The sequence below is a fragment of the Burkholderia sp. Z1 genome (assembly GCF_014893795.1).
GTDB lineage: Bacteria > Pseudomonadota > Gammaproteobacteria > Burkholderiales > Burkholderiaceae > Burkholderia > Burkholderia theae.
The window spans coordinates 1,255,684-1,483,315 of sequence record NZ_JACFYL010000001.1 but is presented as its reverse complement, the minus strand read 5'-3'; the positions used below and the strand labels follow the sequence as shown (position 1 = coordinate 1,483,315).

Sequence of the window (227,632 nt, the reverse complement as noted above, 5' to 3'; positions counted from 1 at the left end):
CCCGGCCGGCCGCTCGTCCGCATGGATCGCCGCTCGCATTATCGAACCATTTCCGATTTGTCGTCGGATTGCGGCGATTCTGGAGTTTCAGGCAATTGGGGAAGGAAGTACGCGGTCAATTGAAGCGCCGCGGAGCAGCGCGACGCGACGGGCTTCGATGTGATTTCAGGAGGATGCGGAGCAGGTATTACCCAGCTTATCCGTGCGTGGCACGACGCCGGGAAACGGACATTCCGCGACTGCAATGTTGAGTTCGCGAGGAGATTCGCTCTGGCGCGCTACGGTCGCGCAAACGCGAATGTCCGGCCTCTCGGCCGGACAGGTCCCTCGCGCGACGACACCGAACGATTCGGCCGCTACCGCGCCGCCACGTTCATCGCGACCGCAACGCCTGCAACCCCAGCGTGAGCGCGTTATGCGGCATCTCCGCCGCGCCCATCGAAAAGCTCGTCGTCTTCGTGCTCGCGCCCGGCGTACGCATCAGCGCGTGAACGATCCGCTCGCTCGCATGGCCGTCGCCATACGGATTGTTCGCGCGCGCCATTTCCTCGTAGGCGCTGTCGCTGTCGAACAGCCTGGACGCCTCCCTGACGATCCGCTCCTGATCGGTGCCGACGAGTCGTGCGGTGCCGGCCTGGATTGCCTCGGGCCGCTCGGTCGTATCGCGCGTGACGAGCACCGGTTTGCCCAGCGCCGGCCCTTCCTCCTGAATGCCGCCCGAATCGGTGATGATGAAATGCGCACGCGACATCAGGAATACGAACGATAGATATTCCTGCGGTTCGATCAGGTAGATGTTCGGCACGCCGCCGAGCAGTGCGCGCGCCGGTTCTCGCACGTTCGGATTCATGTGCAGCGGATAGACGAACTGCGCGTCGGGATAACGATTTGCGAGCGTGCTCAACGCCCCGCAGAAATTCCGGAACGGCTCGCCGAAGCTCTCGCGGCGATGGCCGGTAATCAGCACGACACGACGCTGCGGTTCGAGAAACGGAAAATTCCCGGCAACCTTTTCCGTCAGCGCGGTGGTGTGGTCCAGCATGCGTTTGACCTCGTGCAACGCATCGATCACCGTATTGCCGGTCAGCACGACGGCGCCTCCCGGCACGCCCTCGCTGAGCAGGTTGTCCCGTGCCTTCCCGGTCGGTGCGAAATGCCACGACGATACGGCATCGGTCACGCGGCGATTCAGCTCCTCCGGCCACGGCGACCAGATATCGCCGCTACGCAAACCGGCCTCCACGTGCCCGACCGGCAAATAGCGATAGAACGCCGCGAGACTGACCGCGAGTGTGGTCGTCGTATCGCCGTGTACCAGCACGACGTCCGGACGCAATTCGTCGAAGACCATGCCGATCTCCTGAAGAATGCCGGTCGTCACGTCGGTCAGCGTCTGGCCTTGCCGCATCAGGTTGAGATCGTAGTCGGGCTTGATGTCGAACAGCGTCAGCACCTGATCGAGCATTTCCCGATGCTGCGCGGTCACGCATACCCTGACGTCCACATCTGTTTGCGTCTTCAGCGCGCGCACCAGCGGCGCCATCTTGATGGCCTCAGGCCGAGTCCCGAACGCAAGCAAGATCTTTTTCATCGTTATCCTCGTTTAGCCACTTCGCGCTGATCGACCCTGCTTGCGGCGCGAAGCATGTATTCAGACGGCGCCTCCCGTACTCGCACGCGGTCAACACGTGGTGGTGTCGCGGGCGAGCGCGCCGTCCTGTCCGCGCGGTCTCCGCCACGCGAATCGTCGTACTACCGGCGTCCCGTTGCACTTGATCAGTCACGTCATGAGTCGTTCCTCGCAGCGTCGAGCGTCACGTCCGTTCGTCACGTCTCTTCCAATACAGCAATAATCAAACCAGCCGCCCTGCGACCGGGCTCGGTCCGCGCGGAACACATGGCGTACATGCGGTGCGTAACGGAATGTTTCACAACTGCTACGAGCGCTGCATCGCCGGGCGAACGCGACACGGACAAACCTCCGGTCGTTCGCGCGATCCGTCCGACGACGACGTCCGATGAATGGCGAATTCGTGTCGATGGCCCATTGCGCATCGAAGCGCACGCATGCTGCGAAACGCTTTGCGTCGTCTCGATTCGCAACTTTTGTCTGTGCAGCGAACGGTGCGCACTCGATCGCTCGGTCATGGTCAAGCACGCAGAATTTACCGATATGCGGCGACGTTCGCGTCGCACGAATCGATGATCGGAAAATGTTGCGAATGTGTAACGCAAATCCGGAACCGGCGGTTGCATCGGAGTCCGGCCCATCCGGCGCAGGTGGAAGCCGGCACCGCGCCGGCTTCCAGACCGATGCACGCGCAACTAATTTCGCGTGGCGCGTCAACCATGTAAAGCCGCGCCCGGCAAGGCAGAACAAGTTCAGCAGATGAATCGCCCGCTGCACGACGCGTGCGGGCCGCAATGCCGGCCGCGCGTGGTCGCACCCCTTGCGCAAAAGCTGATTCGCCGGTGAATCAAAACACGCTGCTGCCACCCTGGCCGCACTCGCGGCCTGCCCTCCGCCCCTTGCTGTACGGGCCATCGCAGCCGATGGCTCACGCCTTGCTTAATACAGGACAGGTGCGTCCCGGAGCACCCGCACGACAGCAGACAAACGGGGACGTCAAAGCAACGAGCCGGGAGGTGACACGACGTGTCCGCGTGGGGCAAAAGGCAGCCGCCCCTGCGCGACGAACGTGCCGCCGTATCCCGTTGAAATCCGCGATCCGCGGGCCGCCTTCGAGCGCTCATGCGACGAACCGGCTCGTGAGCACGAGGAGCGGCACCAGCCTCAAGTTCACCCGCGCCAGGGTGCACTGAGCCACAACATCGACACGCTCGCCGGGCGCGACGCGGCCAACGCCGCGCCCGGAGACGATTGCGAAGGACTACCGCGCAGGAGCCCCCGACTATGAACCGGCCCGCGCTTTTCCCGACCGCACGCGCATGCGTGGCGGCCGCCGCCCGGCTGTGCCGTCGGTGGCGTGTCGCCTATTGGGTCGCCGCGTGCGGCTTCGCACTGCACGCGGGCGCTGCCGAGCTCCAGCTCAACGGGCTGTACCAACGCCCGGACGGGGCGATCACCGTGCGCCTGAACGGCGTCGGCATCGATCCGTATTTCGCCGCGAAGGCGCTGCTCGCCGCGTCCGATGCGCAGCTCGACGCCCATCAGGCCGCGCTCGCATGGATCGCGTGGCTGTTGCCGCGCCAGCGCCTGGACGGTGGTTTCAATCGCTACTGTGTGAAGAACGGCCAGTACAACGCATGCGCCGAAGCCGACGCCGACGACGCGATGATGGCGACCTGGATCGAACTGCTCGCCCGCTTCGCGCCACCCGACGGCATGCCCGCCGCCTGGGAACTCAGCCTGAACCGTGCAGGCACGCATCTGGACACGCTGCTCGACAAGCCTACCGGGGTCTATCAGATCTCGTCGTCGCTGCACGTCGCGCTGCTGATGGACAACGTCGAGGTACACAGCGCGTTCCAGGCGCTCTCGGCGTACTACCTCCGGCGCGCCGACTACACACATGCCGGCCCGTGGAGCCAGCGCGCCGACCGGCTCGCGTCGGCCATCGTGAAGGTGTTCTGGCGCGGCACGCAATCCGGTTTTCGCGTCAGCACGGCGCAGGTCAGCGATACGAGTTTTTATCCGTCGAAAGTCGCGCAGATCTTCCCGCTCCTGTCCGGCATTCAGGTGCCCGAACAATCCAACGAGACGATCTACGCGCAGTGGATGCAGAAGTACGGCAAGTCCTGGAAGCAACTTGCCGGCACCGATTATCCGTGGGGCTTGATCGCGCTCGTCGCGTTCAAGATGAACGACTGGGGCACGGTTGCCTGCTGGCACGCGCGATCCGGCCCGTACCGCCACGGCGCGCACTGGAACGTACTGGAGGAGTCGCTTTATCTGGCATTCGAGAGCCGGATGGCCGACCCCGTCGCACCCGCCCGATGCGGGTTCACGACGGCGGCGGCATCGGCAACCGCGTCGCGCTGATTCAAGGGTGCACGCGGTCCATGATGTTTAAAGGGAAGGAGACGTGTGATGTGTGGCATCGTCGGCGCGGTCGCGCAACGGGACATCGTCCCGATTCTGATTGAAGGTTTGCGCCGCCTCGAATATCGCGGCTACGATTCATGCGGCGTGGCGACGGTCGTCGACGGCCAGGCGCGCCGCGAGCGCAGCATGTCGCGCGTCGCCGATCTCGACGCGCACGTGCGCAGCGCCGGCCTGACCGGCAGCACCGGTATCGCGCACACCCGCTGGGCGACCCATGGCGCGCCGGCAACCTGCAACGCGCATCCGATCTTTTCGCGCGACGAAATCGCGCTCGTGCACAACGGCATCATCGAGAACCACGAAACGTTGCGCAAGCAACTTTCTGACGAGCACTACGAATTCGACGGCCAGACCGATACCGAGGTCGTCGCCCACCTGATCCACAGCAAGTATCGCGGCGACCTGCTCGCCGCCGTGCGCGATGCGACGTCGCAGTTGCACGGCGCCTACGCGATCGCCGTGTTCAGCAAGCACGAGCCTCAGCGGCTGATCGGCGCGCGGGCCGGCTCGCCGCTCGTCGTCGGCGTGAAGGACGGCGAATGCTTTCTCGCGTCCGACGCACTCGCGCTCGCCGGCATCACCGACCGCTTCATCTTTCTCGAGGAAGGCGACATCGTCGAGTTGACGCCGGGTGGCGTGCGTGTGCTCGATCGTCGCGGCGCACCGGTCGAGCGCGCGATACAGACCGTTTCCTCCGCGCAGGGCGTGGTCGAACTCGGGCCGTACCGGCATTTCATGCAGAAGGAGATTTTCGAACAACCGCAGGCCGTGGCCGCGACCATCCCCGATGCGGGGCTGTTCGATCCGGCCATATTTGGCCCGGACGCCGCGCGAGCGTTCGAGCAGATCGACAACGTGCTGATTCTTGCGTGCGGCACGAGTCATTACTCCGGCCTGACCGCGCGCCGCTGGCTCGAAACGATCGCGCGTTTGCCCGCGCAGGTCGAGATCGCGAGCGAATACCGTTACAGCGATGCACTCGCGCTGCCGAACACGCTGGTGGTGAGCGTGTCGCAATCCGGCGAAACCGCCGACACGCTCGCCGCGCTCAAGTACGCGCAGGCGCTCGGCCATATCGATACGCTGGCAATCTGCAACGTGCCGACCAGCGCGATGATGCGTCAGACCGGCCTGCGCTTCCTGACGCGGGCCGGCCCCGAAATCGGCGTCGCATCGACCAAGGCGTTCACGACGCAACTCGTCGCGTTGTTCATTCTCGCCGTCACGCTCGGGCGGCTGCGTGGCTACGTCGACGACGCGCAGCTCGCGCGCTACACGATGCAACTGCGACGCCTGCCCGACGCGCTCGACGACGTGCTCGGGCTGGAACCGCAGATCGAGCACTGGGCGGCGGAATTCGCGCAGCACGAGAATGCGCTGTTTCTCGGGCGCGGACTGCACTACCCGATCGCGCTCGAAGGCGCGCTGAAGCTGAAGGAGATTTCGTATATCCATGCGGAAGCGTATCCCGCGGGCGAGCTGAAGCACGGGCCGCTGGCGCTCGTGACCCACACCATGCCGGTGGCGACGATCGCACCGAACGACTCACTGCTCGAGAAGCTCAAGTCGAACATGCAGGAAGTGCGGGCGCGCGGCGGGCAGCTTTATGTGTTCGCCGATGCCGATACGCGGATCGACAACGGCGAAGGCGTGTCGGTGCTTCGAATGCCGGATTACTACGGGCTGTTGTCGCCGATCCTGCATGTGGTGCCGTTGCAGTTGCTCGCATATCACGCGGCGTGTTTGCGCGGCGCGGATATCGACAAGCCGAGGAATCTGGCGAAATCGGTGACGGTGGAGTGAGGGGGTTGTGTGACTTGGGTGGACCGGTGAAGGTCTTCAAGGGATCAGACTGGCCCGCCCTACGCGATTCGAAAGCGTGACCTGCGGCTCAGAAGGCCGCAGTCTAGCACCTAGAATGAATGGGACGATGCTTATCGAGCCGCGCCTGGCCTTCTAGCTTTTTCACCGCCGAGCTGCGTCGGCAGTGGGAAACATCATGCCGAGCCGGTACACATCCGTCGGCATCCGGTTTGCCGCCAACTGCGGAAACAGGTTTTCTCACGCCCCTGGTCCCGATGTTTGTGTCAACGGTTGGACTGCGGCATTTCTCCGTGAGAACGGCGACGACACCATAGTCACGGCCGATCAGCTCAACGAATGGCGATCGTGGTGCAAGGACGGCAAACGCCCGTCGTAACATATGGATGTTAGTCGACATAATAGGGATGCGCTTCCGGCGCATCCCTTCCTGTCCGCTTCTTTTTTGGCCCACGCTCGGACCAGGGAAATCAAGTTTAGTCTTCTGATGCAGACCGGCGAGGCTCATCGAGAACCGTAGTGTCTTCGCCATCAAGGGCGCGTTCACTCGTTACGCCCAATGGCAGGACCATCACGTTCCAAGGTACCTAACTCAAATGGCGGGCTTGCTGGGGAAGTGCAACGCTTGCGACCCGCAAACCAGTGTCAAGAAAGCGGCGCACCTCGCAAACGGGAAGTTGAACGGACTCGCCCAAGCATGGGATACCAATGGCAAGCTGCTCGGCGAGAAAACGTACGTCGACGGCAAAGACGTTGCCGTTCAGCAGCAAAGAGAAGAAAAGGCACGCTTCTACGAAGAAGTCAACGTCGCCATCAACGATCCTGATCCGAAAATCGCGGCATGCGTGAAATCGTTCTTCTGGAGCAATGCTGTCGCGACGAGCGACGACGAACAGCTTGCGTACGATAAGCAGATCATAGCCTGGCGACGACTGCATAGCGAATCCAAACTCATATCCGGCTATTGAGAACTGACCCACGACATTCCCCCCAACCCAATGGGTGCGCCTGCCGACACATCTCTCTCGACGTTGCCATTTTTTTGATTAAAGATCATAGTATTTAAGCCGATATGAATCACATGTAGCCATCGATAAACAAGAAAATGAAATCAACCCAACGCTTGTACGTCACCGAGGGTGCTGTTCACATCTATTCGAGTTTGCCAACCGTCCTCACGCCTGCCGACTTGTATCGCGTTCGTGACAACCGCCCATTGAGGGAAGCAGTCATCAACTGCAACATCTACTTGATTGTGGGTCGACCACGGATCCTCATCGACCCGTCAGACTTTTCGCTCGCTGGTAATGTTCTTTCTGGGAGTTTTCTCGTGCGTCGCGCCGAGCGTATGGTCCCGGTCCCGTTCGAATACGAGATCCCAACGGATCGCATCGGCGAAGGCACGATCATTAAAGATGTCGCTGTTGCAATGTGCGGCACTCACATCGTAGTTATCACGGATAGAGGGCAGCTTCCGCTTGCTACCCACATTTTGGTTGCATCCGCTTGTTCAGATCTGTCGATCGATGAGCGGGACCTCGAAGTACTGTATGTCGGTCAAGCGATCGGAAAATCCGGGAACCGTAGTGCAGTCGACCGGTTGTTGAATCATTCCACGTTACAACGTATCTTGGCGGAACACGTTACGTTCCACCCTGACCGAGAAGCACTGCTTCTACTCTATCGGTTTGAACACACGCGAATCATCGCAAGTACAGGCGGCGATATGAATGCCGACCCGACTGCCCCCCGCGAGGAGGAGCGTCGACACCTGCAGCGGTTGGGCAACATCAAGCTGAATCGTCACGCAATCGTGTCTCTGGCAGAGGCTGGATTGATTCGACATTTCCAACCGGCATACAACACTCTGGTGAAGACCAACGACTTCGCAGCAAAGAACAAGCTATCCGTCTTGAAGAAACTCCTGGTGCAAGACATAACCGGCCTAATCGTTGAAATCGGCTCTGGCAACATCAATTCCAGACTTTGCTCCCAGAGCGCTCCACCACTTGATCATTTGGGTCGCTTCGAGCCAGAAGTTTTGCGAGGCGATTACTTGGACACTGACGAGCAAAGGCGCGAATGGGCCGAGGAACTACACCTGATGGTACATACGCAGATTGCGCAGTTCCCGTTGACCAACGCACATGAGCGAGATACGTTTCTTCACGGCATGATCTGGAACGGAGAAACTGAGCGGACGTCGACCATCTGAACCTTGAGTCTGGACAGTTCCCAAACATCCAGGGGGATCACGAACCGTCACGACGGCGGACCTGGCGCAGCCAAATCCGCAATTCGGAGATGCACAGAGTATGTGGGGCCACCCTAGTTACGCCGCCGAATCCGCTACAAATCGAAACAACCCGTACCGACCGTGGTGTGGGTTCTTGCTGAATTTCAGCGACTGCTTACGCTTCATGATGTCATCACGCGGATCAGTGTTTTCGACCACAATGACTTGAGTATCCACGGGCAGTGCTCCAAGGTAAACGTAGAACTTCTCCTGAAGATCAGTGCCAGTCAAGTCATCTTCCTTTCCATCAGGTTCGCGATACGCAAGGTCAGAGACCCCATAATGCTCAAACAAGAATTCGTCGTCGCGTTAGCTCGAGCGGTTGAGATCATCAAGTCATCCCCCTATGGATCGCTTGGACTCCATCACCCTCTTTCGCCATCTGTTACCCAGGCCCCCAGCGAACTATTAGATGTCGCCTACAACGAACCACAAATTAGCGCCTTGGATGGGATGGCGTTTAATCATGGCCAGTTTACGACTGCGTTCAAGATACAAGACCTCTTGAACGGCGCATTAGCACACGCGCTAATGCATGGTGTCGATTCCGCCACGGCCGCAATGCAAACGTATCTCGAAACCGACTGCCATCGTCGAATCGACGTGCAACTGCTCGAGGGCATTCGCGTCACAGAAACGATAGAGATCACAGAAGGCGTAATCCTTTGTCCCCCGGATGCAGTGCCGTCATCCACTCTGCAGGCCTACCTGCAATTGCGGTCGCAGCCGCAATCGACCGGTGACCCGGGAACACCGGCGGCTGTCGCGCACCGACTTGACGAAGGGGAGCGTAGGCCCACCGCCGCCTTGTACAACATAAGCGAAGTAAGGCCAAAATTTTTTCAAGAGGCGCCACCGCTCACCCTGCCTCGCGACGTTCCCGTGATGTACCAAATTGCAGAGCTGTTGACTGTACTCGGCCCCTCATCGCCGGTTGCATTCAAATCGTTTAGCGAACTCGCCGATGGCGAATTCTTGAAAGGTCAGATGGGTCTCGGCTTGGGAACTGCACGAAACGCAACGCGAGTCTTCAGCTCCGTTGAACCAGAGCCCGATCAGATCGATAAGTTCAAGCGAGTGGCGGCTAAATATCTCATGCTTAGCTGGGAAATGAAGCAAAAACTTCGTGTCCCACTGCAACGATTGAATGAAGCCGTAAAACATCGAGAGAACGTCGACCGTGCGCTGGATCTGGGCATCGCGCTCGAATCGCTACTGCTCAACCACCAGCCATCCAAGGAGCAGCTTTCGTTGCAGTTTCGAATTAGAGGCGCGTGGCTTCTAGGAGAGAGCGGTCAGCATCGAGCGGAACTATTCGATATCTTCAACAAGCTTTACAGCTATCGATCATTCGCCGCACACAGCGGCGCCGTGGCACCAGCGAAGACATCTGAAGAGGAAGTTAAAAAGACCCTCGAAGCGGGCCTACGTCTGTGCGCCGACGCGATCCGCAAAGTTATCGATAATGGCGGCTTCCCGGCATGGGATCGACTAGTCGTCGGCGCCGACTACGTGGTTCAGGAGGAGCGCAGCGTGGCTCAGGATGAGTAACCCGTGTTCGCATTACTTGTGCATCTGAGCCGCACCTCGCTCAGCGCGGCCATCGCCCAAATGCAGTATCGAAAGCGAGTCCAACTGTTTCTGGCAAGGTACGCTCATCTTTTGAGCGGAGGTCTCGCTTGTCGCCCTGCGGCGTTCCACACCATATCGAATAGCGGCCCGTAGATGTCCGGCGCCGATGAGACGAATGACTCGACAACTAGCTCCGGCAACAGCAAGTTGTGGTAGTAGGCGGGAACGGTCGCGATGCGACCGGATATCGCCGCAGCTCGTGTCCCCGCACCCTCGAGCGCCACGCTCCCTATATCGGTAAACGAGAGCATAACCACAGCTGGGCCATCGATGCCGAGTTTAAGGAACGCGTCCCTCAGAGCGTGGTGATGCTCATCCACGAGCACCTTCTCCATACCATCAACCCACGCTACACCGCCGACGTCCCACTGGACGCGCATCACCGATTCGATGCTGCCATTCCGAAAAAGCTGCGTGTACGAGTACAACTCGTTTGCCGATGTCGAAATAGTCAGCGGCCCATCAAGATTGATGCGGGTGCTATGACCCGAATCGTGGCTGGGAGGAGGCAATGTCTGAGCAACGGCGTACAACTCCGAAATATCGAAACTCAATCCCGCAAGGATCGACGCCATCGGAACAACATGTAGTACTCCTGTCGCGTATCGCTCAAGGCGAGCCGGTAGCGGGCGTTGAAACAGATCCTCGATTCTCTCAGCGCGAAAGCCACGAATCTTTTCAACCGCAGTCTCGCTCCGAAGGAATGCACTGCGCAATGTAGTGACGTCCATAGGATCGATGCCAGTCGAAGTCCGTGTGTAGAAAGCGCCGCTCTTACGCACGCGATGCGGTGCTTGGAAACTCGGCGGCGTTCGCACGATGACGATATAGCCACCATCGGGAAAATCAACGGCCTCTAGATGAACACCAGGGATCTTGGGCTCAATGAGGTCTGTCAGTGTTGACTGCAACGAGCGCAAGGCCGCATCCACGTCCTCTAGTTTGATCGGCGCGAATGCCGAGATGATGCCACCCTGTTCGTCGGCACCAAGAATCAAATCTCCACCACGGGTATTTGCAAACGCGACGACATCAGCGGCGAGGCTCGCCCGTCCGTCTTTGTCGATCGGGAAATCGCGCTTGAAATCGAGCGTGTGAGATTCAGGAATCTGGTTGTCCTTGAGCGCCTGAAGATCGGCGAAGGTTACGTCGCGTAGGTCAGCCTTGTGCAGCATAAGTCAGCTCCGGCCAGATGTTTTTCGGTGCGACCGACTACCAGGTCGCCATATTGCTACCCACAATCTTCACGATGCTCGGGAAGACCGATGCAAGGCCAACTCGGTTGGCGATCTCCTTCCGGTACTCATTGAGTTTTTCGGGATCGAAGTTTGCGCCTATGACTGGCTGGCCACCTGCATGAAAACTCGTGCCTGTCGCCAGCGTTAGCTTGCTCGGATGCGCGTACTTATGGAGAAACACGTACGCAGCCTTGATTTGCGCAGCTGCTGCCTTATCGATGCCGACCTTTTCGGCAAACTTCCCGAGATGGTGAATCGCATCTTGTGTCGAGTATCTATCAGATTCGAAGCGTTCGAGTACCGAAGAATCCTTCGCGGAACACAAGATCGAAAGCGCAACGTATTCCAGCGCTAGGCGAAACAAGGCGCCCGCGGCGACGAGGTGTCCGGAAAGAAATAGCTGGAAAGACACAATGTGCTGATTGATTCCATCGTGCAAAATTGCGGCAACGTGCAGCTTCCTCTCTTCGCCATCCTGAATATGCTCAACGAGCACCGAGAAATCCAGTAGCGTGCACGTCATGTGCTCTACGAACGCGTCCGCCTCGGTTTCAAAAGCATGGCCAAATGCGTCATACGCCGCGCGGTCTTCTGAACGGATGAGGGCTGAAACTGCGGACTTGATCTGCTGCTTGAATTGATCGTCAGTCATATGCCGCCTCCCCTGCTCTAGACGCTTGAAAGTCGATAACGCGACGCAAAGAAAAACCGCCCGAGGGCGGTTCGAAAGTCTCTTGGTTCGTTAAGCCGACTCGGGTTCAAATCGGCGAATGCTCTCCAAGGTACGAGCCATCTCATCTTTCATGTGAGCGGTGTCGTAATCGAGCTGCAGTCCAGTCCAGAACTCGTCACTGGTTCCGAAGAAACGGGAGAGTCGCAAGCCGGTATCAACGGTTACGCTTCGCGTGCCGGCGATGATCTCGCTGATGCGTGTCTGATCGACCCCGATATCCTTGGCGAGGCGATATGCGGTCACGCCCATCGGAGTCAGGAACTCCTCCTGCAGGATCTCTCCCGGATGGGGGTATGAAACTTGACGCGGCATAGGCGGCACCTCCTAGTGATAGTCGACGATCGCAACGTCGTAAGCATCTCCGTTCTGAAATCGGAAACACACTCGGTACTGATCGTTGATCCTGATGCTGTGCTGGCCGGCTCGGTCTCCCACCAGCGCCTCAAGGCGGTTATTCGGGGGAATCCTGAGATCACTCAGGGTCTGCGCGCGATTCAACATGGCGAGTTTGCGTATCGCGACCCTTTCGATGTTCGCGAACCTTGCTACCCTGGCGCCCGAAAAGAGGGCCGCCGTGTCTGCGCAGCAGAAGGACTTGATCATGCTTGAATACTATTGCGGCGCAATACTAGCGTCAAGCAAGAGCATGTAATCGTTTGTTCTATCTCAAGCTGGCCTGTAATTTGCATTTTTGCTGCGCCGCAGGCGGCCATCGTGGAATGCCGCGCCGCTGCAAGGCCAACTCCGTCATTACGCGTTTTCATGATTCGGCGCACGGAGCGGGTGTAACCCCGGAACAGCAAGAAGTGCTGGGACTGGCCCGCCCTACACGATTCGAACGTGTGACCTACGGCTTAGAAGGCCGTTGCTCTATCCAACTGAGCTAAGGGCGGTCGAGGAGAAAAGACACGGCCTGACGCGGACCGCGTTTGGCACGGAACTTTGAGCAGCGACACCACCACCACCGAACTCGAAGCCCCGAAACAAAACGGGCCCGGCATGGAGCCGAGCCCGAAATTATACCCGATCATCGCGCCAGATCATGCGAGACCGGCCATCGCAGCATCAAACCGGCTGCGGATGCAGCATGAACCAGCCGAGACAGAACACGCCGGCAATCACGCAATACACGCCGAACGACGCGAGGCGGCCGCGCCCCTCGAAATAGCGCATCAGGAACCTCACGCTCAGGTAGGCGGCGATCGCCGTCAGCACGCCGCCGAGCAGCGCATCGGCGAGCTGGTCGCGCGCATGAAACAGCTTCGGCAGTTCGAGCACGCCCGCCGCGAAGATGATCGGCGTGCCGAGCAGGAACGAGAATTCCGCGGCCTTCTCCGCCGTCAGCCCGGCGGCATTGCCGGCGATCATCGTCAGCCCGCTGCGCGAGAAACCCGGAATCAGCGCGCCGATCTGCGCGAGACCCACGAAGAACGCCTGTTTGAACGTCATCTTCTCGGGCGGCTGATGCGCACGGCTGCGCTGGATGCGATCGCCGAGCCACAGCAGCACGCCGTTCACGATCAGCGCGATCGCGACGATCCGCAGGTCATGAAACACGCGCTCGATGCGCTTCTCGAGGAGCAGCCCGACGATGCCGGTCGGGATCGTGCCGATGATCAGCGCCCACATCAGGTGTCCGTCATCATTCTTGCGCCCGCCGAGCTGCGCGAAGAAGCCGCCGATCAGCGCGATCCAGCGCGCGCGGAAGTACCACAGCAGCGCCAGCGCGGTGCCGAGGTGCAGCGCCACGAGGAACGGCAGCAGTTGCGGCGCGTGCTTGTCGATGTGCATGCCGAACAGCGCCGGCACGAGCAGCGTATGGCCAAGGCTGCTGACGGGGAAAAGTTCGGTGACGCCCTGCAGGACGCTCAGGAATACCAGAAACCAGAGGCTCACGCGTCGGTCCTTTTAGTGAAGATTAAGCGGGAAGAATGACGGACGACGCGATGCGCGTCCGAAAAAAACGCGCCCCGATTATGCCGAGCCAGGATTACTGCGCCAAGGCATTTGGCCGGATATTGCGGCAATGCACACAAACGCTTGCAATTTGTAAGCGCACAGAAAGCAAAAAGCCCGCCATTTGCATGGCGGGCCTTTCGACTTCGGCAGGAATTGCCGTCAACGGCCGAGCTGGTAGAAAAATAATACCGTGCTGCCGGTGAACATGCCGAACAGTGCGAGTCCCATTGCCATTGCCAGATCCATGGCGCCTCCTCGAAGTGTCATGACCCGGCAACTTCACCGGTTTAGATGCATTATCCCGACCGTTGACATTGTCAAAAACTCGCAATTTCCCGAGAAGGGTTTTCCCCAACCGGCCGCGGCCCGATAATGGAGCGCGCCGTGCCCCGTCCACCCGCCCAACCCGATTCGCCATGCCGATCTTCCAGCAACTCGACATTCACGAACTTCACGCCGGCCCGTCGCTCGTCCGGGTCGCCCCGCAATTCGGCGGCCGCCTGCTGTCATGGGACATCGACGGTGAACCGGTCATCTTCTGGCCGGAAACGGCCGACTGGAGCAACCTCGCGCGCGTGCGCGGCGGCAATCCGCTGCTGTTCCCGTTCCTCGGCCGCCACCGCGTCGACGGCGAAATCGGCCGTTGGCGCGACGCCGCCGGCGTGGTCCGCGACCTGCCGATGCACGGCTTCGCGCGCGACCTGCCGTTCGCCGCGCAACCGTCGGCCGACGGCACCGCGTTGTCGATGACGCTCGACGCGAACGACGCACTGCGCGCGAGCTACCCGTTCGATTTCCGGTTCGAGACGACCTACCGGCTGGCCGACGCGCACACGCTCGACGTCGCGCTCACGACGACCAATCGCGGCGACGCGCCGCTGCCCTACTACGCCGGCCACCATTTCTATTTCGCGTTGCCGCACGGCGAACGCGCCGAAACCACGCTCGAGCTGCCGCCCACGCGCCGCTGCGCGCAGCGCGCGGACGGTTCGATCAGCACGCCCGAGCCGGGCGAAGCCCGTTACCGCCTCGACAATCCGGACATCCTCGACCGCTTTCACTGCCTCGACGGCGAGCCGTCCACGCCGGTGCGCATCGTGATGCCGGGCCGCCGCCGCACGATCGAGATCGCGCTCGACGTGCCGGGCTCGATCCCGTGGTACGCGGTCACGACCTGGACCGAAAAACCGGATTCGGACTTCTACTGCGTCGAGCCGTGGCTCGGCCTGCCGGATGCGATCCACAACGGTCTCGGGCTGCGCATGCTCGCGCCGGGTGCGACCGAAACGGCCACGTTGCGGATTCGCGTCCTCCCGCTCGCCGGCTGATACGCAGCGCGCCAAACCGGCGCGCGACGGCGCCGACAACGGCCCAAACTGCGGTGCTCGGGTCGAACCCGTTAAAATCGGACGTTTTGTGTTGCCTGCCGCGTCATGAGCGGCAGGGTTTTGCGAGGTTCAATGTTCGGAACAACAACGAAGCGACTCTTCGCAGCCGCCTGCGCCGCTCTGCTCGTCGCGTGCGGCTCCGCCCCCGTCGGCCCCGGGTTCTATCGCGTCGAGCGCGGCGACACGCTCTACAAGATCGCGCGCGACAACCGCACGTCGGTACAGAACGTCGTGCGCTGGAACCAGATGGCGAACCCCGATGCGATCGAAGTCGGCCAGGTGCTGCGCGTCGCGCCGCCGCCCGGCACGTCGACCGCATCGACGCCGTCGACCACCGGCACCGGCAGCGCGGGCCGCGCCCGCCCTGCACCTTCCGCGCCGGTCGAATCGGCCGTCAAGCCGGCCACGAGCATCGCGCTGATCTGGCCGGCGGCCGGCAATGTGGTCCGCACGTTCGACGGCTCGAAATCGAAGGGGATCGACATCGCGAACTCGCCGGGCACGCCAGTGGTTGCGGCTGCGCCGGGCGTCGTGGTCTATGCGGGCAACGGGCTGCGCGGCTACGGCAACCTGATCATCCTCAAGCACAACGCCGACTACCTGACCGCCTACGCGCACAACCGCGCGCTGCTGGTGAAGGAAGGACAGTCGGTTACGCAGGGGCAGTCGATCGCGGAGATGGGCAACAGCGACAGCGATCGCGTCGCGCTGCATTTCGAGTTGCGTTACGGCGGCCGGTCGATCGATCCGTCGCGCTACCTGCCGGCGCGCTGAGCGCACGGCAATCGACAAGCGACACGCGATGCCGGCGCGCATCGCGTGCCGTCGCGGCGAAAAACGGGAAAGGTCGAGTCAGCGCTTGCGCAGACGTCCGGTGAAACGGCCGGACAGCGGATCGACGTGACGAGCGAACGCTACCAGCACACCGATTCCGATCAGGCTGAACCCCGCAGCTATCAGGAGCAAATCCATGGTCACATCACTGTTTTGTTGTGATCTTATGCGTCATTGTGGAATCGTGCACTGTGCCGTGGCCATTGGACGAGTCCGAATATTCCCTATCAGCAGACACCATTGTGGATTCGTCTGCGTGAAACCCTGATGTAATCCGTTCGCTCGACGCCACGTCGAACACCCAGGAGACACGCAATGCTGCCCGCCGCAAACCGCTACGACGACCTGCTCTCCCGCTTCGCATGGGGCGTTCCGGCGCGCTACAACATCGGCGTGGACGTCTGCGACAAATGGGCCGACGGCAGCGGACGCCTCGCGCTGATTCACGAAACGGCGCAAGGCGACGTTTTCCGCATCTCGTTCGACGACCTGAGGAATGCTTCTAACCGGCTCGCGAACAGCTTTGCGCGCGCCGGCCTGCGACGCGGCGACCGGATCGGCATCTTTCTCGCGCAGGGCCCCGAAACGGCCGTTGCGCACCTCGCCGCGTACAAGCTCGGCGCGATCGCGGTACCGCTCTTCACGCTGTTCGGCGTCGATGCACTCGAATACCGGCTCGCGAACAGCGAAGCGGCCGCGCTCGTGACCGACGCGGCCGGCTACGCGAAAATCGCGCCGCTGCGCGCGCAACTGCCGGCGCTGCATACCGTCTACTGCATCGGCGACGATGCGCCCGATGCACCGGGCGTGCTGCGCTACGACGCGGCGCTCGCCGCCGAAACGCCCGATTTCGTGCCGGCCGATACGGCCGCCGACGATCCAGCGGTGATCATCTATACGTCCGGCACGACGGGCAAACCGAAAGGCGCGTTGCACGCCCATCGCGTGCTGCTCGGCCACCTGCCGGGCGTCGAGATGTCGCAGCAGTGCTTCCCGCGCGACGCGCGCCTGTTCTGGACGCCCGCCGACTGGGCATGGATCGGCGGCCTGCTCGACGTGCTGCTGCCGTCATGGCATCACGGCGTGCCGGTGCTCTCCCGCCGTTTCGAGAAGTTCGACGGCGACGCGGCATTCGCGCTGATGGCACGGCACGGCGTCACCCACGCGTTCCTGCCGCCCACCGCGCTGAAGCTGATGCGCGCCGTCCCGGCACCGCGCGAACGCTACGCGCTGTCGCTGAAATCGGTCGCGAGCGGCGGGGAATCGCTCGGCACCGAGCTGACGGCCTGGGGACGCGACGCGCTCGGCGTGACGATCAACGAGTTCTACGGGCAAACCGAGTGCAACATGGTGCTGTCGTCGTGCGCGGCGCTGTTCGATGCGCAGCCGGGCGCGATCGGCAAGGCGGTGCCCGGTCATGCGGTCGCGATCGTCGACGCGGACGGCACGCCGCTGCCGCCCGGCGTCGAAGGACGCATCGCGGTACGCCGACCCGACCCGGTCATGTTCCTCGAATACTGGCGCAACCCCGGCGCGACGCGCGACAAGTTCGCGGGCGACTACCTGCTCACCGGCGATACGGGCGTCATCGACGCCGACGGCTTCGTGCGCTTCGTCGGCCGCGACGACGACGTCATCACCAGCGCCGGCTACCGGATCGGCCCGGGCCCGATCGAGGACTGCCTGCTCACGCATCCGGCGGTGCGGATGGCGGCCGTCGTCGGCGTGCCCGACGCGACGCGCACCGAGATCGTCAAGGCATTCGTCGTCCTGAACCCCGGCCACGTCGGCGACGATACGCTCGTCCGCGCGCTGCAGGAACATGTGCGCACGCGGCTCGCCGCGCACGAGTATCCGCGCGCGATCGCGTTCGTCGACAGCCTGCCGATGACCGCGACCGGCAAGATCGTGCGCCGCGCGCTGCGCGACGCGTAAGCCGCCCGCCGCCTCGCCGCCCGCCCGGCCGGATGGTTTATAGTGGCGCCACGCAGTCTTTCCAAGAAACCGATGTCCTCTGAACACCCATCCGCCGCGGGCGCGTCGCACAGCCCGCTCTACGCCAAACTCCTCGGCGAAACCGCCAAGATCGACTGGTGCGATCTCGAACGCTTCTTTGCACAGGGCAAGCTGTTGTCCGTCGCGCGCGACCTCGATCTCGTCAGCGTCGCGGAAGCGGTCGCCAGCGACGATGCCGAGCAGGTCACACGCTGGCTGTCGGCCGGCCTCGTCGCGCGCATGCCGGCCGAGACCGCCGCCGACTACGCGGCGCGCAACCCCGAGCTGTGGGCGGTTGTCGTCTCGCCGTGGGTCTGCGTGCAGGAACGCGCCTGACGCGTCCGCCATGTCCGAATCCGCGTTATCGCACGGGGCCGGCTCCGGCTCGGCCACCGTCACGCACCGGCGCGTCCTCGCGCTCGCCTTCCCGATCGTCCTGGCGAACCTGACCCAGCCGATCCTCGGTGCCGTCGACACGGCCGTCGCCGGCCACCTCGACGGCGCGCAGTATCTCGGCGGCGTCGCGCTCGGCGGGCTGTTCTTCAATTTCGTGTTCTGGGGCTTCGGCTTCCTGCGGATGGGAACGACCGGCCTCGTCGCACAGGCGCATGGCGCCGGCGACGCCATCGGCATTCGGCTGAACCTGCTGCGCGCGCTGATCGTCGCGTTCGCGCTCGGCGCCGCGGTGCTTGCGCTGCAGGTGCCGCTGCTGTCGTTCGCGCTGTCCGCGCTCGGCGGCAGCGATGCCGTCCGCGCGACGGCGCTCGCGTACAGCCATGCGCGGATCTGGAGCGCACCGTTCGCGCTCGCGAACTACGTCGTGCTCGGCTACCTGCTCGGCATGCAGCGCGTCCGCCTCGCGCTGGTCGCGCAGGTGTTCATCAATGCGGTCAACATCGGCGCCGTCTTGCTCTACGTGTACGGCTTCGGCTGGGGCATCGCCGGCATCGGCGCCGCGACCGCCACGGCGGACGCATGCGGCTTCGCGCTCGGCGCGTGGATGCTGTGGCGGCTGCGGCCGCGCGGCCTCGCGCCGATCGTCGTGCGCGCGCTCGCCGACCGCGTGGCGCTCAAGCGGCTGATCGTACTCAATCGCGACATCTTCCTGCGCACGCTGTGCCTGCTCGGCGCATTCGGCTGGTTCGCGCACCTCGGTGCGAAACAGGGCGACGCGACGCTCGCGGCGAACGCACTGCTGCTGAATTTCCAGACCTTCATGGCGTACGGCCTCGACGGCTTCGCGCATGCGGCCGAGGCACTCGTCGGCGCCGCGGCCGGCGCGCGCGACCGCCATGCATTCCGGCAGGCCGTGCGCGTCACGCTGCTCTGGTCGGCGCTCGGCGCACTGCTGTTCGCGCTCGTTTACTGGGCTGCCGGCGGCTGGATCGTCGCGCGCCTGACCGACCAGCCCGAGATCCGCACGGTCGCGCTGCGCTACCTGCCGTGGGCCGCGATCTCGCCGATCGTGTCGGTCTGGGGCTTCCTGCTCGACGGCGTCTTCATCGGCGCCACGCAGACGCAATCGCTGATGCGCGCGATGGTCGCGTCGTTCTCGATCTTCATCGTGGCCACGCTCGTCGCCGTCGGCACGTTCGGCAATCATGGGCTCTGGTTCGCGCTGCTGCTGTTCATGGCCGCGCGCGGCGCGACGCTCGCGCGCTACCTGCCGGGGCTGCTGCGGCACATCGGCGCCGACGCGCACGCCGCACCCACTGCACCCGCCGCCCGCGCCTGACGGCGGGCCAGGCCGGCCGTTATTCCGTGGGTTTCGGCGGCGGCGCGTCGAGCATCGTCGGCGGCGTCATGTCGGTCGGCACGCCGTGATAGTCGGCCGGATCTTCCGGCGGGTGGCCGCGGCGGGCCTGGTGGGGATCGCTGGAACAGCCGGCGAGGATGAATGCGGCCAGCACGGCCAGCGTGAAACGGGTCATCGGGTATGGCTCCGGAAAACGGCGCGCCCATTGCGCGCAGGGACCGCGCCGAGTCTAGCGGAAATCCTGTTTCGAGGTCGCGCTGCGCATGTCCTACTATGTACGCATGGCGCTGTGCCGAGGAAAGGAGGCTGCCATGACGTCTGAAGAAATTGCGGGCCTGATCGGCCTGTTCATCGGTCTGATGGTGCTCGTCGCGCTGTCGTTCTTCGAGTCGCGCGAATACAAGCGCAGCCATGACGGCGAAGGGATGATCCACCACTGGATGGCGGAACACCACCTGCTCGACTGGCGGCGCAAGCACTGAGCGACCCGCTGCCGTCCGGCTGTCCCCCGGGACGTTCGCGAACGTGCCACCGCGTGGCACGGTGGTGATCGCGTCGCGCTGGAATTAACAGGGCCGGATACGCGCACATGGTCCAGATACACAAACGCCGTCGCGTGGCAGTTGCCTCGCGACGGCGTTCGGTTGCGTGCGCCCGGAACGGGCGCGACGCGCTTCGGACGGCTCAGCCCAGGAAGTGGCGGGCGTAGCGCGCGTTGATGTCGGACAGGCGGAACAGCGTCAGGAAATCCGCGCAGTTGAAGTCGGGATCCCAGGCCGGCGCGCCGCAGATCTTCGCACCGAGACGCAGGTAGCCCTTGATCAGCGGCGGCGGCGCCACGACGGTGCCCGTCTGCAGTTCGTCGACCGGCAGCGCCGTGTGCGGGAATGCGCGGTACTCGGGCGCCGTCAGCGAGCTCGTCGCCAGCGACTGGTACAGGTTCGCCGCATAGTGACCGCCATCGGCCATCGACACGCTCGCGCAGCCGAGCATCGTCTCGTAGCCGTTCTGCATCATGTACGCGCCAAGACCGCCCCACAGCGCCATGATGACGGCGCCGCTGCGGTAGTCGCTGTGCACGCACGAGCGGCCGACCTCGACCATCTTGCCGCGCAGGTGCGTGAGGCGCGACAGGTCGAATTCGCCTTCCGCGTACAGACGGCCGACACGCGCCGCCTGGTGCGGCGGAAGCACGCGATACGTGCCAACGACCTTCAGCGTATCGAGATCGCGAACCAGCAGGTGGTCGCAGTACGCATCGAACGGATCGACGTCGAGACCGGAGGGGCCACTGACCTGCGCGCCCATCTCTTCGGCGAACACGCTGTAGCGCAGGCGCTGGGCTTCGCGCAATTCGTCTTCCGTGCGCGCCCACGCGGCGCGCAGGCGGTATTCGGATGTGACGGTTTCGGCAGCGCGCGGCAGGTGGCGCCGCGATGTATCAAGAGGCAGCGAGGCAAATGGGAGCGTAGGCGTCGGCAGTTCTCGCATTAGGCTTTCCTGGTCGTAAGGAATAGGACGACATGCCCGCCAATGTAGTAATCGGCCGTGACCGTTATGTGGCACGACCGTGTCCTTTCAATGACGTGTCGCCGAAATGACTTTAGCAGAAAGCTTGCGAAACCGTCTGATGAATCCCTTTAACCCCCGTCAGGCCTGCTTCACACCAGTTCCGGCGTCAATACCGCCCGCAGCACGGCCTGCCGGCTGCCGTCACGTGTGCGGCTCGCGAGCCACACCACACCGCCCTTCTTGACGCTCCAGCTGTCGTCGCTGCCGGCGATCAGTTGCGCGGCGACACTGCCGAGCGTCGGCTGGTGCCCGACGATCACGACCGTCGGCGCGATCCCTTCCGGCCATCCGGCCGCCTCCAGCACGTCGTCGACGCTGCCGCCCGGCGCGAGCGCGTCGACGGTCCGGTACTGGTCGGTCAGCGCCTCGACGGTCTGCACGGTACGGGCCGCCGGGCTCGCGAGGATCAGAGCGTTCGTCTCGAGCCGGCCACGCAGCCATTTGGCCATCGCCTGGGCGTCCTTGCGGCCACGGGCGGTCAGTTGGCGCGCGAGATCGCTCGTCGCGTAGTCCTCGGCTTCCGCATGGCGCCACAGGATCAGGTTCATCATGATTTTTCTCCTTGCTTCGGCGAACGGCGCCGGACACCTGCGTCCGGACCGGCCGGTCACCTGCGGATTGTCGCAAATCGCGGCCGATTCGCCGCCGCGGCATTTATCCGCAGATCGCGATTGACCAAATCAGTAATTAGACGATAGAATCTTTGGCTCGTCGGAGCGTAGCGCAGCCTGGTAGCGCATCTGATTTGGGATCAGAGGGTCGTAGGTTCGAATCCTATCGCTCCGACCAAGGATATCAAGGGGTTACGGTTAAACACCGTAGCCCCTTTTCCTTTTCTGGATCGTCGAATCGATCGCCCGGATTCCCGGCTTGCGGCCAATCCGGTCAATTGGCGGGATTTGCCGACGACACATGCGGCCCGCCCTCAGCCCGCGCACGGTCCTTCCGGGAACACGCGATAATGCGCGTGAACAACCCGCATCCGCGCATGAAAAACAACATTCTCAAGACCATCCTCTGCGCATCGCTGCTCGCGCTCGCGACCGCCGGCACCGCGTCGGCCAAGGCGCTCGACGACGCACTCGACTGCCACTCGAACGGCCACCGGTTCGTCGCGCCGCTGCTCGCCGCCGGCGACATCCAGTCGGAGCCGATGCACGTCGAATCGAATTCGGTCAACGCATTCCGCACGAGTCGCTCGCTGACGGCCTACGGCTTCGGTGTCTATGTCGTGCTCGGTTACCAGGCGAACGACCCGATCTTCCGTCCGGGCGATGGCACGCCGATCGGCGACTGGGCCTACGGCGTCGTGGTGCGCGGCACGAAGAGCGCGGTGGAGGAAGCGGTACGCAAGGCCGGCAGCGACGCGACCGTCAAGCAGGCATTCCCGTTCCTGACTGCGATCGTCTGCTCGTCGGACTGAGCGGGCATCAGGACAGTCACGCGGCACGCCTGAAGGCGCAACGCCGCACCATCCCGTCCGAGCCCTTCCGGACCCCGCTATCGGCCCGTTACGCGCCGGTGTACACCACGCGATACGGAATACCGACCTTCTCCCACTCGGCAGCCTCCTGGCTGAGGCTGTAGTCGGTCAACGGGTTCTGCTCGACCCACGCGCTCGGCAGGCGCACTTCGTACCCGCCCTTCTTCATCTGCGACACGGAAATGTCGGGCAGCCCCGCATCGGTCCGGCGCCGGCACAGCAGCGCCGCGAGCCGCAGGCAGAACAGCAGCGGCCATTCGACCTCGCGTGCCTGCGACAGCTTGCCGAGCTTGCCCGCGTGACCGAGCACGAGCGCGGCGAGCCGCGCCTGGTCCGTGCGCGAAAAACCCGGCATGTCCGCATTGCTCGCGATATAGGCCGAATGCTTGTGATACGCGCTGTGCGAGATCGACAAGCCGATTTCATGCAGCGCCGCCGCCCAGCCGAGGAACATCCGCCCCTCCTCGGCCGCTTCGTCTTCGGCTTCCTCGAGCTCGTCGTAGAAGCGCGCCGCGAGCGCGCCGATCCGCTCGGCCTGCGCACGATCGACGCCGTAGCGGCGCGTGAAGCCCTCGACGGTCACCGCGCGCATGTCCTCGTGCTGCGTCCGGCCAAGCAGGTCGTACAGCACGCCGAGACGCAGCGCGCCGTCGGTCGTATCGACGTAATCGACACCGAGCTCCTCGAACACCGCGAGCATGATCGCGAGACCGCCCGCGAGCACCGGCACGCGGTCGGGCTTCAGCGCGATCAGCTTCAGCCGGTTGACGTTCTCCGACTTGATCAGCGCGCGCTTCAGGCGCTCGAGACCACCGCGCGAAATGCCGTGCGTGATGCCCGGATCGTTGAAGCCGTTTGCCTCGACGAGCTCCGCGAGCGCACGCGCGGTGCCGGACGAACCGATCGCCTGGTCCCAACCGGCCTTCTTGTATTCGCTGGAAATGATCTGGATCTCGCGCTTGGCCGCGAGTTCGGCCTGCCGCATCGTGTATTCGTCGACGTTGCCGGCCGGAAAGAAGGTGCGGCTGTGGCTCACGCAGCCGATATAGAGACTCTCCATCACGATCGGCGTGTAGTGCGAGCCGATGATGAATTCGGTCGAGCCACCGCCGATGTCGACGACGAGCCGCTTGCCGGCGCTCGCCGGCACCGAATGCGCGGCGCCCGCATAAATCAGCCGCGCTTCTTCGCGGCCCGCGATCACTTCGATCGGGAAACCGAGCGCCGCTTCGGCCTCGCCGAGAAATTCTCCCGCGTTCTTCGCGACGCGCAGCGTGTTGGTCGCCACCGCGCGCACATGATCGGGATGGAAATCGCGCAGGCGCTCACCGAACCGCTTGAGCGCCTCCCAGCCACGCTCCTGCGACGCGCGATCGAGCATCTTGTCGCTCGACAGGCCGGCAGCCAGACGGACCGGCTCGCGCAACGCGTCGACGGGATAGATCTGGCTGCCCGCCGGCGTTTCCTCGACGCGACCGACGATCAGCCGGAAGCTGTTCGAGCCGAGATCCACGGCAGCCAGCAAGTGGGGGGTTGTAACCATCAGAATGGGGCTCCGTGCGCGTTCACCCGCGGCTGCCGGTCCGGCACCCCAGGTCGATCAATCATCAATCAAAGGCGACATTTTAAGCGTGGAACGCTTGCCATTGCCACGCTTCACGGGCATGCACACTGCTCGATTGTATATAGCCGAAACATTTATGAGACGAAACGGTTGCAGCGTAGAATTTCCCGATATAAAACCATTATCGTCATCAGCACGTCATCGTACCGTGAGAGTTTCCGAGCGTCCTTTCGAATCATCGCCTGAATCACCCCCTACTCTGCCGATGTCCGTCCGTTATCCGCTTCTCAATCGTGAACTCGGCATCCTCGGGTTCAACGAGCGCGTGCTGGCCCAGGCCGCCGATCCGCAAGTCCCGTTGCTCGAGCGCCTTCGCTTCATCTGCATCACCAGCAGCAACCTCGACGAATTCTTCGAAGTCCGGATGGCCGGCCTGCAGGAACAGATCCGCGACAACCCCGGCGCGCTGACGCCCGACGGCATGTCGTTACAGCATGCTTACGACCTCGTCGTCGAACGCGCGCAGCGGCTCGTCCATCGACAGTACACGATGCTGCACGAAACCGTGCTGCCCGCGCTCGAACAGGAAGGCATCTACTTCCATGCGAGCGACACGTGGAACGACGAGCAGCTCGAATGGGCACGGCACTACTTCCTCGACGAACTGCTGCCCGTGCTGACGCCGATCGGCCTCGATCCGGCCCACCCGTTCCCGCGCGTGCTGAACAAGAGCCTGAACTTCGTCGTCGAGCTCGAAGGCCGCGATGCGTTCGGCCGCCAGGCCGTGATGGGCATCGTGCAGGCGCCGCGCGCGCTGCCGCGCGTCGTGCGCATGCCGCACGCGCTGTCCGGTTTCGAGCACGGCTTCGTGCTGCTGAGCTCGTTCATGCAGCGCTTCGTCGGCGAGCTTTTCCCGCAACTCGTCGTGAAGAGCTGCAACCAGTTCCGCATCACGCGCAACAGCGAGCTGTTCGTCGACGAGGACGAAATCACGAACCTGCGCGTCGCGCTGCAGGGCGAACTGCCCGCACGCCACCTCGGCAACGCGGTGCGGCTCGAGGTGTCGGCCGACACGCCGGCGCACATCGTGCGGCGCCTGCTCGAGGAAAGCGAACTCGGCGAAAAGGACTGCTATCGGGTGGCCGGGTCCGTGAACCTCGTGCGCCTGATGCAGATTCCCGATCTCGTCGACCGCCCCGACCTGAAATTCGCGCCGTTCGCCGCATCGACTCCGGCCGCGATCACGAACGCGCCGACGATGTTCGACGCGATCGACAACGGCGACATCCTGCTGCACCACCCGTACGAGAGCTTCCAGCCCGTGCTCGAACTGCTGCAGCAGGCTGCGAAGGATCCGAGCGTCGTCGCGATCAAGCAGACGATCTACCGCACCGGCACCGTTTCGCCGCTGATGGACGCGCTGATGGAAGCCGCGCGCAACGGCAAGGAAGTGACCGTCGTCGTCGAGCTGCTCGCGCGCTTCGACGAGGAAACCAACATCAACTGGGCGTCGCAGCTCGAAGCCGTCGGCGCGCACGTCGTGTACGGCGTGGTCGGCCACAAGTGCCACGCGAAGATGATGCTGATCGTGCGCCGTGTCGTGCAGGCCGGCAAGGCGTCGCTGCGTCGCTACGTGCACCTCGGCACCGGCAACTACCACCCGCGCACGGCGCGTCTCTACACCGACTTCGGGCTGATGACGGCCGACCAGAAGCTCTGCGAGGACGTCCATCACGTGTTCCAGCAACTGACCGGGATCGGCGGCGAACTCACGCTGCACGAGCTGTGGCAGTCGCCGTTCACGCTGCATCCGCGCATCATCGACGCGATCCGCGTGGAGATCGACAACGCGCGTGCCGGCAAGCGCGCGCGCGTCGTCGCGAAAATGAACGCGCTGCTGGAGCCGTCGGTGATCGCCGCGCTGTATGAAGCGTCGCAGGCCGGCGTCAAGGTCGACCTGATCGTGCGCGGCGTCTGCGCGCTGAAACCCGGCGTGCCGGGGCTGTCGGAAAACATCACGGTGCGTTCGATCGTCGGCCGCTTCCTCGAGCACCACCGGATCTACTATTTCCACGCGGGCGGCGCCGAGGACGTCTATCTGTCGAGCGCCGACTGGATGGACCGCAACCTGTTCCGCCGCGTCGAAGTCGCGTTCCCGATCCGCGAGCGCAAGCTCAAGCGGCGCGTGATCGCCGAAGGCCTGTCGGTGTGCCTCGGCGACAACCAGTCGGCCTGGCAGATGCACAGCGACGGCCACTACCGCCGCCGCCGCGCCGGCAAGACGATCCGCAACGCACAACTCGGGCTGCTCGCGAAGTTCTGCTCGTGAGCCGGCCGCGCGGCGCACGACCAATAAAAAGCGCAGCCCAGGCTGCGCTTTTTTTCGGACCACTCACGCCGCCGTGCGCCGAACGAGCGCGGCCGTTACGCGATCAGGCCTCGTACGCGGCCGGCCGGATCGCGATGATGCGCGAGCCCGGGAACCGCGCGGTGAACGTGCTGCCGCGCCCTTCCTCGCTCTGCACGTACAGGTGCGCGTCGTGCCGCTGCAGCACGTGCTTGACGATCGCGAGCCCGAGCCCCGTGCCGCCCGTATCGCGCGAACGGCTGCGATCGACGCGGTAGAAGCGCTCGGTGAGCCGCGGCAGGTCGGCGGCCGGAATGCCGAAGCCGCTGTCCGTGACGGAAAACACGCCCTGCGCGCCCTCGCGTCGCCACGACACGACGATCTTGCCGCCGTCCGGCGTATAGCGGATCGCGTTCGTGACGAGATTCGCGAACGCGCTGAACAACTCCGTCTGAGCGCCCGTGACGCCGAGCGTCTCGTCGATCGAGAACGCGATGTCGTGATGCCCGTTCGACAGCGACTGCGCATCCTCCTTCAGATGGTCGAACACGGCGCGCATGTCGATCGCGCGATCGACCGGCGGCTTGCTCTCGCCCTCCAGCTTCGCGAGCACCAGCAGGTCGGTGACGATGTGCCGCATCCGCGATGCCTGCTGCTCCATCATCTCGAGATAACGGGCGCGGTCTTCCTCGTTCAGCGGCAGCTCGCGCATCGTCTCGAGAAAGCCCGACAGCACAGTCAGCGGCGTCTTCAATTCGTGCGACACGTTCGCGACGAAGTCGCGCCGCATCGCGTCGGTACGCTCGAGCTCGGTGATGTCCTGCGTGAGCAGCAGCTTGCGATTCTCGCCGTACGGAAACACCTGCACGGCCAGCACGTTCTGCCGCGAGCCGCCCATGCCGCGCATCACGAGCGTCTCGTCGTAATGCTGCGCGTTCAGGTAACGGACGAACTCGGGATGGCGTACCAGGTTGGTGATGTGCTGGCGCAGGTCGCGTTTCGCATCGAGGCCGAAATGGACCTCGGCGATCTCGTTGCACCACTCGATCTGGTCGTGGTCATCGAGCATCGCGACGCCGTTCGGCGACGCCTGGATCGCCTGGATGAAGCGCGAATGCTGCTGTTCGACCTGCCGCACCTGTGCATGCCATTGTTTCGCGAGCTTGTGCAGGCGGTAGTAGATCTCGCCCCAGATGCCCGGCGCGCTCGGCACTTCACCGTAGACCGGCGCATCGAGCAGCCGCCACAGACGCTGCGTATGGAAGGTGCTGAAGAAACCCTGCGCGACCAGCATCACGACCACGAACACGAGGCCCGCGGTCGGGCCGGCAAAGACGCCGACCAATACGCCGATCAGCACGAGCAGCACGAGCGACACGAGAAAGCGCGCCCAGATGATGTTCATGATTCAGCGCCCGAAAGAATGAACGGCATGCCGTGGCACACGGCATGCTCGAATACGTTACGCGTGCTTGGCGAGCCTGTAGCCGCTGCCGCGCACGGTCTCGATCATCGCATCGCAGCCGGCCGGTTTCAAGGCCGCGCGCAATCGTTTGATGTGCACGTCGACGGTGCGCTCCTCGACGAACACGTGGTCGCCCCACACCTGGTCGAGCAGTTGCGTGCGGCTGTGCACGCGCTCCGGATGCGTCATGAAGAAATGCAGCAGGCGGAACTCAGTCGGGCCGAGGTCGAGCTTGATCTCGCTGCCTTCCGCATGCGCGGCGACGCGATGCGTGGCCGGGTCGAGGCGCAACCCGTTGATCGACACGACGTCCTCGGTCAGCTGCGGCGCACGACGGCGCAGCACGGCCTTGATGCGCGCCATCAATTCCTTCGGCGAGAACGGCTTCGTCACGTAGTCGTCCGCGCCGATCTCGAGGCCGAGCACCTTGTCCTGCTCGTCGCCGCGCGCGGTCAACATGATGATCGGGATGTGCTTGGTCCGTTCGTTGTTGCGCAGGTCGCGCGCGAACGCGATACCGGACTTGCCCGGCAGCATCCAGTCAAGCAGCACGAGATCGGGCAGCACATCGCTGATCAGGTTCTGCGCCTGTTCGGCGTTGTACGCACGGATCGGGCAGTGACCGGCGTGCTGGAGATTCACCGAGATCAGTTCGGAAATCGCGGGCTCATCTTCAACGACGAGAATGTTGCTGGGCATCGGCACCTCTTTTTTTCCTGTACGTTGTCGCGTTAACTGTTGGCTTCACGGTCGAGCGTGTCGCGCGGCTGGTGCCGCACGTCGGTGCCCTTCACGATGTAGATGATGAATTCGGCGATGTTCTTCGCGTGGTCGCCGATCCGTTCGATCGCCTTCGCGATGAACAGGTATTCGAGGCCGACCGAGATCGTGCGCGGATCTTCCTGCATGTACGACACGAGCTTGCGCACGAACGCACGGAATTCCAGGTCGATTTCCTTGTCGTCCTTGACGATCTGCGCAGCGGCGACCGTATCGAGGCGCGCGAACGCATCGAGCGCGCGGCGCAGGATCGTCACGGCCATCTCGCCCGACACCTTGATCTCGGCGATGTTGACCGCGCGCGCGGCCGGCTCGTCGACCAGGCGGCGCACGCGCTTCGCGATCTTCTCGGCTTCGTCGCCGGCACGCTCGAGGTTCGTAATCGTTTTCGAAATCGACATCAAAAGACGCAGGTCGCGCGCGGCAGGCTGCCTCCGCGCGATGATGTTGCCGCACTCCTGGTCGATGTCGACTTCCATCGCGTTCAGCGTTTCCTCGGCCGCGATCACCTTCTCGGCCGCATCGCGATCGAATTCGTTCAGCGCGTACATCGCGCCGACGATCTGCGACTCGACGAGGCCGCCCATTTCCAGCACTTTCGACGACACGGCATTCAGGTCCGCGTCGAACTGGCTCGACAGATGTTTATCCGACATGGCTGTTGTTCTCCGTCATCAGCCGAAGCGGCCGGTGATGTAGTCTTCCGTTTCCTTGCGCACCGGCTTGATGAAGATCTTTTCGGTTTCGCCGAACTCGATCAGCTCGCCCAGGTACATGTAGGCCGTGAAATCCGAGCAGCGCGCGGCCTGCTGCATGTTGTGCGTGACGATCACGACCGTGTAGTCGCTCTTGAGCTCCGCGATCAGCTCCTCGATGCGGCCGGTCGAGATCGGGTCGAGCGCCGAGCACGGCTCGTCGAGCAGCAGCACTTCCGGACGGATCGCAATGCCGCGCGCGATGCACAGACGCTGCTGCTGGCCGCCCGACAGGCCGTAGCCGCTCTGGCCCAGCTTGTCCTTCACTTCGTTCCACAGCGCGGCCTTCGTGAGCGCCCACTCGACGCGGTCGTCCATTTCCGAGCGCGTGAGCTTTTCGAACATCTTCACGCCGAACGCAATGTTGTCGTAGATCGACATCGGGAACGGGGTCGGCTTCTGGAACACCATGCCGATACGCGCGCGCAGCAGCGAGATATCGCGCTTCGTCGTCAGCAGGTTCTCGCCGTCCATCAGGATTTCGCCTTCGGCGCGCTGCTCCGGATAGAGCGCGAACATCTTGTTGAACGTGCGCAGCAGTGTCGACTTGCCGCAGCCCGACGGGCCGATGAACGCCGTCACCTTCCCTTCGGGAATGCGCAGGTTGATGTTCTTCAGCGCATGGAACTTGTTGTAGAAGAAGTTGAGGTTGTTGACCTCGATCTTCGCGTTCAGCGGCTCGAGCGGGCGATCGTTCGCCGCGTCGTGCGTGCCGACGGGCGCTGCGGTGCGCTCGACGGGATTCAGGTGGCTCTCTGCCATATTCATCGGATTGCTCCGCCGTTACTTTTTCGAGAAGACCGAGCGCGCCAGGATGTTGAGTCCGAGCACCCCGAGCGTAATCAGGAACACGCCCGCCCATGCGAGCGACTGCCATTCCGCGAACGGGCTCATCGCGAACTTGTAGATCGTCACGGGCAGGTTCGCCATCGGCTGGCTCATGTCCCACGAGAAGAACTGGTTCGACAGCGCGGTGAACAGCAGCGGCGCCGTTTCGCCGGCGATCCGCGCGATCGCGAGCAGCACGCCCGTGATGATGCCGCCCACCGATGCGCGCAGCGTGATCTTCAGCACCATCCGCCACTTCGGCGTGCCGAGCGCGAACGCTGCTTCGCGCAGCGCATTCGGCACGAGCTTCAGCATGTTCTCGGTCGTGCGGATCACGATCGGAATCTGCAGCAGCGCGAGCGCGATGACGCCGGCCCAGCCCGAGAAGCGTCCCGACTTCGCGACGACGAGCGCGTACACGAACAGGCCGATGACGATCGACGGCGCCGACAACAGGATGTCGTTGATGAAGCGGATCGTGCTCGCCAGCAGGTTCTTCTGCCCGTACTCGGCGAGATAGACGCCCGCGAGGATGCCGATCGGCGTGCCGACCAGCGTGCCGAAACCGCACAGCAGCAGGCTGCCGACGATCGCGTTCGCGAGACCGCCGCCTTCGGTGTTCGGTGCCGGCGTCGATTCGGTGAACAGCTGCAGCGACAGGCCGCCGATACCGAGGTGCAGCGTCGTGTACAGGATCCACACGAGCCACAGCAGGCCGAACGCCATTGCGCCGAGCGATGCGGCGAGCGCGATCGCGTTGATGGCCTTGCGCTTGCGCTGCAGGCGCTCGCGCATCGCCTCGAGCACGGCGCCGTTCGGCCCCGGGAAATTCATGATGGGCTCGCTCATTTCTTGCCCTCTCCCTTCTCGAGACGAAGCAGCAGCAGTTTGGAGATGGACAGCACGATGAACGTGATCACGAACAGGATCAGGCCGAGTTCCATCAAGGCGGACGTATGCAGGCCCGGCTGCGCTTCCGCGAATTCGTTCGCGAGCGCCGACGTGATGCTGTTGCCCGGCGCGAACAGCGACACGCTGTCGAGCAGGTTCGTGTTGCCGATCACGAACGTCACGGCCATCGTTTCGCCGAGTGCACGGCCAAGGCCGAGCATCACGCCGCCAATCACGCCGGTCTTCGTATAGGGCAGCACGACCTTCCACATCACTTCCCAGGTCGTGCAGCCGATCCCGTAGGCCGATTCCTTCAGCAGCACGGGCGTGACCTCGAACACGTCGCGCATCACCGACGCGATGTACGGGATGATCATGATCGCGAGGATCACGCCGGCCGCGAGAATACCGATGCCGATCGGCGGGCCGGCGGTCAGCGGACCGAGCACCCACACGTCCTTGAACAGGCGGCCGAGCGGCTTCTGGAAGTATTCGGCGAAGATCGGCGCGAACACCAGCAGCCCCCACATGCCGTACACGATCGACGGGATCGCGGCGAGCAGCTCGATCGCGATGCCGAGCGGACGGCGCAGCCACACGGGCGACAGCTCGGTGAGGAACAGCGCGATGCCGAAGCTGACGGGCACCGCGATGACGAGCGCAATGACCGACGTCACGATCGTGCCGTAGATCGGCACGAGTGCGCCGTAGACGTCCGAGTTGGGATCCCACTCGGATTGCCACAGGAAGCCGAGGCCGAACTTCTGGATGGTCGGCATCGACGCAATGATCAGGGAAACGATGATCCCGCCCAGCAGCAGCAGGGTCACGATCGCGGCGAGCCGTGCGAGGCCGCCGAACACAACGTCCCCGAGACGGCTCGGCGCGCGTTGCTGCGCAACGTCGGCGGACCGTGAGGACGTATAGGAAATATCAGACATGGGTGCCTGCTTTTGAGTGCCGGGCGCCGTAACGCCCGGCTTTACCGCACACACTGCCCGACCGGCGCGGCCAGGCAGCGAACCGCTGCATTGCTTACTCGGCGGCGACCGACTTGCCCGATGCGTCCGTCACCTTCGCCTTCCACTGCTTGCGGATTTCCGTCTCGACCGCCGGCGGCAGCGAGATGTAGTCGAGGCTGTCAGCAGCCTTCTCGCCGTTCTTGAACGCCCAGCTGAAGAACTTCAGCGTTTCCGCGCCCTGCTCCGGCTTGTCCTGCTTCGCGTGCAGCAGCACGAACGTCGCGCCGACGACCGGCCATGCGTCCTTGCCCGGCTGGTTCGTCAGGATCTGGTAGAACGACTTCGACCAGTTCGCGCCGGCAGCAGCGGCCTTGAACGTTTCCGTCTTCGGCTCGACCACCGTGCCCGTCGAGTTCTTCAGCGCGGTGTAGACCATGTTGTTCTTCTTCGCGTACGCCCACTCGACGTAGCCGATCGCGCCCGGCAGGCGCTGCACGAAGGCCGCGACGCCGTCGTTGCCCTTGCCGCCCGTGCCCGTCGGCCAGTTGACCGTCGTGCCTTCGCCGATCTTCGACTTCCAGTCTTCGTTGACCTTCGACAGGTAGTTCGTCCAGATGAAGCTCGTGCCCGAACCGTCAGCACGGCGAACGACTGCGATGTCCGTATCCGGCAGCTTGACCTTCGGGTTCAGCGCGGCGATCGCCGGGTCGTTCCACTTCTTGATCTTGCCGAGGTAGATGTCGCCGAGCACCGGGCCCGACAGCGTCAGCTCGCCTGCCTTCACGCCCGGCACGTTGACGACCGGCACCACGCCGCCCACCACCGTCGGGAACTGGAACAGGCCTTCCTTCGCGAGCTCTTCATCCTTCAGCGGAGCGTCCGAACCGGCAAAATCGACCGTCTTTGCGTTGATCTGCTTCAGGCCGCCCGACGAACCGATACCTTGATAGTTGACCTTTGCACCGCCGGTCTGCTGATAGTCAGCAGCCCATTTCGTATAGATCGGCATCGCGAACGTGCTGCCTGCGCCCGTGATGTCGGCGGCTTGCGCGGCAACGGCGAAAAGCGCGCCAGCCAGGCCGGCAATCGCGGTTTGCATCAATTTCATGAGACCTCCAGTGTGTGAGCGGATGACTACGGCACCGCGAAGGTTAGGGGCTCCTCATGACGGTAATGTGACAATCGATGAAACTGGCGTGACAGTAACATGACTGGTTGAAAGGGAGTAGCGGGTGCGGCGCGGACGGCGCCTGGGCGGCGTCGGGACGGCGATGGCGGCAAGAATTGCTGCCTGGCGGGGATGGTGCGGACACCCGTTTGACGGGGGTGCGGACGGATCGTAGCGCAGCGTCGGCGGGACGGGAAGCCCCTGCCCGCGGCGAGCGCGATATAAGGGGTCTGAAGATTTCCCCGGTCACGCACTGCGTTTGTCGAGACGCCCCTCTATTAGATAGCGCAAACCTTTGCGTCTGACGAAATTGCGGCGCCCTGAAGGCGCCGCATGCCGGTTCATCGGGGAGCCGGCGCGGGGCGGCCGGACCGCCCCGTGCCGCTGTCGTGCGTCAAGTTGTCGCGGCGCGCACCGCGTCGGCGATCGTCTCCGCATGGCGAACCGCATCGGCCGCCTGCTGCGCTTCGACCATCACGCGCAGCACCGGCTCCGTGCCCGATGCGCGGATCAGCACACGGCCGCTGCCGGCGAGCGCGGCTTCGGCTGCATCGATCGCGGCGCGAATCGACGTGCTGCCCTTCCAGTCGGCGCCCGGCTTCATCCGCACGTTGATCAGCTTCTGCGGGAACAGCGTGACGCCATCGAGCATCTGCGAGAGCGTTCGGCCGCTGCGCTTCAGCGCGGCCAGCACCAGCAGCGCCGACACAATGCCGTCGCCGGTCGAGTGCCGGTCGAGCGACAGGATGTGGCCCGAGCCTTCCGCGCCGAGCTGCCAGCCGTGCTCGCGCAACTGTTCGAGCACGTAGCGGTCGCCGACCGCCGCACGGACGAACTTCACGCCCTCGCGCTGCAGCGCGACTTCGACGGCGAGGTTCGTCATCAGCGTGCCGACCGCGCCTTCGACCTTGCCGTCGGTAGCGATCCGGTCCTTCACGAGCACGTAGAGCAGCTCGTCGCCGTTGTACAGGCGGCCAGCTGCGTCGACGACCTGCAGGCGGTCGGCATCGCCGTCGAGCGCAATGCCGAGATCGGCGTGGTTCGCTCGCACCGCGCGCACCAGCGCGTCCGGCGCGGTCGCGCCGACGCCGTCGTTGATGTTGAAGCCGTTCGGCGCGACACCGATCGGGATCACGTCCGCGCCGAGCTCGTGGAACACGTGCGGCGCGATCTGGTACGCAGCGCCGTGCGCGCAATCGATCACGAGCTTCAGCCCGCGCAGGTCGAACGCGGCCGGGAACGTGCTCTTGCAGAACTCGATGTAGCGGCCGGCCGCGTCGTCGAGGCGGCGCGCCTTGCCGAGGCCGTCGGACGGCGCGCATTCGAGCGGCTTGTCGAGCCACGCTTCGATCGCGGCTTCGGTGTCGTCGGGCAGCTTGTTGCCGTCGGCGGAGAAAAACTTGATCCCGTTGTCGTGATACGGGTTGTGCGACGCGCTGATCACGACACCGGCAGACAGGCGCAGTGCGCGCGTCAGATACGCGACGCCCGGCGTCGGCATCGGGCCGGCCAGCATCACGTCGACGCCGGCCGCCGAGAATCCGGCCTCGAGCGCGGCCTCGAGCATGTAGCCCGACACGCGCGTGTCCTTGCCGATCAGCACGGTCGGACGCGAGCCCGTCGTGACATCGGCCGAGCTGGCCAGCACCTTGCCGGCCGCATAACCGAGGCGCAATACGAAGTCCGGCGTGATGGGCGCTTCGCCTACCGTGCCGCGAATGCCGTCCGTGCCGAAATATCGACGTCCCATGGGGTCCTTCCTCCTTCGTCTTCTGACTTATCGTTGCCGCGCGGCTGCGCGCACGGCATTCCAGATTTTCAGTGCATCGACCGTCGCCGCGACGTCGTGCACGCGCACGATCGCCGCACCGCGTTCAACCGCGCACAATGCGGCCGCCACGCTCGCCGCGACGCGCTCCATCGGCGGCTTGCCGCCGATGACCGCGCCGAGCATCGACTTGCGCGACATGCCCGCGAGTATCGGATAAGCGCGCCCGTCGGGCCGCGCGGGCGCCGTGTCCGGCAACGCGGCCAGCAGCGCATAGTTATCGTCGACGACCGCCTTGCCGAACCCGAAGCCGGGATCGACGCAGATCCGTTCCGGCGCGACGCCCGCATCGCGCAGCGCCTGCGCGCGCGCGGCGAGAAAATCGCGCACGTCGGTCACGACATCGCTGTAGTCGGGCTCGCCGACCTGCATCGTCTGCGGCTCGCCGAGCATGTGCATCGCACACAGCCCGCTGTTGCCGTCGCGCACCGCGTCGATCGCGCCCGGCTGGCGGAACCCCCAGATATCGTTGATCAGGTCCGCGCCGGCAGCCAGCGCCGCGCGCATCACGGCCGGCTTGTAGGTGTCGACCGACAGCGGCACGTTCAGCGGCCGCAGCGCCTCGACGAGCGGGATCACGCGCGCGAGCTCCTCGTCGAGCGGCACGGGCGGCGCGCCGGGGCGCGTCGACTCGCCGCCGATATCGAGGAGGTCGGCACCGTCGGCAATCATCCGCTCGGCCTGGCGCAGCGCATCGTCGCGCGCGAGGAAACGGCCGCCGTCGGAGAACGAATCGGGCGTTGCGTTAAGGATGCCCATCACGAGCGGGCGTTCGAACGTCAGCTCGAAGCGGCCGCAGTGCAGCGGCGCGGGAATGAACGGGGAAACAGCGAAATCGGACACGAGCGACTGGCGTGGATGAATGCAAAACGGGCCGGTGTGAAGCCACACCAGCCCGTGAACGGTACTAAAGCGGAGACTATGCCGCCGGCGAAGCAGGTGCCGGTGCGTTGCCGGGCTTGACCTCGGCGCTGCTGCCACCGCCCGACGAATCGCCGCCGACAGCCGGCGAGCTCTTCGGCGAGCGCGGCGGACGGCCTTCCATGATGTCGTTGATCTGATCGGCGTCGATCGTCTCCCACTCCATCAGCGCGGCCGTCATCGCTTCGACCTTGTCGCGGTTTTCGTCCAGCAGGCGCCGCGCGAGGTTGTACTGATCGTCCAGCACGCGGCGGATTTCCGCGTCGACCTTCTGCTGCGTCGCTTCCGAGATCGTGCGCGTGAAACCACGGCCGAACGGCGATGCATCGTTCTCGTCGTCGACGTAGACCATCGGTCCGAGCGCATCGGTCATGCCGAAACGGGCGACCATCGCACGCGCCGTCTGCGTTGCCTTGTTGAAGTCGTCCGATGCGCCGGTGCTGACGAGATTCATGAACAGCTCTTCCGCCACCCGGCCACCGAACAGGATCGCGAGGCGGTCCAGCAGGTAGTCCTTCGAATACGTCTCGTTGTCATGCTCCGGCAACTGCCACGTGACACCCAGCGCACGGCCGCGCGGAATGATCGTGACCTTGTGCACGGGGTCGGCCTTCGGCAGCAGCTTCGCCACCACCGCGTGGCCCGACTCGTGGTACGCGGTCGCACGCTTCGCTTCCTCGCGGATCACGGCCGACTTGCGCTCCGGACCCATGAAGATCTTGTCCTTCGCGTCCTCGAAATCCTGCATCTCGACGATGCGCTTGCCACGGCGTGCGGCGAACAGCGCAGCCTCGTTCACGAGGTTCGCGAGATCGGCGCCCGAGAAGCCCGGCGTGCCGCGCGCGATGACTGCCGCATCGACGTCGTTCGAGATCGGTACCTTGCGCAGGTGCACGCGCATGATCTGTTCGCGGCCGCGGATATCCGGCAGACCGACGTAGACCTGGCGGTCGAAACGGCCCGGACGCAGCAGCGCCTTGTCGAGCACGTCGGAACGGTTGGTCGCGGCGATCACGATCACGCCCGAATTCGCCTCGAAGCCGTCCATCTCGACGAGCATCTGGTTCAGCGTCTGTTCGCGCTCGTCGTTGCCGCCGCCCATGCCGGCGCCGCGATGACGGCCGACCGCGTCGATTTCGTCGATGAACACGATGCACGGCGCATGCTTCTTCGCCTGCTCGAACATGTCGCGCACACGGGCCGCGCCGACGCCGACGAACATTTCGACGAAGTCCGAACCCGAGATGCTGAAGAACGGCACCTTCGCTTCACCCGCGATCGCGCGGGCCAGCAGCGTCTTGCCGGTACCCGGCGGGCCGACGAGCAGCACGCCGCGCGGAATGCGACCGCCCAGCTTCTGGAATTTCTGCGGATCGCGCAGGAAGTCGACGAGCTCGGACACTTCTTCCTTCGCTTCGTCGCAGCCCGCGACGTCGGAGAAGTTCACCGCGTTGTTGTTCTCGTCGATCAGCCGCGCTCGCGACTTGCCGAACGAGAAGGCACCGCCTTTCCCGCCACCCTGCATCTGCCGCATCATGTAGAACCAGAACACGATGATCAGGATCGTCGGCCCGAGGTAGTACAGCGCGGACATCAGCGCGTTCGGCTCATCGTCGGCCTTGCCGCTGACCTGCACGCCGTACTTCATCAGATCGCCGACCATCCAGATGTCGCCGGGCGACACGATCTGGTATTTCTGGCCATCAGCCGGAGTGACGGTGAGGTTGCGCCCCTGAACGATGACGTTCTTGACCTTGCCGCTCTTGGCATCGTCCATGAACTGCGAATAGGACACGCCTTCCTGAACGCGGGGCTTGTCGAACTGCTTGAACACCGTAAACAGCACCAGTGCGATCACCAGCCACACCGCTGCCTTCGAAAACATATTGTTGTTCAAAGCACCACTCCTTCACTCGTAGACGAGCGCCTACATTTTCCTTGCGGCGCCCCTCGGTCATTCTAATCCAGTCCGACCACCCTCGCCATAAGCATTGACAACCGCCGCGATAGCGCTTCGCTTGTCTGGCAAGGGCCGGAGCCCGTTTGCGGCACCCTGCTCCGCATCAGCGCGGTCGCTTCAGATGCCGACCCAAAATGAACGTTTCGGACGATTTGTCGCGGGACGCCTTGGGCTTGCGCGGCGCGACGGTCTTAAATTGCTGCTTGAACTTCTCGACGATCTGGCTGTAGCCGCTGCCGTGAAAGCATTTCACGAGCAGCGCACCATCCGGCTTCAGATGATTCTGCGCGAATTCGAGCGCCAGATCGCAAAGATGCTCGATGCGCGCCGCGTCCGCCAGGGCCACGCCGGAGAGGTTGGGGGCCATGTCCGAAATAACAAGGTCCACCGAACGGCCTTCGAGCACTTCCTCGAGCTGGTGGAGTATGTCTTCCTCGCGGAAGTCGCCCTGGATGAAGTGGACGTCGGCGATCGGCTCCATCGGCAGCAGGTCGAGCGCGACGATCGTGCCGTCGATGCCGCCCTCGCGCTCGGCGTCACGCTTCTTGCCCTGCGAGAGCTTGTTGCGGGCATACTGGCTCCAGCTGCCCGGCGTCGCGCCGAGATCGACGATCACCTGGCCCGGACGGATCAGCTTGTCCTGCTCGTCGATTTCCTTCAGCTTGTACGCGGCACGCGCGCGATAGCCCTCCCGCTGCGCCATTTTGACGTACGGGTCGTTGATGTGGTCGTGCAGCCAGTTCTGGTTAAAGCGGTTTTTTGCCATTCGAGAGAGAGATTGCTGCCATTTGCTTCGTGAAGCCGCGCTTTTAGCGGATAATACGCGTCTTCTTCGCGCGGCTGCGGCCCCTTTTCGGGTCCAAGCCGCGATTTTACGTGGTTTCGGCGCACGGCTGACGCGGTAACTTCCCGCGATCGCTTTTCAGGCAGTGCGCCCTTATTTAGATTTCGACATTCCCATGCCCGCCCTTTCGCTTTCTCCCGCCGAGCGCTCCGCGCTGCGCTCCCAGGCCCATGCGCTCAAGCCCGTCGTGCTGATCGGGGCCGAAGGGCTGACCGACGCCGTGCTGAAAGAAATCAAGGTGCACCTCGGCGCGCACCAGCTGATCAAGATTCGCGTGTTCGGCGACGAACGCGACGAACGCGTCGCCATCTATGACGAGATCTGCGACCGCCTGAGCGCGGCGCCGATCCAGCACATCGGCAAGCTGCTGGTGATCTGGAAGCCCGAAGCCGCCGCGGCGGCCCCGGCCCGCGGCCGTCGTGCCGGCACGCTGCCGAGCGCGGCCGAAGCCGCCGACGACAAGAAGGGCCGCGCACCGCGCACCGTCAAGGTCGTCAAGGTGTCGCCGAACGCCAGCCCCGTGCGTCGCCCGAAGCCGACGAAGGTCGTCGTGCGCGGCAACGAGCGCGTGACGGCAGGCGGCAACGTGAAGCGCGCGAAAAAGCGCCAGGCAAGCACCAAGCGGCCGTTCCAGGACAAGTAAATCGCGGATGCGGCACGGCGCACGCCGTGCCGCCCTGCCCGCGCGGCGCTCAGGCGTCGCGCGCCGGCAGACGCCAGATCAGCATCAGCCCCAGCACGCTCTCGACGAGGTAGAACACGCTCGAGACGCCGTGCAGCATCCCGAAGCGACTCGCGTACGGCGAGTTGGCGATATCGGTGCCCGCGTCCATCGCGGCCACCCGCAGCGCGTTCATGAACGGCTGCAGCGCGAAATACCCGACCAGCACGCACACGACCATCGCGGCGACGATCCAGCGCACGCGGCGATATTCGCTGCTGCCGTGCCGCACCTGCTGGTTCGACAACGCGAGCAGCAGCACGCCGCACACGACACCGAGGATCGCCTCGATACGGAACAGCTGGGCGGCGACCGAACCGGCCGTCATCCGCTCCAGCGTCTTGAACAACACGGGCGCGACCGCATACCCGATCGTCAGCAGGCTGCCGACCCAGACGGCCGACAGCAGACGGAACACGCGATGCGGCATCACGTCGCCCCGCTTCAGATGTAGCTGACCGAGATGATTTCGTATTCGCGCACGCCGCTCGGCGCCTGCACGGCCGCGACGTCGCCTTCGGTCTTGCCGATCAGTGCGCGCGCGATCGGCGAGCTGACCGAGATCAGGCCGTGATCGATATCGGCTTCGTCGTCGCCGACGATCTGGTACTTGACGGTATCGCCCGACTCAAGATCCTCGAGTTCGACCGTCGCGGCGAACACCACGCGGCCATCGGCGTCGAGCACCGTCGGATCGATGATTTGCGCGGCAGACAGCTTCGATTCGAGTTCCGCGATGCGGCCCTCGATGAAGCCCTGTTTTTCCTTCGCGGCATCGTATTCGGCGTTTTCGGACAGATCACCCTGTGCGCGGGCCTCCGCGATCGAATTGATCACGGCCGGCCGCTCGACGGACTTGAGGCGCTGCAATTCATCGCGCAGTTGCTCTGCGCCACGCTTTGTCAACGGAATGGTGCTCATAAACGGCTCAATCGCTAAAAACGGCTTTAAAAAAAATCACCGCGATTAAGCGCGTTTCCGATACACCGGAAACACCGCTTAACCGCGGCACGTATTGCTTCGACAGGAAACTGACTGCTTAGTTTAGGCGAGCGTGAAGACCTTGTAAATCATAGACTTCCAGATCCTTCAGGTAGCGCAAACCTTCGACAGCCGCGCGCGCGCCCGACATCGTCGTGTAGTACGTGACCTTGTGCGCCTGTGCGCTCATGCGGATCGAACGCGAATCGGCGATCGCCTGGCGCGTCTCGTCGACCGTCGTGAACACGAGTGCGATCTCGCCGTTCTTGATCATGTCGACGATGTGCGGACGGCCGTCCTTCACCTTGTTCACGACCTTCACCGGCACGCCGGCCGCTTCGATCGCGGCAGCCGTGCCCTTGGTCGCGACGATCGGGTAGCCGAGGTCGTGCAGCATGCGCGCGACTTCGACCGCCTTCGGCTTGTCGGCGTCCATCACGGTCAGCAGCACCGTGCCCGACTCCGGCAGGCGCGAACCGGCCGCGAGCTGCGACTTGAACAGCGCTTCGCCGAACGTCTGGCCGACACCCATCACTTCGCCGGTCGAACGCATTTCAGGCCCGAGGACCGGATCGACGGTCGGAAACTTGACGAACGGGAACACGGCTTCCTTCACGCTGAAGTACGGCGGCTCGACTTCCTTCGTCACGCCCTGCTGCGCGAGCTTCTGGCCGACCATCGCGCGCGCCGCGATCTTCGCGAGCGGCAGGCTGGTCGCCTTCGACACGTACGGCACCGTGCGCGATGCGCGCGGGTTCACTTCCAGCACGTAGATGATGTCCTGCTTCGAACCGTCCGCCTGCGGCACCTGCTGGATCGCGAACTGCACGTTCATCAGGCCGACCACGTTCAGCGCCCGCGCCATCGCGCCCGTCTGGCGCTTCAGCTCGGCCACGGTTTCCTTCGACAGCGAGTACGGCGGCAGCGAGCATGCCGAGTCGCCCGAGTGGACACCCGCCTGCTCGATGTGCTCCATCACGCCACCGATGAACACGGCTTCGCCGTCGCAGATGCAGTCGACGTCGCACTCGATCGCGTCGTTCAGGAAGCGGTCGAGCAGCACCGGCGAATCGTTCGACACCTTCACGGCCTCGCGCATGTAGCGCTCGAGGTCGCGCGGCTCGTGGACGATTTCCATCGCGCGGCCGCCGAGCACGTACGACGGGCGCACGACCAGCGGATAGCCGATTTCCTCGGCCAGCTTGAGCGCTTCGTCTTCGGCGCGCGCGGTGCGGTTCGGCGGCTGGCGCAGGCCGAGGTCCTGCAGCAGCTTCTGGAAGCGTTCGCGGTCTTCGGCCGCGTCGATCATGTCCGGCGACGTGCCGACGATCGGCACGCCGTGCGCCTCGAGGTCGAGCGCGAGCTTCAGCGGCGTCTGGCCGCCGTACTGGACGATCACGCCGACCGGCTTTTCCTTGTCGACGATCTCGAGCACGTCTTCGAGCGTCAGCGGCTCGAAGTACAGGCGGTCGGACGTGTCATAGTCGGTCGACACCGTTTCCGGGTTGCAGTTGACCATGATCGTTTCGTAGCCGTCCTCGCGCATCGCGAGCGCCGCGTGCACGCAGCAGTAGTCGAACTCGATGCCCTGGCCGATCCGGTTCGGGCCGCCGCCCAGCACCATGATCTTCTTGTTGGTGGTCGGCTGCGCCTCGCACTCTTCCTCGTAGGTCGAGTACATGTAGGCGGTTTTCGTCGCGAACTCGGCCGCGCAGGTGTCGACGCGCTTGTAGACCGGGCGCACGTTCAGTTCGACGCGACGCTTGCGGACGTCTTCCGGCGTCGCGCCGAGCAGCTTCGCGAGGCGGCGGTCGGAGAAACCGCTCTGCTTCACGTAGCGCAGCTCGTCGAACGTCAGCGACGCGAGCGTGCGGCCCGAGAGTGCCTTTTCCTTCAGGATGATCTGCTCGATCTGCTCGAGGAACCACGGGTCGATCGCGGTTTCCGCGAAGATTTCCTGGGCCGTCATGCCGATGCGGAACGCGTCGCCGACATACCAGATGCGGTCCGGGCCCGGCTCGTGGATCTCGATCGCGATCTCGTCGCGGTTGGTCGACTTCTCGTCGAGACCGTCGACGCCGACTTCGAGGCCGCGCAGCGCCTTCTGGAACGATTCCTGGAACGTGCGGCCGATCGCCATCACTTCGCCGACCGACTTCATCTGCGTCGTCAGGCGCGAATCGGCTTCACGGAACTTCTCGAACGCGAAGCGCGGGATCTTCGTGACGACGTAGTCGATCGTCGGCTCGAACGATGCGGGCGTCTGGCCGCCGGTGATTTCGTTCTTCAGCTCGTCGAGCGTGTAGCCGACCGCCAGCTTCGCGGCGACCTTCGCGATCGGGAAACCCGTCGCCTTCGACGCGAGCGCCGACGAACGCGACACGCGCGGGTTCATCTCGATGACGACCATGCGGCCGTCCTTCGGGTTGATCGAGAACTGCACGTTCGAGCCGCCCGTGTCGACGCCGATCTCGCGCAGCACCGCGAGCGATGCGTTACGCAGGATCTGGTATTCCTTGTCGGTGAGCGTCTGCGCCGGCGCGACCGTGATCGAGTCGCCGGTGTGCACGCCCATCGGGTCGAGGTTCTCGATCGAGCAGACGATGATGCAGTTGTCGGCGCGGTCGCGCACGACTTCCATCTCGTATTCCTTCCAGCCGAGCAGCGATTCCTCGATCAGCAGTTCGCGCGTGGGCGACAGATCGAGACCGCGCTTGCAGATCTCCTCGAACTCTTCGCGGTTGTATGCGATGCCGCCGCCCGAGCCGCCGAGCGTGAACGACGGACGGATCACGACCGGGTAACCGCTGCCGCCCGTCTCCGCCATGATCTCGCCGTGCACCTTGGTCGCCTCTTCCATCGAGTGCGCAATGCCCGACTTCGCGGAGCCGAGACCGATCTTGGTCATCGCTTCCTTGAACTTCTGGCGGTCTTCCGCCTTGTCGATCGCTTCCGGCGACGCGCCGATCAGTTCGACGCCGAACTTCTCGAGCACGCCGTGGTGATGCAGGTCGAGCGCGCAGTTCAGCGCGGTCTGGCCGCCCATCGTCGGCAGGATCGCGTCCGGGCGCTCCTTCTCGATGATGCGCGCGACGACTTCCCACGTGATCGGCTCGATGTAGGTCACGTCGGCCGTGTTCGGGTCGGTCATGATCGTCGCCGGGTTGCTGTTGACGAGAACGACCTTGTAGCCCTCCTCACGCAACGCCTTGCAAGCCTGCGCGCCCGAGTAGTCGAACTCGCACGCCTGGCCGATGATGATCGGGCCGGCGCCGATGATGAGGATGCTCTTGATGTCTGTGCGTTTTGGCATGGCTTGTGAATTCAATAAGTAATCGTTGTCGTGGGTCGGCCGGCGGCGCTCAACTCATGGTGGCGAGCGCGAGCTTCACCGAGAAACCGATGAACAGGCCGCCCACGCTGCTCGCCGCGCCGGCCGCAAGCTTGCGGCGGCGGCGGAAATGCTCGGCGAGCCGCGCACCCGCGAAGATCAGCGTGCTCAGGTACAGGAAGCTCGCGCATTGCGCGATCGCCCCGAGCACGACGAACGACAGCGCGGGATGCGGGAATGCCGGGTCGACGAACTGGATGAAGAACGAGATGAAGAACAGGATCGCCTTCGGGTTCAGCAGGCTCACGATCAGCGCCTTGCGGAACGGCCGCTCGCCGTCGACCGCCTGCGGCGCGTCAGCCGGCGCATTGGCCGGCGCACGCAGCTTTTGCCACGCGCCGCGCAGCATGCCGGTGCCGATGTAGAGCAGGTACGCGGCGCCGCCGTACTTGACGACCGAGAACAGCAGCGGATTGGCCTTCAGCAGCGACGCGACGCCCGCGGCGGACAGCACCATCAGCACCGTATCGCCGACGAACACGCCGCAGGCCGCGCGATAGCCGGCCTTCACGCCGCGCTGCGCCGCGAGCGACAGCACGTACATCGAGTTCGGCCCCGGCAGCAGGATGATGAAGATCACGCCGAACACGTAGGTCCAGATATCCGTGATGCCGAGTGCGTGGCCGAACATGATGCGAATCTCCCGTTCTTCGGTTGCGTTACGCGTTGCGCTGCTTCGCCGCGTCCATCAGCGCGGTGAAACGGTCGAACAGATAGCCGATGTCGTGCGGGCCCGGCGATGCTTCCGGGTGGCCCTGGAAGCAGAACGCCGGCTTGTCGGTCAGCTCGAAGCCCTGCAGCGTGCCGTCGAACAGCGACACGTGCGTCACGCGCGCGTTGGCCGGCAGCGAATCCGAGTCGACCGCGAAGCCGTGGTTCTGCGACGTGATCACGACCCGGCCGTCGCCGAGGTCCTTCACCGGATGGTTCGCACCGTGGTGGCCCGTCTTCATCTTCAGCGTCTTCGCGCCGACCGCGAGGCCCATGATCTGGTGGCCGAGGCAGATGCCGAAGGTCGGCACGCCGCGCTCGATGAATTCCTTCGTGGCCGCGATCGCGTAATCGCACGGCTCCGGATCGCCAGGGCCGTTCGACAGGAAGATGCCGTCCGGATTCAGCGCGAGCGCATCGGCCGCGCTCGCCTGTGCCGGCAGCACCGTCACGTGGCAGCCGCGCTCCGCGAGCATGCGCAGGATGTTGTACTTGACGCCGAAATCGTACGCGACGACGCGATACTTCGGCGCTTCCTGCATGCCGTAGCCGCCTTCGAGGCGCCATTCCGTCTGCTTCCACTCGAACGGCTTCGTGGTCGACACGACCTTCGCGAGATCCATGCCGGACAGGCCCGGGAACGAGCGCGCGAGCTCGATCGCCTTGGCCTCGTCGTCCGAACCCGCCAGGATGCAGCCGCCCTGCGCGCCCTTGTCGCGCAGGATGCGGGTCAGCTTGCGGGTGTCGATGCCGGCGATCGCGACGACGCCTTCGTCGCGCAGGTAATCGCCGAGGGTGCGGTCCATGCGGAAGTTCGATGCGAGCGTCGGCAGATCACGGATGATCAGGCCGGCGGCATGGACTTTCGTGGCTTCGACGTCTTCGGCATTGACGCCGACGTTGCCGATATGCGGGTAGGTGAGCGTAACGATCTGGCGCGCGTAGCTCGGATCAGTGAGGATTTCCTGATAGCCGGTAATCGCGGTATTGAACACGACTTCGCCGATCGTATGGCCTTCGGCCCCGATCGAATAACCACGAAAGACCGTGCCGTCGGCGAGTGCAAGCAAGGCGGGAGAAAAAGACGGCAACACGGGAGGCTCCTTGGGGAACACCCTGCTGCCGACCTGTTTACCCTGCCGCGCGAGCGCCGCGCTGCGTGGGCGCGCGTGGTCGCTTGCTGGACGCGGCCTGCGTTGTCGAGACGCGAACCCGGCGCGTGGCGCACGAGGCTTCGCGGCATCGCCCGGCAGGCGGCGTGCGGCGGATGAACGGGATGAATGAGGTAGGCGCTAGGGTGCGAGGTTGATCAGCACAAACTTTCAAATTATAGCCTGAAAATGGCCCTATCTTCAATCGATATGGCCGTCCGATCATGCGTGCGCCACCACCGGCAGCGTGGCCGGCGTGCGCGCGCAATGTGCTGCGGCCCCGTTTCCGCGGCCGCCCTACCCCCAGCGTACCGCCGGATCAGTGCGCTTGGCCAGCGCCGCGCGCGGGCCACACGTACCAGACCGCGCTCGCGAGCTGCAGCGCGAGCAGCACACCCCATGCGGTGAAGTGCGCGGCGGCCGGATAACGGCCGTCGACCGCGGGCCAGTGCGACAGCACCGCGCCAACGCCGATCTGGAACGCAAAGATCAGCAGGAAGATCACGAGCGTGAGCGTCGTGTTCGCGCGGCCGATCAGATGGGCCGGAAAGTGCCCGGCCATCACCGCGTAGGTCAGGATGCCGACGCCGCCGAACATCCCGTATGCAGCCCACAGCACGGCCGGCGGCAGCGGCACGCGCGCAACGATCGCGGCCTGCGTCGCGACGAACAGCGCCATGCCGACGCCGCAGAACGCATAGACGGACACGCCGCGCCGCTCGAGCACACGCGCGGCAGCGCCGAAGCCGACGCAACCGGCCATCATCGCGAAGCCGAGCACCGACACGAGGCGCGCGGCGTGCTGCGCGCCGAACCCCGCGACGTCGCGCAGGTACGGCCCGACCCACAGCGACTGCATCGCGTAGAACACGCCCTGCGTGACGACGGAGAACGACGAGATCTTCCAGAACGCGCGGCTGCTCAGGATGTGCCAGGTGCCCTTGAACTGGCTGACAAGCCCGCCCTGGTGGCGCACCTGCTTCGCTTCGGGCGCGCCGAAGCCGATCGAAGCGGCGACGAGCACCGTCAGCACCGCGAGGCCGAAACAGATCTCACGCCAGCTCGTCCAGCCGAGCAGCCAGGTCAGCGGCGAACCGACCACGACGCCGCCGAGGCCGCCAACGGCCATCACGAGCCCGTTGACGAGCGGCAGCCGGCCGACCGGGAAATGCTGCGCGAGCGCCTTGAATGCCGCGCCGAGACACACCGACACGCCGACGCCGATCAGCAGCCGGCCGGCCATCATCGTGCCGATGCTGTGCGCCGCGCCGAACACGGCCGCACCGGCCGCCGCGAACAGCAGCATGCCGGCCGTCACGCGGCGCGGGCCGAAATGGTCGAGCATCACGCCGGCCGGAATCTGCGCGCCCGCGAAGCCCAGGAAATAGAGACTGGTGAGCAGGCCGAGATCGGCGGCCGACAACCCGAGCTCATGCGTGACGAATGGCGCGAAGCCCAGATTGACGCCGCGAAACACATACGACACGAAATACCCGACCGAAAACAGCGCGAGCACTCTCACCTGCACCGACGACATCACTTCCCCTTGTTATTGAAGACCTTCGACGCAGCGCCCCTGCGCCGCGCACAAACGAAAACGCCGTCACCTCGGTGACGGCGTTTCGTCGCATTCGTCGGATGATAGCGCAATCGGGCGACCGGAGCCGGCCGCGCGATGCGCTGCGCAGCCGCGTTACTTCTTCTTGCCCTTGTGCGTGGTGGCCTTGGCCGGCGCGGCTTTCGAGGGAGCCGCCTTGGCCGATTTGGCCGCCGGCTTGGCCGCGCCGCGCTTCGCACCGTGGGACTTGCCGCCCACCGCCAGGCTCGCGCGCTCGATGTGCGCGCCGCCGACCGACGTCGCGATCCGCTCCGGACCCGGCTCGGCCGGCACCGAACGGCCGACCGGCACGTGCAGCACCAGCGCCTGGCCCGGCATCACGAGATCGCGGTGCGTCCGGTTCCATGCCTTCAGCTGGCCGACCGACACGCCGTAGCGGCCGGCGATTGCCGCCATCGACTGCTTGCGGCGCACGCGGATCAGCATCTTGCGCGTGTCGGGCACGTCGGGTTCCATCGCGAGCGCGCCGTTCTCGGCGACGTCGGCGCTGATGTCCTCGTCGTCGTCGTCACCGCGCGGCACGACGATCGTCGAGCCCGGCTTCAGGCGCATGCCCGCGGGAATCTTGTTGACCGACATCAGCGTATCGGCGTCCACGCCGATCTTCTCGGCGATCGCGGCCGGCCGCGCGCGTTCGCTGACCGTATAGGTGGTCCACGACGACAACTGGCCGTTGTATGCCTTCAGGTTCTTCTCGAACGCCGCCGCGTTGTCGAACGGCAGCAGGATCTGCGGCTCGGTCGCACCGAGGATCACCGGCTTCGAGAACGACGGGTTCAGCGAGCGGAATTCGTCGAGCGACAGGTTCGCGAGCTTCGCGGCGACCGCCACGTCGATGTCGCGCGCCGTCGTGACCGTCACGAAATACGGGTGATTCGGGATGTCCGGCAGCGCGAGGCCGTACTGCTGCGGGTTCGCGATGATGTTCTTCACCGCCTGCAGCTTCGGCACGTAGTTGCGCGTCTCGTTCGGCATCCGCAGGTTCTGGTAGTCGGTCGGCAGGCCGGCCGCCTGGTTGCGCGCGATCGCGCGCTGCACGTTGCCCTCGCCCCAGTTGTACGCGGCAAGCGCCAGATACCAGTCGCCGAACATGTCATGCAGGCGCGACAGGTAGTCGAGCGCGGCACTCGTCGACGCGAGCACGTCGCGGCGCTCGTCCTGCCACATGTTGCGCTTCAGGTTGTACGTGCGGCCCGTGCCGGGCATGAACTGCCACATGCCGGCCGCCTTCGCGACCGACAGCGCCTGCGGGTTGTAAGCGGACTCGATGAACGGCAGCAGCGCGAGCTCGGTCGGCATGTGACGCGCCTCGAGCTCCTCGACGATGTGATACAGGTACTTCTGCGAGCGCTCGGTCATGCGCTGCACGTAATCGGGCCGCTGCGTGTACCAGGTCGTCTGCATGTCGACGAGGTCGCTCTGCAGGTCGGGCATCTGGAAACCGCGGCGGATGCGCCCCCAGAGATCGGGGTCTGCACTGGTCAGGTCGCCGACGGATTGCTTGTCGACGTCGACAGTCTCTTTGGCGGTGGCTGATTTACGGAGGTAGGTGGACGTCGCCTGCGAATCGGCGGCGTTGTTGGCGACAGGGGCCTGGCTCGCACAAGCGGCGAGTAGCAGGACCACCATCGCACTCAATATAAGTCGCATGAAAATCTCGGCTTCCGACGGCTGGAAATTGCAGGCGATACTACGGAAGTGCGTGCTTCACGTCAATAAAAACACCGAAAACTCAGCGAAATCCTACATTTGGAGCAATTTTTACAGACAACGCTTGAGCTTTGGAGTCCTCCGGAATTGATCATCGGAACCGATTTTTCCACTCCCGCATCAGCGTGAACGCCGCCAGACGATCCGGAACCGTTTCGTGAAGCTCGGCCTCGAGCGTCGCGCGAATCGCGTCGCTGTCGGCCCGCATGAACGGGTTAACGGCACGCTCGTGCGCGATCGTAGTGGGCAGCGTCGGCACGCCGCGCGCGCGCAGCGCCTGCGCGTCGTCGCGCCACGCGGCGAGCGCCGCATTGCCGGGCTCGCACGCGAGCGCGAAGCGGATGTTCGACAGCGTGTATTCGTGTGCGCAATGCACGCGCGTGTCGCCCGGCAGCGCCGCGAGCGCGTCGAGCGACGCGAGCATCTGCGCGGGCGTGCCCTCGAACAGGCGGCCACAGCCGCACGAGAACAGCGTGTCGCCGCAGAACACGTGCGGCGCGGCGGCGCCCTGCCCGGCCGCCTGGAAATAGGCGATGTGGCCGCGCGTATGGCCCGGCACGTCGAGCACGTCGAACGCGACGGCCGGCGCGTCGAGCGTCACGCGATCGCCGCCCGCGAGCGGCCGCGTGACCACGCCGATCGCCTCGGCCGCGGGGCCGTAAACGGCCAGCGGAACATCGTCCGGTTGGCTATTGCGCAGCGCCTCGACACCGCCGACGTGGTCGGCGTGATGGTGCGTGAGTAAAATAGCGGTCAACCGCCAGCCTCGTTCGGCAAGAACCCGGCGTACGGGCGCGGCTTCACCCGGATCGACGGCGATCGCATCGCGGCCGTCCGAGACGAGCCAGATATAGTTGTCTTCGAATGCCGGCACCGGCACGTATTCCAGCTCGTTCATGGGCGCGCAATCATCGTTATGTCTGACCGACAAATTATAGACTGGCCCGCCTGGACCGACTCGCCTCCCGGCCGCTACGTGCTGGGCTGGGAGCAGGCGCAGCTCGACCGGATCGTGTCCGACGTCTTCGGGTTCCACGCGCTGCAGCTCGGCCTGCCGCAGCTCGACGCACTGCGCGAGAACCGCATGCCGTATCGCGGCCTCGTGCTCGATCCGGCCAGCGGCGCGAGCGCGCCGTACCAGTACCCGTGGGCGCGCGAAGCGCACTCGCCGGAGCACGCGCCCGCCGATCGCAGCACGACCTGGTGCGACCTGCTCGACCTGCCGTTCGAGTCGCAGAGCGTCGACCTGATCGTGATGCCGCACACGCTCGAATTCACGTCCGACCCGCACCGCCTGCTGCGCGAGGCCGAACGCGTGCTGATGCCGGAAGGCCAGCTCGTGATCACCGGCTTCAATTCGCTCAGCCTGTGGGGCATGCGGCAATCGTTCGGGCGCATGGCGAACCGCCCGTTCGTGCCGGCCACGCGCGACCAGATCGCGTTCATCCGGCTCAAGGACTGGATCAAGCTGCTCGGCTTCGACCTCGAACGCGGCCGCTTCGGCTGCTACCGTCCGCCGCTCGTCACCGACAAGTGGCTCGCCCGCTACGGCTTCATGGAAGCCGCGGGCGACCGCTGGTGGCCGATCTTCGGCGCCGTCTACATGGTGACGGCCGTCAAGCGCGTGCGCGGCATGCGCCTCGTCGGCCAGATCAAGATGAAGAAGCCCGTGCTTGCGCCGGGCCTGACGCCGGCGGCCTCCCCGACTACCCATCAAGAACATTCATGACAACCGATACCATCGACATCTATACCGACGGCGCCTGCAAGGGCAATCCCGGCCCGGGCGGCTGGGGCGCGCTGATGCGCTACGGCGACCGCGAGAAGGAGCTGTTCGGCGGCGAGCCCAACACGACCAACAACCGCATGGAGCTGATGGGCGTGATCTCGGCGCTCGAGGCGCTGAAGCGGCCGTGCCAGGTGATCGTGCATACCGACTCGCAATACGTGCAGAAAGGCATCAGCGAGTGGATCCACGGCTGGAAGAAGAAAGGCTGGGTCACCGCGGCGAAGACGCCCGTGAAGAATGCCGACCTGTGGAAGCGGCTCGATGCGCTGGTTGCGCAGCACGAAGTCGAGTGGCGCTGGGTCAAGGGCCACGCGGGCCATCCCGAAAACGAGCGCGCGGACGCGCTCGCGAATCGCGGCGTCGAATCGCTGACGGCCTGAACCCCGGCCGTTTCCCTGTTTCCTTCGTTTTTCCCGACATGCGCCAGATCATTCTCGATACCGAAACCACCGGCCTGAACGCCCGCACGGGCGACCGCCTCATCGAAATCGGCTGCGTCGAGCTGCTGAACCGGCGGCTCACCGGCAACAACCTGCACTTCTACGTGAACCCCGAGCGCGACAGCGATCCGGGCGCACTGGCGGTGCACGGGCTCACGACCGAATTCCTCAGCGACAAGCCGAAATTCGCGGAAGTCGCCAACCAGATCCGCGACTTCGTGAAGGACGCGGAGCTGATCATCCACAACGCACCGTTCGACCTGGGCTTCCTCGACGCCGAATTCGCGCGGCTCGACCTGCCGCCGTTCACCGAACATTGCGGCGGCGTGATCGACACGCTCGTGCAGGCCAAGCAGATGTTCCCGGGCAAGCGCAACTCGCTCGACGCGCTGTGCGACCGCTTCGGCATCAGCAACGCGCACCGTACGCTGCACGGCGCACTGCTCGACTCGGAGCTGCTGGCAGAGGTGTATCTCGCGATGACGCGCGGCCAGGACAGCCTCGTGATCGACATGCTCGACGACGCAGGCGCCGACGGCGGCACGGCGAATGGTCAGCGCGTGTCGCTCGCCGCGCTCGACCTGCCCGTGGTCGCCGCGAGCGACGACGAACTCACCGCGCACCAGGCGCAGCTCGACGAGCTCGACAAGTCGGTCAAGGGCGCCTGCGTGTGGCGCAAGTCCGCGGACACGGACGCCGCGCAGACGGCCTGACGCACTCAGCTTGCGCTGCAGCCGCGCTCACGCGCGCGGCTGCAGCGCGATGACCGCCATCCCGCCCAGCGCGAGCACCGCGCCGGCCACATCCCAGCGGGTCAGCGCCACGCCGTCGACCACCCGCAGCCAGATCAGCGCAACCGCGATATAAACACCGCCGTACGCGGCATAGGTGCGCCCCGCCGCGCTCGGGTGCAGCGTCAGCAGCCACGCAAACAGCGCGAGCGACAGCGCGGCCGGCACCAGCAGCCAGACCGGCCGGCCGTCCTTCAGCACGAGCCAAGGCAGGTAGCAGCCGACGATTTCGGCCAGCGCGGTAGCGGCGAACAGCGCCGCGATCCTCATCAGTTCGGTCATCCGGTTCCTCGTGAATTCGGCCCCGTCACCGGGGGCTGCACGGCCCCGCCGCGCGCCGCCGATCATACCCGAGCAGGCCCCGCCGGATCCCCCGCCAGACGGACGTCTCCCGGCAATTTGCGCGATCATCCGTCATCGTGCTATCATGTCGCCTGTTTCAACATTCAATCTCTGTCTATTCGATTTCGCAAGAAGTCCGTCCGCGCGTTGCGGGCCGGCCCTTCGAGCGGAATTGCACCTACAGGAAAGCCCGCCCGACAGGCCCGCTTTTCTCGTTTCATGGCCCCTTCCGGGGCGCTTGCCGGAACGCCGGACCATCGGTCCGCACCGGCATCTGCCGCCTGCATCACGCGGCCCATTCTTCATGAGCGCACTGTCGCGTCGGCCCGTCGGGCCCGCGTCGAAGCAGCCCCTTCGGCCCTTTACCGCCTTTTACGCAGTAAGTGCTTAATGGCCTGCCCCGACGCGCCGCATGCGACACCGCGCTCGCCGGCAAACCGTGTCGGACGGCCCGCCCGTTCCGGCGCAGTCAAAGGAGTGCATGACCTTGACCGCAACACACGTCAGCCCGACCGCTGCTTCTTCCTCCGCTTCGTCGTCCGGCGAGGCCCCGCTCGCCGCGGACGACATTACCGTCGTCGACCAGAGCCTGCTCAAGCGCGCCGTCAGCGCGATGGCCATCGGCAACGCGATGGAATGGTTCGACTTCGGCGTCTACAGCTACATCGCCGTCACGCTCGGCAAGGTGTTCTTCCCGTCCAGCAGCCCGTCCGCGCAGCTGCTCGCGACCTTCGGCACGTTCGCGGCCGCGTTCCTCGTGCGCCCACTCGGCGGCATGGTGTTCGGCCCGCTCGGCGACCGCATCGGCCGCCAGCGCGTGCTCGCCGCGACGATGATCATGATGGCCGTCGGCACCTTCGCGATCGGCCTGATCCCCAGCTACGCATCGATCGGCATCATGGCGCCCGTGCTGCTGCTCGTCGCCCGCCTCGTGCAGGGCTTCTCGACCGGCGGCGAATACGGCGGCGCGGCCACCTTCATCGCCGAATTCTCGACCGACAAGCGCCGCGGCTTCATGGGCAGCTTCCTCGAGTTCGGCACGCTGATCGGTTATGTGATGGGTGCGGGCGTCGTCGCGCTGCTCACCGCGTCGCTGTCGCAGGAAGCGCTGCTGTCGTGGGGCTGGCGCGTGCCGTTCCTGATCGCCGGCCCGCTCGGCCTGATCGGTCTCTACATCCGGATGAAGCTCGAGGAAACGCCCGCGTTCAAGCGCCAGGCCGAAGAGCGCGAAGCGCAGGACAAGGCCGTGCCGAAGGCGCGCTTCCGCGAAACGCTGATGCGCAACTGGCGTGCGCTGCTGCTGTGCGTCGGCCTCGTGCTGATCTTCAACGTGACCGACTACATGGTGCTGTCGTACCTGCCGAGCTTCATGTCGTCGACGCTGCACTTCGACGAATCGCACAGCCTCGTGCTCGTGCTGATCGTGATGGTGCTGATGATGCCGATGACGCTCTACGCCGGGCGCCTGTCCGACAAGGTCGGCCGCAAGCCCGTGATGCTGGCCGGCTGCGTCGGGCTGCTCGCGCTGTCGATCCCGTCGATGATGCTGATCCATGCGGGCACCACGGCGTCGGTGTTCGGCGGCCTGCTGATCCTCGGCGTGCTGCTGTCGTGCTTCACCGGCGTGATGCCGTCGGCGCTGCCGGCGTTGTTCCCGACCGAGATCCGTTACGGCGCGCTCGCGATCGGCTTCAACGTGTCGGTGTCGCTGTTCGGCGGCACGACGCCGCTGATGACCGCGTGGCTGGTCGACGTGACGCACAACCTGATGATGCCCGCGTACTACATGATGGGCGCCGCCGTGATCGGCATCGTGTCGGTCGTCGCGCTCGCCGAAACCGCGCGCCAGCCGCTCAAGGGCTCGCCGCCGGCCGTCGCATCGCGCCGCGAAGCGCACCAGCTCGTGCGCCAGCTGCGCGAGGACGACGACGCGCAGATCTATGGCGCAGTGACGACCGCACGCGCCTGAGCGTCGCCCATGAAAAAGCCCCGGCCGAAGCCGGGGCCCGATCGAACCCGATCCGCCCGACCGGCTTGCGCCGGCCGGGCTTTTTTTCATCCATTCAGCACGAACGATCTCACGCTTGCGCTTCGCAGTGACGGCAGAAGATCAGCGCGCGCGAACGCGATACGGCCGCCTGCGCGCCGCGTGCCGCGACGATCAGCCCGACCTGGCCGAGATTGAAATCGCGCTCGACCATCAGCTGCGTCAGCGCGGCAAGCGGCAACAGGACGGACGGGTGGTACAGGCTCGATTCGATCAAGGCTTTCATCATCGGCTCCATCAGGCAATGCGTGATTCGATGGAGTGGATTCTAGGGACCGGCCGCGTCCGGATAAACCGCACGAATGCGAAGTCACTTGTCAGCCACCGAGAACAATCGGCGGCGGCTTGCCGGACGGGGCCGAGCGGGCGGCAGGCAACGGCGCGGGGCGGCGTTCCGCCCCGCCGGCGGGCCTAGGGCCTGTTCACGCTAATAACGGGCTTGCGAACGTGCCTTGCCGGCCGTAGTGCAAGGAGTGAGGAGCGCCGTTTGGCCGAGCCAAACAAGTGACGATCGACGCCGCAATACGGCCGGCAAGGCACGTTCCCCTGTTTGGAAAAAATCATTCGTGGGGCTGGCCCCCAGAAGGGCCGATCGCCGCGTCATGCTCCTCGCGAATACGTCGAGTATTCGCTTCGTCGCATTCCTCGCGCTCGGCCCTTCTGGGGGCCAGCGCAAGCCCGTTATTAGCGTGAACAGGCCCTAGGCGAGCGGCGTTTCGACGAAAGCCGGCAGCGCTTCCGCACGCGCCGAGTGCGCGGCGAGCGCCGGATAGCGGGCCGGATCGATCCGCGCGAGCGCCGGGTAGTCGGCCACCATGAACTGCGTGAAGCGCCAGGCCACCGCGACCGTCACGTCGGACTGCAGCAGGCGCGCGCCGCCGAACCAGCCGTTCGCGGCCGCGACGAGCGGCTCCAGCTCGCCGTACGCGCCCTCGAGCTGGCTCAGCACGCGCTCGAGCCACGGTGCGTACTGCTTGTCGGCCGGGCGCAATGCCTGCTCGTAGACGACCTGCACGGTCTTCTCGGCCGCCGCCAGCGCGAATCCGATCGGCACGAGCGCGCGCAGCCGCGCATCGGCGGCGTCGGGCAGCAGGCGCCGCTCGGGCGCCACCCGATGATCGAGATAGTCGACGATCAGCGACGAATCGATCAGCGTCGCGCCGTCGTCGGTCACGAGCGTCGGCGCCTTGACGACCGGGCTGACCGCCCTGAACTGCTCGAAATGACGGAACACCGAGATCGACTCGTGTTCGAACGGCAGGTCGAGCAGCTTCGCCGAAATGGCGACACGGCGCACGAACGGGGAATCCAGCATGCCGATCAGCTTCATCGCAAACGCTCCGCTAAAGGGGAATGGGACCGACGACTGTAGCAGCGTCGCGCGGCATCGCCTAGCGCGCTCGTGCGCTCGCGCGCTTGATGCGCGTCTGCCAGTCGCACACCGGGCTCACGCTGCGCGGCCACAGTGACCATAATGCAGATTCACGCCCCTTCCGCCCCAAGGTTCGCCATGTGGTATGCCCTCGTCGAGCAGCAACGGGAATGGATGCGTGCCTGGCGCGCGGCGACGCGGCACGCGTTCGACGCGTGGCCGTCGGCAACGCTGCCGCACGCCGCGTCGTCGTGCTACGACGACCTGTTCGAGCCGCTGCTCGGGCCGCCGGGCGAGCCGGCGCGCTTCGACATCGGGCGAGCCGCCGCCGACGAGCGGGTCGTCGCGCACACGCCGTTCTGCGACCTGCGGCGCTTCACGCGCACCGACGCGCGCCGCACGGTGCTGCTGTGCGCGCCGCTCGCCGGGCACGCGGCCGTGATGATGCGGGAAACCGTCGAGACGCTGCTCGCCGACGGCGACGTCTGCGTGACCGACTGGCGCAATGCGCGCGACGTGCCGCTCTCGTCGGGCCGTTTCGGGCTCGACGACTATGTGGCAACGCTCGACGGCTTCGTCGACGGGCTCGCGCTCGACGATCGGCCGCTGCACGTCGTCGCCGTGTGCCAGGCGACCGTGCCCGCGCTCGGCGCACTCGCACTGCGCGCCGCGCGCGGCCTCGCGCCGCCCGCGAGCGTCACGCTGATCGGCGGCCCGCTGGACGCGCGCCTGAATCCGAGCGCGCTCGGCACCGCCGCGGCCGACCATACGCTCGACTGGTGCCGCCGCCACCTGATCGACATCGTGCCGCCCGGCTTCGCGGGGCACGGCCGCCACGTGTTCCCGACCTATCTCCAGCAAGGCGAGATCGCGCTCATGTACCCGCAGCACTTCCTGTCGCTGATCGAAGCCTATGCGCTGGCCGCGTCGCGCTTCGACATGGCCGGGCTCGCCGGTGCGCGGCGCGCGCTGCGCGAATACACGGCGCTGCTGGATATGCCGGCCGAATACTTCCTCGACACGGTCGACATCGTGTTCCAGCGCATGAGTCTCGCGAACGGCACGTGGGACGTGGGCGGCCGGCGCGTCGAGCCGGCCGCGCTGCGCGGCATCGCGCTGCTGACCGTCGAAGGCGCATGCGACGGGGTCACGGGCGCCGGCCAGACGCATGCGGCGCTCGACATGTGCAGCGGCCTCGCGGCCGACGAGCGCTACCGCGTCGACATCGACGATTGCGATCACTACGGGCTGTTTACGGGGCCACTCTGGCGCGGCAAGGTTCATCCGGCGCTGCAGCGCGTGTTCGCGCTGGACTAGGGCCTGTTCCCGCAGACGTGACGCCGCGTCACGGGCGGGCCGCGTCGAGCAACGTGCGCACCTCGTCGTCGCTCGTCTGCTCGAAGCGTGCATAGAACTGGCTGATTCCGAAGAACGGCACCGGCTGCAACACCGAGACGAATGCGTCGGCCAGATCGTCGAACGCATGCCGGGCGCCCGCCGGCGCGACCGGCGCCGCCGCCACGATGCGCGCGGGGTGACGCTCGCGCAGCGCCTGCAGCGCAACACGCATCGACGCGCCGGTCGCGATGCCGTCGTCGACGACGATCGCGATGCGCCCGTCGACCGGTAGCGGCGGCGCATCGCCGCGATACAGTGCTTCACGGCGATGCAGCTCGACCGTCTCGCGCGCGATCACGTCGGCGAGCTGCGCGTCGGTCACGCCCATCGAACGGATCACCGAACGCTGCAGATGAATCGCGCCGCCGGTTGCGATCGCGCCCATCGCCAGCTCGGGATCGTACGGCACGCCGAGCTTGCGCACGACCAGCACGTCGAGCGGCGCACCCAGCGCGCAGGCGACCGGATACGCGACGGGCACGCCGCCGCGCGGCAGCGCGAGCACGACGACATTGCCACGCCCGGCGTAGTCGCGCAACGCGCCGGCCAGCTGGCGGCCGGCATCGGCGCGATCGGCAAAACACTCGGTCACGATCGGCTCCCTGCCGTTGCGCCGGATGCGCGCAATCCGCGCCGGCGCCTGCCAACGAGCATGGTTCATCGGCAGCGCCGATGCAAGCGGGGTCACACCGGCGTGAGCGACGCCGAACGAACGGGTCAGAGGCCGCTGGCCTGCCGGTACAGCCGCCAGAACGACTGCGCATAGGATTGCGCAAGCTCGGGCGCGCGCTGGAACACGTTCACTGTCTCCGCATGCGCGGCCGCGCCGTCGGACAGCGTCGTCAGCGCAACGCTGTCGTCGACGATCACGAAGCGCGGCGCGGGATCGCCGTGCCGGGAATCGATCGCCACGTCGACGCCGGCGGATTTCAGATAACCGGCGCCGCTGTACTTGCCCGCGCTCGCCGAGCGCACCAGCACGACCCGTACCTCGATCCCGCGCGAGCGCGCCGCCCGCAGTGCGCTCGCGACCGCGGGCGGCACGTGCGTATAGCCGGCCAGCAGCACGCGGCGCTGCGCCTGTTCGATCAGGTCGACGGTCGCGTCGGCCGCCGCGTTGTCATACGAAAAGTACGTGCCGACCGATGCGGCGTCGGACGGAATCTGGCTGGCGTGGGCGCTCGCCGCGCAGCAGAGCGCGACGAGAAGGAAGGCGGCTGGTCTCATGGCGGGCGCCATTGTAGCGACGCCAATTGGCGTGGCAAGCGCCGGCTGCGGCGCTGCTGCGCCGGCGCAACACACTGTGGGAAATGCGCGTCCGGCGACGGTCGTTCCGGCCGTCGATCAGCCTGCCGCGACGCGCGAAAGCCAGCTCGTCACACCGTCGACGGAACGAAAATCCGCGAGGCTGCGCGCCGGCAGCGCCGGATACGCGCCACCGGCCATCTCGGCCAGCGCGCGCCCGGGACCGAGTTCGAGAAACGCGGTCGCTCCGGCCTCCACGCAGGCGGCCAGGCACGCCGCCCACTCGACCGGCTCCGCGATCTGCCGCGCGAGCTTGTCGAGACCCGCGTCGACGTCGAGCACCGACGCGCCGTCGATACCCGAAAACAGCCGTGTGCCCGGCAGCGGCCGGCGCACGCCCGTCGCGGCGAGCGACGCACGAAACACCGGGACCGCCGCTGCGAGCAGGCCCGTGTGCGACGCGATCCGCACGCACACGGGCGCGACGCGCAACGCGCCGCCGCGCGCTGCGTCGTCGGCCACCGCATCGACGTCGGCCTGCCGCCCCGCGACCACAAACGCGTCGCCGGGGTTTGCGATCGCGATCGCCGCGTCGCGGCCGTCGCACAACCGCGCAAGCTGCGCGCGCGTCAGGCCGCGCACGAACGCCATCCGCTCGTCGCCGCCGCTTGCGGCATCCATCGCGCGCGCGCGTGCATCGGCCAGGTCGAGCGCGTCGAGCGGATCGATCATCCCCGCGACGCTCCACGATGCGACCTCGCCGACGCTGTAGCCCGCGACGCAGCGCCGGCGCGGCCACACTGCGTCGAGCAGCGCGGTGGCCGCGAGCGCCTGGACCGTACAGAGGATCTGCGCGGCGCGGTTTTCGTGCAACGCGTCCGGTCCGGCCTGGCGGACCCATACGCGCGGATCGTCGCCGAGAAGCCGGCCAGCATGCGCGAACAACGCGTCGGCCTGCGGCGCCGTACCGGTCAGGTCGAACATGTCGGCGCGCTGCGCGCCTTGCCCCGAACAAAGGATGGCCAGCGTCATCACGCCTCCCCGTCGGCTTCGAGCGCATCGACGAACACGCTCATCGCGAGCAGGTCGGCCGCGCCGCCCGGGCTCAGCCGGCGCGCAACGAACGCACGATGCGCGGCGGCCGCACGCATCCGCCAGTCGCGCGCACGCACGCCGCCGCGCGCGATGAACGCGCGTGCGGTCGCCCGCGCGAAATCGAGGCCGGCCTGCCCGCCCCGGTGCAGCAGGTTCGTGTCGTCGAGCGCGGCGATCAGCGCGAAGCACGCATCGACGCGCGCGGCTTCCGCATCGCCCGGCAAGTCGCGCTGTGCGCGGCGCAACGCGGGCAGCCCGACCGCATACACGGTCGTGAAGCCGTCAGCCGCCTCGCGGCGCGCGCCGCCGACGCCGTAGCGGCGTGTCGCGCGCTCGCCGTGACTGTCCGGCAAACGCGGGCCGCCGAGGATATCGGCGCCCCAGCGGCGGGAAACCAACGCCCCCAGCGTCATCCCGCTTGCGGTGGCATCGAGCATCGCGCGCCGGCCCGCAGCCGCGCACAACAGCCCGAGCCCGAAGATCGCGCCGCGATGCGTATTGACGCCGCCGGTCGCGGCGAGCATCGCGTGCTCGGCACGGAGGCCGATCTTGCGCAGCACGGCCATGTCCTCGTCGCGGGCACCGGCGTCGGCCAACTCCGCGAAGTACGGCCGCAGCACGGCGGCGCTGCGCGCGAACGTCGCGGCATCCATGTCCGAATGACTACCAGTGTCGACGTGGCTGACGAGTCCCGGCTTCGGATAGGTCTCGATCTCGAGCACGAGGCTACGCTCGGCCAGCGCGGCGATGCGTTCGGCATCGGACGGCGCCGGTACACGGCAGGCAGCCCATGCGCTCATCGCGCGCCTCCGGTGAAGGCGTCGGCCGGCATCAGCTCGACAGCGATCGCGGTCTTGACCGCGACCTCAGGCAACCGCGCATGCAGTTCGCGCCAGTTGACGCCCGCGCCGTCGGCGCGCAGGAATTCGCCGTCGATGCGCATCGGCGCACGCGCGTCGATCTCCGCGAGGCCGTCGAGCAACGGCGCAAGCGACGCGGCATCCGGCAGCGGAAACACGATGTCGAGATCGGACGACGGGCCGAGGTACGGCTCGCCCGTCAGCACTTGCCACGCGAGGCTGCCGAACACGCGACCCTGGACGCCGCAGCGCACGCCCAGCGCATCGAGTTCGCGCAACGTTGCGTGCCATGCGTCGGGTGCAGCCGCGAGCACATCGCCCAACGTCGGCAGCGGGCCGACCGTCGCGAGCGCGTCGGCGGCGACGTTCAGTGCGATGCGCCGCTTGCCCGCTGAAGGCGGCAGCGGCAGGCCGAGCGGCACGCGGCCGGCATCGGCCTCGTCGGGCGACGCGCGGCGCACGATGAGCGGCCAACCGTGCGCGGCCCATGCGCGCACAAGCGGATCGGCCGCGAGCGCGGGGTCGCGCGTGCATGCCGCGCCCCACCCCGCCGCCGTCAGCGTGACAAGCGTGTGGCGGCGCAGCGGCAGCTCAGCGTGCGTCACGCGCGAGTGCCTCGACCCGGCTCGCGACGTCGGCCGCGACCGGCCGGCCGCGCGCCGCGCGCCGGTCGATGCGATCGAGCGGCTTGACGAGCCATTCGCCGACCTGCGCGTCGAGCGCGCGGGCCGGATCGAGTACGGCATCGACGGCGCCCATCTTCACGAGGTTGTCGAGCCCCGGCGCGAACACCGGCGTCGACTGCGACATCTCCTTCAGCACGTCGATCGACAGCTTGGTCACGCGCGACATCGACGGCAGGTCCATCACCTCCGGCTCGGCGCCCGGCACCGCGAGCAGCGTGCGCGTCGCGAGCGCGGTCGCGATGAACGCGCCCGCGGCCGTGTGGCCGTACAACACGCCGATCGTCCGGTGCCCGGCGAGATCCGCGTGCATCAGGCATTTCGCGAGATGCGACAGCCCTTCGTTCAGGCCGAGCAGTTCGTCGCGCTTGCTCATCCGCTGGCTGTCGCTGTCGACCAGCACGACGATCGGCGTATCGCCGCCGCGCGCGATCGTGTCGAGCACGCGCGACGCCAGCACCAGCGCCTCGTCGATGCCGAACGGCAACCGATCGGCGACGCCGATCACGTCCACGCGCGTGCCGGCCAGTTCCGCGTGGCCCGTCAGCAGGCCGCCGGTGCGCGCGATCGAATGGCCGTTGGGGAACAGCGAGTTCAGTACTTCATCGAGCGTCATGCGGGCTCTCCTGCAATTGATCCGCGAGCGTCGCGAACGTGTCGTCCGGCATGCCCGGAATCGCTTCCGGCGCGCTCGCACCGAGCGTGCGCCACACGTCGAGCGCGTCCTTGCATGCGCCGAACCGTTCGACGCGCGCCTCGAGGCGTGCCTGTTCCGCACGCAGCATCGCCGCATCGAATGTCGGCGCGCAGCCGATCAAGTCGAGCGCCGCCGCGCGGAACGCGTCCGGCGTATCGGCCACGTAACGATCCGCGCCGCCGATCAGCCGGCGGTGCTTGCCGCCCATCGTGCGCCAGATCAGCGCGCGATCCTTTGCGTCGAATTCCTCGACACCGCGATTGGTCTCGATCACCTCGGGGCCCGACACGCTGATGCGCCCCTGCTCCGACACCGCGAGCGCCGAGCAGCACGCGGCAAGCAACCCGCCGCCGCCATAACACCCCGCGCGCCCGCCGATCAGCCCGATCACCGGCACGCCGGCCGCACGCGCTTCGACGAGCGCGCGCATGATCTCGGCGATCGCGAGTTCGCCCGCGTTCGCTTCCTGCAACCGCACACCACCCGTATCGAACAGGATCAGCACCGGCTTGCCGAGCTCGCGCGCGGCGCGCAGCAGCCCGGTGAGCTTCGCGCCGTGCACTTCGCCGAACGCGCCGCCCATGAAGCGGCCTTCCTGCGCGGCGACGAACACCGGCTTGCCGTCGAGCCGGCCGTGACCGACCACCATCCCGTCGTCGAACTGCTGCGGCAGGTCGAACAGCGGCAAGTGCGGGCTCGTCACGCGCTCGGCCGGCCCGAGGAATTCGCTGAAGCTGCCCGCATCGAGCAGCCCGTCGATGCGCTGCCGCGCAGACGCTTCGTACCAACTCGCGCCATTCGCGACGAACGCGGGCGCGTCGTGGATCACTTCGGTCGTCATGCGTCCCCCTCGATCGCGCGCACGGCTTGCGCGAGCCGCAGCGACACCATGTCGGGCCGCGCGCCGCCGTCGTTGATCGACAGCTTCAGGCCGCCCGGCGTGCGCCGCTCGACGAAATCCGACACCACGGCCTGCCACACCGCGCCGAAGCCGACGGCCGCGGTGCGGATGTCGATCTCGCATTCGTTGCCGGGCAGCACGCGCTCGACGAGCACTTCGAGATTGCCGGACGCGACCACGCCGACGAGCGCCGCGGCCAGTTCGCCCTTCGCGCGCTCGCGCGCGGTGAAGCGATAGTTCAACTGTTCCATGCCCTCTTCCTCACCAGTTGCGGAACCGGGCCGGCGGCGCATAAAGCCCGCCCGACCAGTGCACGAGATCCTTGATCGAGCGCGCGGCGAGCCAGCGGCGGTCGGCGTCGAGCGGATCGATGCCGAGATCCTCCGGGCGGCGGATCACGCCGCGCTCGCGCAGCCGCTCGACCATCTTCCGGTCGCGGCCGCGCCCGATGTCCGTATAGCCAGCGACGCCGCGGATCGCATGTTCGCGTTCGTCCTTGTCGCGGCACATCAGCAGGTTCGCGATCCCTTCCTCGGTGACGATGTGCGTGACGTCGTCGCCGTAGACCATGATCGGCGCGAGGTCGAGCTGCAGCTTGTCGGCGAGCTTCAGCGCGTCGAGCTTCTCGACGAACATCGGCACGTTCTTGTCGCCGAAGGTCTCGCCGATCTGCACGACGAGCTTGCGGCCGCGCCTGAGCGGCGCCGGCGTGTCGGGGTCCGCTTCCGCGCCGGCCTTCAGCCACGGCTCGCTCGGATGGCGCCGGCCGCGCGCGTCGCTGCCCATGTTCGGCGCGCCGCCGAAGCCGGCGATCCGCTCGGCCGTGACCGTCGACGAATGGCCCGACAGGTCGATCTGCAGCGTCGAGCCGATGAACATGTCGCACGCGTAGAGTCCGGCCGTCTGGCAGAACGCGCGGTTCGAGCGCAGCGACCCGTCGGGGCCCGTAAACCATACGTCGGAACGCGCGCGGATGTACTCGTCCATCCCGACCTCGGAGCCGAAGCAATGGACCTGCTCGACCCAGCCCGACTCGATCGCGGGAATCAGCGTCGGGTGCGGATTGAGCGCCCAGTGCGTGCAGACCTTGCCCTTCAGTCCGAGCTTCTCGCCGTAGGTCGGCAGCAGCAGCTCGATCGCGGCCGTGTTGAAGCCGATCCCGTGGTTCAGGCGCTTGATGCCGTATGGCTCGTAGATGCCCTTGATCGCGAGCATCGCGGTGAGGATCTGCGTTTCGGTGATCGCGGCCGGATCGCGCGTGAACAGCGGCTCGACGTAGAACGGCCGGCCGGCCTCGACGACGAAATGCACGCGGTCGCCGGGGATGTCGACGCGCGGCACCTTGTCGACGATGCGGTCGACCTGTGCGATCACGATGCCGTCCTTGAACGCGGTGGCCTCGACGACGGTCGGCGTGTCCTCGGTGTTCGGGCCGGTGTACAGATTGCCGTCGCGATCGGCGCTGACCGCGGCGATCAGCGCGACGTGCGGCGTGAGATCGATGAAGTAGCGCGCGAACAGCTCCAGATAGGTGTGCACCGCGCCGAGCGCGATCTTGCCGCCGAACAGCAGCTTCGCGATCCGCTGCGACTGCGGGCCCGAATACGCAAAATCGAGACGTTTCGCGATCCCGCGCTCGAACACGTCGAGATGCTCGGGCAGCACGACGCCCGACTGCACCATGTGCAGGTCGTGCACCTTCGCGCTGTCGACGTCGGCGAGCGCCGTCGCGAGCAGGTCAGCCTGCTTCTGGTTGTCGCCTTCGAGGCACACGCGGTCGCCGGGCCGCAGCACCGCTTCGAGCAACGCCACGGTGTCGCGCGCATCGACCCGCTTGCCCTGCGCGTAAGCCGCGCCGGCCGCGAGGCGTGCATCGCGCGCCTGCCGCGCGTGATTCCATCCCGTCATGAACAGTTCTCCGCTTCGATGGTTCAGCGGCATTCTAAGCCTGGCGCCGCCGCCGATTGATGATGTTGACGAATGCGACTCAGAGGACGCCGCGATGGATGCGGCCCGCACGCGATTCGCATCGTGCGGGCCGCGTCGCGAGACCCTACGCGCCGACCAGCGCGCGCGTCGTGAAGAACAGCACCGACGGGCCGAGCAGGCAGCCGACGCCCGTATGGAACGTCGCGACCAGCGCGCCGTACGGGACGAGCCGGCGGTCGGTCGCGGCGAGCCCCGCGCTCACGCCGCTGACGGTGCCCGCGAGGCCGCCGAAGATCATCGCGGAACGCGGCGTCTTCAGGCCCATGAAGTTGGCCGCGACCGGCGTGCCGACCATCACGATGATCGCCTTCACGAGCCCCGTCGCGATGCTGAGCGCGATCACGTCGGAACTCGCCCCGATCGCCGCGCCCGTGACGGGCCCGACGATGTAGGTGACGGCGCCCGCGCCGATCGTCGTCATGCTCACAGCGTCGGTATAACCGAACGCGCGCGCGATGCACGCGCCGACGATGAACGGCAGCACGGTGCCGAGCAGCAGCGACACGACGCCGACGAGCCCGGCCTTGCGCGCCTCGGTCGGCTGCACTTCGAACGCGGTCGCGACGATCGCGAAATCGCGCAGCATCGCGCCGCCCATCAGGCCGACGCCCGCGAACAGCGGCACGTCGGCGAGCCCCTTCTCGCCGCCGGTGAACGCACCGCCGACATACGCGAGCGCGAGACCGATCACGATCGCGATCGCGGAGCCGTGCACGCGGCCGAACGTGAGCTTGCGCGACGCGATCGACGACAGCCACATGATCAGGCCGACCAGGGCGAACGACGCGACGAGCCCGTTGTGGGCGACGACTTTTTCGAGCATCTGCAGCATGGCGGCCTCCGTTACTGTTCTTCGAATTGCGGCACGCCCGCGAAGGCCGTGTCGTCGCGCCCGGTGCGCACGAGTACCGCGATGCAGCATGCGCAGATCGCAACCGCGCCGACGGCGGCCAGCAGCGCGACAGGGCCACCCTTCAGCGCGGCGACGACGTTCTGGTTCGCGGCCATCGCGACGACGACCGGGATGTACATCGCACCCCAGAAACCGACGCCGGCCTCGGTTTCCTTCGGCAGCCAGCCGCGCCGGTGCAGCCACAGCCGCAGGCAGATCAGCAGCAGCATCGCGATGCCGACGCCGCCGACGTTGGTCTTCACGCCGATCGCGGTGCCCAGCAGGTCGCCGAGGAACAGTCCGGCCAGGTGGCAGAACGCCAGCAGCGCGGTTCCGTAGATGATCATGAGTCGTCTCCAGTCTCTTCGTGACGGGCGCCTGACGCGTGCGGGAGGCAGGCCCGCACGTCGATCCCGTGCGCGGACTGTCTCCTGCGGCGGTGCGCCGCGGCCCGGCGGCCCGTCGTGCGGGCGCGTTCTCGGGCGGTCGATGGGATGATGCGGTTTCGGGCCGGACGCCGGATGCCGTAGACTGACCGATACAGCTCCGGGGCACGACGCGGGTTGCGCGTCCGGTTCGTCCCGTTGCGCGGGCCGCACCGGGGCGTGATCCGATACTAGCCCCGCAATATCCGGCCATTTATGAAGTTGTCGAAACCGATTCAGTGGATTTAGCAATGCGTCCGTTACCGCCCGAGCTGCTGCGCAGCTTCGTCGCCGTCGCCCAGTCCGGCAGCTTCACCGCCGCGTCGGAGCGCGTGAACCTGTCGCAGTCGACCGTCAGCCAACACATCCGCCGGCTCGAGGAGCTGCTCGATCGGCCGCTGTTCGAGCGCGACACGCGCAACGTGCACCTGTCGCAGCACGGCGACGCGCTGTTCCGCTACGCGGTGCGCATTCTCGAACTGATGGACGAAGCCGTCACGTCGGTGTGCGGGCCACCGCTGTCGGGCAAGGTGCGGCTCGCGATGTCGGAGGATTTCGCGTCGGCGCACCTGACGGCCGCGCTCGCGAGCTTCGTGCAGCGCAATCCGGATGTCGAGCTCGCGATCTCGACCGGGCTGTCGGGCGACCTGTTCGACGCGCTCGACGAGGGGCGGCACGATCTCGTGTTCGCGAAGCGCATCGCGGGCAGCCGGCGCGGCCGCGTGATCCGCAGCGAGCCGCTGTACTGGTGCACGGGCCCCGATTCGCGGATCACCGGCCACGAGACCGTGCTGCCGCTCGCGATGCATCCGGAACCGAGCGTGTCGCGCCGCCGCGTGCTCGAATCGCTCGAGGCCATCGGACGGCCGTACCGGATCGCGGTCGTGAGCAGCAGCGTCGCGGTGCTGCGCGCGGCCGCGAGCGCGGGGCTCGGCGTCAGCGCGTTTGCCGGCTACGTGATTCCGGCCGGGCTCGCGCGGCTCGACGCCGGGTTGCCCGAACTCGGCGAACTCGAATACGTGATCGACCGGCCGGCGGCCGCGTCGCGCTCGACGCTCGCGCTCGAAGCCACGCTGATCACGGCGGCGGCGGAGTTGTAACCGCACCGGGCGCGGCGCGCGCACGCGCGGTCGCACCCGCAACTGGCAGCTTTGCCCGGAACGCGTCATCGTCCGCGCAGCACCCGCTCGCGACAATGGGGCCCATCGGAACGCACGGCATGTTGCCGTGCGCATCCGGTGTCCCGTCCCCTTGATCGGAGCGCACCATGAACGTCTTGCGATTCGCCGTCGCGACCGCCGCAGCCACCCTGCTGTCCCCCGCCTTTGCCCAGACCGACGCCGCGGCGCCCGAGCAGGGCCTGACACGCGCGGAAGTCATTGCGCAGTTGAAGCAGGCCTATCTCGACGGCGAACTGCCGACGAACGACGGCAACTATCCGCCGAGCGCCGCGACGCGCGCACGCAACCGCGAACTCGTGCAGGCCGCGAGCCCCGCATGGCTCGCGCAGACGCCGCAGGCCCCGCAAACGGCGGCACAGCAGTAACCGATCGCGGCCCCGCCGATACACGGCGCGGCATCGCGATCAGGGCAGAAAGCTGCGGCGCCGCGCGTCGATCAACTCGACGAGCAGCCGATCGCGCTCGGCCGCCAGTTCCTGCATCGAATGCTCGCCCTGGATCGCGCGCAGTTCGTCGTTCAGCTTGCGATCGACGTCCGGATCGAACGAAGGCGTGCCGAGGTCGTCCCACCAGCTCGTGATCGGCCCCGACAGGTGTTCGAGAAAGTGCGCGATCCCGCCCGCGCCGCCGCCGAGGTGATAGGTCAGGCACTGCCCCATCAGCCCCCAGCGCAAGCCGGGGCCCCACGCGACCGCCTTGTCCGCATCGGCCACGCTCACGACGCCTTCGCCGACGAGGTGATACACCTCGCGGAACAACGCGGCCGCGAGCCGGTTCGCGACGTGGCCGGTCATCTCCTTGTTGAGGACGATCGTCTGCTTGCCGAGCGCATCGTAGAAATCCTTCACGCGCGCGATCACGTCCTTGCCGGTCGCGTCGCCGCCGACCAGCTCGACGAGCGGTATCAGGTGCGGCGGATTGAACGGATGCGCGATCAGGCAGCGTTCCGGATGCTTCGCGCACGCGCTCTGAATGTCGGACATCTTCAGGCCCGACGAGCTCGATGCGATCGGCACGTGCGCGGGCAGCACGTCGTCCATCTGCCGGTACAGCGCACGCTTCAGGTCGAGCCGTTCGGGGCCGCTCTCCTGCACGAAATCGACGCCGTCGAGCGCGCGCACGAGATCGGCGTCGAACGTCAGCCGCGCGGCAAACTCGCCCGCGCGCTCGCCGAGAAACGCGGCGAGCGCTTCGTGCAATCGCGCGTCGGCTTGCGGCGCCGGATCGGTCGCGACGACGTCGAAGCCCTTCGTCAGGTAGAAAGCCGCCCAGCTCGCGCCGATCACGCCGGCGCCGACGATCGCGATGCGTTGAATGTCCATGGTTGTCCCGTGTCGTTGGTCTGCGGATAGTGCGCGGCGATTTTCGCATCGAATCGCGCGGGCACGCGTTGACGCAAGTTGCAATTTCCCTCTTGAAATGCGCGGCAGTGGCCACTAATTACCCGTTACCGGGCAGTGCTCCATGCAACGCACTGCCCCCGTTTCGACCCAGTGGAGCACCCCGTCGCGCCCGCCGCAGGCGTCGCGTCGTCACGTCTCCCGCGTTTCCTGTTCCGGAGGACCAACATGAGCGGTATTCATTTCGGCAACGACCTGTTCGACGAATTCGCCCGCGTGCAGCGGCAGGTGGCGAACCTGTTCGGCGAGCGCCCGTCCGGCATCCGCGCGGTGCGGCCGGGTTCATTTCCCGCGCTCGACGTCGGCGCCACCGACGACGCGATCGAGATCGTCGCGTTCGCGCCCGGCATGGCCGCGACCGACTTCGACGTGTCGATCGACAAGGACCTGCTGACGATCAGCGGCGAGCGCAAGCCCGCGCCGCGCAGCGAAGGCGACGATGTGCGTACGTATGCGCAGGAGCGCTTTCACGGTACGTTCCGTCGCGTCGTCGAGCTGCCGCGGGACGCGGATCCCGATCAAGTCAGCGCCCGTTACGAAAACGGCTGCCTGCTGATTCGCGTGGGCCGCCGCGAGGCATCGAAGCCGCGTGCCATTACTGTTCAGTAATATTCAGGATACCGACATGAATGCGAACCCGACCCTGGCCGAGCGCCACACGAGCACCGTCCACCCCGCCGCCGCCGAAGCCGCGCGCCGGCCCGCGATCACGCCGGCCGTCGACATCGTCGAGAACCCTCTCGGCGTGACGCTACGGGCCGACCTGCCCGGCGTGCCGCGCGAGAACCTCGACGTGAAGGTGCACGACAACACGCTGACGATCGAAGCCGACACGCGTATCGATACGTCCGCCGACCTGCGCGTGCGGCACGCCGAAGTCCGCGCGCTGCGCTACGCGCGCACGTTCGTGCTGAGCCCCGACCTCGACACGTCGCGGATCGACGCGAACCTGCGCGACGGCGTGCTGACGCTGACGATTCCGCGCCGCGAGGAAACGCGTCCGCGCCGCATCGACGTGACGGCCGGCAACGCGTAAGCGTCGTCGCACGTCGTCACGCGACGCGCGTCGCGCATGAAAAAGCCCCGCCCCGGCGCGATGCCGGGCGGGGCTTTTTTGCAACGGGCGACGCGCGGGCGAGCGCGTCGCAGTCGCAATCAATCGAAATCGAACAGGTCGAACACCGATTTGCGGCGGCGCTGGCCGTCGTGCCGGTGACGGTCGTCGTGCGAACGACCGTCGCGCCCCCAGCCATCGCGATCGCGCGGTGCGTCGGCGGCGCGCGGCGCGGGCGCCTCGTCGCGGCGTGCCGGCGCGTCGCCGCTCTCGCGTGCGATCAGCTTGTCGAGTTCGCCGCGATCGAGCCACACGCCGCGGCACGTCGGGCAGTAGTCGATCTCGATCGACTGGCGCTCGGCCATCAGCAGGTCGGGCGTCTTGCAGACAGGACATTTCATCGCGTTTCTCCTTTTCGTGCGATTGACGTACGCATTCCGGATGCAGGCGCGCGAGCCGGCCGCCATCGTGGCCGGCCTCGCACGCGCCCATTCAACGGCCTTCCACCCGCGCGGCGCGCTTCGACTTCGCGCGCCGCGCCAGCATGTTCATGCCCTCGACGAACGCCGAGAACGCCATCGCCGCGTAGATGTAACCCTTCGGCACGTGCGAACCGAAACCTTCGGCGATCAGCGTCATGCCGATCACGACGAGGAACGACAGCGCGAGCATCACGATGGTCGGGTTGCGGTCGATGAAGCGTGCGAGCGGCTGCGCGGCGAACAGCATCACGGCCACCGCGACGATCACCGCGACGAACATGATCGGGACGTGCTCGGTCATGCCGATCGCGGTCACGATGCTGTCGATCGAGAACACGATGTCGAGCATCACGATCTGGCCGATCGCGGCCCACACCGTCAGGCCGGCCGCGCCGCCGGAACCGCCCGCGCCTTCGCCGTCGTGCGACACGTGATGATGGATCTCGGTGGTCGCCTTCCACACGAGGAACAGGCCGCCCGACAGCAGGATCATGTCGCGCCACGAGAACGCGTGGTCGAACAGCGTGAACACCGGTTCGGTCAGGCTCGCGATCCACGCGACGCTGCCGAGCAGCGCGAGGCGCATCACGAGCGCGAGCGCGATGCCGAGGCGCTGCGTGCGGGCGCGCTGCGCTTCGGGCAGCTTGTTGCTGAGGATCGAGATGAAGATCAGGTTGTCGATGCCGAGCACGACTTCCATCACGACGAGCGTCAGGAGCGCGGCCCAGACGGCGGGGTCGGCGGCAAGCGTCAGCAGGTAGTCCATGAAATGGGCCGATACGAAAGTGGAAAGCCCGATGATATTCCGCCCCGAACTTCGGAAAAATCAGCGAAAATCTGAATTTAGGTTCGGTTTTTCCGATATATTGATCCGATGCTGAATTTCCGACATCTGTACTATTTCTGGGTCGTCGTGAAGGAAGGCGGCTTCGCGCGGGCGGCCGGACGGCTCGACATGGCCGTGCAGACGATCAGCGCGCAGGTGCGCGAGCTCGAGAAATCGCTCGGGCACCAATTGCTGCGCCCGGCCGGGCGCGGCGTCACGATGACCGACGCGGGCCAGGCCGCATTTGCGCGCGCGGAAGCGATCTTCGAGATGGGACGGCTGATTCCCGACGAAGTGCGCGCGGCGGCCAGCCAGCCGACCGTGCGGCTCGCGGTCGGCCTCGCGGACGGCATCTCGAAGCTCGCCGCGCACGCGATCCTCGCACCGGTGCTCGACACGCCCACGCTGCGGCTGCTGTGCCACGAGGGCGAGCACGATGCGCTGCTCGCGGAACTCGCGCTGCATCACCTCGATCTCGTGCTGGCCGGCCAGGGCGCGCCGTCCGGTTCGAACCTGCGCGTGACGAGCGAGCGGCTCGTCGCGTCGCCGGTCGACTGGTACGGGCCCGCGGCGCTCGTCACGCCGGCCGCGCGGCAACGCTTCCCGCAGTGCCTGGCCGACCTGCCCGTGCTGCTGCCGACCGCGCATTCGGCGCTGCGCGCGCGCCTCGACCTGTGGCTGGAAGCGGAGCGGATCGTGCCGCGCGTGGCCGGGGAATTCGAGGACAGCGCGCTGATGGCCGTGTTCGCGACGCGCGGCCTCGGCGTGTTTCCGCTGAGCGAGCTCGGCGCGAACGATGCATCGCTGCTGCGCGGCCTCAGGCGGCTCGGGCGGGCGGGCGACGTGACGGAAGAGATCCACGCGATCCGCTCGCGGCGCGGCGAACACCATCCGCTGACGTCGCAATTGCTCGCCATGACGCGCGCCGCGCCGGCCGGCTGAAGCGAGCGCGACATCAAACGAAACTATAATGACGCCCCGGCCATACGAGATTGCCGCGCGCATCATCCACGCACCGCCACTGCGCGACATCTCGCGAGCCTTCTGAAAGACGCCATGCACAACCGATTTCGCCTGTTTTCCGTTTCGTGCGCGCTCGCGGCCGCGACCGTGCTGGCGGCGTGCTCGTCGCCGCCCAAGCCGATCTACCAGCAGGAACAGTTCGATGCGACGACCAGCCCGTATGCGCATACGTTCCACTCGAAATCCGACGCGACCTGCGAGGCCGCGCGGCGCGCGCTGCTGAGCCAGGGTTACGTGGTGTCGTCGTCGCGCAACGACGCGGTCGACGGCAGCAAGAATTTCCAGCCGAACAACGACATGCACGTCGTGATCGAGTTTCACGTCGTGTGCGCGGATGCGAACGCGGACGGCTCGTCGAGCATCGCGTACGTGAACGCGGTGCAGGACCGCTACACGCTGAAGAAGTCGAATACGTCGGCCAGCGTCGGCCTGAGCGTGTTCGGCTCGCTGTCGCTGCCGATCGGGTCGAGCGACGATGCGCTCGTCAAGACCGCGAGCGAGACGATTCCCGCCGGCGTGTTCTATGAGCGTTTCTTCAATCTCGTCGACCATTTCCTGAAGATCGACCCGGCCCGCCGCGACCGCGCGACCGTGAAGGCCGCCGAGAAGGAAGCCGTCACGCCGCTGCCCGAACCCGCGCCGACGCCGCAAGGCGAACCGATGAAGATGACGACGCCGGTCGTGCCGACGCCGCCCGCGGCGCCGGTGCCGCTTTCGGTGCCGGGCGTCGCGCCTGAATCGGGTGCGAATGCCGTGCCGGCTGCTGCGTCGGCCGTTGTCGTGCCGGCTGCGATGCGTGCTGCCGCGCCGGCGGGGGCTTCGGGGGTGGTGGCTGCATCGGCGCCGGTGGCGGCTTCGGCTCCTGCGCCGGTTTCCGCGCCTGTGCCCGCTTCGAGCCCTGTCTCGGCGCCTGCCGTTTCGGCGCCGGCCGCAGCTACGCCGGTATCGGCTGCACCTGCCGCCGCGGCATCTGCCCCCGCACCGGTATCCGTGCCTTCGAGCGCATCGCCTGCGCCGGCGGACAAAACGCCGGCGCCTGCCGCCGCCAATCCCGCCTCGTCGTCCGCGCCGTCCGGTGCGAGCGCACCGGCCGCGAACTGACCGGCCTTCCTGACTGGCAGTCCGTATCGTCGCGCTGGCCCCTACCCGGCGCAGCGCGACGATACGCTCTCCTTCCCCGTCATTTTCCGCAGCAAATCCCGCGCCTCCGGCTGCCTGCCGGCTGCGTCGCCATCATTGCTTTAACGGGAAAGCGACCGTGACGCGTCGTGGCAGCCAACGCGAGGCAGACGCCCACGGTCACCGAAGCCAATAACCATCCGGCCGTCACCCGACAAACCCGCGCACCGCCTCCCCGCTTACCGCAACTTCGTGCGCAGCGTCCGCAGATCCTCGACGGTCGCCGTCACGCCGCCGCAGACGATCACGGCGATCTCCGTTGCCGACGCCAGCACGGGCACCGGCCGCTCGAGCGCGGCCAGCGCGGCGCCGCACGCAGGCTCGACGACGATCCGGTGTTCGTCGAGAAACCGCAACGACGCGGCCACCGCTTCGGCATCGGATACGACGACGGGATGGATCTCGTGGCGCGTCGCCCATTCGACTGCCGCGTCGCACGGCCGCTTCGCGCCGAGCGATGTCGCGATGCTCGTGATCGCCGGCAATTCGACGGGGTGTCCCTGCGCGAGCGAGCGCGCATAACAGTCGGCGCCTTCCGTTTCGGCCGCAACGACCGGCACGTCGTGCCAGCCGTTGCGCGCCAGCCCTTCGAGCACGCCGCACAGCAACCCGCCGCCGCCGACCGCGAGCACGACCGCATCGGGCTTCGGGCCGGCCGCCGCCATCTCGTCGATCATCGTCGCGTGGCCCTGCCACAGCACGCGGTCGTCGAACGGATGCACGAACGCGTCGTGCTCGCCGAGGGTCGACTGTGCAAACGCGTTCGCCTCGGCCCAGCTCGCGCCGTGCACGACGAGCTCCGCGCCTTCGACGCGGATCAGCTCACGTGCGCGGGCCGACGCGCTTTCCGGCACGACGACGAGCACCGGCACGCCGAGTTCGCGGCCGCAATACGCGACGGCGATACCCGCGTTACCGCCCGACGACGACACGAACCGCCGCGCGCCGGCCGCATGCCGCGCTTCGCAGACGGCGCCGATGCCGCGCAGCTTGAACGAGCCCGACGGCTGCAGCGCATCGAGCTTCAGCCGGATGGTCCTGCCGAGCCGGCGGGACACGATTTGCGAGCGGATATAAGGGGTCGGGATATGAAGCGGCATGGGATCGGACGGGACGCAATGGAAACGAAGGGAACGCACGCGACTCGTGAGCGAGTCAGCGCGGCAATGACGGCCATCGTACGGCACGCCAGTCATGCTTTCCAATACCATCGGATGACGTTTGTTATGCTTCACAGGTATATCGACGAACCGGAATGGACACCACATGCGCCAGATCGAACTGCGTCACCTGCGCTACTTCGTGGCCGTCGCGCAAGCCGGCAGCGTGATGGGTGGCGCGCGCGCGGCCGGCATCGTCCAGCCCGCGCTGTCGCGGCAGATCCGCGAACTCGAGGACGCGATCGGCACGCCGCTGCTGATCCGCCGCGCCACGGGTGTCACGCTCACGGCGGCCGGCGCGAGCTTCCTGCAGGATGCGACCGGCCTGCTCGCGACGCTGCAGGACAGCCGTGAGCGCGCGTTGCGCAGCGCGGCCGGCCAACTCGGCGAATTGCGGCTCGGCGCGCTGCCGAACTGCCTGCCGCTGCCGGTCGTCGCGAACGTCCTCAAGGCGTTTCGCGATGCGTGCCCGGACGTGAAGCTGTCGATCGCGCCGATGCTGTCGGCCGAACAGGCGAGCGCGCTGGTGCGTGGCCAGCTCGACGGCGGGATCATGGCGTGGCGTCGCGACGAGGCGCCGCACCTGTCGGGCGTGCGGCTGCTGAGCGACCGCTTCGTGCTCGCGATGCCCGCGCCGCCGGGCGGACGCATCGACACGCCGCGCACGCTGGCCGACGTCGCGAACGAGCCGTTCGTCTGGTTCGACGCGCAGCGCTCGGCCGCGCACCACCGGTTCCTGATGGCGCAGTGCCAGCAGGCCGGTTTCACGCCGCGCATCGCGCAGGTCGGCAGCGACATCCCGACGCTGATCGGCCTCGTCGCGGCCGGGATGGGCTGTGCATTCGTGCCGGAAAGCGCGTCGCCCACCTGCCCGCGCACGGTCCGGCTCGTCGCGCTCGACGAGCTCGCGAGCCGCTTCGACATCGAGTTCGTGTTCGACGGCGCGGCGGCCGTACCGTCGCCGGTCGTCGCGCGGTTTCTTGCGACCGTGCGCGACGCGGCCGGTGCGCCGGATTGACCAGGCGTCGGACGCCGGGCGCCGGCCGCGTCGGGCAAGCGATCCTGCGACGCGATTCGCGTCACCGATTGACGAGCGGACTCTGATATCCGTTAAAGCGACGATTTAGCCGTGTTGACGCGCTAAACAGCGGCATCGTGCCCACTAAAAATCTCTCCAAACGATGACGACGGATGCCGCAGCGCCGGCATTTTTAAATTGGCACCAAAAACGGCCGTTTAACGCCCGTTCGAATTGTCATGTGCCGAAATATACTTCGCTCGCATCCAACCCTCGTGCCAAAGAGAGGATGCGTTTCCGCCCCGGTCACGGTCCCCCTGTGGCCGGGGCTTTTTTTCCCGCAGGCCTTGCCGACAAAGCACTTTCAGCCAGCAGGCGATGTTCGCGCCGCGTATGACCGGCGCTTGAACAGCCGGCCGGATCTACCCGGTCGCGCCGTCGCCGGACGATGCCCGAATCGTCGCGCGGGTCTGCCATCGATCGATTGCGAACCGCCATCGGATCGCGACTTTCCGGGCCATGAACCTCCCTAATTCGTTACGAAAGCCGCTCTCAAAAGGCTCCATCGTTCTCCCGCCCCGCCCGAGCGCCATCAGCGAGTTTCGCGCGCATGCGCCCGCGTCCCGCATTGTTGACATGAAATCAAGATAATTTCTTTCCAATGCGGCTTTTTCCGCAAAAGTAATGCGGGCACACTTCGCGCTATCCGCAACGGCTCCGTGCCGTTGCCTCTCGAATACAGGAGCCCATTGCGTGAACGCCACGACTTCTTCCCCCTCCCGCCCGGGCGGCAGTGCCGCGCTGCCGCTGCTGGCGCTCGCCGCCGGTGCGTTCGGCATCGGCACGACCGAGTTCTCGCCGATGGGCCTGCTGCCCGTGATCGCCGATGGCGTGCACGTGTCGATCCCGCAGGCCGGCATGCTGATCAGCGCCTATGCGATCGGCGTGATGGTCGGCGCACCGCTGATGACGCTGCTGCTTGCGCGCTGGTCGCGCCGTTCGGCGCTGATCGCACTGATGTCGATCTTCACGATCGGCAACCTGCTGTCGGCGGTCGCGCCGGACTACACGACGCTGCTGCTCGCGCGCCTCGTGACGAGCCTCAACCACGGCGCATTCTTCGGGCTCGGCTCGGTGGTTGCGGCCAGCCTCGTGCCGCGCGAAAAGCAGGCCAGCGCGGTCGCGACGATGTTCATGGGGCTGACGATCGCGAACGTCGGCGGCGTGCCGGCCGCGACCTGGCTTGGCCAGATCATCGGCTGGCGCATGTCGTTCGTGGCGACCGCGGGCCTCGGCCTGATCGCGATCGCCGGGCTGTTCGCCGCGCTGCCGAAGGGCGAAGCCGGCAAGATGCCCGACCTGCGCGCCGAACTGTCGGTGTTGACGCGGCCGGTCGTGCTCGGCGCGCTCGGGACGACCGTGCTCGGCGCCGGGGCAATGTTCACGCTCTACACATATGTCGCGCCGACGCTCGAACACCTGACCGGCGCGACGCCCGGTTTCGTGACCGCGATGCTCGTGCTGATCGGCGTCGGCTTCTCGATCGGCAACATCGCGGGCGGCCGCCTCGCCGACCGCTCGCTCGACGGCTCGCTGATCGGCTTCCTGTTGCTGCTGATCGCGACGATGGCCGCGTTCCCGCTGCTCGCCAGCACGCATGCCGGCGCCGCCGTCACATTGCTCGTCTGGGGTGTCGCGACGTTCGCGGTCGTGCCGCCGCTGCAGATGCGCGTGATGCGCGCGGCCCACGAAGCGCCGGGGCTCGCGTCGGCGGTCAACATCGGCGCGTTCAACCTCGGCAACGCGGTCGGCGCGGCAGCCGGCGGTGCGGCGATTTCGGCCGGCTTCGGCTACGCAGCGGTGCCGCTCGTCGGCGGGCTGATCGCCGCAGCCGGACTCGCGCTCGTCATGCTGCAGATTGCGCAGCGCCGCCGCGCGCCGGCCACCGCGAATTCGTAATCGCGATACGTCGGACCGGCGTCCAATAGTGTCCACCTGCCTACGGCCGCGCAATGCGGCCGTTTTCGTTTTCAGCCGTCAATCCGTAATCTCCGATTCTTCAATCAAAAAATCCGGAATATCGCTGCACTCCGTCACCGCGAAAATCAAATCCATTCACCGGACTACTGGAATCGGTTCAATCCGCTCAAATGATTCGCCGCCAACCCATTCCATCAAACGCATTGGCTTCCGATTTTTTATTAAATGATTCAATAATCGATGTCATTCATGAAAATCGTGTCACACCCTACATGAGTCACGACCACGTTGCCGTTTCGCAGGAAAAACTTTCGCCCGAATCGCGCAAGACAAGATCAAAAAACGCAATGCTTCCAGTCTTTATTAACATAAAGAAAAATTCGACCGTGACAAAATGAGACAACTCGAACTTTGAGATTGAAAGACTCGCCGATTCGTATCAGGATTAATGAAGTCGTGGCAAACAACGCGCGGCACAAATCCAATGAAAAACAAATCGACGGGGGACCATTGTGAAAGTCGCCATCGCTTCCACGGTTTTGTCGCTCGCACTGTCAATCGGCCTTGCGACGCCCGCCGCCGACGCGGCCACCTATTCGAACGGCACTGCAACCTCCACCTTCAACGTCACGCTGACGCTGCAGCCGAACTGCGCGATCACCGCGAATCCGCTGGCGTTTGGCACCAACGGCGTGCTGTCCGCCGCGCTCAACCAGCAGACGACTCTGAGCGTCACCTGCACCAACACGACACCGTACAACGTCGGTCTCGACGCGGGCCAGGTCGCGGGGTCGACCGTCTCGAGCCGCCTGATGGCCGGCACGGCAACCGGCAACACGTCGACGACCGTCGGCTTCCAGCTCTACCAGGATGCCGGACACACGACGATCTGGGGCAACACGCAAGGCACCGACACGGTGGCCGGCACCGGCTCGGGCACCGCGCAGTCATTCACCGTCTACGGTCAGGTGCCCACGCAGACGACGCCGAAGCCCGACACCTATCAGACGACCGTCACCGCAACCGTTTACTTCTGACCGGCGCCGCCTCGCATGACCGCAATACGTCGAACGCTCGCCGCGCTGCTGTGCGCGGCCGGCGCCGCGCACGCCGCGTCGCTGCAGATTTCCCCCGTCACGATCGAATTCGGCACCGACGACACGGCCACCGGCATCACGCTGCGCAATTCGGGCGAGCGCCCCGTGTACGGGCAGGTGCGCGTGTTCCGCTGGGACCAGGCCGACGGCCAGGACAGGCTGACGCCCACGCAGGATCTCGTCGCGAGCCCGCCGCTGATCGAGGTCGGCACGCAGTCCGAGCAGTTGATCCGTGTCGTGCGCGCGTCGCGCACGCCGTCCGGTATCGAGCAAAGCTACCGGCTGCTGATCGACGAGCTGCCGCAGCCCGGCGAGGCATCGACCAACGGTGTGTCGATCCGGCTGCGCTACTCGATTCCGGTATTCGTCGAGCCCGCGATCAACGGCGCGCCGCAGCTCGACTGGACGCTGCTGCGCAGCAACGGCGGCTGGGTGCTGCGCGTGCGCAACGGCGGCGCGCGCCGCGCGCAGCTCGCGTCGGTCGAGCTCGTGACCGGCGACGGCCACGCGTACCCGCTTACGCACGGTCTGCTCGGCTACGCGCTCGCGGGCCGCACCAGCCAGTGGAGCGTGCCGCTGCCGGCCGGCGTCGCGCTCGGCGGCAAGGTCACGGTGCGCGCGGCCGTCAATTCGCAGCCGGCCAGCGCGGTCGTCGCGGTGGAGCCGCCGGGCTAGACCGCCGGTGCGCCGCCCGGCCCCTTCCCCTTCGCCACGCGCCGGCCCGTTTCCGGCCATCGGACGCGGAACGCCGCGACGCGCGGCGCGCGCCGTGCTCGCGGCCGCCGTGGCCAGCGGCCTGCTCGCCCCCGGCTACGCGCGCGCGGACGAACCCACGGCGCTCGTGATGACCGACAGCGTGCACGACGTGATCCTCGAAGTCAGCGTCAACGGCGAAAACACGGCGCTGCTCGCGCACTTCCGCGAACGCGACGGCCACCTGTCTGCGAGCGGCGCCGACCTGCGCACGATCGGTTTCGCGACCGACCGGCTCGGCATCGCCGACGCGGCGACGGTCGATCTCGACACGATTCCCGGCCTGCGCTACCGCTACGACGTGGCGCGCCAGAGCGTCGACCTGCAGATGCCCGACACGCTGCGCCGCCCGTACGCGGTCGACAGCCGCGCGTTGCCGGCCACGCAGGCGGCCACCGCGTCGCGCGGGATCGCGATCAACTACGAGGCATACGCGCAGACGATCGGCGACTGGCAGTTCTCGCTCTACACCGACGTGCGCTACTTCGATCCGAACGGCGTGTTCAATAGCACCGGCACCGCGACCCTCTACAACGGCGAGCGGCGTTACACGCGCTTCGAGACATCGTGGAGCCATTCGGACCCGGCACGGCCGAGCACGACGCAGATCGGCGACGCGATCTCGGGATCGCTCGCGTGGACGCGCGCGGTGCGCCTCGGCGGCTTCCAGTGGCGCAGCAACTTCGCGCTGCGGCCCGATCTCGTGACGTTCCCGATCCCGTCGCTCACGGGCTCCGCCGCCGTGCCGTCGGCGGTCGACCTGTACATCAACAACGTGCGCCAGTACACCGGCAACGTGCCAAGCGGCCCGTTCATCATCCACGACGTGCCGGGCATCACGGGCGCCGGCCAGGCGACCGTCATCACGCGCGACGCGCTCGGGCGCACCGTCGCGACCTCGGTGCCGCTCTACGTCGATACGCGCATGCTGTCCCCCGGGCTGTCGAGCTATTCGTTCGAAGCCGGCTTCCTGCGCCGCAACTATGGGCTGCAGTCGTTCGACTACGACGCGCGGCCAGCCGTCAGCGGCTCGATGCGGCGCGGCGTCAGCGACGCGCTGACCGTCGAGGGGCATGCGGAAGCGGCCGGCGGCGTGCTCAACACCGGCGTCGGTGCGCTGATGCGTCTCGGTTATGCGGGCGTCGTGAGCGGCGCGGTCGCGGGCAGTGTCGGCCGTTTTCCGGGCACGCAGGTGAGCGTCGGCTACCAGCTGATCGCACCGCGCTTCTCGATCAACGCGCAGACCATCCGCGCCTTCGGCCGCTACGGCGATCTCGCGTCGCGCGAAGGCGCGTCGGTGCCGTCGGCGACCGACCAGGCGACGCTCGCGCTGCCGTTCATGCACCGCCAGACGCTGTCGCTCAGCTATATCGGTTTCCGGCTGCCGCAAGGCCCGAGCGCGCGGATCGGCACGGTGTCGTACACGCTGAGCCTCGGCGATCTCGCGTCGCTGAGCGTGAGCGCCTACCGCGATTTCGCGCAGCAGGGCACGAACGGCGCGTTCGTGTCGCTGAACATCGGGCTCGGCCGCAACACGTCGATCAACGCGACCGTCGGCCGCCAGCGCGGCCAGTCGAACTACACCGTCGACGCGAGCCGCCCGCCCGACTACGACGGCGGCTGGGGCTGGGGTGCGCAGACCGGCGGCACCGGCGCGGTGCCGTATCGACAAGCGCAATTGCGCTATCTCGGCCATGCGGGCGAGGTCATCGCGGCCGCGCAGACCATCGACCGCCAGACCGGCGCGTCGCTCGACGTCAGCGGCGCGCTGGTGTTCATGGATAGCAGCCTGCAGTTGTCGCGCCGGATCGACGACGGCTTCGCGCTCGTGTCGACCGACGGTGTCGCGGGCATCCCGGTGCTGCACGAGAACCGCGTGATCGGCACGACCGATCGCGCCGGACACCTGCTCGTGCCCGACCTGAACGCGTACCAGAACAACCAGGTCGCGATCGATTCGATGAAGCTGCCCGCCGATGCGCGGATCGCCCGCACATCGATGACGGTCGTGCCGCAGGCGCAATCGGGCGTCGTCGCGCATTTCGGCGTATCGCGCTATCGCGCGGCGTCGGTGATCCTGCGCGACGCGGCCGGCCGCCCGCTGCCGGCCGGCGCGCGCGTGCATCACGCCGAAAGCGGCGCGGACACGATCGTCGGCTACGACGGGCTCACGTTCATCGACGGACTGAAGGAGGACAACCATCTCGTGATCGACTACGGAACACAACGCTGCGTCGCGGAATTCGCGTTCACGACGCCCGGCAACGGCACGCTGCCGACCGTCGGCCCGCTCACCTGCCGGGCCGCGCCATGAGGCTCGTCCTGCTGCTCGCAATCGCGTTCGCCGCGTGGTGCGGCGTGCCGCGCCACGCGCAGGCCGAATCGTGCACGGCCACCGCGTCGACGGTGAGCTTCGGCTTGGTCAGCCCGATCTCGCTCGCGTCGGTCACCGCGACCGGCACCGTCAGCGTCACGTGCACGTGGTCCGCCGTCACGCTGACGCCGAACGTGCTCGTGTGCCTGAATCTCGGCGGCACGAGCCCGCGCAGCCTCGCCAACGGCAGCAACGCGATGCAGTACGACCTCTATCTCGATGGCGCGCATTCGGTCGCGTGGGGTTCCGTGTATTCCGGCACGACGCCCGCGTCGGTGACGCTCACCAAACCCGCGCTCGCGACGAGCGCAAGCGCGACGGTCACGGTGTATGGGCAGATCGCCGCGAACCAGCCGACCGTGCCGACCACCGGCAACAGCACCACGACCTACTCGCAGCTGTTCAGCGGCACCACGACGTCGATCAACACGGGGTTCTACCTGCTCGGCGCGCCGACCTGCGCATCGCTGACGACGTCGAACGGAACCTTCCCGTTCACGGCGACCGCGGACGTCACCAACAACTGCACCATCAGCGCGACCAACGTCAGTTTCGGCACAGCGAGCCTGCTGTCCGGCGCACTCGCGGCGACCGGCTCGATCACCGCGCAATGCACGAACGGCGACTCATGGAAGATTGCGCTGGACGGCGGCGGCACCGGCAATGTGACGGCGCGCCAGATGCAGCGCAGCGGCGGCGGCGGCACGATCGGTTACGGGCTTTACACGGACGCCGCGCGCTCGATCGCGTGGGGCGACGGCACGGGCGGCAGCTCGACGGTCACGGGCGTCGGCACGGGCACGTCGCAGGTCGTGACCGTATACGGCGCGGTACCGGCGCAGACCACGCCCGCGCCCGGCAACTACAGCGACAAGATCACCGCGACGATCAGCTTCTAGCGGGAAAGGGAGCCGTTCAGAACGTGACGGTCCACGCGGGCGGCGCGCCCGCACCGACGCTGCGCGGCGCCGTTCGCCCGTCGGGCAGCGGCGCGCGGCTCAGCACGAACGGCGTGCCGTGCACGCAGCTGACGCTCGGCATGTCCGCATCGGCGGCCTCGCGCGCGCCCGCGCCGATCGTGCAGATTTCCGGAATGGTGAGACTGACCCGCAGCGGAATCGACGGCTCGGTACCGCCGGCGAGCGACCATGCGCCCAGCGCCGCAAGCGCGAGCGTGCCGTGTTTGATTCGGCCGGTTGCGTTCATCGTTCGGCCCTCCTTCGTGCATCCGTCCAGAACATGCGCGAATTATCCGCGTGCGCGCGGAAAACGTGAAGCCGCGCGCACTCGATCCGGCCCCCGCTGAATCGATCAGCGCGCGGCGGCGAACCCGCCGAAGAACGCACGCGCATTCGCATCGAGGCTTTCGAGGTGATAACCGCCCTCCTGCACGATCACCGTCGGCAGGCAAAGCGCGCCGATCGCGCCACCGAGCCGCCCGAACCCGTCGGTCGCGACGGCGACCTGCGATTGCGGGTCGTCCTTGTAGATGTCGAAGCCGAGCGCGAGCACGAGCGCGTCGGGCTGGAACCGCGCGAGCGCGCGCAGCGCGTCGTCGAGCCGCGCGAAGAACGCCGATTCCGGCGAGCCGTGCGGCATCGGCAGGTTGAGATTGAAGCCGTCGCCCGCGCCCGCGCCCGTCTCTTCCTCGTAGCCCGCGACGACCGGGTAGAAGTTGGTCGGGTCGCCGTGGATCGATACGTACAGCACGTCATCGCGGCCGTAGAAGATCTCCTGCACGCCCTGCCCGTGATGCATGTCGGTGTCGAGGATCGCGACCCGGCGATGGCGACCGAGCAGCGACTGCGCGGCGATCGCCGCATTGTTCAGGTAACAGAAGCCGCCAGCCGCGTCGCGGCGCGCGTGATGGCCCGGCGGCCGGCACAACGCGTAGGCTTCGCGTGCGCCGTCGTTGACGTCGGCAGCAGCCGCGAGTGCACCTTGCGCGGACCAGTACGCGGCGCGCCACGTGCTCGCGCCGATCGGGCAACTGCCGTCGGCGAGGTAGCGTGCGGCTTTCGCGAGCACGCCGCGCAGCGGGTTCGGATCGCGCACGAACACGTTCGACATCACTTCGTCGCCCCAGTCGTCGGGCATCTGTTTCCAGTCGCGGTGCGCGTCCTCGAGAAAGCGCAGGTAGTTCATGTCGTGCACGGCCGCGATCGGCGCGGTGCCGCGATCGGCCGGCTCGCACACGTCGAAGTCGAGCGCGCGCACGGCCGCGACGAGCCGCGCCGCGCGCTCGGGCACTTCCTGCGGTTCGCGCATCTGGCCGCGCGACAGGTAGCTGCGCGGATGGTGCAGCAGTTGTTCGGGATGGAAATAGGTTTTCATCGTTCGTCCTCGTCGGTTCGCCGCGTCATGCACCCGGCGCGGTGGCTTCAGCTTCGACGCTCGCCGCGACGCCTGCACGCGCCAACACCGCGTGGAGCAGCACGTTCGTGCCGCGCGTCACATCGTCGGGCAGCGCATCCTCGGCCTCGTTGTGCGACAGGCCGTCGACGCACGGGATGAACACCATCGCGGTCGGGAAGCGGCGTGCGAGCAGGATCGCGTCGTGGCCGGCGCCGCTGACGATCCGTTCGTTCGTGTAGCCGAACGCGGTGGCCGCTTGCGCGACCTGTTCCACGCAGTCGCGATCGAACGGCGTCGCCGGGCTGCGCCAGCAGGTGTCGATCGCGACCTGCACGCCACGCGCCGCAGCGACGCGCGCGCACGCTTCGCGCAGGTCGCGCTCCATCGCATCGACTTCGGCATCGTCGTGATGACGCAGGTCGACCGTGAACGTCACGTCGCCGGCAATGGTGTTGCGCGACGCGTTGCGGATGCCGACCTGCCCGATCGTCGCAAGCCCGCGCGGCGCATAACCGGCGACGATCCGTTCGAGCTCGAGCGCCATCTGCGCGCTCGCGAAATACGCATCCTTGCGATACGGCATCGGCGTCGTGCCCGCATGCGCGGCCACGCCCGTCACAGTCACGTCGAGCCAGCGGATCGCCTGCCCGCCCGTGACGATGCCGATCGTCGTGCCGTTCGCCTCGAGCACGGGCCCCTGTTCGATATGCGCCTCGAAATACGCATCGACCGCGCCGCCCGTCGCGCGTGTGCCGCGATAGCCGCATGCGTCGAGTGCCGCGCCGAGCGTGACGCCGTCGGCGTCCTGCTTCGCGAGCGCGTCGGCGAGCGGCAACGCGCCCGTGAACACGGCCGAACCGAGCATCGCCGGCGCGAAACGCGCGCCTTCCTCGTTGGTCCAGGACACGATCTCCAGCGGCTTGCCGGTCACGATGCCCGCGTCGTTCAGCGTGCGCACGAGTTCCAGTGCGGCGAGCACGCCGTAGACACCGTCGAAGCGGCCGCCTTCGGGCTGCGTGTCGAGATGGCTGCCGATCAGCACCGGTGCGGCGTGCGCATCGGTGCCATCGCGCCGCGCAAACAGGTTGCCGACTGCGTCGACGCTCACCGTCATCCCCGCGTCGCGGCACCACTGCGCGAACAGGTCGCGCCCGCGCCGGTCGTCGTCGGTGAGCGCGAGGCGCCGCACGCCGCCGCGCGGCGTCGCGCCGACGCGCGCCATGTCCGCCAGGCTCTGCCACAAACGGGCGCCGTCGATTTCCAACAGGTGTTCCATACGTACTCCGGATGAATGCTTTCGTTGATATTCAATGCGAGCCGAGCGCTTCGGCGGCGGCCGGTTGCGCCGCCCGGCGCGCGTCGAGCGCGACGATGCAAAGCAGCGAGATGCCGGCGAGACACGTGTAGAACACCGCGAGCGGCCACCATTGGCCCGTGAAGCGATGCGCGAGCCACGTGCCGACGAGCGGCGTCAGGCCACCCGCGAGCGCGCCGCAGATCTGGTACGCGAGCGAGATCGCCGAATAACGCACATGCGCGGGAAACACCTCGCTCACGAAACCCGCGATCACCGAATAGAAACCGGCCATGCACACCACCGCGAGCGCGATGCCCGCGACGAGCGACACGGACGTGCCGCCCTGCACAAGCATGAACATCGGATACGGCGACAGCATCGCGAGCAGCGCCGCGAGCTTCAGGAAGCGTGCGCCGCCGATGCGCTCCGCGGTCCATGCGGCGATCGGCTGCGCGACGAACTGGATGATCGCGACCGCGAACAGGCTGTCGAGGATCAGCGAACGCGATACGCCGACGTACTGCGTCGTGTACGCGATCATGAACGTGTTCGTGAAATAGACGCCCGCGATCCCGATCGTATTCGCGCCGATGCAGAGGAACACGAGCCCCGACGCGGAGCGGAACACTTCGGCGACCGGCAGCTTCACCGTGCGGTTCGCCGCCTTCACGCGCGCGAATTCCGGCGACTCGTTCACGCCGAGCCGGATCAGGACGCCGACCACGAGCAGCACCGAGCTCGCGAGAAACGGCAGGCGCCAGCCCCACGAGAGGAAGTCGGCCTTGTCCATCGACGTGACCGCGCGGAACGCGATTAGCGACAGGATCAGCCCGGCCGGGCTGCCGAGCTGCGCGAACGACGCGAAGAACGTGCGGCGCCCCTGCGGCGCGTGCTCGCCCGCCATCAGCACCGCACCGCCCCATTCGCCGCCGACCGCGATCCCCTGCACGACGCGCAACGCGACGAGCAGCACCGGCGCGAGCACGCCCACCTTCGAATAATCGGGCAGCAGCCCGACGCAGACGGTCGCGACGCCCATCATCATCAGTGTCGTCATCAGCGCCTTCTTGCGGCCGATGCGATCGCCGAGATGGCCGAAGATGACGCCGCCGAGCGGGCGCGCGAAGAAGCCGACCGCGAACGTCGCGAACGACGCCATCGTGCTGACGAACGGGTCGTGCGACGGGAAATAGAGTTCGCCGAACACGAGCGCGGCAGCGGTCGCGTAGATGTAGAAGTCGTACCACTCGATCATCGTGCCGATGAACGCGGCCGTCGCGGCGCGTCCCGGCTGGCGGGTGGAAGCAAGGGACTGGGTCATGCGGGCTCCTGACGCGCGCCGCTGCGGCGCGACGCGCAATATCGTGATGGCAGCCGTCTGGCGCGGCCTCGCGCCGCACGCTGCGGCACCCCTCCTTTATCGACGACCGCAAATCATTAGTCAAATTTCAAGTTATTATTCGCCGTATAAATTTAACTAATGTTCGCTTCAACGCCTCGCCCGGAGACCCGATGCGCCCCGACCTCGCCCCGTTCCTGAACGACCGCCTCGACTGGAACCTGCTGCGCACCTTCCTGGTGATCATGCAGGAGCGCAGCGTGAGCCGCGCGGCCGCGCGCCTGCACGTCACGCAGCCGGCCGTGAGCCAGGCGTTGCGGCGGCTCGAGGACGCGCTCGAGCGCCGGCTGATCGAGCGGCGCGGCGCGCACTTCGCGCCGACGCCGGCCGGCGAAGCCGTGTACCGGATCGCGAGCGACATCTACGGCGGCATCTCGCGCCTCGAAACGGAAATCGACGACAGCACGGCCGACCTGACCGGGTCGATCCGGCTGCTGACGGTGAGCCGCATCGAGTCGCCCGTCTACGACGAGTTCCTCGCGGACTTCCATCGCGCATACCCGCGCATCGACCTGCAGATCGAGGTGATGCGCTCGTCGGACATCCTGTCGTCGCTGTTGCAAAAGACGGCCACGGCCGGGCTCGGCCTGTGCCGCACGCCGCACGACAAGCTGGAGATGCGCTGCTTCCTGCGCCAGCGTTATGCGATCTACTGCGGCCGCCATCACCGGTTGTTCGGGCAGACGCAACTGCGGATGGACGATCTGCTCGCGGAGAATTTCGTGTCGTTCACGAGCGACCAGATCGGCGACAGCCTGTCGCCGCTCACCGTGTTCCGCGACCAGAAGGGCTTCACGGGGCGCATCGTCGCGTCGTCGCCGAGCCTCGAGGAAGTGCGGCGGCTGATCTTCGCGGGCTACGGAATCGGCTGCCTGCCCGAGCACATCGTGCGCGACGACATCGCGCAGCAGCGGCTGTGGCGGTTGCCGCCGGACGACGGACTCGTCGATGTCGACGTGTTCCTGCTGTGGCATCGCGACCGCAAGATGAACGCGGCCGAGCACGCGTTTCTCGACGCGATGGAGCGCTGCATGCAGCGCCATTCGCTCGCGGAGCGGCTGGGGAAGTAAGGGCGCGAACGCGCCCGAGGAAGACGCCAGGCACACACGGCCCGGCGCGTCGCCATCGTCAGAAGCGATGCACGATGCCGAGCTGCACGCCGCGCGCATTCGCGCCCGGATACGCGAGCGGCAGGCCCGGGTTCGCCGCACCGGCGAGCGTGTAGCCGGCCTGGTTGCGGTTGCGCAGGTAGGACAGCGCGCCGTAGAAGCTCGTACGCTTCGACAGGTCATACTCGTACATCAGCCCGAGCTGGTCCGCATTGTTGCCCTGCGACGACTGGTCGTGCAGATATGCGTAACCGAGCGCGACATAGTTGGCCGGGTTGAACTGGTATTTGACCGACAGCCCGTACACGCGCGAATCGATCCCGAAGTCGGCCCACTTCACCGCGGAGAAACCGCCGTACACGGTTGCCTTGCTGATCGCGTACGACGCGCCGGCCATGATCGTGCGATCGGTCGTGGTCGCCGTTGCGTTCTTCAGCCACTGGCCCGCGACGAACGCCGCGAACGGCCCGTGCTCGTAGGTCAGGTCGAACTGCTGGCTGGAACCGGCCGAGCGCACGCCGCCCGCATCGCCGAACCCGAAATACAGCCCGCCCTGGAAACCGGCGATCTCCGGGCTCTGATACGACAGCGTGTTGCTGGTGCGGAACGCGAACACAGTCAGGTTGTCCATGCCGGACGCCTGCGTGACGCCGCCGAACGCGTCCTGCCCGCCCTGGTCGTTGAACAGCGGCGAATTCTGGCGGCCCGCGCGCACCTTGCCCCACTGCCCGGCGACGCCGACCCACGCCTGCCGGTTGAACATGCTGCCCGAACTCGCCAGCGAACCGTCGTTCGGGTTGAAGCCGTTCTCCAGCGCGAACTCGATCTTCTGCCCGCCGCCGATATCCTCGCCGCCCTTCAGTCCGAACCGGCTGCCCCACTGACCGCCCGAGCCGATCGCCGCCGTATAGCCGTTGCCGGTATTCACGTACTGCGCGAATTCGTCGATCACGCCGTACAGCGTGACGCCGTCCTGCGCGAGCGCGGCACCCGATCCGGCCAGACACGCGGCCGCCACCGTCATGCGGAGACCGGCGTGCACCGGCCACGCCCGGGAATCGCTGCCGCGGGCTTTCATTTGTTTAGTCATACTATTCAATAGAAAGAGAATGAAACGACGCCGGGCGCGGCAGTCGCGCCGCACCGGCATCGCGGGAAAGTGAATGTGGGTGAGAGCCTGATGCAGGCGGCGCCAGGCTCGGCGCGACGCTCAGGCCGGCAGCGCGCCGGCCCGATGCGCGATGCGCGTGGTCAGTGGTGAACTTCGCCGCGCTCGATCGGCAGGATCAGGCGTTCGGGGATGCTGCGTCGCGACGCACGCGCGGCGACGTAATACAGCACGGCCGGCACGATCAGGCCGAGGATCCACGAGATGTCGGTGCCGCCGAGCGCGTCGACGAGCGGTCCCGTATAGATGTGCGTCGACATGAACGGCAGTTGCACCAGGATGCCGACCACGTAGATCGTGATCGCCATCACGTTCCAGCGGCCGTAGCGGCCATCCGGATCGGACAGAGCCGGCACGTCGTAGCGCGAGCGCGTGAAGCAGTAGTAGTCGACCAGGTTGATCGCGCTCCACGGCGTGAAGAACGCAAGCAGGAACAGGATGAACGCGGTGAATTCCTTCAGGAACGAATGACGGCCCGCGAGTGCGATCAGCGTCGACACGCAGATCATCCCGAAGATGTAGAAGAGACGGCTCTTCGACGACACGGCACCCTTGCCGCGGAAACCGCTGACGATGGTCGCCATCGACATGAAGCTGCCGTACGCGTTGAGCGCCGTCACCGTCACCTTGCCGAACGCGATGCTGAAGTACAGCAGCGCGGCCACGGCGCCCGTCGAGCCGAGGCCGACGATATACGACACTTCGTGGTGCGCGAACTGGCCGCCGGCCAGCGCGGCCGCGAACACGCCGAACACCATCGCCGCCTGCGCGCCGATCACCGAACCCAGGCCGACCGCGAGGAACGTCGCGACCGACGACGTCGAGCGCGGCAGGTAGCGCGAATAGTCGGCGACGTACGGGCCGAACGCGATCTGCCACGACGCGGACAGCGACATCGACAGCAGGAAGCTCGCGAGCGAGAAATGCTTGTTCGCGAGCAGCGCGCCGATATCGTGGTTCGCGAACAGCTGCGAGAACATGTAGACGAACGCGACGATGCCGACCACGCTCGCGATCCGGCCGACGAAGTGGATCGCGCGATAGCCGAACACGGTCAGCACGACGATCACAGCCGCGAACAGCAGGATGCCGGCCGCGTCATCGACGTGCAGCAGCTGCGCGACGGCCTGCCCGGCCAGCACCGAGCCGCTGGCGGAAAAGCCGATGTACATCAGGCACACGAGCACGATCGGGATCATCGCGCCATACACGCCGAACTGCACGCGGCTCGAGATCATCTGCGGCAGCCCGAGCTGCGGCCCTTGCGCGCCGTGCAGCGCCATCACCGCGCCGCCGACGAGCTGGCCGAGCAGCAGCGCGACCAGCGACCAGAACACGTCGCCGCCGAGCACGACCGCGAGCGCGCCCGTGACGATGGCCGTGATCTGCATGTTGGCCGACAGCCACAACGTGAACTGGCTCAGCAAGCCGCCGTGGCGCTCGGCGTCGGGAATGAAGTCGATCGAGCGTACCTCGATCAGGCCGCCGGCTTTTCCACTGGGATTCGTTGACACGGGGAAATCTCCAAAATACTCAGGATCGCGAATGGTTTGAACAAGACAGGAATCTGCGAGCCGCCCTTTCGGCTCTTCGGGTGCGGGGCGCCGTGGATCGCCGGCATGCGCCACGCACGCACGGTCTGCACGCTGGCGCGCAAGCGACACGACGTGTGCCGACATTGCCAGCGGATGATCTTGTATATACAACTTGCGAGATATCGGTGATTACCCGGTATCGATCCATTTTAGAAATTGTCCGAACAATCGCGATGCGTCGGGCCGGTTTTGCCGCCGATCGGACGTTGGAAAAATGAAAGGTCAGGCGCCGGTGGATGGCGCCTGATCGGGCGCGGCCGTCATGTCGGCGGCGGGGAGCAGGTTCAGCATGCGCCGCGCGACTTCGATGTCGCGCGCGTGCAGCCATTCGTCGTAGTCGTCGCGGCGCAGGATCACGACGCCCCGTTTCTCGTCGCCGGGCCGATGCATCCGCGCGAACAGCGGATGGTCGTCGGCGTTCACCGTGAGCATCGCCATGCCGACGCATGCGCGGCCGTCGCCGCCTTCGTAGCGCCGCCAGATGCCGGCGACGCAGCACGGTTGCCAGCCGTCGACGCCGATCCGGTGCCACACGTTGCGGCCGCTCTCGTAGCACGGCTCGCAGATCCAGCGCACCGGGATCAGGCAGCGCTGGCCGTTGCGCCAGGCGTTGCCGTACAGCCGCGACGAGCCGACCGTTTCAGCCCGCGCGTTCACCGTGTCGAGCTTCCTGCTTTTCCGGCCGTTCTCGTCGATCCGTTCGGGCTGCATGAATTTCGGCCAGAAGCCGAACACGGCCACAACGACCGCGAGGCCGTCGCCGTCGGCGCGCGCAAGCGGCGCCGCGTAATCGGGATAGACATCGGGTGCCCACGGGTCGCGGCGGTACAGATCGCCGATGCCGATCTTCAGTTCACTGATGCCCGGGTCTTCGCCGGGGGCGCGGTAGTGGGTGCACACGGTTCGGCGAACGATGGAAGCAATGTTTCCATCGTAGGTCAGCGCAGGTGTCGCGATCGCGCTATTGCTTTGTAAGACGAAACAGTTTTACGAATCGATGATGCGCCGTGATCGAGCCGACGCCCGCCGTCACCGCGCGCCGCGACGGCGCGATGCATACAGGCAGATCAGTTCCAGCGCGATCGTCGCGCCGGCCAGCGACGTGATTTCCGCATGATCATACGGCGGCGACACCTCGACCACATCCATGCCGATCAGGTTGATGCCTTCCAGGTGCCGCAGGATCTCGAACGCCTGATGGCTCGACAGCCCGCCCGCGACCGGCGTACCGGTGCCCGGCGCGAACGCCGGGTCGAGACAGTCGATATCGAAGGTCAGGTACACGGGATGATCGCCGACGCGCTCGCGAATGCGCGCGGCGACCGCGGCGGGCGTCGACGCATGCACGCGGCGCGCATCCTGGATGTCGAATCCCATCGGTTCGTCGTTGGTGGTCCGGATGCCGACCTGGGCCGATCGCTCGGGCACGACCCACCCTTCGCGCGCCGCGTGATAGAACATCGTCCCGTGATCGATACGCTTCACGTCGCGATCGGGCCACGTGTCGGTATGCGCATCGAAATGCACGAGCGACAGCGGCCCGTGCACCTTCGCATGCGCCTTCAGCAGCGGATACGTGATGAAGTGATCGCCGCCGAGCGTCAGCATCGCGCAGCCGCGCGCGAGGATCGCATCGGCATGCCGCTCGATCGCGCCCGGCACCGATTCGGGCTGCCCGAGATCGAATGCGCAATCGCCATAGTCGACCGCGGCCAGCACGTCGAACGGATCGAACGACCACGGCCACGGGCGCTCCCACGCGATGCCGGTCGACGCGATCCGCAACCCGCGCGGGCCGAAGCGCGTGCCGGGTCGGTGCGACGCGGCGGAATCGAACGGCACACCGGTAATCGCGAGGTCGACGCCATCGAGATCGCGGCTGAAACGCCGGCGCATGAAGCTCGTCGCGCCCGCGAAGGTTGGCTCGGCTTGCGTGCCGTAGAGGCTGTCGCGCGTGAACGCGAGATCGTTCTGGCTCATCGTCGGATTCCTGTCTGAAGGGGACACGGTCGCGCTGCCGGCGACCTCGTGCCCGATTCTGCCGTCAGCGCATCCGACGAAAAATATGAACTAACATAAGCTGACTTCACAAATCGCGATGTATTGCCATGCTGACCCGACTGAGAGACATGGATTTGCAGTTGCTGCGGCTGTTCCTGACGATCGTCGAAAGCGGCGGCTTCAGCGCCGCGCAGGGCACGCTCGGGATGGCGCCGTCGACGATCAGCACGCAGATGGCCAAGCTCGAGACCCGTCTCGGGTTCCGGCTGTGCGACCGCGGCAAAAGCGGGTTCCGGCTGACGCCGAAGGGCGAACGCGTGCTGCAGTCGACCCGGCGGCTCCTGCAGGCGATGGACGTGTTCACGCGCGATACGCAGCACGTGTCGGGCACGTTGCTCGGCGAGTTGCGCATCGGCCTGTCCGAGCGGCTCGCGCCGGACATCGTCGAATCGATCGCGACGGCCGTCGGCCGCTTTCGCGAGCAGGCGCCGGACGTGCTGATCGAGATGATCGCGGTGCCGCCCGACGAGCTGGAGCGCAGGTTGCTGAAGAGCGAGCTGCAGCTCGCGATCGGCTACTTTTCGGGCCACCAGGCCGGGCTGCACTACGCGCCGCTGTTCGTCGAACACCAGTCGCTGCATTGCGGCGCCCGGCATCCGCTGTTTGCGAAGAAGACCGTGTCGGTCAACGACATCGCGCGCACCAGCAACGTCGCGCGGCTCTACAAGACGAACACGTCGGGTGCGGCGCTGCGCAACGCGCAGCCGACCGCGTTCTCCGAGAACGTCGACGCCGACGTGATCTTCATCCTGTCCGGCGCGCATGTCGGCTTCCTGCCCGACCACGTCGCGGCGCCGTGGGTGGCCGCCGGGAAAATGCGCAGGCTGCTCGCGAGCAAGCTGAGCCACACGGTCGAATTCCAGCTCGCGACGCCGAGGAACTGCGACGGCAGCGAAGCGCTGGATGCATTCACCGCAGCGCTCGCCGAACAGTTCGGCGGGCTTGACGGCTTCGCGAGCCAATAGCCGGCGCGCGTCGCCCCCTTCCGCTTCAGACCAGCCGGTCCGATGCGACGACCTGCACGCCCGGCCGCGCGTCGAGCGCCGCGTCGAGCAGCGCGCGGGCGATCTTCCGCGCGGGGTTCACGCGCCACTTCGTCGGCAACACGGGTTGCGCGACGTTCAGCGCGAACACCAGCATCCGCTCGCCGACCCTGAATTCATCGCGGCTGCCACCGATCAGGCCCGGCCGCACGTACGTGAGCGACGCGAACCCGACGCCGGCGAGCGCCTGCTCGACCTCGCCCTTGACGCGGTTGTAGAAGATGCGCGACGCCGGATCCGCGCCGAGGGCGGAATTCAGGACGTACGTCGGCGTGCCGTACCGGTGCGCGAGCCGCGCGACCGCCAGCGGATAGTCGTGATCGACGCGCCGGAACGCCGCCTGCGAGCCGGCGGCCCGCATCGTGGTGCCGAGCGTGCAGATCACGGCATCGGCCTGCCACCAGTCGGCCTCGCCGGGCAGATGATCGAAATCGACCTCCAGCGCGCGCATCTTCGGATGCGGCGACAACGGCCGGCGCGCGAGGACGATCACGCGATCGACCCGCGCATCGGCGAGCGCGACTTCGAGGACGTGGCGCCCGACGAGTCCGGTCGCGCCGACGAGCAGCAGTTTCATGTCCGGTTCTTCCGTGTGAAGCCTGCGTTGGCGGGCCGGAGGCGGCCCGGTTTCCGGCTTTCCACATGATGGTCGGCCGACCCGGCGCAGACAACCTTCCCACATCTCGAAAAATTACAAGCCGCACGCGTTGCATATCTCGAAACGGTCTCGCGGTGCTGCCGGCTTCGGGCCACTCCGCGCATCAGCTTGTCGCCCATGTGCGCGTCGAATAGCCATTTCCATCGTACCCCATCCCGTTGAATGGCTATTGATGTCCGGCCGGCGGTCGAGCCGGAGGGCTTTACCGTGGGCCCGATCCTGCTCACGCAACCAGCCGCGGAGCACTGGACGCCGCAGCATCCGAGCGAGCCGTTCCTCGCGCGCATTCGCCATGTGCCGGTCAAGGTCGCGATGCTGGAGAACGCGGACCACTATCACTCGAACAACCGGGGTTATCTCAGATAGTCGATGCGTTTTATCGTAATGTGACGGCGCAACACGTTGAACCCCGCGCGCTTCCCTGACAAAAGGCACACGCGCGGGCAGCCGTTTCAGATCGTCTTCTACACCGGCATCGGCGCGGCAGCCGGAAGGCCGCCGATGCGCACGTTGCGCATCGGCGTCTCCGTGTCAGGTGCCCGCGTCAAACATGCAACGCGTGCCCGAGCGCGCGGAGCGCGGCCTCCTGCAGCGCTTCGCCGAGCGTCGGGTGCGCGTGGATCGTGCCGCCGATGTCCTCCAGCCGCGCGCCCATCTCCAGCGATTGCGAGAACGCCGCGGCCAGTTCCGACACACCGCGCCCGACGGCCTGCCAGCCGACGATCAGGTGATTGTCGCGCCGCGCGACCACACGCACGAAACCGTCGGTCGCCTGCAGCGTCATCGCGCGCCCGTTCGCCGCGAACGGGAACGACGCGCTCACGCAATCGACGCCGGCCGCATGCGCGTCGTCCGGCGACCAGCCGGCCGTCACGATCTCGGGATCGGTAAAGCACACGGCCGGAATCGATGCGGGCATGAACTTGCGGCGCCGGCCGGCGATCAGCTCGGCCACCATCTCGCCCTGCGCCATCGCGCGATGCGCGAGCATCGGTTCGCCGGCGACGTCGCCGATCGCCCAGACGTTGCGCATCGACGTCCGGCATTCGTCGTCGATCCGCAGCGCGCGGCCGTTGCGATCGAGCCGCAGCGACTCGAGCCCGAAGCCGTCGACGCGCGGCCGGCGGCCGACCGCGACCAGCACGCGATCGGCCGGCAGCGTCTGCTCGGCGCCGTCCGCCGCCTGCACGCGCACCGCGCCGTTTTCCGCGAGCCCGAGCACCTTGTGGCCAAGCCACAGCCGGACACCGAGCCGCGCGAGCGAATCGGCAACCGGCCGCGCGAGTTCGGCATCGTACGCAGGCAACACGCGCTCCGCCGCTTCGACGACGCTGACTTCGACGCCGAGCTTGCGGTAGACGATCCCGAGCTCGAGCCCGATATACCCGGCCCCGACGACGACCAGCCGCTTCGGCAACGTCGCGGGCGACAGGACTTCGGTGGACGACACGACAGGTCCGCCGAACGGCATCGACGGCAGTTCGACCGGTTCGGAGCCGGTCGCGAGCAACAGGTGCTCGCAACTGATCTGCGCCGTGTGGCCGCCCGAGACGACTTCGACGGTCTTGCCGTCGATCACGCGCGCGTCGCCGTGCAGCACGCGCACGCCGTTCTTCTTGAGCAGCGCGCCGACGCCGCGCGTCAGCCGGTCGACGATGCCGTCCTTCCACGCGACGCTTTGCGCGATGTCGATCTCGGGCGTGCGCACGCGAATCCCGAGCGCCCCTTCGCCGGCCTGGCCGCACGCCTGTTCGAACGCGTCGGCCACGTGGATCAGCGCCTTCGACGGAATGCAGCCGATATTCAGGCACGTGCCGCCGAGCCGGTCGCGCTCGACGAGCACGGTCGGAATGCCGAGCTGGCCGGCACGGATCGCGGCGACGTAGCCGCCCGGGCCGCCGCCGATCACGAGCAGCGTGGTGTGTTCGTTTTTCATCGCGCTCACTCCACGAACAGCAGTGCCGGGCGTTCGAGCACCCCGCGCACGGCCTGGATGAATTCGGCCGCGTCCGCGCCATCGACGACACGATGGTCGAACGACGACGACAGATTCATCATCTTGCGCGCGACGACCGCGCCGTCGCGAATCATCGGCCGCTCGACGATCCGGTTCACGCCGACGATGCCGACCTCGGGATGATTGATGACCGGCGTCGACACGATGCCGCCGAGCGCGCCGAGGCTCGAAATCGTGATCGTCGAGCCGCTGAGTTCGTCGCGCTGCGCACGGTTCGCGCGCACCGCATCGGCGAGCCGCGCGATTTCGGCCGAGATCGACCACACGTCGCGCGCTTCGGCATGACGCAGCACGGGCACGGTGAGGCCGCCATCCGTCTGCGTCGCGACGCCCATGTGCACCGCGCCGTAACGCGTGACGACACCCGCTTCATCGTCGAAGCGCGCATTGATCTGCGGGAAGTCGCGCAACGCGATCACCATCGCGCGGATCAGCAGCGGCAGCGGCGTGAGGCGGCCGCGCGTGTCGCCATAACGACGATTCAGGTCGGTACGCAACGATTCGAGTTCGGTGACGTCGATTTCCTCGACGTAGCTGAAGTGCGGAATGCGGCGCTTCGCTTCCTGCATCTTGCGCGCGATCGCGCGCCGCAGGCCGATCAACGGCACTTCGGTTTCGTCGTGGCGTTCGTCGTAGCCGTGCGCTTGCGATGCACGCGCCGCACCGCTGCCGGTGCGCGCATACGCATCGAGATCCGTATGCAGGATCCGCCCTGCGTCGCCCGTGCCGCGCACATAGCGCAGCTCGACACCCATGTCCCACGCGCGCTGACGCACGGCCGGCGACGCGAGCGATCGTTCGCCCGGCGCGAGCGCCGGGCGCGGCTGCGCCGCAGGTTCGGCTCGACGCGGTTCCGCGGCAGCACGTTTCGCGTCATGACGCGGCGCCGCAGGCTTTTCAGCCGGCACGTCGGCGACCGGTGTCGACTGCGCCGCCGCAACCGGTGAGGTTTCTACCTTTGTTTCCCGCACCGGCGCGCCGGCCTTCAGGTTGCCGTCGCCTTCGACCTCGAGACGAATCAGCTCGCTGCCGACCGCCATCATCTCGCCGATGCGGCCGCCGAGTTCGAGCACTTTCCCCGTCACCGGCGACGGAATCTCGACCGCCGCCTTGTCGGTCATCACGTCGGCGAGCGGCTGATCTTCCTTGATCGTCTGTCCGACTTCCACATGCCAGGCCACCAGCTCGACCTCGGCGATCCCTTCGCCGATATCCGGCATCTTGATGACATGAATCCCCATCTCACGCCTCCATCACGCGTCGCAACGCTTCGCCAACCCGGGCCGGCCCCGGAAAGTACGCCCATTCCTGCGCATGCGGATACGGCGTATCCCAACCCGTCGTGCGCTCGATCGGCGCTTCGAGGTGGTAGAAGCAATGTTCCTGAACCAGCGACACCAGTTCCGCGCCATAACCGCAGGTGCGGGTTGCCTCGTGCACCACGACGCAGCGCCCGGTCTTGCGCACCGACGCGACGATCGTGTCGAGATCGAGCGGCCACAGCGTGCGCAGGTCGATCACCTCCGCGTCGATGCCGGTCTCTTCGGCCGCGGCGAGCGAGACGTGCACCGTCGTGCCGTACGTCAGCACCGTCACGTCGTTGCCGGGCCGCACCACGGCGGCCGTATCGAGCGGCACCGTGTAGTAGCCCTCGGGCACCGCGCTCGCCGGATGCTTGAGCCACGACGTGACGGGCCGTTCGTGATGGCCGTCGAACGGCCCGTTGTACAGCCGCTTCGGCTCGAGGAAGATCACCGGATCGTCGTTCTCGATCGACGCGATCAGCAGCCCTTTCGCGTCGTACGGATTCGACGGCATCACCGTGCGAAGGCCGCACACCTGCGTGAACATCGCCTCCGGGCTCTGGCTGTGCGTCTGGCCGCCGTAGATGCCGCCGCCGCACGGCATCCGGATCGTCATCGGCGCGATGAACTGGCCGGCCGAGCGATAACGCAGCCGCGCGCCTTCCGACACGATCTGGTCGGATGCCGGGTAGAAATAATCGGCGAACTGGATCTCGCACACCGGGCGCAGCCCGTACGCACCCATCCCCACCGCCACGCCGACGATCCCGCCTTCGGAGATCGGCGCATCGAACACGCGCGACTTGCCGTATTTGTTCTGCAGTCCTTCGGTACAGCGGAACACGCCGCCGAAATACCCGACGTCCTGCCCGAACACGACCACGTCGCTGTCGCGTCCGAGCATCACGTCCATCGCGGAGCGCAACGCCTGGATCATCGTCATCGGCTGCGCCGCCGTGCCTGTCTCGAGTTGAGCCATGGTCATGCTCCCAGTTCCTGGCGCTGACGGCGCAGGTGCGCGGGCAGCTCCTTGTACACGTCGTCGAACATCGAGGCCGGCGACGGAATCCGGTCGTCGGCCAGCGTCCCGTATTTCTCCGCTTCCTTCTGCGCGGCGATCACCTCGGCCTCGAGTTCGGCCGTCAGCGCTTCGTGCGCGCTGTCCGACCAGATGCCCTTGACGATCAGGTGGCGCTTGAAACGGTCGATCGGATCGCCGAGCGGGAAATGGGACCAGTCGTCGCTCGGCCGGTACTTGGTCGGGTCGTCCGACGTCGAATGCGCGCCCGCGCGATAGGTCACCCACTCGATCAGCGTCGGGCCGAGATTGCGGCGCGCGCGTTCGGCCGCCCAGGTCGATGCCGCGTAGATCGCGAGGAAGTCGTTGCCGTCGACGCGCAACGACGCGATCCCGCAGCCGACGCCGCGCCCCGCGAACGTCGTGCCTTCGCCGCCCGCGATCGCCTGGAACGTCGAGATCGCCCACTGGTTGTTGACGACGTTCAGCACGACCGGCGCACGGTACACGTGCGCGAACGTGAGCGCGGTGTGGAAGTCGGCTTCGGCCGTCGCGCCGTCGCCGATCCACGCGGACGCGATCTTCGTGTCGCCCTTGATCGCCGATGCCATCGCCCAGCCGACCGCCTGGATGAACTGCGTCGCGAGATTGCCGGAAATGGAGAAAAAGCCCGCGTCGCGATCCGAGTACATCACGGGGAGCTGGCGGCCTTTCAGCGGATCGCCTTCATTCGACATCAGCTGGCAGATCATCCGGTCGAGCGGCACGTCGCGCGCGATCAGGATGCTCTGCTGCCGATAGGTCGGGAAGCACATGTCGCCGTCGCGCAGCGCCATCGCGTGCGCGGTGCCGATCGCCTCTTCGCCGAGGCTCAGCATGTAGAACGAGATTTTCTTCTGGCGCTGCGCGATCATCATGCGCGCGTCGAAGATGCGGGTCTTGAGCATCGCGCGCAGCCCGGCGATCAGCCGCGCATCGTCGAGGTCCGGTGCCCACGGGCCGACGGCTTCGCCGCGGTCGTCGATCACGCGCACCAGGCTGCGGGCGAGATGGGCGGTGTCCACCGCGGCAACGTCGATCGGCGGGCGGCGAACCGCGCCGGCCGGCGATAGATGCAGATAGGAAAAGTCCGTCTTGCAGCCCGGGCGCCCGGTGGGCTCCGGCACATGCAGACGCAATGGCTCTGACAGGCTCATCGTGTCGTCTCCACGCTCGATTGTGTCTCACGCTGATAGGAACGCGCGGCCGGTTGCCGGCCTGCGCGCGGGCTGGCGCGCGGATAAGCACGCCAACCTTGGGAATCTATGCAATGCCGCGCCGGCCGTCGATGACCAACCCGCTCGATCGCGGTGAGCATATTTGCCATGATAGGCGCGGGATGGCGGGCCGGCGCGCCCGGGGTGGCCGATTGGCGCCGGCTGCCGGTCACGCCTTGCCGTGCCCCTGCGATCCGGGGCCGGACGAGAATTCGCGCACGCCGTCGCGGTTGATGCCGAAACCAAGACCCGGCGCGTCGGGCAGCGTCAGCGTACCGTCGCGCTCGGCCGGCAGGCCGGTAAACAGGTTCCGGCAGATCTCCACCGCGACGACGTGCCACTCGACGGAGCCGCCGTTCGCGAGCCCGCCATGCAGGTGCATGTTGTGGAACGGGAACGTGCCGCCGTTGTCGATCGGCACGCCGAACGCCTGCGCGAGCGCAGCCGCGCGCGCCGCAACCGAAAAGCCGCCGCACACGCACACGTTGGGCTGAAGAATGTCGACGGACTCGTTCACGAGGAAATCCCTGAACCGGAACAGCTGCCCCTCGCTCTGCCCGGTCGCGACCGGAATGCCGCCGCGCTTTCTGAGGTCGGCGAGCTTGGCCGGATCGTTGTCGGCAATCGGTTCCTCGAAGAAGCCGATATCGCAGTCGGCCACGCGCTCGGCAAGCCGCAGCGCGTGATAGTGATCGAGCCCGCAATTCGCGTCGATATAGATCTCCGCGGCGTCGCCCACCGCGTCGCGAACGGCGCGCACGCGCGCCACATCGTCGGCGACTACCTGGTCGAGCGGTCGCCCCTCGTTGCGGCGCGCAAGCGCGTGATAACCGACGATCATCTTGATGCGGCGGTGCCCGGCGCCGACCAGCGCGCGCGCGGCATGCACCAGTTCCGCGCGCTCGACCGACGCGAAGCCGAAGGTCGTGTAGAGCGGCACCACCGGACGCGCGCCGCCGAGCATTTTCCATACCGGCATGCCGACGATCTTGCCGATCGCATCCCACACCGCGATGTCGATCGCGGAGATCACGTGCCCCGCGTAGCCGGTCTGCCCGCGCGGGCACAGCAGCCAGTAGAGCTTGTCGAGGATCCGCTCGCGCTCGACGACGTTCATCCCGACCAGGTTCGGCGCGGCCACGTGATCGATCGCGGCGGCCACGACGGCTTCGTCGGTAATCGCGGTAAAGCCGTGGCCGACCACGCCCTGCGACGTCTCGATCTCGACGATCACGCCCGACAGCTTGCCCGACAGCCGGACGCCGGCGATCTCCGCGTCGCCGCGCGCGAACACCGGCGTCGCGGTTATTTTCTCGATGGTGTGCTGCATGTCTTCTCCGTTTTGTTGTGATGGGTACGACAGGATTTCGTCAGGCCGCGTTCGCGCGCGGCGTCACCGGCTCTGCGTGCGACGCAGCACGAACGTGACGCCGATGCCGGTCAGCAGCCCCCAGAATGCGCCGCCGATGCCGAGGAACGCGTGGCCGGCGATCGTCACGAGGAAGGTCAGGATCGCCGCTTCGCGGGCATCCTTGTCGGTGAGCGCATTGAGCAGCGCGCCGCCGAGCGCGTTCATCAGCGCGAGGCCCGCGACGGCTTCGATGATGATCGGCGGCGCGACCGCGATGAACAGCGTCGCGGCGCTCGCCGCGAGCCCGTACACGATGTACGCGGCACCGCAGACGATGCCCGCCCAGTAGCGACGCGATTCGTCGGGGCCGGCCTCCTCGCCCGCGCACAGCGCGGCGGTGATCGCAGCCAGCCCGATCGGCGGTGCGCCGAACGGTGCCGCCAGCAGGCTGCACAGGCCCGTGGCGGCGAACAGTCGCGACGCTTCCGGCCGGTAGCCGTTCACGTTGAGCACCGCGACGCCCGGGATGTTCTGCGACGCCATCGTCACGATGAACAGCGGCACGGCGACGCTCATCATCGTCGACACCGAAAACACCGGCGCGACGAGCGCGAGATGCGGCAGCATGCCGGCCGCGCCGGCGCCGCCCGTCTTCGCGACGAACGCGATCGCGACCAGCGTCGCGACCGCCGCGCACGGCACGGCAAGTATCTTGCGAATCCGCATCATGACGACCCAGACGAGCAGGATCGGCGCGACGATCAGCGGATACTGCGCGAGCGCATGCACCGGCGCGACGCAGAGGTTCAGGATGATCCCCGCGAGCATCGCATTCGCGATCGGCAACGGAATCCGCGAGATCGCGCGACCGAGCGGCTTCCACAATCCGGCCAGCGTGAGCAGCACGCCCGTCAGCACGAGCGCGCCGACCGCGGCCGGATAACCGCCCTTCACCGCCCCCAGGCCGAGCAGCAGCGCGGCGCCGGGCGTCGACCACGCGACGCTGACGGGCATCTTCGTCCGATAGCTGAGGACGATGCCCGCCAGTCCCATCACGATCGACACGGCCATCAGGCCCGATGCGGCCTGCGCGCGCGTCGCGCCGACATTCGTCAGCGCATTCACGATCAGCGTGAACGTCGACGCGAAGCCGACGAACGACGCCAGCGCGCCTGCACCGGCCGCGCGCGCCGAGAAGCCGCGTTCGGTTTTCAATTCCGCGATACTGCTCATCAGTCCTCCGGACGATTTCGATATGGATGCGACCGCGTCATGACGCGCGGTGCGTCGGCTCGCCGCATTCCTGGTTCAGCGTTCCCGCGTGATACGCGGCGAGGAACGCGTCGAAGTTGCCGATCTGCGTGCGCTCCAGATCGGCCTGGCGGTTCAGCGAGTCGAGCGCCGTTGCGTCGAACCGCGCCTGCACGTCGGCCGGCAGCGGCCGCGCGCGGAAATCCCTGGTGTGCGCGAGCGTCTGCCGCATCCCGAACGCGAAGCACGCGCCGCGCGGGTCGTCGCGAAGCGTGTGCAGCACGTCGAGCACGCGCGCCGACGGCGTCTCCCGCGGATCGTCGAGCTTCGCGTATTGCGCGTCGAGCGCCGCGGTGGTGCGCGTGTCGCCGCGCTGCAGATCCAGCACGCCGGCCGCCTCGTTGATGCGCGCGAGCAATTCGTGCCCCCACGTGCGCAGCGCGATGCGTTCGCCGCCGCGCTGCAGTTCGAGCCCCGGGCGCCGCCCTTCCCGCGCAACCGCCGCGAAGTTGCGCCGGCAGGTGTCCTGTTCGGTGCCCGCGAAGCACGGGCTGTCGTCGAGCGCGCAGAACAGCAGGAACGCGTCGACGAAGCGCAGCGTCGTCTCGGACACGCCTTGCGGCGCGAACGGATCGATATCGAGGCAGCGCACCTCGACGTACTCGACACCGCGGCCGCGCAACGCATCGAGCGGCCGCTCGCCGCTGCGCACCGTGCGCTTCGGGCGAATCGCCGAATAGAACTCGTTCTCCATCTGCAGCAGGTGCGTGCTGAGCTGCAGCCACTCGCCGTCGCGCTTCGCGCCGATCGCCTGGTACTCGGGGCACGGCTGCGCGACTGCGCGCGCGAGCCCTTCCAGGTAGGCCGGCAAGGTATCGAGGCACGGCGCGAACGCACCCTGCACACGATTCTGGTAGCCGAGGTCGCTCATGCGCAGGCTCGTCGCGTCCGGCAAGTACAGCGTCTGCTCATCGAACACGTCGAGCCCGTGCCGGTCGCCCGCGACGAAGCCCGCACACAGCGCCGGCGACGCGCCGAACAGGTACAGCAGCAGCCAGCCGTAGCGATGGAAGTTGCGGATCAGCGCGAGATAACCGGCCGAGCGTGCGTCGCGGCCGGCCGGCTCGTGCGCATCGCGCAGCAGCGGCCAGACCGCATCGGCAAGCGAATAGTTGTAGTGGATCCCGGCGATGCACTGCATCGCCTTGCCGTAGCGGAACGCCAGCCCGCGCCGGTACACATGCTTCAGGATGCCGAGGTTCGACGTGCCGTACCACGCGATCGGAATGCGGCGATCGTCGTCGAGCGGGCACGGCATCGACTGGCTCCACAGCAGCTCGTCGCCGATTGCCTGGCACGCGAAGCGGTGAAGCTCGTCGAGCCGCTCGATCACGTCGGCCGCATCGTGCTGCGGCGGGGTCACGAACTCGAGCAGCGGCTCCGCATAGTCGGTCGTGATCGACGGATGCGTGAGCGCCGCGCCGAGCGCGCGCGGATGCTGCGTCAGCGCGAGCCGGCCGGCGGCATCGACGCGCAGCGTCTCGCGCTCGACGCCGCACAGCCCGTGACCGAGCAGCGGCAGGTGCGCCGCGTCGCTCAGCACGCCGAGCCGGCGGCGATAAGGCGTCGTCATCCAGGTATGCCTGGGTAGCAGGGATTGGGGGTCGTGGGTCATCGCGGTCTCCCGGAGTCGAATCGGACGAGGCGGCGCTCAGTCGAGCGGGCTCTTCGGCCGCGGCAGGCCGATGTTTTCCCGCAGCGTCGCGCCTTCGTAGCGCGTGCGGAACAGCCCGCGCCGCTGCAACTCCGGCACCACCATCGTCACGAAGTCGTCGTAGCCGTCGGGCACCGTGTAGAACACGACGATGAAGCCGTCGCATGCTTCCGTCATCAGCCACTCTTCCATCTGGTCGGCAATCTCGGACGCGGTGCCGACCATCTCACCGGTGCCGGATTCGGCTGCGCGCTTCGCAAGCTCGCGCACCGTCAGCCCCTCGCGACGTGCAAGCGCCGCCCATTCGCGCTGGTTGCCCTGCCCCTGCTCGGTATGCGGCAACTCCGGCAGCGGCTTGTCGGGATCGAACTTCGAGCAATCGACGCCAAGCCGGATCGACAGGTTGGGAATGTTGCTGTCGACGTGCACGAGATCGTCCATGTAGCGCTTCTTCGCCAGCGCTTCGGCGCGCGTGCGCCCGACATACACCTGATTGGCGGGCAGGATCTTCACGTGGTCGGGATTGCGCCCGGCCGCGACCGCACGCGACTTCACGTCGCGATAGAACGCGCGGCCCGTCTCGATGCTGCGTGCGTTGCCGAACACGAGGTCGGCCGATCGTGCGGCCATGTCGCGTGCCTCCTCGGACGCGCCGGCGAGCGCGATCACCGGCCAGCCCTGAACCGGCCGCGCGATGTTGAGCGGCCCCTTCACCGAGAAGAACTTGCCCTTGTGATTCAGCGGCCGGATCTTGTCGAGGTCGGAGAACACTCCGGTTTCCTTGTCCATCACGAGCGCATGATCGGACCAGCCGTCCCACAACCCCGTCACGACGTCGAAGAACTCCTCCGCGCGCTCGTAGCGCTCCGCGTGCCGCAGCGCGGTCTCCAGCCCGAAATTGAGCGCGGCCTCCGGGTTGACGGTCGTGACGATGTTCCAGCCCGCGCGTCCGCCGCTCAGATGGTCGAGCGACGCGAAACGGCGCGCGAGCAGGTACGGGTCCTCGTAGCTCGTCGTGCCGGTCGCGATCAGGCCGATGCGGTCGGTGCACGCGGCGATCGCCGACAGCATCACGAGCGGGTCGTACGACGTAATCGTGCCGCTGCGCTTGAGCGCGTTCGGCGGCATCGGCATCACCGCGAGGTGATCGGCGGTGAAGACCGCGTCGAAACAGGCGTGCTCGAGCTTCTGCGCGAGCGACCGGATGACCGGCCAGTTGAAGTTCGCCAGCGTCGGCGCGCTCGGATGCCGCCACCACGCCGTGTGCAGGCAGATCGGTCGCATGAATCCACCCAGGCAGAGTTGCTTCGTCATACGGGGTTCCTCGTCATTGGAATAGGCGCAATGCGTGCTGGCCGCGTGTGTCGGTCCCGTCAGCACGCATCGTTGAAGCGGGCGAAGCCGGCCTCGAGATCGCCGATCAGGTCGTCGGCGTTCTCGAGGCCGATGTGAAAGCGCACGCACGGACCGCCCGGATCCCAGTGCGACGCGGTACGGTAGGCGGTGCAGTCGAACGGCATCGCCAGGCTTTCGTAGCCGCCCCACGAATAACCGAGCCCGAAATACGCGAGCCCCTCGAGCAGCGCCGCGACGGCCTGCGCGGGCGCCGGCCGCAGCACCACGGAGAACAGCCCCGTCGCGCCGCCGAAGTCGCGCGCCCACAGCGCATGCCCGGGATCGTCCTCGAGCGCCGGATAACAGACGCGCCGCACCTCCGGACGCGCGGCAAGCCAGTGCGCGACGTGCAGCGCGTTCGCCTGGTGCTGGCGAATCCGCACGCCGAGCGTGCGCAGTCCGCGCAGCGCGAGAAACGCATCGTCCGAACCGATGCACTGCCCCGTGTCGCGCTGGTACTGCTCGAGCGCCGGCAGCATGTGCGCCGACGCCGACACCATGCCGATCATCACGTCGGCATGACCGGCGAGATACTTGGTGCCGGCCTGGATCACGAGATCGGCGCCGTGCGCGAACGCGTCGAAAAACAGCGGCGTCGCCCACGTGTTGTCGACCAGCACGACGAGCCCCCGGTCGTGCGCGAGCGCGGCGAGCGCCGGTACGTCGCACATTTCCATGCTCTGCGACGCCGGCGCCTCCAGATACAGCGCGCGCGTGTTCGGCCGAATCAGCGCGGCGAGCGCGTCGACCGACGCGCACGGATCGAAGTACGTCGTCTCGACGCCCGCGCGCCGCAATACGCCGTCGCACAGCTGCCGGGCGGGCCGGTAGACCGCGTCCGTCATCAGCAAGTGGTCGCCCGCCGCCAGGCACGACGACAACGCGGTCGTGATGGCCGCGAGCCCCGACGGGCACAGCACGACGCCGGCACCGTGATCGAGCGCGCGCATCGCGTCCTGCAGCGCAGCCGTCGTCGGCGTGCCGCGCCGGCCGTAGACGTAAGGCTGTGTATAGCCGAGCAGGTCGGCGACGCTCGGCGCCAGCACCGTCGAGCCGCGATACACGGGCGGATTGACGAAGCCGTGATGCGCGGCCGGCGCGCGGCCGCTCGTGACGAGCACGGTGTCGGCCTGCGCGCCGGTGGCCGGACGGTTCGGGGCGGGCCGCACGATCAGCCCTTCACGACGCGCACGGCACCGCGTGCGGCGCTGGTGGTCATCGCCGCGTACGCGCGCAGTGCGCCCGACACGCGGCGCTGCCGTTTCTCGGGTTGCCACGCGCGCGCACCACGCTCCTCCATCGCGGCGCGGCGGCGATGCAGTTCTTCGTCGTCGACCACGACACGGATCGAGCGGTTCGGGATATCGATCTCGATCACGTCGCCGTTTTCGATCAGGCCGATTTCGCCGCCTTCGGCCGCCTCCGGCGACACGTGCCCGATCGAGAGCCCCGACGAGCCGCCCGAGAAGCGGCCGTCGGTGATCAACGCGCACTGCTTCGCGAGCCCCTTCGATTTCAGGTAGCTGGTCGGATAGAGCATCTCCTGCATCCCCGGCCCGCCGCGCGGCCCCTCGTAGCGGACGATCACGACGTCGCCCGGCCCGACCGCGCCGCCGAGAATGCCCTCGACCGCCTCTTCCTGCCCCTCGAACACGCGTGCGGTGCCGGAAAAGCGCAGCATCCCGCCATCGACGCCGGCGGTCTTCACGATGCAGCCGTCGCGCGCGATGTTGCCGAACAGCACCGCGAGCCCGCCATCGCGCGAGAACGCGTGCTCGGCATCGCGAATGCAACCTGTCTTGCGGTCGAGATCGAGTTCGTCGTAGCGGTTGTCCTGGCTGAACGCGACGTGCGAACGCACGCCGCCCGGCGCCGCGCGATAGAAGCGCGTGACCGAATCGACGCGGTTGCGCATCACGTCCCAGCGCGCGAGCGCATGCGCGACACTCGGTGCATGCACCGTCGGCAGCGTCGTATTCAGCAGCCCCGCACGGTCGAGTTCGCCCATGATCCCGATCACGCCGCCGGCACGATGCACGTCTTCCATGTGCACGTCCTGCACGGAGGGCGCCACCTTGCACAGCACCGGCACGCGGCGCGACAGCCGGTCGATGTCGGCCATGGTGAAGGACACTTCGCCCTCATGCGCGGCGGCCAGCAGGTGCAACACCGTGTTCGTCGAGCCGCCCATCGCGATGTCGAGCGTCATCGCGTTCTCGAACGCGTCGCGCGTCGCGATCGAGCGCGGCAGCACGCTCACGTCGTCCTGCTCGTAATAGCGGCGCGCGAGGTCGACGATCACCCGCCCTGCCTCGACGAACAGCCGCTTGCGGTCGGCATGCGTCGCGAGCACCGAACCGTTGCCCGGCAATGCCAGCCCGAGCGCTTCGGCCAGGCAGTTCATCGAGTTCGCGGTGAACATGCCCGAACACGAGCCGCAGGTCGGGCACGCGACGTTCTCGACCGCGCGCACCTCGTCGTCCGACACCTGTGCATCGGCGGCCACCACCATCGCGTCGATCAGGTCAAACGCGCGCCGCTTGCCGCGAAATGTCAGCTTGCCGGACTCCATCGGGCCGCCCGATACGAAGATCACCGGAATGTTCAGGCGCATCGCGGCCATCAGCATCCCCGGCGTGATCTTGTCGCAGTTCGAGATGCACACCATCGCGTCCGCGCAGTGCGCGTTCACCATGTATTCGACGCTGTCGGCGATCAGCTCGCGCGACGGCAGGCTGTACAGCATGCCGTCGTGCCCCATCGCGATACCGTCGTCGATCGCGATCGTGTTGAATTCCTTCGCGACCGCGCCGGCCGCTTCGATCTCGCGCGCGACCAGCTGGCCGAGATCCTTCAGGTGCACGTGCCCGGGCACGAACTGGGTGAACGAGTTGACGACCGCGATGATCGGTTTGTCGAAATCGGCATCGGTCATCCCGGTGGCGCGCCACAGGCTGCGCGCGCCCGCCATGTTGCGGCCGTGGGTGGAAGTACGTGAACGATAGGTAGGCATCCTGATCCTCGATGGAATCTGTTCGAAAAGGTCGGTGGCCGCCAAGCGGCCCGCCGTCAGTGCGGCCGGCCGGCCGCACCCCAGTTGTTGTCGTTCTTTGCCAGCGTCGGCAGCACGAACGACAGGATCTTTCTCCGGTCGAGATCGGACGACACGCTGAGCTTGTATTCGAGCGCGGTCAGCTTGATCACGATGGACCTGAGCGCCTGGGTCAGGCGTTCGTAGCCCCCTTCGAAATAGAGCGTTTCGCCACGCTGCGCGATCACGCCGTGACGAGACAGGTAATGGAACAGCGCGACCGACGATCGCGCGTCGTAGTTGTCGAGCGGCGGCGCCTGCAGCGGATAGCGGATCAGACGCTCGGCCAGGATGTACTGGATCGACGCGCGCAGCACGCGGTCGTCCGAGCGCAGCCGGAACAGCGCAAGGATCGACAGGATGTCGACGCGCAGTTCCTCCGCACCGGCACCGTTGCGCGTGCTCTTCGCGTCGAGATGCTCCGGGATCGGCAGGAAGCCGGTGCGGTGGTGGTATTCGTGCAGATGGACCCAGATCGCGCTGGCTTGCGTCAGCAGTTCGTCGCCGGCCGCGAGCAGGTCCGGAAACGCGGTGGGCGACCAGCTCGCCTCGATCGCCGGCCGCGTGTAGCGCTTGAACCGCTCGACGAACTTGTCGATGAAGTAGTACGCCTTGTGATACGCGCGCAGGTCGGCGTCGATGAAGTTCTCGCCGAATACCGCGACCGCGAGCGGGTTGCGGAAGCCGTCCGTGCACATGCGGATCTGCACCGGCAGCGCGTTGCCGTCCGGCGCGATCGCGAGCACGCTCGGCGGAATCGGCACGGGCGCGATCGTGGCCGCTTCGAGGAACGCATCGGCGTTGTACGGCACGTCGAAGAACCCGAGGATGAAGCTCTGGTCCACCGAATACGTGAGGTCCAGCAGGCGCCCCGATGCGAGGCAGCGGTTTTCCAGCGTCACGAGCAACGCGCGCACGTGCGGGTTGTCGGCATAGTCGCCGAGATGCGCACGCGCGCATTGCGCGATCCGCGCGACATCGGTTCGAAAGCCGCCGGCGAGGATCTCGCTGCGGCAGCGGTTGGTGGCTTGTACGATTTCGCGTTTCATGTCGGTCGTCCTGTCGGCGCGCGTCGTTACACGGCGCGGAATTCACGCTGCAGATAAACGAGCGCGTCGTCGTCGGGCGCCGCGCAGTGCAGCGCCACCACTTCGCCGACGAGCAGCTCATGCGTCGCCGCGCTCATCGACGCGACGAGCCGGCAGTCGAGCGCGATGCGCGCGCTCGCCAGCACCGGTGCGCGCGTCGCGAGCTCGCCCCACTCGCCCACCGTGAAGCGCGCGGTGCGATCGTGTGACGTGCGGCCCGCGAATACGTCGGCAAGGAACCGGTCGGCCGCGCCCAGCGTGTTCACGCAGAACACTTCGTTCGCGATCAGCCGCTGCGCCGACACGCTGTCGCGATTGACCGACACGAGCACCGTCGGCGGCGCATCGGACACCGACAGCACGGCGGTCGCCGTCATGCCGCAGCGCCCTGCCGGTCCATCGCTCGTGAGCACGTGAACGGCCGACGCCACGCGGCACATCGCGTCGCGAAACTGCTGCGGCGATGCGCCGATCGACTGGTCGGGGAACAGCGCGGGTTCGTTGTGGATCATGTCCTGTCTCCGGGATGCGTTGAGGGGAATGCCGGGCATCGCGCTACCGGTTCACCAGCGCCTTCGGCAACGACAGCGCGAGCAGCCCGCCCAGCGCCATGCAGCCGGCCATCATGTAGAGGCCCGCATCGTTCGACGCGGTGACCTGCTTGAACAGCCCCATCAGGTAAGGACCGAGGAACCCCGCGAGATTGCCGATCGAATTGATCATCGCGATCCCGGCGGCCGCCGCCGTTCCGCCGAGGAACGCGGTCGGCAGGCTCCAGAACAGCGGAATCGCGGTGAGGATGCCCATCGTCGCGAGCGTCAGCGCCGCGATCGCGAGCCCGGTCTGATGTGCCCAGCCGACCGCGAGCACGAGCCCGACGGTGCCCATCGCGGCCGGCACCGCGAGGTGCCAGCGGCGCTCGCGGTACCGGTCCGAGCTGCGCGCGATCGCGATCATCGCGAGCACCGCCAGCGCGTACGGCACCGTCGACAGCAGACCGATCGTCAGCGGGTCGGCCACGCCCGTCGCACGGATCAGCGTCGGCAGCCAGAACCCGACGCCATACAGGCCGATCACGAACGAGAAATAGATCGCGCACATCAGCCACACGCGCGGATTGGCCAGCACCGCGCCCAGCGACAGGTGCGACTTGACTGCCTCCTCCGCGTTCACGTTGCGCTCGAGCAGCGCGCGTTCGTCGTCGCTCAGCCACTTCGCCTGCGCGATCCGGTCGTCGAGCAGCGTGTACACGAGCGCGCCCGCGGCGATCGACGGCAGCCCTTCGAGCAGATACAGCCACTGCCAGCCGTGCCAGCCGTTGAGCCCGTCGAACGCCTTCAGGATGTAGCCGGAGATCGGCCCGCCGACGACACCCGACAGCGCGACGGCCGTCATGAACACGGTCGTCATCCGTCCGCGCCGGTGGGCCGGATACCAGTAGGTCAGGTACAGGATCACGCCCGGGAAGAACCCGGCCTCGGCGGCACCGAGCAGGAAGCGCATCGCGTAGAACGCCGTCGGCGTCGTGACGAACATCGTCAGCGCGGAGACCGCGCCCCACGTCACCATGATCCGCGCGATCCAGACCCGCGCGCCGATACGATGGAGAATCAGGTTGCTCGGCACCTCGAAGATGAAGTAGCCGAAGAAGAAGATGCCCGCGCCCAGCCCGTAGGCCGCGTCGGACAGCCCGAGGTCGCCGGCCATCTGCAGCTTCGCGAAACCGACGTTGACGCGGTCGAGATAGGACACCAGGTAACAGAACAGCAGCAGCGGCATCAGCCGCCACGCGACCTTGCGATAGGCGGCTTCCTCCGACACCCGCAATGCGGGCGATGCAATCGATACAAGCGTCTCCATGGTTTTTCCCTTCTTTCGAGCGGTTATTCTTTGTTTCGCACTGCTTCAGGATGACTTCCTTCCGCAATGACACCCGTCATCCGGCGCGCACGGTCGGGGGCCGCCCGCCTTCGGTCGGCTCGTTCGTGTGCGCGGGATGCCGCGGACCGCACGCATGCGTGCGACGTCCGCCCGGCGTTTCGTCGAATCCGGTTCGTGGTCCGCGGATCAGGCGCGCATCGGTTTTGCGCGGGCCGATCGCGGCGTTGCCGTGCGTCCCGGGGCTCGTTGTACGTCGTTGTGCCCGGGAACCGCATCGCCGGCATGGCGGAAAGCGCGCATCGCGCGCGGGTAGTCGAAAGCGTTCTTCATGTTCAGCCTTTTGCTCACATGCCCGCTTTGGGCTTCTTTACAACGTTCGCCGACGTTCAAAGTCGCGAACGCACCGCTGGACCGAACGCTCTTGTGGAGCATTCGATACCTTGTTCTCGTCCGGCCGCGCGCGGCGCGCCGTCACTGCATTTCGGGCGGGCGATCGCGCAGCCCACTGATGTACGCAACCGTGCGGTCCCGATACGACGTCGACACGCCCGCATCCGCCAGCCCGCGCACCAGCAGTTCGCGATAGCGCGCGCTCGGCGCCGCGTCGCAATCGAGCGTGACGGCGCCGCGATACGTCAGTGCGCGTACCCGTCGCCCGTCCGGCGCCGACACGTCGACCACGCAGCGCACGTAGCGGCCGAGATGCACACCTTCGCGACGCTCCAGCGCGTCGAGCATGCGCATCGGCAACCGGTACAGCGCGCCCTCGACGATCGCGCCGGCGGCCGGCTCGATGTTCGCGCAGCAGACCGGCTCGTTGAGCGACGCGTAGTTGAACGCGAGGCGATGGCCGTCGAGCCGCGCCGCGCCCGTGAAATACGCGGCCGCCTCGCACCCGAGCGAGGCCGACAGGCTCGCGAGATTCATGCACGAGCCATAGGCGAAATACGTGAAGTGCTCGCCGCGCAGCAGGTCGTCCGTCGTCATCGTGTCGCGTTCCGGATCCAGGCGTTCGGGTTGGCGCGAGCACCCATCAGCACGACGCGCCCGCCGCGCGCGACGCACCGAGTACGTAGTGGTCGTAGATCGCCGCGACCGACGCGATCGAGTCGAGCACGAAGTCGCCGATCGGAATCTCGATCCTGAGCGTCTGCTCGATGAACAGCACGAAATGCACGAGCGACAGCGAATCGAGCACGCTGGCGTCGAGCAGGTTCGTCTGCGCCGTCACGCGCGCCGATGCGCCCGGGTCGATACCGGCAAGAAACGTCTTCACGCTGTCGATCAATTCGTCGAGACTCATCATCCGCATCACGATCACGCTCCAGTAACACTCGTTCATCCCCGCCCGCGCGCGTCGTGCACGCGGGTGACTGCTTCATCGAACCGCAGAGTCCTTCACATCGTCTTGCGCTTTTGACTTTCGAACGGGCGTCGTGCACCATGCGACGCGTCGACACGACAACCCGGTCGGCTTCTCCGTCAAAAATAAATAGGAGACTTAATCAATATGACAACTCATACGCTGTTCTACTGCCCCGGCCACCTGTCATTTGCACCGCACGTCATCCTGCGCGAGCTCGGCGAGCCGTTCGAACTCGCACTCGTCTCGATCAAGGACGGTGCGACGCACAGCCCCGAATTCCGGCGGCTCAACCCGAAAGGCAAGGTGCCCGTGCTGCACACCGGCGACGACGTGCTGACCGAGTCGTCCGCGATCCTGCTCTACCTCGGCATGCGCTTTCCCGAGGCACGACTGCTGCCCGACACCGCGATGGGTGTCGCGCGCGCCGTCGAATGGATGAACTGGCTCGCGTCAGTGCTGCCCGGGACGGTCGCGCTCAATTTCCATCCGTCGCGCTTCAGCGACGACGCGGCCGCGCACGACGGCATCCGTGCGAAAGGACGCGCCGGCATCCTCGCCGCGTACGCGCAGATCGACGAGCGGCTCGCCGCGCGCGACTGGGCGCTCGGCGAACACTACTCGATCGTCGATCCGATGCTGCTGATCTTCTTCAAATGGGGGAACATGCTGAAGCTCGACATGCGCGGGTTCGCGCACTGGGCCGCGCACACGGAGCGCATGCTCCGCCGCCCTGCCGTCGCGACCGCGTTGTCGGTCGAACAGATTTCGGTCTGGGCGTAGCGACGAAGCCGGATCGGGTGTGTGCCCGATCCGGAATGTCGCCCGCGTCCGTCGCGTCTCCTTCATCTTCTCAGGTCCTTTTCGCCGCTTTTCTTTCTGTGTTGCCCCGGTCTCGCGCGGACACGCATGTTGCGTCCGGCGGGCCGTCAACGTCGCGCCTCCGGGAACAGGAGCCGCGACTGCAATCGTGAATGGCGTTCTCTTGCGTCGGGTCACTGCACCGTTCGGCATACTTTCCGTGATCGCGACGAATGTGTGAACAATGCAGCATCCGTTTGGGGGCGTCCAATCTATTTTTTATATTCCACTAAGTCGTAAAAAATATCAGACGACGATTGCCGCGATGGATCCGGATTGCCGACTCCGACGACACAATGGCCGGGGATGCGACGTGATTCGCGAGAGATGAAAGGCAGAAGAGGGAGAATCGCGGTCGCGACAAGGAACCATCGGACCGCGAACGGTTGCGGGCGCAGCCATATCGGCCGGGCTCGCGTGCCGGCTGGATGCGCGCCCGCACCCGGCCGGCCATTCCGGTTTCAATGGCCTTGTGCGGGCGTGAATACGCCGCGAAAACGCATCTTCCCCGACGCGAGGCGACCGTATGCTTCGGTGGCCTCGTCCAGCGCAAATGTTTCGACGATCGGTTTGACCTTGCCTTTGGCGGCGAGGTCCAGCACCTCGCTCAGATAGCGCAGACCGCCGTGGGTCGATCCGATGACCTGCTGGCGCATCATGTGGAACGGCTTGCTCTGCGACGCGATCGAGAACGGCTTGGTGAAATCGAGCCCGCAGAGGATCACCCGGCCGTCGACGCGCAAGCCGGCCATCGCTTCCTCTGCAGTACTGAACTCGTTGGTCGTGACCAGCAGCACGTCCGCGCCGCCCAGATCGCGCAGTTCCGCACCATTTGCCACGACGTGATCCGCGCCCAGCCGGGTCGCCAGGTCGCGCTTGTCCGCGGAATGCGTGATCGCGATGGTCTCGAAACCGCACGCCCGGGACAATTGGAGCGCCACGTGCCCCAAGCCGCCGATCCCGAGCACGGCGACCTTCTCGTGCGGCTGCGGTGCCGCATCACGCAGGCCGCTCCACGTCGTGTAGCCGGCGCACATCATCGGCGCGGCATCGACATAGGCCAGCCCGTCGGGCAACAGCACCGTCCCCTCGGCCGCGACTGCGATGTATTCCGCATGCCCGCCCTGCGATGCGAACCCGGTGGTCCGCGGCGCGTCGCAGTTCACGGCCGTCTGGCCGGACAGCGGACGATGCTCGCGACAGTACGCGCAGCGACCGCACGCGGACTGCACCCAGGTCGTGCCGATCCGGTCGCCCACCCTTCGCGCATGCACACCGGCCCCCACTTCGACCACTTCCCCGACCACCTCATGGCCGGGCGTCTGCGGGTAAATGTCGCCGCCGTAGCCCTGCGTCGCCCAGACGTCCGTGTAACACATGCCGGACGCGTGGACCTTCACCAGCACCTGCCCCGGTCCGGCTTGCGGAACCGGCACTTCCCAGACTTCCCAGGGCCGATTGGCGCCGGTCATCACGATCGCCTTCATCTTCATTGCCTGCTCCTTGTTCATCCGACCATAGTGTTCATCGCCCGGTCCGTCGGCACCTGTCGCCGCGATGTCGTTGCCACGGCGGCCGGTGCTTGCGATGACGAAGGCCCTAGTCTAGAAAAGGCGCATTATCATGACAATCTCGCCAATCTTTATGTCGCAATGAATTCAGCTCATCAATTGAAAAGCGGCGATCTGTTCTCGCTCAATGTGTTCCTTGCCGCGGCGACGCACCTCAGTTTTCGCGCGGCGTCGATCGAGCTCGACGTCACGCCGTCGGCAGTCAGTCATTCGATCAAGAGCCTCGAGCAGCGTCTGGGCGTTCGCCTGTTCAACCGCACGACGCGCAGCGTGTCGCTGACGGATGCCGGCGAACGACTCGTCGAAAAGCTCCGCCCGGCGATCTCTTCAGTTGCGGAGGCGATGCTCGCGGTCGATGGCCTGCGCGACACGCCCAGCGGCACCGTGCGCATCAACGCCAGCGAAGGCGCGATCCGTATGGTGCTGAAACCGGTGCTCGCGGGTTTTCTGCGCGACTACCCGCAGGTCCACCTCGACATCGTGACGGACGGGAAGCTCGGCGACATCGTGGCCGGCGGATTCGATGCGGGGATCCGGCTGGCCGAGGCCGTACCGCAAGACATGATCGCGGTGCGCGTGTCCGACCCGGTGCGCTTCGCCGTGGTTGCGTCGCCGGCCTATTTCGCCGCGCGCGGGCGCCCCGAGGTGCCGCAGGATCTGCACGAGCACGACTGCATCCGCTTTCGCTTCGACAGCGGCGCGATCTATCGCTGGGAGTTCGAGCGTCGCGGTATCGTCGAAACGGTGAATGTCGGCGGCCCGCTCACGCTGACCGATCAGCCGCTGATGGTCGAAGCCGCGATCGACGGCATCGGAGTCGCGTTCGTACCGGATCATCTCGTCCGCGATGCGCTGCGCGACGGACGTCTCGAACGCGTGTTGATCGACTGGTGTCCGGTCATGCCGGGGCTGTGTCTGTATTACCCCGGTCATCGGCACGTGTCGGGCGGGCTGCGTGCATTGATCGATACGTTGCGTAAGCCGTCTTCCGGTGCCGATCGAGGTTGATCGGCTGTATTGACGAACGCATGAGCGCGGCATGCATCGCTGCGTCGCGCGTCGAGAAGGATCATCACGTCCGATGAAACGCCGCAAAAACAAAAAACCCGCGAGCGCTCGATCCCTCGCGGGTTTTCGGACCTTCATGGAATCGCATGGAAGCGTTCGTGGTGCCGGGGACCGGACTTGCACATCGCCCGTCAGCAGAGAACGGCGAACGCGATCCTCCACCGCTCACTGCAACCGAATCTGATAAACGTCGTTGTTGCTTCCCTGCGTGTAGTACACGTACGTCCCGGACTGAATCAGTTGGTTTGGCACTGAATCGAGCAACTGGGTCACCACGCCCGTCGAGGCCTGCCAGCGATACACCTTGTTCGCCGCCAATTCTTGGTAAATCACATTTCCGGCTGCATTGCCGAGTAGTCGAGCAGTCATGTCTGTCGACAGCGTGTTGACCTTCCCGGTCGACACCGCCACCGCCCTTAGATCGAGGCGAGAGAAAGTCTGCTGTGTTTCCACCCAGGCGAGTACCCCTTCCGACAAAAGAAAATAAGCGCCCGCTCCAACCTCCCCATACGCCGAATCAGGTCCTCCACCAACCGCCTCCCAATAAATAAACTGAAGGTGCGGCGGCGAACCGGAGATACCGCTGAGCCAAGCGAGGGTCTGTCCATCCGTTTGAACGGATCCACCTGGGAACATTTGCCACAACGCTGTCGACGTCTGCGTCTGAGAAGACCACATGGATACTTGCTGAGGGAAAAAGGCCTCGGGCAACTGGACCCAGTAGTAGTAGTTCACGACCCCGTTCGAGACACTGAAACTGTTGACGACAGCACTCTCCCCAGGCGGAAGACGTGTGAACGTCTTTGTTGCCTGGTTATAAAGCGCCCCACCTACGATATAGTTGCTCCAGACCAGATACCCGTCATGCGCGGATGGCGTCAGGTCGTCAGTGTGGCCGGTTGTCCCCGCGAGTATCGACAGATTGGTCTTTACGCCGGCTGGGTCCCACTGGTAGATGCAGTGAAGCTGCTGTGGGCAGTCACTATCGACCGCGGACACATATGCGTAGCCACCGCTAAGCTGCCAGTTTCCGGCGTTCTGCAACGACGCAAAGCCATTCAGCACGACTTCCGTCTGATCGACGATATTCCGGATTCGCGCAGATCCGTCCGACGCAACATAGAGCAGACTGTTGCCGTCCGCCGCCAACATCTTCCCTCCGCTCCCAAGCGTGAGCAGAGGAGGAGGAGGCGAGCCACCGCCGCTACCTCCGCCTCCACTACCACCGCCTCCACCACCGGCACCGGCACCTCCTGAGCTGACGTCCCCTCCGCACGCCGCCAATGCCAGAACAATGGAAGCCACGAACCAGAATCGGGCCCAATATCCGCTTCGTTTGCCAGTCACCATTTTCGGGAGGTTTTCCTGTTGTTCTTGCGTGTACGCCGATCACGCCGGTTTCATGCGTTCGATTCGGACGGTATCGGGCAGTCATTCGGTGCCGGGGACCGGACTTGCACATCGCCCGTCAGCAGAGGACGGCGAATGCGATCCTCCACCGCTCACTGCAACCGGATCTGATAAACGTCGTTGTTGCTTCCCTGCGTGTAGTACACGTACGTCCCGGACTGAATCAGTTGGTTTGGCACCGAATCGAGCAACTGGGTCACCACGCCCGTCGAGGCCTGCCAGCGATACACCTTGTTCGCCGCCGATATCTGGTAGATCACATTTCCGGCCGCATTACCGAGCAGTTGGGTAGTGATGTCGGTCGACAGCGTGTTGATCTGCCCGGTCGGCCCCACCGTTCCCAAATTGCGATACGTAAAACTGTACTGTGCTTCGACCCAGGCGAGCACTCCGTCCGACAAAAGGAAGTAGGCATTTCCACCGACATTGCCCTGAAACCTCGACTCGGGCCCGCCAGCAACAGGCTGCCACCATAGGGCTTGGATATGCGGGCCAACCGGAGCGACACCGCTGAGCCAAGCGACGGTCTGCCCATCGGTTTGAACAGATCCACCAGGGTCCATTTGCCACAACGCTGTCGACGTCTGCGTCTGCGAAGACCACATGTATACCCGCTGTGGATTAAAAGCCTCGGGCAACTGGTGCCAATAGTAGTAGTTCACGATTCCGTTCGAAACACTGAAACTGTTGACGGAAGCACTGTCCCCAGGTGGAAGACGTGTGAAAGTCTTTGTCGACTGGTTATAGAGGGCCCCGCCTCCATAATTGTTCCAGAGCAGATACCCGTCATGCGCGGATGGCGCCAGGTCATCGGATTGACCGGCTGTCCCAGCGAGTACCGACATGTTCGTCTTCACGCCTCTCGCGTCCCACTGGTAAATGCAATGAAAGGCCAAGGGCTGCGGGCAGTCGACATCTACCGCGGACACATATGCGTAGCCGCCGCTAAGCTGCCAGTTTCCGGCGTTCTGCAAAGACGCAAAACCATTCAGCACGACTTCCGTCTGATCGACGATATTCCGGATTCGCGCAGATCCGTCCGACGCAACATAGAGCAGACTGTTGCCGTCCGCCGCCAGCATCTTCCCTCCGCTCCCAAGCGTGAGCAGAGGCGGAGGAGGCGGCGAGCCACCGCCGCTACCTCCGCCTCCACTACCACCGCCTCCACCGCCGGCGCCGGCACCTCCTGAGCTGACGTCCCCTCCGCATGCCGTCAATGCCAGAACAATGGAAGCCACGAACCAGAATCGGGCCCAATATCCGCTTCGTTTGCAAGTCACCATTTTCGAGAGGTTTTCCTGTTGTTCTTGTGCGTACGCCAATCACACCGGTTTCATGCGTTCGATTCGAGCGGGGTGATGGCACGTTCTACGGCAGGCTTGATCTTTTCTGCCCAATATCCTCGGCCTCGTTCAGCTAGTGGAAGCCAGCCGCCTACGGTACTTTTCAGATTATTGATCAATCGCAGTCGCGTGTCTGGCCGGAGCGCCTCGATCCCGACGATGGTTTTGGCAAACGACGACATGTCGAAATTCGCCGACACGGTTCATCGCGCGCCCTGACCCTGGAATTTTTCTCGCGCACCTCACCTCTTTCGATCCATGTACGCGACTTTTTCCAACTGCCCGGTTCTGTTCCGAAAGCCATTCGCTGAAGCCAATGAGGTTACCCGCCGCGCGCCAGCCCCCCCCGTTTCCGCAATGCCAGGACCCAAAACAAAAAACCCCGCAAAAACAGGCGTTTTCGCAGGGTTTCCAGGTGACCTCAGACAGTATCGGACAGTCATTTGGTGCCGGGGACCGGAACCACATTGAAAGCGCTCTTCCCCTTTGCAATTGGCATTGCACGAGTTCGTATTTCCATAATGCCCCCACATATTCCCCCAGACGTGTTGGCTGCAATTCTGTACAGCCATCCGACTCTATTGGCGGGGAAGACATATGAAAAACGCAAAGCGGTGTGGCGGCGAACCAACATGTAGCATCGAACCGATTCGGAATGATGTGTCGGCTGTCATTCTCCTTGGGAAGTTCGTTCGCGACCTGGTCGCAAACCAACGGATCCCGATCGAGGTCCGTCGTGACGCCGCCATGCTCGTCCGCAGCTTACAGCGCGAGACGATTTAACCGGGGCGTAACACATGCGATACCTCGCGACCACCGACATCGGCCAGTCCATCCGAAAGGCGTTCAGCGGCTACACGCACGTCCTCGTGAATCGTGGATACACGACGATCAAGCCGGTGTTCTTCAAGAGTGCCTCCATCGCAGATCTCCCCACCTACATGTGGGCGTGGTGGGACCGGGCAAGCGATGGACAGTTGGCAAGATGGCGGGATTCTGGTGGCGTGCTGCTCGATCGCTACACGTATTCCGACCGGGCCGGTCCGGCCGACGTCCTCGTATTCGTGGAATGCCCAATGACGATGGATCGGTTGACCCGCTCCCACGCGAATACATCCGAATACACGGTGATTCCAGTCCCCCACACCTGGCGCGTACACGAGGAATGCATCGACCTGCGCACGCCGCGCGTCGAAGATCTGCGCGCGATTTGGAGCGCATGCCGCGGACGACGATTGACGGATGAGCAACTTGAGTCCGAGACCGGCATTCCTCGCCAGCGCGCGACATACATGCGCAAGAGTCTGAAGCCAGTCGAGGAATGGGAACTGCGTCCGCGGTTGGCACCTGACGCGCCCGGATTGATACCCACTTGGGATTGGATCGGATCCGGACGTACGGAGCCGAAGAAGGCGGCACGCGAACAAGGTCACAAGGCCGCCATCAAGCAGATGGCGCGCCTCGGGCACATCTCCTTGACGAAGTGGCAGGTGTACCGCAGCGACGAACCCGATTGGTACCTGCTCGAACGAAAGCGCAAAACCGCTATTGCGGCTCTTGCTGAAGTTCGATCACTCGTTGAGTCGCTTCCCGACCATCTTCAAGCTTGACGACGGTCTGTCGGATCTCTTTGATCCGTGGGGCGTTGGCGTGATACAGCTGGTTCAGCTCGGACAGGGCGTGTTCGATCTCTCGATCGCCAACGGCGCGCAGTTCGCCGCCACGCAGAGCGATCGCAGCCTGAAGCTTGACCTTCGCCATCGCTGCGCTGTCCTTGTGATTCATCGTCGCCAGACCGTGAAGTTCCTCGAGACCGACCACCTTGTACGCGCGCGTGAGATCCGACACTCGAGCGTCGAACTGCTCGCTGCTCATGCGGGAATACAAGGGATCGACCTTGACCCTCTCGATTGCCGCCGCGAATCCCTGAAGTTCAGCGGACGCGCGGATGTATCCGTCCAACTCGTGGGCGGTACAGTCGAGCGTCGACGCAGCCAGGAAGATGTCCCCCTTGGCTTCAGTCAAGGCGGTCTTGATCGACTCCGCGGAGATCAGGCCGGCACGCATGGAGCGTCTCACTTCTTGCTCCGCTTTCGTTCCGGCAGGCCCTTCGTGGACTTGCCGCGCTGCGCGCTGGTGTACTCCTTCCCGACCTTCTTCGGGATACCGATCTTCGATCGGCCCTCGTCCGCGGCGTGCATCGCGCGGTTCTGCGCTTTCGACTTCATCGGCATGGCGTCCTCCTAGTACGAGAGCCCTTTCGCGTAACCCATCTGCTGCAGATCGGGCAGTTGCTTCTTCAGCCGGCCGACACCGATGTCCGTCCGGTAGAACGGGCTGTTCGGGATCTTCACCTTTTTGATCGCGCTGTAGGCCGACCGGCGTGCGCCCGTGATCGTCTCGCCGCAGCCGGTCGCGATCATCACATAGTCGCCGGCCGTCACAGGGCCCGGCAGGTCAACGACCTTGCCATTCACTTCGCGCGGCGCGGTGCCCATCATCACCTCGGAAAAGTGCAGGTGCTCCATATCCTCGGCGCCGTAGATCGGGATCCCGCACAGCTCCTTGTTCGTGATCTTCGAATACGGGAAGTCGGGCAGCGCCATCAGAACTGAGATACAAACCTCGTCCATGCGTACCTTCAGTGTGTCGCGGCCTTGGATCTTGTCAGCCATCCACTGCGCGGGATCGCCCTCGATTAGAGCGGTCAAGTTGTGGCGGATCGGCCAGCCATCGCGCATCGTCCACTCGAGCGGATACGGGCCCTTGCCGTCGGTCGGGATCATGCAGTTCACGTCGACATAGCCGACGTAACCGATCTGCTTCAAGTGCTCGGTGGCGGGCTTCAGCACCTCGTCGGCGAGCTTCGATTGTCGGACGACGCGCACCGTGGTGCCCATCTCACCGGTATTCACGCCCAGATCACCATTCATGAGCTTCTTGTTCTCCCAGTTCTCGACCCAGCCACGCGACCAGCCGTCCGGACCGAAAAACCCGCCCACAGCCATTTCGATACCGCTGATCTTTTCCTGCAGGATGAAGCCATCGTTACGCGCCGCCGAGCGGTACTTGTCGATCTTGTTCCAGCGCCCGAGCATGTAGACCATGTCGGCCGCGCTGTCGGCGACGTACGACATCGCGCGCTCACCGTCGCCGGACGGCTTGGACACGAACGCCTTGCCCTGCTTCTTCACGTAGGCGATCGCGGATTCGTAGTCGTGGAACGTTTTGCCGGGAATGATCCGCATCCCGCACTCTTCCATGACCTTCTGCCCAACTTCACGATCCAGTTCCCATTCGACGGCCGCCAGGTTGCAGCCGTAGATCGGGTAACCGATCCGGCGGTACGGCTCGAGCATCTCGAGGTAGCTGACGTTGTCGGGCGTGTAGATCAGATCGGCCCAACCGAGCCACTTCCGGCGCAGTTCGTCGTAGTCGCGGATCTTCGGCACCATGCCTTCGCCAGCGTGCCGGTCCGTGCCATCCGGACGCGGCTTGTCATACCAGAGGACCTGATGCCCCCATTCCTGGCAGCGCATCAGCCAGTCGAGGCAGTTCGAACCGACGTCGATCGCGAGAATTCTCATGGGGTGGGCGGTCGCTGAAGGAGTTGTTCGGTAACGGCAGGCCCGAGTCGGTTGTACGCGGCGGCGGCTGGTGCGGTGAGCGCCGCAGTCCCGCCGGCGGCCAGAGTGCCGACCGGGTGCGTGAACAGGTTCTGCATGAGCGAGCGCTCAGCGGTGCCGCTCGATGGCTGTTCCTTCAGGAAGCGCTGACCAATATCAGCCAGCGTGCCCATCTGCCCCGCGGTGCCGCGCGCCATGGCCGATTTGCCGGCCGAATTTTTCGTTACTACCCCGAGCAATGCAGCGGGGGAAATATTGCCTGTCGGCGATTTCGCGACGAGCGGCTCGAGCGTACTGCCGATGGCGTACTGACGACGAGCCTCGTTGTACGCGTCGAGATCGGACTGGCTCATGTATTGAGCACGCTCTTCCAGCAAATCGTCTTGCAAGCCGCGCAACGCATTTCGCAGGTCGCCATCGCTTGTCCCACGGATCTGTTTGGAGATGGCGGTATTGAGGCGACGGAATGCCGGCCCCGGCAGTTCTCGTGGCGCTGCGGTACGCCCTCCGCCGAGCAACGTCTGGGGTTTCGTAGCCGCGCTATCGATCTGGTCAATGTAGCTGTTGATCACCCTTCGCACACCCGGCAGCTGATTCGCACCGTTCGCGCGCAATTTCGTAGTGAATGACTGATCGATCGGAAGCGGGTACCGCTCGGCGATAGAGCCGATCGTGTTCCCCGACCGGTCCATGGCATCGGCAAACGTCTTACGTGTGAGCTTGTCGCCCTCACCGCCTATGGCATTGACCAGATGGGAATTGAAAACCTGTTGGTTGTGCTCACGAACAGTTTTGCCGACAAACGGGTTGTCCTGGGCCAGCTCACCGGCGCCACGCACGTATTTGTTCCCATACACCATATCCGGCGTGAGCCGGAACCCCATGCCGTGAGCCTGACGCGCAAGCTGCAACGTCTGCGGGTCGACCTCCGGCAGTGCTCCGGCAGCAGCGCGCACTGCCCCGCGACCGGCGACATTCGCACCAACGCGTGCCGCGCCTGCGGCGCCTTCACCGGTCGCCAGCACCCCGCGCGGCACTTCCGGAATCCGCCCGATCATCGGGGACTCGACCGGCATACCCTGCAGCGCATGGGCCAATCCGGAATTACCGAGAGCGTCCACATCGTTGCGACCGGCTTCGGTACGTGGCTGGTACGTCAGTTTGCTGGCCAACGCAGCGCCGGCTCGGTCGCCTGCCTCAACGCCCGCTTGGGTGCCGAATTTACCGCTGGTGAGTGCCTTCCCTACACCGTAAATATTGCCGGCCAAGGTCGCGGGGATGGACGTAATTGCCGACAGCCCCGCCTCACCGAGTCCTACTGCGCCTTTGCCCAGACCCAGGATCTTCTCCGCGATCGTATCGGCGTGCTTCGACGACATGGCTGGGGCCGGACTATCAGGCGGCAGGCGATCGAGAGGCGCGACCGGTGCATTCGATGCCGCCGGCGCAGTGCTGGTGTACTTGTCCCATGGTCCCGTGGTGGACGCTGCGGTGTCCTGTGCGTATTTCTCCCATGGGCCGGCCATTACATTTTCTCCCAGTTGCTTTGCTTCGACGGGTCACCGCCCTTGAACCGGTAACCGCCTTCGGTCGTGCCAACAGCAGGAGCACCCTCACCGCGCCCGGAGATGCGGGCTTTCTGCTGCGCCTGCACTTCGGTCGGCGCCTGGCGGGCCGCGGCCATTTCCTTTTCCATCATCGAGAGGACCGCGTTGAGCTGATCGGGCGTGCTGGCGGTAGACAGCAGTTCGCGTGCATGCTCCTTGTCCGCTACCGTCGGCACGCCGGTCGGGCTGATCGCGCGAGCGTAGGCGTTCACCGACGTGTTCAGAGCCGTGCCGAGCTCAACGACGCGCGGGTCGCCGGTACCGGTTTGGGCCGCCTGCATTGCTCGGTTCACGCCCGGAAACTCAGTGCGCGGCAGCGCGGCCGACGCTTCACGCACAAGCGGGAATGTCTTCTGTGCTTCGGCAACCGCCATGCCGATGTTCGCCGCGCGCGTCGCGCCCGTCCGCGCCGCTGCTTTCTCGCCCTGAAACCCGGCATTCGCGGCTGCGATGTCCGCGCCGGTGCCGCCTGCCTCGCGCTCCTGACGCATGACTTCGCGACGCAGGGCGATGATGTTCTTCGCACCCTGCGCACCGCGGCCAAGGTTCTGATAGACCGACGTGTCGCCGGCGCGCGCCTGCTCAGCCAGAAACTTCAGGTCATCCGGCGAAAACTTCGCATCGTCGCCGTTTGCCATCGCAATCGACTGCCGACGCAACGCGATGGATTCCGCGCGCAGCGCATTCGACTCGGCGCGAGCTTGGCGACGATCTTCGCGGTTCGCCGCATTATCTTCGGCACGCTGATGCAGCGCGTCATACCGCTCCTGCAGCTGGGCGAGTTGCAACTCGCGCGTGAATTGCTGCTGCATCTGCGCGGCCTGGGCCTTTGCCTGCGAGTCTAGGATCGGGGTGAGCTGCTGCAATCCAGCCATCAGGTCGGCGCCGGACAGGCCCTGATCCTTTAGCACCTTGATCGCGTTGTCGAGCGTGAGCGGACCGCCGGATTGCTGCGCCGGCCCGGCGGTCGGCGGTGCAGAGATCTGGGCGCGCGAAGCTTGTGCCGGCGATCCGGTAGTCGGCATCGAGCGAAACGGCGGGAGAGGCGGCTTAGCAGGCGCGCCAGTGCCCGCAGGCATACCGGGCGGCAACGGAGGCGTGCCGCCCGCCGACGGCGGGGCCTGCAGCATCCCCGGAGCCGGTTGCTGCATCGGCATGGATGACTGCCCCGGATTCGGGGTTTGCGGCGGAGGCGCCATCTGTCCGAGCAATTGCGGCAGCGCGTTACCAGCAGCGGTCAGCGCGGCCTGCTGCCGTTGCCGATCCTGCTGTTGTTGCTGAAATTGCGCGAGCTGCATCTGCGCATACTGACGCCGCATGGCCTCTTCTTGCGCTTGCTGCTGGTACTGGAGGAAGTAAGGGAGACCCGCGAGTCCGGCCATGATTTACCCTCCCCCCATCGTGAAACCGTACTGGTTCCCGCCACCCGAGTAGTACGGGTTCGACGTGAACGCTCCGCTGAAGTCTCCCCCGCCGAACGATCCAGTCGTGCCATTGAAGAAATTGCCGAGACCGCCGGCATTCTGGATCGCGTTTCCGATCCCTGAAATGCCTTGCGACACCATGCTCCCCGCAGCACCTGCCCCCTGCGCCTGGCTCTGGAACGGCACGGACTGTGCGCCGGCGCCGTAGTTCATGTACGGGATGATCGAGCTCATCAGCCCTTCGGCCGGACCGTAGATGTTCGAATTCAGGAACGAACCGTACGCGTTCCCCAGGCTTCCTGGCGTTCCGGCAATCGTCTGCCCGGTGTTATACGGTGTCGCGCCGCCAGCCAATGTGTACTGTGGCGCGAGCGTCAATGCATTGCCACCGGCCTGCCCGTAACTGCCCGCGGTGTTCGCCGCACCGGCATACCCCTGCAGGCCCTGCAGCGCACGCGACAGCTGGTTGTTCTGCCAGTCGATGTTGAAGTTCGACAGCGCCTGGTTTTGCACGCCGGCGCCGGCCGCCGACGAGCCGAGGCCGTACATCGAGTTCGTTGCGCCAGTCTGCTGCGTGAGTTGGTTCAGTGTGCGGTCGTAGAGCGCGCTCTGCGGATCCAGACCCATCTGGTAGACGTTCTGACCGGCGCCGAGCAGCGACTGCTGCGTGGCAAGGTCCAGGTTTCCGAGGCCAGTCAATGCATTGCCAGCGTTCGTATATCCGGCGCCCGCGGCGTTGGCCGCGTTCTGATAGCCAGGCGCGTACTGCAAGTTGGCTTGCATCCCGCTCTGAAGCGACGACAGACCGTAATTGTTCAGATTTGCGCTGTTGGCCCCGTATGCATTGTTCAGGTTCGACAGCAGCGATTGCCAATCGGTATCGGCCATACCGAGACCGCTCGGTGTGTAATACGACGATCCGCCGCCCGAAACGCCGGGCGACATCAACCCCGAAACGAGAGACCCGCCCACACCAGCGGCAAGGCCGCCTGCAACCGCAGCAAATGGCATGGCTCACTCCTTCAAGATTTCGGGATCCGCCACGCCTTCCGCATGGATACAGAGCCACGTCAGGTTCGTCAGCGCGCTGATGCGATGCGCACGTCCGGCCTTCACTTCGAGCATGCACGGTCCATGCAGCACGCTGAGCTCGCCGTCGACGTCGAGCATGGCGGTGCCGCTCGCGAGATAACTCAGATGGTCGTAGTCGTGCACGTGCTTCTGCACTTCCTCACCTGCGCGCAGCGTCTGTTCGCGCGCGTACACGCCACCGGTCGTGAAGTGGTGTTTGATGGTCATTTCTCGCACCGGATAGACACGATCAACGTGATCCGATCGTCATCGCCTTCGTTCACTACTTCGTGTTCCTTCGTGTTATCGAAGTACCAGATGTCACCGGGTGCCATCACGACGACTTCGTTCTCGACGCGATTCCAGCACTTCGGATTCGTCTGCAGCGGTACGTACAGCTTCGTGTTGTAGTGCCGCACGTGCCAGCTATCGTCAGCATGCGGCAACACACGCTTACCGGCCGGCACCTTCGTGATCAGGATGCCGCCCAGACGCGTGCCTTCGACGCGTGCCATTAGCGCGAACACGATCGGGCGCACCTGCGGCAGCGCGTACCACTCCGGATAGAAGACCGCGTCATGTGCATCGTTGAACCCGGTGTAGTCCCCGGCCGCCTTGTACGGCTTCTCGTCGTTGTAGCGCAGCCAGATATCTGAAACATCCGAGTGCGGACTGCCTGCCGCCGCTGTGCGCGCGGTATGGCGATCCCACAATCCCGGCTGGCGGGCGATGGCGAGCAGCAATGGTGCGGTGTCGATGCCAGCGCCGATCCGGACGAGGTTGTTCATTGCACGCCCTTCACCTGCTGCCAGGCATGCATGCCGCCCAGACCGAGCATCCCGATCGTGATTGTCGCGAGCTGCGTCAAATCAAGCGGCGGCAGGTTCAAGGGATGGCCCGCAATCGCTGCGCACGCATTCATCAGCGGCTCGACGACGAAGTTCCAGGCATACCCGGCGACGCACACCCAACCCATCCCACCACGCCAGTGCTGCAGCGGATCATTACTCTGCGCTTCGGCCTGATTGATCTGCATCTGCCCGGTGATCTGCGCGAGCTCACCCGTTTGCTGCAGTTGAAGCAACTGCAACTTCGCGGCGGCGGCCTGCGCCGGGTCCGGCCAAACACGGTCGATGATCTTCCCGACGACGTCGGACACTGCGGAAATCGGATCGAGGAATCCCATCACACGGCTCCCTTCAAAAGGTTGTTGGCGATGCGGTTCGCCCATCCGTGGCTGAAGGCCGGCCAGTTGTGCAGGTCAGCGAGGTACTTCAATCGATATGCCAGGAACCGCGCAACGACGCGTACCGGGTCGGACGCGTTCACCTTGGCGATCGTCACCGGTCCGATCCGGCCGTCGGGCGCCAATCCCGCGGCCTGCTGCAACCAGGTCACGGGCAGCCCACCGTTATATGCCGCATCGAACACCTGGAAAGCGACACGCGGGTCGAACTGGTCGCAGTAGTACGGATCCCAGTAGACGCGTTTCGCGATCTGCTTCGCGATCTCTTGCGACAGCGCATGCATGTCGCCACCATAGCCGTGCGCACGAGCGACGCGAGCCGTGATGCCCCACATCGTTTCGCCGCCCGGATCGGCCGGGTTGTTCGAATAGCCGCCTTCGTTTCCCATCAGGGCGAGGAAAGCATCGTCGAAGCTGCTCACAGCTTGCCCACCGCGCGCAGGATCTGTTCGACCTTCTGCTCAGCGGTTGCCTCGGTATCGTTGACGATCGCCGCGACGTGCCCTTCGAGATCGGTCAGTTCCTTCGCGGCATTGCCCAGACCAACGATTTCCTCGACCTTGTCGACGAAAGCGCGGCCATCGTTCGCGAGTGCCTGGAACTTGGCTTCGATGGCGGATTTGATCGCTTCGAGCATGACTTTCTCCTAGAAGAACTTCTTGAACCCGCCGCCCATTCCATACGCGGCGACCGCGACGAGGGCGTACATGAAAACCCGCCACGCCAGACCAAGGATTCCGCGACCGACATTGAGCTGAAACCGCTGGGTGATTCCGCTTTCGATCTGCTCAGCGATCGCCTTGACATCGTCTTCGGTGAGTGTCCGATTACCCATGATTTCCCCGATTAGTTTCCCGATTGTGGTTTTGTTTCCCGGCTGTCGGGTAGCTGCCCCGCCGAGTCCGTTTCAACGTCGTGAATCTGCGTCGCACGCCGGCTGGCCTGCGCAATCAGGCTGTTCAGCCGGTCTTGCCGATCGATCACTTCGTTACGCATGGATTCGACTGCGGCCTGCGCGCCGCGCGTCTGGCGCGCGCTCTCGACGATCAACATCGGCACCCATCGGAACGAGCAGTCCCATTGATCGACGTCGTGCCCGGTCTGCGGGTTATTCCCGAGCATATGCACCCAGAACATGCACCCATCGCCCAAGCACACTTTCTTCAGCAACGGGCAAAGCGGCTCCTTTTTCCTCATGACTTCACCGCGATAATCTGATCGACGAATTTGCAGTTCGCGGTCATCGTGTGGCTGTGGGCATTTCCGCTGCCCGTGTTCTGGATATTGGCAGCACCAGTTTGAATCGAGATGCCGGTCGTGGACGCCGCAGTGGTGCTCGCCAAATTGAACTGAGTCGGGCCGCCCCCGTAATTGCCGGGTCCCCCTGCGTTCGTATAGAAACTACTCCCGGTGCCCGGGGCGTGTGTGTGTGAAGGGTCGTTGACCCCGTGTACATGGCCTGCGTCGACGTGGTTGTGACTCGGCATTTCTGCGACCGTCAGAGCGTGGCCGTTACCCGAAATCGGTCCGACAATCAGAGTGGTTGACGGATTGGTCCCACTGGTATTTGCAAATCCAGACGGGGTAATGCATCGCAAAAACGCATCCAGATACGCCGCGCCAGTCTGCGCAACCCATCCCGCGGGGGCGGTTGCCTGCTGAAATGCCATGCTGGTTCCGGACGGCGCCGTAAGCGTGCCTGAGGGATTGGCATTCGCGTTGACCTGATTGACGATGAAGTTCAGGTCGCTCATCACCTGCGACGCGTCTGCGTTGGTCCCGTTCTGCAGGCTGACGGGTAGCGTTCCGATAATTGCCATGTCTTACCCCTGATTGGTATAGCCAGCGTCTTGGTATCGGGCGAAGAACGTACCGATCTGGATTCCGTTGACCGGCGTAGCTGAGACGTCGATCGACATCTTCTGGAACACGAGCGCGGCTGGCCAAGGAATGGTCCAGACGTGCGGGATGCTCGTATCCGAAGACCAGTTCGCTTGTCCCCATAGAAACGCGCCCCACACGGTTCCAGATGGCGGGGTTACGACGTAAGCGCTCCCAAGCGTGTTGTTCTGATCGCCCAGTGCGGTGAGATTGAAAAATGCCGAAACGCCGCTCGTGCCGAGTTCAATCGTCGATTCGACGACTTGAATCTGTTGCATGTGCCCGGTTTTCGGAAAATCCGACGAACGCAGATGGCATAGAAACGACGCGCCAGCATCCAGGTAGGTCGAATTCCCCGATGGAATTGTTGGGCTGACGAACAGCGCGGCGCCGTGATCTACACCGGAAATCACGAATGATTCGCCATACTGCGACGCGCAGTCGTAAGTGAACGAATGGGGCCCAGTCCAACGCTTTCGACGAATGTCGTACCAGTAGTCGTTCGTCTGGCCCTGCCCCTGGATCAGCGTCGGCACGCACACGCGGTAGACATTCCCGGCGAACGCAGCGCTGATGCGCGATGGCTGGGTGGTGTTCTGGAACGGTACCTGAAGGTCTGCCGGATAGTCCGTGCCCGGCCGACTCGACAGTGGTACCAGCGTACCCAGAAAATTCAGGATGTACGGCGCGTCGACCCCGGCGAAGAAGATCCCGAACGGACCCTGCACCACACTACGAGGCGATACGCATCCGGTCGTCAACGAAATGTAGTTCAGCGCTAGATTGGCCGTCGTGGGGTCGCCCGTGACCTGCCATACCTGGCTTGCCTTGAACACGACCAACGCACCGATTACACCGCCCGACGTCGTTTGAATCGGCAAGCCGGACTGCGCAGTGATCGGCGTGGTGTCGCCGATCGTGACCGCTTGCGAAGCATTCGTTCGCGTCGTCGGCACGAGCGGGTCGCTGAAATTCAGGACATTGCCGACAGCGAAATACGCGCGGTTGTTGAAGTTCGCGACCGATGTCGGCACGCCCGTGAGCGGATTCGTCGCCAGATTCGCAGACGACCACGCCGGCGCGGCGGGATTCGAAATGTCGACCACGCCGAAGAAGTTCGACCCCGCCCCAGTGAACCCCGGATGCGTAACGAGGATCTTCGTGCCTACGACGGCCATTACTGGAGGCGTCCATGCCCCACTGGTCAGCGGCGACGACGGCACATTTGATGAAGTCACCCCGCTGATCGTGATGAATGTGTTCGTCAGCAGGTTATAGGCGAATGGCTCGTCGAATCCCGGATTGCGTGCGGTGGACACCATGCCGTATGCAACGGTGCCAATGACGATGTGCACGGAAACGAAGGTCGGCGTCGTGAATCCGCTGAAGGTGGAAACAGCAGCACCCACTCCGGGGCGCGCAACGACGATTTCCGGATTGCCCTGGTCAAAAATCAGGTTGCTCAGGAGCTGGCAGGCACCGGGAAAGGCGTCTGTCGCGTCAAACGCGTCACATAGCCCTTTCGGCGTGAAGCGGACCGGCTTCGCATTGCGGATCGCCATGGCCCTAATCCGTGATCTTCGTCGGCTTCAGCGTGCGGTTCGTGTGGAAGCGCCGCGGATCGAGCCGCACCGACTTGACGACGGCCTGCTCGTCGCCTTCCATGATCAGGTGCGTGCGCAGCATCGCCTCGCATTGTGCGCGGAACGATTCCTGCCGAACGTCGTCCGTCTCGCCCATCAACTCCGCGGCGGTGGCCTTGATCAGGTAGTTCTGATCCGGGAACCACGGGATCGTCGTCGACGTTTCGGGCGTGACGATGTCCGGCTGTTTCACCATGTATCGATGCGTCAGGACAATCTGCCCCGACGATTGCGGATAGATGAAGAGCTGCCCCGCCGAGCTGTTCGCCTGTGCCGTTGTTTCGTCGTACAGCAGGGTCATGAATTCGTACGGGTAGTTCGCGATCGACGGGTCCTTGAATTCCTGGTCCCACTCTTCGGGCGAAATCGGGTGCAGAAAATACGGCAGGTTGTTCTGCTGGAAGAACAGATCGTACGTGCGTAGATAGTTGAGCGGCAGCGTAAACGGGCCGTAGTTGTTGGCCTGCACGGTCACGAATTCCACGACCCGATTGATCTTGAGGTCACGATGCAGCCAAAGGTCCTCCAGGACCATGTTCAGGTAGACGCCGCCTTGCGAAAGCCAGCCAGGCGCCTTCGCGATTGCACAAGCGCGCGCGACGATCTGCTGGGCCTGGAGGTAGGCCATGATCAGGCACCCGCACGCGCGTCCGCGATTTTCTGGCGCGCCTTCACGAGCTCGGCCTCGATGCCTTTCAGCTGGTTCGGCGCGTTCTTCAGGTTCGCCTGTTCCTGACTCGACAATGCCTTCGAACCGGTCTTGCCGGTCGCCTTCGCGTTGTGGCGCTCGAGCAGATCTGCGTACGCGTGCGCGACGTCATCACGCGCCTTTTCCCATTGCTCAATGTGGGCTTCGAGGACCGGGATCTCGAGCATGCGCTGCTGGCGCTGGAGCGCTTCGCGCACCAGGTCCATCCGGCTGTCGAGGGAATCCTTGGATTCGCCTTCGACCAGATAGCCGCTGGCCGAGAGCTGCGCCTGGTTCGGCGCCGGGAGGGTAATCGTGAAGTTTCCGATCACCGTTGCAGCCGTAACTTCCTGAGAGGCTTGCGACATGGTCTTCCTTTCGGGGTGGGGAATTACGATCGTGCCCAGGCCGGCACGGGGCCGCCGCCGAGCACCTTGTTTTGCGCCCGCTTGTACGGGTTGAATGCGTGCCCGTTGATGTCGTTCTCGTGCACCCAGGTGCGCGCGACCATCTCTTTCACCGAGCGCAGCGTGTCCGTGTCGAACTTGTACGTATGCCCGTGCAGATATGGCGCGCCGTTGATCTTGAGATGCTCTCCGCCGCACGGCGCGAGATCGATCCGATACCACCAAAGATCCGTGCCATCTTCCGCGCTGCCCGCGAACCGCTCGACAACACCAGACGTCAGTAGTGCCGATTGCGCCTGTGCGGAAAGGCGCGCCGATTCTTCCTCGGCAATGTCCTTCGCCGCGCCGAGCTTGGCGTTTTCCTCCTCGAGCGCCTTGATCCGTTCGAGCAGTGCGTCGCGGCTTTCGTCGAGCGGCGCTTCGGCTGCAGCTATCGATACCGGTCCGGTACCGCCGATCAGTTCGTCGGCGTCTGCCGACTCGGGAGCCGGCTTACCCGGCTCCTGCGAGTTACGTGCGGGCATCAGTTACTCCTTACGGGGTGGTCACGGTGCCGCCCTGATAGCCCGGCGAGAATGCGGAACCGCATTCGACGCGAGCCAGGAAGGCCGTATTGAGCAGAATCGAGCCGTAGAACACCTTCCACGACACGACCCGGGTTTGGTTGAGCGGATCCGACTTATCGGCGCCAGTCAGGTAATGGAACTCGGGGTTCTCGAGCAGCACTTGGCCGTAGCTGTGGTTGCCGATGAAGAGCAACGGGAATACCGACACGCCGGTGGCCGGAGCGGCCGGCGGCGTCTGCGTAACGCCGATGCCGGTCAGCGTGACCGTCTGGTTCGGCTGCAGTTGCGTCGCCTGACCAGCCAACACGCCCGTCACGGGCACGCCGTTGCCGATTGCCGTGGCGAGGTTCGTCGGCGAGGTCGTCGTCCCGATGTACACATTGAACACGTAGTTCGGGAACGACGGCAGCGTGACGCTGATCGAGCCAGTCGGGCCGGTCACGCTGATCGAGCCGGAGACCTGGTAGATCGTCTGCTCGACCGACGTCAGCGCCGGTGCGGCGGTGACCTGGATGTAGTACGTGCCGGTCGCGAGTTGACCGCCGGACGTCGACGCCGTGCCCGTAATCGCGGCTGCGCCCGTCCAGTACGGCATCATGTTCGTTTCGACGAAACGGATCCCGCCGAAGTCACCGAGCTCGTTGTTGTAGAGCCGGTTGACGTCGCTGTACGCCCAAGCCTGCTGCACCGACGGGTTCTCGCGCATGTCCTGCGCCGAGAACGGGCTGATCAGCGCAACGTAGTGCTGCTTGACGCGCGGCGTCTGCGACGGATCGCGATACGATCCCGCCTCGATCATCATGTCTTCGCGCTCGTCGCCGTTGAAGCGCGGCACGCCATAGGCGGCCATCGAAGCGAACAGGCGGTTCGACTCGTGCGGCGACATCACATTCGATGCCGTCAACGCGGCGCGGTTCGCCGCACCTCCAGCATAATTCACCTGCGGCGCAGACAGCAGCGTGTTCAGCGTGTTGCGCTCGAGCGTTTCAGGCATCTGCAGCGCGACCAGTTCGCAGGCTTGCTGGAACAGCGGATGCTTGATCGTCAGGTTCGCGACGTCGGTAATGATGACGCGGTCGCCCCATTGCTGCGCGGTCGCGCTGACCTGTTGCAGCGTCATCGCTTCGCCCGGGGGCGCGACGCCTTCCTGCAGCGGTGCATACGGCAGCGGCAGGCGCTGATAGCGCGACGCTGTGTATGTGGTGCCGCGGTTCGTGTCGAGCTTGAGCGGCTTGCCGAACTGGTACGCAACCAGTTGGCGACGCGCGAGCGGCTCCACTTCTTCCTGGATGTACGCTTCGACGTCAGCCGTAAAACTCGACGACTGGTTCGTCACCCCGGGAAACAGCAGGCCCGTCAAGAGGGCCAGAATTTTCGTCAGCATGGTGTCCTCGTGCTGGTCAGATGTTCACGTCCGCCAGACGCGCGGCGCGCTTCTGGTGCTCGGTTTGCCCGCGTGCATTCGGCACCGTCGAGCGCACGCCCGGCGATTTGCCGCGCGGAACGTCCGCTGCGGGCGTTTTTGCCTTCGCTTTCGGCTTCAGCTTGCCGTCCGCGATGTCCTTGCCGAGCATGTAGTAGTACACGGCTTCGCGCGAAGCATTGCGGCCGGCGCGGCGTTCTTCCTGAATCGCCTGCTCGACGCGATCGCGATAACGCGCGCGATGCGGATCGCTGGCGATCTTCGATTCGAACAGCGTCTGATCGCGAAGATCCTGTGCTTGAAATAGCGCCGTTTGCGCCGCCTGTTGGCTCTGGCGCAACGTTCGATTCGACTGGATCTGCCACCGCTCGATGTCCGTCACGTCGGTGGCACGCAGGCGTTCTTCTTCGCGCTGGAATTCGGAATCGACGGGCGCCATCGTCGGCTGCCCACGGCTCGTATCGGCCAAACGCCCGCGGCGTTCGACTTCCGCTTCCAGCGCCGCAAGCCGATCAGCATCGGAAATCGAGCGCCGAGCGGGTGTCGCCGGTTCGACGAAATCGAAGTCGAAATCGTCTTCGACAACAGGATCGGAGCCAGAGTGGTCCGCGCCAGGGTCTCCCGGATCTCCCGCCGGATCGCTACCGGAACCGCCCGGGTCGCCAGAGGGATCTGCGTCGTCGACGCCGGGGAACAGGAAACCGAGAAGTCGCTGCAGAAGCTTGCTCATGGCCGCCCTTAAGATTGCGTGCCCGTACCGACCGCTTGAAGCGTTGCGGTCGTCGCGCTGGTGATCGTGACAATGAAATCGCGCCAGGTGTTCTGGGCGATCGTCATCGTGCCGCCGAGCGTCCAGCCCGTGTTCGTCGTCACAGTCCAGGCGAACGCGCCGCTCGAGCTGTTGATCACGCGCAGCTGGAAGCTGAGGCCGATCGGCGCGTTCTGCACTACGGTCGGCAGTTGCGCAAGCAGCGCGGTGACCGTGGGGAGCTGTGCGTTCGCACCGGCGCCCAGCGTGCCGGTCAGGTTCAGGAAGTTCTGCGCGGCACCGGCGATCTGCGCGGCGCCGAGCGTGAAACCGGACGTATTGGCTGCAGCGTTGTAGCCCGTTTCCTGGAACGGGTTCATGCCGAGAACTGCATTAGCCAGGCCGATCTGATCGGGCATCGCGCCGTTGTCCGGAATGTTCGGCGGGTTGCCGGCACCGATCGCCGGGAAGACGAGGCCGACCAGACGGGCCAGAAGGGTTTTGCGCACGATGATCTCCTGATCAGGGATGCGCAATTTGTATATCGGTTTCCCGCATTCCGGCTGCGAACAATTAAATGTATGGCTTATTGAGGCCACCAGATCCAGGACGGCGCAGATGAATACGTGAGATTCAGAACATCTCCTGCCCCCACAGAAATAGGTGGCACTCCAGATGACGTGCTGAATACCTGCTGACCGTTCAGATTGATCGATGTCACTGTCCCGCCATAGATTAGAACTTGCGAACGAGAGCCGTACGGATTCGTGAAATTTACCGTCGAAGCAGGCATCGACGGGATCGTGGCAGGACGATTTCCGTTAAAGCCCGGGCAATCGATGATGCGGTTATTGCTGGTTCCCGCATTCGTGACGCCGTTCGTCGAGATCTGGTTGCCGTTTAGATCGGTGCTCGTGACGGTAACGTTCTGCGACGACGTATTGACGAATACGCCGTACGCTTGATTTCCGGTCCCCGTCCCGTAGGTGCTCCCGCCCACGCGGCCGCCCGTGACGCGCGCGCCGGTTACATTCGGGCCGATGAGAATGCCGTCGCCGTTGTTGACCGTCGTGAAGCTGTTGCCGAACACGTTCGGCGCGGGGATGTTGATGTTCGAGCCGCCTTGGATATTCATGCCGTGGCGGTTCCAGCCGCTCACTTCCGTGGGCGCAAACACCGAATTCACGGCAGCCTGCGGGAAGGATCCGCCGCGGTTCGTGCCGTCCTGATAGATACCGTCTAGCCCGGTACCCGACTGCCCCTTCACGATACCCAGCACCGACACCTGTCCGATGTATTGCGAGCCGTTACCGTTCGGGCCGCCAATCCAAACTCCCGCGCGGCCCGCGCCATCGATGTAGCCGCCCGGACCGAGTGTCGTCTCCAGAATCAGTTTGTTGTTGGTGTCCTGTTCGATATGGACGTTATCTAGAACGCTCTGTCCGATGTAGTAGTCGCCGGTGAATGTGATGTGCTCACCCGCATAGATCGCCACGCCCAGCTGCCAACCTTGAATCAGCGGGCCATTGATGTACGGGCTGGCGAACTCCACTTCCGTCGGCAGATCCACTGCGCCGGTGCCGAGCGTGTAGCCAGGTGCGGTTGACGCCGCATACAACGTGATGCCCTGCGCCGAATTCAACACTGGATTCGAGCCGGGATTGTAGTTGCCCGGCGCAATGATCCGGTCGAGCTTCACGCCTTGACCACCGTACATCACAAGGCCGTATGCGCCATTCGTGAAGGACGCGCGGATCGTCGACTGGATCGGCGACAGTAGGATGACTGCGGGCACCGTCTTGGCGACCGCGTTCGTGTGGTAGAAGCCGATGTCGACCACATCGTTGCCTACGAGTCCTGTGATCGGATTGGTGCCGATGTTCAGAAACGTGGTATTTGTCGTCGTGACGAAGACCGTCGAGGAGACGCCGGCCCCTTGCAGACGTACGCCCGAGGCGGTTTCAGTCAGCGTTGAAGTGATCAGATACTGACCGGGCGGGGCGTAACAGGTGCCGCCCCGCCATTGCGTCGAAACGAAGTTGATGCACGCCTGGATAGATGCGGACTGCGAGATCGTTGCGGCGCCAGTCACCGCGTCCATGATTTGCGCCACCGACATGAAGTCGAAGACGCTGATGGTGTCCTGGAACTTGCTCGTCAGAGAACGGGCGACGCTACCCGTGGCGCCTTGCAAATACTGCAGGTTTGTCGTTGCTGATGTCGAGGTGGCTGCATTCGTTCCGCCCGACGCAATGGGAATTGGCGTCGTTGAGCTGATGCTATTGGCAGAGAGCGCGCCTGATACGCTGAACGGTCCCGTGTGGGCCCACGATCCGGAACCGCTGTTCGACGTAATTCCGGTAATGCCAGCTGCGTACCCGCCTCCGATTGTCAGGGCGTTGGCCCACGAGGTGTAGGTGTCGTTGCTGAAGCCGAGGCCCAGCGTTGCTGCGCCCCACGACAGGAAGGCTTCGTGGTTATCGGTACTGCGCGCGGAATCGACGAACGAGATAACGGGGCCGTTCGACATCCATGACTTCAGATTGCTGCTCGTGACAGCCGGTGCCGTGCTGTTCGTTCCGGTAATGGTCGTGGATCCGTATGTCGGAACCGGATAGTTCTGGCCGAGAGCACTGAACGACAGGCACAGGAGAACGAGAGCGAATAGTTTCTTCATGGCTGTACTTGTGCGAGCGTCCCACCGTCGTTCCAGAGGGTTCCAACCGCACCGGGCGACGTAGGCAGACTGTTGAACCAGGCGAGCATGATCGCGGCGAATGCCGCTCCTGAGCCATTGCCGAGAATGTTGAAGGCGGCAGTGCATTGGTTGGCCAGAGCATTCAATGCCGCCTGGATTTGCTCGGGCGGGACGTCCTTCCCCTCGGCGCGCACCATAGGCGGAACGATGCGGAAAGTGTCAGACATGGAGCGCCTCCAGCCTTTCCTGTGAACTGGGGTGCAGCGCACTTGCGGGCTGCGGGTGCCGACGCAGGAACGAAACCATCGCGCTCCCGAGCCCTCGCTCCTTCACGGCCCGATCGGCAGCGAATTCCTGTTCACGGACGCGTGCGAAGACCCAATCCGGGCGGAACAGCAACTGCAAGGACAGGAGCCACCACAGACGCCGCCACGGATCGCGATGTGCGAGATGTGCTTCTTCGTGCGCAATCACCGCCTGCTTTTCCAGCGCGCTCAGCGCGTGGAAGCGAATGCCGACCTGAATGGTTCCCCACGGTGTGCACCGTGCCACGAAGTGTTTCATCGCGGCCCCGTCATCGGGGACGCCAGCTGATCCTGATGAATCATGCCGGCCGGTCCTTGCGGTCGCGGCTGCCCCGGCTGCGCACCAGGACGCGGCGAGCCTGCGACACCAGGTCCCGCGCCGCCGGGCACGCCTGGCTGTCCTTGCGGTGGCTGCATGCTCTGTTGCATCTTCGCCTGCATGGCCTGCTGATGTTGCTGGATGTGCGCGCGGAACAGGCCTGCCTGGTCGCCCGTGAGCTGGGCGGCGCGCAGGTGTGCGGCGAGGTGCGCGCGATCGTCGTCCGCCGGATGTACTTCGGCCGCCAGGCCGTTGTGCATCATCAGGTTCTCGTCCTCGGGATCGAGATGGAACATGTTCCGCTCGTCGATCAGGATGCGCGGCGCGACCTCGGGCCCGAAGATCTGCTCGGTGCCGTATTCGAGGATCGGACCGATGTTCAAGCGCCGGCCGTCAAGTTGCTGCGGCGGGATACCGCGCAGGACGTTCATCCACGCGATCATCTGTTGCATGCGCTGCAGGTTCTGCTGGTAGGACGTGCCGCACCAGCGAAAGAAGTAGCGTTCACCGAACGCCTGCGGCGGGATCACCTGCAGGTTCGCGCGCGCGCCGACCTCGCCGAGCACCTCGACCGTCAGTTCTTCCGTGCGGAACTGCCGATCGAGTTCGAACATCCATTCGAGCAGCGGGTTGAGAATGACTTCCTCATATCGCTTCGCGTTGTCGATGATGTTCGATTCCTGAGACTGCATCAGCGCTGCCATCTGCGCTTGATTCTTGCGCCCGACAGGCGCCTTCCCGAGCATGGCGTCGTTGACGTCCATTGACTCGTTGATCTGCTGCTTCAGGTTCTCGCAGAGCGGGATCGCGTCCTTGTAGATGGCCGGGAAGTTCGCGAACTTCGTCTTGCTCGGGTCGGTCAGCCATACCGCGGCGAGCCCGACCACCATCGACTGGTAATTCGGGCTCGACAGTGGGTCGACCATCGTGATCGGCAGCAGACTGTACTGCGCCGAGTCTTGTCCCATGTTCCAGAAATCGTTCAGGTTCCACTGCAGGAACTTGACCGGCTCGATCTTCGAAATCCCGAAGAACGAGCCCGTGATGCGCTCGATCGGTGCCGAGATGATCGGCCGCTTACCCGACCAGAACGGATTACGGATGATCCCGAGAATCACGTCCTGTCCGGCGAAGTACACGAAGCACGGTTCCTTGCCGTTGCCGAGATCCAGATTCGTATGGACCTCGTAGATCAGCGCGTACTTGAAAGTGCCCTCGGTGCGGATGCCAGCGTCACCGGTGCGTTTCTTCGGCGGCACGTACTTCTCCAGGCCCCCGTCTGGCTTCGCGAGGTTGTCGATCAGTTCCTTCGCATCGTGTCCGACGAAAACACCCTCGTCGACAAACTGCTGGACAGCGTCGATCGTCAGGCGCAGCCGGACTGCGGTGGCGGTCGCCTTCTCGATATCGTTGCAGGTCGGCGGATAGACGGCCAGGTCCTCGGTGGCGAACGGAACGACGTCCGGACCCTCGGTCGTAACCTCCTTCAATTCCTTTTCCCAGTCCCAGTCCTCGTCCGGCGCGGCAACGTCGTGCACCTCGCCGCCCAGCTCATGGTCTTCGAGGATCGGTGGCTTCTTGATCAGCTCAGTGATCCGGCGCTGCGTCCTGGACCAGTCGATGTACAGGTTCCACTGCCCTGTCACGTCGCCCGCGATCAGGTCGGCGCGCACCGCGTCCTTGATGCCGGCTGAGCGAATGTAATGCTCGAGCAGGCTGATCTGCGCGAACGGAATATTTCCGTCCGGGCCGGTCGCGCCGACGTGCTTGTGGTTGACGGGGAAGAGTTGCGCCAGCGTGCGCTTCATGCGCGCGTTGACCGCGTTGCGCACGGCGGGGATGTAGCATTGAGAGTTGCCGGAGTACTGCTGGTTTTCGTCCGGCTGGGCGTTGTAGATCGACCAGTACTCCTCGCACCGGTCCATCTGCTCCTGCTTGTTCTGGAAGCACTTCGCGATCTTCAGGTACAGCTTCGCGGCGTCCGTGTAGGCGTCGGAGTCGGGCTGGTCGGCCCAGTTCTCGATCTCTTCGCCCGTCTTCTCGGCGTCTAAAGCCCGCGCGTCCAGAGTTTCGACCGCGGGCTTATCGTCCTGCTTTTTCTCTTTCTTCGGGCGCGCCATGGAAGGGTCAGCCGATTACCTTGCCCTCGAGCTTCTTGCGAAGCGAAGAGCCGGTGCCGCGATCGTGCGGTGTGCGCTTCGGGCGATCGTCGACGTTCGGTTTCTTCGACGTCTTGCCGAAGAACTCGCGCACGTCGCGCGACTCGAAGCGCGTGCCTTGGTACTCGCGGGGCTTCTTCACGATCACAGACCCGGCTTCGACATCTTTTCGCGCATCGGGCCGCCCTTCTGGCGCTCGCCGACCTTCTCGGCCTTGCCATACGCGCCACCCTGCTGCTTGCCCTGGTAGAACGCGGTCGGACTCTGCGACGGCGCCTTGGGGGTGATTTTTCGATCGACTGCCATGGTCATCTCCGCGGCAAGGTGGTCAGGTAGCTCACACCCTGCGGGTTGACGCCCATGTTCACGCCTTCCGGCAGGACGTCCGCATGCTGCGAGCAGATCACGTACACGGCCGCCTCGAGACCCTCAACGAGGGTACGGTGCGGACTAGTCTCAGGGAGGGTATTCCGGTTTCCCGCGCGATCGACCGGATAGTTGTAGCCCCCGGCCAGCGCGTTCAGCGTGTGCGTCGCGCCACCCGTGTCGACCTGAAACAGCCGGCGCGCCTTGGCCTCGGTGCGGATTAGCGGCGACAGCGCGCCGCGCGCGACGTTGACGTACGCGCCACGCATCGGATACAGGCCCGCGGCGCGCAGCGCCGGCACGATCGGCATGCGATCGGCCTGGTCGAGCACGTCAGCCGGCAACCATGCCGTCACGCGTGCGCGCGGGAACGCAGCGCGAACGAGTTGTGCAATGTCGGGCACCGCCTCTTTCGGTGGCACCGGTGAGATCCAGTCCGCGACGACCACGATACGTTGCCCCTCGATGCAGATCAACGCCGCGGTAGTCTCGGAACCGTTGGCGTTGAACGCGAGCGCGAGCGGATGCTGCTGACTCGGCTCGTACTCGGCGACGAGGTTCCACTGCCCAAAGTCTTCGTACACCGGCGAGCCCGAGAAAACCCGCTGGAAGTACGCGAGCGCGTTCAGGATGTCTCGCTTGCCGCTGGGGAAGTTCAGAATCTCTGCGACGAGCTTCGGGTGAGCACCCTGACCTCCGACCAGCACGATGTCGCCGGCCTCAAAGAAGGGCTGCATGCCCATGATGAACTGCACCTTGTCCCGATCCTGGGGGGCAGTGAGCGGGCGAAGCGCCAGGGTCACGCCGCGGCGAAGCATCTCCGCGCGCATCGGCTGCAGCAGCCATTCGTCGAGCGAGTTCTTCTCGATCGCGACGGCCGCGTCGCCATACCTTGCGGACGTCTTGAACGCATCGTCGATCACCTCGTCGGGCTTCCAGAACTCGCCCGAGCTCGCGTGGACGTAGATCTTCGTGCCCAGGCGGCTCACCACCACTCGCCCGGTCCGGTCGCTCTTCTTAACGTCCGTGGTTCGTGCTGGGTCGATAATCACGACCTTCGGCAGCCATGGCGCCGGGTCGACCGCGCACTCCCGAATATGCTCACTCTCAAACGGCTTGTCCTGCGAGCCGATCGCCATGAGCATGTACTCCTGCATGAAGCCCCGGAGTTGCCCTGCTCGCTCCATCTCATCCCGCTTCCGGCGGACCCAATCCATCGGATAGCGCTCCGGCCACATCGCTTCCGTAGCCGGGTCGTCGATGTCGCCGTTGCAGATCGGATACCGCCGGCTCGTCCAGTCCTGGTTCTCGCGAAGCCGAGTGATCATGCAGTCCTCGGCCAGCGGCGTGCCAGTGACGCGGATCTTGCCCTTGACCTTATCCATCGCCGGGATCAATTCGAGGTAGAGCTTCCTCAGCGACGCGTCGACCGCCGCTTTGTCCTTGACTCGCTCCTTGTTCTCGATGTCGTCGAGATACGCTCGGTCCGGACGGAGGTCGCGCCATTTGAAACCACGGAATTCCTCCTCCCAGCCGTGAGCCTCAAGCAGCACCCCGTTCGAAAGCTCCATCTGGTGCTCGTTCCAGACGCGCCCCGACTCCTTCAGCCGGCCGAAGAGGCCTTGCAGCTTCGTGTTGCGGGTTGCCTCAAACTTGATCGCCTCGAGCCGCTGGCAGGCCTTCGTGTACGTCTCGCCGATGATCAGGCAGTACCCGAAGTTGCCGAAGCACGCCTCGATCAGCAGATGCTCTTCCGACAGCGTCGATTTCGCGCCCTCCCGGAATGCCTCGATCAGCACCCACTCGTCGGCACATCGCCAAAGGTCCATGACCTCGACGTGAAATGCCGGCGACGCCTGCGGGTGACGATGCGGGAACAGCATTGCCGAGCCCAGCGCTCGATCGTCCGAGATCGCCGTTAGCAGCGCTGCATTGTTCAGGCTCATTGCAGGTACTGGTTCGCCACGAGGATGCCTTCGAAGCCGGCATACGCGGACGGTGGTGTGCTGGTGACGCCGGTGATCCTCGTCGTCAGCGTGGTTTGGGACGCCACGAGCGTGCCGGCCGCAACTTGTCGCTGCGTTGGCGTGAAGGGGATCGTCGGGTACTCGTTCGTCGTCGTGATCAGGCCGGACGAGCTGATGCGCGTGAAGCTAAAGGTCACATTGACCGTCGTCGCCACGCCCCCCACCGCGAAGAACAGATCGGTAAGCAGGAGCATGAATCCCGTTGGAACCGTGTAGATCGCCTGCTTGGCGTATCCGACACCGGCTGACATCACGGCCTGCGATGCGCCGGCGCCGGCCAGACGCAATGTCAATGTGCCGGCATTCGCATTGCCGCTTCCGGCCGATGCAACCTGTACGTTGTTCACGCGCAAGTAGCTGTTCGCAAGGGCGACCGCCGAAGTACCGTTCAACGTCACTGTTTCCTGGATCGCATTGAAATTTGCGTCCAGCCCCTGCACGGCTATCGTGCGCGCGCCGGTACCCGCCGACGTATCACTGGCTGAGCTCGACACAATCTCCAACGCCTGCGCAGTGGACTGGAACGGGTACGCACCCTGCCCAACCCACACATCGGCGCCGGCCGCCGGAGCACCGTTGAACCCATACGCAGCGACGCGAGTATGGCCGGCTACGCGGCCGAGAGTAGCGCCAAACGGGAACCCGATGGCAATCGGATCAGTGGTCGCAGCCTTGATGTATCCGTTTCCCATCTCCCACCTCCGAATTCTTGGTCAGAGGCGATCATCAATGTTTTTCCCTCGTGCGGATTGGAGAGAGGGTCTGCGAAATTTCGTCACCCCCGTCCGTGGGGCCCTGGGCGGTCCCAGAGTTAGGATTTCGTAAGACTCAGATGAGAATCGATATCATTACGGCCTGATAATGCCCTGTTTCGACTGATAGCACCCATTATGTCAAATATAGATGCAGTGCACCAACACAATAAAATCAATTACTTACGACGTTTCTCCGGCCGAGCTATGAGGCGATCACGGCAAATGCGTCGCACAATGAAAGCTTTTGAATATATCCGAAAGGCAATCGAATGGATGGAGGCGAGGCCGGAAACGGTATTTTTGAGGCACGCGGGACACTTTCTTGCGCCACCTTTCCCCTCTTCTCTCATCCCGCACTGAGCCTTTCCACGCGCGTACGTGCGCGCACGCGAGGGACTGTCCGAGTTACGCACCGTCAGATTTCTGAGGTCCTAAACCTGTTACCGTCATGGGTAGCGATCAGCCGATCGCCCCCTACACATACGGAGCCTGAAGTAATGAGCGCAGAGTACGAGAAGCTGAAAGCCCAGGTCGAGGCGTTGCAATCGGCGATTCTGGTTCTTGGAAAGGAGAATCCCGGAATCGAGCAGAAGCTGAGAACGCTGTTCCATCGGGAATACAACGAAGCCAAGCTGCAAGCTGAGAGGGAAGACAAGATCGATATGAGCACGATCCCTATGTATTCCCGCGAATCGCGGAATAGAGAGGCCGAGCAAGCGAAAGTGGATGTGTACCTGCACCTCGCAAGAAAGATGGGAGTGGAGATCTGACGAGTGCCGACATCGCGAATGACTGACGTCTTCAATGCACCGGCGCAAATCCCAGCAGGCCGACACTGTTCGCGGCAATCCACACGTCGCGATTCTCGTAGCCGCCGGCCTGCGCCATGTGATCGGCAAGTTCCTCGAGAGTAGGCAGCTTGTCGGTCGCGTAGTAGCCCCAGGGAGCGTCGCGATCCGGCGAGATGATGGCGTAGGTGATCATGACTGTTCCGCGTGAGTCGGCGCGCCGAAGTCCGGGAGCGCCGTGAACATGAGATGGCCGAGCATGTAGCAGAACGTCTCGTTCGTGCCTCCGTCCTCGACCTTCACGCCGGCGCTATCGAGGATGTAGAAGCAGGCGTGGGCGAGCTCGTGCGATAGCGTGCCGATGGAGCCGTCGAATACGCCCACGATGTATGAGCGCTGCCGGGTTGCCGTATCGACCAGGCTCATCGCACGACCTCCGCCGAACCGTTCGGAGTCGTCGTCCTGGCCGTAGTGCCGCATTGCGTATGCCCATTCCGCTCGGGATTTGCAGACGACCACTTCGCCGCCAAACAGCGGGACGGTGTAGATCTGCGGTGCCTTTCGCTTAGACATTGGACCTCCTTCAGAGGGCGCAACCTCCCACCCGCTTTTTTTAAGAAGCGTTGCTAGGTCGCGGCGGGTATATCCGGATTCGTCGACCTGCTGCGCCTTTGTGCGTTCAGCCATTCCGGTCGGTCGTGGCGGTGCTTCTCCGCCATTCGTCCACGTTTATCGAGCTGGCGCGACACCAGTTGTTCGGGCCTGGGCTAATGGGCCCCCGTCTGGCGTTTCTTCTATCCCGCGCTGCCTATTTGCGGCATCTGCTTCGTTGGCAATCTGGCAGACGCGACACACCCATCTACTTCCCCTTGCTTCACGAACCATGGCGACGATGTCCAGTCGCCATAGGCGTTTGCATTGCGGGCAGATAGAGGATTCGAGGCGCATTCCAGAAAAGAACGCCCGGACATGCCGGGCGAATCACCGTAGTGAAGGAGACGCGACCACGTTAAAGCTGTTTCCCGCGCTGGACGATTCCGCACATGATTTGGTGCAGTTCGACGGCGCTCAATTGATCCCCGGTAATGTTCTCGTCCGGGAGCGACTTGTCGGTTCTGGCGTAGAGGTAGATCACGCCACGCCTAATCCCCTTCGAGCCGCTCGGCTTGGCATAAGAGATGGTGTTGACGATGTATGTATAGCCTTCGTCGGTCAGCGCCGTAAGGTATTTTGAGATCGTTCCGCGGGGCACGCCGATCTGCAAACCGAGACTCGCCTGGGTAAGCATCCCCTGTTGGTCGAGCAGATCGCAGATGCGATGCCCGACAAGATCCGGATTGGACAGATTGCGTAACGAGATCACGCGTTCACTCCAACCCAGGACAACATCACTCGGTCGAGTTCCGTCGGTTCCGGAACATGAAATGGCACTGCAACCCGCTCCTCATCGCGCCGCCGACGCTCCGCGATACGTGCAGCCTTGGGCGTGAGCGGAACAACGGCAGGAATTGGCTTTGCGGTGCGCGTATAGCGCTTCGGAGTGCCTGACGCGGAAACAAATCCGGCATCGGTCAATGCATCGAGCTGGCGAGCCGTCGACCGCGGATGAATGCCACGCGTTTCTGCAATCTCGTTGATCGTCATGGCGCCACGGCTCGCGAGGAGCATGCAGATCTGCCGCTGCGGCGATCCGTTCCGCTCGATCTGCTTCATGCCTCGGCCTCCTGTCCAACCCGGCTATAAGGGAGATACACAAACGGCCGACGACTCTCGCTCGGACCGAACTGCATGCAATCGCGGTTGTAGAACAGCGCAAGCGATCGGCGCTGCGTCTCGCCGTTGCGAGCCTTCAGGAGTGTCAGGAACGCATCCGGTTCGTCAACGCTTTCGTCGTCCTGATCCTTCTGCGCCGACCAGACCGAAAACACGTTGTCCGCGGCATCCGTGATCTTCCCGCTGCCGCCGACGTCCATCTTTCCCGGGCTACGCTTTTCGTCCTGGCCCTTGCGCGGGTGAGCGACGAGGTGCACGTGGACGTTGTACTGGCGTGCGAAGTTGGCGAGCAGGCGCATCGCCTCCTTCTGCGCAGTCATCGCGCCGTGGCCGTCTTCCGGGACGTCTGTCATCATCAGGCTGTCGATCACGAAGTGGCGGATCCCGTATCGCTTGAAGCCGTACGTGAACACCGTCACCAGGCGCTCAATCGCCGCAACCCCGACGAGATCGAACACCCACATCCGATCGCGCAGCCACGCTCCCATGTGGTCGAGATACTCCGGCGCCGGCCGATCAAGGCCACCCAGCTGCTTCGCGAGCCGCTTGCCCTGCATCTCCGGCCGCATCTCGCCTGAGAACACGCACGCGCGCTCGCCCTGGCACATCAGACCGATGAGCACCTGACCAAGCAGCAGCGACTTGCCGTGCCCGTTGATGCCCGTCCAGACCGTCACCTCGCCCGGGCGGAACTCGAACCACAATTCGTTGCGGCCGCAGAACGACAGGTACGGGAAATTCGAGTCCTCGTGCGCCGGGTAGAACATCGATTTGACGTTCGACCAGAAGCGTTCGATCGACTTGAGCTCGTCCGGGTCGAAGCCCGATGCCTGGTCGCAGCAGCGGCGAAAATCATCTGGCGTCGCGCCTGACATCAGGTACTCGTTGGCGTCCTTCGACTCACCGAAGAACACGACATGGCACCGCTCGATACCAAGGCGGCTCGCAACCTCACGCGCGCCCTTCCGACCGGCTTCGTCGTTGTCGTAGCAGAGCAGGATCTCGCTGAACCGCTCAAGGCGCTCCCAGTCGCTGTCGATCCACTGGTGGTTGCCGGCGCCGGCGTTCACGGACAGCGCCGGAATTCCGACCTGGTGCAGCGTCATGGCGTCGATCTCGCCCTCGGCGATCGCGACAATGCGCTGGGCCGGGTCGATCAGGTTCCAGCCGAACAGGCACGGTTCAGCACCGGCCTCCTGCCGCATGTCCTTCTTGTCCGCGATGTTCCGGTACTTGGCGTTGATCAGCTCGCCACCGCGGAGGTACGGGAACACGATGTGCGTCTTCGGCCCGTTGGTCTGCTCGGCGATCTGGAACGCCTTCACGGTTTCGGGCGTAATAGCGCGGCCACCGAACCATTCGTCCAGCAAGCTCGTCGGCCGCGTCGCTTTCGGCCGGCCCGGACGCTGGTACGTCGGCGCCTGGCGCTTCGGCATGTCGTCGCGGACTCCGAGGAACTGCTTTGCCTCGCGCATTGCGTCGGCCACCGACAGCGATCGGCACGCGCACCAGAGATCGAGCAGATCGCCCGCCTCGCCGCTCGCGAAATCCTTCCATACGCCCCGCTTGGCGCCGCCGAGACACACCGACAGGCTTTGTCCTTTCTCGCCCGCCGTGCTGCCTGATTTCCATTCCTTGCCCGACTTGCGACCGTTCGGCAGCAAGTGCTCCGCGATCGCCTGTGCGTTTTCCGCCAGCAGTTCGGCGAGTTCTCGTGCGTTCATGCCGGCACCTCCGTCCGGACACCGTTTGCCCAGAGGTGCGCCGAGCGCTCGCTACAACCTGCGTTTGTGGCTTGCCACTGGTACGTGAACCCCGCCGCCTTCCACCACGGAACTGCCTGTTCGCCAGCAGCAAAGAGATCGCCGTCAGCCGCACGCGGCTTCGCGAATTCCTCGAAGTGCCGGTCACGACCGAAGAACGTGGACGCCTGCTTGACGTACGGCGTACCGATGTTCCTTGTAGCCTTCATCGCCGCACCGTAGGCGACCACCGCTGCGACCAGCACGTCCGGATCGATGCCTTCACGAATCCGAGCGTTCCACGCCCGCTGCGCAGCCTGCTTCGAATTCGAGCCTTCACGTTTCGGATACTGCCGCCACACATCATCGAATTTCGAATCGCACGAACGAGTAGGTTTACTTCCTGGTTTAACTTCCTGTTTTGTGGTGCTGTCAGCACCTACCCCTCCCTGCTGTGAGCACCCACCCCCGGTGCTGTCAGCACCTACCTTAGGTGCTGTGTGCATATATCCGTCGGTGCTATCAGCACCTACTCCCCCCACGGATGCCCCCACCCTAAGAACGTACTGATTCGGCAGATTGACTCCGTTCTGGGTCTGGCGTCGGATCTCGATCAAGCCTTTCTTTTCGATCTCGGCGATCGCACGACGCACCGAATCCCGGCTCATGCCGCACTCCTTGGCGAGGGTGTCGTGTGATGGATCGCAACGTCCCGTATGCGTGTTGCAGCAATTCGCCAGCATCAGCAAAACGAGCTTCTGCAATGCCGGCAAGTCCTGCTCGACGGCCCAAGTCATGGCCTGGAAGCTCATCGCATGGACTCCTGGATCGCCAGTTCCATAACGAGTCGCTGGTCGGTGCTGCGCGCACGAATCTCGCTGTACATCGCGTGTTTGCACACGCGTCGCCAGAGTGGCGTAGCAGCAGGCGACTCCATGAGGTTGCCGAGCGCGCTGATGCGCAGCTCACGCTCATAGTCAGCGCGGGCTTGACCGGTTACGGGTGATACTTCCGCTTGGTCGATCGACCACTGATTTAGATCGGGTTGAACAAACCACCGGAGCCGCCAAATAGTTCGAAAACCCTGACAGGGGGGATTACTAACAACGACATCAAGATCGACGCGATTCATTCTCACCATCCTTGCCCAAGACTTACTAAGCAGTACGAATTAGACAAAACAAAAGCCCCGCCTTTGGGGAAAGCTGCCGGCGGCCAAGCCGGTTCGGTTTGCCGGAGGGTTCGGCTTACCTCAACTCTCCCCGAAAACGGGGCTTCCCTCTTACTCCATCGATTGGCAGTCGATGCACATAGGCTACCTTGATTTCCCTTCTTTTTTTGGCGTACTCCGGATACCCGTAGTCCTTCCCAAGCCCGCAGACCCACTCATGCCAAGGAAGAAATCGTTTCAGCAATGGCAGCGGATATTGCGCGAAGTGTGTCTGTACAGGACCGCCAGCCCTTCACCGATGTTGTTTCTCACCCTTGCGACCTTGAACTTCTCGATCAAGGAAACCGCCGTTTCAATCAGGATGCTTTCCTGCCGAACACATCGCCGATCTTCTTGATCTCGTCGACGATGTTCGTGTGCATCACCGCGGCGTTTTATGTCGCCTCCTGGCCTTCCTGAGACGCCGAGGCGTAGCCGAGCGGATCCTGCAGCCACTTGTGAACTTCGATGTTGCTGTACACCGTGCACTTTTCGGAGAGACGGATCGGTTTCGGTGCTTTCCCCGCGATGCAGAGCTTGCGCCATGTCTCCCTTCCGATCGGCAGATACGGGGCAATTTGGCGCCACGTCGACAGCCCGATCGTCGGCAACACCCCCTCGCCGTGAGCAAACTCGTCCCTATCCATGATCAATCCCTATTAAATTTCTTCCCAGAATCGCCCATTCTCCACTACCATGCCTTCAAATCGAAGGCACAATAGAAGCATAACGCGCCTCCAATTTGGAGGCAACTTCAAAATGAAGGCAATTTAGAGGCAATCTTGGCAACTCAGGACGAATACATCAAGACCGCGCTTCGCCTGCCGCGGCACCTCCATGCGGACATTGCGGTCAGCGCAGAAAAGGCTGGCCGCTCTATGAACGCGGAGATCATCGAGCGACTTTCCAAGAGTTCGGATCTCGGCCATCTCCATCGCGTAATCGAACAGCTAACGCAGGTGATGGAGGGAGATAGAAAGGATATCCAGCTCCGACTCGAACTGGCTCGTATGCTGTTTGAGCAGACGATCGACGCGCTGGAAGCGGCGGCGTTGAAGACCATGCAGCAAAGCGCGACCGATGCAGATGTTCAGCGGCTTCACGACGAAATATTGCGTGCGCGATCCACGCTACAGGTCCTTGCGCCGCAATCGACTTTCTCAATGGACGTTCGGCGAAAGCCATTCCCAGAGCAGTCGTAGGCATTCTCACCGAAGGAATGGCTTTATTGCTGAGGCAACAGGAGAGTATCGATAGCATCACTTTCGGCATCTTTCGTCACCATTGGTAAGTTGGTGAACGAATGCTAGATACCACGCTACCGCGTGAAAACCTCTATCCCGGCACGGTTACTAACCATCCCGGGATAGTTAGGGTGGTGATTCAAGTTATTTCCTTTTCCCATGCACGCACCCAGTCTTCAATCTTTTTCGAACTCTTTAACTCATCGAATTTATCGAGCATGTCGCGTGCGAAGGCGGCCTTTGACGGATATCGAGAAGGATCACAGCGCCACATTTCCCACAGCTTCTTGACTTCTGCTTTCGCGCGCTGCTTAGGATCTTTGGAATATCGCGCGAAGCTCGCGCTTCTTTGTCGATCTCGAAGCAACTGCTCGACCAGCGCATCATTTTTCTTCCCTTTCAGCATTCCCGCACAAAACCACAGACTTGCAGCACTGATGCCGTTTTCCGCGATCAACCTTGCGTAGTCACCCAAGGTCGCATCTTCCGACAAAAACAGTTCCGTCATCTTTTCACCTAGTTCAATCTCTAACCCCATGGTTTTTTTTGTGAGGATTCCGATTTGTTTTAGCGCCTCCTCGTCATCTCGATTTGCGAAACTTTTTTGAAGCCATGGCCACACCTCTTCCATGTTCCAAGATTCTTTCAATGTCCTGTAGACAACTGTCGATTCATCCGCCGGCGGCTTTCTCGCTTTCGACATACGCGCCCCTCACGCCCCTTATAAATGAACCGCGCTAACAGGGTAAGAGAAACCTGCGTTCGCCCCGTCGAGCTAGGCGCGGTTGAAACGATTATGCCGTACCGATTTGGCGCGGCATGTTGCAACGCAGAACATCACACCGCGTGCCAGTAGTCGGCATCCTCGAGTTCCTTGATCGGGTCCCAGCTTTCGAAATATGGGCCGCCACCCTCGAACGCGTACATGTGGAAAAGCAGCGCCAGAGCGTCTTCGAATCCGGCCCGCTCGGCGCCATCTAGGCTCGTGGCGGCCTCGCGGATCTTCGCAGCAGTCTGATTCGGCCAGTCGTGCTCCGGATCTGCCTTCCACTCCCGCAGCTTGGCAAGGAACGTCACGGCGCCAACTCGATACCCCGGCGGCAAGTAGCGCTTAGCCATGTGGCCCTCCCAATTTATCAAGCGCCGCAATCAACTCGGCGCACGCAAGGATATGATCCGCCAGCAAGCCGAAGACGCGATAGTGGTCGCGCACCGTCTCCTCGGCTGACGGCTTGCGAGTGGCCTTCGGGTTCTGTCGAAAGTCCGCCAGATTGATGACTTGCGCCCCGCCGTCAGGCTTGGATGCACCGTTGACGTTAGCCATGATGCGCCTCGCTGTCGTCAACCTCGATCGCCGCGACCGCAGAATCGAGCAGCCCCTTGGCTATTCCCACGGCCGTGAGAACGGCATACAACTGGCTCGAGCCGTCAGTGCTATTGGCTGCGGTCTCGCTCAGCACGTCGAGCGCAACCGTCAGATGGCACGACGACGCCTCCAGGGCCTCCAATAGCGGGAGATCAGCCGTGACGGAAAGGAAACTCGTCACTACGCTAACTTTGGGAAGCTCCTCCGACACGGTCTTCAGCATGCGAACGTCAGTCATGACGCACCTCCGCAGCTTCTTCCAGGTTCGCGTAGATCTGCGCAGCTTCATTCATCCGATCCGCGATTTCGGAGAGGTACTTGCCGATGAGTTCCGCGGCGTCCAGCAAGCCGAGATGTGCTGAGTCTCCGAGCGGCTCGGCATTGTGCATGTCTGGTTCGCAAAGACTGTTGTGAACGATTCTGGCGATCGTCTCTATGGCATTCGACCCACGGCTGACATCAGCGATCAGGCTACTGGGAATTTTCGCCAGATGGGGAGTGTCATCGCGAGACCAATGATCGCTCGTCAGCGCTCCGCGGAAAGCCGGATCGGTGTAGTCGGGAGTTGAGGGGGAAGCAGACGAAGACTTGACGGTAGACATGGCGGGTCCTTTGTGAGCAAAGAACCTGCGCCCTCATCGCCAAATGAGGGTGGGCAGGCAGATAGCGAGGTTGGCGAACCGGACACAAAGGAACCCGGCATACCCGAAGGTATCCCCACCACTGCCCGCCCGTTGAACTGGACGCGCATGTAGTGTACAGACGAAAAAATACCGCCATATGGCGGTCGTCGTCCGCCTTTGTGAAATCAGGTCGCCAAACCCGTCGCTTGTTGTCTCAAGCGCAGTTCAAGGTTATGTCCCGCTGGTTTCGTCGTCAAGCAGAAATTTGTAAACTGTCCGCTACTTTGGGAACTTGTGGTCAACAGACGGGGGCCTGTCGATGTCAAAGCCTAGCGAAGAGCATTGGGTACCGCTGGAGGTCGCCGCGAAGGTAATGAAGAAGAGCGCCCACAAGATCCGTCAGCAGATGTGGAACGGCAGCATCCAGCGTTACGTGCACTTTCGCAAACCTCGAGACGGTGACTTCGAGATCAACGTTCCTGCCTATCTCAACTGGTGCGGCGAGGACAAGCGTCGTCGTGGTCTTCCTCTGATCGAGCGGCTGAATCTCGCGGAACTTGATCAAGAGCGGTATGCCGACTTGATTAAGAGTATGCAACCACCCGCAGAACAGGAAGCCGTCGCCCCGGAACCAGCAGCCCCACCAGCTGCTCCGGCTGAACCCAAAGAGCTTCCTCGAATGATTCCCATCGAGGTCTGGGCAGAAATAACTTTCGGCGAATACGCCCCATCCATCAGCACTCTTAAGCGATGGGTCAAACAAGGGCATATCACTCCACGACCGATGAAGGTAGGCCAGAAGTACTTTGCTCGCCGGGAAGCCGAGTTCATCGACACTACAGAGATTCGAGTTCGACGGATGGTCGGACGGTATCGAGGGTGAAACGGCACAAGGAGGGGACGATGCAGCGCAACCTAAACGAAGATCTGTCGATCAACTTCGACGAGTGGCTACGGTCAAGAATGAAGGCCCTGAGGAGTGAAGGCATTGATTGCGCAGGGTCGAATGGCGCCGACGATGCTCGCGAATTGCGCATCGCTTTACGTGCGGTCGAACTGTATGCGAGCCGCCATCCCCGCCCTGCTCAGGTCAACATCAAGCAGGCGGCAGAAATGCTCGGCCTGAGCAGCAGGACCGTAAGCAAGATCATCCAGTTCCAAAAGATCAAGCTAAACGGCTGTGGGCAAATCCCGATCGAAGAAATTGATAAGCTACTCGCCAGCAGGTCGTAGCTGCTGTGACAACTTCGATTTTGTATATCGCCGCGCAGCCGGCCTCAGCGCATTGTTGTTGACCTTTTGATGCATGAGCATCGCCTACAGCATACTGTTGCTCAACTCCCGCTCTCGATCCACTTCTCGAATCCTTTTACGGATATGTAGACCCCACCATCCGGCGAGCGTCGATACTCTCGTCCTTCGATCCATTTTCCGTCCTCGATCTTTCGGCGAATCGCCTTCTCGGTCAGGCCGGTTATCGTTGCCGCAAGTGCAACCGTGACGTAGGGTGCTGTCTCGACTTGAATCACTCTGACATCACTGCGTGCCATTTCTTCATCTACGAGGGTTCTGAGCTTCTCCAAGTGCCTCGAGCACTCGTCAAACAGTGGCCCTATGCCGGACGATCGCATACTGATCCTCTACGTTCACTGACACGCGACGGGCCGCTGCCGTCAAGGAGTACGAGACGTTTCATGGAAAGCGCTGGCTTGCCGAGTAGCCGAAGCCTCGCCTCATGATTCGACGCACAGCCGCCACCGCGGGTACTGTTCGAAGAACTGCTCGTCGACTAGCGCTGAGTACAGGGCCGGCGATGAGATGTTTGTCGTCTTCACCTGAGGGAGGATCGTCAGCCGCGGATCGATGCCACTGGTGGCCGACCATGCCGAGAGATCGTCATTGAAGTCGAAGACGTCCTCTCGGGGGATGCGCAGTTTGATGGTAGACATGGAACGCTCCGAGTCACGCGACCGCGTCATCATCGCGCGTTCCGTCTGATGTGAAAAGCCCCGCTCGGGGCGGGGCTCGGTGAAATACGCTCTGGTTTGAGCGGCTATCGCAGCATGGCTGCGGCAGACTTAAGACGGCTCGCACCGTAGGCTGTCGAATTAATCAGATCGGCAGAAATACCACTGGGTTCACATTGAATCGACGGCCCAATGCTGCGATCTGTCGCACATTCAACTCCCGCTTCCCACTGAGGATTTCCGAAACAACTCCCTGACTCCCAATCTCGGGAAGATCAGCCTGTCGGACATCATTCTCTAGCATCAGGTATTTGAGGACATCAGCAGGAGATGCATCTGGCAGTTGGTGATGTCCTTCATCGTATTCACTGATAAAGTCGCCCAGCGTGTCGGCAAGCGGCGCGAGTCTATGGCCTTCGTCAGCAGCACCCGCGTCGAGCAACGCGTTCAATGCCCGCACTGCGAAGTCGTACTCAATATCCGAGTTGATCGGACGAAGTGGCACCTTTTGGGAGATAGCCTCGAAGTGCGCGGCCAGTTCCTCGATGTCATTCCGCGTAAAACTCAAGGCTTCCATTTGCTGTACTCCTTGTGCGTGAATACATGACGCACGTATAGCTTCTGCACATTAAAGTGCACTGCGGCGATGATCCGGAACTTATTGCCGCCGATATCAAACACGTAGAACGCTCCAACCTTGTCTGTCGCATTGAAAGCTTTCTTCAGGTCAGCAAAGCTGCCGAACGTTCCAGCCTCAATCGTCTTCCTCCATATCTGGAGCGGCACGCCAGCGTCCGGATGCTTGGCGGCGAAGTCGGTCAAGGCCTTGTTGGAAATGACTCGCATGAAGTGACAGTATCTCAGGATGAGATTGCAACCAAGCGTTGTTACACATTAGATGACCGAGTGTCCCTCCGAGTCGTTCCTTTGTTGGAGGTAGTCGCCCCACCACTGCATCATCTTCCGGCGCTCGGGCAGGTACTCTGCGTGGTTGTAGGCCGCCCGAACGCTGTCCCGCTCGCTGTGCGCAAGCTGTCGCTCGATCCAGTCCCGGTTGAAGTTGTGTTCGTTCAGGATCGTCGACGCAAGGCCGCGGAAACCGTGCCCCGTCATCCGTGAGTGGTAGCCCATCCGGTACAGCGCGAAAATTATCGTATTCTGGCTCATCGGCTTCTTAGCACTCGACCGGCCCGGGAATAGGAACTGGCTACTGCCGTTCAACTCCCTCAGCTTCGAGATCACCTCGAGAGTCTGCTTCGACAGCGGCACGATGTGCGGCGTACGCATCTTCATCTTCTCGGCCGGGATGCGCCACTCTTTCCTCTTCTCGTCGATCTCGGTCCATTCAGCAAACCGAAGCTCGCTCGTTCGGACGAACGTCAGAGCCATGAACTTCAGCGCCAGGCGCGTCTGATAGTCGCCGTCGTACGTGTCGATCTTCGCCATCAACTCAGGCAGTTCAGACTCGCTGACGCGCTTCATGTGGACGACAGTACGGGTCTTCAGCGCGCCGCGGAGATCGGGCGCTGGGTCACGCTCGGCTCGTCCAGTGGCGATGGCGTATCGAAAGATCTGACTGGTTGCCTGGATCGCCTTATGTGCGAGCTCGATCGCATCGCGCGCCTCAATCTTGCGGATGACATCGAGCAATTCCGGCGCCGTGATCTCTGCAATTGGGCGCGCGCCGAGCACCGGAAACAGTTCTCTCTCAAGTAGCTTCATGATCCGTACTGCGTGTCCCTCGCTCCACGATCCCTGCCGCTGCTCATGCCACTCGCGAGCAAGAGTCTCGAAGGAATTCGCGCGGTCGACACTCCGCTTCAACTTCACACGTTTCTTTTCGTGCGAAGGATCGAGACCACCACGGAGCTGCTCCTTGATCTCGTCGCGGGCCTTCCGAGCCGCCAGCAAGGTCACGGCCGGATAGACCCCAAGGGCCATCCGTTTCTCCTTCCCGTCGATGCGATACTTCAATCGCCAGTACTTGGACCCGTTCGGCATAACCTCGAGGTACATACCCTGGCCATCAGCCAGCTTGTATGACTTTTCCCGTGGCTTGGCAGCCTGGATCGCAACATTGGTAAGGGGCATTGGGGCATGGGGGCATTTCGATGCCCCAGATCTGGATAACTGCCCCCTACGATGCCCCCCGATTCCGTGGGTGTCAACGGGAAACACTGGGAAACGTTGGTAACAAAAAGCCCCGTAAGTGCTTGACTGACGGGGCTTTTTGGCAAACTATGGAAACACTTGGGAGTATGTGTGGTGCCGGGGACCGGACTTGAACCGGCAAGCCAATTAAGGCGGCGGATTTTCGTCACACTGCTTCTTTCGAAGCCGGCGTCGCGTGCGCGATGCCGTTCGTGCGCTGGACTATGCCTTCACCGTCGCGCGCGGGCGTGACCGCTGCCCGTGCGCCTTAGGCGCCCCCCGTCTAGTCTCTACACCTTCCTCGCGGATACCGCGAGGCTTGGCTCGGCGTTGCCTCGATGCGTGCATCAGGGGTTTCACCGAATTTGAAGGGTTCTGCACCGACCGTTTCCGACCGGGCACTCAATCGTGTTTAAGTCCGCTATGTTTACCAATTTCATCACCCCGGCAAGAGGGCGGACCGGATTCTACCACTGCTTGCTCATGCGTTCCCTTATTCCGCCGCACCGCACCACGACACCGGCCACCCTCGCACGGATTCATCCTTTGTAATCGACATCGGCACGACACCGCCGCCGATTTCGTCCCGCGCCGCAGCATCCCCGATACAATCGAGCCCGCGTCATCCGACGGGCCCAACCGTCTGACGTTTGTATCGTGCCTTTTGCGAAACAAGCGTCGCGAACGTCATCGCGAAGTCACAAACGTTTTCGATAATTTTCCCTGCCGAAAACGTTTACATCGCGTTATTTAATGACCTCGACCATCAAGGATGTCGCTGCCCTTGCGGGCTTCTCGATCGCCACCGTCTCGCGCGCGATCAACGCCCCGCATACCGTCAGCCCCGCCACGCTGCAAACGATCCGCACCGCGATCGACACGCTGCAATTCCGCCCGAGCCCGCTCGGCCGGCAACTGCGCGGCGAACGCACGCGACTCGTCGGCGTCGTCGTGCCGACGCTGTCGAACCCCGTGTTCGCCGACTGCCTGCAAGGCATCGACGAGCTCGCGACCGCGGCCGGCTTCAAGCTGATCCTGATGACGACCGAGTACGACGCGGCGCGCGAGCGTCACGCGATCGAGACGCTGCGCGAGCAGCGCGTCGAAGGGCTGATCCTCACCGTCGCCGACGCAGACACGCACCCGCTGCTCGACATGCTCGATCGCGACGGCCCGCATTACGTGCTGATGCACAACGACACGCAACGCCGCCCGTCGGTGTCGGTCGACAACCGTCGCGCCGCGTATGACGGCGTGCGGCTGCTGACCGCGCGCGGCCACCGCCGCGTGCTGATGCTGGCCGGCTCGCTCGCCGCGTCGGATCGCGCGCGCCAGCGTCATCTCGGTTACGCGCAGGCCCTCGAGGAAAACGGCGTCGCCACGCTGCCGCCGGTCGAAGTCGACTTCAACGCGCCCGAACTGCCCGACGCGGTGCTCGCGCATCTCACCGCCCAGGCGACGCGCCCGACCGCCCTCTTCTGCAGCAACGACCTGCTCGCGATGGTCGTGATGCGCGGCCTGCGCCGCGCGGGCTTCTCGATCCCGGACGACCTGTCGGTGCTCGGCTTCGACGGAATCGCGATCGGCGAATTGCTCGCGCCGCCGCTCGCGAGCGTCGCGACGCCGAACCGCGACATCGGCCGCCACGCATGGCAGCGACTCGTCGAATGCATCGGCGGCGCGACGATCGAACGCACGTCGCTGATCCTGCCGCACGTGGTGCGCGACGGTGCGACGGTCGCGCCGCCGGCCACCGACCTGCAATTGCGCAAGGCCTGAACACGCACGCCCCGCCAGCTCGCCCCCCGACAACCACACCACCCCAGCGCCACACACTCGCCCGGAGACCTACCGTGTCCTTTCGCCTGACCTCGCTGCTGCGCGCGCTCGCCGCGCCGCTCGCCTGCGCCGCGCTCATCGCGGGCGCGCCCGCCGCCCACGCCGACGAATCGGCGATCTGCTACAACTGCCCGCCCGAATGGGCCGACTGGGCCGCGCAGATCGCGGCGATCAAGCAGAAGACCGGCATTCGCGTGCCGTTCGACAACAAGAACTCGGGCCAGGCGATCGCGCAGCTGATCGCCGAGCAGAAGAGCCCGGTGGCCGACGTCGTCTACCTCGGCGTGTCGTCGGCCTTCCAGGCGAAGGACAAGGGCGTGATCGCGCCGTACAAGCCCGCGCACTGGAACGACATTCCCGCGAACCTGAAGGACCCGCAAGGCTACTGGTTCGCGATCCACTCGGGCACGCTCGGCTTCTTCGTGAACAAGGACGCGCTCGACGGCAAGCCGGTGCCGCGCTCGTGGGCCGATCTGCTGAAGCCTGAATACAAGGGTATGGTCGGTTATCTCGATCCGTCGAGCGCATTCGTCGGTTATGCGGGCGCGGTCGCCGTCAACCAGGCGCTCGGCGGCAGCCTCGACAACTTCAAGCCGGCGCTCGACTGGTTCCGCAAGCTGAAGGCGAATGCGCCGATCGTGCCGAAGCAGACCGCGTATGCGCGCGTGCTGTCCGGCGAGATTCCGATCCTGCTCGACTACGATTTCGACGCGTACCGCGCGAAGTACAAGGACAACGCGAACGTCGAGTTCGTGATTCCGAAGGAAGGCACGATCGCGGTGCCGTACGTAATGAGCCTCGTGAAGGGCGCGCCGCACGATGCGAACGGCAAGAAGGTGCTCGACTTCGTGCTGTCGGACGAAGGCCAGAAGCTGTGGGCCAACGCGTACCTGCGCCCGGTGCGCGCGCAGACGCTCGGCGCCGACGTCGCCGCGAAGTTCCTGCCGGCGAGCGAATACGCGCGCGCCAAGTCGGTCGACTTCGGCAAGATGGCGGCCGGCCAGCAGGCGTTCGGCCAGCAGTACCTGCAGGTGATGCAGTAAGCGGCGGAACGCATCGATGCTCGACCTGACTTTCCCGCTGCGCTGGCGCGTCGCGCTCGTCGCGCCGGCGCTCGCGGTGTTCGCCGCGTTCTGGCTGCTGCCGATGGCGGCGCTCGTGCAGGTGTCCGCCGACGGCGCTTTCTTCTCGCAGTACGCGGCGCTGCTCGGCAATGCGCGCTACATGAAGAGCCTCGGCGAGACCGTCGCGCTGTCCGCCGGCGTCACGCTCGCGACGCTCGCGCTGTCGACGATCTCCGGCCTGCTGCTCGCGCGCCGCGAATTCGCGGGCAAGCGCGTACTGCTCGCGCTGCTCACGTTCCCGCTCGCGTTCCCGGGTGTCGTCGTCGGCTTCATGGTGATCATGCTCGCCGGGCGCCAGGGGCTGATCGGCATGCTGTCCGCGAAGCTCACGGGCGACAAGTGGGTATTCGCGTATTCGGTTGCGGGGCTGTTCGTCGGCTACCTGTACTTCTCGATTCCGCGCGTGATCGTCACCGTGATCGCGGCCGCGTCGAAGCTCGACGCATCGCTCGAGGAAGCCGCGCGTTCGCTCGGCGCATCGCCGTGGCGCATCTTTCTCGACATCGTGCTGCCCGCGCTCGCGCCGGGCCTGATCGCGGCCGGCGCGATCTGCTTCGCGACCGCGATGGGCGCGTTCGGCACCGCGTTCACGCTGGCCACCGACCTGAACGTGCTGCCGATGACGATCTATACCGAGTTCACACTGAACGCGAACATCGCGACAGCGGCCGGCCTGTCGATCGTGCTCGGCATTGTCACCTGGGCCGTGCTCGCGCTCGCGCGCCGGTTCACGGGCCACACCGCCGCCGCCGCGGCCTGAGGATTCCTTCATGCAATCGCTTTCCGGCTCTTCCGCGCCGTCGCCGGCGCCCGCTCCCGCGCAGGCGAACGGCATCGCGCGCCGCGCGCCGCGCGTCACCGGCGCGCGCGCGATCGCCGCGCTGCAATGGGGCGTCACGCTGCTGCTGTGCGCGTTCCTGATCGTGCCCGTCGTGATGTCGGTGCTCGCGGGCCTGACCGTCAACTATTTCCGCGGAATCTCGAGCGGCCTTACGCTGCGCTGGCTCGAACAGGTTTGGCAGCAGTATCACGGCTCGGTCGCGCTGTCGCTTTACGTCGCGTTCGCGACGCTCGCGATCGTGCTCGTCGTCGGCGTGCCGGCCGGTTATGCGCTCGCGCGCAGCAAGAGCCGCATCGCGCGTGCGATCGAGGAAGCGCTCGTGCTGCCGGTCGCGCTGCCCGGCCTCGCGTCGGCGCTCGCGCTGCTGGTCGTCTACGGCGGCTTCACCGCGTTCCGGATGAGCCTGTGGTTCATCGTCGTCGGCCACGTCGTGTTCACGCTGCCGTTCATGGTGCGCGCGGTCGCGGCCGTCGCGGCCGGCGCCGACCTGCGCACGCTCGAGGAAGGCGCGGCGAGCCTCGGCGCATCGTTCGTCACGCGCTTCGTCACGATCGTGCTGCCGAACCTGCGGCCCGGCATCGTCGCGGGCGCGCTCGCGGTGCTCACGCTGTCGATCGGCGAATTCAACCTCACGTGGATGCTGCATACGCCCGACACCAAGACGCTGCCCGTCGGGCTCGCCGACACCTATGCATCGTTGCGCCTCGAAGTCGGCAGCGCGTACACGATCCTGTTCCTGCTGATGACGCTGCCGCTCCTCGTCGCGATGCAGTGGCTCGGCGTCGACCCGTCCGGCACGCGCGCACTCAAGCGCCGCCCACGCTGACTCTTCCGCTCTCATGAAACTCGATTCCACTCCCATCACCCTGACCGGCTGCGCGAAGACGTTCCGCGGCACGCGCGTGCTCGAACCGCTCGACCTGTCGATCGGCGCGGGCGAAACGCTCGTGCTGCTCGGGCCATCGGGCTGCGGCAAGACGACGACGCTGCGCCTGATCGCGGGCCTCGACACGCCGGATGCCGGCGGCACGATCGCGTTCGGCAACGACGACGTGACGTCGCTGCCGATCGAGCGCCGGCAGGTCGGCATGGTGTTTCAGAACTACGCGCTGTTTCCGAACCTGACGGTGCGCGGCAACGTCGGTTACGGGCTGAAGATCCGCAAGACCGAACCGCGCGCGCTGCGCGAACGCGTCGACGAGCTGCTCGCGATGATGCGGCTCGACGCGCACGCGGACAAACCGGTCGATCAGCTGTCGGGCGGCCAGCGCCAGCGCGTCGCGCTGGCTCGCGCGCTGGCCGTGCGGCCGCGCGTGCTGCTGCTCGACGAACCGCTGACCGCGCTCGACGCAAAACTGCGCGACGTGCTGCGTCGCGAGATGAATGCGCTGCTGCGCGAGCTCGGTGTGACGACGGTCTACGTGACGCACGACCAGGCCGAAGCGATGGAGCTCGGCGACCGGATCGTCGTGATGGGTGCGGGCCGCATCGAACAGATCGGCACGCCGCGCGACATCTACTACCGGCCGGCGAACCGCACGGTCGCGCAGTTCATCGGCACGCTGAACCGGCTTGCAGGACAATGGCGCGATGGCAAGCTCGTGACGACGGGCGGCGCGATCGTCACGCCGCATGCCGCCGACGAGTGGTTCTTCCGCCCCGAGGACGCGCAACTCGCCGATCCCGCGCATGCGCCGCTGCGCGGCGCGGTCGGTGCGTGCGCGTTCCTCGGCGAGCGCACACGGCTCACGATCGAGCACGCGGCGCCCGACGCACTCGTGATCGACGTACCGGGCCGCATCGCGCTCGCGCACGGCACGGCGGTCGGCCTGACGATCGCACCGGAAGGCCTGATCGCGCTCGGCGCGTGATGCAACAATCAGGCAACACCCAAGTCATACTCAGGCATCACCCATGCACTACCCCACCGCGGCGCACGACGCCGCCCCCACAATAACCAGACGATTCCGAGGAACGACGATGCTGCTTGCTCAAATCAGCGATCTCCACATCAAGCGTCCGGGCCAGCTCGCGTACCGGCGCGTCGACACGGCGGCCGCGCTCGCGCGCTGCGTCGCGAAGCTGAACGCGCTCGAGCCGCGCCCCGATGCCGTGCTCGTCACCGGCGACCTGACCGACTTCGGCCACGACGACGAATATGCCCACCTGCGCAACCTGCTCGCGCCGCTCGAGATTCCGTACTACCTGATGATCGGCAATCACGACGACCGCGCCGGGCTGCGCCGCGCGTTCGCCGATCGCGCCGAACTGCAGGACGGCGAATTCGTGCAGTACGCGCTCGACCTCGGCGCGGTGCGCGTGCTCGCGCTCGACTCGCAGGTGCCCGGCGCGAGCCACGGCGACCTGTGCGACGCACGGCTCGGATGGCTCGCCGCGCAGCTCGACGCCGCGCGCGATCGCCCGGTGATCGTCGCGCTGCATCACCCGCCGTTCGTGTCGGGGATCGGCCACATGGATGCGCTGCGTCTCGCACCCGCCGCCGCCGCGAAACTCGACGCGCTGCTGCGCGGTTATCCGAACGTCGAGCGCGTGCTGTGCGGCCACGTGCACCGCACGATGTTCACGCGTTTCGGCGGCACGCTCGCGTCGGCGGTGCCGGCGCCCGCGCACCAGGTCGCATTCGACCTGCGGGCCGATGCGCCGTCCGCGTTCCGGCTCGAACCGCCAGCGTTCGCGGTGCATCGTTATGCGCCGGAGACGGGAATGACGTCGCACCACGTGTATGTGGACGAAGGCGCCGGGCCGTATCCGTTCTATGAACCGACGGGCGAGCTGGTCGACTGATGGCGTGAAGCACGCACGATGAAGGCGGCGGCCGGCGGGTCGTGCCGGTTTGCCGGCTCGCTGCCTGCCCGGCAGGATTCACGGTGCTCCGGTATGATCGGCAGCCTCGACCGGCAACCGGCCCACCGGCGCGCCCGACGCGTGCGCCGCACGCCGCGCCGTCCAACTCCGCCCGCGCTGCCATGTCCACCGCTTCCACCGACCGCCCGACCGACGCCGCCTCGCCCCACTACTCGCGCAGCCTGCTGTTGCTGCTCGCGACGATCGCGGGCGTATCGGTCGCGAACATCTACTACAACCAGCCGCTGCTCGACAGCTTCCGCGCCACCTTTCCCGACGGCGCGTCATGGATCGGCGCGGTGCCGACCGCGACGCAGCTCGGCTATGCGGCCGGCATGTTCCTGCTCGCGCCGCTCGGCGACCGGTTCGACCGCCGCGGGCTGATCCTGATGCAGATCGCCGGCCTGTCGGTCGCGCTGATCGTCGCGGCCACCGCGCCGTCGCTGGCCGTGCTCGCCGTCGCGAGCCTCGCGATCGGCGTGCTCGCGACCATCGCGCAACAGGCCGTGCCGTTCGCCGCCGAAATCGCGCCGCCGGCCGAACGCGGACACGCGGTCGGCACCGTGATGAGCGGCCTGCTGCTCGGCATCCTGCTCGCGCGCACGGCCGCCGGTTTCGTCGCCGAGTATTTCGGCTGGCGCGCGGTGTTCGCCGCGTCGGTCGCGGCACTCGTCGCGCTCGCCGCCGTGATCGTGCTGCGGCTGCCGCGCAGCTCGCCGACGTCGACGCTGCCGTACGGCAAGCTGCTCGGTTCGATGTGGCATCTGGCGGTCGAACTGCGCGGGCTGCGCGAAGCCTCGCTGACGGGCGCCGCGCTGTTCGCGGCGTTCAGCGCGTTCTGGCCCGTGCTCACGCTGCTGCTCGCCGGTGCACCGTTCCATTTCGGTCCGCAGGTGGCCGGCCTGTTCGGGATCGTCGGTGCGGCGGGCGCGCTCGCGGCGCCGTATGCGGGCCGCTTCGCGGACAAGCGCGGCCCGCGCGCGATCATCTCGCTCGCGATCGCGCTGCTCGCGCTGTCTTTCGTGATCTTCGCGCTGTCGGGTTCGAGCCTCGTCGGGCTCGTGATCGGCGTGATCGTGCTGGATGTCGGCGTGCAGGCCGCGCAGATCTCGAACCAGTCGCGCATTTATGCGCTGAAGCCCGAGGCACGCAGCCGCGTCAACACGGTGTTCATGGTGTGTTATTTCATCGGCGGCGCACTCGGTTCGTCGGCCGGCGTCGCCGCATGGCACGCGTTCGGCTGGATCGGCATGTGCGCGGCCGGGCTGCTGTTCACCGCGCTGGCCGGCTGGTCCCACCATCGCGGCGGCCGGCACGGCTGAGCGCCACCGGCCACCGCGGCGTCACGCGTCGGCGCGGGGTGCGGCCGGTTCGTCGGCGGGCGGTAGCGCGAACGCCTGTGCAGGGTCAATCACGGCCGCGGGGTCCATCACGGCAGCCGGAGTCGGCACCGCAAGCGGGACTGCCGAAGGCGTCAGGATGGGCGCCGCTTCCGGTATCGCGATCTGCTCGGGCGCCGACGAAACGTCCGCAGCCGGCGCAACCGCTACGGTCGCCGCCGCCGGCGAACTGACGGCCGCCGCGCGCGCCGCGGGCCGGCGGGCCGGATCGAACAGGAACGACAACCCGACGCTGCCGAGGATCGCGACGGTCGCGACCACGGTCGCCATCGTCACCGGTTCGCCGAGCAGCAGCGCACCGAGCGCGACCGCGACGATCGGGTTCACGTACATGCAGCTGCTCGCGATGATCGGGCTCGTGTGGCGGATCAGGTAGCCGTACGCGACGTACGCGGCCATCGTGCAGAACACCATCAGGTACAGGAACGCGAACACCGGCCCGGCCATCACGTGTTCGATGCGTTCGCCGATCAGCCAGGCGACGAGCGTCGAAATCAGGCCACCGAGGCCGATCTGCAGCGACGTCGACAGAAACAGGTCGGACGGCAGCTTGAGCCGCGTCGCGAGGTGCGCGCCGCCCGCCCAGAACAGCGCACCAGCCAGAATGCAGATCGTGCCGAGCGCCGAATTCTGCGCCGCTGCGCCGCCCGAATTCAGCACGACGATGCCGACCATCCCGAGCGCGATGGCCGCCCACTCGCCCTTCGTCACCGGCCGCCCGGCGACCGCCGCGATCACGGTCGCGAACAACGGTACCGTCGCGACCATCACCGCGGCCGAGCCGCTGCTGACCGAGCTGATCCCGAGCGCGATCGTGCCGGACGACAGCGCGACGAGCATCGTGCCGACGATCCCCGCATTGCGGATCTCCAGCAACGTCGGCCATTCGGGCTTGCGCCGCAGCGCGAAGATGAACAGGCCGATCCCGCCGAGCAGATTGCGCATCCCCGACAGCAGCAGCGGCGGGAACGACTGCAGCGCGAAATGCAGGCCGCTGTAGGTCGAACCCCAGACGAAATAGATGAACACGAGCGCCAGCGCGACGCGGCCGCCGCGGCTTTGCGGCAGGCGGATCCGGAACGAGAAGCGGGCGAGGAAATCGAGGAGGCGGTCGAGCGGCGTCATCGTGCGACCCGCCCGCACGTCGCGCCGCGTGCCCCGCTGAAAAACGCCGGCAATGCCGGCAAACGGTCCTGACGGGACCGGGAAGGCAGAGCGAACGTGCGGAACGACATGGCAGTGCGAACGGCGACGAAAGAGAACCGGCAAGCGGCGGCAGAGGGACAAAAAAAACGCGCGCAACCGTTTCGGCCGCGCACGCTCGGCATTATGGCATCAAGGATTCGAAAGCATCGTCAGACCTGTCTGAAAGGATAGGGACTGATGTTTCGGCGCGACATTATCCGGCCGGCGGGCTTCCGGTCGGCGGGCCGGTGAAATCCGGGGCCGGATTCACAATGCGCGCGCGTTGCCGGCGTCGGTGCCGATTCCACACGCAATCCATCGCAATCCGCCCCGCTCGAACCCACCATCGGCCTGACGGCCAATCATGCGCGCCGGCCGCTACTTCGCGCTTATCGTGACGGTCGACACGCCCTCTTCCAGCGGTCCACAACCTCCATTCGAAACCCGCACCATCCATACAAAATTTTGTATAATCCAACCATCCTTCCGCCGAAGCCGGTTGTTTTCGTCGGCAGCGCGCTTGACGATCTTCGTGGCTTTCCACTGCCCGCACGGCGCGACGCCGGCCACCAGATCGACCAGGTACAGCGCGGCTTCGCGCCCGACGACTGGAAGCCGATGCGCACCATCGGCGTCGGCGTGCGGGAAATTCGCCTGCGCGATGCGAGCGGCGCGTTCCGGATCGTCTACGTCGCGACATTCGCCGATGCCGTCTACGTGCTGCACTGTTTCCGGAAGCAATCGGCACGCACGAGCAAACCCGATATCGACCTGGCCGCCCGGCGTTATCGCACGCTGATGATGGAGTTGAAACGATGACCAATGAACGCTACACCAACGTCTGGGACGCAATCGAAGGCCAGCCGGCCGAAGCCGAGAACATGAAGCTGCGCTCCGAACTGATGATCGCGCTCAAGCAGCGCATCGCGCAGCTCGAGCTCAGCCAGGCCCAGGCGGCGAAGCAGTTGGGTGTCACGCAGCCGCGCGTCTCCGACCTGCTGCGCGGCAAGATCAACCTGTTCGGGCTCGACGCGCTCGTGAACATGGCGGCCGCAGTCGGCCTGCGCGTCGATCTCCAGGTGCGCGAATCGGCGTGACGCATGAGCGCGTCACGCGCGCCGCTTACGACCCGCCGAACCAGTTGTACCCCTGATCGACCCAGTAGCCGCCCGGATACGTATCGGTCACGAAGATTTCCATGATGTGCTTCGGGTTCTTGTAGCCGAGCTTGGTCGGCATCCGCAGCTTCATCGGGAAGCCGAATTCCGGCGGCAGCCGCTGGCCGTCGTAGTCGAACGCGAGCAGCGTCTGCGGATGCAGCGCGGTCGGCATGTCGATGCTCTCGTAGTAATCGTCCGCGCACTTGAAGCCGACGTATTTCGCCCGTGTGTCGGCACCGACGCGGGCGAGAAACGCGCCGAACGGCGTGCCGCCCCAGCGGCCGATCGCACTCCACCCTTCCACGCAGATATGCCGCGTGATCTGTTCCGCGTGCGGCAGCGCATACAGCTCGTCGAGCGTCCACACGCGCTTGCCCGTCACGCGGCCGGACAGCACGAGCCGATACGTCGACGCATCGACGTGCGGCACGTCGTCGATCGCGTAAAACGCGTTGAACGGGAACGGCCGCGTAATGTCGGCTTCGGTGTAGGTCGGCGCGAGCCGTTCGCCGCTGAACAGCCAGGCCTGCACACGATCGTTCATGCGCGACACTTTCTCGAGGAACGTGTTGACCGATGCGTCGTCCTGCAGCGTGCAGCCGGTGAGCATCGTCAGGCCACCGAGCGTCAGCACGCGCCGGTTGAAGAGGCGCCGCGACGGCATCTCGAGCTCGCGGCGCACATCGAGTTCGAGCGACTTCCGGTCGAGCGTCCAGCGCGGGTCGCCACGCCTGTTTTCGGATTCCGACATGATGATTTCCTTCGCCCGCGGCGTGCGGGTCAGCGGCCGCGCAGCATCGCGAGCAACGAGCGCGGCACCAGCAGCGCCATCGCGACGTGGACGACAAAGAATGCGACGAGCAGCGACATCGCCCAGAAATGCACGACGCGCGCGTTGTCATAGCCGCCGAACAGTTCACGCAGCAGCGGGAATTGCACGGACTTCCAGATCGTGAGCCCCGACAGCACCAGCACGACGAGATCGACGATCGCGGTCAGGTACGCGGCACGCTGCACCGCGTTGTAGACGCTCAGGTCGTTGTGCGAGAGCCGCCCGCCCAGCGCGGCGCGCACGTCGCGCCACACGGACGCCGGCGTGACGGGCAGCATCTTGCGCGCAAAGCGCCCAGTCGCGATCGACATCACGAGGTAGAACAGCCCGTTGGCGACCAGCAGCCACATCGCCGCGAAATGCCATTGCAGCGCGCCGCCGAGCCAGCCGCCGATCGTGATGCCGTGCGCAAACGTGAACGACGGATAGATTGGCGACGCGTCGTAGATGCGCCAGCCGGACAACGCCATCAGGATCGCCGCGAGCGCGTTGAGCCAGTGGCTCACACGCACCCACGGCGGATGGATCGGGCGCGCGGGTGGCGTCGCGGGCGCGCGATCCGTTGCAGGAACGGTTTGCATGATGAAGACTCCAGGGGTGCTGCGACGGGACGCGATGCGCGCGTGCAGCCGGCCGGCCGCGCCCCGCGCGCATCCGTCAGTTCGACGGGCTCATTGCGTCCTTCTTCATCGCGTCGCCCTTCGACATCGCGTCGTGGCCCATCGCGTCTTTCTTCATGGCGTCTTTCTTCATCGCGTGCTTCTTCATGCCGTCCTTCTTCATCGCGCCATCCTTCGCCATCGCGTCGTGGCCCATCGCGTCCTTCGACATCGACGTGCCGTCCTTCGACATCGCATCGTTCTGCGCATAGGCGCCCGTTGCGATCGTGGCAAGAGCGGCGACGCAAGCGGCAATCAGTACGTTTTTCATGACATCTCTCCGAAACATGGGTTTAAGGAGCCGAATAGACGGACGACGTCGCGGGAAATGACAGCCGCTCTGAAAATATTTTTTATGCCGGCCGGACAACCCGTCATGCTGCGCCGCTCGGCCGCCGCCGATCGGGCTGCCGGACCGAACGGCAAAGGCATGTGCTGCGGTGCACCCGGCCTGCCGCGCCGCCCGCCATGTTGCGGCTGCACCGGGATAACCACTGTACGCCCGGTTGAAACCGCCGCAAACCCGGTGTATCGTGTGCCCTTGCTAACGCGGGGGTCCTGCAATGCGTTCGGTCAAACAACCGGCATTGCGGGTGAGAAATACCCTTTGAACCTGATCTGGATAATGCCAGCGCAGGGAAGCGTACGGATTTCGCCGCCATCCTTCTGACGAAATCCGCCGCCTCACCAAGCCTCGTCTCCTGCTTAGCTCGAGCCCCACATACGTCAAGGGCTCCGGGCAAGCGCCGACGCGCCTGTCCGGCGCTCACACAGGAGATTGCATGAACGCCAATCCGAAGTTTCTGTCCGCCGACGCTCATGTCGACGCCGCCGCTGTCGCGCCGCTGCCGAATTCGCGAAAGGTTTATGTAACCGGCTCGCAGCCCGACATCCGCGTGCCGATGCGCGAAATCACGCAGGCCGACACGCCGACCGGCTTCGGCGGCGAAAAGAATCCGCCGATCTACGTGTACGACACGTCGGGCCCCTACACCGATCCGGAAGCCAGGATCGACATCCGCGCGGGCCTGCCCGCGCTGCGCCAGGGCTGGATCGAAGCGCGCGGCGACACCGAAGGGCTCTCCGGCCTGTCGAGCCAGTACGGCCTCGAGCGCGCGGCCGACCCGGCCACCGCCGACCTGCGTTTCCCGGGCCTGCACCGCAACCCGCGCCGCGCGCAGGCCGGCAAGAACGTCACGCAGATGCACTACGCGCGTCAGGGCATCATCACGCCGGAAATGGAATACATCGCGATCCGCGAGAACCAGCGCCGCGCCGAGTACCTCGAGAGCCTGAAGTCGAGCGGCCCGAACGGCGCGAAGCTCGCCGCGATGATGGGCCGCCAGCACCCGGGCCAGGCGTTCGGCGCCGCGGCCTTCGGCGCGAACGCGCTGGCCGAGATCACGCCCGAATTCGTGCGCGACGAAATCGCACGCGGCCGCGCGATCATCCCCGCGAACATCAACCACCCGGAATCCGAGCCGATGATCATCGGCCGCAACTTCCTCGTGAAGATCAACGCGAACATCGGCAACTCGGCCGTCACGTCGTCGATCGGCGAGGAAGTCGACAAGATGACGTGGGCGATCCGCTGGGGCGGCGACACGGTGATGGATCTGTCGACCGGCAAGCACATCCATGAAACGCGCGAGTGGATCATCCGCAACAGCCCGGTGCCGATCGGCACGGTGCCGATCTACCAGGCGCTGGAAAAGGTCAACGGCAAGGCCGAGGACCTGACCTGGGAAATCTTCCGCGACACGCTGATCGAGCAGGCCGAGCAAGGCGTCGACTACTTCACGATCCATGCGGGCGTGCGCCTGCAGTACGTGCCGCTCACCGCGAACCGGATGACCGGCATCGTGTCGCGCGGCGGCTCGATCATGGCGAAGTGGTGCCTCGCGCATCACAAGGAAAGCTTCCTGTACGAACACTTCGAAGAGATCTGCGAGATCATGAAGGCGTACGACGTGAGCTTCTCGCTCGGCGACGGCCTGCGTCCCGGCTCGATCTACGACGCGAACGACGAAGCGCAGCTCGGCGAACTGAAGACGCTCGGCGAACTCACGCAGATCGCGTGGAAGCACGACGTGCAGGTGATGATCGAAGGCCCCGGCCACGTGCCGATGCAGTTGATCAAGGAGAACATGGATCTCCAGCTCGACTGGTGCAAGGAAGCGCCGTTCTACACGCTCGGGCCGCTGACGACCGACATCGCGCCGGGCTACGACCACATCACGTCGGGTATCGGCGCCGCGATGATCGGCTGGTTCGGCACCGCGATGCTGTGCTACGTGACGCCGAAGGAACACCTGGGCCTGCCGAACAAGGACGACGTGAAGGAAGGCATCATCACGTACAAGCTCGCCGCGCACGCCGCCGATCTCGCGAAGGGTCACCCGGGCGCACAGGTGCGCGACAACGCACTGTCGAAGGCGCGTTTCGAGTTCCGCTGGGAAGACCAGTTCAACATCGGTCTCGATCCGGACAAGGCGCGCGAATTCCACGACGAGACGCTGCCGAAGGATTCGGCGAAGGTCGCGCACTTCTGCTCGATGTGCGGCCCGCACTTCTGCTCGATGAAGATCACGCAGGACGTGCGTGAATTCGCCGCGCAGCAGGGTGTGTCGGAATCCGAAGCGCTGAAGAAGGGGATGGAAGTCAAGGCGGTCGAGTTCGTCAAGACCGGCGCCGAGATCTATCACCGTCAGTAAGCGAACGCGGCGATCCGCACCGGAAACGCATCGCGATGCACGAAGCCCGCTCTCGAGCGGGCTTTTTTGCGCATGTCGCGTACCCGCGCACCCACGGGAAACAATTGATTACGAAACCGCGAGAGCCTTAACAAGTCCTTACAGCAGCGTCGCGGGGCGGCGCGTAGATTGGGTTCATGCGTGGCCGCCGACCGGTCGCGCGTCCTCCATTCACTACCACAAGGACAACGATCATGAACTCGATTCGGCGTATTGGGGTATGTGCGCTCCTCGTTGCGACAGTGGCCAGTTTGTCGGCCTGCGATTCGATGTCGAGGCGCCAGCGTGACACGGCAATCGGCGCGGGTGTCGGCGGCGTCGCCGGCGCGGCGATCGGCGGCAGTGCGCTGTCGACGCTGGGCGGCGCGGCGGCCGGCGGCATCATCGGTAACCAGGTCGGCAAGTAAGCCGGCCACGCGCCGCGACAGTCGGCCGGACGGCGTTTCCGCAGTGCGGAAGCGCCGTTTTCGCAGGCGGCGCCGCGACGCGCGCGGCAGCGGCCCGGAAATGATCCGTTACCGTTTTGCACACCGTGTCATCGGTGCGCGGCCTAAGCTTAAGCATCTGCCGATTGCCGGCTCCGCCGGAGAGACATCATGAACAGGACCCTCGTCGCCGCGGCGCTCGCCTGCGCGACGCTCGCCGGCTGCTACTACCCGTACGGCTATTATCCTGGCGGCTATTACGCGGCCGCACCGGTGCAGCCGGCGCCCGTGTACGTCGATCCGGGCCCCGCCTACTACTACCCGGCGCCGGCGTATGCGCCCGCGTGGGGCGGTTATTGGGGACCGGCGCTATCGCTCAATTTCGGCTTCGGTGGACGCGGCGGCTGGCGCCATCACTGAGCGGGCTGCGCCGCCGCCAGACGGCGAAATTTCCGTTTCTTGTCGTTTCATCGAATCGTGAAACGACGGCGAGGTAACGGGGTGTAAGATTCTCCGCATCCCGTCCTCCTCCGCCCCTCGATCGATGTCGCCCAAGAACGCCATTCTGCTGACCGTGCTCGCTGCCCTGTGGGGCGCGTCGTTCCTGTTCATCCGGGTCGGCGTCGTCGATTTCGGCGTCGCGCCGCTGATGGCGCTGCGCGTGGGCATCGGCGCGCTGTTTCTCACGGGCTTCGCGCTGACGCGCTTCAAACCCGCCGATCTCGGCGCCCGGCTGCGTCGTCATGCGTGGCCGTTGTTTGTCGTCGGCGCGCTGAACTCGGGTATTCCGTTCTGCCTGTTCGCGTTCGCCGAACTGACGCTGTCGGCCGGCCTGACGTCGGTGATCAACGCGACGACGCCGCTCTGGGGCGCGCTCGTGGCGTACCTGTGGCTGAAGGACAAGCTGTCGCTGCCGCGCGCGCTCGGTCTCGTGATCGGTTTTGCCGGCGTGCTCACGCTCGTGTGGAACCAGATCGCGAATGCGCACGGCGACACGGGCGCCAGCGCGACCGCACTCGCCGCCGCCGCCGCGCTCGGCGCGACGCTGCTGTACGGCATCGCGGCCAATTACACGAAGCGCAAACTCAGCGGCGTCGATCCGCTCGTCAACGCGGCCGGCAGCATGATCGGCTCGACCATCCTGCTGCTGCCGTTCGCGATCGCCACCTGGCCGGCCGCGCCGGTCAGTGCGCACGCATGGGGCGCCGTGCTCAGCCTCGGCGTCGCATGCACGGGCATCGCGTATTTCATCTTCTTCTACCTGATCGCGCACGTCGGCCCCGCCCGTGCGATTACCGTGACGTTCGTGATCCCCGTGTTCGGCCTGCTGTGGGGCGCGCTGTTCCTCGGCGAACACGTGACGGCCGTGATGATCGAGGGCTGCGCGATCGTGCTCGTCGGCACCGCGCTCGCGACCGGTGCGATCAAGCGGATTCCCGGTCTCGGGCCGCGAAGCGGCGAAGCGACCTGAGGATTCGGGCGCGCGCGGCCGCCCGGCTCACGGTGCGCGCCGGCGGCCGGGCAAAGTCTGTTCGCCGGCGAACACGTGACGGCCGTGATGATCGAGGGCTGCGCGATCGTGCTCGTCGGCACCGCGCTCGCGACCGGTGCGATCAAGCGGATTCCCGGTCTCGGGCCGCGAAGCGGCGAAGCGACCTGAGGATTCGGGCGCGCGCGCGGCCGCCCGGCTCACGGTGCGCGCCGACGGCCGGGCAAAGACTGTTCGCCGGCGTGCCGGCATTCTTCTGACGGTGACGCGCGCACGCGGCCGAGCCCCGCTGCGTGCCGGCGCCGGCCTGGCCGCGGCCGCGCACCGGGTGCGTCTGGAATTTCCCTGATACGCGGGCCGTCGCATTCCAGTTACACTTCGAACACTCATCCGCAGAAGGCGGTCACGATGCCCCACGTTCTTTCGCGTCCACGTTCGCGTGCGACGGCTTCAGCGTGGCGGCGCGACGCAGCCCCGCCGCTCGCCCCTGGGCACCGTTGACATGAAGCCCGCCCGCGACCTATCCCTCGAATCCCTGCTCGAACGCCTCACGCCGACGCCCAGCGGCTGGCTCGCCACCTATCGCACCACGACGCTGCGCAGCGTGTTCCAGCCCGTGCTGTCGATCACGCACAAGCGCGTCGTTGGTTACGAGGCGCTGCTGCGCGTCGTCGACGCGAACGGTGTGCTGGTCTCGCCCACCGCGCTGTTCGACAAGACACGCGGCGACGCCGATGCACTGCTGCTCGATCGGCTCGCGCGCTGCCTGCACACGGCCAACTTCGTCGCGCAGGGCATCGGCGACGGCTGGCTGTTCCTGAACGTGACGCCGCGCGTGCTCGATTCGGGCCTCGTGCAGCGCGAGTTCGTCGAGGCGCTGTGCCGGCATTTCGCGCTGACGCCGAACCGGATCGTGCTGGAAGTCGTCGAACAGCCGTCACGCGACGAAGCCGCGCTCGCCCGTACGATCGACATGATCCAGCATCGCGACTTCCTGATCGCGATCGACGATTTCGGCACGGGCTTCTCGAACTTCGACCGCGTGTGGCGTGCGCGACCCGACATCGTCAAGCTGGATCGTTCGCTGGTCGAGCGCTCGACCGGGTCGGCCGACGATCGGCGCATCATGCATCACCTCGTGTCGATGCTGCACCAGGCCGGCGCAATGGTGCTTGCCGAGGGCGTCGAAAGCGACGACGCGTTGCAGTCGCTGATGGAGGCCGACATCGATTTCGTGCAGGGCTTCCAGTTCGGCCAGCCCGATATGTCGATCGCTAACGCGAGCGCGGCGGCACCCGCAATGCTCGATGCCGCGTGGCAGCGCTTCATCGCCCGCCGGCACACGCCGGTCATCGCCGAACAGCCGGGCTTCGACGCGATCGAGCGGCTCGTGCTCGCCGGCGCGGCCGCGTTCTCCGCGAGCGGCAGCCTGCAGGACGCCGCGCAACGCGTGTTCGCGGTGCCGGCCGCGCGCCGCGTGTTCGTCACCGACGAGATCGGCGAGCAGTTCCTGCCGTCGATCGGTGCACGGTCCGACGACGGCCAGCCGAACGTCGCCCGCCTCGCGCCGCTCTTTCCGGAAACCCACAGCAACTGGTCGCGGCGCCCGTACTTCCAGCGCGCGATCGCCGCCCCCGGGCGCGTCGCGCTGATGGGCCCGCACTTCTCGCTGACGGAAGGCCGCGATTGTTATACGGCCGCCGTCGCGATCCGCGCGCAGAGCCGGCTCATCGTGTTCTGCGTCGACTTCGTGCTCGACAGCGCGGGCACCGTGATGCGGTAGCCGGCGCCGCGGCGTGTGCGCGACCGCGACGCCCGCGGAACGTCCGGTCGACCGTGCGTCAGTCGACCACCTTCCCTCGTCCCGATTTCACCACGCTGCGGCGCGACTTGTGCTCGAGCCGCCGTTCCTTCGACGCGCGCGTCGGCCGCGTCGCGACCCGTGCGCGCGGCGTGTACGCGACGCTGCCGATCAACGTGTCGAGGCGCGCCAGCGCGGCGTCGCGGTTCTTCTCCTGGGTGCGGTATTCCTGCGACTTGATCACGACGATGCCGTCGCGCGTGATGCGCTGGTCGGACAGCGCGAGGAGCCGCTCCTTGATGACAGGCGGCAGCGACGATGCACGGATGTCGAAGCGCAGGTGAATCGCGCTCGACACCTTGTTCACGTTCTGCCCGCCCGCGCCCTGTGCGCGCACGGCCGTCCATTCGACTTCGGCCGGATCGAGCGTATAGCGGATCATCATCGCGAACCCTCCGTGCGGCACCGTGCGAGCGCTTCGTCGACGCGTGCCGCGAGCCCCGAATCGCGCTGCGTGCGTGTCGCGACCGCCTGCGCCAGCACGCGCCGCGGCCCGATCACCTGCACGCGCGTACGTGCACGCGTCACGGCCGTGTAGACGAGTTCGCGCGTGAGCACACGACCGAACGATGCCGGCAGCACGAGCGCGGCTTCGTCGAATTCCGAGCCCTGCGATTTGTGGACCGTCAGCGCGAACGCGGTTTCGTGCGGCGGCAGCGCGGCCGGCGACACCGCGCGCACGGTGCCGTCCGCGCGCCTGAACCACACGCGCAGCACGCCGTGCGCGTCGGGCAGCGCGATGCCGATGTCGCCGTTGAACAGCCCGAGCGCATAGTCGTTGCGCGTCACCATGATCGGCCGCCCGGTGAACCAATGCGCACCGACCGCCAGCGGCACGCGCGCCGCGTGCCGCACATGCGCGGCCACGAGCGCGTTGACATGCTCCGCGCCGCGCGAGCCGCTGCGGGTCGCGCACAGGATCCGGAACCGGTTGAGCGCGTCGAACAGCGGCAGCGGATCGGGCACCGGCGCCGCCAGCGTGTCGCGCAATGCGTCGAGGTAAGCGCCGAACCGCCGTGCGAGCCGCTCGACCGTCGCCGGCGCGAGTGTATCGCCCGCATCGTCGTGGAACGACGCGGCGGCCGTGTCGTCGGCGGGCAGCGCGTCGAGCGCGGCCTGCACGTCGCCACTGCGGATCGCGAGCGACAGTCGGCCGATCGGCGAATCGAGACCGAAGCGGTAATTGCGTTCGAGCCAGACGACGCAGTCCGCGAGCGGCGCCGGTACGGGTGCCGGTGTGGCGGATACGGCGGCAGCTTCGTCATGCGCCGCAGCCGTGACCGATGCAAGCGCTGCATCGCCCGCGTCGAACGGCGGCAGCTCGACAGCGTCGAGCCATGCGAGTTCGTCGGCCTCGATCCACGCGGGGGCGCCGCCCGCCTGACCTGCATCACCGACATCGGTCAGTGCCGGGCCTGCGGGAGGCGGCGCAGTGTCGACCGCGGCGATCTCGTCGTGCTGCGGTTCATCGTCGAAGAGCGATGCCTGTCGAGCGTCGACTCGCCGCCGAGCCGCCGGCTTGCGTGTTGGAGCGGCGGCCGATGCCGATGGGGGCGCCGAGGCCCGGGCCACCTCGGAAACCGGATTCGCCGCCGGAATTGCTGCCGCTGCGGCTGCGGCTTCGTCCGGCACCGGCAATGCCGCAACGAATGCCGCCTCGTCGATGCCGAGCGCCCGCGCGATGCGCATGCGCGCCGCGGCGGTAAACGCCGGCCGCGCGCTCAGCTCGGCGAACACGGCGCCCGCCTCGACCGCGGCCAGTTGATCCTTGTCGCCGAGCAGCACGAGCCGCGCGCCCGGCGCGAGCGCGTCGAGCAGATGCGCGGCGAGCGCGACGTCGATCATCGACGCCTCGTCGACGACGATCAGGTCGTACGGCAGCGGATTGTCGCGATGATGCCGGAAGCCAGCCGCCCCGCCGCCGCCCAGCAGCCGATGCAGCGTGTACGACGTATCGGGCAAACGCGCCGCGAGTTCGGGCGGCAGGTCGCCGGCCCGCGCATGCAGCGCTTCCTGCATCCGCTGCGCGGCCTTGCCGGTCGGTGCGGCCAGCGCGATGCGCAGCCCCGGGTGCGCGTCGAGCAAACACGCCAGCACGCCGACGACGGTCGTCGTCTTGCCGGTGCCGGGGCCACCGCTGACGATGGTCACGCGGCCCGTCAGCGCGACGATCGCCGCGACGCGCTGCCAGTCGACTTCGCCCGTCGCGGGCCCGAAGTAACGCGCGAGGCTGTCGCGCAACCGGTCGGGCGACAGACCTTCGTCCGGCGCCGCGACACCGGCCTGCGCCACGAGCGCATCGGCCAGCCGCCGTTCGTAATCGAAATAGCGCGACAGGTACAGATGATCGTGCCGGTCGACGATCAGCGGCCGCTCGTCGCCGCGCGCGAGCGTGCCGAACGCCACCACGCCGCTCGCGGCGAGCGCCGCGCGGATGTCGTCGAGCGGTTCTTCGTAGCGCTGCGCGAGCGCGCCGAGCGCGACGCATACGTGGCCGCCCGCGGTCGCACGGCTCGTCGCGAACGCGGCGCGCGCTGCCCAGCGCGCGGACGCGGCCGGCGCGCCGGCACGCCGCGCGAGGTCGCCGATGCGACGCGCGAAGCCTTCCGCGAGCGCGATGCCGAAATCGGCGGGTTCGGGCAGCCGCGCGACGAGGCCGCCGGTGAATTCGAGCATGTCGTCGGATGCGTTCATGCGCGGCCCCCTTCCATCATCCGGTCGAGTGCGTCGACGAGCGCGCGCGCGGGCCGCCGCGCATGCACGCCGGCCGGCTCGCCGCCGCTGCGCCAGTCGGGCCGCACGCCGCGCACGAACAGGTACAGGTAGCCCGCGATGTGCGTGTCGTAGTCGTAAGCGGGCAGCCGCCCGCGCAAGTAGCGATGCAGCGCGACCGTGTAGAGCAGCGCCTGCAGGTGGTACGCGTGATCGGCCATCGCGACGTCGAGCGCACGCGGGCCGTAGGCATCCGGCGTCGTGCCGAGATGGTTCGACTTCCAGTCGACGATCCAGAAGCGGCCGTCGTGTTCGACGATCATGTCGATGAAACCCTTGATGAAACCGGCGAGATTACCCGCCTCCAGTGCAACGTCCGGGTAACCGTGCGCGACCAGCAACCGGCGCAGCGCCGTCAGGTCGAGCGACGGCGCCGGGAACAGGAACCCCATTTCGTCGAGCCGCTTCGCGGGATCGAGATCGGCGAGCCGCATGCCCGGCACGAGCTCGGTGCGCACGACGTCGTCGACGAGCCGCGCCATCATCGCCGGCAGCCGCGTCGCGAGTTCCGGCTCGGCTTCGACCGGCCGGTCGTGCAGCGCACCGAGCGCGGCCTTGTGCCACGACTCGGGCTCGGTGAACCGGCTGAGTTCGAACAGGCGGTGCAGGCACTCGCCGGCCGCCGCGCCACGCGGAAACACGAGGATGTCGTCGTCCGGCGGTTCGGGCGCGACCGGATCGGCCAGGATGAACTCGCCGTCCGGCACCACCTCGGCAAGCGCATCGTGATCGGGCCGCAACTCGTCGTCGGGCACGGCCGCGATGCCCGCTTCCTCGCGCGCCATCGACGCGGTCAGCGAGCTGAAGCTCGCCATGCGCCACGCATCGCGCAGCACGCGTGTCGCATGACGCGCGGCGAGTGTCTGCGATGCATCGTGCCCGGCCGCGAGACGCTCGGGACGCGCGGGCGCCGGCAGCGGCGCGACGCTCACGGGGCCGCCCGCGAGCGCGCGCCACGCCGCGTCGAGCGCGGCTTCGTCGGGCGGCTCGTCGAGCCACGCATCGAACGACTGGCCGGCGCCGGCGACGAGCCAGTTGAGCACGCTGCGCCGCGCTTCGCGCGTCGAGCGCGACGACAGGTACGGCCCGGCAACGACGTAGCAGCGATAGACCGCGCGCGTGAGCGCCACGTAGACGAGCCGCGCGCGTTCCGCGGCCTGCTCGCGCATCGCCTGCCGCGCCGCGTGTGCGGCCGCCTCGTCGTCGCACCCGTAATGCAGCACCGCGTCGCCTGCGTCGTCGTGATACTCACGTGCATCGGGCAGCGCGGACGCGGGCGGCTCGCGCAGCCCGCCGTCGTTCAGGAACGGACAGAACACGATCGCGTATTCGAGACCCTTCGACTTGTGCACGGTCACGATCTGCACGAGGTTGCGATCGGATTCGAGACGCAACTGCGCTTCCTCGCCGCCGCCGTCGAGCCGTTGCGCGGCGAGCCAGCGCAGCGTCGGCGCGATGCCCGGTTGCGCGGATGCGCGTGTCTGCGTCAGTTCGGCCAGATGGTTGATGTCGGTCACGCGGCGTTCACCGTCCGCACCGGCCATCAGCCGCTCCGCAATCCGCAGTTCGCGCGTGAACGTGCGCCACATCACCGCGAAACCGCGTTCGCGCCACAGCAGCCGATACCGCGAGAAGCGCTCGACCCAGCTCATCGCGTCGGAGCTGTCGGCCGCGGACGCTTCGCGTTGCGCATCGCCGTCGCCCTGTTCCATCCGCCACAGCGCCCCGGCATCGAGGCCGAACCAGTCGGCCGCGAGCGCCGCGCGCAGACGCCGCAGGTCGCCCGGCGCATCAATCGCCGCCAGCACGCGTTCGAGCTGCTCGGCGTCATCGGTCGAAAACACCGAGGCCTGCGCCAGTTCGACGCTGCCGATGCCCCATGTCGCGAGCACGCGCTTCACGAGGCTGCCTTGCCGGTGCGTCTGCACGAGCACCGCGACGTTGCCCGGCGACAGCGGCGTGTCGCCCAGCCGCACGCGCCCTTCGCGCGCGCCACGCATCAACCGCGCGATCTCGGCCGCGCAGGCCTGGGCGGCCTGCGCCTGCGCGTCGCGCTTGAGCAGCGTGCCTTCGCCGCCCGGCAACGCCCAGACGCGGAAGTCGCCGGCCGGCCCCGGATCGGTTTCGTCGACGAACGGCGCACGAACGCGCGTGCCGGCACGCACCGCGTAGTAGTCGAGCCCGTCGAGCACGAACGCACGCGGATTCGACATGAAGAAGCGGTTGCAGGCATCGACGATCGCGGGCGTCGAGCGCTGGTTGACCGCGAGCGTGTAGCACGCGCTCGCGCTCGCGCGCGCCGCAAGATACGTATGCAGGTCGGCCGCGCGGAAACTGTAGATCGCCTGCTTCGGATCGCCGACGAGGAACAGCGGGCCGCCCGGCGCAAAGATCCGGTTGAAGATCGCGAACTGCAGCGGATCGGTATCCTGGAACTCGTCGATCAGCGCGGCCGGATAACGCGCGCGCAGCGTCTCGGCAAGCCACGGGTGCGCATGCAGCGCGTGGTACAGGTTCGCGAGCAGATCGTCGAACGAGACGACGCGCCGCGTGCGCTTGCGCTCGGCCAGCTCGCCCGGCGCCATGTCGAGCCATTCGGCGATCAACATGAGCCAGCGCGCGCGCTGCGCGGCCTCGGCCGCCGCCACGGCTGCTTCGAGCGCGTCGGCCACGTCGAAGAACGCATGTTCGGGGGTTGCTCCGCCTTTTTTCGTCGCTTTCACCAGCGCGGATCGCGTGAGCTTCAGTGCGGCTTTCGGCAACGCGGCCGTCGCGGCGCCCTGCGTGAAATGCGCGGCCCACGCGTCGAGCGCATCGGCGACCGCATCGGGCTTGTGCGAGCGCTGGTTGAGCGCGGGCTGCGCGGTGCGCAGCAACGCATCGATCGCATCGCGCTCGGCCGCCCACATCCGCGCCGCCTCGGCGAAGCATTCGGCCGCGGCGGCCTCGGCCAACTCGTCAGGCTCGGTCACACCGTCCCAGCGCAGCGCGGCGAGCGGCTTCTTCAGCCGGCGCGCGAGCTGCGCATCGAGCGCGGCCGGGCCGGCGCCCGATTCGACGAGCCAGGTCGCGAAGCCCGGCCAGCGCGCGGCCGCCGGTTCGACGCGCGTGCGCCAGAAGTCCGCCGCAAGCTCGAAGCGCAGCGACGCATCGTCGGCCTCCATGTCGAACGCGAACGGCATCGCGGCCGCGAACGGCGCTTCCTGCAGCGCGCGCTGGCAGAACGCGTGGATCGTATGAATCGCGGCCTGGTCGAACGCGCGCAGTGCGCGCCGGATCCGCTTCGCGGCCGTCTCGGGGTCGAGCGAGCCTGCTTCGCCGAGCGTCGTGTCGAGCAGGCGCGCGATGAACGGATCACCGCCGTCGTCACCCGTGTCGAGCACATGCGCGAGCTGCGCGAGCCGACTGCGAATCCGCTCGTGCAGTTCGGCCGTCGCCGCCTTCGTGAAGGTCACGACGAGGATTTCGTCCGCGCCGAGATCCTTTTCGAGCAGCAGGCGCACATACAGCGCGCAGATGTTCCAGGTCTTGCCGGTGCCGGCCGACGCCTCGATCTGGTTGACGCCGTCGAGCGGACACGCGAACACGTCGAGTTCGAGCGCCTGCTGCGGCTGCGACACGGCGCTCATGCGACCTCCTTCAGATGCTCGACGAGCGGCTCGAACACGAGCCGCGCGAGTGTGCCGAACGGCTCGTCGAGCGACGCATGCGCGCCGCGCCATGCGATCGCGATGGCCGGATCGTCGGCTTCGCTCACGACGCGCTCGTTGATCCAGACGCTCGCGGCCTTGGCCTCGCCATCGGACACCCTCGCCCACGCGCTGCGCGGGAAGAACCGCAGCGGCATGCGCCGCCCCGCGCGAAACAGCGCGGCAAGCGGCGCGAGCCGCTCGAGTGGCGCCGCGACCGGCGTCAGCTCGAACGTGCCGCCGCTGCCGAACCACAGCGTGCGGCGCGGGCCGTCGGGCTCGACCGCGCAGTAGACGAGATGCGCCAGCCACGCGGACAGGTAGTCGCGCGCACTCGATCGCGCATAGCGGTAGATGATCTGCCCGGCCGGCGTCAGCCGGTTCAGCGTGCCGTGCAGCTCGAGCGGCGCGCTCACCGCATCGCCCGACAGCATCGCGTCGTCAGCGCCGAACAGCGCCTGTTCCGTGTCGGGCCAGGCCGGCACGACGACGAGCGAGAACGGCCGCCGCTCCATGCCGTCGGCCAGCGCGCGGCGTACGTTCGACGCAAGCTGCGTCATCGAGCCGAGCGCCTGGTCGCGCCACACCGCGCCCGTCGCGCCGCCCGGCAGTTCCGGGCTCGCGTCCGCGATGCGCAGTGCGTGATCGTGCACGGCCCCGTCTCCCGATTCGATCAACAGCGGCAGCACGCGCTCGGCGAGCGCGTCGCTGCCGGCGAAGTCGAGCGCGAACGGCTCCGTGTCGAGCAGTTCGGCCTGCGCATCGGCAAGCACGATGCCCAGCCGTGCACGCAGCAGCGCCCGCGCGGGATGCCGCCAGAAGCGTTCGAATTCGCTGAACGCGACCGGCTCGACCGGTTCGGCCGGCAGCGGCTGCGCGAAGAACGGCAGCTCGCGCGGCCCGTCGCGCGATGCATCGGCGGCCAGCAGCGACGCGAGCGTCGCTCGCTCGGCATCATACGAAACGAGTTCGCTGCCGGGCTGGAAATAGGCGGCCGCGAACGGTTGCAGCGGATGCTCGACGATGAACGCGCGCCGCGCGGCATCGACCGCGTCCGGCGCGGCGTCGGGCCCGGCCGTGACGAGCGCGAGATGGTCGAGCAGTTCGTCGACGAGTGCCGCGGGCGGCAACGGCGCGTTGTCGCGGATGCTGCGGCCCGTATAGGCAATCAGCAACCGGTCGCGGGCAGCGAGCAGCAGGTCGAGAAACAGGTTGCGCTCGTCGTCGCGGCGCTGCCGGTCGCCGAGCTTCGGCAACACGGCCATCAGGTCGAATTCGTCCGCGCGCGCCAGGCTCGGCAACACGCCGTCGTCCATCCCGAGCAGGCAGACGACGCGGTACGGCAGGCCGCGCAGGCTCGTCAGCGACGAGAACGTGACGCCGCCCCACGGCACCCCGCCGCGCGCCGGATCGTCGAGCGCCGCGGCCAGCCCCGCACGGACGACGGCGGCCGGCAGCGCTTCGTCGGGCGCGCCCTCGGTCATCGCGGCCAGCATCGCGTCGAGCGCGTCGCGCACGCCCGCGAGCGCGTCCGCGTACGCGGCACCCGAATCGAAGAAACGCGCGAGCGTGTCGGCAAACAGTTCGCTCCAGCCACGCGGCGTGTGCGATTCGGCGAGCCGCCGCGCGAAGCCGTCGAGATCGTCGGTAAAACGCGCGAGCCGGCCGAGCAGTTCGGCCTCGCTGCCCGTGGCCGCCTCGATCGGCAGCCACGCACCGACCGGCGCCGCGCCTTCGGGCATCGCATAACCGAGAAAGAGCCGCGCGAGCGCATCGGAGAACGTATGACGCGGCGACGGCACGGCCGCGTCGTCGCTCGCGAGCGGCGACAGCCCGCGCCGCGCACCGGCGGCCGCGAGCCAGGTCTGCACCGTCTCGAGCGCCGCCGCGTCGATGCCGTAGCGCGCGGCCACCGCGTCGACGCGCAGCCATTCGACCAGCTCCGGCGCGCCGACCTGCCGTTCCGGCAACGCGAGCCAGTCGAGCAGCACGCGCGCGACCGGGTTCGCCTGCGACGGCGGCAGCCCGGTGATCCGGTAAGGCACGCGCGCGCCGCCGCCACCGGCCGTGCCGAACACGGCGTCGATCAGCGGCCCGGCCGCCGCGAGGTCGGCCACCGCCACGAGCACGTCGGACGGCTGCAGGCTCGCGTCCGCGTCGAACCACGCGAGCAGCCGGTCGTGCAGCACCTCGAGCTGGCGCGCGAGGCTGTGGCACACGTGCACCTCGATCCCGCGCTCGGCCGGCGCATCGCCGGCTTCGGCCTCCGGCTGCAGGTCGAGGATCGCGTTCTGCACGCGCGCCAGCCACGTCGGCGCGGGATTCTCGACGAAACGCGCCGCGTCGCCTGACGCCGCGCTTTCAGTCAGTTCGTGCAGCATGTGAAGCTGCGCCTGCGTCTGCCTGCCCCATTCGGCGAGCAGCGGATGGCCGACTTCCTGGTAGTCGAGCCGCCCGGCCGCATCGAGCGCCTCGGCGTGCGCGGCGGTCACGATGTCGAACCAGAATTCGCGGCACGGGTTCAGCGCATAGACGCGCACGTCGATCCAGCGCGACAGCTCGCGCAACAGCGCGATATGCAGCGGCGGCATCGTCGGCAGCGCGAACACGCTGACCGATTCCGGCCAGTTGGCACGCTCGACGGTATCCGCATCGAGATGGCGCGCGTCGACGAGGAAACGATGCGCGGGCGGCGTGCCGCTGTCGCTCAGTTCGGCGAGCAGTGCACGCCACAGCGCGGCCTGCCAGCGCTCGTCGTCGCGCGCGGCGTCGCTGATCCCGCGCGGCGCACCGTCGCCGGCGAGCACGGATTCGCCGGCCTGCCACGCAGCCAGCCACTCCGGGCGATAAGTCAGGTAATGATCGAGAACGGCCGCGACGCGGTGCGCGAGTTCGTAGCGCATCGCATCGTCGGACGCGGACAGATACGCGGCAAGCCGCGGCGACGCGAGCCACGGCGCGCCACTTTCCTCCTGCGCGAACAGCCGGTAGCAGCGCCACACGAGGCGGTCGGGTGCGAACGGCGAACGCGCGGGCACCGTCAGCACACGGCCGATCTGCGCCCACAGCCATTGCGCGAGATACGTGAACTCGACGTTCGCGCACACGCCGCTGCGCGCGGCGATGTCGAGCTCGAGACGGCGGCGCAGCGCCGCGCTCGGCACGATGACCTGTTGCGGCGCCCACGGGCCGTTGCGGGCCGGGAACGCGGCCAGATCCTCGAGCAGCGCATCGGCCAGCGTTTCGTGACGGTTCGAATAGAAGAGATGGAGCATGAAGCGGGCGTCGGAACCTCGCACCGGCCGGGCCGGGCGAACAGGATCACCAAGGATAGCAAATGGACCGCCGCCGCGAAGGTCATCCGGAAAGCCAGGTTTTGCGGACCGCGAAATACGATAGACTCGTCGCCAGTCAACACGCCGCCCCCGGGCGTCTTCGTCTGCCATTCAGCCCATCGATGCGCTATTCGGTCGAAATCAGAAAGTTTTTCTATAGCCAGTACTTTTTCGGCGGCCTGCGGATCGCGGTCGGCGTCTCGTTGCCGGCCGTGCTGTGCCTCATTGTGTTTCACAACCGGGAGCTCGGCTTCACGATCTCGACGGGCGCGCTCGGCGCTTGTGTCGTCGACATGCCGGGCCCGCTCAAGTACAAGCACAACGAAATGCTCGCGTGCAGCGTGATCGGCTTCCTGGCCGCGCTCGCGACCGGCCTCGCGACACCGAACATCTTCGCACTGTGGCTCACGATCGTGCCGCTCACGTTCGTGCTGTCGCTGATCGTCGTCTACGGCAACCGCTGGCCGCAGATCAGCTTCGCGACGCTGTTCATGATGGTGATGACGCTCGAGGAGCAGTTCACGCCGCTGCAGGCCTTCATCAACGCCGGCTGGATTCTCGCGGGCGGCCTCTGGTACACGTACTGGGCGACGCTCGTGTCGCAATGGCAGGCACGCCGGATCGAGCAGCAGGCGCTCGCCGAGAGCCTGTTCGCGTGCGCCGACTACCTGCTCGCGCGCGCGCAATTCTACGACCTCGATGCCGATCTCGACGAGTGCTACCGCAATCTCGTCGCCAAGCAGATCACCGCGGTCGAAACGCAGGAAACCGCACGCGACATCGTGCTGCGCAACCTGCCGAAGCTGCGCCGCGGCAAGCTCGATCCCGGCCGCACGACGATGTACAACCTGTTCATCAACAGCGTCGACCTGCACGAGCTGTTCGTCGGCGCGCATACCGACTACCCGCTCGTGCGCAACACGTTCGGCGGCTCGGATCTGATCATTTTCTACCGCGACCTGATCCGCAAGGCGGCCGCCGATCTCGAGGAGATCGGCCTCGCGGTGCTCGAGAACCGCGCGCCGCATTCGCACGTCAGCGTCAAGGCCGAACTGCGCGCGATCGAGTACGAGATCGAGCTGATGCGCAAGAAGAACTTCGCGGCCACCAATGCGGAAGCCTATGCAGCCGTGCTCGCGACGTTCAGGCGCATCTGGAGCGCGACGCGCCTGATCGACCGGATGCGGCGCAACCTGTCCGGCCATGCCGATCCGCAGCAGACCGAACTGAAGATCGACAAGGCGCTCGCGCGCTTCCTGCAGCGCCGCCGGATGTCGCCGCTCTTGATCTTCTCGAACCTGAACATGAGCTCCCCGAGCTTCCGCCATGCGCTGCGCGTGACGATCGCGGTGGCGGTCGGCTTCTGGCTCGGCCGGCTGCTGCCGCTCACGAACGCGTACTGGATCGTGATGACGACCATCATCATCCTGAAGCCCGGGTATTCGCTCACCAAACAACGCAACGCGCAGCGGATCATCGGCACGATGATCGGCTGCGCGGCGAGCATCGCGCTGATCTACACGGTCAAGGAGCCGCACCTGCTGATCGCGATCATGTTCGGGTCGATGGTGATGAGCTACAGCCTGCTGCTGTTCAACTACGCGGCGAGCGTCGTATTCACGTCGTCGTACGTGCTGCTGATGTTCCATCTGCTCGCGCCGGGCAGCATGCGGATCATCGGCGAGCGCGCGATCGACACGGTGGTCGGCTGCATGATCGCGATCGCCGCGAGCCGGCTGTTCCCGTACTGGGAATACCGGCTGATGGGCAAGCAGGTCACCGACATGCTCACCGCGACCCGCAAGTATTTCGAGGCCGTGTGGCGCGCCGGGCGTGGCGCGTCGCCGCCGCCCGTGCCCACCGCCGATGGCGCGGCCGTGGTGCCGGTCATCGCCGCGGCGGTCGAGACCCCGGCGGCGAGCCTCGACGACGACTATCGCTACCGCCTCGCGCGCAAGGACGTGCACATCGCGTTCGCGAACCTCGGGCAGGCATTCCAGCGGATGATGATCGAGCCGAAGGCGCACCAGCGCTTCGTGCCCGAACTGAACGACCTGCTCGTGCAGACGCACGTGCTCGGCGCGCAGATCACGGCCGCCGCGCCGCTGATCCGCAGCGCGTGCGCGGTCGACGGCGGCCTCGTCCACGACGACGCGCTGCAGCGCGGGCTTGCCGCCGTGCTCGACAATCTCGAAAAAGCCGAAGCCGGCGAGCCGCCGCCCGCCGATCAGCTCGAGGCGTCGAAGCAGATCACGCGCGAGCTCGACACGATGGTCGTGTCCGCGGAAAAATCCGAGGCGGTGGGCGCCGAGCTCACGCACGACCTGAAGGTGCTCGCGCACCAGTGCAAGCAGATGCTCGCGTCGTCGCTGCTGATCCGCAAGGACGCGAGCGTGATCCGCCTGCCGGCCTGACGTTCCCCGCCGGTGGCCGGCCCGCGCACGCCGCGGATCGGCCACCGGCGCGCCCCGATTCACCACGCTCCCGAAGCATGACCCGCCCGTTTCACGCGGCCCGCCCGTACGCGGCGCGACCGCCCCACCCCCTATTGCGCCGATCGCGCCAGTCAGGGAATACCCGATTCCGGTCACCCGGCCCGGCTTGTTATCATTCGTTCACATTTAAGTTGTATAGACAACTTGAGCCAATCGGACCGGTCCCGCTCGCCCGGTCCGTCGCATAACGATATCGGAGACTCGATGAAAAACTTGCAGCGCCACCTGAGCGCGCGGCACATCCGCTTTCTCGCGCTGGGTTCGGCGATCGGCACGGGCCTGTTCTACGGTTCGGCGTCCGCGATCCAGCTCGCGGGCCCGGCCGTGATCCTGGCGTATATCCTCGGCGGCGCGGCCGTCTACATGGTGATGCGCGCGCTCGGCGAGATGGCCGTGCGCGAACCCGTCGCCGGCTCGTTCGGCCACTACGCGACCGAGAACCTCGGCCCGTTCGCGGGATTCGTCACGGGCTGGACCTACACGCTCGAAATGGTGATCGTCGCGATCGCCGACATCACCGCGTTCGGCATCTACATGGGCTTCTGGTTTCCCGACGTCCCGCAATGGATCTGGGTGCTCGGGGTCGTCGCGATCATCTGCGGGCTGAACCTGTGCCACGTGAAGGTGTTCGGCGAGCTCGAGTTCTGGCTGTCGATCATCAAGGTCGGCGCGATCGTCGCGATGATCGGCGGCGGCGTCGCGATCCTGTTGACCGGCATGCACTTCGGCCATTCGGCCGACGTGCCGACCTTCGCGAACCTGTGGAACCACGGCGGCTTCCTGCCGAACGGGGTCGGCGGGCTGATCGCGTCGCTGTCGGTCGTGATCTTCGCGTACGGCGGGATCGAGGTGATCGGGATGAGCGCCGGCGAGGCGAAGGACCCGGAGCGCGTGATTCCGCGCGCGATCAACGCGGTGCCGGCGCGCATCCTGCTGTTCTACGTGCTGACGATGGTCGTGCTGATGTCGATCAGCCCGTGGACCGGCGTCGGCGGCGACGGCAGCCCGTTCGTGCAGATCTTCTCGGCGCTCGGCGTGAAGTCGGCCGCGACGATCCTCAACCTGGTGGTGATCAGCGCGGCGATCTCGGCGATCAACAGCGACATCTTCGGCGCCGGCCGGATGATGTTCGGGATGGCGCGGCAGGGCCAGGCGCCGCGCGTGCTGATGACGACGTCGCGGCACGGCGTGCCGTGGGTCACCGTGCTCGTGATGGCGGGCGCGCTGCTCGTCGGCGTGGTGCTCAACTACCTGATGCCGAAGGACGTATTCCTGATGGTCGCGGCGATCGCGACGTTCGCGACCGTGTGGGTCTGGCTGATGATCCTGCTGTCGCAGGTCGCGATGCGCCGCCGCCTGTCGAGCGCCGAAGTCGCGGCGCTGAAGTTCAAGGTGCCGTTGTGGCCGGTCGCACCGGCGCTGACGATCGCGTTCATGGGTTTCGTGATCGTGATGCTCGGCTGGTTCGAGGACACGCGCGTCGCGCTGTATGTCGGCGCGGCCTGGCTCGCGCTGCTGGCGGTCGTGTTCTACGCACGGATCCGCCCGAAGTTCGCCCCTGCGTCACGTTGACGCACGACTGACCTGCCTGCGCGGCGTGCCGGCTCCGGCACCCGCGTCTTGCCCGGCTCCGCGCGGCGTCTGCCGCGCCGGAAGCCGCGGGCTCCCGCCCTTTCTCATGCACACACGCGCGGCCTGACCGGGCCGCGCGCCGTCACGTCAGTGCGATGCCGCGCTCGCGGCCTCGGCCGGATGGGCCTCGTCGTACGCGCGCTTCTGCGAAATCGCGTTGTACAGGATCGTCCCGATCACGAGCAGCACGGCCACGACGATCAGGATGCTCACGTTGCGGACAGGGTTCTTCTTGCGCTGATCGTTCATGGTCGGGCCAACTCCGTCAATTTCATCGAAGCGGGCATTCTACGCGCTTGCGCCCCCGCTGCGACGCCCCGTTTCCGTTCCCCCTCCCCGCCTTTCCCGCCGCCCGCCTCAAGCTTTCATTTGATAATCGTTCCCATTTCGATCTAGAATCCGGAGTCTTTCATTTTGTAATGTTCCGGATCGCTCGGGCGGCAGGCGCGCCCCGGAACGCTCCCTCGTCCACCTGCCCCACCGGAGTCTCCATGTCGAATCCGCGCACCCGCCTGCTGCCGCTCGCCGGCGCCCTTGCCCTCGCCGCGGCCGCCTTCGCGCCGCTTGCCCATGCGGCCGAGGAAGTGAGCCTGTACACCACCCGCGAACCGAAGCTGATCCAGCCGCTCATCGATGCGTTCACGAAGCAGAGCGGCGTCAAGGTGAATACGGTGTTCGTGAAGGACGGCCTGCTCGAACGCGTGAAGGCGGAAGGCGCGCAGTCGCCGGCCGACGTGCTGATGACGGTCGACATCGGCAACCTGCTCGATCTGGTCGACGGCGGGCTCGCGCAGCCGGTGCGCTCGAAGGTGCTCGACGACGCGATTCCTGCGAACCTGCGCGGCGCGAACGGCGACTGGTATGCGCTGTCGCTGCGCGACCGCGTGCTGTACGTCGAAAAGGACCTCAAGGTCGACGCGTTCCGCTACGAGGATCTCGCCGATCCGAAATGGAAAGGCAAGGTGTGCATCCGCTCGGGTCAGCATCCGTACAACACGGCACTCGTCGCGGCGATGATCGCGCACGACGGCGAAGCCGCGACCGAGAAATGGCTGCGCGGCGTGAAGGCGAACCTCGCGCGCAAGGCGACGGGCGGCGATCGCGACGTCGCGCGCGACATCCTCGGCGGCATCTGCGACGTCGGCCTCGCGAACGCGTACTACGTCGGCCACATGAAAAATTCCGAGCCCGGTACCGATGCGCGCAAGTGGGGCGACGCGATCAAGGTCGTGCGGCCCACGTTCGCGAACGCGAAGAGCGGCGGCACGCACGTCAACATCAGTGGCGCGACGGTCGCGAAGCACGCGCCGCACAAGGCCAACGCGGTGAAGCTGCTCGAATACCTGGTGTCGCCGGAAGCGCAGGCGCTGTATGCGCAGGCGAACTACGAATACCCGGTGCGCGCGAACGTGAAACTCGATCCGGTGATCGCGAGCTTCGGCACGCTGAAGGTCGATCCGCTGCCGCTGGCGGACATCGCGAAGTATCGCAAGCAGGCGAGCCAGCTGGTCGACAAGGTCGGTTTTGACAACTGATGCAGTGCGCGCCGGCACGCGCGGCCAGCCCCGTCGGCCGCGCCTGCGGCCGCGTGCGGGCAGCCTGTGGCTGATCGCGGCGCTGGCGATCGCGGCCGCGGTCGCCGCGCCGCTCGCGGTGCTGGTGGCCGCCGCGTTCGGCGCCGATCTCGCGCACTGGCGGCATCTCGCCGAATTCGTGCTGCCGCAGGCGCTCGTCAATACGTTGCTGCTGCTGGCAGGTGTCGGCGCGATCGTGTCGATCGTCGGCACCGGCTGCGCGTGGCTCGTCACCGCGTACGATTTTCCCGGCCGCAAGATGCTGACGTGGGCGCTGCTGCTGCCGCTGGCGGTCCCCACCTACATCGTCGCATTCGCGTATCTCGACCTGCTGCACCCGATCGGCCCCGTACAAGGCGCGATCCGCTGGATGCTCGGCTTCGACAGCCCGCGCCAGTTCCGCCTGCCCGACCTGCGCTCGCTGCCCGGCGCGATCTTCGTGCTCGGCTTCGTGCTGTATCCATACGTCTACCTGAGCACGCGCGCGATGTTCGTCACGCAGTCCGCGAGCCTGCTCGAAGCCGCGCGCACGCTCGGCGCGGGACGCATTGCGACGTTCTGGCGCGTCGTCGTGCCGCTCGCGCGGCCCGCGATCGCGGTCGGCGTGAGCCTCGCACTGCTCGAAACGCTGAACGACATCGGCGCGTCGGAATTTCTCGGCGTGCAAACGCTGACCGTCTCCGTCTACACGACATGGATCACGCGCTCCGATCTCGCCGGCGCCGCGCAGATCGCGCTCGCGATGCTCGCGATCGTCGTCGGCATGATCGTGCTCGAACGCTACGGGCGCCGCCGCCAGCGCTACGCGCATGGCCGGCGCATGCGGCCGATCGCGCCGCGCCGCCTCACCGGCGCGGCCGCGTTGGGCGCTGCCGTGCTCGGCTGGCTGCCCGTGCTGTTCGGTTTCGGCGCGCCGGCTGCATACCTCGCGGTCGAGACCGGCAAGCGGCTGCATCTCGTCGGCGGCGTGTCCGCGCAATTGATGACGGGGCTGGCCAACACGCTGACGATCGCGACCGCCGCCACCGCCGCGACGCTCGCGTGTGGGCTCGTCGTCGCATGGGCCGCGCGCGCGCAACGCGACAGCGCCCGTGCCGGCCCTGCCCGCGTGTGCGCGCGGATCGCGAGCCTCGGTTATGCGGTGCCGGGCACCGTGCTCGCGATCGGCCTGCTGATCCCGTTCGCGGCGGCCGACCGGCTGTTCGGCGCGGCGCTCGGCCGCGACGGGCTGCTGCTGATGGGTTCCACGGCCGCGCTCGTGATCGCCTATACCGTGCGCTTTCTCGCGATCCCGGCCGGCAGCATCGAGGCCGGCCTCGCACGCATTCCGCCGTCCCTCGAACAGGCGGCACGCTCGCTCGGCGAAACGGCCGGCGGCACGCTGCGCCGCGTGCACCTGCCGCTGCTGCGGCCCGCGCTCACGACGAGCGCGCTGCTGGTGTTCGTCGACGCGATGAAGGAATTGCCGGCGACATTGCTGCTGCGCCCGCTGAACTTCGACACGCTCGCGACCTGGCTGTATGCGGAAGCCGCGCGCGGCACCTATGAAGAAGGCGCGGTCGCCGCGCTCGCGATCGTGCTGGCCGGGCTCGTGCCCGTGATCCTGCTCGCCCGCACCCGCCACAAGATCGGAGCCTGACACCGTGAACCTGCTCGAACTCGACGACCTCTGCCTCGCCTACGACACGCCACAGGGCCGCCGCACGGTGGTCGACGGGCTGAGCCTCGCGCTGCCGCGCGGCGACATCGGCTGCCTGCTCGGCGCGTCGGGTTGCGGCAAGACCACCGTGCTGCGCGCGATCGCCGGTTTCGAACCGGTGCGGATGGGGCGCATCGTGCTGGACGGCGTGCCCGTCGCGGCGCCGTCGCTCGACGTGCCGCCCGAGCGGCGCCGCATCGGCATGATGTTCCAGGATTACGCACTGTTCCCGCACCTGAGCGCGGCCGACAACGTCGCGTTCGGCCTGCGGCGCATGCCGAAGGCCGAACGGCGCATGCGCGTCGCGGAGATGCTCGAACTCGTCGGCCTCGCCGATTCAGGTGGCGCGTATCCGCACGAGTTGTCGGGCGGCCAGCAGCAGCGTGTCGCACTCGCGCGCGCGCTCGCGCCGTCGCCGGAGCTGCTGCTGCTCGACGAGCCGTTCTCGAATCTCGACGTCGATACGCGCGAGCGGCTCGCGTTCGAGCTGCGCGACATCCTGAAACGCACGGGCCACACCGCGATCCTCGTCACGCACAACCAGGCCGAAGCGTTCGCGATCGCCGACCGGGTCGGCGTGATGAAGGACGGCCAGCTCGCCCAATGGGATACGCCGTACGCGCTGCATCACCATCCGGCCAGCCCGTTCGTCGCGGATTTCGTGCGCCGCGACGCGCTGGCCGACGAACGCGCGCGCGCACTGGCGCGCGGCCGCTGAACCCGCGCTGCCGTCCTCGCCTCGCGGCCCGGGCAGCGCCCGTGCCGCGTCAAGCCGGCTCGGAAAGATCGCGCACGGGCAGCGCGGTCGAATACTTGATCTGCTCCATCGCGAATGACGAACTGACGTCGAACAGCGGCACCGCGCGAATCAGTTGCTTGTAGACGCGGTCGTAATCGTCGATGCCGGCCACCACGACGCGCAGCAGGTAATCGGTCTCGCCGCTCATCCGGTAGACCTCGACCACTTCCGGCATGTCGCGCACCGCCTGCGTGAAACGCTGCGCCCACTCCTCGGTGTGCTGGTTCGTGCGGATCGCGACGAACACGGTCGTGCCGACCCCGAGCTTGCGCGGATCGCACAGCGCCACCTGTGCGCGAATCGCGCCGGTTTCCTTGAGCCGCTGCACCCGCTTCCAGCATGGCGTCTGGGACAGGTTCACGCGCTGTGCCAGCTCCGCGATCGGCAGCGTGGCATCCGACTGCAACAACTCCAGCAGCTTGCGATCGATGGCGTCCATTTCTCCAGTCCCTCGTAGATAGAAATTTATTCTATGCATCCTGCACAACGGGGAACAATATGGAAACCACCCCACCGCGTCGACCGGTATAAATACCAATCCGGGACGCGCGCGGCGCGAACGAATCCGCCCCGTGCACGATCCCGCCGGCCATCGCCGCTTTCCAAACGAAACAGGCGACGCCACCCGTCAAGGTAGCGTCGCCTGAAGTGCCTGCGCGTTGCGGCTGGCACGCCGCGCCCGGGCCGGGCCAGCGCTTACGCGCCGCAGACCGTCATGCCGCTCAATAGGCGACCGTCGCGATCTCGCGCACGAAGCTGTCCTGCTCGAGCACGTCGACGAACGCGGCTGCGTAGTCTTCCGCCGAGATCTTGCTGTTGCCTTGCGCGTCCACGATCAGCTTGCCGGCGCCCGTGCGGAACGTGCCCGTCCGCTCGCCCGGTGCGATCAGCGCGGCCGGCGCGAAGAACGTCCAGTCGAGATCGCCGACGGTCTGCAGATAGTCGAGCGCCTCGCGGTGCGCGAGCGCGACCGGCTTGTACGCGTCCGGGAAGCCTTCGCTGTCGACGAGCTGCTTGCCGGGCGCGACTTCGAGCGAACCGGCGCCACCCACGACGACGAGCCGCTTCAGACCCGCCTGGCGCGTGCCGGCGACCAGCGCCTTCGCGACGGCGACGACCTTCGCCGCATCTTCCTGCTTCGGACCGTACGCGCTCGCGACCACGTCGTGACCCGGCAGCGCGGCCGCGATGCTGGCCGCGTCGAACAGGTCGGCCGCCTTCGCGGTGATGCCGTCGCCGGCCGCGCCGGGATTGCGCGACAGCGCGGTGACACGATGGCCGCGTCGGGCCGCTTCCGCCGCGATACGCGAGCCGATCATGCCGGTGGCGCCAAACAGCGCGATGTTCAAGGTACGTTGCGTCATCTCGATTCTCCAGAAAGAAAAATGTGTAACATTATCGATTACATATAAGGCCGAAAAAAACGGAGCGAACCAACCGTTGCGCCGATTGCGGCACCGCCCGCCGCCCAACTTCCTACCCTGCCTGCCGCCGGTCACCCGCCGACGCGTGCTGTGCGTTACGTGCGCTGCTCCAGATCCAGCATGTCGGCCGTGACGTCAACCAGCGTGCGCGTGGAGAGCGATGCCTCCATCGCGCGCTGCGCGTCGCCGATGTAGTCGGTCAGCACACCCTGGATGTGCCGCCCGACCAGACACGCGGGGTTCGGCGCCTCGCGGTGCAGCGCGAACAGTTGCGCATCGTCGACCGCGCGATACACGTCGAGCAGCGTGATCTCGCCGGGCTCGCGCGCCAGCAGCGCGCCACCGCCCGCGCCAAGCTGCGACGTGGTCAACCCCGCAGCCGCCAGCATCGACAGCAGCCGGCGGATCAGGGCCGGATTCGTGTTCACGCTGCCCGCGATGATGTCGGACGACAACGGCACGCCCTCCTGCATCGACAGCAAGGCAAGCACGTGAACGGCAAACGCGAAGCGGCTGCTGGTATTCATTCCTCACCCACTCGGCGACGCCGGCCCGTACCGCAGCCGATGATATGTGTAACCATCATAATTACATTTAGGGAATTGTGCAAGCGGGCGTCATTCCCCGCTCGCGGGCTTGGCACCCGCGGCGTTCTGCTGGCTCCACTGCTGAAGCTTCTTGCCGGCTTCCGCGATCTTCGCACCTGCCTCGGAAGCCGCATGCGCGACGACCGCGGAAGCCGCTGCGTCGATCTGCGCCTGCGCGGCGGATGCGAGTCCGCTCGCGGACAGCGGCGGCACGGCCGATGCCGCGGACGCGATGCCGGCCTTCGCGGCGTTGAGCTGCTGGTTGACGGTGCTCGCCACCTGGTCGATCGCCTTGGCCGCATTGTTCGCGGCATCGGCGGCCGCGCTCGCGGCCGTATCGGGTTGCGTGGCCGGCGCGCCGGACTTGTCGCAGCCGGCGAGCAACAGCAGCGCACCGACGGCGACGGCCGCCAGTGCAGACCCGGGCACGCGACGCGCCCGCGAAATCTTCATGTTCATCAGCAATCTCCGGCCGCGCGTCGCACGGCCTCGTGGTTGTATCGACGTCGATGATACCGCCTGTGGAACACGCCAAATAACGATCCGTGATGAGAAACGCCTTTCAATTTCGGATTCGTCTGATTCAATCGCAGGCGCTACACCACTAAAGTGGGCACGCTTCAATCCGCTTCGGACGTGTCCCCTTTTTCTCATGGCTTTCCTCATCGACTGGTTCATCGCGCTGGCCGCACTGCTCGCCGCCACCCTGTTCCTGTGCCTGCGTCCGCCGTCGGCGCGCCGCCTGGCCGAAGCCGGGCGCCCACGCCGCGTCGCGTCCGCGCGCCTGTTCACGCAGGCCGTGATCGGCTTCTGGACGGCCGCGCTGATCGTCGCGCAAGGCATCCTCGGCCCCGACGGCGACGGCCAGTCCCTCGCGGGCTTCGCGGCGCTCGCGTTCGCCGCGCTCGGGCTGGCAACCGTCGCCGCGTACTGGTCCGCGTGCGCGCTACGGCTGCGCCGGCCGCGCGTGCTGTTCGTGCGTCACTGACGCGCCAGATCGGTGCGCTGCGACGCACCGTTGCGCACCACATCGCACCGCCGGCCCCGCCGCACGCACCAGTTCCGCACGCGTCGCACCACGCGCGTGCATCCGACGTGGTCACCAGCCCCTGCCGGCCGCGCCCCCGGAACGTGCACGATTCACCGGAATGCCGCATCGCGCGGGGCCAGAGCACCAACTCCACGCAGCCGTTCACCAAGTTGGCTCGATACTTGCATTCCTTGCCCGTTTTTTGCGCAAGGAAGCCACGGCATGGATGGTCTGAAATCCGGCGTCGACACACTGTTCCTGTTGATCGGCGCCGTCATGGTGCTCGCGATGCACGCGGGCTTCGCATTTCTCGAACTCGGCACGGTCCGCAAGAAGAACCAGGTCAACGCGCTCGTGAAGATCCTGGTCGACTTCTCGGTGTCGACGCTCGCGTATTTCTTCATCGGCTACACGATCGCCTACGGCGTCGAATTCTTCGACGACATCGGCACGCTGTCGCAGCACAACGGCTATGCGCTCGTGCGCTTCTTCTTCCTGCTGACCTTCGCGGCGGCGATCCCGGCGATCGTGTCCGGCGGCATCGCCGAGCGTGCGAAGTTCAACCCGCAACTGGTCGCGACGCTGATCATCGTCGGCTTCATCTATCCGTTCTTCGAGGGGATCGCGTGGAACGAGCGCTTCGGCGTGCAGGCGTGGCTCACGCATGCGTTCGGCGCGCCGTTCCACGATTTCGCGGGCTCGGTCGTCGTGCATGCGTTCGGCGGCTGGGTCGCGCTGCCGGCCGTGCTGCTGCTCGGCGCACGTCACGGCCGTTATGCGAAGGACGGTCGCATCGCCGCGCACCCGCCGTCGAACATCCCGTTCCTCGCGCTCGGCGCATGGGTGCTCGCGGTCGGCTGGTTCGGCTTCAACGTGATGAGCGCGCAAACGCTCGACAAGATCAGCGGCCTGGTCGCCGTGAACTCGTTGATGGCGATGGTCGGCGGCACGCTCGCCGCGTGGATGGCGGGCCGCAACGATCCGGGCTTCACGTACAACGGGCCGCTCGCGGGCCTCGTCGCGGTATGCGCGGGTTCCGACGTGATGCACCCGATCGGTGCGCTCGTCACCGGCGCCGCGGCCGGCGCGCTGTTCGTCGCGATGTTCACCTGCGTGCAGAACAAGTGGCGCATTGACGACGTGCTCGGCGTGTGGCCGCTGCACGGGATGTGCGGCGCGCTCGGCGGCCTCGCGGCCGGCGTGTTCGGTCTGCCCGCGCTCGGTGGCCTCGGCGGCGTGTCGTTCATGTCGCAACTCGTCGGCACGCTCGGCGGCATTGCGATCGCGACGGCGGGCGGCACGCTCGTCTACGGCGCGCTGAAAGCGACCGTCGGGCTGCGCCTCGATCGCGAAGCCGAATTCGACGGCGCCGACCTGTCGATCCATCGCATCTCGGCGACGCCCGAACGCGATTGAGCACCTGACGAACGCTCGACGAAATATTACGTTTTCAATTCAAAAAACTTTCATCTAGCGTCCTTACACTTCGGTCCAGTTTTCAATTTGCCTTCGCGAAGCTTGCCGCTCGCCTGCTTCCGTTTCGCGAAGGCCATTCTTCCAACAACTGAAACTGGACTCCACATGCCCGCGTTGCCCAATGCTGCCCGTCGTCAGGCCCTGAAGATCCTCGCCGGCGCGCCGATGCTGCCTCTTTCCGGCCTCGCGCTGCCGGCCCTGCTGACGGGTTGCGGCGGCGACGACAATCCGGCGTCGACGCCGGCCCCGGTCGCCGCCGCGTATACGTCGGCGACGTTCTCGGCGATGGCCGCGCCCACGCTCGACAACGCGGCCGCGATGGCCACGACGACGGTCGGCTCGACGCTGTCGGTGTCGTTCTCGGACGGCTCGGCACGCAACTTCAAGCTCGCGTACCGGCCGTTCTTCGTGACGGGCGACATGGTGCCGGACGGCAAGGGCGGCACGACGCTCGCGGGCGGCTACTACGACATCAACAACCAGCCGATCATCGACCGTTCGGTAGCCGGCAAGGAGCGCCAGTTCTATTCCGACTGCCCGGACGGCAGTTCGCTGCTCACGCTGAAGAACGCGAACGTGCCCGGCGTGAAGGGCAACACGGTGTTCGCGGTCGTGCAGTTCGAATACACAACGCGCGACCAGGCGAGCGCATCGCAGTACGGCCAGCTGCCGTCGCCGATCGCGGTGCTCACGCTCGACCAGGATCCGGCCAACGGCGCGCTGAAGGTCGTCAAGTACCACAACGTCGACACGTCGAAGGCGCACGGCCTGTGGATCACCTGCGGCGCGAGCCTGTCGCCGTGGGGCACGCACCTGTCGAGCGAGGAATACGAGCCGGACGCGACCAAGGTCGCGACCGACGCGCAGTTCAAGGCGTTCAGCAAGAACACGTTCGGCGACGAGACGAAGGCGAACCCCTACCACTACGGCCACCTGCCCGAGATCACCGTGAACGCGGACGGCACGGGCACCGTGAAGAAGCACTACTGCCTCGGCCGCATCTCGCACGAGCTGATCCAGGTGATGCCGGACCAGCGCACCGTGATGATGGGTGACGACGCAACCAACGGCGGCCTGTTCATGTTCGTCGCCGACAAGGCGGCCGACCTGTCGGCCGGCACGCTGTACGTCGCGAAGTGGACGCAGACGTCGTCGGCCGGCGCGGGCACCGCGACGCTCACGTGGATCAAGATCGGCCACGCGACCAGCAGCGAGATCGAAGCGCTCGCGAATACGCTGAAGGCGTCGGACATCATGGACCTGACGACCACCGATCCGAACGATGCGAGCTACGCGAAGATCCACTTCGGCGGCAAGTTCAACTGGATGCGCGTGAAGCCGGGGATGGAAAAGGCGGCCGCGTTCCTCGAGACGCACCGCTACGCGGCGCTGCTCGGCGGCAGCATGGCCTTCACGAAGCTCGAAGGCACGACCGTGAACGCGAAGGACAAGATCGTCTATACGGCGATGTCGCGGATCGAGACGTCGATGGTCAAGGGCAATGCGGTGTCGCGCGACGTCGCGGTCGACAAGAAGATCGCCGCGGGCGCCGTCTACGCGCTGAACCTGAAGGGCAGCCAGCGCGACACGACGGGCAGCGCGATCGACAGCGAATGGGTGCCGGTCGACATGGGCGCACCGGCCGCGCTCGTCGGCGAGGATCTCGCCGCGGCCGACGGGCTCGGCAACCTCGCGAACCCGGACAGGATCGCGAACCCCGACAACCTGAAGTTCTCCGAAAAGCTGCGCACGCTCTTCATCGGCGAGGACTCGGGCATGCACGTGAACAACTTCCTGTGGGCCTACAACGTCGACACGAAGTCGCTCGTGCGTGTGCTGTCGTGCCCGGCCGGCGCCGAATCGACGGGCCTGCACGCGGTCGACGAGATCAACGGCTGGACGTACATCATGAGCAACTTCCAGCACGCGGGCGACTGGGAATCGCCGCTGCACGACAAGGTCAAGCCGACGCTCGATCCGCTCGTGCGCGCGAACTTCAAGGATCGCTTCGGCGCAAGCGTCGGCTACCTGACGGCCGAGCAGACCAGCATCAAGCTCGCGAAGGCCTGACCGATTCGCGCGAGGGGGTTCGCGCCCCTGGCCGCCCCCTCGTGATCGGGGGCTCGCCTTTCTTCATCACCGTTCATTCGTCGGCGCTCCACGCCGGTTTATGCGCGATGCCCAGTGCGGGCGTCGCGCTTTTTTTTGCGCGCGCGAATCGCGTGAATGTCGCGCGCGAGCCTGCGCCGTCCGGGGTCGGACGGGCGTTTGCGGGGATCGGGAGATAATACGGGCCTGACGCGTCCGGGCGGACAGTCAAAAAGACGGGCAAAAAAAAGCGCCACGGAGACCGTGGCGCTAAAAAAGTTCTAGCCATTCCGAGGGCCGTGCTAGAACCTGAGAGACTGCGCGAAACATCGTTGCCGGTTAAACTCTTGAAACGATGTTTCGAAAACGTGAGACATTCTTTCCGTTTCCGCCCGACAAGTCAAGCGGTATTTGCACCGGTTCATGTACTTTCCGGCAATGCTCAATTGAGCGTTTTCCTAATAAACCAAGGGTGAACCCGTAAAATCTCATCCAATGACCGGTTTGCCCATGGAACATGCATCTTTTGACAATAGTCCTACAATACCAACAAAATTGAAATCGAGTTTCGGAATTAGAGAGAATCCCTCGTGTCGACCACTGTAACCCCGCCTGTCTCCCGAGAACGCGAATCGTCGCCCGACGAGATCACCGCGCTCGCCCGCGGCCTCGCCGTGCTGCGCCGCATCGCGGCTGCCGACGCCCCCGTCAGCAACCGCGAACTGACCGAATTGACCGGTATCCCGAAGCCGACCGTGTCGCGCATCACCGCGACGCTCGTCAGCGCCGGCTTCCTGTTCCAGCTTCCCGACAGCGAGCGCTTCGTGCTCACCGCGTCGGTGCTCGAGCTGAGCCACGGCTTCCTGCGCAACTTCGACATCCGCGCGCGGTCGCGGCCGTTCATGATCGAGCTGGCCGAACGCACGTCGCTGTCCGTGCACCTCGCGGTGCGCGACCGGCTCGACATGGTCGCGATCGACGTGATCCGGCCGCGCTCGGCCGTGCTCGTCACGCGCCTCGAGATCGGCTCGCGGATGGACATCGCGCGCACGGCAGTGGGCCGCGCGTATCTCGCCGCACTCGAGAACGACGAGCGCCGCCTGCTGCTCGACTCGCTGCGCACCACGGCGGGCGACGACTGGCCGCATGTGTCCGCGCACCTGAACCCCGCGCTCGACGACGCGATGCGCGAAGGTCACGCGATCGCGATCGGCGAATGGCGCGAGGGCCTGAATGCGGTCGCGGCCGGTTTCGTCGGCCCGTCGGGCCAGCGCTATTCGGTGAATTGCGGTGGCGCGTCGCATCAGTGCCCGCCCGAATGGCTGCAGGAACACGTGGTGCCCGCGCTGCACGAATGCATCGCGAAAATCACGCGCGAAATCGGCGGCGCACCGGCCCGGCGCGTCAGCATGTAATCGATTCGTCATCGTTCTGTCGTGTTCTGTAACGACCGTAACCCGTTGAAAGATAGACCACTGGACTGTAACGGGGACGGGACGTAGGATCATGCCCATCGTCGCGCCGCATTCGCGGTGCGCACCGCTCTTTTCCCGCGCGGGTCGGCGGGGCCCCGGACCGAGCCGGCCCTCCCGACACCGCATGCCCACGCGCAGCCCAGCAAGCAGTCCGCTTCCCGGCACCCCGCGCCGTCTTCCTGACAGAAACGATGGATAACGAACAAAAGCCCACGCCCCCTTCGAAAGACCCTGCCGCACCCGCTGCACGACGTCCGCGCCGCACGCTGCTGGTCGGTACGATCGCGGTCGTCGTCATCGGCGGCCTGCTGTGGTGGCATCCGTGGAACCGCACGCCCGCCGCCGCCGCGGCCGGCAGCGCGGCCCAGGGGGCGAGCAGCGGTAGTGGCGCGCGTCACAGCCGTGGCGGCCCCGCCGCGATGGCGAACCTGCCGCAGCCCGTGTCGGTCGCGACCGCGACGCAGGGCGAGATGCCGATCGTGCTGTCCGCGCTCGGCACCGTGACGCCGCTCGCGAACGTGACGGTCAAGACGCAGCTGTCGGGCTACCTGCAGTCGGTCGCGTTCCAGGAAGGCCAGATCGTCAAGAAAGGCGACGTGCTCGCGCAGATCGACCCGCGTCCGTACCAGGTGTCGCTCGAGAACGCCGAAGGCACGCACGCGCGCGACGCGGCGTTGCTCGCGACGGCCCGCCTCGACCTGAAGCGCTACCAGACGCTGCTGTCGCAGGATTCGATCGCATCGCAAACCGTCGATACGCAGGCATCGCTCGTCAAGCAATACGAAGGGGCGGTGAAGACCGACCAGGCCGCGATCGATTCCGCGAAGCTGAACCTCACCTATGCACGCATCACGGCGCCCGTGTCGGGCCGCGTCGGCCTGCGCCAGGTCGACCCCGGCAACTACGTGACGCCGGGCGACAGCAACGGCATCGTCGTGATCACGCAGCTGCAGCCGATGAGCGTGATCTTCACGACGTCGGAAGACAACCTGCCGCAGATCATCAAGCAGGTGAACGCGGGCCAGAAGCTGTCGGTCACCGCGTACAACCGCAACAACACCGTGCCGCTCGAGACGGGCTCGCTCGCGACGCTCGACAACCAGATCGACACGAGCACGGGCACGGTCAAGCTGCGCGCGAACTTCGATAACAAGGAAGGCATGCTGTTCCCGAATCAGTTCGTGAACACGCGGCTGCTCGTCGACGTGATGCGCAATGCGACGATCGTGCCGACGTCCGCCGTGCTGACGGGCTCGATCGGCCAGTTCGTCTACGTCGTGAAACCCGACAACACGGTAACGGTACGCAAGGTCACACCCGGCCCGGTCGACGGCGAACGCACGAGCATCGTCAGCGGCGTCGCGCTCGGCGAGCGCGTGGTGACCGACGGGTCCGACCGCCTGCGCGAAGGCGCGACGATCTCGATTCCGGCCGACAAGCCGAAAGGCGCGTCAGGCGCGCACGGCGCCGGTGCGGCGTCGGGTGCATCGGGCGCGGGCGGCCATCGCGGCGGACACAAGCACGGTGCGTCGCAAGCAGCGGCCCAATAACGCGCGGGCCGCTCGATGAATCCATCCCGCCTCTTCATTCTCCGGCCGGTCGGCACCGCCCTCCTGATGGCGGCGATCATGCTGGCCGGTCTCGTCGCACTACGTTTCCTGCCGCTCGCCGCGCTGCCCGAGGTCGACTATCCGACCATCCAGGTCCAGACCTTCTACCCGGGCGCGAGCCCGGAGGTGATGACCTCGTCGGTCACCGCGCCGCTCGAACGGCAGTTCGGGCAGATGCCGTCGCTGAACCAGATGTCGTCGCAAAGCTCGGCCGGCGCGTCGGTGATCACGCTGCAGTTCTCGCTCGACCTGCCGCTCGATATCGCCGAACAGGAAGTGCAGGCCGCGATCAACGCGGCCGGCAACCTGCTGCCGTCCGACCTCCCTGCCCCGCCGATCTACGCGAAGGTCAACCCGGCCGACGCGCCGGTGATCACGCTCGCGGTCACGTCGAAGACGCTGCCGCTCACGCAGGTACAGGATCTGGCGGACACGCGCCTCGCGATGAAGATCTCGCAGATCGCGGGCGTCGGCCTCGTCAGCCTCTCGGGCGGCAACCGCCCGGCCGTGCGCATCCAGGCGAACCCGACCGCGCTCGCGCAGTACGGGATGAACCTCGACGATCTCCGCACGACGATCTCGAACCTGAACGTGAACACGCCGAAGGGCAACTTCGACGGCCCGACGCGCGCGTACACGATCAACGCGAACGACCAGCTCACGAGCGCCGACCAGTACAACAGCGCCGTCGTCGCCTACAAGAACGGCCGCCCGGTGATGCTCACCGACGTCGCGACGGTCGTCGCCGGCTCGGAGAACACCAAGCTCGGCGCGTGGGTGAATTCGGAGCCCGCGATCATCCTGAACGTGCAGCGCCAGCCCGGCGCGAACGTGATCCAGACGGTCGACGCGATCAAGGCGCAGTTGCCGAAGCTGCAGGAAACGCTGCCTGCCGCGCTCGACGTGCAGATCGTCACCGACCGCACGACGATGATCCGCGCGGCCGTGCGCGACGTGCAGTTCGAGCTGCTGCTCGCGGTCGGGCTCGTCGTGCTCGTGATGTACCTGTTCCTCGCGAACATCTACGCCACCATCATCCCGAGCCTGTCGGTGCCGCTGTCGCTGATCGGCACGCTCGCGGTGATGTACATGGCCGGCTTCTCGCTGAACAACCTGTCGCTGATGGCGCTCACCATCGCGACCGGCTTCGTCGTCGACGACGCGATCGTGATGATCGAGAACATCGCGCGCTACGTCGAGGAAGGCGAATCGGGGCTCGAGGCCGCGCTGAAGGGCTCGAAGCAGATCGGCTTCACGATCATCTCGCTGACGGTGTCGCTGATCGCGGTGCTGATCCCGCTGCTGTTCATGGGCGACGTGGTCGGGCGCCTGTTCCATGAGTTCGCGATCACGCTCGCGGTGACGATCGTGATCTCGGCGATCGTGTCGCTCACGCTCGTGCCGATGATGTGCGCGAAGCTGCTGCGCCATTCGCCGCCGCCCGAGAGCCACCGCTTCGAGGCACGTGTGCACCGCGCGATCGACTGGGTGATCGCGCGCTACGGGGTCGCGCTCGAATGGGTGCTGAACCGCCAGGGCTCGACGCTCGTGGTCGCGGTGCTGACGCTCGTGCTGACCGGGCTGCTGTACGTGTACGTGCCGAAGGGCTTCTTCCCCGCGCAGGATACGGGCGTGATCCAGGCGATCACGCAGGCGCCGCAGTCGATCTCGTACGGCGCGATGGCCGAACGCCAGCAGGCGCTCGCGGCCGAGATCCTGAAGGATCCGAACGTCGACAGCCTCACGTCGTTCATCGGCGTCGACGGCAGCAACATCACGTTGAACAGCGGCCGGATGCTGATCAACCTGAAGGCGCGCGACGATCGCTCCGAAACGGCCGCGCAGATCATCCGCGACCTGCAGCACCGCGTCGCGAACATCACGGGCATCTCGCTGTTCATGCAGTCGGTGCAGGATCTGACGATCGACTCGACCGTCAGCCCGACGCAGTACCAGTTCATGCTGACGAGCCCGAACCCGGACGAATTCGCGACCTGGGTGCCGAAGCTCGTCGCGCGGCTGCAGCAGGAGCCGTCGCTCGCCGACGTCGCGACCGACCTGCAGAGCAACGGCCAGTCCGTCTACATCGAGATCGACCGCGCGAGCGCCGCGCGCTTCGGCGTCACGCCGGCGACCGTCGACAACGCGCTGTACGACGCGTTCGGCCAGCGCATCGTGTCGACGATCTTCACGCAGTCGAACCAGTACCGCGTGATTCTCGAATCCGAACCGAAGGAGCAGCACTACGCGCAGTCGCTGAACGACATCTACCTGCCGTCGGCCGGCGGCGGCCAGGTGCCGCTGTCGTCGATCGCGGCGTTCCACGAGCGGCCGTCGCCGCTGCTGGTCGCGCACCTGTCGCAGTTCCCGTCGACGACGATCTCGTTCAACCTCGCGGCCGGCGCATCGCTCGGCGAGGCCGTCAAGGCGATCGATGCCGCCGAGAAGGACATCGCCCTGCCCGCGTCGTTCCAGACGCGCTTCCAGGGTGCGGCGCTCGCGTTCCAGGCATCGCTGTCGAACCAGCTGTTCCTGATCCTCGCGGCGGTCATCACGATGTACATCGTGCTCGGCGTGCTGTACGAGAGCTACATCCACCCGATCACGATCCTGTCGACGCTGCCGTCGGCCGGTGTCGGCGCGCTGCTCGCGCTGATGATCACCGGGCACGATCTCGACATCATCGGGATCATCGGCATCGTGCTGCTGATCGGTATCGTGAAGAAGAACGCGATCATGATGATCGACTTCGCGCTCGAGGCCGAACGCGTCGAAGGCAAGCCGCCGCGCGAGGCGATCTACCAGGCGTGCCTGCTGCGTTTCCGGCCGATCCTGATGACGACGCTCGCCGCGCTGCTCGGCGCGGTGCCGCTGATCGTCGGCTCCGGCGCGGGCTCCGAGCTGCGCCAGCCGCTCGGGATCGCGATCGCCGGCGGCCTGATCGTGTCGCAGGTGCTGACGCTGTTCACGACACCCGTGATCTACCTCGGCTTCGACTCGCTCGCGCGCCGCGTGCGCGGCTGGTTCGAACGCCACGGCCCCGATGCCGGCAAGCGCACGGATGCGTAAATGAAACGACCCCCACGCTCACTTCGTTCGCGTGGGGGGGCGCAGCCCCCCCATCTCCCGAAAACGCATCCGTCGGAACACGCGGCGGCCCAGCGAGTGCCGACATGAACCTGTCGCGCCCCTTCATCACCCGCCCCGTTGCGACGACGCTGCTCGCGATCGGCGTCGCGCTCGCGGGCCTGTTCGCGTTCATCAAGCTGCCGGTGTCGCCGCTGCCGCAGGTCGACTTCCCGACCATCTCGGTGCAGGCGTCGCTGCCGGGCGCGAGCCCCGAGACCGTCGCGACCAGCGTGACGAGCCCGCTCGAACGGCACCTCGGCTCGATCGCCGACGTCTCCGAGATGACGTCGACGAGCACGGTCGGCAATGCGCGGATCACCCTGCAGTTCGGCCTGAACCGCGACATCGACGGCGCCGCGCGCGACGTGCAGGCCGCGATCAACGCGGCACGCGCCGACCTGCCCGCCGCGCTGAAGAGCAACCCGACCTACCGCAAGGTCAACCCGGCCGACTCGCCGATCATGATCGTGTCGCTGACGTCGGAGACCTCGTCAGCCGCGAAACTGTACGACGCCGCGTCGACGGTGCTGCAGCAGTCGCTGTCGCAGATCGACGGGATCGGCCAGGTCTCGGTGAGCGGGTCCGCGAACCCGGCCGTGCGCGTCGAGCTCGAACCGCAGGCGCTGTTCCACTACGGGATCGGCCTCGAGGACGTGCGCGCGGCGCTCGCGTCCGCGAACGCCAACGCGCCGAAGGGCGCGATCGAATTCGGCCCGCAGCGCTACCAGCTCTATACGAACGACCAGGCGTCCGAGGCGTCGCAATACCGCGACCTCGTGGTTGCCTACCGCAACGGCGCGGCCGTGCGCCTGTCCGACCTGTCCGACGTCGTCGATTCGGTCGAGGACCTGCGCAACCTCGGTTTGTCGAACGGCAAGCGCGCGGTGCTCGTGATCCTCTACCGCTCGCCCGGCGCGAACATCATCGAGACGATCGACCGCGTGCGCGCGGCGCTGCCGCAACTCACCGCGTCGCTGCCGGCCGACATCACGGTCACGCCCGTACTCGACCGCTCGACGACGATCCGCGCGTCGCTGAAGGACACCGAGCACACGCTGCTGATCGCGATCAGCCTCGTCGTGATGGTCGTGTTCCTGTTCCTGCGCAACTGGCGCGCGACGCTGATCCCGAGCGTCGCGGTGCCGATCTCGATCATCGGCACGTTCGGCGCGATGTACCTGCTCGGCTTCTCGATCGACAACCTGTCGCTGATGGCGCTGATCGTCGCGACCGGCTTCGTCGTCGACGATGCGATCGTCGTGCTCGAGAACATCTCGCGGCACATCGAGAACGGCAAGTCGCGGATGCAGGCCGCGTTCGACGGCGCGCGCGAAGTCGGCTTCACCGTGTTGTCGATGAGCATCTCGCTCGTCGCGGTGTTCCTGCCGATCCTACTGATGGGCGGCATCGTCGGGCGCCTGTTCCGTGAGTTCGCGCTGACGCTGTCGCTCGCGATCGCCGTGTCGCTCGCGGTGTCGCTCACCGTCACGCCGATGATGTGCGCACGCCTGCTGGCCGAATCGCACGACCCGCAAACCGAGGGCCGCTTCGCGCGCTTCCTCGAGCGCTGCTTCGCGCGCATGCAGCGCGGCTACGAGCGCTCGCTGTCGTGGGCGCTGCGCCGGCCGCTGCTGATCCTGATGACCCTGTTCGCCACGATCGGGCTGAACGTGTACCTGTACATCGTCGTGCCGAAGGGCTTCTTTCCGCAGCAGGACACCGGGCTGATGATCGGCGGCATCCAGGCCGACCAGTCGACGTCGTTCCAGGCGATGAAGCTGAAGTTCTCCGAGATGATGCGGATCGTGCAGAGCAACCCGAACGTGAAGAGCGTCGCGGGTTTCACCGGCGGCACGCAGACCAACTCGGGCTTCATGTTCGTCACGCTGAAGGATCGCACCGAGCGCAAGCTGACGGCCGACCAGGTGATCCAGCAGCTGCGCCCGCCGCTGTCGGACGTCGCGGGTGCACGCACGTTCCTGCAGGCCGCGCAGGACATCCGCGTCGGCGGCCGGCAGAGCAACGCGCAGTACCAGTTCACGCTGCTCGGCGATTCGAGCGCCGACCTGTACAAGTGGGGGCCGATCCTGACCGAGGCGCTGCAGAAGCGCCCCGAACTGACCGACGTGAACTCCGACCAGCAGCAAGGCGGCCTCGAGGCGATGGTGACGATCGACCGCGCGACGGCCGCGCGATTCGGCATCAAGCCCGCGCAGATCGACAACACGCTGTACGACGCGTTCGGCCAGCGCCAGGTCTCGACGATCTACAACCCGCTGAACCAGTACCACGTCGTGATGGAAGTCGCGCCGAAATACTGGCAGAGCCCCGAGATGCTGAACCAGGTGTGGGTCAGCACGTCGGGCGGCAGCGCGAACGGCTCGCAGACCACCAACGCGGCGGCCGGCACCTACGTCGCGACGTCGGCCGGCACGTCGAGCGCCGGCACGGCCACCCAGAGCGCCGCGGCAATCGCGTCCGATTCCGCGCGCAACCAGGCGCTCAACGCGATCGCGGCCAGCGGCAAGTCGAGCGCGTCGTCGGGTGCATCGGTGTCGACGTCGAAATCGACGATGATCCCGCTGTCGGCGATTGCCACGTTCGGGCCGAGCACGACGCCGCTGTCGGTCAACCACCAGGGCCTGTTCGTCGCGACGACGATCTCGTTCAACCTGCCGCCGGGCGTGTCGCTGTCGCAGGCGACCCAGGTGATCTACCAGACGATGGCGCAGCTCGGCGTCCCGCCGACGATCGTCGGCAGCTTCCAGGGCACCGCGCAGGCGTTCCAGCAGTCGCTGGACAACCAGCCGATCCTGATCCTCGCCGCGCTGCTGGCCGTCTATATCGTGCTCGGGATCCTGTACGAGAGCTACATCCACCCGATCACGATCCTGTCGACGCTGCCGTCGGCCGGTGTCGGTGCGCTGCTTGCGCTGCTGCTGTTCAAGACCGAGTTCAGCATCATCGCGCTGATCGGCGTGATCCTGCTGATCGGCATCGTGAAGAAGAACGCGATCATGATGGTCGACTTCGCGATCGACCAGACGCGCAACAACCAGAAGTCGTCGTTCGACGCGATCCACGAGGCATGCCTGCTGCGCTTCCGCCCGATCATGATGACGACGATGGCTGCGCTGCTGGGCGCGCTGCCGCTCGCGTTCGGCAGCGGCGACGGCGCCGAGCTGCGCGCGCCGCTCGGGATCGCGATCGCCGGCGGCCTGATCGTGTCGCAGGTGCTGACGCTCTATACGACGCCGGTCGTCTATCTGTACATGGACCGGCTGCGCGTGAGGGCGGAGAAGCGCCGCAACCGCCGCGGGAATTCCGGCGGGCCGGCGGTCGCCGGGGAGTGATGGCGCGCGGGCCGGGTTGTTCCGCCCCGCGTGCTGGCCAGCACCGTCGCGAAGTCCCGGGCAAACGGCGGCAAGCCTGCGATGCCCCGCGCGTCGTGGCGCCGCCCCTGCGGCGCGCATCGCCGCAAACGCGCGATCAGCTTCGCTCCGCGAGCCCGGCCAGCGCGCACGACAACTGCCGCGTCGCGTCGTCGATCATCCCGAGCACCTGTTGCCGTCGTGCGTCGTCCGGGTCGCCGAGTGCGACGCCGATCGCAAGCGGCCCCGCCGCATCGACCGGCATCGCGACGATGCCGGTCCCCTGCCGCGGCACCGCATGCCCGCAGAGCCGCCAGACCTCATGCGCACCGACGCGCGCAACGTCTCCCGCTTCAGCGGGTCGCCCGACGAAGCGCGCGCCAATGCGCGCGACGAGGCACCCGGACGCATCAGGCACCGCCTGCGCGAGAACGACGGCCTCCGCGCCGTCGCGCCGAAGCAGTTGCGCGGCCAAACCGCTACGCTCGCATAGCGCCCGCAACACGGGCCGAGCGTGCACGACTTCCGCCCGGGCACCGACATAAGCCGCGGCGACGCGCGCGACCGCGGTTCCCGGCCGATAGCGACCACGCACGTCGACCACGAGAAAATCCTGCCGAACGAGCGTTTTCAGCAACCGTGCAACCGAATTGCGCGGTGCGCCGAGCCGCACCGCGAGTTCGGCGCAGGTCGCGGGCGGCTGCCCGGCCGCCAGCATCTCGAGAATCGCCAGCCCGCGTTCGAGCGCCGGCACCCGATAGCGCGGCGCGCCGTCATCCATGCTGTGCAAGGTCATACAGATCCTGCGCATTGCGCGCATACCGGCGCGGGGCCATGCCCGACCAGCGGTGAAACGCCCGCGCGAATGCTTTCTCGGACGTATAGCCGACCCGCTCGGCGATCTCGATCAGCCGGCGCTTGCCTTGCGCAAGATCGCCGCTCGCGAGATACATCCGGTACGCGGTCAGGTGGACGATCGGCGTTTCCCCGACCAGTTCGGCGAAACGCGCGCAAAAGCGCGAGCGCGACATGCCGGCCTCGGCCGCGAGGCTCGCCAGATGCCAGTCGCGGCACGGGTCGCGATGCATCAGCGCCATCGTCCGGCCGATCTGCGGATCGGTCAGGCCGCGCAGCCAGCCCGTGTGATTGGCCGACGACTGCAGATGCGCACGCAGCAGTTGCACGAACAGCACGTCCGCGAGACGGGTCGCGGCGACCGCCCAGCCGGGCTGGCACGCCATCGATTCCTCGATGAAGCTCTGCAGCGTGCTCGCGAGCCACGGCGCGACGGCCGCGTCGTTCGCGCGCACGTGGATCAGCGGCGGCAGCACGGAGAACAGCGGGCTGCGCACGATGTCGCGATACACGACGATACCGGTGTAGAGCTCGCTCGTCGCGCCGCCGCCGCCCGCGACGAATTCGAGCGGCGTATCGAAGCGCGGGCGAATCCCCTTGTCGGCCATCAGCGTATCGAACGGCACGGGCGGCTCGTCGAGCGACGACGCCATCACGTGCTCGTCGCCGTGCGGCAGCAACACGAAGTCGCCCGGCTCGATGTGCACGGGTGCCGCGCCGTCGACCCACAGGAAGAACGGATTGCCCGCGCATGTGCGAAATGGCGCGCCCGCGACGGCCGGCTTGCGGATCGCCCACGGCGCGCTCAACGTGAAGCGTCCCGTCACGACCGCGTCGGCCCGCAGGTCCGTGAGTACGTCGCTGAGAAGATCGGTCGCCATCGTCGATGTCTCCGTGATTCGCGGCGCCGCATCAGAAGCGCTGCTGGATGCCGGCCATCACGCCGACCTGGTTCTGCCCCGCGCCGACGGTGCCGCCCGCCGCGACCGACGACGTGCCGAGCGCGCTGTTCGTCATGTAGCCGACCGACGTGTACAACATCGTGCGCTTGGAAAGCAGGTAATTCGCGCGCGCCACGAACAGGTTCGAATCGTAGCGGCCGCGCAGCAGGTAGCGCAGCGCCTGTGCGTCGAATGATAGCGCCGGCGTCGCGGCGTACGTGCCGCCGGCGAAAAAGATGTCGGACTGGGCGTGGCTCGCGGCCGCCGTGTTGCGGCGAATCCATCCCGCGCCGAGCTTCGCGGCGCCGAACTTCACGTATGCGTCGACGATGGTGCGCGTATCCGTGTATCCGGGGCTCGACAGCGGCGCCGACGCGCCGGTGCCGCCATGCATGACGTCGTAGGACGCGGCTGCCCCGAATTGCGGTGCGTCGTACGCGACCATCATCGTGTATTGCCGGCATGCGACGGGGTCGCCCGGCACATTGCCCGCGCAGTTCGTCGCCGACGGGCCGGCCGGGCCCGCGCCGTCGCGGCCCGTGCTGTAGGTACCGCCGACCGTCACCCCGCCGAAGTGGCCGAGATAACCGAGCGCGTTGTCGCTGCGCGCGTTCGGCAGGTAGCTGTCGAAGCTCGCCATCGAATGGATCGACGGACCGATTACGTCCGCGTTGAGCAGCACGAGCATCGACATGTTCATCTGCCGCCCGAGCGTGACAGCCCCGTACGGAGAATCGATGCCGACGTTCGCCTGCCGGCCGAACATCCGGCCGCCGTAGTTCAGCGCGCCGGAATTCATCGCGAAACCGCTCTCGAGCACGAAGAACGCGCGATAGCCGCCGCCGAGATCCTCGACGCCGCGCAGGCCGAAGCGCGACGGTACCTCGCCCGTCAGCGACGGCATGCCGGCGACCGATCCGCCGCCTGCCGCATGGTTGTAGTACTGCACGCCGGTGTCGACGATGCCGTACAGCGTCACGCTGCTTTGCGCATACGCGTGCGGCGCCGCGACAGCAGCCGCCGCGAACGAAACGGCCGTGGCGGCCGTGCGGAACTGTTTCATGGAAGTCTCCAGACCTATCGTGTAGTTATGCTTGATATCGATCGGCAGCCCGTTTTCGAACCACCTCGGACTGCCGTGCTGCCCGGTTCGCACCGGCCCTGCATGCGCCGGCGCAAACCGTCGTTACGGCGTATGCGCGCCGGCCAGGATCCAGTCGGCGAGCAACCTCGCGTCGCCGGCGTCGATGCGGTTCGGCGGCATCGGCACCGCGCCCCATGCGCCGGCACTGCCGTTGCGGATGTGCAATGCAAGTTTGTCGGCCGCGCCGGGGTCGTTCGCGTAGCGCGCCGCGACCTCGCGATAGGCGGGGCCGACCAGCTTGCGGTCGATCGCGTGGCAGCCCAGGCACGCATGGCGCTCGGCAAGTTGCCGGGCGAGCGTGCCGTCGGCCGGAGGCGCCGCGACGGCCGCTGTCGCGAGGATCGTCGCGCACGAAGCGATGACGGAGACGGCCCGTAATTGAGCTCGAAACATGGTGATGACCGGATGAGTGGAGAAACGGGCCGCTCAGGACGCGAGCGGAACAGAAAACGGCATCGAACGCGGGCGCTCGCCCGTCGCGCGCCAGATCGCGTCGGCAACCGCAGGCGCGACCGGCGGCAGCGCAACCTCGCCGCAGCCCTGCGGTTCGCGGTCGCTGTCGACGATCACGACCTCGACCTTCGGCATGTCGGCCAGGCCCAGCAGCGGGTAGTCGGCAAAATTCCCCTGCACGACCGCACCGTGCTCGAACGTGATTTCGCTGCGGAACGTGTTGGTCAGCGCGAACCCGATCCCGCCTTCGACCATCTCGCGGATCAGCAGCGGATTGATCGGGCGGCCGCAGTCGATGCCGCACACGATCCGCTCGAGCCTCACCTTGCCACCCGTCACGCGCACGTCCGCGATCATCGCGACGTAGGTGCTGAACGCGCCGCCGCGCCCGGTGTACAGCGAATACGCGACACCGCGCGACACGCCCGCCGGCGCGCGGCCGAACCAGTTCGCGCGTGCGGCCGTCGCATCGAGTACGCGTAGCGCGAGCGGGTCGTGCCTGAGCAGCGCGCGCCGGTATTGCACCGGGTCGGCCTGCGCGGTGTGCGCGAGCTCGTTCACGAAGCTTTCGAGAAAGAACACGCTCGACGTGCTGCCGACGCTGCGCATGAAGCTGACCGGGATCGGCTGCATCACCGTGACCGAATCGATGAGCAGGTTCGGCACGTCGTAGCAGAGGTCGTAGAGACCGTCGAGCATCGTCTCGTCCCAGCCGCCGGCCTTCTCGTACATGTCGCGCTTGATCGCCGCGTATAGCGAATGCCCGGCGACGCGCGCATGCAGCGCGACCGGCAGCCCGTCGCTGCCGAGCACCGCGCGCAGGCGCGCGGACGCGCACGGCCGATAGAAGCCGTGCCGGATATCGTCCTCGCGCGAACGGATCACCTTCACCGGACGGCCGACCGCCTTCGACGCAACGGCCGCGTGCACGACGAAGTCGGGCACGTACTTGCGGCCGAAGCTGCCGCCGAGAAACGTCGTATTGACGACGACCCGGTCCGCCGGCACGCCGAACAGCGACGACAGCGCCCAGCGCACCTTGTCCTGCCCCTGGACCGGCCCCCACACTTCGATGTCGTTCGCCCGCACGTGCACGGTCGCGTTCACCGGCTCCATCGTCGCGTGGACGATGTACGGCGTGTGGTAATCCGCTTCGACGACCGTGCCAGCCTCGGCAAGACGGCGTTCGGGCTCGCCGATCGTCGTCGCGACGACCGCGTGCGCGGCCTGCAGCGCGCCCTTGCACTGCGCAAGGATCGTCGCGCTGTCGAATGCCGCCGTCGGGCCCGCATCCCACGCGACGTCGGCCGCGTCGCAAGCCTTCTTCGCCTGCCAGTAGCTCTGCGCGACGACGATCACCGCATCCTTCGCGAGCACGACGTCGACGACACCCGGCATCGCGCGCACCGCGTCGCGGTTCTTCACCGCCACGGGCTTGCCGTTCAGCGTCGGCGCCATCGTCAGTGCGCCGACCAGCATGTCGGGCACCTGCACGTCGATGCCGTAGATCGCGCTGCCGTCGACCTTGGCCGGTACGTCGAGCTTGTGCAGCGCCTTGCCGATCAGCGTATGGGCGGAGGCGGGCTTCAGGCGAGGATTCGGTTCGGGCGGGAGCTTCGCCGCGTCGTCGACGAGCGCGCCGTACGACAGCGAACGGCCACTCTGCAGGTGGATCACGCGGCCGTCGCGCGTCATGCATTGCGTCGCACGCACGCCGAGCCGCGCAGCGCCCGCCTTCAGGAATGCCGTGCGCGCCTGCGCGCCCGCGATTCGCAGCCGCGTGTAGAACATCGTCACCGACATCGACGCGCCGACGAACTGCTGCGGCGGCTCGTTCGCCGCGTGGATCCGGTACGCGTCGCGCCCGGTGACGAACTCGACCGTCACGCTGCGCCAGTCTGCATCCATCTCGTCGGCCAGCACCTGCGGCAACCCGGTGTACACGCCCTGCCCGACCTCCGCCTGCGACAGGCCGATGATCGTTCTGCCGTCGGCATCGACGCGCACCCAGTCGTTGATCTCGCGAAAGCGTGCGCCGTCGCCGGCCGCCTGCACGACGTCGCTGATCGACAGCGGCAGCAACAGGCTGCCCGCCAGCGCCGCGCCGCTCTTCAGGAACATCCGCCGCGACGCGTTCGGCACGCGCGCCGCTCGCACCGCGTCAGCCCGCCGCGACATGGATCGCCTCGCGGATGCGTTGATAGGTCGCGCAGCGACACAGGTTCGTGACGGCCTGGTCGATCTGCGCGTCGGTCGGCTTGCGGTGCTGCGCGAGCAGCGCAGCGGCAGCCATCACCATGCCCGACTGGCAGTAGCCGCACTGCGGTACGTCCTTTTCGATCCACGCGCGCTGCACCGGGTGCGAGCGATCGTGCGACAGCCCCTCGATCGTCGTGATCGACCGGCCCGCGACACTCGCGACCGGCAGCACGCACGAACGCGTTGCCTCGCCGTCCAGGTGCACGGTACAGGCACCGCACGCGCCGATCCCGCAGCCGAATTTGGTGCCGGTCAGTTTCGCCGCGTCGCGAATGACCCACAGAAGCGGCGTATCGGGATCGCCGTCGAAATCGAATGGCTGCCCGTTCAGCGTGAAGCGCATCGTCTACCTCCCTCGTTCCGCATCGCCCGTTTGCCACCCGGTGGGTGACGGCGATGGATTGAGGGAGATTCTTCGCGGCGCAAAAAGCCACGCCAATGACCTTGGTTCCAGAAAAAGGCACCGATCGTCCAGATCGTTTCCGCTGACGATTCGGGGCGAAAGCCGTGCGAGCAAGGGCGGGCGGTGCGGAGGAATGGCCGGCACAGTGGGAACGATGCGATCACGCTGCCGACGGCATCGGCCGCCGAACGACGTTGTGCGCGATCCCGCCTTGACCGCGCGCGGCGATCGACTATCGTGTGTCCATGCCCACCACCGTGCCCTTCACGGGGACACACCATGGACGTCCAGCTCAACCATACGATCGTCTGGTGCCGCGACAAGCACGCGTCGAGCCGCTTCCTCACCGAATTGCTGGAATTGCCGCCGCCGACGCCGTTCGGCGCGATGCTGGTCGTCCCGCTCGACAACGGCGTGTCGCTCGATTTCTACGAAACGGCGGGGGAGATCACGTCGCAGCACTACGCGTTCCTGACCGACGAAGCCGGCTTCGATCGCGTAATCGCCCGCATTCGCGAGCGCGGGCTGCCGCACTGGGCCGATCCAGCCAAGCGGCAACCCGATGACATCTACCGCCACAACGGCGGCCGCGGCGTGTATTTCGACGACCCGGACGGCCACTTCCTCGAAGTGATGACCCGACCGTACGTGCTGAACGGCTAGTTCGTCAGGCCGGCCGGCGTTGCACCGACCGGTATGGCGTAGCACGGGTGCCGACCTGTTGCGGACGACACCCGGCCAGCCGCCGTTACTCGGCGGTCGCCGCGGTCTTGCGCGGACGACGCGCGCGCGGCGCCGCCTTGCGGGCCGGCTTCTTCGGCTTCGCGTCGGCGGGCGCGTCGACCGCCGCTTCAGCAACCGACTCGACAGCCGATTCAACCGGCGCGGCGTCATGCGACGGCCGGGCGGCCGCCGGCTCGGCGTGCGTCACCGCGGCGTGCCGCTCGTCGCGCTGTTCCGCGTCGCGATGCGTGTCGTCGGCATGCTTGCCGTGCGCGTGCTTCCCTTCACCGTGCTTCGCCCCGCCCTGCGTGGCGTCGTCCGGCTTTCCGGCCGCTTGACGGCCGGCGCTCTTCGCGGCGGTGCCCTTCTTCGCACCGGCCTTCTTGGCCGCGCTCTTGCGTGCGCGCTTGCGGCCATCCTTCGCGTCGCCGTGCGCATCGGTCGCTTCGGTGGCGTCGGTCGTCTCGACCGGCGCGAGCGCCGCTGCGTCGGCGAGCTCGGCAACCGCCACCGCCACCTCCTCCACCTCCGCCTCGACCTGCACGCTTTCGTGCACGACCGCTTCCGCCCGCTGCCCGCGACGGCGCGACTGGCGCTCGGCCCGCGCCGGCTCGCGCGTGCCGTGGTGCGCGGCCGAGCCGCCGTCACCGGCCGTTGCGGCATGATCCGCGGCCGCCTGCTGGCGTGCCCGCGACACGAACGCGCCCGACTTGTCGTCACGCCCCACTTCGAGCAGGCCACGCGCCTGCGCTTCGTCGAGCAGGTTGCCGAACGCGCGGAACCCGTAGTACGACTCGTTGAAATCCGGCTTGCGACGCTTGATCGCGCTCTTGAGCACCGACGCCCAGATCTTGCCGACGTCGTCGCGCTCCGACGCGAGCGCATCGAACGTCTCGACCGCCAACGCGATCGCCTCGGCCTTGCGCGCGTCCATCTCGTGCTTGCGCGACGGTTCGTCGGGCCGCTTCGCCGGGCTGTTGCCCGTGCGCTGCTGTTCGCGCTTCGCGAGCGCGCGCTGCTGCTCGCGCACCAGATCGTCATAGAAGATGAATTCGTCGCAGTTCGCGACCAGCAGGTCCGACGTCGACTTCTTCACGCCGACCCCGATCACCTTCTTCGCGTTCTCGCGCAGCTTCGACACGAGCGGCGAGAAATCCGAGTCGCCGCTGATGATCACGAACGTATCGACGTGCGACTTCGTGTAGCAGAGGTCGAGCGCGTCAACGACGAGCCGGATGTCGGCCGAATTCTTGCCCGACTGGCGCACGTGCGGAATCTCGATCAGCTCGAAGCTCGCCTCGTGCATCGACGCCTTGAAGCCCTTGTAGCGATCCCAGTCGCAATAGGCCTTCTTCACGACGATGCTGCCCTTCAGCAGCAAGCGCTCCAGCACGGGCTGGATGTCGAATTTCTCGTACTTCGCGTCGCGCACGCCGAGCGCGACGTTCTCGAAGTCGCAGAACACGGCCATGCTGACGTTGTCCAGGGGTAATGCCATGTGTACTCCAACCGGTTGGCCGACGCGTTGTATGACGTAGCGGCGAAAAAAGCATCGCGCACATGATAGCCGGTCGGCGCGTCATTCCCGAATCCGTGTGAATGAATGACGGCGTGAACGGCCGTCGCAACAATATGCCCGCGCCGGGATGCCCGAGCCGGTACGCCCGCGCCGGTACGCCCCTTAATACGCACCCGCCGCCGGGGCAAATCGACATTACACTTGAGTTATTGGTCGTCCGTCCCTATCTGGAAGGATGACGCATCGAGCAAGGAGCGGTTTCATGACGACGAAGCTACTGCTGATTGGCGCGACCGGCCGAACGGGCCAGGCCTGCGCGGATCTGCTGCTCAAGCAGCCGGAGTTCGAGGTCACGGCGCTGGTGCGCCGGCACGGCTATGCGCTGGCCGGCGCACGGGTCGTCGAGGCCGACCTGACGAACGATTTCTCGCACGCATTCCAGGGCATCACGCACGTGATCTACGCGGCCGGCTCGGCCGAATCGGACGGCGCGGCCGAAGAAGAGCAGATCGACCGCGACGCGGTCGCCCGCGCGGCCGACTACGCGCTGGCCTACAACGCGCAAAAGCTCGTGGTGATCAGTTCGCTGTCCGCGTACCGGCCCGAACTCGGCCCGGACGCGCTGCACCACTATTCGCAGATGAAGCGCGAAGGCGACGACCGCGTGATCGCGTCGGGTGTCGACTACGTGATCCTGCGCCCGGGCCCGCTCGCGGACGGGCCGGGTGTCGGCAAGATCGCACTGACCGACGCGTGGCTCGACCCCGCGCCGCCGGTGTCGCGGCAGGACGTGGCATGGGCCGCGATCGAGGCGATCAAGCTGGGCATCTCGCGCAAGACCGTCGGCTTCGTCGGCGGCAGCGTGCCGATCGAGCAGGCCTTGCGCGCGTAGCGGCCCGCCGCGCGCTGCCGGGCGGCGGCGCGGGCCGGGCCGGCAGCGCCGGGCTTACTGCTTCGGGTGCGCGTCGGCCCACGCCTTCACGGCAGCGAGCGTGTTCTCGACGTGCTTGTCGGGCGACATGCTCGTGTATTCGTAGAGAATCTTCCCTTCCGGCGAAATCACGTACGACACGCGGTTCGCGCGGTCGATCGCCGGCAGCTTCGCGTCGTATTCACGGATGATCTTCGCGTCTGGGTCGGCCGCGACCGGGAACTTGCTCCGGCACTCGCTCACCGAAAACTTCGTCAGCGTATCGATATTGTCTGCCGATACGCCGATCACCGTCGCACCGTAAGCCTTGTAACGGTCGACGGCATCCGCGAACGCATGCGCCTCGATCGTGCAGCCCTTCGTGAACGCGGCCGGGTAGAAATACAGCACCACCGGCCCCTGCTTCAGCGCGTCCGCGAGCGAGTACGTGTAAGTCTTGCCGCCCAGCGACGCCTGCGTCGTGAAGTCGGGCGCCGCGGCACCCGGCTTCAGTTCCGCCTGCGCCATCAGCGCATGGCCGGCCACCAGCGCCGCCACGGCGCCCAGCAACAGTTTTCGCTTCATCTGCGTCCTCATTTCTTATAAAGTCAGCCTCGATGTAGGCCACGCCGGCGTTCGCCTGTCGAACGCCCCGAGTACAATCCGGCCCAGCGGCAGCGCCATCCGCGCCCGGCCCGTTAAAGATTCCGCACAGTCTGCCGTTATTCCTTCCGGACAACCGGTTCCAGCCCTTCACGTCAGCGAGAAACATGGAAGCCAACAGGAAACAGACGTCACGCAAGGGCTCCTGGCGCAGTGCCTTGCATACGCTGCGCCGCTTCGCCTGGTCGGGCGGCGCGCTGATGCCCGCCCGCGCCGGCGCGCCGCGTCGCGACGACTCCGTGCGCAACTGGCTGGAACAGACGGTCGGCACGGTGGATTTCCTCGCCCATGTCGACCGCGAGCTGCGCTTTCTGTACGTGTCCGACGCGAGCCTGCGCTTCATCGGCTACCACCGCGACTACCTGCACACGCTGACGCTGCGCGACCTGATCGCTGAACAGGATACCTCGGCGCTCGAAGGCCTGCTTGCGCGCGCCTCACGTTCCGGCCAGGTCGAGAAGGCGACGATGTGCATCGTCAAGTCGCTCACCTACCCGCTGGACGTCGAGGTCCGCGCGTTCAAGAGCCGCCACCACGGGGTCGACGGCTTCGCGATCGCCGCGTTCGACGTGTCGTCGTGGCGCGCGCTCGAGGCGCGCCTCACGTACGAAATGCACCACGATCCGATGACGGGGCTCGACAACCTGTCCGCGCTCGTGCCGGCGCTGATGCGCGCGCAGCAGACCGCCGACGAGGACGGCACCTGCGCGGCGCTGCTGCTGCTCGACCTCGACGACTACCAGCGGATCAACCGCGCGCTCGGCTACGACGCGGGCGACACGCTGCTGCGCGAGACCGCGCAGCGGCTGAAGGCGCTCGTCACGCCGAACGAACGGCTCGCGCGGGTCGCGAGCGACAAGTTCGCGGTCGTGCTCGGCGCGGCGAACCGCACGCAGGCAAGCAATGCCGCCGATGCGCTCGCACGCCGGCTGCAGTCCGCGGTGCGCGAGCCCTACGTGTACCAGGGGCAGACCGTGCACCTGTCCGCGAGCATCGGCATCGCGCTTTATCCCGACGAACGTGCCGCACCGCATCGCGCGCAGCACCACAGCCCGCTGCTGCGCCGTGCCGACCACGCGCTCGCGCAGGCGAAGGCATCGGGCGGCAACGCGCTCGCGTTCCATGCGCCCGTCGACGATCCGGCCGACGCCGAACGGCTCAAGCTCGAAGCCGACCTGTACGACGGGGTGCGCAACGGCGAGTTTTCGCTCCATTTCCAGCCGATCACGCGCAGCCAGTCGGGCGCGGTGGTCGGCGTCGAGGCGCTGATCCGCTGGCGCCATCCGGTGCACGGCCTCGTGCCGCCGGCGACCTTCATTCCGCTCGCCGAATCGATCGGCCTGATCAACTACCTCGGCAACTGGGTGCTCAAGGCCGCGTGCATGCAGCTCGTCGCGTGGGACCGCCAGGGGCTCGCGCTTCAGTACGTGGCGGTCAACGTGTCGCCGCAGCAGTTCCGCGACCCGCGCTTCACGCAAAGCGTGCGCGAGGCGATCGCGCTGACGGGCATCGACCCGCGCCGCATCGTGCTCGAAATCACCGAAAGCCTGCTGATGCACGATCCCGCGCATGCGAAGGGGCTGCTCGAGGAGCTGACCGATCTCGGCATCCGCTTCGCGATCGACGATTTCGGCACTGGCTATTCGAGCCTCGCGTACCTGCAGCGCTTCCCGCTCGCGAAGCTGAAGATCGACCGCAGTTTCGTCGAGAACCTGCTGACGTCGCGCAATGACCGCGCGATCGTATCGGCGGTGGTCGGCCTCGCGCAGACGCTCGATCTCGAGCTCGTCGCCGAAGGCGTCGAGACCGAGGCGCAGCGCGCGCTGCTGACGGAGATGGGCTGCAACCATATCCAGGGCTGGCTCGTCTGCCAGGCGCTGCCGTCCGAGGAGCTCGCACGGCGCTTCGAGGCGCACCAGCTGCACCTGCACGCCGCCGCCTGACGCGCGCGGCGAACCGGATAGATCCGTATGTCAATCACCGAACACATGCCCCGCACCGCATTGATCGACAAGCTGTGGGCCCGGATGAGCGAACGCGGCGATTTCCCGCTGCTGTCGGAATCGCTGCGCGCGACGATGGCCGCGATGAAGAACGACGACCTCGACTTCACCGCGCTCGTGCGCGTCGTCCTGTCGGACTTCGCGCTCACGCAGAAAGTGCTGCGGCTCGCGAACTCCGCGATGTACATGGCGTTCGGCGGCAACATCACGACCGTGACCCGCGCACTGATGGTGCTCGGCATGGACGCGGTCGGCCACCTGGTCGTCGGGCTGAAGCTCGTCGACCATTTCCACCACAGCACGCCGCGGCGCATCGATGCGAAGCTCGAACTGAACCGAGCGCTGCTGTCCGGCTGCGTCGCACGCAAGCTCACCGAGCGCGCCGAACTGCGCGCGGGCGAGGAAGCCGTCGTCTGCACGCTGATGCGCCAGGTCGGCAAGCTGCTCGTGGTCTGCTATCTCGACAGCGAATGGGATCGGATCCGCCGGCGCGCTGCCGAACTGAACGGCGACGAAGCGGCCGCCTGCGCCGACGTGCTCGGCGTCGGCTTCGATGAAATCGGGCTCGAGGCGGCCACGCGCTGGCGGCTGCCCGACGTGATCCGCGCGGGGATGGCCGACGACCACCACGCGGCCCGCGACGACGAATACGACGATGACGACCGCAACGCGGGCCATGCAGACGATGACGGCCCTGCCGACCGCGTCCGCTGGCTGCGCGCGGTGAGCCGCTGCTCGACCGACGTCGCGGGTGCGCTCGTGATGCCCGCCAGCCCGCAGCGCGACGCGCGCATCGCGACGCTCGCGCAGCACTACGGCACCGAGCTCGACATGGAGCCCGACGCGCTCGTCGAGATCGCCGAGCGGCTCGCGCGCGAGGAAGCAAGCGACACCGTGATGCGCGAGATCGTCGAGCTGCGCGCGAACGCCGATGCAATCGCGCGCGCGCAGGCCGAGCCCGAGGCGTGCCTCGAAGCCGGCCTCGCGGACCTGCGCGCGCTGCCGTCCGAGCACGTGCTGACGCCGGTGCTCGCGCTCGCGTCGGAAAGCCTGCTGGCCGGCCTTGCGTTCACGCGCACCGTGATGTTCGTGCGTCACGACGACGGCACGTTCGCCGCGCGCCTCGGCTTCGGCCCCGGCGTCGATACGGCGCTCGACCGGCTGCGCTTCGACGAGCGCTTCGAGCCGGACGTGTTTCATCTCGCGATCTCGAACTCGGTCGGCATCTTCATCGAGCAGGCGCAGGAACCGAAGATGCTCAAGCGCCTGCCCGCGTGGTATCTCGACGCGTTCGACGACACGCGCGCGTTCGTGCTGCTGCCCGTGCGCGTCGGCACGACGAGCGTCGCGCTGCTGTACGGCGACTGGGCCGGCGCGCAGCCCGCGCGCAAGATCACGCAGCAGGAGATGAGCGTGCTCAACGAACTCGCCCGCGAACTGGGCCGGTTCTTTCCTGCCTGACGCGGCCGCCGTTTCCACCTCCCAAAAGCAAACCGGCCGCATAAGCGGCCGGCTGCATCGTGCGATAGAACGAAACGCTTACTTGAGCGTCACGGGCACGCTGAAGTACTTCTTCGCGAGGTTGTCGATCGTGCCGTCGGCCTTCAGGTCCTTCAGCGCCTGATCGAGCGCGGTCTTCAGCGCCGCGTCGTTCTTGCGCAGACCGAAGCCGACGCCCGAACCGAGGATCTCGGTATCGCTGACCGTGCTGCCCGCGAATGCGAAGCCCTGGCCCTGCGGCTTCGTCAGGAAGCCCTTCGAACCGGCTTCCGAATCCTGGAACGTCGCATCGAGACGGCCCGACTTCAGGTCGGCATACGCCAGATCCTGCGTCTGGTACGGCACGACTTCGACACCTGCCGGCGCCCACTTCTTCTTCGCATACGCTTCCTGGATCGTGCCCTGCAGCACGCCGACGCGCTTGCCCTTCAGCGATTGCGGGGTCGGCAGCAGGCCGCTGCCCTGCTTCGCGATCAGCTGGTTCGGAATCGTGTAGATCGGATCGGTGAACGCGATCGCGTGCTTGCGCTGGTCGGTGATCGTCATGTCCGAGTTGATCGCGTCGAACTTGCGCGCCTGCAGCGCGGGGATCAGGCCGTCGAAGTCGTTCTCGACCCACACGCACTTCGTCTTCAGCTTCGCGCACACCGCGTTGCCGATGTCGATGTCGAAGCCGGTCAGCTTGCCGTCGGGCGTCTTGAATTCGAACGGTGCATACGAGGCCTCGACGCCGAACCGGATCTCTTTCAGATCCGCGGCAAACGCGCTGCCTGCCGCCACGGCCGATGCCACCACCACCGCATGCGCGGCCACTTTACGCCAATCCAACTTCATCAGGTGCTCTCCTCGATACTCGAATGTTCCGGAACTACGGGCGCGTACATCATTGCAGGGCCAGATGACCTGGACAATGCGGCTGCCGCGCCGTGATGCGGCGCAACAGCCGCAAGGCCGCGATTGTACCAATCCGCGCGGCCCGGTATGGCAAAGCGGCCGTCGGCGCGCGATGCTGCGGTGCGCACACGACGCCGGCCAGGCCGGCCGCGGAACTTGCAAGACGATGTCGCAAATACGCAAGCGCGGCCGCACTGCTCCGCGGCCGCGCCGATGGGTCAGACGAGCGCCGCGATCGTCTCGCGCGTCGTGTCGATGACGAGCAGGCCCGCACGCAGGCCCGGCTTCACGCTCGGGTTCGGGAACACGATCCGTTCCTCGTCGTGCGTCACCGTGTAGCGGTAGTCGCCGTCCTGCGCGAGCACCGTGCCGCGCGCAAACGCGGTGAAGTTCGCGACGTCGGCCGCGACGAACAGTTCGAGCGCGTCGCTCTGCTTCGTGATCTGGTCGATCACCGTGAACACGCGCGGCAACGCGGCATCGCCCTGCGGGTCGCTGCCCGGCGGATGCCCGGCCGACGCTCCCGACACCAGCTTGCGCACCGCCCGATCGGTCGGCGCGAAGCGCGTCAGGTCGTTCTGGCCGAACGGGCGCACCTTGCCGAGTTCCAGCGTGCACGCCAGCGCATCGCAGTGCTCGGCCGTGAAATGCGAATACGTGTTGCCCTTCGCGGTATGCAGCAGCACGGCCGCGATGCGCGCATCGCCGAGCCATTCGACCATCGTGCGCGTCGGCGGCGTGCCCGTGTGCGGCAGCAGCGCGAACTGCTCGAACACCGACGCGCGGATCGCCGTATGCATGTCGATGTGCCAGCGCGCGCCGCCCGCCGGCGCCGCCGCGAAGAACGCGGCAGCGGCCGCTTCGAGCTGCGCGGCACGTGGCGCTTCGCGGCTCGCGGGCACCTGCGTGTGACGACCGCTGAACAGGCGGTTCAGGTCGTCGTCGAGATACCGTTCGCCGGCGCGCATCGCCGGCACGTTACCGAGCACGACGAGCAGCCGGCACGCGAGCGGCAGCGCGCCCGACGCGAGATCGCGCACGAGCATCGACAGCAGTTCGATCGGCGCCGTCTCGTCGCCATGCACGCCGGCCGACACGAGCACGCTCGCACGCGCCGCGTCGGCGGCCGCGGCCGGTTCGAGCGCGAGCAGCCCGTCGCCGAGCCATGACCAGCGCACCGCGCCGCCCGCGCAGGCGCCGTCCGTCACGGCCGGCGCGCCGCCGGCCAGCGTGAACGCGAGAAAGTCGTCGAGCAGCGCGGTGGCCGGCATCCGTGCCTCAGCGCTGGAAGTCATACAGCGAACCGACGCGCAGGATCTGCGTGAGCTCGTCGAGCGCCGAGCGCGATTCCTCGAGCAGCGCCGGATCGGCGAGGTCTGCCGGTGCGAGGCGATCGCGATAGTGCTTGTCGATCCACGCGTCGAGCGATGCGAACAGCGTGTCGTTGATCCACACATTCGACGTGACGGCCGCGCGCTCGGCTTCGTTCAGCACGACGCGCAGGCGCAGGCACGCAGGGCCGCCGCCGTTCTTCATGCTTTCGCGCAGGTCGAACACGAGCACGTCGTGAATCGGGCCGTTGCCGGCCGCGAGACGGTCGAGATAGGCCGCGACGTTCGCGTTCTCACGGCATTCCTGCGGCACGACGAGCACCTGCGAGCCGTCCGCGCGCGACAGCAGCTGGCTGTTGAACAGATACGACGTCACCGCGTCGTTCACGCTCACGGCTGCCTCGGGCACCTCGATCACGTTCAGGCGTGCACCGCGTGCGTCGAGCGCGGCGGTCAGCGTGTCGTAGATCGCCTGCTTGTTGACGAATGCGCGCTCGTGCGTGAACAGCGTGTCGCGGTTGCCGACCGAGATCACGTCGTTGTGGAACACGCCCGCGTCGATCACGTCCGGATCCTGCTGCGCGTACACCGTCGCTTCTTCGGCGAGCCCGTGGCGATGCGCGACCGCGCGGCTCGCCTCGAAGGTCTGGCGTGCCGGGAAGCGCTTCGGCTCGGGGCCGCGGCGGTATTCCGCGCGGCCGTACACGAAGAACTCGATGCCCGGCTTGTCGTATTCGGCGCAAAAGCGCGTGTGGTTCGCCGCGCCTTCATCGCCGAGCGCCGGCGTGCCCGTCAGCGCTTCGTGCACCGCGAAGTGCGCGGGATCGGCGAACAGTGTCGACAACGTGCGGCGCGTCGCGTCGTGCTCGATCGCGCGATGCAGCTTGCTGCACAGGTTCGCCGGCGTGAAGTGCACGCGGCCGTCGCTCGTGTCGGCCGACGGGCTGACGGTGGCCGCGTTCGCGGTCCACATCGCCGATGCCGAGCTCGCCGCGGCCAGCAGTTCGGGCGCCTGCTTCGCGGCCTTCGCGATCACATCCGCGTCCTTGCCCGAGAAGCCGAGCTCGCGCAGCAGGCGCAGCGACGGCCGCTCCTGCGGCGGCAGCACGCCCTGCGCGAAACCGAGATCCGCGAGCTGCTTCATCTTGCGCAGCCCCTGCTTCGCGGCGGCCTTCGGATTCGCGGCCGACTTCTCGTTGTTGAGCGACGCCACGTTGCCGAACGACAGCCCGGCGTAGTTGTGGGTCGGGCCGACGAGTCCGTCGAAATTGGCTTCTTGTGCGTTCATCGTCGCTCCCTCGATCAGAAATGCAGGCCCGGCGACAGGCTCGCGGGCAAGGTCAGTTGCGTGCTTTCCACCGACGCCATCGGAAACGCGCAATAGTCGGCCGCGTAGTACGCGCTCGGGCGATGGTTGCCCGAGCGGCCCGTGCCACCGAACGGCGCGGCGGACGACGCGCCGTTGGTCGGCCGGTTCCAGTTGACGATCCCGGCGCGAATCGTGCGGCGGAAGTGTTCCCACGCGTGCGCGTCGTCGGCGAGCAGGCCGGCCGACAGGCCGAACGCCGTGTCGTTCGCGCGCTCGATCGCTTCGTCGAACGTCGCGTAGCGCACGATCTGCGCGAGCGGGCCGAAGTGTTCTTCATCGGGCAGGCTGGCCACGCCCGTCACGTCGACGATCGCCGCGTTCACGAAACCGAGGCGCGGATCGCGCTGCGTCATCGCGATGATCGGCTTCGCACCCTGCTCGATCAGGCGCGACTGCGCGTCGACGAGCTTCGCGGCCGCGCGGGCCGAGATCACCGCGCCCATGAACGGCTGCGGATCGGCGTCGAACACGTCGGCCGTGATCTTCGACGTGACGTCGGCGAAGCGCGCGAGGAAACGGTCGCCGAACGCGCCCTGCGGCACGAAGATGCGACGCGCGCACGTGCAGCGCTGGCCGGCCGACAGGAACGCCGACTGGATCGTGTGATGCACGGCCGCGTCGATGTCCTCGACTTCGCCGATCACGAGCGGGTTGTTGCCGCCCATCTCGAGCGCGAGCACGATTTCCGGACGGCC

Annotated in this window: 219 protein-coding genes, 2 tRNA genes, 1 pseudogene and 1 riboswitch (1 of these 223 cut by a window edge); of the genes and pseudogenes, 73 read left to right on the top strand and 149 right to left on the bottom strand. The window is 66.0% G+C overall.

Features of this window, described 5'->3' with window-relative positions; translation table 11 throughout:
- Positions 1-373: 373 nt before the first annotated feature.
- Positions 374-1,591 (bottom strand): non-hydrolyzing UDP-N-acetylglucosamine 2-epimerase, encoded by a 1,218-nt coding sequence (gene wecB, locus H3H55_RS06960; protein ID WP_129514253.1) that lies wholly within the window; start codon positions 1,589-1,591, stop codon positions 374-376.
- Positions 1,592-2,914: 1,323 nt separating this feature from the next.
- Between wecB and H3H55_RS06955 the strand changes: the two genes are divergently transcribed.
- The 4 genes from H3H55_RS06955 to H3H55_RS06940 all read left to right on the top strand — a co-directional run bounded on the left by H3H55_RS06955 (position 2,915) and on the right by H3H55_RS06940 (position 8,102).
- On the top strand, positions 2,915-4,003 hold the full coding sequence (locus H3H55_RS06955) for a hypothetical protein (RefSeq protein WP_129514252.1): 1,089 nt from the start codon (positions 2,915-2,917) through the stop codon (positions 4,001-4,003).
- A gap of 48 nt (positions 4,004-4,051) precedes the next feature.
- Positions 4,052-5,869: a glutamine--fructose-6-phosphate transaminase (isomerizing) gene (gene glmS / locus H3H55_RS06950; protein ID WP_193098107.1), complete on the top strand. Its 1,818-nt coding sequence runs from the start codon at positions 4,052-4,054 to the stop codon at positions 5,867-5,869.
- A gap of 614 nt (positions 5,870-6,483) precedes the next feature.
- The gene (locus tag H3H55_RS06945; protein WP_193098106.1) at positions 6,484-6,855 is read left to right on the top strand and encodes a hypothetical protein; all 372 of its coding nucleotides are present in this window, start codon (positions 6,484-6,486) and stop codon (positions 6,853-6,855) included.
- A gap of 137 nt (positions 6,856-6,992) precedes the next feature.
- A complete protein-coding gene (locus H3H55_RS06940) occupies positions 6,993-8,102 on the top strand; it encodes a hypothetical protein (protein ID WP_193098105.1) in 1,110 nt (369 codons plus the stop codon).
- A gap of 117 nt (positions 8,103-8,219) precedes the next feature.
- On the opposite strand, the gene H3H55_RS37245 is transcribed toward H3H55_RS06940, so the two are convergent.
- Positions 8,220-8,360: a hypothetical protein gene (locus H3H55_RS37245; protein ID WP_226799962.1), complete on the bottom strand. Its 141-nt coding sequence runs from the start codon at positions 8,358-8,360 to the stop codon at positions 8,220-8,222.
- A gap of 105 nt (positions 8,361-8,465) precedes the next feature.
- On the opposite strand from H3H55_RS37245, the gene H3H55_RS06930 reads away from it, so the two are divergent.
- Entirely contained in the window at positions 8,466-9,734 is a 1,269-nt protein-coding gene (locus H3H55_RS06930) for a HEPN domain-containing protein (protein ID WP_193098104.1), read from the top strand.
- 104 nt (positions 9,735-9,838) lie between these two features.
- Here the strand turns inward: H3H55_RS06930 and H3H55_RS06925 are convergent, their stop codons facing one another.
- The 6 genes from H3H55_RS06925 to H3H55_RS06900 form a co-directional block, all read right to left on the bottom strand.
- Complete coding sequence (locus H3H55_RS06925) at positions 9,839-10,990, bottom strand: helix-turn-helix domain-containing protein (RefSeq protein WP_193098103.1); 1,152 nt, start codon at positions 10,988-10,990, stop codon at positions 9,839-9,841.
- Positions 10,991-11,027: 37 nt separating this feature from the next.
- Positions 11,028-11,705, bottom strand: a complete 678-nt coding sequence (locus H3H55_RS06920) for a hypothetical protein (protein ID WP_193098102.1) — start codon at positions 11,703-11,705, stop codon at positions 11,028-11,030.
- Positions 11,706-11,795: 90 nt separating this feature from the next.
- Positions 11,796-12,098 (bottom strand): HigA family addiction module antitoxin, encoded by a 303-nt coding sequence (locus H3H55_RS06915; protein ID WP_193098101.1) that lies wholly within the window; start codon positions 12,096-12,098, stop codon positions 11,796-11,798.
- A 12-nt stretch (positions 12,099-12,110) separates the two neighbouring features.
- Entirely contained in the window at positions 12,111-12,389 is a 279-nt protein-coding gene (locus H3H55_RS06910) for a type II toxin-antitoxin system RelE/ParE family toxin (protein WP_193098100.1), read from the bottom strand.
- A gap of 213 nt (positions 12,390-12,602) precedes the next feature.
- Positions 12,603-12,679, bottom strand: a tRNA-Arg gene (locus H3H55_RS06905).
- Between the two features lie 172 nt (positions 12,680-12,851).
- Positions 12,852-13,682, bottom strand: coding sequence for an undecaprenyl-diphosphate phosphatase (locus H3H55_RS06900; RefSeq protein ID WP_006490581.1), 831 nt, complete (start codon positions 13,680-13,682; stop codon positions 12,852-12,854).
- Positions 13,683-14,161: 479 nt separating this feature from the next.
- Here H3H55_RS06900 and H3H55_RS06895 point away from each other — a divergent pair, with 479 nt between their 5' ends.
- The 5 genes from H3H55_RS06895 (at position 14,162) to H3H55_RS06875 (ending at position 19,697) form a co-directional block, all read left to right on the top strand.
- Positions 14,162-15,073 (top strand): aldose epimerase, encoded by a 912-nt coding sequence (locus H3H55_RS06895; RefSeq protein ID WP_193098099.1) that lies wholly within the window; start codon positions 14,162-14,164, stop codon positions 15,071-15,073.
- Positions 15,074-15,205: 132 nt separating this feature from the next.
- Complete coding sequence (locus H3H55_RS06890) at positions 15,206-15,907, top strand: peptidoglycan DD-metalloendopeptidase family protein (RefSeq protein ID WP_048244340.1); 702 nt, start codon at positions 15,206-15,208, stop codon at positions 15,905-15,907.
- A gap of 375 nt (positions 15,908-16,282) precedes the next feature.
- A complete protein-coding gene (locus tag H3H55_RS06885) occupies positions 16,283-17,902 on the top strand; it encodes an acyl-CoA synthetase (protein WP_193098098.1) in 1,620 nt (539 codons plus the stop codon).
- Positions 17,903-17,974: 72 nt separating this feature from the next.
- Entirely contained in the window at positions 17,975-18,298 is a 324-nt protein-coding gene (locus H3H55_RS06880) for a DUF2288 domain-containing protein (RefSeq protein WP_193098097.1), read from the top strand.
- Between the two features lie 10 nt (positions 18,299-18,308).
- Positions 18,309-19,697, top strand: a complete 1,389-nt coding sequence (locus H3H55_RS06875; RefSeq protein WP_193098096.1) for an MATE family efflux transporter — start codon at positions 18,309-18,311, stop codon at positions 19,695-19,697.
- Between the two features lie 19 nt (positions 19,698-19,716).
- Here the strand turns inward: H3H55_RS06875 and H3H55_RS06870 are convergent, their stop codons facing one another.
- The gene (locus tag H3H55_RS06870) at positions 19,717-19,893 is read right to left on the bottom strand and encodes a hypothetical protein (protein ID WP_164992003.1); all 177 of its coding nucleotides are present in this window, start codon (positions 19,891-19,893) and stop codon (positions 19,717-19,719) included.
- A 136-nt stretch (positions 19,894-20,029) separates the two neighbouring features.
- On the opposite strand from H3H55_RS06870, the gene H3H55_RS06865 reads away from it, so the two are divergent.
- Positions 20,030-20,200 carry a hypothetical protein gene (locus H3H55_RS06865; protein WP_164992002.1) on the top strand — a complete coding sequence of 57 codons (171 nt, stop codon included), beginning with the start codon at positions 20,030-20,032 and terminating at the stop codon, positions 20,198-20,200.
- Between the two features lie 202 nt (positions 20,201-20,402).
- Here the strand turns inward: H3H55_RS06865 and H3H55_RS06860 are convergent, their stop codons facing one another.
- Entirely contained in the window at positions 20,403-21,209 is an 807-nt protein-coding gene (locus H3H55_RS06860) for a GNAT family N-acetyltransferase (protein WP_193098095.1), read from the bottom strand.
- A gap of 170 nt (positions 21,210-21,379) precedes the next feature.
- Positions 21,380-21,841: a phosphohistidine phosphatase SixA gene (gene sixA / locus H3H55_RS06855; protein ID WP_048242411.1), complete on the bottom strand. Its 462-nt coding sequence runs from the start codon at positions 21,839-21,841 to the stop codon at positions 21,380-21,382.
- A 161-nt stretch (positions 21,842-22,002) separates the two neighbouring features.
- On the opposite strand from sixA, the gene H3H55_RS06850 reads away from it, so the two are divergent.
- Positions 22,003-22,079: transfer RNA gene (locus tag H3H55_RS06850), tRNA-Pro, on the top strand.
- 199 nt (positions 22,080-22,278) lie between these two features.
- Positions 22,279-22,713 (top strand): hypothetical protein, encoded by a 435-nt coding sequence (locus H3H55_RS06845; protein ID WP_193098094.1) that lies wholly within the window; start codon positions 22,279-22,281, stop codon positions 22,711-22,713.
- Positions 22,714-22,801: 88 nt separating this feature from the next.
- On the opposite strand, the gene ppx is transcribed toward H3H55_RS06845, so the two are convergent.
- Positions 22,802-24,316, bottom strand: a complete 1,515-nt coding sequence (gene ppx / locus H3H55_RS06840; RefSeq protein WP_129514233.1) for an exopolyphosphatase — start codon at positions 24,314-24,316, stop codon at positions 22,802-22,804.
- A 286-nt stretch (positions 24,317-24,602) separates the two neighbouring features.
- Here ppx and ppk1 point away from each other — a divergent pair, with 286 nt between their 5' ends.
- The gene (gene ppk1, locus H3H55_RS06835) at positions 24,603-26,666 is read left to right on the top strand and encodes a polyphosphate kinase 1 (protein ID WP_129514232.1); all 2,064 of its coding nucleotides are present in this window, start codon (positions 24,603-24,605) and stop codon (positions 26,664-26,666) included.
- A gap of 103 nt (positions 26,667-26,769) precedes the next feature.
- Here ppk1 and phoR read toward each other — a convergent pair whose 3' ends face one another.
- The 11 genes from phoR to H3H55_RS06780 form a co-directional block, all read right to left on the bottom strand.
- The gene (gene phoR / locus H3H55_RS06830; protein ID WP_129514231.1) at positions 26,770-28,089 is read right to left on the bottom strand and encodes a phosphate regulon sensor histidine kinase PhoR; all 1,320 of its coding nucleotides are present in this window, start codon (positions 28,087-28,089) and stop codon (positions 26,770-26,772) included.
- A 57-nt stretch (positions 28,090-28,146) separates the two neighbouring features.
- Positions 28,147-28,848 carry a phosphate regulon transcriptional regulator PhoB gene (gene phoB / locus H3H55_RS06825; RefSeq protein WP_027787869.1) on the bottom strand — a complete coding sequence of 234 codons (702 nt, stop codon included), beginning with the start codon at positions 28,846-28,848 and terminating at the stop codon, positions 28,147-28,149.
- A gap of 32 nt (positions 28,849-28,880) precedes the next feature.
- Positions 28,881-29,585: a phosphate signaling complex protein PhoU gene (gene phoU, locus H3H55_RS06820; RefSeq protein WP_129514230.1), complete on the bottom strand. Its 705-nt coding sequence runs from the start codon at positions 29,583-29,585 to the stop codon at positions 28,881-28,883.
- Positions 29,586-29,603: 18 nt separating this feature from the next.
- The gene (gene pstB, locus H3H55_RS06815; RefSeq protein ID WP_129514229.1) at positions 29,604-30,452 is read right to left on the bottom strand and encodes a phosphate ABC transporter ATP-binding protein PstB; all 849 of its coding nucleotides are present in this window, start codon (positions 30,450-30,452) and stop codon (positions 29,604-29,606) included.
- A gap of 15 nt (positions 30,453-30,467) precedes the next feature.
- Entirely contained in the window at positions 30,468-31,361 is an 894-nt protein-coding gene (gene pstA / locus H3H55_RS06810; protein ID WP_193098093.1) for a phosphate ABC transporter permease PstA, read from the bottom strand.
- Positions 31,358-32,344 (bottom strand): phosphate ABC transporter permease PstC, encoded by a 987-nt coding sequence (gene pstC / locus H3H55_RS06805; protein WP_129514227.1) that lies wholly within the window; start codon positions 32,342-32,344, stop codon positions 31,358-31,360. Before pstC ends, pstA begins: the two co-directional genes overlap by 4 nt.
- A gap of 94 nt (positions 32,345-32,438) precedes the next feature.
- Positions 32,439-33,473 carry a phosphate ABC transporter substrate-binding protein PstS gene (pstS, locus tag H3H55_RS06800; RefSeq protein ID WP_129514226.1) on the bottom strand — a complete coding sequence of 345 codons (1,035 nt, stop codon included), beginning with the start codon at positions 33,471-33,473 and terminating at the stop codon, positions 32,439-32,441.
- Positions 33,474-33,927: 454 nt separating this feature from the next.
- A complete protein-coding gene (gene glmM, locus H3H55_RS06795) occupies positions 33,928-35,283 on the bottom strand; it encodes a phosphoglucosamine mutase (RefSeq protein ID WP_193098092.1) in 1,356 nt (451 codons plus the stop codon).
- 27 nt (positions 35,284-35,310) lie between these two features.
- Positions 35,311-36,252 (bottom strand): dihydropteroate synthase, encoded by a 942-nt coding sequence (gene folP / locus H3H55_RS06790; protein ID WP_193098091.1) that lies wholly within the window; start codon positions 36,250-36,252, stop codon positions 35,311-35,313.
- A 28-nt stretch (positions 36,253-36,280) separates the two neighbouring features.
- Positions 36,281-38,179: an ATP-dependent zinc metalloprotease FtsH gene (ftsH, locus tag H3H55_RS06785; protein ID WP_129514223.1), complete on the bottom strand. Its 1,899-nt coding sequence runs from the start codon at positions 38,177-38,179 to the stop codon at positions 36,281-36,283.
- A gap of 166 nt (positions 38,180-38,345) precedes the next feature.
- Complete coding sequence (locus H3H55_RS06780) at positions 38,346-39,008, bottom strand: RlmE family RNA methyltransferase (RefSeq protein WP_193098090.1); 663 nt, start codon at positions 39,006-39,008, stop codon at positions 38,346-38,348.
- A gap of 193 nt (positions 39,009-39,201) precedes the next feature.
- On the opposite strand from H3H55_RS06780, the gene H3H55_RS06775 reads away from it, so the two are divergent.
- Positions 39,202-39,729 carry a YhbY family RNA-binding protein gene (locus H3H55_RS06775; RefSeq protein ID WP_048242429.1) on the top strand — a complete coding sequence of 176 codons (528 nt, stop codon included), beginning with the start codon at positions 39,202-39,204 and terminating at the stop codon, positions 39,727-39,729.
- Positions 39,730-39,778: 49 nt separating this feature from the next.
- On the opposite strand, the gene H3H55_RS06770 is transcribed toward H3H55_RS06775, so the two are convergent.
- The 8 genes from H3H55_RS06770 to gloB form a co-directional block, all read right to left on the bottom strand.
- On the bottom strand, positions 39,779-40,237 hold the full coding sequence (locus tag H3H55_RS06770) for a DUF4149 domain-containing protein (RefSeq protein ID WP_129514757.1): 459 nt from the start codon (positions 40,235-40,237) through the stop codon (positions 39,779-39,781).
- A gap of 14 nt (positions 40,238-40,251) precedes the next feature.
- Complete coding sequence (gene greA / locus H3H55_RS06765) at positions 40,252-40,728, bottom strand: transcription elongation factor GreA (RefSeq protein ID WP_129514221.1); 477 nt, start codon at positions 40,726-40,728, stop codon at positions 40,252-40,254.
- 118 nt (positions 40,729-40,846) lie between these two features.
- Positions 40,847-44,101, bottom strand: coding sequence for a carbamoyl-phosphate synthase large subunit (carB, locus tag H3H55_RS06760; protein WP_129514220.1), 3,255 nt, complete (start codon positions 44,099-44,101; stop codon positions 40,847-40,849).
- A 49-nt stretch (positions 44,102-44,150) separates the two neighbouring features.
- A complete protein-coding gene (gene leuE, locus H3H55_RS06755; protein ID WP_048242433.1) occupies positions 44,151-44,810 on the bottom strand; it encodes a leucine efflux protein LeuE in 660 nt (219 codons plus the stop codon).
- Between the two features lie 28 nt (positions 44,811-44,838).
- The gene (carA, locus tag H3H55_RS06750) at positions 44,839-45,984 is read right to left on the bottom strand and encodes a glutamine-hydrolyzing carbamoyl-phosphate synthase small subunit (RefSeq protein ID WP_193098089.1); all 1,146 of its coding nucleotides are present in this window, start codon (positions 45,982-45,984) and stop codon (positions 44,839-44,841) included.
- A gap of 376 nt (positions 45,985-46,360) precedes the next feature.
- Positions 46,361-47,578, bottom strand: a complete 1,218-nt coding sequence (locus H3H55_RS06745) for an MFS transporter (protein ID WP_193098088.1) — start codon at positions 47,576-47,578, stop codon at positions 46,361-46,363.
- A 156-nt stretch (positions 47,579-47,734) separates the two neighbouring features.
- Positions 47,735-49,309, bottom strand: a complete 1,575-nt coding sequence (locus tag H3H55_RS06740) for a transglycosylase SLT domain-containing protein (RefSeq protein ID WP_193098087.1) — start codon at positions 49,307-49,309, stop codon at positions 47,735-47,737.
- Between the two features lie 151 nt (positions 49,310-49,460).
- Positions 49,461-50,267, bottom strand: coding sequence for a hydroxyacylglutathione hydrolase (gene gloB / locus H3H55_RS06735; RefSeq protein ID WP_193098086.1), 807 nt, complete (start codon positions 50,265-50,267; stop codon positions 49,461-49,463).
- A gap of 18 nt (positions 50,268-50,285) precedes the next feature.
- Between gloB and H3H55_RS06730 the strand changes: the two genes are divergently transcribed.
- Genes H3H55_RS06730 through dnaQ form a run of 3 tightly spaced genes read left to right on the top strand, consistent with a single transcriptional unit; the run spans position 50,286 to position 52,311 of the window.
- Positions 50,286-51,098: a class I SAM-dependent methyltransferase gene (locus tag H3H55_RS06730; protein ID WP_048242438.1), complete on the top strand. Its 813-nt coding sequence runs from the start codon at positions 50,286-50,288 to the stop codon at positions 51,096-51,098.
- Positions 51,095-51,538 carry a ribonuclease HI gene (rnhA, locus tag H3H55_RS06725; protein ID WP_048242439.1) on the top strand — a complete coding sequence of 148 codons (444 nt, stop codon included), beginning with the start codon at positions 51,095-51,097 and terminating at the stop codon, positions 51,536-51,538. The genes H3H55_RS06730 and rnhA overlap by 4 nt, the downstream gene beginning before the upstream one ends.
- A 38-nt stretch (positions 51,539-51,576) precedes the next feature.
- On the top strand, positions 51,577-52,311 hold the full coding sequence (dnaQ, locus tag H3H55_RS06720) for a DNA polymerase III subunit epsilon (protein ID WP_193098085.1): 735 nt from the start codon (positions 51,577-51,579) through the stop codon (positions 52,309-52,311).
- A 27-nt stretch (positions 52,312-52,338) separates the two neighbouring features.
- On the opposite strand, the gene H3H55_RS06715 is transcribed toward dnaQ, so the two are convergent.
- Positions 52,339-52,671, bottom strand: coding sequence for a YnfA family protein (locus H3H55_RS06715; RefSeq protein ID WP_193098084.1), 333 nt, complete (start codon positions 52,669-52,671; stop codon positions 52,339-52,341).
- 541 nt (positions 52,672-53,212) lie between these two features.
- On the opposite strand from H3H55_RS06715, the gene proP reads away from it, so the two are divergent.
- Positions 53,213-54,700, top strand: a complete 1,488-nt coding sequence (gene proP / locus H3H55_RS06710) for a glycine betaine/L-proline transporter ProP (RefSeq protein WP_193098083.1) — start codon at positions 53,213-53,215, stop codon at positions 54,698-54,700.
- Between the two features lie 109 nt (positions 54,701-54,809).
- On the opposite strand, the gene H3H55_RS06705 is transcribed toward proP, so the two are convergent.
- Both H3H55_RS06705 and H3H55_RS06700 read right to left on the bottom strand, forming a co-directional pair.
- Complete coding sequence (locus H3H55_RS06705) at positions 54,810-55,016, bottom strand: hypothetical protein (protein WP_129514212.1); 207 nt, start codon at positions 55,014-55,016, stop codon at positions 54,810-54,812.
- 462 nt (positions 55,017-55,478) lie between these two features.
- Positions 55,479-56,108: a glutathione S-transferase family protein gene (locus H3H55_RS06700; protein ID WP_193098082.1), complete on the bottom strand. Its 630-nt coding sequence runs from the start codon at positions 56,106-56,108 to the stop codon at positions 55,479-55,481.
- A 180-nt stretch (positions 56,109-56,288) separates the two neighbouring features.
- Here H3H55_RS06700 and H3H55_RS06695 point away from each other — a divergent pair, with 180 nt between their 5' ends.
- Positions 56,289-57,467 carry a polyhydroxyalkanoate depolymerase gene (locus H3H55_RS06695; RefSeq protein ID WP_193098081.1) on the top strand — a complete coding sequence of 393 codons (1,179 nt, stop codon included), beginning with the start codon at positions 56,289-56,291 and terminating at the stop codon, positions 57,465-57,467.
- Positions 57,468-57,495: 28 nt separating this feature from the next.
- Here the strand turns inward: H3H55_RS06695 and H3H55_RS06690 are convergent, their stop codons facing one another.
- The 11 genes from H3H55_RS06690 to madL all read right to left on the bottom strand — a co-directional run bounded on the left by H3H55_RS06690 (position 57,496) and on the right by madL (position 66,257).
- Entirely contained in the window at positions 57,496-58,140 is a 645-nt protein-coding gene (locus H3H55_RS06690) for a phosphoribosyltransferase (RefSeq protein WP_193099458.1), read from the bottom strand.
- Positions 58,141-58,265: 125 nt separating this feature from the next.
- Positions 58,266-58,787 carry a phospholipase D-like domain-containing protein gene (locus H3H55_RS06685; RefSeq protein WP_193098080.1) on the bottom strand — a complete coding sequence of 174 codons (522 nt, stop codon included), beginning with the start codon at positions 58,785-58,787 and terminating at the stop codon, positions 58,266-58,268.
- Between the two features lie 105 nt (positions 58,788-58,892).
- A complete protein-coding gene (locus tag H3H55_RS06680; protein WP_193098079.1) occupies positions 58,893-59,825 on the bottom strand; it encodes an acyltransferase domain-containing protein in 933 nt (310 codons plus the stop codon).
- Positions 59,825-60,688 (bottom strand): triphosphoribosyl-dephospho-CoA synthase MdcB, encoded by an 864-nt coding sequence (mdcB, locus tag H3H55_RS06675; RefSeq protein WP_193098078.1) that lies wholly within the window; start codon positions 60,686-60,688, stop codon positions 59,825-59,827. Before mdcB ends, H3H55_RS06680 begins: the two co-directional genes overlap by 1 nt.
- Complete coding sequence (gene mdcG / locus H3H55_RS06670; RefSeq protein WP_193098077.1) at positions 60,685-61,353, bottom strand: malonate decarboxylase holo-[acyl-carrier-protein] synthase; 669 nt, start codon at positions 61,351-61,353, stop codon at positions 60,685-60,687. Before mdcG ends, mdcB begins: the two co-directional genes overlap by 4 nt.
- Positions 61,340-62,047 (bottom strand): biotin-independent malonate decarboxylase subunit gamma, encoded by a 708-nt coding sequence (mdcE, locus tag H3H55_RS06665; protein ID WP_193098076.1) that lies wholly within the window; start codon positions 62,045-62,047, stop codon positions 61,340-61,342. The genes mdcG and mdcE overlap by 14 nt, the downstream gene beginning before the upstream one ends.
- Positions 62,034-62,969 (bottom strand): biotin-independent malonate decarboxylase subunit beta, encoded by a 936-nt coding sequence (locus tag H3H55_RS06660; protein WP_193098075.1) that lies wholly within the window; start codon positions 62,967-62,969, stop codon positions 62,034-62,036. The genes mdcE and H3H55_RS06660 overlap by 14 nt, the downstream gene beginning before the upstream one ends.
- Positions 62,966-63,280: a malonate decarboxylase acyl carrier protein gene (gene mdcC, locus H3H55_RS06655; RefSeq protein ID WP_034183256.1), complete on the bottom strand. Its 315-nt coding sequence runs from the start codon at positions 63,278-63,280 to the stop codon at positions 62,966-62,968. The genes H3H55_RS06660 and mdcC overlap by 4 nt, the downstream gene beginning before the upstream one ends.
- A 10-nt stretch (positions 63,281-63,290) precedes the next feature.
- Positions 63,291-64,937 carry a malonate decarboxylase subunit alpha gene (gene mdcA, locus H3H55_RS06650; protein ID WP_193098074.1) on the bottom strand — a complete coding sequence of 549 codons (1,647 nt, stop codon included), beginning with the start codon at positions 64,935-64,937 and terminating at the stop codon, positions 63,291-63,293.
- A gap of 145 nt (positions 64,938-65,082) precedes the next feature.
- On the bottom strand, positions 65,083-65,850 hold the full coding sequence (madM, locus tag H3H55_RS06645) for a malonate transporter subunit MadM (RefSeq protein WP_193098073.1): 768 nt from the start codon (positions 65,848-65,850) through the stop codon (positions 65,083-65,085).
- A gap of 11 nt (positions 65,851-65,861) precedes the next feature.
- A complete protein-coding gene (gene madL, locus H3H55_RS06640) occupies positions 65,862-66,257 on the bottom strand; it encodes a malonate transporter subunit MadL (RefSeq protein WP_048242453.1) in 396 nt (131 codons plus the stop codon).
- Between the two features lie 329 nt (positions 66,258-66,586).
- Here madL and H3H55_RS06635 point away from each other — a divergent pair, with 329 nt between their 5' ends.
- Positions 66,587-67,435 carry a LysR substrate-binding domain-containing protein gene (locus H3H55_RS06635; RefSeq protein WP_048242454.1) on the top strand — a complete coding sequence of 283 codons (849 nt, stop codon included), beginning with the start codon at positions 66,587-66,589 and terminating at the stop codon, positions 67,433-67,435.
- Between the two features lie 167 nt (positions 67,436-67,602).
- Positions 67,603-67,881: a DUF4148 domain-containing protein gene (locus H3H55_RS06630; protein ID WP_193098072.1), complete on the top strand. Its 279-nt coding sequence runs from the start codon at positions 67,603-67,605 to the stop codon at positions 67,879-67,881.
- A 39-nt stretch (positions 67,882-67,920) separates the two neighbouring features.
- Here H3H55_RS06630 and H3H55_RS06625 read toward each other — a convergent pair whose 3' ends face one another.
- Positions 67,921-68,838 carry a 3-hydroxyacyl-CoA dehydrogenase NAD-binding domain-containing protein gene (locus H3H55_RS06625; RefSeq protein ID WP_193098071.1) on the bottom strand — a complete coding sequence of 306 codons (918 nt, stop codon included), beginning with the start codon at positions 68,836-68,838 and terminating at the stop codon, positions 67,921-67,923.
- 246 nt (positions 68,839-69,084) lie between these two features.
- Between H3H55_RS06625 and H3H55_RS06620 the strand changes: the two genes are divergently transcribed.
- Positions 69,085-69,525, top strand: coding sequence for an Hsp20/alpha crystallin family protein (locus H3H55_RS06620; RefSeq protein WP_193098070.1), 441 nt, complete (start codon positions 69,085-69,087; stop codon positions 69,523-69,525).
- Positions 69,526-69,541: 16 nt separating this feature from the next.
- On the top strand, positions 69,542-69,952 hold the full coding sequence (locus H3H55_RS06615) for an Hsp20/alpha crystallin family protein (RefSeq protein WP_193098069.1): 411 nt from the start codon (positions 69,542-69,544) through the stop codon (positions 69,950-69,952).
- A gap of 119 nt (positions 69,953-70,071) precedes the next feature.
- Here H3H55_RS06615 and H3H55_RS06610 read toward each other — a convergent pair whose 3' ends face one another.
- Positions 70,072-70,371 (bottom strand): zf-TFIIB domain-containing protein, encoded by a 300-nt coding sequence (locus H3H55_RS06610; protein ID WP_048242459.1) that lies wholly within the window; start codon positions 70,369-70,371, stop codon positions 70,072-70,074.
- A 91-nt stretch (positions 70,372-70,462) separates the two neighbouring features.
- Complete coding sequence (locus tag H3H55_RS06605) at positions 70,463-71,218, bottom strand: TerC family protein (protein WP_129514195.1); 756 nt, start codon at positions 71,216-71,218, stop codon at positions 70,463-70,465.
- A gap of 108 nt (positions 71,219-71,326) precedes the next feature.
- Between H3H55_RS06605 and H3H55_RS06600 the strand changes: the two genes are divergently transcribed.
- Complete coding sequence (locus tag H3H55_RS06600) at positions 71,327-72,220, top strand: LysR family transcriptional regulator (protein ID WP_193098068.1); 894 nt, start codon at positions 71,327-71,329, stop codon at positions 72,218-72,220.
- A gap of 114 nt (positions 72,221-72,334) precedes the next feature.
- Complete coding sequence (locus H3H55_RS06595; protein WP_193098067.1) at positions 72,335-73,402, top strand: DUF2242 domain-containing protein; 1,068 nt, start codon at positions 72,335-72,337, stop codon at positions 73,400-73,402.
- 257 nt (positions 73,403-73,659) lie between these two features.
- Here H3H55_RS06595 and H3H55_RS06590 read toward each other — a convergent pair whose 3' ends face one another.
- Positions 73,660-74,580 (bottom strand): pyridoxal-phosphate dependent enzyme, encoded by a 921-nt coding sequence (locus tag H3H55_RS06590; RefSeq protein WP_193098066.1) that lies wholly within the window; start codon positions 74,578-74,580, stop codon positions 73,660-73,662.
- Between the two features lie 166 nt (positions 74,581-74,746).
- On the opposite strand from H3H55_RS06590, the gene H3H55_RS06585 reads away from it, so the two are divergent.
- The 6 genes from H3H55_RS06585 to H3H55_RS06560 all read left to right on the top strand — a co-directional run bounded on the left by H3H55_RS06585 (position 74,747) and on the right by H3H55_RS06560 (position 82,761).
- Positions 74,747-75,658: a LysR family transcriptional regulator gene (locus H3H55_RS06585; protein WP_193098065.1), complete on the top strand. Its 912-nt coding sequence runs from the start codon at positions 74,747-74,749 to the stop codon at positions 75,656-75,658.
- Between the two features lie 753 nt (positions 75,659-76,411).
- Complete coding sequence (locus H3H55_RS06580; RefSeq protein WP_193098064.1) at positions 76,412-77,617, top strand: MFS transporter; 1,206 nt, start codon at positions 76,412-76,414, stop codon at positions 77,615-77,617.
- 560 nt (positions 77,618-78,177) lie between these two features.
- Complete coding sequence (locus tag H3H55_RS06575; protein ID WP_226800118.1) at positions 78,178-78,675, top strand: spore coat U domain-containing protein; 498 nt, start codon at positions 78,178-78,180, stop codon at positions 78,673-78,675.
- A 15-nt stretch (positions 78,676-78,690) separates the two neighbouring features.
- Positions 78,691-79,410 carry a molecular chaperone gene (locus H3H55_RS06570; RefSeq protein ID WP_129514189.1) on the top strand — a complete coding sequence of 240 codons (720 nt, stop codon included), beginning with the start codon at positions 78,691-78,693 and terminating at the stop codon, positions 79,408-79,410.
- A 7-nt stretch (positions 79,411-79,417) separates the two neighbouring features.
- Positions 79,418-81,802, top strand: a complete 2,385-nt coding sequence (locus H3H55_RS06565; protein ID WP_193098062.1) for a fimbria/pilus outer membrane usher protein — start codon at positions 79,418-79,420, stop codon at positions 81,800-81,802.
- Positions 81,799-82,761: a spore coat protein U domain-containing protein gene (locus H3H55_RS06560; protein ID WP_193098061.1), complete on the top strand. Its 963-nt coding sequence runs from the start codon at positions 81,799-81,801 to the stop codon at positions 82,759-82,761. The genes H3H55_RS06565 and H3H55_RS06560 overlap by 4 nt, the downstream gene beginning before the upstream one ends.
- A 16-nt stretch (positions 82,762-82,777) precedes the next feature.
- Here the strand turns inward: H3H55_RS06560 and H3H55_RS06555 are convergent, their stop codons facing one another.
- The 4 genes from H3H55_RS06555 to H3H55_RS06540 form a co-directional block, all read right to left on the bottom strand.
- Positions 82,778-83,068, bottom strand: coding sequence for a hypothetical protein (locus tag H3H55_RS06555; RefSeq protein ID WP_193098060.1), 291 nt, complete (start codon positions 83,066-83,068; stop codon positions 82,778-82,780).
- 105 nt (positions 83,069-83,173) lie between these two features.
- Complete coding sequence (locus H3H55_RS06550; RefSeq protein WP_193098059.1) at positions 83,174-84,196, bottom strand: histone deacetylase family protein; 1,023 nt, start codon at positions 84,194-84,196, stop codon at positions 83,174-83,176.
- A gap of 25 nt (positions 84,197-84,221) precedes the next feature.
- On the bottom strand, positions 84,222-85,493 hold the full coding sequence (locus H3H55_RS06545) for a Zn-dependent hydrolase (RefSeq protein WP_193098058.1): 1,272 nt from the start codon (positions 85,491-85,493) through the stop codon (positions 84,222-84,224).
- A gap of 31 nt (positions 85,494-85,524) precedes the next feature.
- A complete protein-coding gene (locus H3H55_RS06540; RefSeq protein WP_193098057.1) occupies positions 85,525-86,835 on the bottom strand; it encodes an MFS transporter in 1,311 nt (436 codons plus the stop codon).
- 191 nt (positions 86,836-87,026) lie between these two features.
- Here H3H55_RS06540 and H3H55_RS06535 point away from each other — a divergent pair, with 191 nt between their 5' ends.
- Entirely contained in the window at positions 87,027-87,983 is a 957-nt protein-coding gene (locus tag H3H55_RS06535; RefSeq protein ID WP_193098056.1) for a LysR family transcriptional regulator, read from the top strand.
- Between the two features lie 58 nt (positions 87,984-88,041).
- Here H3H55_RS06535 and H3H55_RS06530 read toward each other — a convergent pair whose 3' ends face one another.
- The 4 genes from H3H55_RS06530 to speB all read right to left on the bottom strand — a co-directional run bounded on the left by H3H55_RS06530 (position 88,042) and on the right by speB (position 92,765).
- Entirely contained in the window at positions 88,042-89,112 is a 1,071-nt protein-coding gene (locus H3H55_RS06530) for a porin (RefSeq protein ID WP_193098055.1), read from the bottom strand.
- 161 nt (positions 89,113-89,273) lie between these two features.
- Positions 89,274-90,704, bottom strand: coding sequence for a purine-cytosine permease family protein (locus tag H3H55_RS06525; protein WP_193098054.1), 1,431 nt, complete (start codon positions 90,702-90,704; stop codon positions 89,274-89,276).
- A gap of 303 nt (positions 90,705-91,007) precedes the next feature.
- Positions 91,008-91,685, bottom strand: a complete 678-nt coding sequence (locus tag H3H55_RS06520) for an SOS response-associated peptidase family protein (RefSeq protein WP_193098053.1) — start codon at positions 91,683-91,685, stop codon at positions 91,008-91,010.
- 129 nt (positions 91,686-91,814) lie between these two features.
- Complete coding sequence (gene speB, locus H3H55_RS06515) at positions 91,815-92,765, bottom strand: agmatinase (RefSeq protein WP_193098052.1); 951 nt, start codon at positions 92,763-92,765, stop codon at positions 91,815-91,817.
- A 128-nt stretch (positions 92,766-92,893) separates the two neighbouring features.
- Here speB and H3H55_RS06510 point away from each other — a divergent pair, with 128 nt between their 5' ends.
- Positions 92,894-93,811: a LysR family transcriptional regulator gene (locus tag H3H55_RS06510; RefSeq protein ID WP_193098051.1), complete on the top strand. Its 918-nt coding sequence runs from the start codon at positions 92,894-92,896 to the stop codon at positions 93,809-93,811.
- 25 nt (positions 93,812-93,836) lie between these two features.
- Here the strand turns inward: H3H55_RS06510 and H3H55_RS06505 are convergent, their stop codons facing one another.
- Positions 93,837-94,466: an NAD-dependent epimerase/dehydratase family protein gene (locus H3H55_RS06505; protein WP_129514176.1), complete on the bottom strand. Its 630-nt coding sequence runs from the start codon at positions 94,464-94,466 to the stop codon at positions 93,837-93,839.
- Positions 94,467-94,709: 243 nt separating this feature from the next.
- Here H3H55_RS06505 and H3H55_RS06500 point away from each other — a divergent pair, with 243 nt between their 5' ends.
- Positions 94,710-94,913 (top strand): hypothetical protein, encoded by a 204-nt coding sequence (locus H3H55_RS06500; RefSeq protein WP_226799958.1) that lies wholly within the window; start codon positions 94,710-94,712, stop codon positions 94,911-94,913.
- 178 nt (positions 94,914-95,091) lie between these two features.
- Here H3H55_RS06500 and lpdA read toward each other — a convergent pair whose 3' ends face one another.
- The 16 genes from lpdA to H3H55_RS06420 all read right to left on the bottom strand — a co-directional run bounded on the left by lpdA (position 95,092) and on the right by H3H55_RS06420 (position 113,255).
- Positions 95,092-96,483, bottom strand: a complete 1,392-nt coding sequence (gene lpdA / locus H3H55_RS06495) for a dihydrolipoyl dehydrogenase (protein ID WP_193098050.1) — start codon at positions 96,481-96,483, stop codon at positions 95,092-95,094.
- Between the two features lie 5 nt (positions 96,484-96,488).
- Positions 96,489-97,805 (bottom strand): dihydrolipoamide acetyltransferase family protein, encoded by a 1,317-nt coding sequence (locus tag H3H55_RS06490; protein ID WP_193098049.1) that lies wholly within the window; start codon positions 97,803-97,805, stop codon positions 96,489-96,491.
- 1 nt (position 97,806) lies between these two features.
- Positions 97,807-98,853, bottom strand: a complete 1,047-nt coding sequence (locus tag H3H55_RS06485) for an alpha-ketoacid dehydrogenase subunit beta (RefSeq protein ID WP_129514173.1) — start codon at positions 98,851-98,853, stop codon at positions 97,807-97,809.
- Positions 98,850-100,082, bottom strand: coding sequence for a 3-methyl-2-oxobutanoate dehydrogenase (2-methylpropanoyl-transferring) subunit alpha (locus tag H3H55_RS06480; protein WP_193098048.1), 1,233 nt, complete (start codon positions 100,080-100,082; stop codon positions 98,850-98,852). Before H3H55_RS06480 ends, H3H55_RS06485 begins: the two co-directional genes overlap by 4 nt.
- Positions 100,083-100,311: 229 nt before the next feature.
- Positions 100,312-101,472, bottom strand: coding sequence for a mandelate racemase/muconate lactonizing enzyme family protein (locus H3H55_RS06475; RefSeq protein ID WP_193098047.1), 1,161 nt, complete (start codon positions 101,470-101,472; stop codon positions 100,312-100,314).
- A gap of 63 nt (positions 101,473-101,535) precedes the next feature.
- Positions 101,536-102,726, bottom strand: a complete 1,191-nt coding sequence (locus H3H55_RS06470; RefSeq protein WP_129514170.1) for a benzoate/H(+) symporter BenE family transporter — start codon at positions 102,724-102,726, stop codon at positions 101,536-101,538.
- 37 nt (positions 102,727-102,763) lie between these two features.
- A complete protein-coding gene (gshA, locus tag H3H55_RS06465) occupies positions 102,764-104,377 on the bottom strand; it encodes a glutamate--cysteine ligase (protein ID WP_193098046.1) in 1,614 nt (537 codons plus the stop codon).
- A gap of 78 nt (positions 104,378-104,455) precedes the next feature.
- Positions 104,456-105,772: an LLM class flavin-dependent oxidoreductase gene (locus tag H3H55_RS06460; RefSeq protein WP_193098045.1), complete on the bottom strand. Its 1,317-nt coding sequence runs from the start codon at positions 105,770-105,772 to the stop codon at positions 104,456-104,458.
- Positions 105,773-105,831: 59 nt separating this feature from the next.
- On the bottom strand, positions 105,832-107,022 hold the full coding sequence (metC, locus tag H3H55_RS06455; RefSeq protein WP_193098044.1) for a cystathionine beta-lyase: 1,191 nt from the start codon (positions 107,020-107,022) through the stop codon (positions 105,832-105,834).
- A 2-nt stretch (positions 107,023-107,024) separates the two neighbouring features.
- Positions 107,025-108,866, bottom strand: a complete 1,842-nt coding sequence (gene ilvD, locus H3H55_RS06450) for a dihydroxy-acid dehydratase (protein ID WP_193098043.1) — start codon at positions 108,864-108,866, stop codon at positions 107,025-107,027.
- 56 nt (positions 108,867-108,922) lie between these two features.
- The gene (locus H3H55_RS06445; protein WP_193098042.1) at positions 108,923-109,993 is read right to left on the bottom strand and encodes a DUF6421 family protein; all 1,071 of its coding nucleotides are present in this window, start codon (positions 109,991-109,993) and stop codon (positions 108,923-108,925) included.
- A gap of 26 nt (positions 109,994-110,019) precedes the next feature.
- Entirely contained in the window at positions 110,020-110,544 is a 525-nt protein-coding gene (locus tag H3H55_RS06440) for a flavin reductase (RefSeq protein ID WP_193098041.1), read from the bottom strand.
- 43 nt (positions 110,545-110,587) lie between these two features.
- The gene (locus H3H55_RS06435; protein ID WP_193098040.1) at positions 110,588-111,892 is read right to left on the bottom strand and encodes an MFS transporter; all 1,305 of its coding nucleotides are present in this window, start codon (positions 111,890-111,892) and stop codon (positions 110,588-110,590) included.
- 207 nt (positions 111,893-112,099) lie between these two features.
- On the bottom strand, positions 112,100-112,345 hold the full coding sequence (locus H3H55_RS06430; RefSeq protein WP_129514164.1) for a hypothetical protein: 246 nt from the start codon (positions 112,343-112,345) through the stop codon (positions 112,100-112,102).
- 39 nt (positions 112,346-112,384) lie between these two features.
- Positions 112,385-112,900: a gamma-glutamylcyclotransferase family protein gene (locus H3H55_RS06425; protein ID WP_193098039.1), complete on the bottom strand. Its 516-nt coding sequence runs from the start codon at positions 112,898-112,900 to the stop codon at positions 112,385-112,387.
- Between the two features lie 46 nt (positions 112,901-112,946).
- Positions 112,947-113,255 (bottom strand): acyl carrier protein, encoded by a 309-nt coding sequence (locus tag H3H55_RS06420; RefSeq protein WP_193098038.1) that lies wholly within the window; start codon positions 113,253-113,255, stop codon positions 112,947-112,949.
- A gap of 168 nt (positions 113,256-113,423) precedes the next feature.
- On the opposite strand from H3H55_RS06420, the gene H3H55_RS06415 reads away from it, so the two are divergent.
- A complete protein-coding gene (locus tag H3H55_RS06415; RefSeq protein ID WP_193098037.1) occupies positions 113,424-114,059 on the top strand; it encodes a glutathione S-transferase family protein in 636 nt (211 codons plus the stop codon).
- Positions 114,060-114,598: 539 nt separating this feature from the next.
- Here the strand turns inward: H3H55_RS06415 and H3H55_RS06410 are convergent.
- Positions 114,599-115,630: an alcohol dehydrogenase catalytic domain-containing protein gene (locus H3H55_RS06410; RefSeq protein WP_226799957.1), complete on the bottom strand. Its 1,032-nt coding sequence runs from the start codon at positions 115,628-115,630 to the stop codon at positions 114,599-114,601.
- A 159-nt stretch (positions 115,631-115,789) separates the two neighbouring features.
- Here H3H55_RS06410 and H3H55_RS06405 point away from each other — a divergent pair, with 159 nt between their 5' ends.
- The gene (locus H3H55_RS06405; RefSeq protein WP_193099456.1) at positions 115,790-116,716 is read left to right on the top strand and encodes a LysR family transcriptional regulator; all 927 of its coding nucleotides are present in this window, start codon (positions 115,790-115,792) and stop codon (positions 116,714-116,716) included.
- Positions 116,717-116,941: 225 nt separating this feature from the next.
- Here H3H55_RS06405 and H3H55_RS06400 read toward each other — a convergent pair whose 3' ends face one another.
- Together H3H55_RS06400 and H3H55_RS06395 are read right to left on the bottom strand one after the other, a co-directional pair.
- Complete coding sequence (locus tag H3H55_RS06400) at positions 116,942-117,928, bottom strand: hypothetical protein (protein WP_193098036.1); 987 nt, start codon at positions 117,926-117,928, stop codon at positions 116,942-116,944.
- 350 nt (positions 117,929-118,278) lie between these two features.
- Entirely contained in the window at positions 118,279-119,268 is a 990-nt protein-coding gene (locus H3H55_RS06395) for a hypothetical protein (RefSeq protein ID WP_193098035.1), read from the bottom strand.
- A gap of 1,058 nt (positions 119,269-120,326) precedes the next feature.
- Between H3H55_RS06395 and H3H55_RS06390 the strand changes: the two genes are divergently transcribed.
- The gene (locus H3H55_RS06390) at positions 120,327-121,139 is read left to right on the top strand and encodes a hypothetical protein (protein ID WP_193098034.1); all 813 of its coding nucleotides are present in this window, start codon (positions 120,327-120,329) and stop codon (positions 121,137-121,139) included.
- Here H3H55_RS06390 and H3H55_RS06385 read toward each other — a convergent pair.
- From H3H55_RS06385 to H3H55_RS06245, 29 genes are all read right to left on the bottom strand, one after another.
- A complete protein-coding gene (locus H3H55_RS06385) occupies positions 121,075-121,596 on the bottom strand; it encodes a hypothetical protein (protein WP_193098033.1) in 522 nt (173 codons plus the stop codon). The genes H3H55_RS06390 and H3H55_RS06385 overlap by 65 nt on opposite strands.
- Positions 121,597-121,604: 8 nt before the next feature.
- Positions 121,605-121,763, bottom strand: coding sequence for a hypothetical protein (locus tag H3H55_RS06380; RefSeq protein ID WP_193098032.1), 159 nt, complete (start codon positions 121,761-121,763; stop codon positions 121,605-121,607).
- 9 nt (positions 121,764-121,772) lie between these two features.
- Positions 121,773-123,116, bottom strand: a complete 1,344-nt coding sequence (locus tag H3H55_RS06375; RefSeq protein WP_193098031.1) for a hypothetical protein — start codon at positions 123,114-123,116, stop codon at positions 121,773-121,775.
- Complete coding sequence (locus tag H3H55_RS06370; RefSeq protein WP_193098030.1) at positions 123,113-124,534, bottom strand: hypothetical protein; 1,422 nt, start codon at positions 124,532-124,534, stop codon at positions 123,113-123,115. Before H3H55_RS06370 ends, H3H55_RS06375 begins: the two co-directional genes overlap by 4 nt.
- A gap of 146 nt (positions 124,535-124,680) precedes the next feature.
- Complete coding sequence (locus H3H55_RS06365; protein WP_193098029.1) at positions 124,681-126,144, bottom strand: hypothetical protein; 1,464 nt, start codon at positions 126,142-126,144, stop codon at positions 124,681-124,683.
- A gap of 3 nt (positions 126,145-126,147) precedes the next feature.
- On the bottom strand, positions 126,148-127,197 hold the full coding sequence (locus H3H55_RS06360; RefSeq protein ID WP_193098028.1) for a hypothetical protein: 1,050 nt from the start codon (positions 127,195-127,197) through the stop codon (positions 126,148-126,150).
- Between the two features lie 3 nt (positions 127,198-127,200).
- The gene (locus tag H3H55_RS06355) at positions 127,201-127,485 is read right to left on the bottom strand and encodes a cupin domain-containing protein (RefSeq protein ID WP_193098027.1); all 285 of its coding nucleotides are present in this window, start codon (positions 127,483-127,485) and stop codon (positions 127,201-127,203) included.
- Positions 127,482-128,045: an aspartyl/asparaginyl beta-hydroxylase domain-containing protein gene (locus H3H55_RS06350; RefSeq protein ID WP_193098026.1), complete on the bottom strand. Its 564-nt coding sequence runs from the start codon at positions 128,043-128,045 to the stop codon at positions 127,482-127,484. Before H3H55_RS06350 ends, H3H55_RS06355 begins: the two co-directional genes overlap by 4 nt.
- Positions 128,042-128,443 (bottom strand): 3TM-type holin, encoded by a 402-nt coding sequence (locus H3H55_RS06345; protein WP_193098025.1) that lies wholly within the window; start codon positions 128,441-128,443, stop codon positions 128,042-128,044. The genes H3H55_RS06350 and H3H55_RS06345 overlap by 4 nt, the downstream gene beginning before the upstream one ends.
- Positions 128,443-128,925: a glycoside hydrolase family 108 protein gene (locus tag H3H55_RS06340; RefSeq protein ID WP_193098024.1), complete on the bottom strand. Its 483-nt coding sequence runs from the start codon at positions 128,923-128,925 to the stop codon at positions 128,443-128,445. The genes H3H55_RS06345 and H3H55_RS06340 overlap by 1 nt, the downstream gene beginning before the upstream one ends.
- On the bottom strand, positions 128,922-129,140 hold the full coding sequence (locus H3H55_RS06335; protein WP_193098023.1) for a hypothetical protein: 219 nt from the start codon (positions 129,138-129,140) through the stop codon (positions 128,922-128,924). The genes H3H55_RS06340 and H3H55_RS06335 overlap by 4 nt, the downstream gene beginning before the upstream one ends.
- A 9-nt stretch (positions 129,141-129,149) precedes the next feature.
- A complete protein-coding gene (locus H3H55_RS06330) occupies positions 129,150-129,338 on the bottom strand; it encodes a hypothetical protein (RefSeq protein WP_193098022.1) in 189 nt (62 codons plus the stop codon).
- An 11-nt stretch (positions 129,339-129,349) separates the two neighbouring features.
- Positions 129,350-129,700, bottom strand: a complete 351-nt coding sequence (locus tag H3H55_RS06325; protein ID WP_193098021.1) for a hypothetical protein — start codon at positions 129,698-129,700, stop codon at positions 129,350-129,352.
- Positions 129,697-130,323, bottom strand: a complete 627-nt coding sequence (locus tag H3H55_RS06320) for a hypothetical protein (protein WP_193098020.1) — start codon at positions 130,321-130,323, stop codon at positions 129,697-129,699. Before H3H55_RS06320 ends, H3H55_RS06325 begins: the two co-directional genes overlap by 4 nt.
- 3 nt (positions 130,324-130,326) lie before the next feature.
- Positions 130,327-131,946, bottom strand: coding sequence for a hypothetical protein (locus H3H55_RS06315; RefSeq protein WP_193098019.1), 1,620 nt, complete (start codon positions 131,944-131,946; stop codon positions 130,327-130,329).
- Between the two features lie 4 nt (positions 131,947-131,950).
- Positions 131,951-132,655 (bottom strand): hypothetical protein, encoded by a 705-nt coding sequence (locus H3H55_RS06310; protein WP_193098018.1) that lies wholly within the window; start codon positions 132,653-132,655, stop codon positions 131,951-131,953.
- Positions 132,656-132,657: 2 nt separating this feature from the next.
- On the bottom strand, positions 132,658-133,083 hold the full coding sequence (locus tag H3H55_RS06305; RefSeq protein ID WP_193098017.1) for a hypothetical protein: 426 nt from the start codon (positions 133,081-133,083) through the stop codon (positions 132,658-132,660).
- 23 nt (positions 133,084-133,106) lie between these two features.
- Positions 133,107-133,646 carry a hypothetical protein gene (locus H3H55_RS06300; RefSeq protein ID WP_193098016.1) on the bottom strand — a complete coding sequence of 180 codons (540 nt, stop codon included), beginning with the start codon at positions 133,644-133,646 and terminating at the stop codon, positions 133,107-133,109.
- Between the two features lie 10 nt (positions 133,647-133,656).
- Positions 133,657-135,072, bottom strand: a complete 1,416-nt coding sequence (locus tag H3H55_RS06295; RefSeq protein ID WP_193098015.1) for a N4-gp56 family major capsid protein — start codon at positions 135,070-135,072, stop codon at positions 133,657-133,659.
- 16 nt (positions 135,073-135,088) lie between these two features.
- Complete coding sequence (locus H3H55_RS06290; protein WP_193098014.1) at positions 135,089-135,841, bottom strand: hypothetical protein; 753 nt, start codon at positions 135,839-135,841, stop codon at positions 135,089-135,091.
- A gap of 8 nt (positions 135,842-135,849) precedes the next feature.
- Positions 135,850-136,368 (bottom strand): hypothetical protein, encoded by a 519-nt coding sequence (locus H3H55_RS06285; protein ID WP_193098013.1) that lies wholly within the window; start codon positions 136,366-136,368, stop codon positions 135,850-135,852.
- 77 nt (positions 136,369-136,445) lie between these two features.
- Positions 136,446-138,536 carry a hypothetical protein gene (locus H3H55_RS06280; protein ID WP_193098012.1) on the bottom strand — a complete coding sequence of 697 codons (2,091 nt, stop codon included), beginning with the start codon at positions 138,534-138,536 and terminating at the stop codon, positions 136,446-136,448.
- Entirely contained in the window at positions 138,533-138,784 is a 252-nt protein-coding gene (locus H3H55_RS06275) for a hypothetical protein (RefSeq protein ID WP_193098011.1), read from the bottom strand. Before H3H55_RS06275 ends, H3H55_RS06280 begins: the two co-directional genes overlap by 4 nt.
- Positions 138,777-139,121, bottom strand: a complete 345-nt coding sequence (locus tag H3H55_RS06270) for a M48 family metalloprotease (protein ID WP_193098010.1) — start codon at positions 139,119-139,121, stop codon at positions 138,777-138,779. The genes H3H55_RS06275 and H3H55_RS06270 overlap by 8 nt, the downstream gene beginning before the upstream one ends.
- Positions 139,118-141,301: a hypothetical protein gene (locus tag H3H55_RS06265; protein ID WP_193098009.1), complete on the bottom strand. Its 2,184-nt coding sequence runs from the start codon at positions 141,299-141,301 to the stop codon at positions 139,118-139,120. The genes H3H55_RS06270 and H3H55_RS06265 overlap by 4 nt, the downstream gene beginning before the upstream one ends.
- Positions 141,302-141,308: 7 nt before the next feature.
- On the bottom strand, positions 141,309-141,482 hold the full coding sequence (locus H3H55_RS06260) for a hypothetical protein (RefSeq protein ID WP_193098008.1): 174 nt from the start codon (positions 141,480-141,482) through the stop codon (positions 141,309-141,311).
- A gap of 2 nt (positions 141,483-141,484) precedes the next feature.
- Positions 141,485-141,646 (bottom strand): hypothetical protein, encoded by a 162-nt coding sequence (locus H3H55_RS06255; RefSeq protein WP_193098007.1) that lies wholly within the window; start codon positions 141,644-141,646, stop codon positions 141,485-141,487.
- A gap of 2 nt (positions 141,647-141,648) precedes the next feature.
- Positions 141,649-143,652 carry a hypothetical protein gene (locus tag H3H55_RS06250; RefSeq protein ID WP_193098006.1) on the bottom strand — a complete coding sequence of 668 codons (2,004 nt, stop codon included), beginning with the start codon at positions 143,650-143,652 and terminating at the stop codon, positions 141,649-141,651.
- Positions 143,649-144,425, bottom strand: coding sequence for a hypothetical protein (locus H3H55_RS06245; RefSeq protein ID WP_193098005.1), 777 nt, complete (start codon positions 144,423-144,425; stop codon positions 143,649-143,651). Before H3H55_RS06245 ends, H3H55_RS06250 begins: the two co-directional genes overlap by 4 nt.
- Positions 144,426-144,985: 560 nt before the next feature.
- On the opposite strand from H3H55_RS06245, the gene H3H55_RS06240 reads away from it, so the two are divergent.
- The gene (locus tag H3H55_RS06240; protein ID WP_193098004.1) at positions 144,986-145,258 is read left to right on the top strand and encodes a hypothetical protein; all 273 of its coding nucleotides are present in this window, start codon (positions 144,986-144,988) and stop codon (positions 145,256-145,258) included.
- 31 nt (positions 145,259-145,289) lie between these two features.
- On the opposite strand, the gene H3H55_RS06235 is transcribed toward H3H55_RS06240, so the two are convergent.
- The 8 genes from H3H55_RS06235 to H3H55_RS06200 form a co-directional block, all read right to left on the bottom strand.
- Positions 145,290-145,472, bottom strand: coding sequence for a beta-lactoglobulin I (locus H3H55_RS06235; protein WP_193098003.1), 183 nt, complete (start codon positions 145,470-145,472; stop codon positions 145,290-145,292).
- Positions 145,469-145,849, bottom strand: a complete 381-nt coding sequence (locus H3H55_RS06230) for a hypothetical protein (protein ID WP_193098002.1) — start codon at positions 145,847-145,849, stop codon at positions 145,469-145,471. Before H3H55_RS06230 ends, H3H55_RS06235 begins: the two co-directional genes overlap by 4 nt.
- Before the next feature lie 436 nt (positions 145,850-146,285).
- Positions 146,286-146,639: a hypothetical protein gene (locus H3H55_RS06225; RefSeq protein WP_193098001.1), complete on the bottom strand. Its 354-nt coding sequence runs from the start codon at positions 146,637-146,639 to the stop codon at positions 146,286-146,288.
- The gene (locus H3H55_RS06220; RefSeq protein WP_193098000.1) at positions 146,636-146,989 is read right to left on the bottom strand and encodes a MarR family winged helix-turn-helix transcriptional regulator; all 354 of its coding nucleotides are present in this window, start codon (positions 146,987-146,989) and stop codon (positions 146,636-146,638) included. Before H3H55_RS06220 ends, H3H55_RS06225 begins: the two co-directional genes overlap by 4 nt.
- Entirely contained in the window at positions 146,986-148,713 is a 1,728-nt protein-coding gene (locus tag H3H55_RS06215; RefSeq protein ID WP_226799955.1) for a toprim domain-containing protein, read from the bottom strand. The genes H3H55_RS06220 and H3H55_RS06215 overlap by 4 nt, the downstream gene beginning before the upstream one ends.
- Positions 148,714-148,769: 56 nt before the next feature.
- Entirely contained in the window at positions 148,770-149,603 is an 834-nt protein-coding gene (locus H3H55_RS06210; protein WP_193097998.1) for a helix-turn-helix domain-containing protein, read from the bottom strand.
- On the bottom strand, positions 149,600-149,923 hold the full coding sequence (locus H3H55_RS06205; protein ID WP_193097997.1) for a hypothetical protein: 324 nt from the start codon (positions 149,921-149,923) through the stop codon (positions 149,600-149,602). The genes H3H55_RS06210 and H3H55_RS06205 overlap by 4 nt, the downstream gene beginning before the upstream one ends.
- Positions 149,924-150,396: 473 nt before the next feature.
- Positions 150,397-150,648: a helix-turn-helix transcriptional regulator gene (locus H3H55_RS06200; protein WP_193097996.1), complete on the bottom strand. Its 252-nt coding sequence runs from the start codon at positions 150,646-150,648 to the stop codon at positions 150,397-150,399.
- Positions 150,649-150,783: 135 nt separating this feature from the next.
- On the opposite strand from H3H55_RS06200, the gene H3H55_RS06195 reads away from it, so the two are divergent.
- Positions 150,784-151,203, top strand: a complete 420-nt coding sequence (locus H3H55_RS06195) for an Arc family DNA-binding protein (RefSeq protein WP_226799953.1) — start codon at positions 150,784-150,786, stop codon at positions 151,201-151,203.
- A gap of 181 nt (positions 151,204-151,384) precedes the next feature.
- Here H3H55_RS06195 and H3H55_RS06190 read toward each other — a convergent pair whose 3' ends face one another.
- The 5 genes from H3H55_RS06190 to H3H55_RS06170 all read right to left on the bottom strand — a co-directional run bounded on the left by H3H55_RS06190 (position 151,385) and on the right by H3H55_RS06170 (position 153,213).
- Positions 151,385-151,948: a hypothetical protein gene (locus H3H55_RS06190; protein WP_193097995.1), complete on the bottom strand. Its 564-nt coding sequence runs from the start codon at positions 151,946-151,948 to the stop codon at positions 151,385-151,387.
- A 134-nt stretch (positions 151,949-152,082) separates the two neighbouring features.
- On the bottom strand, positions 152,083-152,364 hold the full coding sequence (locus tag H3H55_RS06185; protein ID WP_193097994.1) for a hypothetical protein: 282 nt from the start codon (positions 152,362-152,364) through the stop codon (positions 152,083-152,085).
- Positions 152,357-152,569 carry a hypothetical protein gene (locus H3H55_RS06180; RefSeq protein WP_193097993.1) on the bottom strand — a complete coding sequence of 71 codons (213 nt, stop codon included), beginning with the start codon at positions 152,567-152,569 and terminating at the stop codon, positions 152,357-152,359. The genes H3H55_RS06185 and H3H55_RS06180 overlap by 8 nt, the downstream gene beginning before the upstream one ends.
- Entirely contained in the window at positions 152,562-152,849 is a 288-nt protein-coding gene (locus tag H3H55_RS06175) for a hypothetical protein (protein ID WP_193097992.1), read from the bottom strand. Before H3H55_RS06175 ends, H3H55_RS06180 begins: the two co-directional genes overlap by 8 nt.
- On the bottom strand, positions 152,842-153,213 hold the full coding sequence (locus H3H55_RS06170; protein ID WP_193097991.1) for a hypothetical protein: 372 nt from the start codon (positions 153,211-153,213) through the stop codon (positions 152,842-152,844). Before H3H55_RS06170 ends, H3H55_RS06175 begins: the two co-directional genes overlap by 8 nt.
- A gap of 394 nt (positions 153,214-153,607) precedes the next feature.
- On the opposite strand from H3H55_RS06170, the gene H3H55_RS06165 reads away from it, so the two are divergent.
- Together H3H55_RS06165 and H3H55_RS06160 are read left to right on the top strand one after the other, a co-directional pair.
- The gene (locus H3H55_RS06165) at positions 153,608-154,117 is read left to right on the top strand and encodes an excisionase (protein ID WP_193097990.1); all 510 of its coding nucleotides are present in this window, start codon (positions 153,608-153,610) and stop codon (positions 154,115-154,117) included.
- Positions 154,118-154,137: 20 nt separating this feature from the next.
- Positions 154,138-154,467, top strand: coding sequence for a helix-turn-helix domain-containing protein (locus tag H3H55_RS06160; protein WP_226799951.1), 330 nt, complete (start codon positions 154,138-154,140; stop codon positions 154,465-154,467).
- Between the two features lie 101 nt (positions 154,468-154,568).
- Here H3H55_RS06160 and H3H55_RS06155 read toward each other — a convergent pair whose 3' ends face one another.
- The 5 genes from H3H55_RS06155 to H3H55_RS06135 all read right to left on the bottom strand — a co-directional run bounded on the left by H3H55_RS06155 (position 154,569) and on the right by H3H55_RS06135 (position 157,292).
- Positions 154,569-154,784: an excisionase gene (locus tag H3H55_RS06155; RefSeq protein WP_193099453.1), complete on the bottom strand. Its 216-nt coding sequence runs from the start codon at positions 154,782-154,784 to the stop codon at positions 154,569-154,571.
- 183 nt (positions 154,785-154,967) lie between these two features.
- Positions 154,968-155,183, bottom strand: a complete 216-nt coding sequence (locus tag H3H55_RS06150) for a hypothetical protein (protein ID WP_193097989.1) — start codon at positions 155,181-155,183, stop codon at positions 154,968-154,970.
- Positions 155,184-155,346: 163 nt separating this feature from the next.
- Positions 155,347-155,778, bottom strand: coding sequence for a helix-turn-helix domain-containing protein (locus tag H3H55_RS06145; protein ID WP_193097988.1), 432 nt, complete (start codon positions 155,776-155,778; stop codon positions 155,347-155,349).
- Positions 155,766-156,047, bottom strand: a complete 282-nt coding sequence (locus H3H55_RS06140) for a type II toxin-antitoxin system HigB family toxin (protein WP_124480140.1) — start codon at positions 156,045-156,047, stop codon at positions 155,766-155,768. The genes H3H55_RS06145 and H3H55_RS06140 overlap by 13 nt, the downstream gene beginning before the upstream one ends.
- A 48-nt stretch (positions 156,048-156,095) precedes the next feature.
- Positions 156,096-157,292, bottom strand: coding sequence for a tyrosine-type recombinase/integrase (locus H3H55_RS06135; RefSeq protein ID WP_193097987.1), 1,197 nt, complete (start codon positions 157,290-157,292; stop codon positions 156,096-156,098).
- Between the two features lie 813 nt (positions 157,293-158,105).
- Between H3H55_RS06135 and H3H55_RS06130 the strand changes: the two genes are divergently transcribed.
- The 7 genes from H3H55_RS06130 to H3H55_RS06100 all read left to right on the top strand — a co-directional run bounded on the left by H3H55_RS06130 (position 158,106) and on the right by H3H55_RS06100 (position 165,343).
- The gene (locus H3H55_RS06130) at positions 158,106-159,131 is read left to right on the top strand and encodes a substrate-binding domain-containing protein (protein ID WP_193097986.1); all 1,026 of its coding nucleotides are present in this window, start codon (positions 158,106-158,108) and stop codon (positions 159,129-159,131) included.
- A 74-nt stretch (positions 159,132-159,205) separates the two neighbouring features.
- Positions 159,206-160,234, top strand: coding sequence for an ABC transporter substrate-binding protein (locus H3H55_RS06125; protein WP_193097985.1), 1,029 nt, complete (start codon positions 159,206-159,208; stop codon positions 160,232-160,234).
- A 16-nt stretch (positions 160,235-160,250) separates the two neighbouring features.
- Entirely contained in the window at positions 160,251-161,075 is an 825-nt protein-coding gene (locus tag H3H55_RS06120) for an ABC transporter permease (RefSeq protein ID WP_193097984.1), read from the top strand.
- A gap of 10 nt (positions 161,076-161,085) precedes the next feature.
- A complete protein-coding gene (locus tag H3H55_RS06115) occupies positions 161,086-161,982 on the top strand; it encodes an ABC transporter permease (protein WP_193097983.1) in 897 nt (298 codons plus the stop codon).
- Positions 161,983-161,995: 13 nt separating this feature from the next.
- Complete coding sequence (locus H3H55_RS06110) at positions 161,996-163,027, top strand: ABC transporter ATP-binding protein (RefSeq protein ID WP_129514156.1); 1,032 nt, start codon at positions 161,996-161,998, stop codon at positions 163,025-163,027.
- Between the two features lie 109 nt (positions 163,028-163,136).
- On the top strand, positions 163,137-163,961 hold the full coding sequence (locus H3H55_RS06105) for a phosphodiesterase (protein WP_193097982.1): 825 nt from the start codon (positions 163,137-163,139) through the stop codon (positions 163,959-163,961).
- Positions 163,962-164,143: 182 nt separating this feature from the next.
- Entirely contained in the window at positions 164,144-165,343 is a 1,200-nt protein-coding gene (locus H3H55_RS06100; protein WP_193097981.1) for an MFS transporter, read from the top strand.
- A gap of 21 nt (positions 165,344-165,364) precedes the next feature.
- Here the strand turns inward: H3H55_RS06100 and H3H55_RS06095 are convergent, their stop codons facing one another.
- A complete protein-coding gene (locus H3H55_RS06095; RefSeq protein ID WP_193097980.1) occupies positions 165,365-166,546 on the bottom strand; it encodes an EamA family transporter in 1,182 nt (393 codons plus the stop codon).
- A gap of 525 nt (positions 166,547-167,071) precedes the next feature.
- Here H3H55_RS06095 and H3H55_RS06090 point away from each other — a divergent pair.
- Together H3H55_RS06090 and H3H55_RS06085 are read left to right on the top strand one after the other, a co-directional pair.
- Complete coding sequence (locus H3H55_RS06090; protein ID WP_129514152.1) at positions 167,072-167,425, top strand: type II toxin-antitoxin system RelE/ParE family toxin; 354 nt, start codon at positions 167,072-167,074, stop codon at positions 167,423-167,425.
- Entirely contained in the window at positions 167,422-167,703 is a 282-nt protein-coding gene (locus H3H55_RS06085; RefSeq protein WP_129514151.1) for a helix-turn-helix domain-containing protein, read from the top strand. Before H3H55_RS06090 ends, H3H55_RS06085 begins: the two co-directional genes overlap by 4 nt.
- Before the next feature lie 25 nt (positions 167,704-167,728).
- Here the strand turns inward: H3H55_RS06085 and H3H55_RS06080 are convergent, their stop codons facing one another.
- From H3H55_RS06080 to H3H55_RS06070, 3 genes are all read right to left on the bottom strand, one after another.
- Positions 167,729-168,517 (bottom strand): molybdopterin-dependent oxidoreductase, encoded by a 789-nt coding sequence (locus H3H55_RS06080; RefSeq protein ID WP_193097979.1) that lies wholly within the window; start codon positions 168,515-168,517, stop codon positions 167,729-167,731.
- 29 nt (positions 168,518-168,546) lie between these two features.
- Positions 168,547-169,179 carry a cytochrome b/b6 domain-containing protein gene (locus H3H55_RS06075; RefSeq protein WP_129514149.1) on the bottom strand — a complete coding sequence of 211 codons (633 nt, stop codon included), beginning with the start codon at positions 169,177-169,179 and terminating at the stop codon, positions 168,547-168,549.
- Positions 169,180-169,255: 76 nt separating this feature from the next.
- Positions 169,256-169,528: a pentapeptide MXKDX repeat protein gene (locus H3H55_RS06070; RefSeq protein WP_048251308.1), complete on the bottom strand. Its 273-nt coding sequence runs from the start codon at positions 169,526-169,528 to the stop codon at positions 169,256-169,258.
- Positions 169,529-169,798: 270 nt separating this feature from the next.
- A riboswitch (TPP riboswitch) is annotated at positions 169,799-169,915 on the top strand.
- A 124-nt stretch (positions 169,916-170,039) separates the two neighbouring features.
- On the opposite strand from H3H55_RS06070, the gene thiC reads away from it, so the two are divergent.
- From thiC to H3H55_RS06040, 6 genes and pseudogenes are all read left to right on the top strand, one after another.
- Complete coding sequence (thiC, locus tag H3H55_RS06065) at positions 170,040-171,971, top strand: phosphomethylpyrimidine synthase ThiC (RefSeq protein ID WP_193097978.1); 1,932 nt, start codon at positions 170,040-170,042, stop codon at positions 171,969-171,971.
- A 233-nt stretch (positions 171,972-172,204) separates the two neighbouring features.
- Positions 172,205-172,417, top strand: coding sequence for a glycine zipper 2TM domain-containing protein (locus tag H3H55_RS06060; RefSeq protein WP_048251306.1), 213 nt, complete (start codon positions 172,205-172,207; stop codon positions 172,415-172,417).
- 189 nt (positions 172,418-172,606) lie between these two features.
- Positions 172,607-172,855 carry a hypothetical protein gene (locus tag H3H55_RS06055; protein WP_193097977.1) on the top strand — a complete coding sequence of 83 codons (249 nt, stop codon included), beginning with the start codon at positions 172,607-172,609 and terminating at the stop codon, positions 172,853-172,855.
- Between the two features lie 124 nt (positions 172,856-172,979).
- Positions 172,980-173,906, top strand: a complete 927-nt coding sequence (locus H3H55_RS06050; protein ID WP_193097976.1) for a DMT family transporter — start codon at positions 172,980-172,982, stop codon at positions 173,904-173,906.
- A 54-nt stretch (positions 173,907-173,960) separates the two neighbouring features.
- Positions 173,961-174,095 (top strand): annotated as a pseudogene (locus tag H3H55_RS06045) (EamA/RhaT family transporter); the annotation flags it as partial.
- 331 nt (positions 174,096-174,426) lie between these two features.
- On the top strand, positions 174,427-175,707 hold the full coding sequence (locus H3H55_RS06040; RefSeq protein ID WP_193097975.1) for an EAL domain-containing protein: 1,281 nt from the start codon (positions 174,427-174,429) through the stop codon (positions 175,705-175,707).
- A 58-nt stretch (positions 175,708-175,765) separates the two neighbouring features.
- On the opposite strand, the gene arfB is transcribed toward H3H55_RS06040, so the two are convergent.
- The 4 genes from arfB to recC are packed head-to-tail and all read right to left on the bottom strand — an operon-like array spanning position 175,766 to position 185,521.
- Positions 175,766-176,170 (bottom strand): alternative ribosome rescue aminoacyl-tRNA hydrolase ArfB, encoded by a 405-nt coding sequence (gene arfB, locus H3H55_RS06035; protein WP_048251302.1) that lies wholly within the window; start codon positions 176,168-176,170, stop codon positions 175,766-175,768.
- Positions 176,167-178,479: an AAA family ATPase gene (locus H3H55_RS06030; RefSeq protein WP_193097974.1), complete on the bottom strand. Its 2,313-nt coding sequence runs from the start codon at positions 178,477-178,479 to the stop codon at positions 176,167-176,169. The genes arfB and H3H55_RS06030 overlap by 4 nt, the downstream gene beginning before the upstream one ends.
- Positions 178,476-182,186: an exodeoxyribonuclease V subunit beta gene (gene recB / locus H3H55_RS06025; protein WP_193097973.1), complete on the bottom strand. Its 3,711-nt coding sequence runs from the start codon at positions 182,184-182,186 to the stop codon at positions 178,476-178,478. The genes H3H55_RS06030 and recB overlap by 4 nt, the downstream gene beginning before the upstream one ends.
- Positions 182,183-185,521 carry an exodeoxyribonuclease V subunit gamma gene (recC, locus tag H3H55_RS06020; RefSeq protein WP_193097972.1) on the bottom strand — a complete coding sequence of 1,113 codons (3,339 nt, stop codon included), beginning with the start codon at positions 185,519-185,521 and terminating at the stop codon, positions 182,183-182,185. The genes recB and recC overlap by 4 nt, the downstream gene beginning before the upstream one ends.
- A 182-nt stretch (positions 185,522-185,703) precedes the next feature.
- On the opposite strand from recC, the gene H3H55_RS06015 reads away from it, so the two are divergent.
- Together H3H55_RS06015 and H3H55_RS06010 are read left to right on the top strand one after the other, a co-directional pair.
- Positions 185,704-187,995, top strand: coding sequence for an FUSC family protein (locus tag H3H55_RS06015; protein ID WP_193097971.1), 2,292 nt, complete (start codon positions 185,704-185,706; stop codon positions 187,993-187,995).
- A 285-nt stretch (positions 187,996-188,280) separates the two neighbouring features.
- Positions 188,281-189,648, top strand: a complete 1,368-nt coding sequence (locus H3H55_RS06010; protein ID WP_129514141.1) for an amino acid permease — start codon at positions 188,281-188,283, stop codon at positions 189,646-189,648.
- 147 nt (positions 189,649-189,795) lie between these two features.
- Here the strand turns inward: H3H55_RS06010 and H3H55_RS06005 are convergent, their stop codons facing one another.
- Positions 189,796-189,957 (bottom strand): hypothetical protein, encoded by a 162-nt coding sequence (locus H3H55_RS06005; protein WP_009688068.1) that lies wholly within the window; start codon positions 189,955-189,957, stop codon positions 189,796-189,798.
- 242 nt (positions 189,958-190,199) lie between these two features.
- Here H3H55_RS06005 and H3H55_RS06000 point away from each other — a divergent pair, with 242 nt between their 5' ends.
- The 3 genes from H3H55_RS06000 to H3H55_RS05990 are packed head-to-tail and all read left to right on the top strand — an operon-like array spanning position 190,200 to position 193,699.
- Positions 190,200-191,243 carry a Fe(3+) ABC transporter substrate-binding protein gene (locus H3H55_RS06000; RefSeq protein WP_193097970.1) on the top strand — a complete coding sequence of 348 codons (1,044 nt, stop codon included), beginning with the start codon at positions 190,200-190,202 and terminating at the stop codon, positions 191,241-191,243.
- A 43-nt stretch (positions 191,244-191,286) separates the two neighbouring features.
- Positions 191,287-192,921: an ABC transporter permease gene (locus H3H55_RS05995; RefSeq protein ID WP_226800112.1), complete on the top strand. Its 1,635-nt coding sequence runs from the start codon at positions 191,287-191,289 to the stop codon at positions 192,919-192,921.
- A 4-nt stretch (positions 192,922-192,925) separates the two neighbouring features.
- Positions 192,926-193,699, top strand: coding sequence for an ABC transporter ATP-binding protein (locus tag H3H55_RS05990; RefSeq protein WP_193097969.1), 774 nt, complete (start codon positions 192,926-192,928; stop codon positions 193,697-193,699).
- Positions 193,700-193,748: 49 nt separating this feature from the next.
- Here H3H55_RS05990 and H3H55_RS05985 read toward each other — a convergent pair whose 3' ends face one another.
- The 4 genes from H3H55_RS05985 to H3H55_RS05970 form a co-directional block, all read right to left on the bottom strand.
- Positions 193,749-194,219, bottom strand: a complete 471-nt coding sequence (locus H3H55_RS05985) for an Lrp/AsnC family transcriptional regulator (RefSeq protein ID WP_129514137.1) — start codon at positions 194,217-194,219, stop codon at positions 193,749-193,751.
- Positions 194,220-194,502: 283 nt separating this feature from the next.
- Positions 194,503-195,144 carry an NAD(P)-dependent oxidoreductase gene (locus H3H55_RS05980; RefSeq protein ID WP_193097968.1) on the bottom strand — a complete coding sequence of 214 codons (642 nt, stop codon included), beginning with the start codon at positions 195,142-195,144 and terminating at the stop codon, positions 194,503-194,505.
- Between the two features lie 155 nt (positions 195,145-195,299).
- Complete coding sequence (locus H3H55_RS05975) at positions 195,300-195,731, bottom strand: Rrf2 family transcriptional regulator (protein WP_129514135.1); 432 nt, start codon at positions 195,729-195,731, stop codon at positions 195,300-195,302.
- 90 nt (positions 195,732-195,821) lie between these two features.
- Positions 195,822-196,250 (bottom strand): hypothetical protein, encoded by a 429-nt coding sequence (locus tag H3H55_RS05970; RefSeq protein WP_193097967.1) that lies wholly within the window; start codon positions 196,248-196,250, stop codon positions 195,822-195,824.
- Positions 196,251-196,443: 193 nt separating this feature from the next.
- Here H3H55_RS05970 and H3H55_RS05965 point away from each other — a divergent pair, with 193 nt between their 5' ends.
- The 7 genes from H3H55_RS05965 (at position 196,444) to H3H55_RS05935 (ending at position 209,952) form a co-directional block, all read left to right on the top strand.
- Positions 196,444-196,779: a hypothetical protein gene (locus H3H55_RS05965; protein ID WP_193097966.1), complete on the top strand. Its 336-nt coding sequence runs from the start codon at positions 196,444-196,446 to the stop codon at positions 196,777-196,779.
- A 264-nt stretch (positions 196,780-197,043) separates the two neighbouring features.
- Positions 197,044-198,237, top strand: coding sequence for an ammonium transporter (locus H3H55_RS05960; protein WP_174915174.1), 1,194 nt, complete (start codon positions 197,044-197,046; stop codon positions 198,235-198,237).
- A gap of 165 nt (positions 198,238-198,402) precedes the next feature.
- A complete protein-coding gene (locus H3H55_RS05955) occupies positions 198,403-200,367 on the top strand; it encodes a PhoX family protein (RefSeq protein WP_193097965.1) in 1,965 nt (654 codons plus the stop codon).
- A gap of 608 nt (positions 200,368-200,975) precedes the next feature.
- Positions 200,976-201,800, top strand: coding sequence for an IclR family transcriptional regulator (locus H3H55_RS05950; protein ID WP_129514130.1), 825 nt, complete (start codon positions 200,976-200,978; stop codon positions 201,798-201,800).
- Positions 201,801-202,051: 251 nt separating this feature from the next.
- Positions 202,052-203,410 carry an MdtA/MuxA family multidrug efflux RND transporter periplasmic adaptor subunit gene (locus H3H55_RS05945; protein WP_193097964.1) on the top strand — a complete coding sequence of 453 codons (1,359 nt, stop codon included), beginning with the start codon at positions 202,052-202,054 and terminating at the stop codon, positions 203,408-203,410.
- Positions 203,411-203,425: 15 nt separating this feature from the next.
- Complete coding sequence (locus tag H3H55_RS05940; RefSeq protein ID WP_193097963.1) at positions 203,426-206,539, top strand: MdtB/MuxB family multidrug efflux RND transporter permease subunit; 3,114 nt, start codon at positions 203,426-203,428, stop codon at positions 206,537-206,539.
- A gap of 104 nt (positions 206,540-206,643) precedes the next feature.
- Positions 206,644-209,952 (top strand): efflux RND transporter permease subunit, encoded by a 3,309-nt coding sequence (locus tag H3H55_RS05935; RefSeq protein WP_193097962.1) that lies wholly within the window; start codon positions 206,644-206,646, stop codon positions 209,950-209,952.
- A gap of 136 nt (positions 209,953-210,088) precedes the next feature.
- On the opposite strand, the gene H3H55_RS05930 is transcribed toward H3H55_RS05935, so the two are convergent.
- The 6 genes from H3H55_RS05930 to H3H55_RS05905 form a co-directional block, all read right to left on the bottom strand.
- Positions 210,089-210,766 carry a helix-turn-helix domain-containing protein gene (locus H3H55_RS05930; RefSeq protein WP_193097961.1) on the bottom strand — a complete coding sequence of 226 codons (678 nt, stop codon included), beginning with the start codon at positions 210,764-210,766 and terminating at the stop codon, positions 210,089-210,091.
- The gene (locus H3H55_RS05925; RefSeq protein WP_129514125.1) at positions 210,744-211,706 is read right to left on the bottom strand and encodes an AraC family transcriptional regulator; all 963 of its coding nucleotides are present in this window, start codon (positions 211,704-211,706) and stop codon (positions 210,744-210,746) included. The genes H3H55_RS05930 and H3H55_RS05925 overlap by 23 nt, the downstream gene beginning before the upstream one ends.
- Positions 211,707-211,737: 31 nt before the next feature.
- A complete protein-coding gene (locus H3H55_RS05920) occupies positions 211,738-212,829 on the bottom strand; it encodes a porin (RefSeq protein WP_193097960.1) in 1,092 nt (363 codons plus the stop codon).
- 123 nt (positions 212,830-212,952) lie between these two features.
- Positions 212,953-213,303 carry a c-type cytochrome gene (locus H3H55_RS05915; protein WP_193097959.1) on the bottom strand — a complete coding sequence of 117 codons (351 nt, stop codon included), beginning with the start codon at positions 213,301-213,303 and terminating at the stop codon, positions 212,953-212,955.
- Between the two features lie 33 nt (positions 213,304-213,336).
- Positions 213,337-215,541, bottom strand: a complete 2,205-nt coding sequence (locus H3H55_RS05910) for a xanthine dehydrogenase family protein molybdopterin-binding subunit (RefSeq protein ID WP_193097958.1) — start codon at positions 215,539-215,541, stop codon at positions 213,337-213,339.
- A complete protein-coding gene (locus H3H55_RS05905) occupies positions 215,525-215,965 on the bottom strand; it encodes a (2Fe-2S)-binding protein (protein ID WP_129514121.1) in 441 nt (146 codons plus the stop codon). Before H3H55_RS05905 ends, H3H55_RS05910 begins: the two co-directional genes overlap by 17 nt.
- 339 nt (positions 215,966-216,304) lie before the next feature.
- Between H3H55_RS05905 and H3H55_RS05900 the strand changes: the two genes are divergently transcribed.
- Entirely contained in the window at positions 216,305-216,688 is a 384-nt protein-coding gene (locus H3H55_RS05900; RefSeq protein WP_193097957.1) for a VOC family protein, read from the top strand.
- 85 nt (positions 216,689-216,773) lie between these two features.
- Here the strand turns inward: H3H55_RS05900 and H3H55_RS05895 are convergent, their stop codons facing one another.
- Positions 216,774-218,246, bottom strand: a complete 1,473-nt coding sequence (locus H3H55_RS05895; RefSeq protein WP_193097956.1) for an NYN domain-containing protein — start codon at positions 218,244-218,246, stop codon at positions 216,774-216,776.
- A 283-nt stretch (positions 218,247-218,529) separates the two neighbouring features.
- Between H3H55_RS05895 and H3H55_RS05890 the strand changes: the two genes are divergently transcribed.
- The gene (locus tag H3H55_RS05890) at positions 218,530-219,159 is read left to right on the top strand and encodes an SDR family oxidoreductase (RefSeq protein ID WP_048249467.1); all 630 of its coding nucleotides are present in this window, start codon (positions 218,530-218,532) and stop codon (positions 219,157-219,159) included.
- Positions 219,160-219,213: 54 nt separating this feature from the next.
- Here H3H55_RS05890 and H3H55_RS05885 read toward each other — a convergent pair whose 3' ends face one another.
- The gene (locus tag H3H55_RS05885) at positions 219,214-219,762 is read right to left on the bottom strand and encodes a peroxiredoxin (RefSeq protein WP_129514118.1); all 549 of its coding nucleotides are present in this window, start codon (positions 219,760-219,762) and stop codon (positions 219,214-219,216) included.
- Between the two features lie 278 nt (positions 219,763-220,040).
- On the opposite strand from H3H55_RS05885, the gene cdpA reads away from it, so the two are divergent.
- Both cdpA and H3H55_RS05875 read left to right on the top strand, forming a co-directional pair.
- Entirely contained in the window at positions 220,041-221,783 is a 1,743-nt protein-coding gene (gene cdpA, locus H3H55_RS05880; protein WP_226800110.1) for a cyclic di-GMP phosphodiesterase CdpA, read from the top strand.
- A 27-nt stretch (positions 221,784-221,810) separates the two neighbouring features.
- On the top strand, positions 221,811-223,304 hold the full coding sequence (locus H3H55_RS05875) for an HDOD domain-containing protein (protein WP_193097954.1): 1,494 nt from the start codon (positions 221,811-221,813) through the stop codon (positions 223,302-223,304).
- Between the two features lie 78 nt (positions 223,305-223,382).
- Here H3H55_RS05875 and H3H55_RS05870 read toward each other — a convergent pair whose 3' ends face one another.
- From H3H55_RS05870 to astD, 4 genes are all read right to left on the bottom strand, one after another.
- On the bottom strand, positions 223,383-224,177 hold the full coding sequence (locus H3H55_RS05870; RefSeq protein ID WP_193097953.1) for an ABC transporter substrate-binding protein: 795 nt from the start codon (positions 224,175-224,177) through the stop codon (positions 223,383-223,385).
- Between the two features lie 278 nt (positions 224,178-224,455).
- Positions 224,456-225,508 (bottom strand): succinylglutamate desuccinylase, encoded by a 1,053-nt coding sequence (astE, locus tag H3H55_RS05865; protein ID WP_193099451.1) that lies wholly within the window; start codon positions 225,506-225,508, stop codon positions 224,456-224,458.
- 7 nt (positions 225,509-225,515) lie between these two features.
- Positions 225,516-226,856: an N-succinylarginine dihydrolase gene (gene astB, locus H3H55_RS05860; RefSeq protein ID WP_129514113.1), complete on the bottom strand. Its 1,341-nt coding sequence runs from the start codon at positions 226,854-226,856 to the stop codon at positions 225,516-225,518.
- 14 nt (positions 226,857-226,870) lie between these two features.
- On the bottom strand, positions 226,871-227,632 hold the 3' portion of the coding sequence (gene astD, locus H3H55_RS05855) for a succinylglutamate-semialdehyde dehydrogenase (RefSeq protein WP_193097952.1). Its footprint extends 702 nt past the window's final position; the window shows 762 of its 1,464 coding nt (coding positions 703-1,464); its start codon lies off the right edge, out of view — the gene reads right to left on this strand; its stop codon occupies positions 226,871-226,873.

Bases quoted from the DNA above. Each gene is read 5' to 3' on its own strand.
- wecB (WP_129514253.1), bottom strand. From the start codon at position 1,591: ATGAAAAAGATCTTGCTTGCGTTCGGGACTCGGCCTGAGGCCATCAAG.
- H3H55_RS06955 (WP_129514252.1), top strand. From the start codon at position 2,915: ATGAACCGGCCCGCGCTTTTCCCGACCGCACGCGCATGCGTGGCGGCC.
- glmS (WP_193098107.1), top strand. From the start codon at position 4,052: ATGTGTGGCATCGTCGGCGCGGTCGCGCAACGGGACATCGTCCCGATT.
- H3H55_RS06945 (WP_193098106.1), top strand. From the start codon at position 6,484: ATGGCGGGCTTGCTGGGGAAGTGCAACGCTTGCGACCCGCAAACCAGT.
- H3H55_RS06940 (WP_193098105.1), top strand. From the start codon at position 6,993: ATGAAATCAACCCAACGCTTGTACGTCACCGAGGGTGCTGTTCACATC.
- H3H55_RS06930 (WP_193098104.1), top strand. From the start codon at position 8,466: ATGCTCAAACAAGAATTCGTCGTCGCGTTAGCTCGAGCGGTTGAGATC.
- H3H55_RS06925 (WP_193098103.1), bottom strand. From the start codon at position 10,990: ATGCTGCACAAGGCTGACCTACGCGACGTAACCTTCGCCGATCTTCAG.
- H3H55_RS06920 (WP_193098102.1), bottom strand. From the start codon at position 11,705: ATGACTGACGATCAATTCAAGCAGCAGATCAAGTCCGCAGTTTCAGCC.
- H3H55_RS06915 (WP_193098101.1), bottom strand. From the start codon at position 12,098: ATGCCGCGTCAAGTTTCATACCCCCATCCGGGAGAGATCCTGCAGGAG.
- H3H55_RS06910 (WP_193098100.1), bottom strand. From the start codon at position 12,389: ATGATCAAGTCCTTCTGCTGCGCAGACACGGCGGCCCTCTTTTCGGGC.
- H3H55_RS06895 (WP_193098099.1), top strand. From the start codon at position 14,162: ATGCCGATCTTCCAGCAACTCGACATTCACGAACTTCACGCCGGCCCG.
- H3H55_RS06890 (WP_048244340.1), top strand. From the start codon at position 15,206: ATGTTCGGAACAACAACGAAGCGACTCTTCGCAGCCGCCTGCGCCGCT.
- H3H55_RS06885 (WP_193098098.1), top strand. From the start codon at position 16,283: ATGCTGCCCGCCGCAAACCGCTACGACGACCTGCTCTCCCGCTTCGCA.
- H3H55_RS06880 (WP_193098097.1), top strand. From the start codon at position 17,975: ATGTCCTCTGAACACCCATCCGCCGCGGGCGCGTCGCACAGCCCGCTC.
- H3H55_RS06875 (WP_193098096.1), top strand. From the start codon at position 18,309: ATGTCCGAATCCGCGTTATCGCACGGGGCCGGCTCCGGCTCGGCCACC.
- H3H55_RS06870 (WP_164992003.1), bottom strand. From the start codon at position 19,893: ATGACCCGTTTCACGCTGGCCGTGCTGGCCGCATTCATCCTCGCCGGC.
- H3H55_RS06865 (WP_164992002.1), top strand. From the start codon at position 20,030: ATGACGTCTGAAGAAATTGCGGGCCTGATCGGCCTGTTCATCGGTCTG.
- H3H55_RS06860 (WP_193098095.1), bottom strand. From the start codon at position 21,209: ATGCGAGAACTGCCGACGCCTACGCTCCCATTTGCCTCGCTGCCTCTT.
- sixA (WP_048242411.1), bottom strand. From the start codon at position 21,841: ATGATGAACCTGATCCTGTGGCGCCATGCGGAAGCCGAGGACTACGCG.
- H3H55_RS06845 (WP_193098094.1), top strand. From the start codon at position 22,279: ATGAAAAACAACATTCTCAAGACCATCCTCTGCGCATCGCTGCTCGCG.
- ppx (WP_129514233.1), bottom strand. From the start codon at position 24,316: ATGGTTACAACCCCCCACTTGCTGGCTGCCGTGGATCTCGGCTCGAAC.
- ppk1 (WP_129514232.1), top strand. From the start codon at position 24,603: ATGTCCGTCCGTTATCCGCTTCTCAATCGTGAACTCGGCATCCTCGGG.
- phoR (WP_129514231.1), bottom strand. From the start codon at position 28,089: ATGAACATCATCTGGGCGCGCTTTCTCGTGTCGCTCGTGCTGCTCGTG.
- phoB (WP_027787869.1), bottom strand. From the start codon at position 28,848: ATGCCCAGCAACATTCTCGTCGTTGAAGATGAGCCCGCGATTTCCGAA.
- phoU (WP_129514230.1), bottom strand. From the start codon at position 29,585: ATGTCGGATAAACATCTGTCGAGCCAGTTCGACGCGGACCTGAATGCC.
- pstB (WP_129514229.1), bottom strand. From the start codon at position 30,452: ATGAATATGGCAGAGAGCCACCTGAATCCCGTCGAGCGCACCGCAGCG.
- pstA (WP_193098093.1), bottom strand. From the start codon at position 31,361: ATGAGCGAGCCCATCATGAATTTCCCGGGGCCGAACGGCGCCGTGCTC.
- pstC (WP_129514227.1), bottom strand. From the start codon at position 32,344: ATGTCTGATATTTCCTATACGTCCTCACGGTCCGCCGACGTTGCGCAG.
- pstS (WP_129514226.1), bottom strand. From the start codon at position 33,473: ATGAAATTGATGCAAACCGCGATTGCCGGCCTGGCTGGCGCGCTTTTC.
- glmM (WP_193098092.1), bottom strand. From the start codon at position 35,283: ATGGGACGTCGATATTTCGGCACGGACGGCATTCGCGGCACGGTAGGC.
- H3H55_RS06780 (WP_193098090.1), bottom strand. From the start codon at position 39,008: ATGGCAAAAAACCGCTTTAACCAGAACTGGCTGCACGACCACATCAAC.
- H3H55_RS06775 (WP_048242429.1), top strand. From the start codon at position 39,202: ATGCCCGCCCTTTCGCTTTCTCCCGCCGAGCGCTCCGCGCTGCGCTCC.
- H3H55_RS06770 (WP_129514757.1), bottom strand. From the start codon at position 40,237: ATGCCGCATCGCGTGTTCCGTCTGCTGTCGGCCGTCTGGGTCGGCAGC.
- greA (WP_129514221.1), bottom strand. From the start codon at position 40,728: ATGAGCACCATTCCGTTGACAAAGCGTGGCGCAGAGCAACTGCGCGAT.
- carB (WP_129514220.1), bottom strand. From the start codon at position 44,101: ATGCCAAAACGCACAGACATCAAGAGCATCCTCATCATCGGCGCCGGC.
- leuE (WP_048242433.1), bottom strand. From the start codon at position 44,810: ATGTTCGGCCACGCACTCGGCATCACGGATATCTGGACCTACGTGTTC.
- H3H55_RS06745 (WP_193098088.1), bottom strand. From the start codon at position 47,578: ATGTCGTCGGTGCAGGTGAGAGTGCTCGCGCTGTTTTCGGTCGGGTAT.
- H3H55_RS06740 (WP_193098087.1), bottom strand. From the start codon at position 49,309: ATGCGACTTATATTGAGTGCGATGGTGGTCCTGCTACTCGCCGCTTGT.
- gloB (WP_193098086.1), bottom strand. From the start codon at position 50,267: ATGAACGAGCTGGAATACGTGCCGGTGCCGGCATTCGAAGACAACTAT.
- H3H55_RS06730 (WP_048242438.1), top strand. From the start codon at position 50,286: ATGTCTGACCGACAAATTATAGACTGGCCCGCCTGGACCGACTCGCCT.
- rnhA (WP_048242439.1), top strand. From the start codon at position 51,095: ATGACAACCGATACCATCGACATCTATACCGACGGCGCCTGCAAGGGC.
- dnaQ (WP_193098085.1), top strand. From the start codon at position 51,577: ATGCGCCAGATCATTCTCGATACCGAAACCACCGGCCTGAACGCCCGC.
- H3H55_RS06715 (WP_193098084.1), bottom strand. From the start codon at position 52,671: ATGACCGAACTGATGAGGATCGCGGCGCTGTTCGCCGCTACCGCGCTG.
- proP (WP_193098083.1), top strand. From the start codon at position 53,213: ATGACCTTGACCGCAACACACGTCAGCCCGACCGCTGCTTCTTCCTCC.
- H3H55_RS06705 (WP_129514212.1), bottom strand. From the start codon at position 55,016: ATGGAGCCGATGATGAAAGCCTTGATCGAATCGAGCCTGTACCACCCG.
- H3H55_RS06700 (WP_193098082.1), bottom strand. From the start codon at position 56,108: ATGAAGCTGATCGGCATGCTGGATTCCCCGTTCGTGCGCCGTGTCGCC.
- H3H55_RS06695 (WP_193098081.1), top strand. From the start codon at position 56,289: ATGTGGTATGCCCTCGTCGAGCAGCAACGGGAATGGATGCGTGCCTGG.
- H3H55_RS06685 (WP_193098080.1), bottom strand. From the start codon at position 58,787: ATGGCGCCCGCCATGAGACCAGCCGCCTTCCTTCTCGTCGCGCTCTGC.
- H3H55_RS06680 (WP_193098079.1), bottom strand. From the start codon at position 59,825: ATGACGCTGGCCATCCTTTGTTCGGGGCAAGGCGCGCAGCGCGCCGAC.
- mdcB (WP_193098078.1), bottom strand. From the start codon at position 60,688: ATGAGCGCATGGGCTGCCTGCCGTGTACCGGCGCCGTCCGATGCCGAA.
- mdcE (WP_193098076.1), bottom strand. From the start codon at position 62,047: ATGACGCTCGATGAAGTACTGAACTCGCTGTTCCCCAACGGCCATTCG.
- H3H55_RS06660 (WP_193098075.1), bottom strand. From the start codon at position 62,969: ATGACGACCGAAGTGATCCACGACGCGCCCGCGTTCGTCGCGAATGGC.
- mdcC (WP_034183256.1), bottom strand. From the start codon at position 63,280: ATGGAACAGTTGAACTATCGCTTCACCGCGCGCGAGCGCGCGAAGGGC.
- mdcA (WP_193098074.1), bottom strand. From the start codon at position 64,937: ATGACGGGATGGAATCACGCGCGGCAGGCGCGCGATGCACGCCTCGCG.
- madM (WP_193098073.1), bottom strand. From the start codon at position 65,850: ATGCTGCAGATGCTCGAAAAAGTCGTCGCCCACAACGGGCTCGTCGCG.
- madL (WP_048242453.1), bottom strand. From the start codon at position 66,257: ATGATCATCTACGGAACCGCGCTGCTGGCGTTCTGCCACCTGGCCGGA.
- H3H55_RS06635 (WP_048242454.1), top strand. From the start codon at position 66,587: ATGCGTCCGTTACCGCCCGAGCTGCTGCGCAGCTTCGTCGCCGTCGCC.
- H3H55_RS06630 (WP_193098072.1), top strand. From the start codon at position 67,603: ATGAACGTCTTGCGATTCGCCGTCGCGACCGCCGCAGCCACCCTGCTG.
- H3H55_RS06625 (WP_193098071.1), bottom strand. From the start codon at position 68,838: ATGGACATTCAACGCATCGCGATCGTCGGCGCCGGCGTGATCGGCGCG.
- H3H55_RS06620 (WP_193098070.1), top strand. From the start codon at position 69,085: ATGAGCGGTATTCATTTCGGCAACGACCTGTTCGACGAATTCGCCCGC.
- H3H55_RS06615 (WP_193098069.1), top strand. From the start codon at position 69,542: ATGAATGCGAACCCGACCCTGGCCGAGCGCCACACGAGCACCGTCCAC.
- H3H55_RS06610 (WP_048242459.1), bottom strand. From the start codon at position 70,371: ATGAAATGTCCTGTCTGCAAGACGCCCGACCTGCTGATGGCCGAGCGC.
- H3H55_RS06605 (WP_129514195.1), bottom strand. From the start codon at position 71,218: ATGGACTACCTGCTGACGCTTGCCGCCGACCCCGCCGTCTGGGCCGCG.
- H3H55_RS06600 (WP_193098068.1), top strand. From the start codon at position 71,327: ATGCTGAATTTCCGACATCTGTACTATTTCTGGGTCGTCGTGAAGGAA.
- H3H55_RS06595 (WP_193098067.1), top strand. From the start codon at position 72,335: ATGCACAACCGATTTCGCCTGTTTTCCGTTTCGTGCGCGCTCGCGGCC.
- H3H55_RS06590 (WP_193098066.1), bottom strand. From the start codon at position 74,580: ATGCCGCTTCATATCCCGACCCCTTATATCCGCTCGCAAATCGTGTCC.
- H3H55_RS06585 (WP_193098065.1), top strand. From the start codon at position 74,747: ATGCGCCAGATCGAACTGCGTCACCTGCGCTACTTCGTGGCCGTCGCG.
- H3H55_RS06570 (WP_129514189.1), top strand. From the start codon at position 78,691: ATGACCGCAATACGTCGAACGCTCGCCGCGCTGCTGTGCGCGGCCGGC.
- H3H55_RS06560 (WP_193098061.1), top strand. From the start codon at position 81,799: ATGAGGCTCGTCCTGCTGCTCGCAATCGCGTTCGCCGCGTGGTGCGGC.
- H3H55_RS06555 (WP_193098060.1), bottom strand. From the start codon at position 83,068: ATGAACGCAACCGGCCGAATCAAACACGGCACGCTCGCGCTTGCGGCG.
- H3H55_RS06550 (WP_193098059.1), bottom strand. From the start codon at position 84,196: ATGAAAACCTATTTCCATCCCGAACAACTGCTGCACCATCCGCGCAGC.
- H3H55_RS06545 (WP_193098058.1), bottom strand. From the start codon at position 85,493: ATGGAACACCTGTTGGAAATCGACGGCGCCCGTTTGTGGCAGAGCCTG.
- H3H55_RS06540 (WP_193098057.1), bottom strand. From the start codon at position 86,835: ATGACCCAGTCCCTTGCTTCCACCCGCCAGCCGGGACGCGCCGCGACG.
- H3H55_RS06535 (WP_193098056.1), top strand. From the start codon at position 87,027: ATGCGCCCCGACCTCGCCCCGTTCCTGAACGACCGCCTCGACTGGAAC.
- H3H55_RS06530 (WP_193098055.1), bottom strand. From the start codon at position 89,112: ATGACTAAACAAATGAAAGCCCGCGGCAGCGATTCCCGGGCGTGGCCG.
- speB (WP_193098052.1), bottom strand. From the start codon at position 92,765: ATGAGCCAGAACGATCTCGCGTTCACGCGCGACAGCCTCTACGGCACG.
- H3H55_RS06510 (WP_193098051.1), top strand. From the start codon at position 92,894: ATGCTGACCCGACTGAGAGACATGGATTTGCAGTTGCTGCGGCTGTTC.
- H3H55_RS06505 (WP_129514176.1), bottom strand. From the start codon at position 94,466: ATGAAACTGCTGCTCGTCGGCGCGACCGGACTCGTCGGGCGCCACGTC.
- H3H55_RS06500 (WP_226799958.1), top strand. From the start codon at position 94,710: ATGGCTATTGATGTCCGGCCGGCGGTCGAGCCGGAGGGCTTTACCGTG.
- lpdA (WP_193098050.1), bottom strand. From the start codon at position 96,483: ATGAAAAACGAACACACCACGCTGCTCGTGATCGGCGGCGGCCCGGGC.
- H3H55_RS06490 (WP_193098049.1), bottom strand. From the start codon at position 97,805: ATGGGGATTCATGTCATCAAGATGCCGGATATCGGCGAAGGGATCGCC.
- H3H55_RS06485 (WP_129514173.1), bottom strand. From the start codon at position 98,853: ATGACCATGGCTCAACTCGAGACAGGCACGGCGGCGCAGCCGATGACG.
- H3H55_RS06480 (WP_193098048.1), bottom strand. From the start codon at position 100,082: ATGAGCCTGTCAGAGCCATTGCGTCTGCATGTGCCGGAGCCCACCGGG.
- H3H55_RS06475 (WP_193098047.1), bottom strand. From the start codon at position 101,472: ATGCAGCACACCATCGAGAAAATAACCGCGACGCCGGTGTTCGCGCGC.
- H3H55_RS06470 (WP_129514170.1), bottom strand. From the start codon at position 102,726: ATGAGCAGTATCGCGGAATTGAAAACCGAACGCGGCTTCTCGGCGCGC.
- gshA (WP_193098046.1), bottom strand. From the start codon at position 104,377: ATGACGACGCCTTATCGCCGCCGGCTCGGCGTGCTGAGCGACGCGGCG.
- H3H55_RS06460 (WP_193098045.1), bottom strand. From the start codon at position 105,772: ATGACGAAGCAACTCTGCCTGGGTGGATTCATGCGACCGATCTGCCTG.
- ilvD (WP_193098043.1), bottom strand. From the start codon at position 108,866: ATGCCTACCTATCGTTCACGTACTTCCACCCACGGCCGCAACATGGCG.
- H3H55_RS06445 (WP_193098042.1), bottom strand. From the start codon at position 109,993: ATGAAACGCGAAATCGTACAAGCCACCAACCGCTGCCGCAGCGAGATC.
- H3H55_RS06440 (WP_193098041.1), bottom strand. From the start codon at position 110,544: ATGATCCACAACGAACCCGCGCTGTTCCCCGACCAGTCGATCGGCGCA.
- H3H55_RS06435 (WP_193098040.1), bottom strand. From the start codon at position 111,892: ATGGAGACGCTTGTATCGATTGCATCGCCCGCATTGCGGGTGTCGGAG.
- H3H55_RS06430 (WP_129514164.1), bottom strand. From the start codon at position 112,345: ATGCTCCACAAGAGCGTTCGGTCCAGCGGTGCGTTCGCGACTTTGAAC.
- H3H55_RS06425 (WP_193098039.1), bottom strand. From the start codon at position 112,900: ATGACGACGGACGACCTGCTGCGCGGCGAGCACTTCACGTATTTCGCC.
- H3H55_RS06420 (WP_193098038.1), bottom strand. From the start codon at position 113,255: ATGAACGAGTGTTACTGGAGCGTGATCGTGATGCGGATGATGAGTCTC.
- H3H55_RS06415 (WP_193098037.1), top strand. From the start codon at position 113,424: ATGACAACTCATACGCTGTTCTACTGCCCCGGCCACCTGTCATTTGCA.
- H3H55_RS06410 (WP_226799957.1), bottom strand. From the start codon at position 115,630: ATGAAGATGAAGGCGATCGTGATGACCGGCGCCAATCGGCCCTGGGAA.
- H3H55_RS06405 (WP_193099456.1), top strand. From the start codon at position 115,790: ATGAATTCAGCTCATCAATTGAAAAGCGGCGATCTGTTCTCGCTCAAT.
- H3H55_RS06400 (WP_193098036.1), bottom strand. From the start codon at position 117,928: ATGTTGGCGGCGGACGGCAACAGTCTGCTCTATGTTGCGTCGGACGGA.
- H3H55_RS06395 (WP_193098035.1), bottom strand. From the start codon at position 119,268: ATGCTGGCGGCGGACGGCAACAGTCTGCTCTATGTTGCGTCGGACGGA.
- H3H55_RS06390 (WP_193098034.1), top strand. From the start codon at position 120,327: ATGCGATACCTCGCGACCACCGACATCGGCCAGTCCATCCGAAAGGCG.
- H3H55_RS06385 (WP_193098033.1), bottom strand. From the start codon at position 121,596: ATGCGTGCCGGCCTGATCTCCGCGGAGTCGATCAAGACCGCCTTGACT.
- H3H55_RS06380 (WP_193098032.1), bottom strand. From the start codon at position 121,763: ATGCCGATGAAGTCGAAAGCGCAGAACCGCGCGATGCACGCCGCGGAC.
- H3H55_RS06375 (WP_193098031.1), bottom strand. From the start codon at position 123,116: ATGAGAATTCTCGCGATCGACGTCGGTTCGAACTGCCTCGACTGGCTG.
- H3H55_RS06370 (WP_193098030.1), bottom strand. From the start codon at position 124,534: ATGTCGTCGAAGCACGCCGATACGATCGCGGAGAAGATCCTGGGTCTG.
- H3H55_RS06365 (WP_193098029.1), bottom strand. From the start codon at position 126,144: ATGGCCGGACTCGCGGGTCTCCCTTACTTCCTCCAGTACCAGCAGCAA.
- H3H55_RS06360 (WP_193098028.1), bottom strand. From the start codon at position 127,197: ATGCCATTTGCTGCGGTTGCAGGCGGCCTTGCCGCTGGTGTGGGCGGG.
- H3H55_RS06355 (WP_193098027.1), bottom strand. From the start codon at position 127,485: ATGACCATCAAACACCACTTCACGACCGGTGGCGTGTACGCGCGCGAA.
- H3H55_RS06350 (WP_193098026.1), bottom strand. From the start codon at position 128,045: ATGAACAACCTCGTCCGGATCGGCGCTGGCATCGACACCGCACCATTG.
- H3H55_RS06345 (WP_193098025.1), bottom strand. From the start codon at position 128,443: ATGGGATTCCTCGATCCGATTTCCGCAGTGTCCGACGTCGTCGGGAAG.
- H3H55_RS06335 (WP_193098023.1), bottom strand. From the start codon at position 129,140: ATGCTCGAAGCGATCAAATCCGCCATCGAAGCCAAGTTCCAGGCACTC.
- H3H55_RS06330 (WP_193098022.1), bottom strand. From the start codon at position 129,338: ATGGGTAATCGGACACTCACCGAAGACGATGTCAAGGCGATCGCTGAG.
- H3H55_RS06325 (WP_193098021.1), bottom strand. From the start codon at position 129,700: ATGAGGAAAAAGGAGCCGCTTTGCCCGTTGCTGAAGAAAGTGTGCTTG.
- H3H55_RS06320 (WP_193098020.1), bottom strand. From the start codon at position 130,323: ATGGCAATTATCGGAACGCTACCCGTCAGCCTGCAGAACGGGACCAAC.
- H3H55_RS06315 (WP_193098019.1), bottom strand. From the start codon at position 131,946: ATGGCGATCCGCAATGCGAAGCCGGTCCGCTTCACGCCGAAAGGGCTA.
- H3H55_RS06310 (WP_193098018.1), bottom strand. From the start codon at position 132,655: ATGGCCTACCTCCAGGCCCAGCAGATCGTCGCGCGCGCTTGTGCAATC.
- H3H55_RS06305 (WP_193098017.1), bottom strand. From the start codon at position 133,083: ATGTCGCAAGCCTCTCAGGAAGTTACGGCTGCAACGGTGATCGGAAAC.
- H3H55_RS06300 (WP_193098016.1), bottom strand. From the start codon at position 133,646: ATGCCCGCACGTAACTCGCAGGAGCCGGGTAAGCCGGCTCCCGAGTCG.
- H3H55_RS06295 (WP_193098015.1), bottom strand. From the start codon at position 135,072: ATGCTGACGAAAATTCTGGCCCTCTTGACGGGCCTGCTGTTTCCCGGG.
- H3H55_RS06290 (WP_193098014.1), bottom strand. From the start codon at position 135,841: ATGAGCAAGCTTCTGCAGCGACTTCTCGGTTTCCTGTTCCCCGGCGTC.
- H3H55_RS06280 (WP_193098012.1), bottom strand. From the start codon at position 138,536: ATGAAGAAACTATTCGCTCTCGTTCTCCTGTGCCTGTCGTTCAGTGCT.
- H3H55_RS06275 (WP_193098011.1), bottom strand. From the start codon at position 138,784: ATGTCTGACACTTTCCGCATCGTTCCGCCTATGGTGCGCGCCGAGGGG.
- H3H55_RS06270 (WP_193098010.1), bottom strand. From the start codon at position 139,121: ATGAAACACTTCGTGGCACGGTGCACACCGTGGGGAACCATTCAGGTC.
- H3H55_RS06265 (WP_193098009.1), bottom strand. From the start codon at position 141,301: ATGGCGCGCCCGAAGAAAGAGAAAAAGCAGGACGATAAGCCCGCGGTC.
- H3H55_RS06255 (WP_193098007.1), bottom strand. From the start codon at position 141,646: ATGGCAGTCGATCGAAAAATCACCCCCAAGGCGCCGTCGCAGAGTCCG.
- H3H55_RS06250 (WP_193098006.1), bottom strand. From the start codon at position 143,652: ATGAGCCTGAACAATGCAGCGCTGCTAACGGCGATCTCGGACGATCGA.
- H3H55_RS06245 (WP_193098005.1), bottom strand. From the start codon at position 144,425: ATGGGAAACGGATACATCAAGGCTGCGACCACTGATCCGATTGCCATC.
- H3H55_RS06240 (WP_193098004.1), top strand. From the start codon at position 144,986: ATGAGCGCAGAGTACGAGAAGCTGAAAGCCCAGGTCGAGGCGTTGCAA.
- H3H55_RS06235 (WP_193098003.1), bottom strand. From the start codon at position 145,472: ATGATCACCTACGCCATCATCTCGCCGGATCGCGACGCTCCCTGGGGC.
- H3H55_RS06230 (WP_193098002.1), bottom strand. From the start codon at position 145,849: ATGTCTAAGCGAAAGGCACCGCAGATCTACACCGTCCCGCTGTTTGGC.
- H3H55_RS06220 (WP_193098000.1), bottom strand. From the start codon at position 146,989: ATGAAGCAGATCGAGCGGAACGGATCGCCGCAGCGGCAGATCTGCATG.
- H3H55_RS06210 (WP_193097998.1), bottom strand. From the start codon at position 149,603: ATGAGCTTCCAGGCCATGACTTGGGCCGTCGAGCAGGACTTGCCGGCA.
- H3H55_RS06205 (WP_193097997.1), bottom strand. From the start codon at position 149,923: ATGAATCGCGTCGATCTTGATGTCGTTGTTAGTAATCCCCCCTGTCAG.
- H3H55_RS06200 (WP_193097996.1), bottom strand. From the start codon at position 150,648: ATGGATAGGGACGAGTTTGCTCACGGCGAGGGGGTGTTGCCGACGATC.
- H3H55_RS06190 (WP_193097995.1), bottom strand. From the start codon at position 151,948: ATGTCGAAAGCGAGAAAGCCGCCGGCGGATGAATCGACAGTTGTCTAC.
- H3H55_RS06185 (WP_193097994.1), bottom strand. From the start codon at position 152,364: ATGGCTAAGCGCTACTTGCCGCCGGGGTATCGAGTTGGCGCCGTGACG.
- H3H55_RS06180 (WP_193097993.1), bottom strand. From the start codon at position 152,569: ATGGCTAACGTCAACGGTGCATCCAAGCCTGACGGCGGGGCGCAAGTC.
- H3H55_RS06175 (WP_193097992.1), bottom strand. From the start codon at position 152,849: ATGACTGACGTTCGCATGCTGAAGACCGTGTCGGAGGAGCTTCCCAAA.
- H3H55_RS06170 (WP_193097991.1), bottom strand. From the start codon at position 153,213: ATGTCTACCGTCAAGTCTTCGTCTGCTTCCCCCTCAACTCCCGACTAC.
- H3H55_RS06165 (WP_193097990.1), top strand. From the start codon at position 153,608: ATGAAGAAGAGCGCCCACAAGATCCGTCAGCAGATGTGGAACGGCAGC.
- H3H55_RS06160 (WP_226799951.1), top strand. From the start codon at position 154,138: ATGCAGCGCAACCTAAACGAAGATCTGTCGATCAACTTCGACGAGTGG.
- H3H55_RS06155 (WP_193099453.1), bottom strand. From the start codon at position 154,784: ATGGCACGCAGTGATGTCAGAGTGATTCAAGTCGAGACAGCACCCTAC.
- H3H55_RS06150 (WP_193097989.1), bottom strand. From the start codon at position 155,183: ATGTCTACCATCAAACTGCGCATCCCCCGAGAGGACGTCTTCGACTTC.
- H3H55_RS06145 (WP_193097988.1), bottom strand. From the start codon at position 155,778: ATGGAAGCCTTGAGTTTTACGCGGAATGACATCGAGGAACTGGCCGCG.
- H3H55_RS06140 (WP_124480140.1), bottom strand. From the start codon at position 156,047: ATGCGAGTCATTTCCAACAAGGCCTTGACCGACTTCGCCGCCAAGCAT.
- H3H55_RS06135 (WP_193097987.1), bottom strand. From the start codon at position 157,292: ATGCCCCTTACCAATGTTGCGATCCAGGCTGCCAAGCCACGGGAAAAG.
- H3H55_RS06130 (WP_193097986.1), top strand. From the start codon at position 158,106: ATGACCTCGACCATCAAGGATGTCGCTGCCCTTGCGGGCTTCTCGATC.
- H3H55_RS06120 (WP_193097984.1), top strand. From the start codon at position 160,251: ATGCTCGACCTGACTTTCCCGCTGCGCTGGCGCGTCGCGCTCGTCGCG.
- H3H55_RS06115 (WP_193097983.1), top strand. From the start codon at position 161,086: ATGCAATCGCTTTCCGGCTCTTCCGCGCCGTCGCCGGCGCCCGCTCCC.
- H3H55_RS06110 (WP_129514156.1), top strand. From the start codon at position 161,996: ATGAAACTCGATTCCACTCCCATCACCCTGACCGGCTGCGCGAAGACG.
- H3H55_RS06105 (WP_193097982.1), top strand. From the start codon at position 163,137: ATGCTGCTTGCTCAAATCAGCGATCTCCACATCAAGCGTCCGGGCCAG.
- H3H55_RS06100 (WP_193097981.1), top strand. From the start codon at position 164,144: ATGTCCACCGCTTCCACCGACCGCCCGACCGACGCCGCCTCGCCCCAC.
- H3H55_RS06095 (WP_193097980.1), bottom strand. From the start codon at position 166,546: ATGACGCCGCTCGACCGCCTCCTCGATTTCCTCGCCCGCTTCTCGTTC.
- H3H55_RS06085 (WP_129514151.1), top strand. From the start codon at position 167,422: ATGACCAATGAACGCTACACCAACGTCTGGGACGCAATCGAAGGCCAG.
- H3H55_RS06080 (WP_193097979.1), bottom strand. From the start codon at position 168,517: ATGTCGGAATCCGAAAACAGGCGTGGCGACCCGCGCTGGACGCTCGAC.
- H3H55_RS06075 (WP_129514149.1), bottom strand. From the start codon at position 169,179: ATGCAAACCGTTCCTGCAACGGATCGCGCGCCCGCGACGCCACCCGCG.
- H3H55_RS06070 (WP_048251308.1), bottom strand. From the start codon at position 169,528: ATGAAAAACGTACTGATTGCCGCTTGCGTCGCCGCTCTTGCCACGATC.
- thiC (WP_193097978.1), top strand. From the start codon at position 170,040: ATGAACGCCAATCCGAAGTTTCTGTCCGCCGACGCTCATGTCGACGCC.
- H3H55_RS06060 (WP_048251306.1), top strand. From the start codon at position 172,205: ATGAACTCGATTCGGCGTATTGGGGTATGTGCGCTCCTCGTTGCGACA.
- H3H55_RS06055 (WP_193097977.1), top strand. From the start codon at position 172,607: ATGAACAGGACCCTCGTCGCCGCGGCGCTCGCCTGCGCGACGCTCGCC.
- H3H55_RS06050 (WP_193097976.1), top strand. From the start codon at position 172,980: ATGTCGCCCAAGAACGCCATTCTGCTGACCGTGCTCGCTGCCCTGTGG.
- H3H55_RS06040 (WP_193097975.1), top strand. From the start codon at position 174,427: ATGAAGCCCGCCCGCGACCTATCCCTCGAATCCCTGCTCGAACGCCTC.
- arfB (WP_048251302.1), bottom strand. From the start codon at position 176,170: ATGATGATCCGCTATACGCTCGATCCGGCCGAAGTCGAATGGACGGCC.
- H3H55_RS06030 (WP_193097974.1), bottom strand. From the start codon at position 178,479: ATGAACGCATCCGACGACATGCTCGAATTCACCGGCGGCCTCGTCGCG.
- recB (WP_193097973.1), bottom strand. From the start codon at position 182,186: ATGAGCGCCGTGTCGCAGCCGCAGCAGGCGCTCGAACTCGACGTGTTC.
- recC (WP_193097972.1), bottom strand. From the start codon at position 185,521: ATGCTCCATCTCTTCTATTCGAACCGTCACGAAACGCTGGCCGATGCG.
- H3H55_RS06015 (WP_193097971.1), top strand. From the start codon at position 185,704: ATGCGCTATTCGGTCGAAATCAGAAAGTTTTTCTATAGCCAGTACTTT.
- H3H55_RS06010 (WP_129514141.1), top strand. From the start codon at position 188,281: ATGAAAAACTTGCAGCGCCACCTGAGCGCGCGGCACATCCGCTTTCTC.
- H3H55_RS06005 (WP_009688068.1), bottom strand. From the start codon at position 189,957: ATGAACGATCAGCGCAAGAAGAACCCTGTCCGCAACGTGAGCATCCTG.
- H3H55_RS06000 (WP_193097970.1), top strand. From the start codon at position 190,200: ATGTCGAATCCGCGCACCCGCCTGCTGCCGCTCGCCGGCGCCCTTGCC.
- H3H55_RS05985 (WP_129514137.1), bottom strand. From the start codon at position 194,219: ATGGACGCCATCGATCGCAAGCTGCTGGAGTTGTTGCAGTCGGATGCC.
- H3H55_RS05980 (WP_193097968.1), bottom strand. From the start codon at position 195,144: ATGACGCAACGTACCTTGAACATCGCGCTGTTTGGCGCCACCGGCATG.
- H3H55_RS05975 (WP_129514135.1), bottom strand. From the start codon at position 195,731: ATGAATACCAGCAGCCGCTTCGCGTTTGCCGTTCACGTGCTTGCCTTG.
- H3H55_RS05970 (WP_193097967.1), bottom strand. From the start codon at position 196,250: ATGAACATGAAGATTTCGCGGGCGCGTCGCGTGCCCGGGTCTGCACTG.
- H3H55_RS05965 (WP_193097966.1), top strand. From the start codon at position 196,444: ATGGCTTTCCTCATCGACTGGTTCATCGCGCTGGCCGCACTGCTCGCC.
- H3H55_RS05960 (WP_174915174.1), top strand. From the start codon at position 197,044: ATGGATGGTCTGAAATCCGGCGTCGACACACTGTTCCTGTTGATCGGC.
- H3H55_RS05955 (WP_193097965.1), top strand. From the start codon at position 198,403: ATGCCCGCGTTGCCCAATGCTGCCCGTCGTCAGGCCCTGAAGATCCTC.
- H3H55_RS05945 (WP_193097964.1), top strand. From the start codon at position 202,052: ATGGATAACGAACAAAAGCCCACGCCCCCTTCGAAAGACCCTGCCGCA.
- H3H55_RS05940 (WP_193097963.1), top strand. From the start codon at position 203,426: ATGAATCCATCCCGCCTCTTCATTCTCCGGCCGGTCGGCACCGCCCTC.
- H3H55_RS05935 (WP_193097962.1), top strand. From the start codon at position 206,644: ATGAACCTGTCGCGCCCCTTCATCACCCGCCCCGTTGCGACGACGCTG.
- H3H55_RS05930 (WP_193097961.1), bottom strand. From the start codon at position 210,766: ATGACCTTGCACAGCATGGATGACGGCGCGCCGCGCTATCGGGTGCCG.
- H3H55_RS05925 (WP_129514125.1), bottom strand. From the start codon at position 211,706: ATGGCGACCGATCTTCTCAGCGACGTACTCACGGACCTGCGGGCCGAC.
- H3H55_RS05920 (WP_193097960.1), bottom strand. From the start codon at position 212,829: ATGAAACAGTTCCGCACGGCCGCCACGGCCGTTTCGTTCGCGGCGGCT.
- H3H55_RS05915 (WP_193097959.1), bottom strand. From the start codon at position 213,303: ATGTTTCGAGCTCAATTACGGGCCGTCTCCGTCATCGCTTCGTGCGCG.
- H3H55_RS05910 (WP_193097958.1), bottom strand. From the start codon at position 215,541: ATGTCGCGGCGGGCTGACGCGGTGCGAGCGGCGCGCGTGCCGAACGCG.
- H3H55_RS05905 (WP_129514121.1), bottom strand. From the start codon at position 215,965: ATGCGCTTCACGCTGAACGGGCAGCCATTCGATTTCGACGGCGATCCC.
- H3H55_RS05900 (WP_193097957.1), top strand. From the start codon at position 216,305: ATGGACGTCCAGCTCAACCATACGATCGTCTGGTGCCGCGACAAGCAC.
- H3H55_RS05895 (WP_193097956.1), bottom strand. From the start codon at position 218,246: ATGGCATTACCCCTGGACAACGTCAGCATGGCCGTGTTCTGCGACTTC.
- H3H55_RS05890 (WP_048249467.1), top strand. From the start codon at position 218,530: ATGACGACGAAGCTACTGCTGATTGGCGCGACCGGCCGAACGGGCCAG.
- H3H55_RS05885 (WP_129514118.1), bottom strand. From the start codon at position 219,762: ATGAAGCGAAAACTGTTGCTGGGCGCCGTGGCGGCGCTGGTGGCCGGC.
- cdpA (WP_226800110.1), top strand. From the start codon at position 220,041: ATGCCCGCCCGCGCCGGCGCGCCGCGTCGCGACGACTCCGTGCGCAAC.
- H3H55_RS05875 (WP_193097954.1), top strand. From the start codon at position 221,811: ATGTCAATCACCGAACACATGCCCCGCACCGCATTGATCGACAAGCTG.
- H3H55_RS05870 (WP_193097953.1), bottom strand. From the start codon at position 224,177: ATGAAGTTGGATTGGCGTAAAGTGGCCGCGCATGCGGTGGTGGTGGCA.
- astE (WP_193099451.1), bottom strand. From the start codon at position 225,508: ATGCCGGCCACCGCGCTGCTCGACGACTTTCTCGCGTTCACGCTGGCC.
- astB (WP_129514113.1), bottom strand. From the start codon at position 226,856: ATGAACGCACAAGAAGCCAATTTCGACGGACTCGTCGGCCCGACCCAC.